Source organism: Paraburkholderia sp. GAS199 (assembly GCF_050436585.1).
In the GTDB taxonomy this organism is placed as follows: Bacteria; Pseudomonadota; Gammaproteobacteria; order Burkholderiales; family Burkholderiaceae; genus Paraburkholderia.
The window spans coordinates 230687-461372 of sequence record NZ_JBNDMM010000001.1 but is presented as its reverse complement, the minus strand read 5'-3'; the positions used below and the strand labels follow the sequence as shown (position 1 = coordinate 461372).

Here is a 230686-nt window from a genome sequence, read left to right as displayed (position 1 = left end):
GGCCATGATTTCGCCGACACCGGTCGCACCAATTCCATGTTTCTTGAACATTTGCGCTGCTACTTCAACAATATGTTTGCGCGTCTCAAGCTTTTCGGCTTTGGACTTTCTCACCGTGGTACTCCTTTCGGGCAAATCGGTCAGCCCAACATCGTTACATTCTATCTCAATTTAGGAAACGTTACTATACTAAATGCGTTTGCGCGGACATAAGCGGCCCCACGTGTTCTTTCAGCGGGATGATTTTTGGGCCACACCCTTCGCGGCGTCCAGGCGGCCAACGAAGAGCACCGTGGCAATCGCAAGTGCGAAAATCGCGGAGCCGGCCCACATGGAGGCGTGCAGGTTGATGTGATCAACGACCAGTCCGCCAACTAGCGATCCGAGGCTGATCGATAGCTGGAATATCGACGTGTTCATACTCTGTGCAGCTTCAGGCGCGTGCTTCGTCTCCTCGAATAACCACAGCTGCGTGCCAACAGGCGCCATCCCCCAGGACAGGGCCCACGCGAGAAGACTGACGATGGCAACAACCGGCTGATGTGGGATCGCAGCTAAAGCGATCAGCGAACCGAGAAACAGGATGACATTGCCGTAAACCGTCTTGTGGAGATTGCGGCCGGCAAGTGCTCCGCCAAGGAAGTTGCCAAACACGGCGAGAACGCCGTACGCGAGGAGAAGTACTGTGATGGTGTTCGGCTGAAACCTCGCGAGCTGCTGCAGGTAAGGCGCAACAAAGGTATAGCCGGCGAATTGTCCCGACACGATGAAAATGATCGTGACGTATATGGCGACCACTTTTTTCGACTTGAGCAGGCTAAGAAAATCAGCGGCGGTCGTGCCTCGGTCCATCGCGATCTTCGGCAACGTGAATACTTGCAGAGCAAATACAATCGTTGCGAGGACGCTAGCCACGATGAACGCCACTCGCCAGTCGTAATGCGCTGAGATGTACGAACCCATCGGTACGCTAACGACAGAGGCGACGGATATACCCGAGAAAACTAGCGACGATGCTTTCGCTACCTGATGCTCGGGAACGAGTCGAGCGGCAGCCGTGATGGATATCGACCAGAATCCCCCTACGCCGATGCCAAGAATTAGTCTTGCAATCACCAGAACAGCAAAATCAGGTGCTACTGCGGATGTTATTCCCGAGAGAATCACCAGCGCAGTCAGTGCGAGAAGGACCAGCCGTCGATCAATTTTCCCCACGAGTAAGGCAGTCAGCGGGGCCGCGATAAAGCCAAGAACGGCTGTTGCAGTAACCGTCAGGCCCGCTGCGCCTTCAGAAATGCCGAAACCTTTAACAATGCCGGGCAGCAGTCCCACGGGCAAAAATTCGGTTACCACCAGTGCAAAAGCGCCCAACGCAATGGCCCATACACCCAGCCATGATGATGTGGACGAGGCTGCGTGGCGGCGATAAGTCATCGGTGTTGACATGATTGATTCCGTGTTGTTGTTGAATTCTGCGCGGCCTATAGACACACACACTTCAAGGAAACTGCTGATCCAGGGTGCTTTCGGAGCCCGGGAAATGACGGGCCCCGCGGTGGGCGAGGCGAGTTCCGGCTCGCCCCTTCTGGATTCGCGTCGTATTCGCGAATTGCTTGCGGGAAAGAAGCGTGTCTACGCTGTCAACCCACCATCGACTGTGAGTTCTGTGCCATTGATATATCGGGCTTCACTGCTTGCCAGGAATGCAACTGCGTTCGCGATGTCATCGCCGGTTCCATACTGGCCGCCAGGAATCAATGGCTTGGTGATGGCCGCGAAGTCGCCGGCGGCAGGGTTCATGTCCGTGTCGATGGCACCCGGTTGAACCAGATTGGCGGTGATTTCGCGCTCTCCCAGTTCGCGCGCAAGCCCCTTGGTGAGCGAAATGAGTGCCGATTTCGTCATCGAATACACCGACAGACCTGGCCAGTAGACGTTATTCGCAAAGAAGCTGCCGATCGTAATGATTCGGCCACCCTTGCCGAGATGCGGGATCGCTGCCTGGCTGGCAGCCAGAACACCTCGAACATTGACACCAAGTTGCGCGTCGATATCTTCCTGTGACATTGTTTCCAAAGACGCAACCCGGATGATGCCGGCATTGTTCACGAGGATATCGAGTCCGCCGAGAAATGCGGTTGCGTCGGACACTGAGCGCTTGACGTCATCCAACTTCGCACTGTCCGCCTGAATGGCCTTGGCTTTCCGCCCCAACGCCGCCACTTCACGAACCACTTCGTTGGCTTTCTCCGCGCTCTTCTCATAGGTGATCACTACATCGGCACCTTCGCGAGCGAGCTTCAATGCAATAGCAGCGCCGATTCCACGGCTTGCGCCCGTAACGAGTGCGCGTTTTCCATTCAGCAACATGATGTCTACTCCAAATAACTAAAAAGGTGTGTTTCGATTGAGTTAAACCAGTTCTTCCGTGGTGATCGCCTTCATTCGTCTCACGGCGTCTTCCGTCGTCCATACCGCATTGGCGAGATATCGATAGTTGATCATCGCGGCCAGGTAGGCGTCGCCTTCTTCATTCCGGCCGCCGGCGATCGCATCTCGCACCATTGCGACTTCCATTCCTTCTTCGATGATGTCGCGCATGTGCCCCTCAAGGCAGATGTTTCCAACGGGGCCGGCCATGATGACTTTCTCGATACGGCGCATACGCAGTTGCTTGATCAAATCATTGGTACGAGCCGACGCCCCTTTGTGCGGCGAGGTATTAACCGTTTTTCCATCCTGCAGATATTTTTTGTAGCGTTCGGGATAGTCCGCTCCAGAGCCAGCAAAACCTTCGAGATCGACAGGATCTTTTCGGCCGACAAAACTGATTTGCGTTGCAAGGTAATCGGAAATGGCTCCGCCCGGCGCGACCCATTGCCCATCGGTCGGAAAGTAGTAGTGAGGCGAATGAATGACAGGGAAGCCGTACTCTTTGGCAGCGCGAAGAAGTTGCTCGATGTGATCAGGCACCTTGTTCGCTTTCAGGCTGTGCTCAATCATCGGATAGTAGCTGCCGGTATCGGTCAAGAATTCGTTTTGAATGTCAGCAAGCACCAAAGCCGTGTGGTTCCTGTCCAGGAGCATTTCAGGGTTGCGATGAGTGAACGTGAACATTTTTTGAAGATCCTTATGAATGGGTAGTTAAAAAACTCAAACTTCAAATCGGTAAATCTACAAAGGATGACTAACTAACGACATATATCTGACACAACGATCGGTCATTTGTTGGTTACACCGCAACGCCCCTCGATGGCTCAATTGCGTCAGAAATTACAGAAAACTTTCGAAGCGGCCGTCGTTGATGCGCCATTCTCCGGCGTTCTCGGATTGCAGTCGGTGCCTATGTCTTGCCAGGACGCCTTGGGCAGCTGGTCGTTTAGTGAAGTAATCTGCTCTAAGTGTTAAGTTAAGTTTTCTTTCCTAATTTGTCAAGCGGATTTCTGCACTGGTTTGTTCATGCATCTGGAACAGCAGCCGACACCGGCCACTGGTAAGGGTGGTGGAGCCGCTGGGGCTGGGGTGCCGGCGGTTTGTAAACGGCGCAGAGACGTTGAGGAGAAGTTTGAAATGAATACTGTGGAGAATGCTGGCAATCGCTAAACGGCCATGACCGGCGCTTTCGGCGCGATACAACAGCGCGGCGCCAGTGGGCGCTACAGCGCAGATCAAGTCGCGCTATCGCTACCGCGAGCAGGGAGGGATTTTGTTGATGCGCGAGCGGCGCTCAGGTAATCGAGGGCGATGCTTACTCAAATCGACGGGGCCGACTGGCGATGAAGCGTATGGCCTACGAGCTTTATGCGGCACTAGCGCCAACCGACTTCACTTAGGTATTTTTGGCAGTTGGCGCGACGCGCAGCAGCATGCCGATCGCAGCAAGGACGATAGCAATCGTGAGCCATGCAAATATGATCGTCGCCCGCTCGATTCCTACCGCCTGGGTGACAAACCCCAAGCCGATCACCGGAAGTGACAGTGCAACGAAGAGGACGATGAAGAAGCTGGACGTGACTTCGGCGCGGCGATCTAACGGACTCTTCGCAGCGATCTCGCTCAGACTCGCGCGAAAACTGACCCCTTGTCCTGCGCCCGCCAGAATCACGCCTACAAACAGCGCGATTGGCGAAGACCAGAATACGCATGCCATCACGCCGACCAGGCCAACAATAAGTCCGGCACAGCCAGCAGTCAATCGCAGGCGAAACGACGCGAAGGAGGGTGCCGCCTGTCCCAGCGCAGAGAATGCGAAAAACAGAAAGATGATCGCGCCGATACTCGTCCCGGAGCTGAAACCCAGTTGCGATCGAACCAGTTGTGGCGACACTGCAGTGAAAAATCCCACCACCACAAAGCCGGCAAAACCCGCCAATGCGGCTGGAAAAAAGATTGCGCGAACTTCGACCGGTAATGAGATGCGCTGCGTTCGAAGCTTTTTCCGTTCTGGGAGTGGTGCCGGCTCAGGGATGCTGAGCACACAAAGTGTCACGAGCGCCACGAGCGCGAGGTGGACGGCATAGGAAACTCGTGTCGGCGAAGCGAAGAGATCGGTCAATACGCCGCTGATGAGCGGGCCGAGCCCCAATCCGAGAATATTGGATGCCGTCGCTGCGAGCGTGGCGTGTGGCAGCCATCTGGCCGGTGCGTGCTCGACGATTGCAACTGTCGCCGTGCCCGTAAAAATGCCGGCGGATACACCTGAAAGCACCCGACCCAGCATTAGCGCTCCCAATCCATCTGCAAGCAGGAAGGTTATAGCGGAGGCCGCGGCCGCTGTGAGTCCCGCTAATAACATGCGACGGCGGCCCAGCTGATCAGACCAGTTGCCTGCTATCAGAAGCGCCCCCAATGCGCCTGCCGCATAGCATGCGAAGATCACCGTAATGATCGTCGAACTGAAATCGTACTGCTGCCGATAGAACCTGTAGATGGAAGTAGGAAGCGTCGCGCCGATCATGGTGACCATGAAGGCTGCGGTTACGATGAAAAACGAGCGAGCCGAGCGGAGGGAATCTGGCGTGGATTTCATCGATATTCCTGGAGCGGTTCACTCCAAATGTGATGATGAGCGAACCTGATAATTTCGCTTCATGCTGCTATCCGGGCTTGGTTCAGCCTCTTATGCAATCGTTTCGCGCGATTTAATGTGAGCAACGCGCCGGACTCACTGCTGGGCATACATCTGCGTTCGGATTACCAACGTGTCAAGAGCACGATGAGCGAGTTTTTCGTGCCCCTTTCACTTAGCGATTCAATGCGCTGCTGTGCGCAGCAAGGGTCATGCAGGAAGAAGCGGAGTCATGCTCCAGACAGTCGAAAAACATCGGGACGTCGAAGGTATGCACTACCGCAAATACGCAGATAGCGAGAACTGCGGAGGACGCAAGGCTGATTGCCAGGGGCCGACCCGGAAAGAATTTTGCAGCAAAAAACCGAAGACCACGAACGAGTGCCAACACAACAACAAAGGCAATCAATAAAAACACTGTTCTAGAATCCACGTTTGTCATTCCTTCGTTAGATCGTGCAACCCGCGAGGAGATCGTCGCGTGGCATCGACAACGCGGCCGCAGCCGTCGATGTCGTTCTGGAAAATCCTTCGTGGCTGAATTTTGCCAGAAATTGGTTTGCTTTGAATTTGATGCCACAGCACAAGTGAGCGCTGACGCGGTAGATACGAAAGGCCGCAGCCTTTTCCGTTCGCAAACGGTGTTGCGTGACGGTGAGCGGCGTGCCTCTAGTTGCGACAAAGGTTCTGGTTATAGAGAGCTACGGCTGTGCCGGGGGCAAAGCAGCTGGCTGCACTGACGATGCGCCGGTTGGCGCAGGGCCAGCGGGCTCATCTCCATCGTCATAGTTCGGTACGGTCGAATTCTCGTTAAGCAGAGATTTACGACGCTGCGTGTAGGCATCTCGAACGAACGCATATTTGTCGAGCGCTGCTTCGGAAAGCAGATTGGTGGCACCCAAAAGGTCTGCGCGCGAACTGATAAAATTTGCGCCAAAGAGAGGGACTGTCACGTCCGCAGGCAGGTAAGTTGTCGGCGCGGTGAAATAGGAAAATATCCATTGGCTCGAGTCCCGGACCGAACTAGGTCCGAACAGCGGGAGAACCAGGTAAGGGCCAGCCGAAACCCCGTAGTGACCCAGCGTCAGGCCGAAGTCCTGATGATGCTTGGGCAGTCCCGCCGGCGAAGCCCAGTCCAATAAGCCACCCAGTCCGAAAGTCGAATTGAGCGCGACACGTACAAGATCTTCGGTGGCGTCGGTGAATTTCAGTTGCAGCAGGTCGTTCGCAAAGTTGCCCAGATCGCCAATGTTCGAAAAGAAATTGCTTATTGCAGTGCGGATGGGTTGCGGCGTAACTTTTGTGTACCCGACAGCGACGGGACGTGCGACATATTTGTCGAGGCCGTCGTTGAACGAGAAGATCGCTCGATTCATGGGCTCAAGTGGATCACCCGGTTTGCGGTTCGCCTCAGACGCACACGCGCTCAAACCGATCGCTAACAGCAATACCATCAATGCCTTGATTTGGCGGGCCGCTGCTAGCTTCATGTCAATCCTCTAAGCGACTGCGTTGTTTCTTAGCGTTGGTGCGCGTGAAGCAACGAATAGATTCAGGCCGCGGCGATTCGACAGTCAAGATCACATCATTACTCAACGCAGAAGCCTCGGTGGGCCTTGACATCGCATTGTATGTGGGAAGTTGAAAAATATCTTTCATCGACTTAAACCGTTGATTTAAATCACATCGTGTATTGTCAGTCAAATTCGAATCTCGGGACGATTACAACCGGGCTGAGCCGTACGCGATTCGCAAGGTTCGCCTCAGCGTGAAGGCATAAGCGATATGGCCTCTCTGCCGCGTTCAATTAGGGCGCGCGAAAAAGCAGAAAATTTTCAGCTGGCATAAACTGCACTGCGCCTTTTTTCAACGAAGGCAGACTTCTTGGTAACGGCTGTCGTGGCGAGCAAATCTGGGTTGCTTGCGACGCTGTCGACGCGTCGCACCGACGTTCTGGGTCGATAAAAATAGATCATTCGATTGCTTTGATATTTATGCGAGACTGCAAGAATGTTTTGGCTAGTTCCTTCGTGCGACTGGTCATTTTCGCTTTTAGCGCGATTGCACCCGTTAGCGCCTTAGCATCGGATTTTGGTGTTCAGATCGCCGGTGGCGTCGCTGATCACGACGTACGTAAAGCAGACATCGGCATGGTGTGGGACCCCGGTCTATCCTGGTGGGAGCTTGGAGGTTTCCATTTCACAGTCGTCGGCGAAGCACACGCTGCCTATTGGGATATTCGTGAGAGTGGCGCGGCGCATCCAAATATCTGGGAGTTTGGCCTGACTCCGGTTTTTCGTTTTATAAAAAGCAGTGGATGGATTCGACCTTACATCGAAGCGGGTGTAGGTGTGCGGCTTCTGTCCCATGTTAGAGAAACGAACGATAGAACATTTTCGTCGAGCTTCCAGTTCGCCGACATGGTCGGTGTCGGAGCGGTCTTGGGTGAGCGGCAAAGCTACGCAGTAGGATTCAGATTTCAGCATCTATCGAACGCCGGGATTGAACATCCCAACCCTGGCATCAATTTCAGCGAAGTGTATTTGCAATACAATTTCTAGCCATGCTGTGTCGCCAGTGTTTGGCGAGAGCGTCTCTTGCGCAGGCGTCAAACGGGCATGAGTTGCTGGCGAGCCGCTATAGGTAGGGTATGCGCTCATGTGGTTGGCGCATGTCTTTGGAGAAATCGGTGTCTTCGGTTGCCGCCGTATTTATCCAGGGGCATTCTCTGAACAACTGCGCCGCCCATTCGATAAACACACGGACTCGTCCCACGAGATGCCGATCGGGCGTGTACTGAATTGACACGGGGACTGACGGCGGCCGCCACTGCGGAAGAATTTCCACCAGAAGGCCCTCATCAACGTGATTTTGCACAAGAAACTTAGGCGCCTGAATAATGCCGGCTCCCGCAAGACCACATGTCACGTACGCTTCAATGTCGCTAATCAGTAGCGAGGTTTTCAAGCCGACCTCTTTAGGTACTTTATCGACGATGAAGTTGTGCGCGAGGCTTCGGTCCGTGGAAATCGATCGGTAGTACACCGCCTGATGGCCGTCCAGTTCGTGCAGGTCTTCGGGCTTGCCGTGCCGACTGATGTAGGCAGGGCTGGCAACTGTAAGCACATCGGCGTTGCCCAGGATCGTTCGCATCAGGCCTGGGTCATGAAAATACCCCGAGGATATAGCGCAGTCCACAGCGTGCGCACTTCGACTCATCGGCTTGTCGACAAAATCTATGGTCATGTCGATATCGGGATATCGTTCCTTGAATTCCATGATTCGAGGAGCAACAAGTAAGCGGCCGATCGAGCCAGGCATATTTACACGCAGCGGACCTTGAGGCCCCTTGCCGGTTACTACTAGAGATTCCTCACATTCCTTGAGATCGGAGAGGATGCGAACAGACCGCTCATAGTATTGCGCACCTTCGGGCGTGAGGCTCAACCGGCGAGTCGTGCGATGCATCAGACTCACCTTGAGATGTGCCTCGAGATTCTTGATTATGATCGTCACCGACGCCCGCGGCATGCCCAACGCGTCTGCTGCCCGGGAAAAGCTGTTCATCTCAACAATCTTGATGAAAGTCTGCATTGCCTGAAGCCGATCCATGCGATCCTCAAACGAGACCAGCAGGCAATCGCGAACCGCACTGACCGGCCAGTATTCATTGTGCTATTCAGAAGAGTAGTTCTGGATTATATATGCTTATCAGAATTTACGTCTTTGAGCGGCTGATAATTGCTGAGTGTGAGGTTGTAAGGCCAAGGCGGACGCGGCCTGTGCGATTAGAATCGCTCTGTCGCTTTGGGGAGAGCGGAGTCGACGAACCGATTGACTGTGTGGCGACAGATTAAGGCCGGCAGACGGGGTAAAAGGTGGGGACTTTATAAGTAAAGGTCACGCTTGCAAGCGAAGCGAGTCATGATTTTGGATGCTGGCAAAGAATGACGGCGTAGAGGAAATCGGCGAACGGCGCTGTTGGCGTCGCGCGACAGCCGGGAGGCAACCCGTCCTTGCGCGGTGAAATTGCGCGCGAAAAGTGCAGTAGGAATCACGCCGAGGCGTTGTGCCTGCTACGGGCGCGCGCTATCCACTCCGTCGAATGGCTTTCCGGATTTTGTCCGGTTGCGCAGGAGACGGTGCGCGTGATCTCCGCAAATTGCGTGATTCGGCTATACAGTAGACGTTTGCGATTTCGTCGCAGGGAATAGTGCGACCAGTTCAGCTGCCACGGCAGTGAGAATTTGACGCGAAAGCTTCGGATCCGAAACGGCGCGTGACAAACCCATGGCTCCAACGTAAGCACTGTAAATCAGCATCGCCTTCGCACGAAGATTTCCTTCCGTTTCTTCGGGCATTTGACCTTCGATTGCGGCCAGACTCTTTTCCAGGCGTTCCGTATAGACTTCGCGTGCGTCGTCAGTGCTTCGAGCTGTGTCGTTAACCAGCAAGGACAACGGGCAGCCACTTTCGACGCCGTCGCGATGAGCTTCGGACAGATATGTCTGAATGCTTTTCTTCAGGGTCGGTTGAGCCAGAAACGCAGAATCTTCCATTTCTTCGCAAGCGGCCGCCAGAGCCTCGACCACGAGATCATCACGCGACGCAAAATGCTTGTAGAAGCCGCCGACCGTGAGTCCCGCTTCCTTCATGATGTCTGCGACGCTGATGCCGTCGAGTCCAAGCTCGCGAAAACGTCGTGACGCAACGTCGATAATCCGTTGATGGGTCTCGGCCTTGTCTGCCTGGGAATATCCCATAATCTGGCTCCTCGGGGAAATGTTGCAGTAGAGGCATATGATAATCCAGATTGCGGGCAGTTATGAGACGTTGCCGGCGACATGTGTAAGGATATATTAATGAGGGGGCGAGCGCCGCGGTGGCCGCGCAGGCATCTTGGTGCGACGCAGCAATTCCGACGGAAGGGAGGTTCGGCCATTCGATGCAAGAGATGCCAATCTCCGCCTGCGCTTCGGATAGAGATGCGAAGTCCAGGTGTGCTTTGTGATCCAATTTTAAATCGAACGCTCGACGGGCAAATTCTTTGCGCAGACGGTGCTGATTTATTTTTCTAAAGCCCGTCCTTTAGTCTGCGCGCGACACAAATCGCGCGCAGACGCCGCATCGGCTTTATGCGGATGCCAGATTGCGTCCCTGACGGTCGAGTTCGTTGAACTGGTCGTCAGTCAATTTCACGCTCGCGCCGTCTACGTTTTCGATAAGGTGCTCGACACTTCCGGTTCCGGGAATGGGGAGCATTACCTTGGAGCGCCTAAGCAGCCATGCGAGTGCGATGGCGCCGGTCGTCACACTATGTTCCTTCGCCATGTTGCTGACAATAGATCCGGGTTTGGCAAGTTCACCTGCTGCAAGCGGAAACCATGGGATGAAGCCGATGTTGTGTTGGTCGCAGTAATCGAGTACATCTTCGCTTTTTCTGTCGACGAGATTGTATTGATTTTGCACCGTCGCGACCTTGAAATACTTTTGTGCAGCTTGAATGTCGTCGACAGGGACTTCGCTAAGGCCGACATGCTTGATCAAACCTTCGCGCTGCATTGATGCGATGGCGTCGAATTGTTCATCGCGCGGCACTTTCGGATCGACGCGGTGCAATTGCCATAGATCGAACTGTTCGACGCCCAATCGTCTCAGGCTGGTCAGCACACATTGACGCAGATATTCCGGCCGGCCCAAAGGTGCCCAGATATCCGGGCCGTGCCGCGTAAGCCCTCCCTTGGTGGCCACCAATAGATTTTTGTATGGAAATAGCGCCTCTTTGATCAGGTTCTCGCTGTCGTACGGCCCATATGAATCGGCTGTGTCGATGAAGTTGATGTCGAGTTCGGTAAGACGTTTCAAAGTTGCAATCGCGGCGTCATGATCGGCAGGCGGCCCCCAGATGCCGGGCCCCGTGATGCGCATGGCGCCAAAGCCCAAACGGTTGACGACCAAATCGCCACCGATGGCGAAAGTGCCCGAAGCAGCGGCGGATACGGACTGTGGCATGATTTCTTCCTTTCAATGAAACGAAGTTTGCTCGTGAAAATGAGCAGATGACAAACTGATGCAGCAACGTCAATGTTCGACTCGATGCGGCATTTCAAGCGAATGCGCAGATGGCAACGACACTGGCGGGTGGAAAGACTGGTGAAGAGACTCAGTAACTCCGGGTACGGCGACGGGTCGGTCACGCCATGAGAAAGACAATCACATAGATTACGCCACATGGCATGAGCCTTCGCAATTGCACGAAAGTATTGTTTCGCTGCCCGACTTCTCCAGATTGTGTTCGTAATCGTGGAGATACGGCAACGACTGAAATCATGGTGTCGATCTCGCCGAATGTTTTCAGAGTAGATTGGCGAGCGGCTTACCCAATAGGCGCGTGGGTGAGACGTGCTGTTATCTGATCGGGCGTGCTCGCGCTTCTGTCTACAGCGCTGAAGTTCAGCCGTCCGCTCCCATGTTTGATGTTGAGCAACGACTACGGGTAATCACCAGTTCGCACGCGCCGAATGCTTCAATTTATTTATGTTTTGAGCTATAGTTTGCGTCAATCTATCGCGATTGTTATGAAAATCTCGCGAAGATGAAGTGCTAAACATACAATTTTTCGCTAAGAGGCATGATGGCTACGTTATCCCAGATCGAACAGCGAATTGTTCATTTACAGAAAAAAGCCGACGATCTGCGCCGAAAAAAAGCAGCGTCCGTTATTGCCAGTATCCGGAAGATGATGGCAGACCACGGTCTGACGCTTAAGGATATCGAGGATGCTCCTGAAGAGAACATGCCTCGCAAGCGAGGCCGCCCCGCTGGCTCCAGAAATGAAGCTAGTACTGCGGCGGTCAAATCCACGGGGCCTAAAGTACCGCCAAAGTATCGCGATCCCGTCACAGGAGCGACATGGAGCGGCAGGGCGCGGCCGCCGGCCTGGATTAAAAACGTCAAAGATCGCAGCAAGTTCCTCATTGAGCAGTCCGCGGTCGAGGAGTCTTCCGAGATTCAGAAGCGCAAGCGTGTGTGATGCCTGAGAAAAAAGAATAATTGGCACGAAACTCGTCAAGCGTTTGAGTGCTTGTAAAAGCCCAATATTGCGCCCCGTTTCATTGCCGAGTGCGACGAAATGGGGCTTTCAATCAAATTCATCTAACAACACGCTGTGAGCAATCTCACGACGCGGAGTGCTTCTCCGCAGCGCATGTTGCTCGACGCCTTCGCTCTCAGTAGTCGTAATTTACTGGACCGCAAGCGCACGCAGAATGAATCTATCGGCCCGTAGCGAGTAAGATCTCGCAATCAAGATGGCGCGTATAATTCTCTCGATCTACGTTGATCCAGGAGCGCCAGATGTACGCACAAGCGATTGCGCAATGCGCGCAAGCATTGAATCAAGTCACAAAGTATCTCGACAAAGCCGAGCGCTATGCCGATGAGAAAAAGTTCGATGTCGGCGTGCTGATGTCAAGCCGGCTCGCACCGGACATGACCCCTTTCATTTATCAGATTCAAAGCGCCTGTGACTACCTGAAGGCGGGCGCAGCGTGGCTCTCGGGTCAAAAGCCACCGCGGCACGAAGACAATGAGCGCTCGATCGAAGAGGTGCGTGCGCGCATACAAAAAACTATCGACTTCGTTGAAAGCGTGACCGTCGAGCAATATGCAGGCGCAGCGAATGAGCGAGTGAAAGTTTCCTGGATTCCGGGTAGGGTCATCCCCGGCGAACGCTATCTGCTACAGATCACCATTCCCAATGTCTACTTTCATGTCGGGATGGCGTATGCCATTCTGCGTAATAACGGAGTAGACGTCGGTAAGATGGACTTTCTTGGTGCGATCGATTCCATCGAAGCCTGAGAGTCCAATATTTGTGGCTCAATTGAAAGAACTGCCGCGTTAGCGGGGACCAGAATTTGGTCCCCACTGAGCATCCTCGAGAACAAGGAGAGTTTCCTTGGTGTCGAGGCCGCCAGCAAAGCCGGTCAGTTCGCCGGATGATCCGATAACGCGATGACAGGGCGCAATGATCGAAATCGGATTGCGCCCGTTTGCGGCGCCCACGGCACGAACGGCTTTCGGGTTTCCAATCTTTACAGCTATTTCTCCATATGTGCGTGTTTCTCCGTATGGAATCTCAAGCAAAGCGCTCCAGACCTTCTTCTGAAATTCAGTGCCTATAAACTGAAGAGGGACGTCGAATTTATTCCGCTCTCCCTTGAAATACTGACCCAGTTGGCGCTCGACTTCGAGCAGCGTGGCATCGTCACTGGCCTCTACCATCGAGCCGAGGCGCACGCGACCGGGCCGTTCCTTTTCCCACAGAATCGCGACCAAGGCCGAGGCGCTGGCAACCAGCGTCAGCTTACCAACAGGCGATGGGACAACCTTGTACGTAAATTTTGCATTCATCTGTTGAGTCACGAGTCGTTTCCTTTGTTTGATTGCCAAGAAGCGTGACAAAGGTCTCGGCGGACGCACCGCTCCGTCACGCTGCTTTTATGCGCTAGCCGAGCAACGCCCTCGACTCAGTCCGAGTTTCATCAGATAAACTCGAGCGCAAGCGCGATCCCTTGTCCGCCCCCGATGCACAGAGTGACGATGCCGCGTTTGAGTCCATCGCGGCGCATTGAATGGATAAGGCGCGTCGTCAGCACCGCGCCCGTTGCACCGATCGGGTGACCGTGCGCAATCGCGCCGCCCTCAACGTTCACCATATCGTGAGCAAGGCCCAGTTTTTTGCATACGGCGAGAGGTACGGCCGCAAACGCCTCGTTGATCTCGATACGGTCAATGTCGCTCAGTTTCCAACCGGCGCGTTCCAACGCGATTGGAACGGCGGGCACGGGGCCGAGCCCAAACAAGCCTGGCTCCACGCCCGCGATACCGAAAGAAACGAGTCGTGCCCAAGGTTCGATGTCGTGTGCTTCCGCATAGTCGCGCCCTGCAACAATCATCGCGGCAGCGCCACTGTTCAATCCTGGCGCATTACCTGCCGTGATCGTGCCATCTGGCCGGAATGCCGGGCGCAGTTTTGCCAACGTGTCGACAGTGGTATCCGGTCTGGGCTGTTCGTCGCGCGCAAACTTCACTGGACCCTTGCGTCCGGGGATTTCAATCTCGACAATCTCTGCGTCGAAACTACCGCGCTGCTGGGCAAGTGAAAACCGCTGTTGCGAGCGCGCTGCCCAATCGTCCTGCTCGGCGCGCGTCAACCCCGCAGTCGTTACAAGGTCTTCTGTGTGCCAGCCGGAATGCTTGTCGGAGAAGGCATCCACGAGGCCGTCGCGTAGCATGCTGTCGTGCATCTCAGCATTTCCCATACGCTTGCCCCAGCGACCGCTATCCAGAAGATACGGCGCGCGATCCATGTTCTCCATTCCGCCGGCTACGGCCACGTCTCCGAGCCCGAGCGCGATTTCCTGCGCTGCCGTTACGATAGCCTGCGCACCTGAGCCACAGACCCGATTAACGGTGAAAGCCGGAACCGACACAGGTGTGCCGCCTCCAATCGCGGCCTGCCGTGCAGGGTTCATCTTATTGCCGGCCTGAATCACGTTTCCCAGTACGACCGACGACAATTCGCCCGCATCGACGCCCGCTCGGCGCAGCGTTTCCCGCACGACAGCAGAGCCAAGCTGAACGGCAGGAATATCCTTCAAGGCTCCGCCAAATGCGCCGATTGGCGTTCTGACTGGACTGGCAATGATTACTTCTCGTGCATTCATCAATATCTCCTATATCCGGAGTGATTTGTACGCGCGGCAAGCGCAACATATGCGATCAATTGACTCTCATCACCGATCGACCTGCCTGACATGTCCGGCGCTGGTCAAAACAGCAGTGAACTCGTACCTTCGAGGAACAATCCTGCCTGCTAGCCTCTAGCGCGCTCATCGAATCGCCATTGGAAAAATCTCACTGCCTCCAGCAGAGCACCAGGATGTTCCGCCAATTCCGAGTGTGAAATGCTGGGATGGCGAACAACCGTGGTGTGAACGCCGGCGTTGATCAACATGCCGGCATATTTTTCCGCCTCGACGTGGAGGATGTCGTTTTGCGCTGTCAAGACCAGTGTTGGCGGTAACCCTGCAAGCCGGATCGATTCAAGCGGTGCCGCATAGGGATGCATCCGCTGTGCGACCTTTGGCAAATACGCTCGATAGCTGTTCGCACATTCACGCGCCGTTATGTCGGAGCCAAGTTGCCGTTCGTCGCCAACCCTCGTCAGGCTTGGATCCAGCATAGGGCCGAAAAGCGCCTGAGCCTGGATCGACATCCGGGATCTGTCGCGAGCGATAAAACTCAAACAATTGGCGAGCGAACCGCCGGCATCGTGACCCGCTACGGCCACTCTCCGTACGTCGCCACCGTAGTCGATTGCGTGTTGGCGCATCCATTCCGCGGCGCACCAGGCATCTTCCGGTGCGGCCGGAAAGGGGAATTGCGGCGCGAGTGAATAGCCCACGGAAATGACCAGAGCCGGTGTGTGCGTGGCGAGATGACGCGCTGCGAAGTCGGCGTCTTCAAGCGATCCTGACACAAAGCCTCCGCCGTGAAAGTAGAGCAGCACGGGCAGATGATCACTCGTGTTTCGGCGATACAGGCGCAAAGTGATTTCACGTGCGTATCCACTGATGCGAACGTCTCTCACGTTCAGCGAAGATCCAATGTGTTCGAGGCCCGGTCCAGCCTTGGCCGGAGTCGAAAGGCCCTGTGTTTGTTCGCGCATGGAGTGGAACTCGTCGGAGTTGCAACAACAATGTCAGTTTAAGGAAAGCAATGTTTATGGTAAGTGAGTATAATCCAGAAACACTGTTCTTTGCTTGGATGTGCAACCTGACGGAGTTTAGTCCTTTGCACCGCGGAGGGCAGGCTCGTTCTGATTTGTTGGAGGATCGCTGTGGACCGCGTACTAGCAATGCAAGTATTCACCCGGGTCGTTGACACGAACAGTTTCACCCGTGCCGCCGAGTCGCTGTCCATGCCGCGCGCGTCGATAAGCACGATCATCCGAAATCTGGAGGCTTTCCTTGGGACGCGCCTCATTCAGCGGACAACGCGGCGTCTGTCGCTGACGCCGGATGGCGCCGCCTACTACGAACGTTGCCAGCGGATCCTCGCTGAAATCGCGGAAGCGGAGGCCAGTTTTCAGCAGGCAAACCGGGAGCCGCACGGCCGACTGAGAATTGACATTCCACCATCGATCGGCCGACTGGTCGTCATACCCAGATTGCGCGAGTTCAGATCGCGATACCCAGAAATAGAGCTGAGGATTGGGCTATCGGACCGGCGGGTAGACCTGATCGAGGAGGGAATCGACTGCGCGCTGCGGGTCGGCGCTTTGGAGGATTCGTCAATGGTTGCGCGGCGTATCGGCCTGCTTGGCGGCGTGACAGTCGCATCTCCCGAATACATCAAGAAGGCGGGTTTGCCCATCACGCTGAAAGACCTCGAGCGACACACGGCGGTGAACTACTTTTCCGGCCGGGATGCGGGCGTAATTGATTGGTCTTTTCTCGCGAACGGCAAGGAAGTTGAGGTACGAATGAAAGGATCGATATCCGTGAACGATGCCGATGCCTACCTGACATGCGGCCTCGAGGGGTTCGGTTTGATCCAGTGCCCCAGATTCATGGTCCTGCCGTATCTTCGTACCGGCCAGCTCGTCGAAGTCATGCCCGAAATGAAGCCGGCGCCTCTGCCGGTCTCGGCGGTGTATTCACACAGCCGACACCTCTCGCCCAAGGTGAGAGTCTTTGTAGACTGGATGGCGGCGCTCTGGGCAAGTTGTCCTTTACTGGATGGTTCGAGCTCGGATGAAGAGGGCTGCGTTGTGAGCAGACGGGAAGCATCTATTCCCGCTTCTGTGATGGAGCGGCACAGGCCGGTCATGGCAGATTTGCTCGCGTGAGTTCCGCCCTTGAATTCAAATCAGAAGAGCTTGGCCTGTTCGTCGATCAGCGCACTAAAATTATCGCCGACCAAAGGCAGGATCGAGTCCGCAATGGGCTGAAGCTGGCGGGAGATGTAGTGTTCATAGTCGATTTGTGCACTCGTGGCCTCGACGGGCTCGGCTCCATTCCTGGTAATGAGGTACTCGATCCAGCCACCGTTTTGATATTTCGGCGGCCGGTTCCGCTTTGCATTCAGGTCATCGGCTAAACGGGCGGCCTTTACCTGGGGTGGAACATTGCGCGTGTAGGCATCTATGCCATGACGCAAACGCTTCCGGTAGACCATCAGTTCGTCGAATTTCCCGTCACGGGTATCGCGTACATAGGTGCGAATGAAGTCCTGGTATGGCTGACCCTTGAAAATCATCATATAAAGCGAGCGCTGGAACTCTTGCGCAAGCGGCGTCCAGTCGCTACGCGCCGTTTCCAGGCCGCGAAATACGATGGATTCACTTCCATCTTCCGCGCGGACGAGGCCGGCATATCGCTTTTTACTGCCTAGATCGGTGCCGCGTATCGTGGGCATGAAAAAACGCTCGTAATAAACGTCAAACTCGATTTCGAGAGCATTTTCAAGGCGAAGCTTTTCGGCGAGATGTCGATCCCACCATTCGTTGATCCGGTCGACGAGTTGGCGCGCGATGACCATCGCGTCTGCGTGTGTGTGCTTGCGCCGCAACCAGACGAAAATTGAGTCCGTGTCGCCGTAAATGACTTCGTATCCTTCCTGTTCAACCAGATTTCTGGTTTCCTGAATGATCTGGTGTCCGCGCAGCGTGATCGACGAGACCAGTTTGAGATTGAAGAATTTGCAATCGGGAGACCCGAGCACGCCGCTAAAGGAGTTCATGAGCAGTTTTAGCGCTTGTGAAAGCGGCTCGTTGTTATCGCGCTTCGCCGCGTCTCTGCGCTCCCAGATCTCGCTAACGATACTGGGCAAGCTGCTTTTCTTCCGGGAAAAGAAAACGCCATTCATGCCGGGCACGACGGCGTTATTGTCGACCTCGATGTCAGCTTCTATCATGCCAACCGGATCGACGAGAAAAGTTCGAATGATCGACGCGTAGAGACTTTTATAGTCGAGGACGAGTACCGAATCGTAAAGCCCCGGGCGTGAGTCCATCACAAAGCCGCCAGGATACGACGTTTCTGGAACTTCGCCGGTGTTAGGCGCCACGTAGCCGTCTCGATGCATCCGCGGAAGATATTGATGGTTGAATGCCGCAATCGAGCCGCCGAAGTGATCCGCCTGCAGCCCTGTGACATTCGCGCGCTCGACCAGAAATTCAACGAGTCGGGTCTTGGCGAAGATGCGGGTGACCAGTTCGCAGTCTTTCAGGTTATAACGCGCCAAGGCGGCCTTATCTTCGCGAAAGCGTCGTTCGATCTCATCCATCCGGTCGTCTGGATTGTCGATCGCCTTGCCTTCACCAAGAAGTGCCTGCGAGACATTTTGCAGGCTGAATGTGGGAAATGTCCACAGAGCCGCCTTGAGTGCGTCGATGCCGTCCACGACTACCCGTCCAGCAGTGGGGGCGAAATAAAAGCCTTGCTTGGCTGGATGTTTGCGCCACTCGATTGATTTTCCGCCCCGCCCGAGGGAGAGTGGAATCTGATACTTATCAGCCTGTGTTTGCAGGATACGCAGATCGAACTGGACGAGACTCCAGCCCACGACGACATCCGGATCGAACTTCTCGAACCACTCGTTGAGCAGTTCAAGCATTTGCCGCGGACTTTCGCAGTAGTCCAGCTTGAAATCTACGGCTGGTTCGCCAGGCACGGGTTTCCCCAGCATAAAGACCTGACGTTCACCGCATCCTTCCAGCGCGATGGAATACAAGTCTCCATGGATGCTGGTTTCGATATCGAGGGACACCATCGACAAGGCAGGGCGGTAAGTGAGATCCGGCTTCAATCGGCAGTCAGTTATCGTGATGCCGTCAGTGGTACCGCCTTCGATCTCGACAGATGCAGAGATGAAGCGCTCCATGAGATACCGTTCTGGCGGTCGAATGTCCGCTTCAAACAACGGGATATTTCTTTCCCTCAAACTTCTTTCGAGCGCTGTGAGTTGACGGTACTGCGTGCAATACACGCCAAGGACAGGTCGTTGCTGGAAATCTTTGAGAGCGAGTTCCCGGATGCTTGCGCCAGGCAACCTCGCGATCAGCGGTTCGATCTGGCGGCGATATTCGGCAGGCGCAAAAGCTACCGACGCGTGGCCCGTGAGTCGCACGCGCCTGGTGCCGTTCTCAGTTGCGATCCAGAACTCGATCTCCGTGCCTTGAGCGGTGTCATGCCAGTTTCGAGTGAGAATAAAGCCCTTCATTGACCGATCGCTACTCAAGGGTGACTGTTGAAATACGAGCCGTGGCCTGCAACAAATGCTTGGCGCGATGGCTCAAGGTATCAGGAAAGCCCGTGGATGGCATTGGAGCCATGCGTTTATCGCCGCATTCATCCGCCGCGTGTCTGACCGGATTCCGTTGCCGCACTGTTCCACAGATGGATGGCCGCATAGGCGCGCCAAGGGCGCCACGATTCGGTGCGGGCGATCTGCTGCCGCGCTCGAACTAGCAAAGGGTCGCGCGTCGCTATGGCTTGCATCAAAACCAGATCGGAAGCCGGCCATGCATCGGCATCCCGCAACGCCCTCATGGCAACGTATTCCACGGTCCACGGGCCGATTCCCGGCATCGCTAACAAAGCGTTTCTGATGGCTTTGGCGTTTGCGGTGGGTTCGTTCAGCGCAAGATCGCCGCGCGCTACGGCGGCCGCGACGGCTTGCACCGTTGCGATCCGCTTTCCCGGCATGCCAATCTGCGTCAGGTCGGCCGCGGCAAGATCGGCGGGCGTTGGGAAGCGCCAGGCAGTGGCTTCATGTTGATGTCCGTCGATTCGTTTACCAGCTCGCTGAACGATGCGACTGACCACCGTCGATGCCGCTTTCACGCTAACTTGCTGGCCTACTATTGTGCGAATCAGCAGTTCGAACGCCGACCACGCTCCCGGCACACGTAGACCCGGTGACGATACGATCAAGGGCGCAAGCCATGGATCCGCCGAGAAACACCGATGCATTTCCTTGGGATCCATTTCCAGGTCGAACATGCGATTCATCGGGGCGATCAATTCCTCCGCATGCCGCGAAACCGGACCGTTCAACGTCGCGACCAACCATTTCGAACTGGAATGCAAGCGGACTTCCATCGTTCCGCTGTGGCCCGACCATTCAATAACGCGACAGTAAGATTCCGCATCTACCGACTCGACTCCCGCCGACGAGCGGCTATCGAAAAATTGAAGCATTTTTGACCAGTTCAGCGGGCCGCGGAATGGCAGATCTACGCACGATGCGTTCGGACGCTTGCGTTGAGTTCATGCAAATTTCTGGACGTGACGATTTGAGGAGGTCGAAAGGAGTGTCAATGGTTGACGAACCCGGTGCAGCTTCGTTCACTGAGAGACGGCCATAACCGCTCGGGACGCAGCGAATGTCTTATGGATTTACAGAGGTGAGTTCAACGTACTGCGCGAAGAGGTGCTACACGTACCACGATGACTATTTCCGCCGATCTTCTCGAAAAGCAGGTTGATAACGAAGTAAATTATGGATAATAATCGAAATCGTCATGGAATGCATTGGAACAGAAGGGCGATCGTCGAATCCCCCGTTTTTTGCTGGCGAGAGCGCGTAAAGCAGGAGTGCAGCCAGGCCGGGTTGTTCGAACTGTTGGTTACGTTCAGCGCAATTTCTGGCTTTTTTGCTCGATTGTTTTAGAAGTGACGCGCAGATAACGAGCCGGCCAACCTGAACCCGTTTGAATAGCCGAATATTATGGCCACGGTATCGCAGATCGAGAAGCAGATCGCCAATCTTCAGAAGAAGGCCGACGATCTGCGTCGAAAAAAAGCTGCGTCCGTGATTCTGAAGATCAAAAAAATGATGGCGGAGCACGGGCTCTCACTCACTGACCTCGAAGAAGAAACAGGAGCGTTGCGAAAAAAGGCGCGCCACGCCAATTTAGAAAGCGGGTCAAGGCCCGCCAAGGCAACTGCCGGAAAGTCAAAACTGCCACCAAAGTACCGCGACCCTGTGTCGGGCGCAACGTGGAGCGGCCATGCCCGACCGCCTGCGTGGATCAAAGACGCCAAAGACCGCAGCAAATTTCTGATCGAGCCGGCCAGCCAGTCTGCAGACACTGTTAAGCCACCGCGAGATTGACTCTGCTGCGACGTGTTCAGTAAGGCCGAGCCTTCCATGAACACGCGACATTTCCATGCATAGAAGTTATAGATTCGCGCCCAAGTATATATTGGACGCTTCGTTATCAGACGCCCTAATGTTCTCTCGTCACGCAGAGCGTAGTTGATATGTCGATCGCCTTGGAGAGCTGACATGTTTTATATCGTCATCAGCTGCTACGTCAAATCACCAGAACTCGATGTCTATATGGCCGAGCACATGAACTTTCTTGAGAAGCACCATCGAGACGGTATCTTCCTGCTATCCGGATACAAATCAACCTGTGACGGCAACGTCACCATTGCCCGATCGGCAACACGTGCAGACCTGATCGAGATTCTTGAGTTGGATCCGCTGCGCAAACTCGGCTTGATCGACTATCAGATCATAGGGTTCGCCCTAAACATGCGAGCTTTGATGCTGACCGAAGAATTGTTCCTGTGCAAAGGCGCGGTGTCACACCTGGCGATGGACCTGATGTGAATGCGCGCAGTGCGAATAGCGCGTTAAGCCGCACCTATCAGCGTAGGTGCGGCTCGAAAGAGCTGACTTATTGAACAGACTCGAGGACGGTTGCAATGCCCTGACCGCCCCCTATGCATTGCGTAGCAAGGGCGAGCTTTTTACCTTCTCGCGCCATAACCTGAGCCGCTTTCGCTGTAATGCGAGCGCCGGACGCGCCGAGAGGATGACCCAATGCAAGTGCGCCGCCGTCCATGTTGGTTTTTGCAGGATCCAGATGAAGTTCGCGCATGCAGGCCAAGGCCTGGCTGCTGAACGCCTCGTTAATCTCGATGACGTCGATGTCGTCGATTGAAAGACCCGCGCGAGCCAGCGCCTTGCGCGTAGCCGGAACCGGCCCCATTCCCATGATTTCCGGGGATACGCCCGCAACGGCCGACGAGCGGATTCTTGCTGTGACAGCGAGATTGTGTTTCTGCGCAAATTCTTCTGAAGTGATTAGCACGGCGACCGCCCCGTCCGTCAAGGGAGATGCCGTCCCGGCAGTCACCACTCCGTTTTCTCCGAAGGCTGGCTTGAGATTGGCGAGCGCTTCGAGTGTGGTTTGTGGACGAATGCATCCGTCCCGATCGACGACTGTGCCGTCTTTGAGCAAGACTGGCGTGAGCTCCGCAGCTAGCTTGCCCGCTTCGTTCGCGCGTGCGGCTTTCATGTGAGATTCGAAAGCGAGTCGCTCCTGATCTTCGCGCGTGACGCCAAAACGTTTCGAGACGTTCTCCGCCGTTATTCCCATCGATGTGTATGCCTGGATCAAGATTTCCGCTTCCGGGTTCTGCGCGCTGGCGAAGCGTGGGTTGGGCGAAAAGTTGAGACCGCCTTGCGGCACCATGGACATGCTTTCAACGCCCGCGACAATGAAAGCCTCGCCGGCTCCTATCGCGATTTGACCCGCCGCCATATGAATTCCATACATCGACGATCCACAAAATCGATTGATCGTCGCACCGGCCGTCTCAATCGGAAGCCCTGCAAGAAGCGCTGCGAGGCGCGCAATGTTGTTTCCTTGCGGCCCTTCGGGATAGGCGCAGCCCATCAGAACATCTTCGATCAGCGCGGGATCGATATCGGTTCGCTTCAACAATGCCGACAGGGCTACAGCCGCCAGATCGTCTGGCCGAACCTCTCGAAGCGCGCCCTTTTTTGCAAAGGTAAATGGCGTTCTTACGTAACCTGCGATGACAGCGCTCATGTTTTAACCTTTCATAGTCGAGATTGAATTGACTATGTGGAGTATATATGTGCGCTACAAATCGTGTTTTGTGGAGGTACTCTACGAGACCAACGGTTGGGCAGGATGGGACACCAGGCGCTCGACGATTCCTCGACCGCGGGACGCGAGCCCCGCGGCGAGCGTATTGCTGACGTATCATTCAACAGACGATCGGGTTTTAACTAAATACCCTTGAAGAGGGCCTGCAGTTCGCCGTGCGGTTTGAAGCCTTCCGACATCGGCTCAGAGCGTCCTTTGTCGAGAAAATCTTGTGCCATTTCCTGAGCGTGCGCCCATAGTACCTGAGGGATGCCAGACCCAGCACTGAGGCGACGGACGCCCAGCTGGCCGAGTGTGTCAGCGTCTGCAAGGCCGGGCCATGCCATTGCGTTCAGCGGGAGGGTGACCGCTGCAACCACGCTGCGGATATCTTCCGGTTTGTGGATAGCGGGCAGAAAAAGGCCGTCGGCGCCTGCTGCGGCGTACTGCTTCCCGCGCGCGACGGATTCATCGACCAGCCTTGCGTCGTCGGCGAGTTTTGCGAGGAAAACATCGCAACGCGCGTTCACAAAAAGCTCGCTTCCCGCTTTGGACACTGCATTCTTGATCGCTTCGATCTTGTCGGCAAGCACTTTCGGCGCGTCCGGGCCGTCTTCGATGTTGATGCCCGCTGCACCAAGCTCGACGAGGCGCATGACGTTCGACGCTACTTCAGTCGGCGAATCAGAATAGCCGTTTTCAATGTCGAATGTCAGGGGCACTTTCAGAACCCGGACCATGCGAGCCGCAGCATTGATGGCTTCCGACACTGGCAACACACGACCGTCAGGATAGCCGAGTGCCCACGCAACGCCTGCACTGGTTGTGGCGACCGCTGTAGCACCAAGGCTCTCGAAAAGCCTGGCGCTGCCTGCGTCCCACGCATTGGGCAGTCTTAGCGGAACGGAGTTTGTGTGCAACTGACGAAAGATTGCGGCGGTAGTAGCCATCATTCATTCCTATAGGGTCTGGTGCGGAGGCGCCTAGTCGGCAAGCGGAGGCCGAGGGCGCGCAAGCGTGCATCAAGGCGTGTGGAAAGAGGTAGGTAAAGCAGCACGACCGGGCAGCAATGTTTCGCTGTTCCTCAGTACGTGAAATCACGGCAACACGTTCAGATAAACGTACCATGACGCAGCCAAGCGAGCCGCCGTTACTATTAAAACGGAGAGAAGGTTAGGGGTCAATTGTTCGAAGGTATCGGTTCGTCGAAAAAAATCTTCCACGATTGAACAGAACTCTCAAAGACGGGCGCCGAACCCGGAAAGGAAACTTATTCTTGAACTTTTTAAAAACAAAGCATGGACATTGTTTGAAAATCAACGAATCTCGCTCAAAAGATCACGCGTATGCGACGTCGACCTCAAGCTGTGTGCTGAAAAAGCAGGGTTGAGGTATTCGTGCTTCAATGCGTCGTGTTGCATTGACTGACCCGGCTTAATTCCGCGGAGAGGTTTGTTCATGGATCGTCGTCTCCTGATTCTGGCCTTGGGCATGTTTGCAATCGGCACGGATAGTTTTGTCGTTGCAGGTGTGCTGCCGGAAATCTCCAGGAGTTTTGAAGTAAGCATTGGTGCTGCGGGTCAATTGACGACTGTGTACGCTTTGGCCTATGCGATTGCGTCGCCGGCTTTCGCTGCAATCTTTGCGCACGTCGAGCGCAAAAAGCTCATGCTCGTCGGGCTAAGCTTTTTTATCGTCGCAAACCTTGCGACGGCGTGGGCACCCAGCTTTGCGGCGGCACTTATTGCTCGCGCACTCGCGGGCTTTGGTGCAGCGATGTATGCGCCAACGGCGACAGGAGCCGGCGCTAGCGTCGTGCCACAGGAACGGCGCGGCTTTGCATTATCGGTTGTTGCCGCGGGCCTTACGGCCTCGACCGCGCTTGGCGCACCAATCGGTACGATCATCGGCGGCCTTGGAGATTGGCGTTACACGATGGTCTTCGTTTCAGCTATCAGTGCAATCGCGGCACTGGGTATCGCGACGCTGCTCCGGCAGGTGCCGGCTCCACCTGCCATTTCATTGAGACAACGTCTCGCACCGCTCAGAGACCACCGTGTCGGATTGACACTCCTCACGACCTTCTTTTTCCTGTGCGGCAACTTCGCCGTCTATACCTACCTCTCAGTCATCTTCGATCGCGCGACAGGAGGTAGCCCGGTGATCCTGGGCGGATTGCTGGTTCTCTGGGGAACGTCGGGCACCATCATGAATTTGACGGGAGGGCGGCTTATCGACCGAATTGGCACGCGCAAGATTCTCACGGGCATGCTACTAGTGCTTTTTGTCGTCATGAGCACGCTTTCGTGGACGAGTGCCACTCTGCCGACAGCCATTGTGGCAGTCGCGTTATACGGTGCGGCAAGCTGGGGGCAACTGGCGGCTCAGCAGCATAGGCTGGTAACGCTTATGCCGGATGCCGCGACTATCGTACTCGGCCTCAACACGTCGGCGATCTACACCGGCGTCGCCTTGGCCGGACTCCTGGGCGCGGCGACTGTACATTTGATCGGCGCACACAATATTGGTTGGATTAGTCTCGCGCTCTATGTCGCAGCGCTAGTTACGGCAGAGATCACGTACCACTCGATCGTCAGACATTCGAATGCGCATCGCAGTCAACCAAGCTGTTGCAATTAGCTTGCTGTGAAAGCGGGTCGGAAAATGCAGAGCCGCAAGCTACGGCTGGGATGGCAATGTAAAAGAAAATCTGGCCCCGCAGAGTTCATTCGACATATCGGTTTCGCTGGCCGCGTTCGCGGCAGCCCACATTCGGCCACCGTGTTCATCGATAATCGAGCGGCAGATTGCGAGTCCCATGCCCATGCCACGAGCTTTGGTCGTATAGAACGGATCAAACACCGATTCGACCGCTTCGGGCGCGATGCCAGGACCGCTGTCGTGAACCGTCACGCGGACTGCTCCTGCGGTGTCCGCCGAAGACGTAATCAGCAACACACGCTTTCGGTCTTGCACCGTCGACATAGCCTCGACGCCGTTCAGCAGGAGATTTAATACGACCTGTTGAAGTTGAACCCGGTCGCCTAACAGGCCTGGCAAATTCTCAGCGAGATTTAGCCGAACTTCGACAGCCTGCCTCATCGTTTCGGCGCGAATGAATCGCACGACGCCTCGAATTACTTCGTTGAAGTTGAGTGATTCTTTCGCCGGCGTGACTTTTTTGACCAGCGTGCTGGTCCGGTCAATGACGTCACTCGCGCGGCGACAGTCTCTGACGATACGTGCGATTGTCTGCGTTACTTTTGGCAGATTCGGATTCTCGTGTTCAAGGCAACGCTGGGCGACATAAGCGTTGTTAAGAATGCCGGTCATCGGTTGTTTGACTTCGTGTGCAATCGACGCTGCAAGATGACCCATCGTCGCGACACGATTGGCGTGTTCCAGACCCATTCGCATCGTGCGCACTGTCTCTTCGTTACGCCGGCGTTCCGAGAGATCGAGGACGAACGAGATGCCCTCGTCCGACATTTCGTCCGTTCCCGCCGACATCACCAGAACCGGTACACGGCTACCATTCTTGCAAAAATATTCCTTTTCATAGGGACCGATTTGTCCCGTAGCCCGTAAGTCCGCTAGCAAAACGCTGTCGATACGTTCGCGATACTCGGGCGGCGTTAGCGTTCGCCAACTCAAACGCCCCGTGTAGAGGTCGTCGCGATCATAGCCGACGAGATTCAGGAAGGCGTCGTTGGCTTCGACAATCGGGCCGCCGATCTTCCAGAACGTAATGCCAATGATATTCGCGTCGACCAGTTTGCGGATTTTCGCCTCACGCTCTGCGAGATCGTGATAAAGGCGACCATTCTCCAGTGCGACCGCGGCCAGTGATGTCACGAAACGCAGCACAGACACCTGGGCCGGTGTGAATACATCTGGAACGAGGTCGTTCTCCAGGTACAGGACGCCGGTAAGTTTGCCCTGGTTGATCAGAGGCAGGCAGAGGATGGAGCAGTTTCCCTTCTGCCGTAGATATGGGTCATCTGACAGCGCGGGTTCGTTCATCGCATCGCGCAATATCATTGGCTCATGAGAGCGGGTCACCGTATGAAGAATGGTTAGCGGCAATACTTCTGGCGTGACGGGAAGTTGGCCCGAGCGAACAAAGAGTCGTCCGTCGTCCACGGTCGCTTCTGCTTCAATTCGCTGCTCCCGGCCATGCATGAGAACGAGGACACCGCGGCCGGCTCCGACGTGCTCCATGGTCGTTCGCAACAGGACGTCGATTAGCCGGTTGGGCATTATCTCGCGCGATACAGCTTGGGAGACCTTCAGCACCGTCGCCAGATCGAGATGTTCGACGGAAGCCTGGATCGTATCGGTCGATTCAGGCACGAACGCTTCATCGTGCAGTTGTCCGTGACGCTCGCCAAGCTGGCGGACCTTTCCATTTGCGCCCCAGCGCAGATAGCTCTGCCGGGCGTTACGCAGGTGCGCTCTCGCCGTGGTCGAAAGCTTGTGCATGTCGCAGAATCCGGCAGCCAGTTCGTGCGCAAGCGCTTCAACGTAGACCATACCGTCGCGTCGCGCGAATGTGATGGCCTCTTCGTAAAGTCGCAACACGTCGAGTTCACGACCTTCCGCCCGCGCAATCTCGGCAGCGATCAGAGCGGCACGACTGGAGAATGTCGCCGGACAATTCTGTGCCCAACCGTGCAAGCGAGCATGATGGGCCCGCAAGCGATTGAGGCAGCCCGATTGCCGCGCTGTCGCCAGGGAGTGACAGCGCATCGCCCACGCCAGCGCGCCATAAAAATGGTATTCGGCGTGTTCGATTTGAGTTGGCGTAGTCCACAAGACTGGCCGCACTTTCGATATTGCTCGAATTGCGGACCGGGTGTCGGCGGCAAAAACGCTCGCCTGGAGCCGGCGAATCCAGTAGTAGCATGCGGGCAAGGCGAGTTGCGGCTGTCCTCTTACACGTTCTTCGAAGCGCCTTTCGTTGAAATCCGAGTCGTCGAAGGTACTCATATCTTTGGTGGAACCGCGCAGCGCCCGGATTAGCGCTCGCTGCGCATGGATAACGTCGACCACCAGCCCGAACTGCGCCTTGCGTGCGAATTCCAGATTGCGTTCCGCCTCGCTCTCGATGTCTCGAAGACCGTCGCCGCTTGCAATGCGATTGGCGATGATGTCCGCGCAGGAGTAGGTCGCGTACGAAACATCGCCGGTCCTGGTGGCAATATCGAACGAGCGTCGGAGAAAATCCGCGGAGACGGCGAGGGGGCGCGACCAGTTGGCAACGTGTACGGCGAAAACGAGATACACGCGCGCGCGAAACCGGTCGAGCTGCCGTTGTTCGACTAGGCTCAAACCCAATGTACCGAAACGGATTCCTGCTTCGTAGTTGTCGAAGTGCGGTCCGAGGATGCTGCCTAACCAGGCGTAGGCAAGCGCCGAGCCGTGGCTATTGCCGTGCTCGAAGCTAAGCGTTGCCATGCGGCCGACGATCAGACGGAATAGATTCGAGCTTGTGAATAACGCGGGCGACGTCAAAACAGTGAGTACGTCCATCGTCGCGCTGCGATCATCGTCTTGCATGAGCGGCAAATCGAGCAAGGTCTCGATGGGGCGCTGCTCGATCTGCTTTGCAATGAGATCGTAGACGTCAGCGACGTCGGCGGCTGATGGTTGTTCGGTCCAACTGCCATCGATTCGTCGAAGATACTCAAGACCCGCTCTGACGGCGTTATCGCTCTGATCCAGCGTGGTGAAGAGATTGATACGCACACACGCTACCGCGGCCGCGTCGACGAGCGTTTTTGCGCGCTGGGCCAGCACGGCGAGTTGTGAATCGGCCAACGACATATTGCCCGTCAGATACTGACTTTCCGCGCCATTGAGTTCGAGATCGAAAATGAGTCGATAGCAGGTGTCCCACGCGTCGTCAGTCAGTAGGCCGAGGCCGGTAGCGTAATAGCGTGCCGCAGCGTCGTATGCGGCCGATTTCCTGGCGCGATTTCCCGCGATCAATGCGAATAACGCGACCTGTTCACGCTCGGCCCGATCGGTAATCAGAACAGCGCCGAGGCTGAACTGATTGACAATTTCGAAGACGGTTTCATGAAGCTCGTCGATCGGCGTACGCGCAGCCAGCGTGCGGCCTATCGTCAAATGTGTCGCGGCGCGGGCTTCTCCCGGAATCAATGCATAGGCCGCTTCCCGAATGCGATCGTGGAGAAACATGTACTCGCTGCTGGTCTGGCAAAGCAAGCCCGATTGCACTGCAACTGAAAGCGAGGCATGCAGACTTTCATTGGGTCCGACCTGAGCGCGAGTAAGGTTCTCCATGGACACCACGTCACCGAGGCAAGCTAAGGTGCCCAGCGCGCCTTGCGTAGGCGTCGGCAAGCGGCTGAGTTTCGCTGCCATCAGATCCGCAACGTTATCCGTGAAGCCCTGATTGTGAATGCTGGTCAGATCCCACTTCCACATCGACGTTTTAGGATCGAAGCTCAATAAACCTTGGTCGGCGAGAGTGATCAGAAACTGGATGGAGAAAAATGGATTGCCAGCCGTCTTTTCGAAAATCAATGCCGCAAGCGGTGACACTGCATCCGTCTGCATATGCAGTGCGTCTGTCAGCAGACGGGTTATGTCAGCCTCATGAAGTGGCGTCAGTTCGATTTGCCGCACCCGATTCCCGACATTGCGCAGACGTTCGAGTCGCTTCGTTAAGGGGTGTCGCGTGCCGACCTCGTTGTCGCGATACGCACCTACGATTAGCAGATGTCGCACATCGCTGTGGGTCATCAGGTGTTCGATCAGATCGAGTGTGCCGGTGTCGAGCCATTGAAGATCGTCCAGAAAGAGCGTAAGCGGATGGTCTGGTCGCGCGAAGACATTGATAAACCGTCGTAGCACCATCCGGAAACGAGCCTGTTGGTCCTGAGTCGGAACGTCCGGAGAAGCGGGTTGTTCGCCTATGACGATTGCGAGGTCTGGGACAAGCATCGTCATGAGTTGCCCGTTTTGACCGACGGCTTCCTGAAGTGCCGAACGCCAGACTTGAACCTCATTGTCACTTTTTCCGAGCAGTTGCGAGATCAGGCTTTGGAGGGCCTGCGCAACGGTCGCATAGGGAACATTTCGCTTGTATTCATCGAATTTCCCCGATGCGAACAGGCCGCGCGATGGCACGAGTACCCTGTGTAGTTCATTGACCACCGAAGATTTGCCAATGCCGGAATAGCCTGAAACCAGCACCAGTTCCGGCAAGCCTTGCGAGACGACGCGGTCGAAGGCTGCGAGCAGCGCACCAATGTCTGCTTCGCGTCCGTATAGCTTTTCGGGAATCAGTAGCTTGTCGGGCGCATCCTGCGTACCGAGTGGAAATGGATCGATATCGAAGGGGGCGTCAGGACCCATCAGACAGCGCCGCAGGTCATTCTCCAGGCCGGCGGCCGTCTGGTAGCGTTCCTCACCGGTTTTGGCGAGCAGTTTGAGCACGATTCGCGAAATTTGCAGCGGTACGTCTGCGTACTTTTCAGGTGGCGTCGGGCGGCGTGCAATGTGGCAATGTACCCACTCCATTGGCTCCGTGGCGGAGAACGGTAACTCACCCGTCAGCATCTGGTAGAAAACGACGCCTAACGAGTACAGATCGCTGCGCGCATCAGTGGACCGGTTCATCCGCCCCGTTTGCTCGGGTGCCATGTAAGCCAGTGTTCCGTCCATGGTTTCGGGGGCGGCGATAGTCTGACGTTCCTGCGGAGTCGAGGTTGCGAGACCGAAACCTCTGGCCCGTATAGTGCCGTCGGCATTGTTGACGAAGATATGCGCGGGTTTGAGATCTTTGTGAATCAGTCCGCTGCGGTGAACTTTGCCGATTGTTGCGGCAATGGCGATCGCCAGCTGCAGGAAGCGGTCAAGCCGGAAGGGTATGCCGAGCAAACTTTCGAGCGGTTTGCCGCCCGTGTCTTCAAAGATGAGGGTGGTGCGGTCGTCTTGCCATGTGAGTTCTAGCGGCTGGATGGCCCACGAACGATCGAGGCGTTCGCGCAAACCATATTCGCGAGATATCCGTTCCAGGATCGCAACGGCGGGCGAGTCGCCGTTGGGCTGCATCGCCAGCACCGTCGTTTTCGTCCCGTCGGCCAAGACACGCCACGTCCGATAGAAGACGTGGTCGCTATCTTGTGTCAGGACTTCGAGGTTGCTTTCCATGCCTGCAATCTCGCGAAAACTCATTGACGGTTGCAACGGTCATTGTGTTCGCCTGGAGGCGATCGAGATGGCAGCCAGGCTATCCGGGAACATCCGCTTCACTGTCTGACAGCGTAGCACGCGACCTCATAGCGCGCAGTAGGTACTAGCGAGCGCCGTCTACGCTAAAGTCCGTGAGCCGCCTGCTAATAGCTAACGAACGCACTCTTTTTATTGGGTATCTGTTGTTGGATGAGCCTCAGGCACGCTCAAACGCACGAATTTCCAATCTGATGTACCTTGACGTTTCCGTCCAGACTGCGGCACATGCTTCGGTATGGCTTGTCTACCGGTTAAAAAAGTCCGGCGAGAACGGGACGATGTCGGCGAGGAGTTGTCAGCTTCGATGTTTCTCGTCATCTAACGTGACTTTTTCTTCAGAGCGTCTGCAGTAATGACTCGTACTAGTCGCCGCCGGCCATCGCGTACTCAGCCTGTTCAGAAGCGCCTTAGCAAAGAAATGCTTCTTCCGATGCCACGATCTGCGGTTGCTGAAATCTCATTGGCCAATCATCTTGCACTAGCGGTCTGTCGACAAGGGAAAGGCAATTTTCACCAGTTATATGAGCTAACCAAAACAGTCTATCTGGTCTTCTATCTGTCGCAGGCTCGTTTCGGTGACATTTCTTTTGAAGTTCTCCGGGACGCAGAAGCCGGCCTGCGCGACGCATTCGATCGCGCGCAAGACGAGAACATCTGGTCCATCGATGCGGACACGGCATCCCTTCTGCAACTCGTCCTCTCGGTCTATGACGAGCAACTGATGTCGGCTCCGCGATGGAATGTCGTCGACGCTGGAGACCGTCTAACGCGCTTCATCGAGGGGCGCCGGGATTCGCCATTGTCCGACTACCTGCAAAAGAAAGACGGCTTCGATGATGCCAATCTCAAGGTGTCTCGCGAACCGCCACTAATCTAATTTATGCGCGCCTGGCTTGCAGAACGCTCGCATAGTTCGCAACGGCCATGCCTCCCATGTTGAAAATCAGGCCGAACTCGGCGTCAATGACCGGCGTTCCAACCGGGTTGCCGGTCAACTGTCTGAAGGCGAGCGCATGCATGGAAACGCCCGTCGCGCCCACGGGGTGACCTTTTGCTTTCAAGCCACCGGAGAGATTCACCGGAAGGGCACCTTCGGGAAACACCGTGCCCTCGTCGAGCGCCTGATGACCTCGTCCTTGTGGAGCAAGACCCATTGCTTCATAGATCAGAAGCTCGGCAATGGTAAAGCAGTCGTGAACCTCGGCGAAATCGATGTCGCTCAGCGCCACGTGTGCGTCGCCGAGTGCCGATCGGATGGCCCGTTGTGGACCTTCGAAAGCGAGGACGTCCCGGTTCGCGAAGGGCAGCAGATCGTTCACGTGTGTCGCCGATCGGATAGCAACTTCACGCGAAAAGTCTTTGGCTCGCTCGGGCGACGCCAGAATGATCGCCGCTGCACCGTCGGAGATGAGAGAGCAATCCGTTAGCCGAAGTGGTGAAGCGATAACCGGGTTTTTGTCGGAAACGGTATTGCATTGCTCGACCGTCATTTCCCGATGCATCTGCGCAAGGGGATTCGCTAAAGCATTTTTATGGTTTTTTGCCGCAATGCGAGCCATGTCGTACGAAGGGTCCCGATAGCGATCCCGGTACTGTTGAGCCGCAGAGGCAAAGACTTGCGGAAAACTCAAAGATGCTTCGTACGCATTGTTTTGATATCCCGCACCTGCAAGCGCGCGAGTCACGCTTTCCGTCGAGTTGGACGTCATTTTTTCCGCGCCGACCACGAGCACGAGATTGGCCGTGCCAGATCGAATCGCGTTCATGCCCGCATGGATGGCTGCGGACCCTGAAGCACAGGCGTTCTCACAACGCGTAGCGGGCTTGAATCGCAACCCCGCGTCCGCTTGCAGTACCAATGAGGCCGGGAACCCATCCGGTACCATGCCAGAGTTGAAGTGGCCAAGAAAGACTGCGTCGATTTCAGTCGCATCGATATGGCCATCGCGTAACGCATCTCGCGCAACGGTGACGATCAGATCTTCAAATGTCTGATCTTTCAATCTGCCAAACGGCGTGTGAGCACTTGCGACGATAGAGACGGTCTTGCCGGACATTGATACCTCGGTTGCCTTAGGTTGGCGCGCGTGCAACTGCCTGCGCAAGCGGGCCGCCGGGAAGCCTGGCATGTCTCAGGCCCATGATCGGCAGCATTCTTCGAGGAAGCGTATCATAATCCTCAAAAGCGTGATGACTTGCGCGAGGAATTTGAGGTTTTATCTGGCCGGCGTTGGAATGGATGCGGAAATCAGGACGTCGACCGCGCGTTGGAGCAGGCGGAGCGGTTCTCCAGAATCGAACGCATTCGAGCTGACCAAGGCGCCGTCTACGAGCATCGCAATCTGGCCCGCGATCAGGTCGGGGTCGCCGACATGGAGACGCTCCACGATGCCTTTGAGTTGCTCGCGCAATTTGCGCTTATGTGCGATCGCGACCTGTCTTGCCGGGTGATCGGCTTCGGGAAACTCTGCCGTGACGTTAAGTTGTGCGCAACCCCGATAGCCGGGCTGTCCAACTCGCGTGCCGATCCAGTCGAGTTCGGCGGTCAATTCCGCTCTGGCGTCGCCGTTGCAGCTTTCCGCAACGCGATTCCATATAGCCCAGAACGCCTGGTCCTCTCGCTCCAGAAACGCCGCGATAAGGTCGTCTTTCGTGCGGAAATGCCGGTAAAGGCTAGTCTTTGCGACGCCGGCCTTCTCCACCACCAGATCGACTCCAACGGCACGCACCCCATGTCGGTAAAAGAGGTCCGACGCGGTTTCGAGAATTTTGTTGCGAATGTCGATTCCGGATTGGTCTGCGCGGCTCATGCTGAATTGCAGCCCGGCCATGGCGGCGGTCTGACTAAGTCGTTGATAGAAATATACTAACACGCGTTGTCTTGACGCGATACAGACCGGTCTGTACGCTAGTTATCAGGTGTGCTTGAACGTAGCCAAAAGGACAGTAACAAGGAGTGTCGAATGGACAAAGTAGTCATGTACAGCCAAACGGTGTGCCCTTACTGCGAAAGAGCCGAGCGACTTTTGCGCGCACGCGGCGTAGAGAATATCGAGAAAATCATGATCGACCGCGATGCCGGTCAGCGTGAACAGATGATGTTGCGTACGGGACGTCGCACGGTGCCGCAAATCTATATCGGCGAAACGCACGTTGGCGGCTTCGACGATCTGGCTGCACTGGATCGCGCGGGCGGCCTGAGTTCATTGCTGAACGTCGGCAATTGAGTGCTTGTGGGTCGGAGATCTGAGTCTTGAAGGAGGGCGACGCGAAGGTGTCGCCTCTGTTGTGATAGTGCGCCAAGGCAGGTCGTGCGAGTCTGTCTTCCGCTTTTTTGAGGTAGCTAGTCAATGAATGCGTTAATCAAGGAAGTGAGCGACGCGTCCTTCGAACAGGATGTCGTGAATTCGGATAAGCCCGTCTTGCTGGATTTTTGGGCCGAATGGTGCGGCCCATGCAAGATGACGGCCCCGGTACTCGATGCAGTGGCGCAGGAATATGGCGACCGTCTGCAGGTTGCCAAGCTCAATGTGGACGACCATCAATCGACGCCGGCAAAATTCGGTATCCGCGGCATCCCGACGCTCCTTCTCTTCAAGAACGGGGCACTCGCTGCGCAAAAGGTCGGCGCACTGTCTAAATCCCAACTTACGGCGTTCCTGGACAGCCATCTATAACGTGGTTAATTGCGAGTCCCGTGAACGGCCTGCATGACGATCCGCGCTCTTCGTGAGCGCGGTCGGGTTGAGCGGTAAGCGTGTTTTGGTTACCCGTCACGTGTCGTCAAGGTCGACGATGGAGTCGAGTATCTCAGCCGTCAATGCATGATTGACCGAGATTCGCGCCAACACGAGTGCTCCGATCAACGAGGTCCAGCGCCTGATGGTAGCCTTCCTGATCGCGGCCGATGGCGTCGGATGTGGACCGGCTTCAGATTCTGCCTCGGTAAAGCTGTCAATGGTAGAGCCGATTATTTGCGTGAGTGTCGTGCGTATCTCGGTGGAGGTGCGCGCCAATTCCGCGCCGAGCGCGGAGAAGGCACAACCGCTTTCGAGATCGCCGGCTTTGGCTTCTCGAACCAATCGCTCTGTGTAGGTGTCGATCGTTGGGAATCCCGCTTCGCCGTCTATCCCCAAACAACGATCAAGCGACGAAAGCGTTTGCAGCAGCATGTCTTCCTTCGACTTGAACTGCCCGTAAATCACACCGTGGGTAAAGCCGGCCTCCGCCGCAATGTCGACGACGGATACTCCGCTATAGCCGTCGCGAAACAGGAGGCGTAGCGACGACTCAAGTAGTAATTCCCGGTTGAGTGCCATCTGCTTCCGGCTAGCTCTCATCGCGACATTCCCCGTAAGGTATTACCAGCTGCCTGGCAACGCTATAAATAAAGAATGATGTTCGTACGCCAGATGATAAGCGCATTCGCAGAATGATGGTTTCTCAAGCACTGAAACGCTGCTCGTGGCCTCGCAAGCGCGGCGTACCCACGTCAACTAGCCGCATGTCGAACGTTCAGGATCAGGGCTAACACCTTGCCGGGTTTTCCCCTGCAAGGCGGTCGTCACCGCTTAGCGTGCGCGCCGCGCAAGCCAACCTTCCATAGACGAAGGTTATAGGTTGTGCCTAAAAATATATTAGCTTTGGTTATAGTTTTGGTCTCTACTGCAGACTAGCGGTTCGAATCCAAGGCGAAGCTTAGGCTGGTTCGAACAGGTCGCTTAGGAAATGCATGTTCGGCAACTGGCCCGTCCGTATTGAAGATGAGCAGTTGAAGGTAATGATTCATTCAAATTCTTATTTCATTAAATTGAAATTTTCGAATGTTTAGATGCGTCGGCTAAAAAATATCAAAGAAAAATGTGATTCATGGTTTCCATGCGGGATGCAGCTGGTGCCGTAGGTGATTGTGCACTGACGCGAGTATTTGATGATGAGTCTGTCAAAAACCTGCTGTGCAGAGGCGTTGATCACAACCGTGAGAGGCGCCTGAAAATCAAATGTTTAGTGATATGGAGCGGTCCATGAACATGTCGCACGCGGTTGATTCCTTCCGGATCGTGGCGCAGCGGGAAGCGCGGCCTCCTTCAGTTTTTATCGTGGACGATGACGTGTCCGTTCGGGAAGCGATCGAATCTTTCCTGTGCCAGGAAGGATTCGATATCAAGAGCTTTGAGTCCGCCACCTCGCTTCTTGCCTACCCGTATCAGCCTGAGCCGGGGTGTCTGTTGCTCGATATTTCGATGCCGGAGCTAACCGGACTGGAAGTGCAGAAGTCCCTTGCTGTTGATCGCCCGACCATGCCGATCATTTTCATCACGGGACGGGACGATGCCCGGACAGTGGTTGAAGCAATGAAAGCAGGTGCGGTTGAGTTTCTTACGAAACCGTTTAGCGACGACACGTTGCTCGCTGCGATCCTCGTCGCGATCGAGCGCAGTAAAGTTCTCGTACGCGAGGAGCGGTTGAGGATGGAAATAAAAGGTAATTATGCTGAACTCTCGCGACGCGAGCGTGAAGTATTTTCTCTGACCATTAAAGGATTTTTGAACAGGGAAATTGGTGAAAAAATGGGTATCAGCGAGATCACGGTGAAGGCGCATCGTGGCAAGGTTATGAAGAAAATGAAGGCCGATTCATTTGCGGATTTAATTCACATGGCGGTTCAAGCGGGAATCTAATCAACTGATAGTTTTCGTCGCGATCCGGCGGTTAGCACCAGCAATCCGCCGGTGGCGAAGATTGCGGTCAGAAGGACGTAGTAGGCCGGTACGAGACGGTCCGAAGTCGTTGATATGAGGAAGGTCATTAGCAGCGGAGCGAATCCTCCGAAGATGGTGAAATTCAGGTTGTGGATGACCGCCAGGCCGGTTGTGCGCGTGCTAACCGGAAACAGCTCTGACAAAAAGGCCGGAATGGGTGCCTGGAAGATCGTGACGAGGATACCGAGGGCTATGACGCAGCCGATCAGCGCAAACGCGCTACGGAATCCCAGCATCAACTGGAATGCGGGAATTGCCGCGAAGGCGACAAGCGCAATTCCACTTGCTATCAGGCGCTGACGTCCAACTCGATCTGAAAGGCCGCCAATTACGGGCGCCAGGATTATTTGCACCAGTGCGAATCCCATCGCGGCCCAAAACGCCGAACCTGCGGACACGCCTAGTTCACGAACCGCATAAGTTGGAATATAGACGCCCAGTAAATAGTTGGTGGACGCCGCAAGGCAGTAAAGCCCAATCGCACACACTATTCGCATCTTCGTCGTCTTCAGAACGATGGCTACCGGACTGGTCATTGCGTTTCCAACGGTTTGCGCTTCGTAGGATGGTGTTTCATGAACGCTCCGACGAATAAACCAGCCAAACGGAAGAATCACGAGTCCGATGACAAACGGCAGGCGCCACGCCCATTCGATGATTTCCGCGCTGGAAAAGAAATGATTCAGAGAAACACCAACCACAGCCGCCAAGGCGTTTGCCAAACCCACGCCGACAATCTGAAAACTGGCAAAGAAGCCGCGCCTGCTTTCGGGTGCGTGTTCGACGAGAAAGCTGACCGAGGAACCAAACTCTCCGCCGGCGGAGAATCCTTGCAAGAAACGGGCGAAAACCACGATCAGCGGCGCGGCGAATCCCGCAACGGCGAACGTAGGTGCCGCGGCGATCATCAATGTGCCGACACCCATCAGCAGGATGGTGAGCGTCATACTGGCTTTTCTGCCGTGGCGGTCGGCATAGGAGCCAAGATAGAGTGCACCTAAAGGGCGCATAAAGTACGATGCGCCGAATGTTCCGAGCGCAAGCAGCAGCGAGACAACTTCGTTGTGCACCGGAAAAAAGACGCGAGCAATGGGAATGGCGAGAAAGCCGTAGATCGTCAGGTCATACCATTCAAGTGCATTGCCCATCGATGCAGCAAATATGACTTTTAGCCACGACCGCTTATGTCCGTTGTCGGCGTGCTGGAAGTCCTTAACTTCGAGGTCACGCTGACTTACATTCAATTGCTCGAGATCGTCTTTAGTCATTTTCTCATCATATTCGCTGACGTGATCCTCGTTTAAAGGCTAATGGATCGTGTTCAATCAGGCGACCCCATATAGATCGCCTAGGCTCGGCATCCAAGTTGCCTTACAGTAGAACTCACCGAAATGAAATTGAGCAACACATTGTTTTCATCAGACGTATAACTTCAACAAGCGGGAGGTCGCTTGAGTCGCGTAACGGGCCTTAACTATCATCACGCGGAGCTGCTTTTCCACGTCCTGCGCTCCCGCACATTAACTGATGCCGCACAGGCGCTGCATATTTCACAGCCGTCCGTCACCAAGCAACTCAAGTGGCTGGAAGATGACCTCGAAATCCGGCTGTTCAAGAAGGAAGGAAGGCGGCTTGTACCGACCGCAGAAGCATTGCTTCTGGTCGATGAAGTGGAGCGCACACGTGCGAGCCTTGCTTCGCTCAATGAACTTGCGGCGCGAATAAAGTCTGGTGTGGCGGGCTCACTCAAGATCTGCGCAATTCCTGCGCTTGCGCATGTCCTCCTGCCCGGAACCATTCAGGAGTTCCGGCGAACCTATCCGAGTATCAACATCGAAGTGAAAGTTGAGAACTCGTGGAGGATATTGGACCTCGTCGAGACGCAGCAAATAGACATTGGAATTTGCCGACCTTTCAGGGAGTTACGCCAGGTCGAGGATACCGCGCTTCTAAAGATGGGGATTGTCTGCGTGGCGAGGCGCGACGACGTCATCACGACGGCTCCGCATGTAGGCCTGCCGGACTTGCGAGGGCGGCCGGTCGTCATGGTGGAAGTCTATAGCTCGAGTGTTGCCGTGCAGAATGCGGTAGAAGCTTGCCGACTGGATCGCGACGTGTTTTGCCATGTGTCGACATCTACGCTGGCCTGCGAGATCGTGTTGCGGACGGGAGTCGTCGCTCTGGTCGACAGTTTGACCGCCGCTTCGTATCGCTCGCGAGGTTTGGCTGTCTTCGAGTTGCCGGAACTCGAGAGCAGAAACATTTCTCTGCTTCGGCCCAAGCATCGCCCGTCAAGCGGCTTTGGCGAGGCGTTCGTCCGTGCGCTCAAACTCGAGGCTGCGTCATTCACGCACCCGGAGATGCCCGCTTTAAACGAGGCGAATTCATCTGTCCGTTAGCAAGTCGTGGCGCGGTGAATTACTAAAAGCGATCAAAGATGGCATGCAACTTGTTTTCTGATCTGAGCTAGGAAAGCATTGACTGTGCCGCGCCTTGAGTTCGCCCATGGCGGCCCTCCTGCTAAGCCATGTCTTGCGAGTGGGCAAATCATCGAATAAATTCTGATAGGCAGCGGCAACGCTTGGCAAGTGCCCGCTGCTCGTTTCGACGAAAAACCAAAATCGCGCAACCGTACCGGAGGCACTCCATGCAAGCTGTTCCTTGCAATCCGCTTCGTGTCTTCAAGGCTTTGGTATTGGGTGCAGTTTGCGTGCCGCTATGTGCGAGTGCAGCGTCCGATACCGCTGTTTTGATCGGTGTGGCTGTGCCGCTGACTGGCCAGCTAGCGGCCATCGGGAAAGATAGCGAGAACGCCGCGCGCATGGCCATTGACGAAATCAATGCCCAACATCTGGTAATCGGCGCGAAGCCGGTCACGCTGCAAATGGAATCTCAGGATGATGCCGCCGATCCTCGTACGGGAACGGTGGTAGCTCAGAAGTTGGTGGAAGACGGGGTAGTTGCGGTGGTTGGTCACATCAATTCCGGCGTGTCCATTCCCGCGTCGAGAATTTACAGTGAAGCCGGCGTGGTCCAGCTAAGTCCCGCTACGACCAACCCTGTCTACACTCTGCAGGGGTTCAAGACCACTTACCGTCTAGTGGCGACTGATGCCATGCAGGGTCCGGCATTGGCGCGATACGCCTTACACTCGCTGCGTGCAAGGCGGCTGGCTGTGATCGACGATTCGACGGCGTACGGCCAGGGCCTTGCTAACGCGTTTTCCGAAGCTATAGCGGCAAACGGCGGAATGATTGTCGGGCATGAGGCCACGACCGACAAGGCCACCGATTTCCGCGGAATTCTGACGAGAGTCAAGGGCTTTCGTCCGGACGCCATCATGTACGGCGGGTCAGACGCAACCGCAGGGCCTCTCGTGAAGCAGGCGGCGAATCTGGGAATTGCCGCGCCCATACTCGCTGGAGACGGCGCTTGCACCGACAAGATGATTTCGCTAGCGGGTAACGCGATTGTCAACCTGGTGTGTTCGGAGGTCGGGCCGCCGCTCGCGCGCATGCCTCGCGGTACGGACTTCGAGAAACGGTACTTCAGCCGGTTCAATATGACGATCAATGCCTACGCTCCCTTCGCTTACGACGCCGTGTATGTCATCGTCGACGCTATGAAGCGTGCGGGTTCGACGGATCGGGCAAAGATCCTGGCGGCCATGCCTGCAACGAAATTCGATGGCGTGACGGGCAGTATCTCGTTCGATGCCCGCGGTGACCTTGCTCGTCCGACGGTGACCGTTTATCAATTCAAGGATGAAAAGAAAGTCGTCACCGAAGTGGTGCAGGACTGAGACGCTAACTAGCTCGCAATTCCAGCGAGCGAACTGACTCGCGCGTTCACCACACGCACGAAGCTGTCTGCAAATACGCTAGACGGGCGGTGTTTCGGCCGCAGCAGCGAGATGCGTCTTGGCGGGAGTTCCGGCAATGGAATGGTGACAACGCCGTGAGCGTGAAAGGCGGCGGCCGTCAATCTATCGACGATAGCTACGACTTCCGTACTCAGCGCAATCTCGCAAGCCAGCGTTGCCGTGGTAACGGTGCAGACAACGTCACGATCGAGTCCGGCGGTCGTGATCGCATGTTTCACCACCGAGGTTGGGTCATTGGTGACTTCGACATTGACGATCGGATTTCCGCGTAGCTCGGAAAGTGCTATTGCCGATTTTCCGGCAAGAGCGTGATCGCGTCTGACCACGCACACCATTTCCGATTTGATCAGCACGGTCTCTTCTACCTCATGCATCTCCCTGAACGGGTGACACAGGCCAATGTCGATTTGTTGTACCTCGGCAAGATCCATCGTCCGCCAGGAATTCTCAACTTTCACGTCAACGTGGATGCCCGGATAGCTCTCCCTGAATTCGTTGATGACGGTCGGAATGAGAATTTGGGCCAGCGTGGGGATCACGCACACGATCAACTTTTCTTCAAGGCCGCTCTTGAGGCTTCCGGCAAGCGCGTTGAGTGACGCCAGGCTTGCTTTGGTTCGTCCCACTTCGTCCGCCAACAAAATGGCTTCGGTTGTTGGCACGAGCCGTCGTCCTTCTTTTTTGAATAGCTGTACGCCAAGCTGACTTTCGAGTAGGCGCAACTGTTTGGTGACTGACGGCTGGGAGATGCGCAGCGCCCCCGCCGCATCGGTCAACGTCCTTGCCTGAAGAACGTGGAAAAGTAGTTCCGCGTGGTGATAGTTCAGTTTTGCCACTTGGCGCCTTGCCTCCAGTCTGAAGGTGTATTTTTCGAGGTCGGTTGTATTTCTGGTGGCCGCCCCGGCGGACTACATTGCGCAAGATCCGGGAGCCGCGTCAACCCACCACACATGCAATGCTTTTAGATCAGAAAAATGACACGGTATTGGCGAGCACTGGATTGGTCGATTTGTAGAACGAAAAAGTAGACTAAAGAGTGTGAGGTAGAGTGGGTCCTGAGTCGCTGCCGCAGGCACGTGTTATCAATGCTAAAGAATGGATAGACGTCCGTTATCCGTGACGTTCATTACCGCTCGATTTCGACCATATATTACACGCGGCCATTAATCATGGGGCAACGCAAAAGCCTGCCGCTAAGGCTGTGAGCTGCTATAACGAAAAGCCGCTACAACGCAAACGGCCGTCGGCTGGCGCATCGTTCGATTAGCGCACGTGCCAGGGTGTGGCATCTGTTGGGTCACTAACAAATAAGCCAGTGCGATGCCGAGAGTGGTAGGAAATCTAAGGGATGTCGGCTCGGTGCGCGAAGAGTGGATGCGCACGATCATGCAGATTCGTGACGGCCGGTCGCACATTGCTAGAGATGACGACCGGCCGCAATCGACCACCGGAACTTCTCGTTGAAGCCCGGTGGGAAACGGGATTGCGATGCTGACTTAGTTGACCTTGAGCGTGTCGAGATGCGCCATGCCGATGTCGGCGACGAGCTTGGCCTGAATCGGTTGAATGGCGGTGTTTGCTGCGATAGCGCCAAAATCGAGACCCACCGTGACGCGGTTCGGGCGTTGACCATTGGGCTGCGCGATCAGATCGACGAGGGCCTTGGCGATGTCATGCGGATCGGGCGCGCCTTCCGAACTGAACAGACCGCCCAGAAACTCCTCGAAACCCGTCTGAAGTTTGACGAGATCGCCGTAGCTCTCCGCGCGACCGATATCCGCGGGCTTCTGGATGGCCGTGTAAAGCCTGGTCGGATACGGACCGGGCTGAACCAGCACGACGTCGATGCCCTGCTGCGACAGTTCATAGCGATAGCCTTCCGTGACGGCTTCGACGGCATGTTTGGATGCGCCATACAACGCGAAGAACGGCAGCGTGACACGGCCGAGAATCGAGCCGATGTTGATGATCAGTCCAGCCTTGGCCTTGTGCATGCTCGGCAGGGCGGCGCGCGTCACACGCTGGATGCCGAAGACGTTGACGTCGAACATCGCGCGGGTCTGCTCGGGCGTGAAGGTTTCCTGAATTCCACCGGCCGCGACGCCGGCGTTGTTGATCACGACGTCAATCGTGCCGCCGGTCCTGGCGAACAGCGCCTTGAACGCAGCGTCGACGCTTGCGTCATCCGTCACGTCGAGTTCGAGCGTTTCGATACCCTGCGAATTGAGTTCCTGCGCGGCTTCGCGATGGCGGCCGTTGACGTCGCGCATGGTGGCGAAAACGCGGTGGCCGGCCGCAGCCAGAGTCCGGGCGATGTCGTTGCCGAAACCGTTGGAGGTGCCGGTGATGAGAACTGTCTTGGACATGATATTTCCCTTCGAAATGAGCACTGCAAGTTAGGCGACGCTGCTGGAAATTCGAGGTGATCCTCGTGCCGCTTATGGGTTGCGATCTGCTGCAGCCCTTGTCGCGTCTATTTCTGTAGCGAACGTTCTAAATATAGGCGGATGGATTCCTGGCGTCAAGCATTTTTATAACGTACACTACAGATATATTTTTGCAGGGAGCGGGATCATGTTGCGAGGGCGTCCAAGAGGGTTCGACCGGGAGAAGGCATTGACTGGCGCAATGCTGCTGTTCTGGCGCAAGGGCTTCCACGCGACGTCGCTGCGAGACCTGAGCGACGTCATGGGCATCGGTATGCCGAGTCTCTACGCGGCCTTCGGGAGCAAAGAGGCGCTTTACGTCGAGGCAGTCGATCTATACATGCAGGTGACGCGCTCGCTGCTGTGGCGGCATCTGGCGGAACGGGCGTCGGCCCGGGAAGCGATTCGTGAATTGCTACTCGCAACGGCAAAGGAACTGACCAACGAGGAGGCGCACCCGGGCGGCTGCATGGTCACGTTTGCGACAGTCGACGAGGATATGCCCGCCGACGTGGTGACGGCGATTCGCAACGCACGGCGCGCCTGGCTCGACATCATTCACGAGCGGCTGGAGGTTGCGGTGGCTAACGGTGAACTGCCCAGGTCAACCGACGTGGATAATTTGAGCCGCTTCTACTTCGCTATCGTGCAAAGCATCGGCATTCAGTCTCACGACGGCACGCCATATTCGGAGTTGAAAGATATTGTCGAAGTGGCGATGGCAGCATGGCCGGCGTCTGAACCGAAGCGTCAAACAACCAGAGCGACAAAGTAAGGATATCTGCGAAGAGGGAAAAGCGGCGACTGTGCCGCTCAGGTCTCTCTTCGCAAACATAGCAGCGCTCAAGCCACGACTATTTGGCCTGTTGCCCCGCAGCCTCGAGGATGAGGTTGGCGACTTCCTGCGGATGCGAAATCAACGACACATGGCTCGACGGAATTTCGATTGTGTGCGCCTTCATGCGGTTCGCCATGAAGCGTTCGAGATCGGGATTGATCGTGCGATCTTCAGTCGAGACGGCATACCAGGTCGGCTTGTCATGCCATGCTGCGACCGTCGTTTTAGCGGTCGTAATAGCCTTTCCCATCGGCTGCTGAACTGCATAGTACTTTTCTGCTTCGGCGACGGGCAAGTCGCCCGCGAAGTCCTTGACGAACGCACTTTCGGATAACTTGCCGTAGCCATCCGCAGACCACTGCAATCCTGCTCCCGCCGGCGCCGCCGGGAATTTGTGCGTCAACGCGGGATAGTCCTCGCCGGCATCGGGCGCCCGTGCGGCGATATAAACCAGTCCGCTGACCTTCGGGTCGTCGCCCGCCTGGCTGATGACCATGCCTCCGTACGAGTGCGCAACGAGCAGCGTCGGTCCGTCCTGTTGAGCAAGCGCACGCTTGACCGCGTCGACATCCGCGTCGAGCGATGTCGTCGGATTCTGGACCGATGTCACATGGAATCCTTTTGCCTGCAGCAAGGGAATGACTTTCTCCCAGCTCGATCCGTCGGCATAAAGACCGTGCACCAGAACGATATTGTGAACGGGAGCGGGCGCGGCCGATGTGTTTGTCTGGGCCAACGCTGCGTGGGCCGCGAAGCTCAGCGAGAGGGCGGCGAGCGTATTGCAGAGAATATTGCGCTTCATTTCGATTTCCTTGATGACGTTGAGTGGTTGCGTGGTTAAGTGGTTGAGGCGAAAGACAGGCGTGACGGGTCCCTGCCTGAAAGGGGCAGTCGCGTCGGAAAAAATGAATGACTGTGTTAGGTACTCGCCGTGAAGCGCGAACTATGAAGGCGCGCTCGACGACTGATGGCGGGGAAAGCGCAGGACAAAACGCGTGACACCGTTACTACTGGTGGCATGACAGCGTCCGCCGTGCAGCGTCATGATGCTGCGCACGATCGACAAACCGAGTCCGTTCGATTCAGACGAAAGATGACGCGATGTATCCACCCGATAGAAACGGTCGAAGATCCGTTCGAGATCGTGCGGCTCGATCGCGACGCCCCGGTTTTCGACAGACAGCGTCGTGTCATCGGAGCCTTGTTCGCCGGCGATTTGAATGGTCGTTCCTGGCGTTGCGAAACGCACGGCATTCGCGAGCAGATTGGCCAGTGCCCGTCGCAACAACAGTGGGTCGGCCGTGACGCCACCATCGCCGTGCCATGCGAGGGTAAGGTCGCGCTCTTCTGCGATGCCTTCGAAGTATTCGTGCATGCGCTCGAATTCGTCGACCAGCAACACCTCTTTGAACTGGATGGCCACGTCTGCGTGTTCGGTGCGTGCGAGGAACAACATGTTGTCGATCATCGTCGACATTCTCTGCAGCTCTTCGAAATTCGAGCCGAGCAGGCGCTGGTAATACGCGTTGTCGCGCGGCTGGCTGAGGCCGACTTCGGTTTGCCCGAGCAGGTTGGTGACCGGCGTGCGCAGATCGTGCGCCATGTCGCTCGTGACCTGCTTGAGTTGCGAGAATCCACGGTCGAGACGATCGAGCATGCCGTTGAAGCCCGCAATCAGTGCGTCGAGTTCGGGCGGCGCCATATGTGATTCGATGCGTGTGGAAAGCGTCGAAATACCGATGGCCTGGGTGCGTTCGGCAAGCAGTCGCAACGGACGCAACCCACGCCGAGCAAGACCGAATGCAACCAGCGCCACCACCAGTGCAGCCACGGACGCCAGAAGGATGATCCGGTTCCGGTACTGTTCGAGCAGTTGCGTACGCTCGCTCAGAAGCCGTCCGGAGACGATTTGCAGGTTATGCAGTCCACCCTTGTCGGATACGGCTGTGGCAACGTAAATGAACGGCGTTCCATCCGCGGCACGCACATGATGAACGGCGTCGAGCGTCAACGGCGCGTCTGCCGGGACGGGCGTGACGTCGGGTACTGTCCGGTTGCCCGGATTGACGGTCATAAGCGGTGTCTCGCCGGGCACGCCTACGACCAGCAGCGACTCCTGATTGCCCAGCATGTTGGCAAAGAGATGCGGCTTGTCGTGAATCAATTCGCGGACGTTGTCGTCGGTCATCAATGTGCGAAGCTGATCGACACGCGTGACGAGCGCGCCGTCGTCGCGCACGATCAACTGTTTTTCCAGTTCCCGGTACAGGATCGAGCCGACCATCGCCATCGCGACGAAAGCGATCAAGGCGAACAGCGACGCCAGCCGCGTGGTGAGCGAGAGGCGCATCATGCTTCGTACTCGAATCGATAACCCACGCCGTAGATGGTATGGATCAGGCGCAGCGGAAATGGGTCGTCGATTTTTTGCCGCAGACGGCGCACGGCAACATCGACGACATTGCTGTCGCTGTCGAAGTTCATGTCCCACACGCGCGACGCGATCAGCGCACGTGGAAGCACTTGACCTTGATGCTGCATGAAGAACTGCAGCAGCGTGAACTCCTTGTTGGTCAGCGTAATGCGCGTGCCGCCGCGCTCGACACGTCGTTTGGCAACGTCGACGCGAAGGTCGCCGGCCTCGATGATGTCGATGTCCTGCTTTTGCGGTTGCCCGCGCCGCAGGATAATGCGCACGCGCGCCAGCAACTCGGCGAATGAAAACGGCTTGACGAGATAATCGTCCGCGCCGAGATCGAGGCCCTTGAGCCGGTCTTCGAGCGTGCCGCGTGCGCTCAGAAACAGCACGGGTGTATCGAGCCGTGCGCCGAGCTTCTGCATGACGGTCCAGCCGTCCATCTGCGGCATCATCACGTCGAGCACGATCAGGTCGTATTGCATCTCCTGCGCGAGATGCAGTCCGTCGATTCCATTGACGGCCACGTCGACCACGTATCCCGCTTCGGTCAATCCGTTGCGGAGGTAGTCGCCAGTTTTGGCTTCGTCGTCGATGACCAGGATTCTCATAGCGGGGCCGAGTAGGAGGAACAGCGTGAACAAAGTATAGGAGCGCCGCTCCGACCAGGCAGTGACTCAACCATTACGAGAAAATGACAGAACCGGCGCCGGGTAGTGCGCGATAACGTGTTCAGCGAGCGTCGTACGCCTCGCCTGACAACGTAGCCGCCATACGCGCGGCGAAGCGTCAGAAGCCGGTCAGACGGGCCTGCAGACGCGGCCGGGCGAAGTCCAGAAATGCTCTCAGCTTGAGCGGTACGGGCAATTGTCCCGTATGGACCAGGCTGATCGGCAGCGGCGGGGGCTCGAATTCTTCCAGCAACAATTGCAATCTTCCTTCGCGTACGGCCGCTGCCGCCTGGTACGACAGCACGCGCGTGATGCCGACTCCGAGCGCGGCGCTGTCGACGGCGGATTCCGCAGTATTCGTGACGAGGCGCGGACGGATTTGCACGGCACGCGCGTTCTTCCCCACATGGAAGTCCCAGGTGCGGGTCGAGGTGAGTCCGTCGAAGGCCACGCACGGATGCTGGGTGAGATCTTCGGGCGTCCTGGGCGTACCCCGGCTCGCGAGATAAGCGGGGCTCGCACAGGTCACGAGACGCAACTGCCCGATGTTCATCGCCATCAGTGCGCTGTCCGGCAGCGAACCGACCCGCACGGCCACGTCGATATGTTCTTCGAGCATGTGCGTGTGCCGGTCCGTCAGGAACAGGCGGGCGTCGATTTGCGGATAGTGCGCAAGGAATTCGGCCAGAACCGGCGCGACGTGCAGCCGTCCGAACACCATGGGCGCCGTCACCACGAGGTATCCCCGTGGCGCCGCATATTCACCGGTTGCTGCGCGTTCGGCCTCGCCGACCTCTTCGAGAATACGACGACAGGACGCAACATAGGCCGCGCCGGCTTCCGTCAGTGAAAGCTGACGTGTGGTTCGATTCAGCAAGCGCGTTTTCAGATGCGTTTCAAGGTCGCCGACCTTACGGCTGACCGTTGCCAGTGGGATATCCAGCCGGCGGGATGCGGCCGACAGGCTGCCGGCATCGACGACCTCGATCAGGATGGACATTGCGTCGAGTCGGTCCATTGCCCTCTCATTTTTTGGAAGGAAGATTCCCGATATTAGCGGATTCTCTTTGAATCGTGGAATACTTAATATGGCTTCCAGTTGCACGCCGCAACACCTTTCAAGGAGAAGTCACCATGTCGTCCCGTATCCATACCCCCGCTACTGTTGCCGACGCACCCGCTGCATCGCACGGGTTGCTCGAAGCCGTCAACAAACAACTTGGCGTCGTGCCGAACCTGTTCCGTATGGTCGGCAACAGCCCGGCGGCGCTCGAAGGCTATCTGAGCCTGATGGGCGCGCTCGGCAAGGGCGAACTGTCGGCACAGACCCGTGAGCGTATCGCGCTGGCCGTGGCTGAAGTCAACGGTTGCGATTACTGCCTGTCGGCCCACACGTACCTTGGCAAGAACGTCGTGAAACTCGACGACGGTGAAATCACCGCGAACCGCAACGGCGGTTCGAACGATCCCAAGGCCGCCGCTGCGGTGCTATTCGCGAAACAGGTAACGGACGCCCGCGGTCGCGTGTCGGACGCTGACCTGAAGGCGGTCAAGGATGCCGGCTATAGCGAGGCTGCCGTGATCGAAATCGTGCTGAACGTGGCGTTCAACATCTGGACGAACTATGTCAACACGGTTGCCGACACGGAAATCGATTTCCCGGTCGTGCACGCTCAAAAAGCGTAATACTGGGTGCTCAGTCAGTGCCGCCGATGTCACGAGCATCGGCGGCTTTTGTTCATGGCAAGGTCCGACGAATGACGGAGGACGAGATGCATGATTCGCCATTCAAATATCCCAGTGACGTAGTGTTCACGCCCTCCGTCAAATCTCTACAGGAACGCTACGGTTCGCGCAAAGCGTACGCACGGCTCGAAGAGGAAGGATCGTGGCATACGCTCATCACACCGGATAGCGCGGAGTTTATTCGCCGGCAGACGAGTGTGTTTTTCTCGACGGCGAACGAAGACGGCCAACCCTACATCCAGCACCGTGGTGGTCCGCCGGGGTTTCTGCATGTCATCAACGAGAAGAGGATTGCATTCGCCGACTTCTCTGGAAACAAGCAGTACATCACCACAGGAAACCTGGCCGATAACCGGAAAGCCTTCCTGTTTTTGATCGACTACGCGCGCCGCCGGCGCATCAAGATCTGGGGCGAAGCGCACGTTAGCGAAGATGCGGCACTGATTGCCACGCTGATGCCCGAGGGTTATCGGGCCCGCGCCGAACGAGCCATTGTGTTCGACGTTTCGCTGTGGGACGCTAATTGCCCGAAACATATTCCGCAACGCTTCGAAGCGGCGGACGTGGAGGCGGCGCTCGAGGAACGCGACGAGCGTATTCGCGAGCTGGAAGCGGAGGTCGAGCGGCTGCGTCGGGGTGTTGCTGGGTAGGTGGGCGTGGCCATCCAAACGTCACGCCCCGCGCTACAACCGTATCTCTCCAGTCTCCCCATAAACAACGATGTCGAATCCTTCCTCCGATCCCGGCGCGACAAAATAGCGGGAGATTTGGTCGTACTGTTCTTCCGACGTCTCGAACGGGTGCGTACCCGATCGGTTCCTCGCCATGAGACGAGCTTTGCAGATATCGTCACTCACGTCCAGATAATGGAGACGATGCCCGCAGCCGACAGCCTGGAATAGCGAATGGCCCCACGCACGCGCGTTGGCCGTATTGAACGGAAAGTCCAGCACCACGGATACGCCCGCTGTCAGGAGTGTCCGGATGTGCTCAGTGAGGACCGCTTTTACGCGTGCCGCGCGGCTTACATAGTCGGTCAGCGTATGGATTTCGTTTGGGTAAAGGCAGGCGAGCCATGTGTCCTCGCTGATCAGAACCGTGCGAGGCGCGTCTGCGAGGCGTGCCGTCAGTGTGGACTTGCCCGAAGCGATCTTCCCGCAGACCATGTGCAAAACTGCCGGCTCATGGAAGGCAACGACGTTAGCTTCATGATTCATTCCAGGCGCTCCGATTAGGCCCAGAAAGCAAAAACCCGCCTTCTGGGCGGGTTGTGATTGCGTATTGTCAACTCAATAGGCTATCCCGCCGAGACTCGCGCGGCGCAAATAATCGAGTTGATGGTCAATGGGTTCATGCCTCAGAGCTTAAATGAACCTGCTACGTAGGGCAAGGTCGATTGGCGCGGCGTACGCGGTCTCGCTGATGGCAACCGCGAGCGCTCAATGATGCGTAGTCAGAATTCGGAGCAACGGCGCTCCGATCAGAAGCAAGGCGAAGCATCCTATGACGCCCCACAAAAAAAGAAGCGGTGTCTCCGCTGGCCCAGATTCTACTTCGTGGACGGAGCGGACCGCGTTCCGTGCTCGAAAAAAATCAATACCAGACAGCGTCGCTCCCTTCACTCTGTGGTAAAACACCGCGCGATATCGCCGTCATGCGGCGTGGAATTCCAGTCAGGAGCAGAGGTTGAGCAGAAATTCAGAGAACAGGTCACAGGTCATCGCGGTACGCGTCGAGCCCGCGATCGAGCAGCGGTTGAAACTGTTGGTGGAAACCACGGGGCGGAGCCAGTCGTTCTTCCTCAAGCAGTTGATCGAAGGCGGTATCGACGCAATGGAAGAGGCGTGGCTGCCGCAGGATCTGGTCGCGCGGGTGCGCAATGGCGATCTGCCCGCGCAGCGCTTTTCCAGCACTCTTGATCTGTTCAACGATTCGACGCAGGACGAATGATGCCGTGCGGGGCGGCGAGGGACGTGCCGACGACGCCACGCCTCAATGCCTTACCGGTGTTTAAGCGGCAAGTAGTGCTCGCTGTCGTACGCCGTGGTGACGGTGTAGCCGTCGCGCTTGCGCATTTTCAGAAAAAACAGCGTAGGCGAGACGCCGGCCACGCCACCGCACGCTTGCGTATGATTCTCGCGTACTCGAACCAGAAAAAATTCACCCTTGTCGGCGGTATCGAACAGCAGGCACTCGGTCGCGTCTGTTGAAAGACCATAGGTGCGCGTGATGTCGGCGGCGCGGGTGGCGGCAATATCGTCGTTCGTCACCCGTTGCTGGGCGGCGCACGCCTGCGTGCAGACAATCAGCGCAGTCGTGATGATCGCGCGGCACATCATGGCTCGCTCCCGTTGGCGTCCTGGTGCCGCATTGCGGCATGATGGTGCATGGATGGCTGTGCCATGAACAGGTTTGGTTCTTCGTCAAAACGGAAATCCAGCATGCCACACCCGCGTGTAGCGGACAATCAGCCACTCCATACGCGAAGCATAAAGTTGGTTTGACTCGTTCACCGTCCAACGCCCGTAACCACGTACCAACCCGCTCTCTAAAACGACTTCCGCGCCTGCAACCAGCAATGCACCGACGTATTCGCATTTGTCCCGAGAATGTCGGGCGTGCGCCCGAACGGGAACGCGACGCTGGCGGTCACGAGCAACTTGTAGGGGCCGTTCCACTGCACGCCAAACCCCGCGCTGCTCAATTGCCCCGTGTTCGGCCCCGGCACGAACGTATTCTTGTATTCCTGCACCCAGCCGGTGTCCACGAATGCCGAAAGCTGCCACGTACCGGGAACCTGCTGGAATGTCATGTCATGCCGGTATTCGAACGTCGCGAGATAGCCGCGCGAACCCGACAGCACGCCGACGTCGTAGCCGCGCACGCTGTCCGGGCCGCCGAGATAGAACTGTTCCGAGGTGTCGAGGTTCTTGCTCGCCATCTGCCCGGAAAAGCCGAAGTACAGTGCGTCGTGGCGCGCGAGTTGTTGCAGCCGGGAGAAGGAGAGCGCGAGCTTGACGTAGTGGCCCGCCGTATCCGCGCCGAGTTGATCGACGATATCCGTTTGCAGATTGTTCGCGGCGAGCACGCCGTAAGTCAGCGCCAGGTGTCCGTTCAGCACGCCCATCGTATCGAGTTCGTCGCCGGCGAGCGTGGTGGTCACGCTATTCGAGTGACGGTCGTTCTGCAGACCGATGATGTCGATGTTGTCGTTGAGGCGTCTGAAGTCGTATTCCACCTGTCCGTAGAGATTGCCGCGCGTATTGCGGATCAGCGGCTGGGCGAGCACCACGCCGCCGACGAAAGCCGAACCGTGCGCGTCGAGATCGGACAGATCGTTGCCGAGGTGATAGTCGAGCGCCGAGACGGTCGCGCCGAGCGTGGTGCCCTGTCCGTTGAGCAAATAGCGGTAGTCCATGCGTCCATAGGTCATGCCGTGGCCCGAGGTCAGCGCGCTGAAGTCGAGCAGGTCGCCCTGACCGAACGGATTGTTGAAGTTCAGGTTGCCGCTGCCGCGCACGCGTCCGCTGTACGGATCGCCGAAGTTGTCGACGCCGGCGTCGCCGGTCACGCGCGGCGTGGGCGTGACGCCCACCAGCAGATCGGACGTGCCGACCTGGTCGCCGGGACGCAAGGTCGAGTTCACCTGGGCGGCGGGAATGTCCTGTAGCAGCAACAGGGTGCGTTCGAGCGTGAATTCGCTGACGGGTTGCCCCGGCTGCAGCGCCGCGAGCGTCCTGTCCAGAACCGGGTTCGACACCGTGCTCTCGTTGTTCAGCACGATCGCGCCGTAGCGCGCCTCGGCCACGTCGATACGCACGATGCCGTTGTCGATGGTCTGCGCCGGCACGTACGCCGTGGCGAGCGGAAAGCCGTGCTCGTGATACACGTCGCTGATGCGCCCGGCGAGCGCGTTCAGATCGCTCAAGGTGAGGTCGCGGCCTTCGCTCGACGCCACCACCTGATGCAGCAGTTCGGTGGGCAATTCCGTATTGCCGGTGATCTCGATGGTGCGCACCGTAAAGGTCCGGGTGTTGTCCGCGGGCTCCGCGTTCTGCGGCTGGATGGTGAGGTCGAGGTTAGACGGCGGCGGCTGGAGCGGACGCTGCGGGACCTGCTGAAGCAACTGGCCGCTGCCGCCGTTGGCGGGCGCGGGGGCCCGCACCTGACTTTGCGCGGCCGCTGCCGTGAAAGCGAGGGTGAGGGCGAGACAGATTCGGGTTTGGCGCAAACGGTTCGAGCGAATCTCGGTCATGGTTGCGGTTCGAAGATGTCGTGGGCCGCGCTGGTCGCGCGCGGCGTGGTTTGAATGCGTCCGCTTCAGCGCGCGGGCAGATGAACCCCGCCGTCGAGCACGGTGAGCGCAAGACCCGGATGAAAGTCGGGCCGCGACACGTTGCGCTGGTCGGGTCGGTCGGACTGCATCTGGTTGCCGGCGTAATGGCCCTGTGCGGAGTCCGAGGCGGTGCCGTACGGCGTCTGCACACCGTCCGGCGCGAGCGGCGCCTGAACGTTGGCGAGCGTGCCGGACGGCACCGGTGCTATTGGCGCGACGATGTCGGCAGTGAGGCCCGACGGCTGCACCAGCACGTAATTGCCCGCGTCGGTGCCGTCGATCGTCATGGCGGTTTTCACAGGCTTGTTGATACCGACGTTCGGATCGTTGAAATAGCCCACGGAGCCGTTGCCGAGCGTGACGTTGTCGCTGCCCAGCACGCCGGCGAGCCGGTTGCCGGACAGCGCATCGAGCACCGTGCCGTCGAAGGTCCGGTTGGTGGTCTGCGTGCCGAGCACGGTCAGTTGCGCGGGCGTGACGGTGACCCAGTCCACGCCGCCGGCGAGCGTGTAATTGCCCGCGAGCGCGGCGCCGTTGCCGGTCAGCGTATAGCCGCCGAGACCGCCGGGCGCGAACGCGATCTGGTTGCCGACGTTCTTCGTCGCGAGCGTGCCGCTGCCGGAGAGCGTGAGCGTTTCGCCGTTCACGCCGGCCAGCACGCCCTTCGTGCCGAACAGGCTCGCCGCGGCGCCGGTGGTGGCGTCGTAGGTGCGGTTGCCGGTCAGATCGAGGACGAACGGCGTGATGGCGGCGGACGTGGTGGCGACCGTGTTGAACGAATAGTTGCCTGCGTCGGCGCCGTTACCCGCAATGCCTGTCACCAGAATCGGAACGCTGCTGCCAACGTTGGGCTGAACGAAATTCGCCGACTGCGCGCTGAACGCGACATGGTCGCCGCTCAGCACGCCGTTGGCACCCAGCGCCACGGAGGCCGTGCGCGTGCCGTCGTAGACCTTGTTCGCGCCCGTCGCCGTCACGGTGACGGCGAGCGGCGTAATCGTGACCCAGTCGACGCCGCCCGCAAGCGTGTAATTGCTCGCGAGCGTCGCGCCGTTGCCGCTCAGCGAGTAGCCGGCCAGGCCGCCTGCCGCGAACGGTTGTTGCGGACCGGCGTTGCGGGTCGCGAGCGTGCCCGTGCCCGAAAGTGTGAGCGTCTGTCCCGCCACGCCCGTGAGCTGGCCGCCGTTGCCGAACAGGCTGGCACTGGCTTGATTCGTGCCGTCGTACACGCGGCTGCCGGTCAGATTCAGCACCGCCGGAAGAATGTCGGCGGACGTCAGCGCCGTGCTGTTGTAGGTGTAATTGGCGAGCGCGCTGCCCGTGCCGGTGATGCCCGCCACGTTGACGCTGATGCCGTTGCCCACGTTCGGTGTGGCGAAGTTCGCGCTGCCGGCGGTGAAACTGGCCGTGTCGCCCGCGACCAGGCCGCTCACCGTCAGGCCGTTGAGGAGCGCCGTGGTGGTGGCGTCGTAGGTCTTGTTCTGCGCGCTGGCCGAGACCGTCAACGCGCGTGGCGTGATGTCCGCGCTCGTCACCACGACCGTGCTGCCGAACGTGTAGTTGCTGATGTCCGTGCCGTTGCCGTACAGACCCACGGTCACCGGAATGGCCGTGCCTACATTCGGCGTCGAGAAATTCGCCGACGTGTAGCCCACCGACGCGTTGTCGCTCGCCACGAGGCCGTTCACGGTAAAGCTGTTGAGTTGCGCCGCCGTGGTGCCGTCATAGATCTTGTCCTGCCCGACGGCGGTGATCGTCAGCGGTCTCGGCATGATGCTGACGTAGTCGCCGACGCCGTTGCCGAGCGTGTAATTGCTCGACAGCGCGCCGTTGTTGCCGCTGAGCGTGAAGCCCGAGATGCCGTTGGCGGCAAACGCCTGCTGCGGGTTCACGTTCTTGCCGGCGAGCGTGCCGTTGCCCGAGAGCGTCAGCGTTTCGCCGTTCGTGCCGCTCAGCACGCCGTTGTTGCCGAACAGGGTGGCGTTGGCGCCGGTGGTGCCGTCGTACACGCGCGTTCCTTGCAGCGTCAGCACGTAAGGCAGGATGTTGGCCGAGGTCGTCGCCGAGGTGTTGAACGTGTAGTTGGCCGCGTCCGCGCCGCTCGCCGAGATGCCGCTCACCGTGACCGGAATGCCGTTGCCCGCGTTCGGCGTGGCGAAATTCGCGTTGCTGAAGCCGAAGCTCACCGCGTCGCCTGTCAGCACGCCTGTGGTATTGATGGCGGCCGTGGCGGCGGTCGTGCCGTTGTAGTAGCGGTTTTCTGCGCTTGCGTTGACGTTGATCGCGAGCGGATTGATCGTCACCCAGTCGGTGCCGCCGACGAAGGTGTAATTGGCGGGCAGCGCGCCACTGTTGCCGGTGAGCGTGAAGCCGTTGAGGCCGCCGGTCGCGAACGGCACCTGCGATCCCGCGTTCTTCGTGGCAAGCGTTCCATTGCCGGAGAGGGTCAGCGTCTCGCCGTTCGTGCCGGTCAGCACGCCGTTGTTGCCGAACAGGGTCGCGTTGGCGCCGGCGGTGCCGTCGTAGGTGCGCGTTGCCGTGAGATTCAGCACGAACGGCAGGATGTTCGCGGCGGTTGTCGCCGTGCTGTTGAAGCTGTAGTTGCCCGCGTCCGCGCCGCTTGCAGCAATCCCGCTCACGGTCACCTGAATGCCGTTGCCCGCATTCGGCGTGGCGAAATTCGCGTTGCCAGGTGCAAAGCTGAAGTTGACGGTGTCGCCCGTCAGCACGCCGTTGCCCGTGACACCCGCCGTGGCGGCGGTGGTGCCGTCGTAGGTCTTGTTCTGCGCCGTTGCGCTCACCGTGACGCCGAGCGGCGTGATGTTGCCCGTGAGGCCGGTGGGTTGCGTCAGCACGTAGTCCCCGGCGTCGTTGCCGCTGAGGGTCATCGTCGACGGCGTGACGGCCTTGCCCGTGCCAACGTTCTTGTCGGCGAAGGTGCCGGTGGTGTTGTTGCCGAGCACGACGTTGTCGCCCGCGAAAACGCCTGTGAGCGTGGTGCCGCTCAAGGTCGCGGCGGCGGTGCCGTCGTACACCTTCGTGTTCACGGCGGCGCCCGTGACGAACAGCGTGGCGGGCGTAATGTCGACCCAGTTATTGCCGCCGACGAAGGTGTAGTTCATGGCGATCGCGCCGTTGTTGCCCACCAGCGTGTAGCCGAGCACGCGGTTGCCGGCAAATGGCTGCACCACGTTGACGTCCTTGCTGGCGAGCGTGCCGGTGCCCGACAGCGTCAGCGTTTCGCCGTTCGTGCCGTTGAGCACGCCGTTATTGCCGAACAGCGTAGCGTTCGCGTTGGTGGTCGAGTCGTAGACGCGCGTGCCTTGCAGACTCAGCACGAAGGGTGTGATGTCCGCGCTGGTGCTGGCCGTGGTGTTCTGCAACACGTAATTGGCCGCATCGGTTCCGCCGACGCTGATCCCCGACACGGCGATGCTGATGTTGGTGCCGGCGTTCCTGGTGGCGAAATTGGCGGCGGTGTCGCTGAAGGTCACGTTATCGCCTGCCACGACATTGGGGCTCGCCAGCGCAACGGTGGCGGTGGTCGTGCCGTCGTAGACCTTGTTGCTGCCGGTGGCGTCCACCACGATGATCGGCAGGGCCGTGATGCTGGCCGTCAGACCGGCGGGCTGCGTCAGCATGTAATTGCCTGCGTCGGTGCCGGACACGGTCATGCTGGTCGTGACCGGCTTGCCGTTGCCAACGTTCTTGTCGCTGAACTGTCCGACCGTATCCGAACCGAGCGTGACGTTGTCGGCGCCGAGCACGCCGCGCAAGGTCGCGCCGGTCAGTTGCGCATTGGTGTTGCCGTCGTACTGCTTGTCGTGTGCCGTCGTGCCCGTGACGGTCAGCGGGGCGGGCGTCACCGTCACCCAGTCGTTGCCGCCGGTGAGCGTGTAGTTGCTGGCGGCGCCGGTGCCGTCGGCGAGCGCGAGCGAACCGACGCTCGCCAGCGCGACCTGATTACCGACGTTCTTGCTGGGCAGCGTGCCGGTGCCGCTCAGCGACAGCGACTCGCCATTCACGCCGTTGATCGAACCGTTGGTGGCGAACAGGCTGGCGTCGGCATTCGGCGTGGTGTCGTAGACGCGCGTGCCCTGCAGACTCAGCACGCGCGGCGTGATATTTGCCTGGGTGTTGGCCGCCGAATTGATAAGCGTGTAGTTGCCCGCGTCGGCCCCGCTCAGGCCGATGCCCGCCACCGTGACGGGCAGGTTGTTGCCCACGTTGGCCTGCGAGAAGTTGGCCGTGTAGCCGGAAAACTTCACGTTGTCGCCGGCCACGATCCCGCCGCTCGCGAGATTGACCTGCGCGGCGGTCGTGCCGTCGTATTGCTTGTCGATGCCCGAGGCCGTCACGCGGATGAACGCCGCGGTGATATCCGCGGTAATGCCGGTGGGCTGCGCGAGCACGTAGTTGCCGGAGTCCGTGCCGGAAATGGTCATGCTGGTCGTGACCGGCTTGTTGATGCCCACGTTCTTGTTGTTGAAGTTGCCGCTCGTCGCGTTGCCGAGCGCGACGTTGTCGCTGCCCAGCACGCCGCTCAGCAATGCGTTCTGCAAGGTGGCGGCGGTGGTGCCGTCGTAGGTCTTGTCGAGCGCAATCGTATTGAGGACGGTCAGCGTGGCGGGCGTGATCGTGACCCAGTCGATGCCGCCCACCAGCGTGTAGTTGCTCGCGAGTCCGGAGCCGTTGCCGAGCGCCAGTGTGCCGAAGTTCGAGAACGGCACTTGCCGCCCGACGTTTTTCGAAGAGAGCGTGCCGCTTCCAGTCAGGCTCAGCGTTTCTCCGTTCACGCCGGCAACCTGTCCGGCGCTGGAGAACAGGCTTGCGTTGGCGTTGGTAGTGGCGTCGTAGACGCGCGTGCCGGTCAGGTCGATCACCTTCGGCGTGATCTGTCCGAGCGGGCCGGTCGCCTGGGTGGGCAGGTTGTAGTTGGACAGATTCGTGCCGAGCGCCGCCGCATAGTCCGACGGTTCGAGCGTCGCGCTCAAGCCGACGTTGGTGCCGACATTCGGCGAGAGATAGCCGCTCGCGGCGGTCTGCGTGACCGTCGCGCTCTGGTTGCCGACAAAGCCCGTAATTGTGAAGTCCGAGGCGCCGAGTACGACCGATTTCGTTCCGTCATAGGTCTTGACGGGATTGCTGGTGATCGACACCGTGAGCGGCGCGGGTGTGATGTCGGCGAACAGATTCGATGGCTGCGTCACCGAATAATTGCCTGCCTGCGCGCCGGCGAGCGTGAAGCCGCTCGCGCTCACCTGCAGATTCGTCCCCGCGTTGGGCGTCGAGAATTGCCCCGCCGCGCTGCCCGACGCGAGCGTGACATTATCGCTGCCGAGCACGCCGGACACCGTTGCATTGCTGCTGTTGATGGTGGCCGCAGTGGTGCCGTCGTAGGGTTTGTTGTTCGCCACCGCGCCGCTCACGATCAACGGTGCGGGTGTGATGTTGGCGGTCAGACCCGCGATCGGCTGCAAGACGTAGTTGCCCGCCGCGCTGCCGGAAATACTGAAGCCGTTTGCCGCCACGGCAATGTTATTGCCTGCATTCGACTGCGCAAACGTGCCGGTCGTGGACGTGTTGAGCGTGACGCGACCGGTGTCGGACGCAATGACACCCGCGAGCGACGCGCTGCTCACGTCGAGCGTGTCGGCGGTGGTGGTGTCGTAGACCTTGTTGTTGGCGTGCGTGTTGAGGACGAACAGCGGCGCGGGCGAGATCGTGCCCGGACCGGCCGCCGACGTCGGCAGCAGGTAGTTCGTCAGCAGCGTGCCGCTATTGGCCGCGTAGTTGCCCGGCACGAGCGACCCGCTGATGGTCCAGTTGCCCGCGTTGGCCTGCGCGTAATTGAATTGCGCGCTCGGCGTGATGCTGGCGCCTTCGCCGCTCACGAATCCGGTGATCTGCAGGTTGCTGCCGGCCACGCGCGCGATGCTGTCGCCGTTATAGACCTTCGACGGATTGCCGATGATGGTCACGACGAGTTGCGCCGGCAGGATCGTGCCGGTGCCGTAGGACGCGATCGGGAACGAGTAGTTGTTCAGATTCGTGCCGGGACCTGGCGTCAGATCGGGTTGTGTCAGCGAGGCGGTGACGGCCTGCGAGCCGGCATTCTTCGACGCGTACTGACCGGTGATCGGATGCGACACGGTCGCGCTATCCGTGCCGACGAAGCCGCTGAACGTGAAATCGCCCGGGGCGATGGTGGCGATCGTGTTGCCGTCGTATGTCTTCGACGGATTGTTCGTGATCGACGCGGTCACGTCGCCGTTGATCGGCCGCTTGACGATCGTGCCCATGCCCGTCGCCGTGGCCGGCAGCGCGTAGTTGCTGAGCAGCGTGTTCGCGCCCGCCTGGAAATTGCCGATGCCGAGCGTCGCACTCACGCCCTGATAGCCGACATTCGGTGTCGCGTAAGCGCCGGTCGGCGGGTACGGATTCAGCGAGATCGATTCGCCGGGAATCGCGCCGAGCACCTGATAATTGTCGGCGCCGAGCGAAGCCGTGGCCGTGCCGTCGTAGACCTTGGTCGGGTTGTTGACGATGTTGACTTCCACCGGCGCGGGCGTGATCACGCCGGTCGGTGTCGTCAGGACGCTCGGGAAGGTGTAGTTCGACATCGACGTGCCGGCGGCGGGCACGAAATCCGACGGCCTCAGCGCCGCGGTGACGGTAATGCCGTTGCCCGCGTTCGGCGTGGCATACGAGGCCGAATTCTGGCCGATCTCCGCGCTCTGGCCGCCCACGAAACCCGTGATGGTGTAGTTCGACTGGCTCAGGGTCGCGTTGGCGCTGCCGTCGTACACCTTGGTGGGCGAGCCGACGAACGTGATGGTGAGCGGCGCGGGCGTGATGTTTGCGGCGAGGCCGCCAATCGCGCTCACGGAGTAGTTGCCCGCCGCCGACCCGCCGAGCGTGAGGCCGCTCACCGAAACCGGTAGTGCATTGCCCACGTTGGACTGGCTGAAGGCGCCGGTGGCCGCGCCGGTCGCGAGCGTGACGTTGCCGGCGTCCGCGGGCACGAGGCCCGAAACGGTCGCGCTGCCGAGATTGAGCGTCGCCGTCGTGGTGGCGTCGTAGACCTTGTCGTTTGCGGTGATGCCGGTGATCGTCACCGATTTCGGCGTTATGTTGGCCGTGAGGTAAGCGGGTAACGAGATGGCGTAGTTGCCGGCTTTGGCGCCCGTCAAGGTGAAGCCCGACGGCACTACCGAGATGTTGTTGCCGACGTTGGGCGAAATGAAGTTGCCCGACGCGCCGCCGCTTTGCAGCGTCACCTGTCCGCTGTCGGCGCTGACCAAACCGAAGAGCGAGGCGTTGCTCGCATCGAGCGTGGCGGCGCGAGTGCCGTCGTAGACTTTGTTGCCGGCGATGAGTCCGCTGATGAGCAGCGGCGCGGGTGTGATGGCGCCGGTGCCGGTCGCCGTGGTGGGCAAGATGTAGTTGGCGAGATTCGTGCCGCTGTTCGCGACGAAATTGCTCGACGTGAAGGCCGCGTTGATCGGAATGCCGGTGCCCGCATTGGCGTTCGCGTAGCTGACGGAGCTGGCCTGATTCACGCTCGCTCCCTGACCCGCCACGAAGCCCGTGAAGCTGTAGTCGCTCGCGGTGAGCGGTGCCGACACCGTGCCGTCGTAGACCTTGGTGGGATTGTTGACGATGCTCGCCGTGAGCGGCGCCGGCGTGATCGTGCCGATGTTGGCCGACGCCTGACCGCGCGCCTGATAGCCGTAAGCCGTGATGCCGGCCGAGTTGGTGACGACCACGCCCGCGAAGGTGGTCGGCGAATTCACGAGAATGTCGGTGCCGGCGTTCGAGGTCGAGTAGCTGCCCGTGGCACTCGCAATGACGTCGCCGTTCACGAGCCCGGTGGTTTGCAGGTTCGCATTGCTCAGGCTGGCGGTGGTGGTGCCGTCGTAGACCTTGGTCACGCTGCCGGTCAGTCCCGTCAGCGTGATGACGGGCGCGAGGCTGTACAGGAAGCCGTTGCCGCCCGCAGCGGGAGTGGTGCCATACGCCGCGTTGTACTGGATGAACGAGGGCGTCAGGCCGCCCGTGCTGTCGAGGCGTGGATCGGCCGAATAGATCAGCCACGGAGCGGCGGTTCCCGTGCTCACCGCCGAGCTGCCCGCGTTGTTGACGAAACTGGCCTGGGTGGCGAGTACCACGCCCGTGCCGCCCGTCACCGATGCACCTGCGGCAATGGTGAGGTTGCCGGTGCCGGCCTGCATGGTCACGCCGCCCGCGCCGTTCACCGGTGCGTTCACGTTGATGGCGTTGAGCGCCTGCAAGGTCAGGCTCGCGGCCGCGTTGGTCCAGCCGATTGCCGAATTGACGGTGATGTCGCCCGCGCCCGGCGTTTGCGTGCCGGCGCCCGTCGCGCCCGATGCCGTGGTTTGCTCGACGACGTTCGTGCCGCCGTTGAGCGTGCTCGAAATCTGGTTCGCGGCGGTGGCGTCGATGGTGAGGTCGGTCGGATCGACGAGCCATGTACCCGCGCGGCCCGCGCGCGCCGCCGCCGTGATGTGCGTGTCCGGCGCGATGTTGAATTGCGCCGCCGAGGTCTCGATCGACCCGCCGTTGCCGCCGTTCGGCGCGCTCGCGTCGAGCGTGCCGCCGACGTTGACCTGTCCCGCCGTCATGCCGCCCAGCAGCACGATCTTGCCTTCGTGATCTTCCACGGTTTGGGCGCGGATTTTGCCGGTGTTGTTGACCGCGCTGGCGAGCAGCGAGTCTTTCGCACCGGCGGTCATGATGACCTGGCCGCCGTCGGCCACCAGTAGTTGACGGTTCTCCGCGAGGTTGTCGAGCGTGCTCGCGTCCACCTGAATGTGGACGAGTTGCGAGCCGTCGAAGGTGAGCGTGGCGGCGCGCCCGGCGGCCAGCGCGATCGTACCGAGACGGGCGCTGATGAGCCCCTGATTGGAGACATGGTTGCCGAGCAGTGCAACATAGCCGCCCTCGGCCGCGACAATTGACCCCTGATTGACGACGGAGCCTTTGCCGTCGCCGGAAAATACGCGGTTGTTGTTGCCGAGCGTGCTGGTGTCGAGATCGAGCGTGGACGCAACGATGCCACCGACATTCACGCGCGCCGACGGCCCGAACAGCACGCCGTTGGGATTGATGAGCCAGACCTGCCCGTTGGCGTTCAGGTGTCCGAATATCTGGCTGGGCGTGCTGCCGAGAATCCGGTTGACTGCAATCGAGCTGCGCCCCGGCTGCACGAAGTTCACCGTTTGTGCAGCGCCCACATCGAAGCTCTGCCAGTTCACCTGTAAGGTCCGGCTGCCCTGCTGGATAGTCGTGTTGTTGGCGGCCTGGCTGATCGATCCCGTTCCCGCCACGATCTGCCCGCCCGTCGGGCCGCCCGCCGCAAACGCCACGCCGATCCAGAAGAACGACACGCACGATACGACCGTGTCCGCCACGCGACGGCGTGTGCCTTTGACGAGTCGCGCGCCGCCTTTGCCGGGGCGTCGGCTCGCGAGTTCCGAAGCCACGACCCATTGCCGCAATGAACGATTCCAGCACAAACGGTAGACGTGATTCATGGCATCACCCTTGTCGCGGGAAATGAGAACGACAGCCGCACCACGCAGCGCTGATCCAGTCAGTTTTAGTAATTCCGTCTCGTCCTACCATAGGGATAAAGGGCAATCTGCTGACCCTTTGAAGCGGCGGGGATGATGATGCTGCGGAAGGGAAGACGAATCGGGTGAATCTGCTTCGTCTGTTATGCGAAATGTATTTGAACAGCAGCAATTACCTGCCGGAAGCAAACCATTTGCCGTAGATCAGCTCGTATGTGCCGTCTTCGTACATGGCGAGCAAGGTCTCGTTGATGGTTTTTCGCAACACACTGCCGTTGGCCACTGCGATGCCGTATTTTTCGGGCCGGAATACGGGGCCGACGATGGCCAGCACGCCGTTGCCGCGTTTAGCCACCCAATACTGAAGCGTCGGCGCGTCGTAGACGATCGCCTGCACGTCGCCCTGCGTGAGCATCCGGAAGCCGTCGTCGGCGGTGTGCACGCTCCTGAAGGGCAGGCCGCGTTGACTGAGGTAGTCGGCGGCAATCGTGCCGGGCACCGTGCCGATCGTTTTGCCGGGCAGATCGTCGGGACCCCGAATATTCGATTGCAGACGCGCGACGGTTTGCGACGACGTCACGGTGGCCGTCAGTTGGGCAATCAGCACGACGCCGATCAGCCACATCGCCGGCACCAGAATGCGCTTCCAGACACCGGGCGCGTCGCGCTCGCCGTGCTCACCGGTCGCGATGATGAGCATGGTGACCCACAGCCCTTCGCCGAGCGCGCGCCAATACGGCTTTCTGAACGCCGGATCGCGCCTGCGCTCGGTCAGCAGGACCAGATTGGCGAGCACGAACACGATGACGACGGCGACGCCCACGAGTTGCAGCGTGGCCAGCCAGGGCACCGACGCAAACGTGCTCATGAACGTGTTTTCGTTCTGCGCGCGCACGACGATCTGCAAGCCGGAATCGAAATACGGAAGCGAGAAATCCACCTTCCTTTCGCGTTCCGGTGACATGGTGATCGCGGCAATGGCGACATCTGCCGCGCCGCTTTCCACGGCGAGCAACAGCGCGGGCTGCGACGGCAGAAGCGTCCACGTGAAGTCGAGATGCAGGCGGCGCGCTATCTCGTTCCAGAGGTCGATGCTGAAGCCTTCCGGCGTCGCCGTTTGCGGCAGAACAAAAGGTGCGACCGGCGCGATGGCGACCCGCAGCGGCGCACTTGCGGGCGTCGGCGCACTGGCCGCGGCCATGGCCATCGACGACAAGCCCGCGCAACACAGCGCGACGATCCGCGACGTCCATGTGTTCATCGCATTTCCCCCGTTACGCTTCTGTGTCGTCGGCTCAAACGCGGAAGTCGGCTGCCATGTCTTCGTCGCTGCGTGCCTCAAGCTGGCCCGAGCGGCAGGCGCGAATGAACGTGTCGTAGTCTTTGCTGTTCTGCACGGCGTAGTCGAGCGCGTATTGCGTCAAGGCATCGGCGAAGCGTCCGCCGTTGCCCAGATAGGCCGCGATTTCGATCGCCTTGCCGCCGGCCTTGGCGTGCGCGCGCGCCAGCGCCCAGCCGCAGAGTCGCGCGTAACCTTGCAGAATCGTCGAGCTCATGCGCTCGACTTCCGCCGAGATTTTCATGTCGCGTAACTGGCGGAAGTAGAACGTGCGGCCTTGAGGGCCGGTGGTCCAACCGAGAAACGAATCGCTTGCCGCCTGCAGCAGGCGTTGACCGCACACCACGCGTTCGCCGTCGTGCGTGGCGTTGTCGCCCTCGAAGAAACGCGCGATCACCGATTGCCGCGCTTCCTTGACCTGCAGGAAAAGCGGCTTGCCGTGGCTGTCGATGAACAGCATGACCAGACAGAACGTGCCGACACTACCGACGCCCACCACCTTGAACGCCGTATCCTGCAGATCGAATTGCGCGATCAGTTGACGGCGCTCGGGTGCGAGCGTCAGCAGATAACTATCGAATGCCGCGGCGAGCTTGCTTTTCCACTCGGCGGTGTCGGCCCATTTCTTGTTGGCGCCCAGCAGCGAGTTCGGGCCGGCGGGATGGAACAGCGCGGGCGGCGCGTCGTGTATCGTCCAGCGGCCGTCCTGCTCGCTGGCGATCTTGCCGAGCATGCTTTCGTGCGTGCGGCCGGCCGCTTTCTCCATGGCCCGGTTGATGAGCTGACGTCCTTCGCTGGTGGCGGCGGTTTCGAGCATCCGCTCGAAGGTGACGATCTCGTGCCACAGTTCCAGCGCGCTGCACCCGGCGTATTTGTGCATCCGGTCGCTATATTCCTGCATGGCCGTGGCGACGATGTCCTTGATACTTCCCCGCTCGATGCCCATGCTCTCGCCCGCGATCGCAAAACTGGCGGCGAGCCGCTTGACGTCCCATTCCCACGGACCCACCGCAACCTCGTCGAAGTCGTTGAGGTCGAACACGAGTTGCCGCTCGGGTGTCGCAAAGCCGCCGAAGTTCATCAAATGGGCGTCGCCGCACACGGGAAACGTGATGCCGGAGTTGTTCGTGCCGGCCAGATCGTGCGCCTGAAGAATGGCGCTACCGCGATAGAACGTGAAAGGCGACACGGCCATGCGGCCATAGCGCAACGGAACGAGCGCCTCGACGCGGCCCGTGCTGTTCTCTCGCAGCAACTGCACCGGGTCGCGATTCACGTTGCCGATTGCCGCATTCTGCGAGCGCGGCGAGCGCATGCGCGCCAGTTTTCCCGCTTCCTGCCGCTCGGCTATTGTCTGTACCTGGGCCATGCTGGTCTCCTTTTATCCGGTTCTGATAGGGACGCGCGAGGCAGACCACCCCGTCTCGCGACGCGTTTCGCGAAACACACTTCGTTAAGGGGGAGAGCCGGGCAGCACGGCCCGGGAAATCGTATCGAGCAGTTCTTTGGCGACGAAAGGCTTGATGAGCAATTCGAGACCGCCGGCGCTGGCCACGGCGGTGCGCGTCGCGGGATTGTCGTGCGAGGTGATGAACACGGCCGGTGGACGCGCCTGGCCGGAAAGCACGAGCTGCTCGAAGAATTGCGGACCGGACGCGCCGGGAAGCTGAACGTCGATCACGAAGCAGTGCGGCACGCGCTGGCCGCCGGCGAGGGTGTAATCCTCAGCGCTTTCGAAGGCCAGCGTGTCGAAGCCGGACACACGCAGCAGGCGCTGCAAGGCACGACGCATGCCGGCGTCGTCCTCGACGATTACGATAAGCGGTCTGGTCGCGTTCATTGCCCACCGGATTTCCTTTCAAGCAGTGTCGTGCGTGGCGACGTTCGATGCTATCCGGGTTTGGGGCAACGCGACTGCCCCTGAGGGCAAGGGCGGGCAAGAACGGGTCAGGTCATGGGTTGACTGTGCACGATCGGATCCGCGCGTCGCACGAGATCGGCGAGCGAATGCGCATCCAGCTTGCGCATGAGGTCGGCACGGCAGGATTTGATGGTTCGCTCGCTGAGGTCGAGGTCGGCGGCAATCTGCTTGTTGAGCCTGCCCGCCACGATGCCGCGCAGCACGACCTGTTCGCGCATATTCAGGTCCGCCGCAGGCACGGCTTCGGACTGCTCTGCGCGAGGCCCGGCTGCGGCGCTCGCGAGCGCGTGTTCGATGGTGGCCAGCAGTGTCTGCGTGTCGATCGGCTTGAGAAGGAAGTCGCACGCGCCCGCCTTGATGGCGCGCACGGTTCGCGGAATGTCATGGTGCGCGCTGATGAACACGACGGGCATCGCATTGCCCATGCGTTGCAGCGCCTGCTGCAGGTCGAGCCCGCTCGGACCGGGGAGTTCGAGGTCCACCAGCAGGCAGCCGGGCGGTGCGGCCGGCGGCTCGATCAGAAACTCGCCGGCGCTCGAATAGCCCCTGGTAGTGAATCCGGCATGCTTCAGGATTCGGGTCAAGGCGGTGCGCAGGGCGGTGTCATCGTCAACCACGTGGACAACGGCTTCGGCTTGAATAGTCACGGACGTCCTCCTTGCGTGGCAGCGTGGGAAACGAAGCTTGCCCGTGCAACGCGGTTATCGATCTCGGCCTCAACGCACGGCGCCGCGCGTGGCAGCCAGACCGTGAACACACTGCCGCCGCCTTCGCGCGGCATGGCGTAAACAATGCCACCGTGCGCCACGACAATCGTGTGCACAATGGAGAGCCCGAGTCCCATGCCGTGCGGCTTGGTGGTGTACAGCGAATCGAAGAGACGCTGTTTCGCTTCGGGCGGAATGCCGTGCCCGCGATCCTCGACCGTGAACTCGTAGCCTTGCCCGGCCGTTCGCGTCGTCACGGTCATGACGCGGTCGAGGTCGGCGGTGTTCTCCATCGCGTCCATGGCGTTGATCGCGAGGTTGAGCAGCACCTGTTGAAGCTGCACGGCGTCGCCGCGTACCTCGGCGTTTCCCGCCATCAGATTCGATTCGATCGATATGCGCCGTCGGCGGCTTTCGAGGCGGATCAGCGTCAGCGCTTCGCCGAGCGTCTCGTTCAGATCGATCTCACCCAGCACCGGCGTGTGTTTCTGCAGCAGCGCGCGCAAGCCTTGCACGACCTGGTTCGCGCGCAAGGCGTCGCGGCGGATGTCGGCGAGGATGGAATGCAACTCGCCGATCTGCCATTCGTCTTCCAGCATCATGCCGGCCGCGTCCGCGTTGCTCAGAATCGCGCCCAGCGGCTGTCCCACCTCGTGCGCAATCGAGGCGCTCAGTTCACCCGCCAGCGCGAAACGCCCGGCGCGAGCCAGTTCGTTGCGACGCAACGCGGCTTCCTCGTCGGCAATCCTGCGGCACCGTCGCTGCCAGAGAAAAGCGCCTACCGTCAACGCTTGCAGGAGCGCGATTACGACTGCCACTGCCAACAGCATCATCGTTCGACCCTCCCGCGAGAGCCCGGCGACAGGTTGGACGCCAGTCGTCAAAAGACACGATTGAGACACGCACGACGAACGTGGCGTCCCGATTGAAAGTCAGCGAATTAAACGTTCTGCGATGCCGATGTCTATGCTGATTGCGATCACCGATTGCCATTACCGATAGTTGGGTAAATCTGCCTGGAAATCCGAATCAAAAAAGGTGCAGCGGAAACCGAAACACAGGATGAGCCACACCGCAAAAGAATCGATATTGCGCGGTGCGTTTATGCGATGTGAATAAGCCACTGCTATTCGTGCATGCGATGACATGCGTTGCGGTCGCAATAGGACCGTGGTTTGAACTAGTCGCGAAGAAGCGGGGGTTCGCACAATGACGAACCGCGCGCGCTCGTGCCGCAGCGACTATCCTCGTATTGCGTTCCTCGTTCATGGTGTCTGCGAAGGTTTACGCTTGCGATGACTATGCCAGAACGTTCAGCAAATTGAAAAGCCTTTCGCGAAAAAAAGTCCGCGAAGCACTCCGTATTAATTAGGGGTATAACGAATCGCGAAATGCCGCTATAGCCGTGGCGGTATTCGCCGGGAGCATGGCGGATTAATGGGATTCTTAAGAATGCGCGAGATAAGCGCTAAGGCTTCGGCAACGAGAGTGCCGTGCTGATGAGATTTTGCGGAACGACGCGAATGATGCCGTTGCGGGGACTGTCGATGTCCGAGATGAGCAGGAACGAGAGAGACACGGTGACGGGCATGATGAGCAGCAACCGGCCTTTACTGCTGGTGTGTTCCGCGCCGTAACCGACCAGCAGGTTGGCGAGCATGCCGATCAGGACCAGCAAGGTCCACGCGGCGACCGGCACGCGATTCCACCAGGCGGCCTGCGTGTAGCCCTGAGTGTTGATGACGTCGTTCATGCCGGCCACAGCCAGCGCGGAGATGGGATTCGGCTGCGTCTGCGCGCCGCTCGCGGCCGCGTTCCACAGTTTGGTTTGCAGGTCGGCGGTCGCGGCGTTGATCTGCGCGATGCGTTGTGCGTCGCGAGCCTGATAGAACTCGATGCGCAGTTCCAGGTAACGGGCAAGGTTGCCGCGAATCTCGGCGGCCGTGCCGGCCGGCAGCAGGGCGGCGCGCAGGAACTCGGTGCCGATTGCGTTGGCCTCTTCCTCTTCGTAGTTTTTTCGCTGATCGTAGCGGTTGACCGCCATCGACAGACTGAAGCCGATGACCAGCGCGAGCAGCGTCAGCGTGGCGGATTGAACCAGCTTGAAGTCGTCGCGCGAGTCCTCGCTGATCGGCAGGCGCGAGCGCAGCAGCGTGGCGCCGATCCACCCGGCGAACGACATCAAGGCGAGCGAGACGAAGAACAGGATGATTGGATGTCTTATGAATTGCTGCATGCATCCCTCGCGTGACATGCGCTTCGCCGCGAACGGCCGGTGGCCGCTCGCGGCGTCAAAGGTCAATATGGTGCGTTCACCACGACATATTGCGAACCTTGCGGTTGATACCAGCTGCTGCCGCAACGCTGGTAGATCATACCGCCGTAATTGACGGGCACACAGTTTGACGGCACCGAATGCACGATCGACCCGACCACGGCCGACGTGACGGCGACCGTCGCCGTGACGGCTGCTGCCGTCGCGACCGGGTGATAGTCGTCGTCCCAGCCGCCGCGATGGTTGTTGTCCACGTGAACGTTGACGTCGCGATTCACATTGACGTTGTTGACGCTGGTATTGCGCACATTGCGGGTGCGGGAATCGGCGTGCGCGTTGTTCAGTTGCGCGCCGCCGCCACCGCTGCGCATGCCACCGCCACCACCACCGCCGCCGCCGTGGCCGCCGCCATGGCCGCCACGTTCCATGTGGCCACCGCCGCCGCGTCCGGCGGCTTCCGCTGGCGGCAGGGTGTGAACGCCGATACCCACGGCCGCGAGGATGAGGGCCAGGGTTTGATATCGCTGGAATGCGGTCCTCATGGCCTACTCCTTTTTGGCGGCAACCGGCACGATCTCGATCTTCTTCGAGCCTTCGGGCGGCCGGAAGGAGAACACGGAGTCCTTGAACGTGGGTGCGGTGTTCCAGGTCATGACGGAGACCGACTGCGGCCGCGCGTCGTCGTCGCGCCGCGTGATCACGAGCTTGCGGGGCAAGGGTTTGTCGCCCGCGGTGATCCAGATCTGCCAGTCGACGTCTTTTTGCCGGAAGGCGTAGTGATCGCATACGTCCGAGCCGACGAAGTCCTGGCCCGCGAACATCGCGGACTCGAACTGGTCGGTGGGGGCGTCGGGCGTGCCCCAGATGAACAGGTCCGCGAGCGGGAATTCCACGCCGTAATGTTCGTGAAGCTGTCCGATCAGCGCCTTGAGATTGCCGTCGAACGCAACCGTGGAATAGAACTTCTGCTGCGGCGAGTAGAGCACGGCGGTTTTACCGTCGTAGATGATTTCGCGTTCGCTGCGCGGGCTGATCATCAGCGCGCGAATGCGATTGGGCCGCGCGACGAAAAGCTGCGCCGACGCCGCGTGCTGCAGTTTTTCGCCGTCTTCGAGAACGCGTTCGCCGGTCAGCTCCATCGACACGCCGAAGCGTTTGAGCGACTGCAGATGCGTGCCCATCTTCTGAAGCGCCTGAACCGCTGCCGGATCGACGGGATTGGCGGGACTCGCCGCGCCCGTGGTGTCGCTGGCTCCGCTCGCCGCCGTTTGCGCGTACGCGCCGGGTGCGACTGCCAGGATCGTCCCGGCCACTGCAAAAATGGCCAAAACCTTTCTTGTCATTGTGCTCTCCCGTTCGTGAGAGAAATGCTGCCCGAATCAGAATGGATTCCGGCAGCCACCGATTTGGCACGCTACTGGAAGCGACCTGCGCAATCAATGTAGTCACCATCGGCGTCGAAAGAAAGGACTTAATCCGCGATTGCCCTTCGGGGCAATGCGATTGCCCGAAATACCTATGGCGATACCGCGAGTCATCCATAACAATTCCAAAGCTCGGGATTAATTCGCCATGTGCATCATTCACGCGATTGCCTTGTGCGCGTCGACCTGAGCGATGGGCGATGAACGTCACGCTGACCATGCCGTACTGGCCGACTCCGGTTGACGCAATGAGCATGCTGAAAGTAGCCGACAGAGTGTGTCGAACCGGCCTTTGCCGCCACGCCCGAATGCTGGGGCGCATCGCGGCTTTCACGTTGATTCAATGGCTCGTCGCCGATCAGGCGCTGGCGCAAAACACGCCGACCTTCACTGGCCCCGACGTGCAGCGGCGCGCGAACCAGGTGCTGGCGCTGTTGTCGTTCACCGTTACGCCGGACCTGTCGGCCAGCACGCTCGGTATCCGTAACAGTGGGTCGGGGAATCCTTCGCTTAACATGACCCAGTTCGGCGGCGGATTCACGTTGAACCCGAATTTCCCGCTTTATCTGGAAGGCGCATTGGGTGCATCGCGTTACGATCCCACATTCGTAGTTTCTGACGGGCAGCAGCAGCGCGCGCTGCCTACGCGCTGGACGAACGTGGCGGCCACCGGCGGCATCGGCTGGGACTTTCCGCTCAACGAGAAGAAGGACCTGGTGATCCGTCCGATCTTCAATTTTTCCTTGGGTCAGGTGTTGAGCGACGCGAGCGCTGCGCAGTTTCTGCTCAACCACAAGACCGACAAGAATATCGACTTCATTCAGAACGGCTCACTCAGCGCATACGGTCTGGGCGGCTCGCTGATGATCGGCTGGTATCCGCGCCAGGAACCGTACGAGTTCGATCTGGAGTTGCGTTACACGGACATTTATCTGCAGAGCTTCGGTTCCTCCAGCGCGGTGCGTGGCTCGGCCAACGCGGAATCGACCAACCTGTACGCGCGCTGGCGTGCGCCGACCGGACTGCTGGTTCTGCATCGGCCTTTGCGTTACGTGCTCGAACTGTCCCATTCGACTTACCTCGGCAGTCAGGCCAATATTCTCGGCTTCAATCAGTTGACCTCGGTCGGTGCGGGCCTCGAAATCGATACCGGCGCGGTGACCAAACTGTTCTCGCGGCTGCGCATGGTCGCGCGATACGCGTTCGGCAAGGACGTCACCGGCGTGTCGCTCGGTCTCGCGCTCAGCTTTTGATCGCGCGCTCAATCGAGCACGATGGAGACGAGCGCAAACGCGCCGAGTGCCGCCACGGCGATCGCCACCCAGAATGCAAGATTCCATTGCGCGACGAGTCCCTCGCGGCGTAGTGCGCTCACGCGCCGCGCGTGCTGAACGACGGCGGCCAGCAGCGCCACGGTGCCGATCACGACCATGGCGGTGCCCACTTCGCGCGGCGACCAGGTTCCGCCAAAACGGCCGACGATCGGCCCGCCGTTCTGGTTCGCCAAGTACTCGAAAAACTTCGCCAGCGTGAAGCCGAAACTGATCATCGAGAGCGACGTGCGCAGCCACGCCATCAAGGTGCGTTCGAAGGCGAGGAACGTGCGCTCGACCGCCAGCGAAGTGCGGGCGCGCGTTTGCAGCGTGCCTTCGTCTGGCTTCAGGGGCGTCGATGGATCGGTGCTGGGAATGTGCGCATCGTCGCGCTCGCGAGAGGACGTCATGGCGGTTTCGTCATGGTGCAGTGGGCGCGAGCGACGACCGACTGCGCTGCCATTTCACGTAAGGAATCACGAGCAACGTACACAGGAGCAGATAGAGCGCGAGCGTCGAGACGAACTGTTCGCCGGGATAATTGGCAGTCGAAATAGCCAGCGCGATGGCTGGATGACGCGAAGCCGTAGACAGCGCCAGCACCGAAGCATGTTCCTGCGACGGTCCGCCGAGGCAGTGACCGACCGCCAGTCCCACGACGACGAAAGCCGCGATAGCCAGCACGGTCCAGAGGCTCGTGGACGACACGATCGCGCGCCAGGTGCTCGCAAGCAGGACCAGCGCGCCCGCGAGCAGGAGCACGGCGGCAAAGCGGCGCAGCGGGCTGACGAGTCGCGGGCTGACACGCGGCATCAGCCGGGCGACGAACAGGCCGAGCGCAAGCGGAGCGATGATCATCTTCAGGACGATATTCGTGATGGCGAGCGGGCCGATGCCGTGCGGCATCGCAAACAGCCAGTCGAAATACATGACCGAGAGCGGCACGCTGGCGATCGACACGAGCGCGAGCACGACGAGCATGCCGAGCCCGTAAGGTGCGACGCCGCCGGCTTTCTTCTGCTTCTTGGGCAACATGGGCGGCACCGGCGAAATGGCGAGTGCCGTGAGTACGACGGCGGCCGGCTGCGGGAGATTCAGGAAATACGTACAGACGCCGACGAGCACCGGCATGATGACCAACATGGCGAGCAGGGAGCGCAGCAGCAGGCCGGGACGCTGGAAGATGTAGAACAGGTCGTCACGGGTCGCTTGCAGACCATAGGTGAAAACCGTTCCCGCAATCGCGATCTGGAGCGCGAGCAGAATCAGAGCCTTGGCGTCCATGGTTTATCCGGGTGTGATGACGGGAACGGCTGCGGACGCCGCCTTGGGCCCGCTTCTTCAAAGCGGGCCCAAGGCCGTAGACGTCCTGGCATTTAACGCTCGACTTCAGCCCTCAACGATGACCGCCGCCGGCCGCGTCCGTCATTTTCTCGATCACCTGATCCACGCCGAAGCTGGCCGCTTTCTGTCGCGGCGGGAATTCCTTGAAGGTCGTCAGGAATTCGGCCACACCCGCCTGCGCCGGTACGAGGATGAAAGTGTGATCGAGCAGCCAGTCGTAGTAAGTGTTGGAAGTAATGTCGGCTCGCTCGTAAGGGTCCGTGCGCAGGTTGAAGATTTTCGGCACGCGTAGCGTGACGAGCGGCTCGGCCCAGATTTGCAACGTGCCTGGTGTGCGCTGCTCCATGAACACGACTTTCCAGTTGTCGTAACGCAGGCAGGCGAGATCGCCATCGTCGGTGAAATAGAAGAAGCCCTTGCGCTCCGGTTTCTTCGCCTTGCCGGTGAAATAGGGCATCAGACTGAAGCCGTCCAGATGCACCTTGAAGGTCTTGCCGTTAGCCTTGAAGCCCTTCGTGAGTTTGTCCTTGACGTCGGGGTCGCCGGCGGCATCCACGATAGTGGGCAGCCAGTCGAGATGGCTGACGATCTCGTTGCATACCGACCCCGGCTCGATCACGCCCGGCCAGCGCACCAGACACGGCACGCGGTAAGCGCCTTCCCAGTTCGAATTCTTCTCGTTGCGGAACGGCGTCATGCCGGCATCGGGCCACGAGTTCATGTGCGGACCGTTGTCGGTGCTGTACATGACCATCGTGTCGTCCTTGATGCCGAGTTCGTCGAGCAACGCGAGCATCTCGCCGATGTGCTTGTCGTGCTCGATCATGCAGTCGTGATATTCCGATTGCCAGCGCCCCGCCTGTCCGCGAATGCGGTCCTCGATATGCGTGCGGAAATGCATGTGCGAGGTGTTGAACCACACGAAGAACGGCTTGTCCTCCTTGTGCGCCTTGTGGATGAATTCCTTGGCGGCCGCCAGAAACTCGGTGTCCACGGTTTTCATGCGCTCGCGTGTCAGCGCGCCGGTGTTGTCGATCTTCTGTCCGCCCTTGCCGTCGGCCCAGCAGTGCAGCACGCCGCGCGGGCCGTATTTCTTGCGAAAGTCGGGAAACTCCGCGGGGTCCGGATAGTCCGGCAATTCCGGTTCTTCCTCGGCATTCAGGTGATAGAGATTGCCGAAGAATTCGTCGAAGCCGTGCATGGTTGGAAGATGTTCGTCGCGGTCGCCGAAGTGATTCTTGCCGAACTGGCCGGTGCTGTAGCCGAGTTCCTTGAGCAACTCCGGGATATTCGGATCTTCGGCCGCCATGCCGAGCGGCGCGCCCGGCAAGCCGACCTTGGTCAGACCCGTGCGCAATCCGCATTGTCCCGTGATGAACGACGCGCGACCGGCCGTGCAGCTTTGCTCGCCGTAGTAGTCCGTGAACACCATGCCGTCTTCACCGATGCTGTCGATATTGGGCGTGCGATAGCCCATGAGCCCTTTGGTGAAGATGCTGAGATTGGATTGACCGATGTCGTCGCCCCAAAGAATCAGGAAGTTGGGTTTCTTCTTGCCCGCCATGGAAAACTCCTTTGCGTTGAGCCACCGTCATCGGTAGCGGAACTCCTGCGGCGCCGTCGTCGACGGTCAGCGAGAGGTCGTCGTTGCTGCCAGACTCAATTCGTGGCGGCCTCGTCACGCAGCACGCAGCGAAACCCGACGTGACAGGTGGACGTGTCGAGCGGCTGGGCCATGCGGGCCGCGGGCCGGTAGCGCCGGCAGTAGTTCGGCGCGCACAGGAAGGAACCGCCTTTCATCACCTTGCGTGCCGTGGGAAGTTGCGGCGTGCGCGGATCGGCGCTCGCCTCGCGCGATCCGCCGCGCGGGTTATCGAGCGTGCAGCACGCCTTCACGATCTTGCCGTGGTCTTGATACCAGTCGCCCGTGAGTTCCCACACGTTGCCGGCCATGTCGTAGAGCCCGTAGCCGTTCGGCGCGAACGAGCCGACCGGCGCCGTCCATTCGAAGCCGTCCGTCAGCTGGTTGTCCCACGGAAATTCGCCTTGCCAGGTGTTGGCCATATGCTGGCCGCCGGGAGTGAATTCGGCGCCCCACACGAACTCGGCGTCCTCGAGGCCGCCGCGCGCGGCAAATTCCCATTCGGCTTCGGTCGGCAGGCTCTTGCCTGCCCAGCGCGCGTACGCTTCAGCGTCTTCGAAGGTGACGTGGACCACCGGATGGTCGTCGAGCCCGTCGATCGAACTGGCGGGGCCGCGCGGATGGCGCCAGTCGGCGCCGCGCACATAAGTCCACCAGTTGTAATGGTTGCGCAGGTCCACGCGGGCGGCCGGCTTCACGAACACGACCGACGACGGCGCCAGCATGTCGGGCAGCGCGCCCGGATAGTCTTCCGGATTGGCCGGGCGCTCGGCTGTCGTGGCATGGCCGGTCGCGTCGACGAAACGCCTGAATTCGGCGTTCGTCACGGTATGCCGGTCCATCCAGAAGCCGCCGACGCGCACCTTGTGCGCAGGCGCTTCCTCGGGATAGTGGTGATTCGAACCCATCAGAAAGGTGCCGGCGGGAATGCGGACCATGCCGGCCGGTGCGTTCGAAGAGGCGGTGTCACCGGCGTCGTGGGTTGCTTCGCATGCGGGATGGGCCATGTTCAAGTCGGAACCTCGGCTGGATGCGGCAGAGCGGGACAGCCAGAGCGCGCCGGGTAGGCGGGCGTGAGTGCGCGATCGGCGCAAGCCTGGCAACGTAACGCACTTCAGTATCGGAGGGGCGGCGCGGCTTGGCTATCCGGGAAAAGGGCAACGGGCGTTGCCCGTTAGGGCAATGTCATGAGACGGACATGGTTTCTTGCAGACGCCCAACGTCGTGCGGCAACGACAGCGCTTAGCGAAACGCGTAGGCCACGCCTGCGCCGAACGTCAGCTGGTTTCTCGTCCCGCGCTGGACGACGATCGGGCTGTCGGCCGCCGGGCCGTTCAGCCGCTGGTAATAGACGAGCGCGCCCGCGTACCAGCTTTTGTCGATCTGATAGATGCAGGCGAGCCAGCTGGTGACCTGTTCGACGCCCGACGACGGGCTGTATGCCGGCAAGCCGCTGCGCGAAGCGTCGTCGGCGGTCACGCCGAAATAGGTGGTGTTGAAGCCGCCGCTGGCCCACGTCGCGCCGAGTCCCACGCCCGTGAAGAACCGGTGAGAGAGCGGCAGCCACGCGCTGCCGTTCAGGGAGACGCGTGAGCCTGTAAAGACCGCGCCGGCGTTCGTGGTCACCGTCAGTTCGCCACGCAGACGGTAAGGGATGGACCCGCCATGGAGGTACTCGTAGCCGATGAAGCCGCCGCCTTCGACAGTAGTCGGCACGGTGTGGATCTGCGAAACGACGGGGTCGTCCACGTCGTGACGGCCCAGACGCAGCGAGACTGCCGGTCCCCATTGAAAGCCGGTGCCCGTGCCGAGATTGAACTGCGCGTAGGGTCCGTACCATTCGAGCAGATGGCCGGAACCCGTGGTGTAGCGCAATCCGGGCAGCGCGCCGATGATCCGCTCGTTGCCGCCGGCATATTGCGTCGTCGTCCCGACGCCGGCGCCGACGAAGTTCGGCAGCGAATCCGGCAGATCGACCGGCCCGGCCGTCGCGCGATGAGTCGCGAGAGCGGTCAGCGCAAAGAAAAGGGCGTAGTGAACGAAGCGCTTGCTGCGTTGATTCATGAACCCTCTTGCCGGCTGGTACACCTGTTTTTTATAGATGAGCGCGCGGCGCGAACCTCACACCAGCGTCTTGAGCACGTGCGCGACGATATCCTGCAAAGGCAACTGCATGGCCGCGACCACCAGCATGGGCAGTGCCGCGGGCGCCGCGATGGCGATCAAGCCGAGTTTGCCGACCGGCACCGTCCGCATGCTTCGGACAGCCTGGAAAACGGTCTGCACGTCGGCCACGGGTCCCAGTTCGGGCGCGTCGAGAATGTCCGGATTGCCGACGTCTTCCTTCAGAATCCAGCGGCGATGCACGAGCCGTCCATGATGGCCGACCAGGCTGCCATAGACGAACAGCGCCTCGCGCTTGACCTTGCCGAGCGTCGGTATCAGCGGCGTGAAAGGGATGAGAAAGATCACTGTCACCAATAGCGCCGTGGCGATCAATTCGCCCTTGATGTCGGCGACATTCACGCTGTGAAACATCACTTCGTGCGCAAAGGACGAGGCGGCGACCGTGGAGAGCGCGAAGGCCACCGGGCTGAAAATCAGCGCAAGACGCTCGACGAATCCCACACCCGCGACGCGGTCCGGATGGACGGGCGCAAAGGCCAGCGGAAAGCGCGACAGCTTGTAGAACAGCACCAGGACGATGCACGCGCGCCACAACCACGCGAGCAGCAGCGCGGAGAACAGCGGACGGACCACCAGAATGAACCACCAGCCGCCGAACGTGATCGTGCCGGCCGTGTCGCCGGGCATATTGGGCCACTCCATGTCTTCCATCTGATGCACGAATGCGCCCGCCGTGGTCCACGCCAGCACGCCGCCGCCGATCAGTACCCACGGCAAGGTGTGATTCTTCAGGCGCGCCACGCTCGCGAGGAGTGCCCGGAAGCGCGGCATCGTGTCGTCGGACACCAGCCCCGATTCGACGAAATAGCGCAGTAGGGGCGGCACCATTTTCTGCGCCACGCCTTCCGCGATGACGAACATGGGGATCGCGATCAGGCAGCGCGTGTGCACGCCGAAGTGCGCGAGCAGCGAGTCGCCGCGGCGGAAATCCGAGGCGCGGCCGGTAGCCATGGCCCAGACGACGATCGGCAGCCAGCAGATCGCCGCGAAGACGAGTGCGCGACGCAGGACGCCCAGTCCGCCGCGTGGAATCAGACCGAGGCGGCGTTGCAGACGGAAACCGAGGTCGTCGCGCACCAGCGGCAGATCGATCCCGGACGGGTCGGCTGCTGCATCGGCCGCATCGGCAGCATCGGCGCGCGGTTCTTCGTCGGCGGACATGGACGATGGCTCCTCGTCGGTGGACCCGCGTTGCGCGCGATGCGTCTCTGTCGGCTATCAACCGGGAGTGCGCGCAACGAGGGCGCGTCCGGCCGCGCGCGGCTGGCGCGGGCCGGACATCGCGGTCGACGGAATCAGATCTTGAGCCGCGACACCTTGGTGCCCGCCAGCGACACGTCGGCCATCAGGCCGGCGTTGGTCAGCACGAACACTTCGACGGGCGCGGTGGCCGTGGTGGTGTCGATCGCGCCGTTGGCGCCGACCTTCACCAGCGCGACCGAGGCGTCGCCGCCGGCCGACCAGCCGTCCGAATTGCGGAAGCTGTCGAGCGCGTCCTGCGTCATGAAGAGAAAAATAATGGCTTTCGACTGCGCGCCGGCCTGCAAACCGAACGAACCGGAAACGGTGCTGTAGTAGCCCGCCGTGCTGCCGCCGACCTTGAGCGAGCCTTCACCATACTGACCGCCGACGATGAACCCAACCTGCAGCACCGACGGAAACACCAGCACCCCGCGCGCTTTCGACACCAGCTCGCGCGAGCCGTTGACGCTCGAATAGAGCTTCGACATGGTGCCGTCGACGCTGGCGTCGATCGACTGGCGCTTGGACATGTCGGTCGCGGCCGAGTCGTGCGATCCGGACGACGTCGTGCAACCGGCTAAGGCCAGCGCACCGGCGCCCATCGGTACTGCGACCAGCGAAAGAAATTTGCGACGTTGCATCAGGCTTCTCCGGTGAGGTTTCTGGGTGACGGACGCGCCAGGTGAGAGCGGCGAGCTTGGTTGAATGCGTAGTGTGGATTCTTCTCGATGGTTGGCGGCGACGATATAGGGATTTGGGGCAATTGGGGGCTTATCTGGTGATGGTTGATTGCACTGAGCGTGCAGTTCGTTTTCGTTTGCCCTAACAGGTATCCCGGCGGCCTTGGGGAGCGGTCGGGGTTATGGTGGCTTTAACTTCTTCAACGAAGCGCGGGACATGGCGCAAGAAGGCTGAATTTCGGCAGGATGGATGGGTGCGAGATGGATTGCAATGGGATCGCGGGAGTTGTGTGTGGCGTTGCGGTTCTTTAGAACACGTTCGCCGAGTGTTCTCCGATGCCGACGGTTTCTAGCCGTGGACGTTCGCTTACGACGCTCTATGCGAATGGGGCTTTCGGCCACGACGGGACGTAGGCTATTTCCCGGAAGCGGCCTACCTGTCGAGTGCCCCAGGCGTGCTCAAGGGCGCTCTATCTCGACGAGCTTGACCATCCATCGTTCGACATCGCCAAACGAAATCCGATGTGCGACATGCTGTTCATCGGATCCGTGCCACGACGGGCGCTCGTGCGATAGCTGCTGCAGTAGACGTCGCTGCACAGGAATGAGCCGCCCCGTGTCACCCGCTTGGGTGCATCGACCGGCACGCCGGGCTCGGCAGGATCGTAGCTGTCGGACGGCCCCTGCGGGTCGGTGACAGTATGTTCCAGCGACGCCTCTCGCGCGAAATAGTCGGCGCGATACCGGTCTGACGTCCATTGCCAGACGTTGCCGGCCATGTCGTACAAGCCATAGCCGTTCGGCGGATACTGTCCGACAGGGCTGGTGCCAATCGGGATTTTGGAGTCCACGACCGGAAATTCGCGAGGCTGGTTATCCCAGATGTTCGCCATTTGCCGGCCACCGGGGTTCTTCACGTCACCCCATGCATAGTCTTTCTGCTCGAGGCCGCCGCGGGCGGCATACTCCCATTCGGCTTCCGTAGGAAGGCGCTTGCCAATCCACTTCGCGTAGGCTTGAGCGTCGGCATACGAAACCTGCACGACCGGATAATTGTCTTTTCCGTCGATGGTGCTCTGCGGCCCGCCAGGATGCTTCCAGTTCGCGCCCGGCACGTAGCGCCACCACTGCGAATAGTCATTCAGCGAGACTGGCTGCTCCGTGCCGACAAACACCATGGCGCCCGGCACGAGCGCGTCGTCGGCGGGTTTCGGCGTTCCCGGCGGCAGCTGAACTTTGAGGTCTTCCCAGCGTGGCTTCTGCTCGGCTGTCGTCACATAGCCGGTGGCCGCGACAAAGCGACGGAACTCCGCATTGGTCACATCATGGCGGTCGATCCAGAAGCCGCTTAGATGTACCTTGTGCGCGGGCCGCTCGTTGGGCAACGACATGCGGCTATCGTTGCCCATCAGAAAGTCAGCGGCGGGAATCCACACCATATCTCTGGGCCCGTTGACACCGTCGCCGAGAGAGAGCGGCGCGGGTGATGCTGCGTGTCGACTGTAAGCCGCAACACCGCCCGCGGTTGCTGCAATCATCGCCGCTGCAATCGCGGCAATCAGTGCTTTCCTTTCCATCGCCGATCCTCAACCGTGCCGCGCCGCGATGCGTCGGTAGGCGCTCACGTTCTTCAAGCTAGTCCGCAAGATAGGCCGCCTGGGCGGCCTCATTCCTGGCTTTGTTCACCTCTCCCTGCATGTTTTGGGGAACTGGCGGAAGATCGATGGTGATCTTTTCGAGCTTGCCGGTGAAGGCAAACGGCATCTTGTCCATGTAATCCATCAGGACCGGTGTGCCCGTGTCTTCGCCGACGTCCATCGTTTCATCGAACGAGAAGCGATTGCGCACGGTCTGATGAATATGGCCTTCGGCTACCTTCTTGCCGTTGACGTATAAAGTTCCGGTGCCGCCTTTGCCGACGCCGCCGCCGTCATAGGCGAACTCGAAGCGGATTTCGGCCTTGCCTGAAGGCAGTTTTTCGCTCGACTTGATCGTGGTGAACTCTTCCTTCATCCAGTTGTAGACGAACTGGGGCACGCCGTCGACGACACGCAGCGCCCAACCGGAGAAGAGACCGCCTTGCGTGATCAATATACCGTTGGCGTTGCCGTCGGTCTCGACGTTGGCGGTGATGGTGTACGAGCGGTTTTTCATGTCCGGCGCGCTGCCCTCGGGAAGCCGCACCATCCCGGGATAAAACGTAATCTTGTTGACGCCTTGCAAGGCGCCGGCGGGCCGTCCTGTCAGCGCGGTGCTGAAACGTTCGACAGCGCGGTCATCGAGCGGCAGAACGTTGTACTTTTTCGCCTCCGTCATGAATGCGGCCTGAAGCTCTTTCAGCTTTTGCGGGTTTTGCGCCGACAGATCGTCGTGTTCGGTGAAGTCGCTTCTGAGGTCGTATAACTCCCACGTGTCCTGGTCGAAGGACACGCCGCTGCGCTCATCGGACCACGGCTTGATACCGTGCGTCGTGGCGGCAAGCCAGCCATCCTTGTAAATGGCACGCGCGCCGCCCATTTCGAAGTACTGCACATGACGTCGACTCGGCGCGTTGGCATTGGCCTGATCGAACGTGTACATCATGCTGATACCCGACATGGGTATCTGTGTGACGCCATTCACGATCTTCGGCTGCGGGATATGGGCGGCTTCGAGAATGGTGGGGACGATGTCGCTGACATAGTGGAATTGCGTCCGGATGTCGCCGCCGTCCTTGATATCTTTTGGCCAGTAAATCACCAGTCCGTTGCGCGTCCCGCCGAAGTGCGACGCCTGACGCTTGGCATATTTGAAAGGCGAGTTAGTGGCAAGCGCCCAACCTACCGGGAAGTGATTGTAGGTCGTGGGGCCGCCGATTTCGTCGAGGTGTTTGATTGCATAAGGCACGGAGTCCGGGCGATAGCTGTTCAGATCCGCCGCGATTTCGTTCAGGGTTCCGGTAAAGCCGCCTTCCGCGCTGGCGCCGTTGTCACCAACGGCGTAGATGACGAGCGTGTTGTCGGCGATACCCAGATCGTCCACCGCGGACAGCATGCGCCCGATCTCCTCATCGGCGTAGGCCAGATAGGCCGCATAGACTTCCATCATGCGGGCGTAGACCTTCTTCTGGTCGGGACTCAGCTTGTCCCATTCGCCCACTTCGCCCGGAATCGGATTGTATTTCGAGTTGGCCGGGATGATGCCCGCCTGCTTCATGCGATTGAACGTCTCTTCGCTGACCTTGTTCCAACCCTGATCGAATTGTCCTTTGAATTTGGCGATCCATTCCTCGGGCGCATGATGCGGCGCGTGAGTCGCGCCCGGCGCGAAGTAGACGAAGAAGGGCTTGTTGGGTGCAATCGACTTCTGGTTACGAATCCATGTGATCGCGTGGTCCGTCAGATCGGTCATCAAATGATAATTCTTGACGCCCGCCGGCTTCTCGACCGGTTTGGTGTTTTCGATGAGCGCGGGCGACCACTGGTTGGTGTCGCCGCCATTGAATCCGTAGAAATATTCGAAGCCCATTCCCGTTGGCCACTGGCTGAATGGACCCGTCATGCTTGTTTCGGAATCGGGCGTGTTGTGGTTCTTGCCGAACCAGGCGGTGTTGTAGCCGTTGTCCTTCAGAATTTCGCCGATCGTGACCGAGGTGTCCGGCAGGATTGCGTCGTAACCGGGGAAGCCCGTCGACATTTCGGCCACCACGCCAAAACCTTCTTCATGGTGGTTATGGCCGGTAAGGAGAGCCGCTCGGGTAGGCGAGCAGAGCGACGTGGTATTCCACTGGGTGTAGCGCAAACCGCCTTTCGCAAGGCGGTCGAGCGTAGGCGTAGGTATCGGGCCGCCGAAAGTCGAACTCGCGCCGAACCCTACGTCGTCGAGCAGAATGAGAATGACATTGGGCGCTCCGGCCGGGGCGGCGCGATTCCGGGGAAATGCAGCGGTCGAATCCTTGTAGGTTTCGCCGATCTTCCCTTTGAAGTCGCCGGGACGCCTGTCTGGCAGGATCACGCCGGGTGTGGTCGACGGCTTCTGCTGCGCTTCCACGGCGGGAGCGGCGAGGAGCGCCAGTAATGCCGCTGTGTGCATCCACTTCAGGATTGCTCGATCCATTTCCCCGTCCTCGAGAGTGTCAACCGTAAGAGCGGCCCAGCACTGCAAGCGGTCGATCCGATGAGTTTTCAACGTGAAAAGTTTTGCGAAAAAAATCGCGGCGCGCTATAGGTGGAAAGGGCAAAAACGATTCCCTTTGGGGCAAGCTCGCGTGAGCGGCGGAGTGGCTTTCGGCTGCTGCGACGAGTCATTGAGTGGCCGTCTACCCGTCAGCCGCCGCCGGGCTTGCTCGGGGTGAATTTGCGCCGAGGGTCGAGTACGCTGCTTTTCGTAATAAGTGCTGGCGGCGCGATTTTCAGGCCGTGCCGCAATAAGCCGGCGAGCCGCGATTCGTCACTTTGAAAGGTTCAACTCTTCGCATATCGACACGCGGCATTCGCATGACTGAGACGTTGCGACATCATCCCGCACGTGCCACCTCGACGCCTTCGCCAAACTCCTCCAGCAAAAAATTGATGAAGGCGCGGGCCGCTGCCCGGGTCGCGCGTCCGAGGGGAAAGTAGGCATGCACCTTGGTGCTGAGCATCGACCAGTCCGCGAGGATCTGCACAAGCGATCCTTCCTCGAGTTCGCGGCGGCAGGCCCAGTAACCTATCGATGTAATACCGAGGCCGGCCTTCGCACCGGCAACTGCGCCCTCGTTGTCGCTGAACGATATGTTGGGTTCTAGCGGAATCGTGGTGGTGACCCCTTTGTGCGTGAACATCCAGGCGGTACTGACCGTGGCCGCAGGTCCATAGACGATCCGGTGACCGACGAGCGCGTCTGGTGACATGGGGGTGCCGCATCGGGCGAGATAGTCGGGGGAGGCGACGATCAGCCGTGCGTAGCTGGTGAGCAGGCGCGCCGTCGCATTGGAGTCCGGCAGGGTACCGATGCGGATGGCGACATCGACGGCATCACGTACAAGGTCCTGGCGACGATCGTCGAGCAGAATCTCGATCCGTAGCAACGGATGGCGTTCAGCAAAGCGGGGAAGCCGCGGAATGATCTCGCGTACGCCGGCGGTCGTCGGCATCCCGACGCGCAGCGTTCCGCGAAGTTCGTCCTGTCGGACGCTCTGTCCGGCATCGTCGAGTTGGTCGAGCACGGCCTCGACACGAATCAGATAGTCGGCGCCTGCCTCCGTCGGAATCACGGCGCGCGTTGTCCGCGCCAATAGCAGCGTACCCAGCTCGGCTTCGATGTCGGCGACAGCGCGCGAGGCCTGCGATTGTGAGATTGAAAGCTCCCGCGCGGCGGCGGAAAAGCTTTGCAGCCGGGCAACCCGGCAGAAGATCCGCAATGCGTTCATGTCCATGGTCTTCCCCTAAGCGGCTTGGCTTCGATCTATGCAAATCGAGGATGGATCATAACCTCGTTTCATGGCTAGTGCAGGCGAAAGCCGCCCTCTATATTGACTCCATAGCAGCAACAAACCGTCAATTCCGGCAGGCCGTCAGCTTCCAGCTCTGCCCGTCGGAGCACAGAGGATTGAACCATGAACAGCATCAATCACGATACAGCGCCGACTCAATTCGTCGAAGCCAACGGCATCCGTTTCGCTTACCGCCGGTTCGGCAAGCAGGGCGGCGTGCCGCTGGTCTTCAATCAGCATTTCACGGGCACCCTGGACCACTGGGATCCGGCCGTGACCGACGGTCTCGCAAAGGATCGCGAAGTGATCCTTTTCAACAATGCCGGCGTCTCCAGCTCGTCCGGCGACACTCCGACGAGCTTCCAGGAGATGGGTGCCAATGCCATCGCTTTCATTCGCGCGCTGGGTCTGACCCAGGTCGACGTGCTTGGCATTTCGATCGGAGGCTTCGTGGCGCAGGAGATCGCGCTGCAGGGCGGCGATCTCGTCCGCAAGATCATCCTCGTCGGCACGGGGCATCGCTCGGAGGACATGTCGGAAAGCCGCTCGGCGGCAATCTTCGCCGGCAGCTACGACCCGCCCGAACATCTGTGGCTGTCTGTTCACTTCGCGCCGTCGGAAGCCAGCCAGAAGGCCGGCCTCGCCTTCCTCGAACGCAAGCTGCGCCGCCAGGATCGCGATCCGCAAGTGAGCGCGCAGACCATCGCCGCTCAGGGCGAGGCAATCGGCAAGTGGCATGCGCCGAACGATCACGCGCTGGAGTATCTGAAATCGATCCGGCAGCCCGTGCTGGTCGTCCAGGGCAGCAACGACGTCATCATTCCGACGAAGCATTCGTTCACGCTCCAGCAGCATCTGCCGAACGCGCAACTGATCGTTTATCCGGACTCCAATCACGGATCGATCTATCAGTATCCGGATACGTTCGTCGCCAATGCGACGACCTTCCTCGACGCCTGAAACGAGCCGCTGGCCCCTCAATCGGGCCAGCGGCCTCCGACGCGACGGAGCGACAGATGGCTAAACCTCGGCAACTCCACCTCGGTGCTTTCATGCGCCCGGCGGCCATCCACACGGGTGCGTGGCGTTATCCGGGCGCCGATCCGCAGGCGAACTTCAGCCTCGATCAGATGCGCCGTTCGATCCGGCGACTGGAAGAGGCGAAGTTCGACGCTTTTTTCATGGCGGATCATCTGGCGTTGTTGAACATGCCAACCGCAGCGCTCATGAGAAGCCACACGGTGACGTCGTTCGAACCGCTCACGCTGCTCTCGGCGTTGTCGGCGGTGACCGAGCGCATCGGGTTGGTCGCAACCGCCTCGACAACCTTCGACGCCCCTTACCACGTTGCGAGGCGATTCGCGTCGCTGGACCACATCAGCGGTGGTCGGGCCGGGTGGAACGTCGTGACGACGGCGAACCCGGATGCGGCGCTGAACTTCGGCTATGAATCGCAGATGCACCATGACGATCGATACGAGCTTGCACGCGAGTTCGTCGATGTCGTCACCGGTCTCTGGGACAGCTTCGCCGACGATGCTTTCGTCAGAGACACCGAAAGCGGGGTGTTCGTCGATCCCGCACGAATCCACGCAATCGATCACACAGGTCTCTCACTGAAAGTGCGCGGCCCGCTCAACATCGCGCGGCCGCCGCAGGGTTGGCCCGTAATCGTTCAGGCGGGTGCTTCACCGGCGGGCCGTCATCTCGCGGCACAAACCGCCGAGGTCATTTTCGGCGCGCCGCCGACGATAGAGGCCGCACGCAGCTTCAACGCCGATATCCGTTCGCGCATGGCTGCGTTCGGTCGCGCGCCCGACACGCTGCGATACCTGCCTGGCGCTTTCGTGGTCGTCGCCGACAGCATGGACGAGGCGGTCGAGCGCCGCGCGATGCTCGACAGTCTCATCCACTATGACAGCGGCATCGGCTCCCTGAATGCGATGCTTGGATTCGACGTCTCCAGGCACGATCCCGATGGACCATTGCCGGACATTCCGGAGACTGAAAGCGGTCGCTCGCAGCGCGAGCGCATGGTCAATCTCGCCCGGGAGAAAGGCCTGACGATCCGGGAGCTTGCGCGAGCGGCCGGCAGCTATTCGGGCTTCGCTTTCGTCGGTACTGCGACATCCATCGCCGACGAAATGCAGGAGTGGCTGGAGACTCAGGCTTCTGATGGCTTCAATTGCATGTTCCCCTGGATTCCAGGCGGTCTCGACGAAGTGGTCGACAAGCTTGTCCCCGAGCTTCAGCGGCGCGGATTGTTCAGGCGCGAATACGAAGGCCGCACCTTGCGCGAGCATCTCGGGCTTTCGCGGCCTCCCAACCGTTTCTTTTCGAACGAGCCCATCGCGACCGTCTGATTTCATTCTTCGATAACGCAACGCGAATTCCCGCACGACGAAGTTTTCAACTTGCAGTTCCAACGTGACGGAAACCAATCGGGCGATCTACATGCCCGCTACACATCTTTTACTTAATGGACAGAATCATGGCAAACACACTTCAAGGAAAAATCGCTCTTGTGACCGGTGGCTCACGCGGTATCGGTGCCGCAACCGCCATCCAGCTCGCGGCAGAAGGGGCCACTGTAGCGCTCAGTTATTCCGCCAGTGATGCCGCGGCCAAAGAGGTCGTCGCTGCGATCGAAGCATCGGGTGGGAAGGCTATTGCGCTGAAGGCGGACCAGGCGGACGCAGCAGCGGTCAAAGCATTGATTGCGGAAGTCGTCGAGCGATTGGGCGGGATCGATATTCTTGTCAATAACGCTGCCGTTTTCGTCACGGGGACGGTAGCCGAGACCACGGATACCTCGGGCTTCGAAAGACAACAAAAGATCAATTACGAAGCCGTGGTCACCGCGATTCGGGAAGCCTCGCGGGTAATGGAGAGCGGCGGCCGGATCATTTCGATTTCGTCGGCCCTCGCCTGGCGATCGACCTGGCCCGGTCTCGCTGACTACAGCGCAACGAAGCGCGCCATTGAAGGCTATAGCAAAGGCGTCGCGCGGGATCTCGGCCCGAAGGGCATTACCGTCAATGTCATCGGCACGGGTTCAACCAATACGGAGATGAATCCCGACGACAGCCCGTTTGCCGAGGCACAGGCAGCCGCCACTGCGCTCGGACGCTTCGGTCGGCCAGAAGAGATCGCTTCGGTGGTCGCCTTCGTGGCGAGTCCTGCGGCGAGCTTCATTACCGGCGCGATTATTCCCGTTGACGGTGGTTATAGCGCGTGACGCGATACGAGCCACGCGCTGCGAATTCGCAGTGTCGTGGTTCGAATGACTGGCATCTTTTTAACTGGTTATTTGAGGTATTGGAAAATGAATGATTCGCCCGTAGTACTTGTGACAGGAGCGCTTGCCGGAATCGGTCGCGCCACAGCGATTGCCTTCGCTAAAGAGAAAGCTCGGCTGGTCCTTTCGGGCCGTCGATTCGACGAAGGCAGGAAACTCGCAGAGGAACTCCGTTTGTTTGGTGCCGAAGTGGAGTTCGTGCAGGCGGACGTGCGCTTCGAGGACCAGATGCAAGCGTTGGTCGACAGCGTCATTGCCCGTTTTGGTCGCCTGGATATTGCAGTGAACAGTGCCGGTTACGAAGGCGAGCCGGCACCGATCGTCGAACAGCACATCGATCAATACGCTGCCGTGTTCGATACGAATGTTCTTGGCACGTGGCTGGCGCTCAAGCATGAGATCCGCGTCATGACAGCCCAGGGCGGCGGGAGCATCGTCAATGTATCGTCGACGATGGGTATTCGCGGCGCGGCGAAGAACGCGCTTTATGTTGCCAGCAAGCACGCCGTCGAAGGTCTCACGAAATCCGCTGCGCTCGAGGCGGCCGCGTTCAATATTCGCGTCAACGCGGTCGCGCCTGGGCCCATCCAGACAGAAATGCTCGACCGCCTGACGGGTTCGGAATCGGTCAAGGCGGCGATGCTCGCCACCGTGCCTCTGAAGCGTGCGGGAACGCCGGAAGAGATTGCGGACGCGATTGTTTTCGTGGCGTCGGGGAAGGCGAGTTTTATGACGGGAGAAGTGCTGCGGGTGAATGGAGGACGGACTGCTGCTTGAGAGTTGTGTGTAGGCGGTGCGTGGTGGCATGACGTTGTTCGCTCGTCTGCAGGCGGAAAATGCAAGGTCGATTCAGGGGCGCAAATGCGGTGCCCCTGATCAGTCGCCGTTGTTAACGCGCTTCGACGGCGGAGCTGCTTAATGCGTTGCGAACACCGAACGCTCAGCAGGCAGCGCCGGCCTGAACGACAAAGAACGAGCGACGCAGCACGAAGCCGAGTCTTTTATACAGTGCGATAGCGTCCACGTTGTCGCTGTCCACATGCAGAAAAGGCGTCGCCCCGCGCAATGCAATTTGCCTGCTGAGGGTTCGCACGAGACGTGCGGCCAGCCCTTTGCCGCGCCATGCATCATCCACGCAAACGGAGCTGATCTCGATGTAGCCATCGAATTGCATGCGCTCACCAGCCATGGCGACCAGGTTGTCGCCATCGCGCATGCCGATGTAGTTGCCCGTTTCGTGGGTCCGCGTTCCGAATGGTCCGGGTTTCGCGCGCTGTGCCAGCGCAAGCATATCGACGGCGTCTTTGCCACCGAGCCGCAACATGTCCGGGTCGTCGCTGTCCTTTTCGGGAACCTGCGTTGCCACCATTTGATGGATGACACCCAGGGTTTTCGTGTTTGGGATGCCCAACTTACTGGCATCGCTATCGCACAGCAGGCCGACAATCTCATTCTTATGCAACAGGCTGCCCAGCGCCTCGAAAGCTGCGGCTGTTTCGGACGCCACTGCCGCGAAGGGCGCGACATCAGGCGCATAGCGTCGTGCGAATTCGTCACCGGTTCCAAGATGCGCATGGGTCGATGTCAGCGCTGCCCAGATCGGGCGATCGAGGTTCGTCCATTCGCGAGAACTCATACCTGCTTGCCCCAATAGAAGCGTTGTTCGTCCCGGCCTGCAAAATCGGGATCGACGTAGATATGCAGCTGCGAAATCAGATCGCCTCGAAACCGGAACACGTTGCAGAAACGCCCGTCTGTGGAACCATGTACCGGCCAGCGCGTGCCGTCTTTCATCTCGCCGCTTTCCCAACCTTCCGCCACGACGACATCGCCGGCCACGATATAGGTGTATTCGTCGGGGTAGTGCTGCAGGCCCGCTAGTTGCGCCTGCAGGCCTTGCACGAATTGGGCAACCGCTTGCTTGCCGGAGCGCAGTCCGAATTTGGGGAAGTAGAGTTCGATGTCGTCCGTGAACATCTCGATGATGGTCGCGTCGCCTGCGTCACCTTTGCGAAAGTACTCCTTGACGCGTGCGACCCGTTGATTCGTTTCAATGCCTGAGTTCATTGTGTGCACTCCATGCTGTTGCGGGCAAGCAGATGCGTGACGCTCACGCTGCGCCCGGATAGTCGATATACCCGCCCGCGTCGCCCTGGTACCAGGTATCCCGGTTCGACGGAGCGAGCGGTAGCCCATCTTTGATGCGGCGCGCAAAGTCCGGATTTCCGATGAATGCTTGACCGAACGAAACGAGATCTGCGCCGCCGGATGCGATGACGGCGTTGCCCGATGCCTCGTCGAAACCCAGGTTCGCGATCAACGTGCCGTCGAAGCGGCTGCGGTAATAGGCCACCGTGTTCTGCAAAACGTCCACGGGCGTGCCGGTCAGATCACCCGCGGCATTTACGACCTGAAGATGCGAAAGTGCGAGTTCGTCGAGCCGGGCCACGAGATAGTCAAAGGTCGAGACGGTCTCGGCAGTCGGTCCAAAGCCACCCATCCGCACCGTGGGCGCGATCTTGATGCCGACGCGTCCTGCGCCCCAGACTGCGATCAGCGCATCGAGAATCTCGAGCACGATGCGCGCCCGGTTTTCGGCGCTGCCGCCATAGGCGTCGGTTCTCACGTTTGACGCGCTGTTGAGAAACTCAGGCAAGAGATAGGTGGTCGCTGCGTGCAGTTCGACACCATCGAAGCCCGCCGCCAACGCGTTGCGTGCGGCTTGCGCGTAGTCATCGATGGTCTGGCGGATCTCGGCGACGGTCATCGCGCGTGGCGTGACGGTGTCCTTGAAGCCATCCTGTGTGAACGATCGCTGTTGCGGATTGATCGCTGATGGCGCAAGTGGTAATTCGCCATTGAAGAAGTCGGGGTGCGATACCGCGCCTGAATGGGCAAGCTGGGCGTAGATCCGGCCGCCTTCGGCGTGCACCGCGTCGGTTACGGCGCGCCAACCCGCTACCTGCTCGTCGCTAAACAGGCCCGGCACGTTGATGAAACCCACGGCGCGACGGCTGATCCAGATGCCCTCGCTCATGATCAGGCCAGCCGAGGCTCGTTGGCGATAGTACTCGACGTGTAGATCGGTCGGCGTCAGGCCGCGGTTTCTGGCGCGGCCACGCGTCATCGACGCCATGACGATGCGGTTCGGCAGTTCGATTGTTCCGAGTCGGTATGGCGACAGCAAAGGCTGTGTGGTCGAGATGTTCATTTCAATAGGCTCCTGTCAAAAGCGCGGCGCCGTCAGTTGGCACAAGACCACGCAGCCCTCGCTGATTTCCATTTGCCGCATGTTTGCGGTGACAGGCTTATAGTTGCATTATTCGTTTTATCGCAGTAGTCATACGCTTCGACTAGGATTTATTCGCCCATCAAATGAATGATCGTTTTTCCGCGTTGGAAGTATTCGTGCGGGTTGCCCGCGCCGGCAGCTTTTCGGCCGTTGCGCGCGAAACCGGATATTCACAGCCGAGCGTGTCGCGGATCATCCACGAGCTGGAGACGCGGGTGGGCGTTTCACTGCTGACGCGTACCACCCGTGCGGTGACTTTGACTGAAGCGGGCACCGAATACCTTGCACGCGCCGAGGCGATCCTCGCGGACCTCGACGAAGCAGACCATGCCGCGCGCGGGACGGGAGAACTGCGCGGTCTGCTGCGCGTGGGCATGTCGTCGTCGATGGCGACCCGCACGGTATTGCCTCGCCTCGCGCTGTTCACTGCTCCGCATCCCGGGTTACGCGTTCAGTTCGTGTTGACCGACGAGCGACAGGATCTGGTGACTGAATCCATCGACGTGGCGGTTCGGGTCGGCCCGCTCGCCGACTCGACCGGTGCGGTGGCGAAGAAGATCGGTGTCATGCAGCGCGTGCTGGCGGCTTCGCCGGCGTATCTGAAGCGCGCAGGCACGCCGCGCAAGCCTGCCGACCTAGAATCGCACGCGCTGATCGTCGGCCTTGCGGCGCGGGCGCAGGACGCGTGGACATTCGAGAAGAGCGGTCGCACCCTATCGATCCGCGTCGAAGGCCAACTGTTGGTCAATGGCAACGATGCCGTGATCGCATCGGCCGTCGCCGGGCTCGGAATTGCCTCGTCGGGCCATCTTGGATTTCGTGGCGAGCTTGACAGCGGCACGCTGGTCCAGGTGCTGCCCCAATGGAAAATGGGTTCTGCGGACATCAACGTGATCCTTCCGGGTGGCCGTGCTGCGAAACCATCCGCGAGAGCGTTTGCGCAGTTTATGGCGACGGCGTTCGAGGACGTGCTGAAGAACGCGCGATGAGGCCGTTGCCCAGAGTCAGGCGAAGGCGCCGCTGTCAGGTTTGCATTAAACGCGCTACGTGCATGGCTTGGCGGCGCGGTGTCGGCCACGAATGGTCAAGCGGCCGCAGCCTTCACATCGCCGACAATGGTTATATTTGTCCGGTCGATTAGCCGACAAGGTTTGCAAGGGAAGATACGCAACATGTCAAGAACGAATCGCCTGTTTGAACTGATCAACGTGCTGCGCGCGCGCAAGACGCCCGTCACGGCTCAACACCTGGCGAGCGAACTGGGTGTCTCGCAACGGAGCGTGTACCGTGACATCGAAACGCTGCGTTCGCTCGGAGCCCCTCTCGACGGACAGGCGGGTATTGGCTTCTGTTTGCGAAAAGGGTTCTTTCTTCCGGAATTCGCCTTCTCGTCGGACGAACTGGACGCGGTGATCCTTGGATTGGACTGGGTGCGGCAGCGGGCCGATCCTGCCCTGGCGCAAAGCAGCGAGAGCGCTCTGGCGAAAATACTTTCTGCACGAAACAACGATTCATCGAAGAGCGACGAACCTACCGCCGTCTTAACGGCGGCATCGGCGTCCGAGCGGATAGACCCATCGCACGTCGCGCTGTTGCGACAAGCCATTCGTCGGCAACGCAAGGTCTCGATACGCTATAAGGACACCCACGGCTCGCTCTCAGATCGGACCATCTGGCCGATCGCTATCGTCTATTTCGACGATGTGCGCATTCTGGCGGCCTGGTGTGAGCAGAGAGCGGCGTTCCGGCACTTTCGCGTCGATCGTTTGCACGTCACAACGGTTTCCGAGGAATGCTACCCGGGACGACGTCAGTCGCTGTTGATGCAGTGGCGGCGTCAGGATCGTGACTGGCGTTCGATGCTGACAGTTTCTGACACCTCACCGCGCTAGCATTTGACGGATGCACTCATTCAGGGGTGCCCTGTCAAAAGGAGAGGTAAATGGTTTCGTTGTCACCTGCCGCAATCGACGCGTTCCTGAGCGAGAACGATGATTCGCCCGTTGTCATGCTGAATCTTCTGCGGTTCGAGCCCACTTCCGGCCGGGAGAAATACCTGGATTACCTGCGAATGGCTACGCCAATCCTGGCTCGATTTGGTGCAAAGATCGTATTCGGAGGCGATGGTCTGGCGGCACTTACCGCGCAGCCAGAACAAAAGTGGGATGCCGTTGTTCTGGTTCAGTATCCGCGCCGATCCGCGTTCAAAAATATGATTGAGGATCCCGAATACCAGGTTGCGTTTAAAGTTGGCGTAGCAGCAATTGCCGATATCGTGCTCCAACCTCTGAAACGTATCGACAGTCTGATGTAACGCATTCGTTCCGTTGGACTGCGCTTCGCAACCCGCCACCGACGATCAAACTGGACAAGCTACCCTCGATTCACTGCCCAGCGACCAAGCCGATCCGACATGTCCTTACGCACGAACCGAGCTTCCTCGATCAGCGTCCCCTCCGACGCAGCGCCATCGGAGAACAAAGCGACGTCCGCGCCGGCTCCTCAGCGCAGAAACAGCGCGCCCGCCGTTCTGGAAGGTTTGCCAAGCCGGAACTCACAGCCGGCTGCGGAATCACAAGCCCCCGTTGGCCATCTCGATCAGGATCGTCTTAACGCCTTTAACGAAAAGTTTGCGCAGACTGTTTTGCCACAGCGACAACAGGCGACGGCCGGTTCGCAACTGCATCATTCGGGCGATAAAAGCCGGCCCGTTACGCTTGGCAACGTCATGGGTCATGAGCTCGATACGAATCACAGGCCGACGCGGATCGTTCAGAACGACGAGGCCGGCGGGATCTGGAAGAAACCGGGATCGCAGAATGGCATGACTGGCAAATTCAATTTTGCTGCGGACGAGAAAAAAAACGTATTTGTCGGCAAGGAAGGACAAGGCGTTCGACATCCGCATCTGGCGAATTCACTGGATGGGCGTCCGACGTATGCCGGCGAAGTTGTTCTTCAGAATGGCCGGGTAGAGGCATGGAACAATAATTCCGGTCACTTCCGGCCGCCGGCGAATCTGTCGCATCAAGCGCCATTTCCCGCCGATCGGTTCTCGCCTCAACACATACGAAACCGAATCCAGAGTGAGACGGGCAACAGGTCGATGAACTGGTCGGTTGCGGACCAGGCAGTCGCCCAGCAGCGTGTGGCTAATGGTAAAACTCATCTCGACCCCGGCAAATACGCAGACAACAAACTGACGAAAAAGCTAAATCTGTCGCCGGGGCCGTTCAAGGAGACGGATGAGTCTGAGTCTGAATCTGAATAACTGTCGTGACAGTCGGCCGCCTGTTTTTTTGCGCAAACTCAGCGAGGCACTGCCTTCGCGTCTGCGTCAGTCAGGGTATTCAGAAACGCTACCACGTCGCGAATATCGGAGTCTGACCAGACCGGTTTGCCGCCCAGGTGATTCGTCATCGGCTCGGTTTTGACATCCACGTTGCTGCGCAGATTCTTCGGCAGATCGTCGAACTTCACGACCTGGCCGTGAGCGTCTTTCGAATACCACTTCTTCGGATTCGTGTCGCGCTCGACGTAGAAACGCATCGAGTCTTCCAGCGTATGGAACACGCCATTGTGGAAGAACGCGGCTCGCGTGGCGACGTTTCGAAGCGTGGGCGTGCGGAACATGCCACAGAACCATTTCTGCTTCGTCTGATCCTCGCGCAGCGGTCCACACAAACCCATGTCGAAGAAGTTCGGATCGCGGTTGGCCGGAATATGCATGTTGCGCGGCACTCCCAAGGTCTGGAAGTTGTAGTCCGTCAAGACGGGATGCGCGCCGTGAGCGCCTTTGTTGATCAGGTGACAGCTTGCGCAGTTGCCTTTGTCCGGGTCGCTGAACAGTGTCAGTCCGTGCGCTTCCTGCGGCGTCAACTTGTCTTTGCCGTCGAGTACGCGGTCGAACTTGCTCGAGTACGGCGCAAACGACGGATCATTGAACTGGAATGCCTGCAAGGCCTTTCCAAGATCTGCCAGCGCTTCAGCGGGTTGCGAGAAAACGTTCTGGCCGAATGCATCGCGGAACTGCTGTGCGTAGGTGCTTTTGCTCAGTTTCTTCGCCACATCGTTTGCATCGGTGTTCGCCATTTCATCCGGATTGAGCAGGGGAAACGCAGCCTGCTGCGCAGGGGCGTTATAGCGGCCATCCCAGGTGTATCCGCCAATAGGCTGATTGTCGCCGTCCTCCAGACGCTCTTTCAGGCTATTTGCCTGCGTGAACGTCCAATAGGGCACAGCACGCAGATAACGCAGTGACGGTACCGAGCGCAGTCCGGCGCGATCCATGTTAGGACCACCCAGCTGGACAGACAAACCATTCGGCGGTCCATAGGCATTCGCGGGGCTGTGACACGAGGCGCATGACTGCTTGCCGGACGCCGACAGCGACGGATCGAAGAACGCTGCCTTGCCGATGGCGACCAGATCGGACGCCGCTATTTTGACCGGGGCTGCCTGAGCAGCTGGCGCATCTTTGCCGCATGCAGACAGAAGAGAAACGCAGAGGGCCGTCGCGAGAACAGCCCCTGAAAAAAATTGGCGCATAGCTGACTAAATGAGAATGCCCGGTTCGAACATCGAACCGGGCAAACGACGACGGAGTGACGGTGAAACCGTCAGGGATTAGCGGTTATCGATGTTGGCCGACGTGAAGATCGGTTTGAGCGATGCATCGTCGGCATAGCCGAGATATGAGCCAATGCCGAAGTTGTCTTCCAGCGAATGCAGCAGCGCGTAGTGGTTGTAGCCCGTGGTATCCACGTGACCGCCCTTGATGAACGGCGACAGCAACAGCGTACCAACCTGATCGCCGCCGACTGCAAGGTAGTTCAGCGCAATCGACACGCTCTGCACCGAAGCGGGCAGCGTCGCCGGGTTGATCCCCAGCAGGCTCGCCTGAGCCACCGGCAGCGTGGACATCGTGACCTGTTCCGGGCGCGTCACGTTCGGTCCCGTTTGCTGGTTGCAGCCAGGGCACTGGTTGCCCTGTTCCGGCTCCAGCACGGAGAGCGTCCTGCCGTCGCCACTGAGTTGCGTCGACGGCGTAAGGCCGGTCACCACGCCTTCATCGGTGGTGATGATGATAAGACCATCCTGCTTGTAAGCGGGCGACGCCTGGATCAACGGAATGGTCTTCTTCAGAAACGCGTCGATCGAAGTCAAACCGCCGGGCTGACCGTTGGCGCAGCCCTTGCCGGCAGCACCCGTACCGTCGCCGTCGTGGCCGTCGTTACACAGGTTCGGCGTGATGAAGGAGAAGTTCGGCGTCGTGGCGATCGACTGAAGATCCGTTGCCAGGTTGTCTTGCAGATTGACGACGCGCGCGTCGCAGTTTGCCAGATCGTCGATGGTCGAATGGAAGTACGGGAACGGATTGTGACGCGTGGCGTATTCGTCGCCCGCCACGTCGCCCGAAGCCGAAGGCGCCTGCGCGGCCTGCGTGCCGTCGACCGCCTTCGTCGGATCGGTGCCCGCAAGCTGCGCGGTACGGCGCGGGAACGAACAGGTCTTCGTGCCGTCACGGTTCAGGTTGTTACCCATGTCCTCGTTATAGCTGCGCCACGTGAGCTTGGCCTGCTCCATCTGGTTGCCCAGATGTTGCACGCGAGCCGGGAACACGCAGCCACCGCCCTTGTGACCGTTGACGTCCGTGCCCGCCTTGAGAACTTTGGGATTCGACGAGTCGTTTCCGTTGTCGACGATGTCGGACCACACCTGGAAACAGTCCGTCTCCGTGTCGTGCGTCGACGGCTGACCGGACACCATCGAAATATAGTTGTCCAGCGACACGTGGCCGGTGCCGAAGTAGTTGGCGAGGAACGTGCCCTGCGGCATCAGCGATTTAAGATACGGGTCCTGAGTCGAATCAGATGCCGTCGTGCCATACGTCGATTCCGCGCTCTTGTTCTCGAGCACGATAACCCACACGTGTTTGATTGCCTTGTTCGAGGCGACGGTTGCGATGTATTGGTCGCTGGCGGCTTTCACCACGGTGTTGCCGTTGGTGTTGAAGTCGCCCAGCAAAGCGTCCGGCGTCGTGCCGATCTTGCTCGCCAGTTGCGTCTGAGCATCCGACTGCGACAGACCGCTGTCGATCAGTTGCGAGAGCTGGGTGGTGATTGCGCTGATGGAGGCGACACCGCGCGGCGAACGGAACGTCGCCGTGTTGTTGAACGTCGTCCCCATGTTCTTGCCGGATACGTCGTTCTCCGTGGCGCCATTCAGGTCGGCAACGAGATACTTCCACGAGCCGTTGCTCGTATCGGTAATCGAGAACTTGCCCTGGGCATCCGAGCGCGCGACCGGCTCGCCCTGGTCGCATTTGCCGTTGTTGTTCACATCCAGGCAAACTGCCGCGCCCTGGATATAGCTGCCGAGCACCTGACCCGTTACCTGCGGTCCGTTCGAGCCATTGATGCTGCTTCCGCAAGCAGACAACCCTGCCATTACGCCGATGCTTGCCAGCATCGTGAGCGTACCCCTGCGCAACCCTGCGTTTTTCACAACCTCTCCTCGTTATAAGCCGGATATGCCCGGCGATTTTCAACTCGCGGGAAGTTTATGTAAGTTGTGTTACGCGGCCGTTAAGGATTCGTAGGTCGCGCTGCGATCAACTGCGTGAGGGTGTGATATCCAGTCCGCATATGTGTGTGCGGTTTATTGTGCCAAAAAACTAGACAGTTTATCTTGCAAGTTAAACTGTCTTAATCTAAGCTTGGAACATGACCCGCTCCCGTGAATCCACTCCGCCGCTTGAATCCGTCGTCTCCGAACTGACACTGGCTGTCGGGCAGCTGTTGCGTCGGCTGCGCAGCGCCAGTCCCGGCGATCTCAACCTGTCGCAGTCCAGCGTGCTCGCGCGGCTCGAACGCGACGGTCCGATGACTACCGCCGATCTCGCGCGCGCCGAATCGATCAAGCCGCAGTCGATGAAGACCATCCTCGCGGGTCTCGAAGAAGAGGCATGCGTCGAACGGGAACCGCATCCCACGGACGGCCGCCAGATCCTGTTTTCCATCACGCGCAAGGGGCTGGCCGAACGCAAGCGCCGTACTGCGGCCAAGCGGGAATGGTTGCTGGCGCAACTCGAACAGTTCGACGCGCAAGAGGTCGCGACACTTTCTGCGGCCATTCCACTTATTAAGCGTCTCGGCGATTCCACGCCTCCCTAGCATTTCCTGAAAGGACAAACCATGAACTTCGTTGCGATCTTTTTCGCAGGTGCCTTCATGTGCAATGCAATGCCGCATCTCACCGCAGGTCTGCGCGGCGAGCTGTTTCCTTCTCCATTTTCGACGCCGCGTGGCAAGGGGCCGTCGTCGCCGCTGGTCAATTTCTTGTGGGGCATGCTGAACGCGCTGATCGGTCTGGCATTGCTGATTCACCATCCGTTCGTGCCCGGCGTGAACGTCGATAGCGCGGCGCTGCTCGTCGGCGTGCTGGTGATGGGTGTTTTCTCATCGCTTCATTTTGGTCGTGTGCGTCGCGAAGGACTGTTTTGAACGCGACGTCCCACGACCGGCTCGATCCGCTGGTCTGGAAAATCACCGCTATCGCTGCCATCGGTTCGTTGCTCGCGCAACTCGATGCGACTGTCGTCAACGTGTCGCTGGCAAGCCTGGCGCAAGATCTCCATACCACGCTGCCGGGCATTCAGTGGGTGACGAGCGGCTATCTGCTCGCGTTGACGCTGGTGCTGCCGCTCAACGGCTGGTTGATCGACCGGATTGGCGGCAAGTCGCTTTATTTGTGGTGTTTCTCGTCGTTCACGCTCAGTTCGCTCCTGTGCGGCTGTGCGTGGTCGGCCAATTCGCTGATCGCGTTCCGCCTGTTGCAGGGCGCAAGCGGTGGTTTGCTCGCACCAATGGCGCAGTTGATGATGAAACGCGCGGCGGGCAACCAGTTCACGCGAGTGGCCGGCTACGCGACCGTGCCGATATTGCTCGGGCCGCTGCTCGGCCCCGTGATCGCCGGCGCGATTCTTCGATATGCGTCGTGGCGCTGGCTGTTTCTCGTCAACGTGCCGGTCGGCGTGCTTGCCCTGGTGTTATCGGTGTGGTTCCTGCCCGATGATCGTGAGGTCCGTCAGCCGCGCGAACTGGACTGGCTAGGTCTGTCGCTGCTGTCGCCCGGGCTCGGTTTGATATTGTTCGGCGCAGAGCGACTCAACCAGCACACGGGCATCGCGACGATGGTCGCGGGCGCTGTGTTGCTCGTCATTTTTCTGCGGGTCGAGGCACGCAAGGCGGGACGGGCGCTGATCGATCTTGGCCAGTTTCGCGAGCGCACGTTTTCGGTGGCTGCGATTGCGCAGTTTCTGTCCAACGGCGTGATGTTCGCGGGACAGATGTTGATCCCGCTCTTTCTCATCCAGGCGTGCGGGCGTTCTCCGTCTGCGGTGGGCTGGCTGCTTGCGCCGCTCGGTCTGGGGATGATGCTCGCGTTTCCGGCACTCGGATTTTTGACGGCACGGTTCGGCGGCCGCGCGGTCGCGACGGGTGGCGCGCTGTTGGCGCTTGTTGCGACGCTGATGCTGGCGTGGCTGGCGTCACGGCCGCTGCAGGTCGCGATGCTCGTTCCGACGCTGTTCGCGCGCGGCGCGGGGATCGGCGCGATGGCGCTGCCGGCGGTGTCGGCGGCGTACGCGTCGGTCGAGCCGCGCAATTTGCCTATGGCGACCGTGACGCTCAATATCGTGCAGCGGCTTGGCGGACCGACTGTGACGACGCTATGTGCGCTGGTGTTGGCGGAATTGCTCGATGTGCGGCTGACGGTTGCGGGGTTGAATGCGTGGGCGGCGACGTTTTTGTTGCTTGCGATGCTGCATGCGGTGATGGTGGCGACGGTAGTTTGGTTGCCGGGGCGTGGGGGGAGGGGGGTGTGACACTGCAGGTTGTTTTCTGGCGTCGGGTTTGCTCATTGATCAGCGGCTCTGTCGGCGCTTTTGCGGTGGTCAGGTCATCCTGACCCTCGACGCTTCAACGGTCGCTTTGCGATTGGATCGATGTCTGCGCGGTATCGGTTGCGGTCCGCTGTCGTCTGACCGGGGCCGTCAGGAACTGTCGTCCACGATCACAAGATAGCACGTCGATTAACGAGCGCCATTCCGCCATTCGACGGAAAGAACACGAGCACAGTCGCGTGTGAGCCCCACGCTTCGCCTGCACACGTCAGCACGTTTTTCGCGTGATCTGCTCCGGCGAGATCTGTGTCACCCTTGCACGAATGCGCAACAGTGACACAGACTGTCTTAGTCATCAGCCACTGCGCCGAATCCGTGAGCGATTCCGATCGGCATGATCGAACTCGCCGGAACCCACGATCAGTTATTCGCAAACGTGATCTTGAAGATCCGCGCCCCGAACCCTCGCGTACCGGCATAAAGGTTGCCGCCGCTGTCGGTGGCTAGCGACGTAATGAAGTCCGTCGTGTTCGTAAACTTGTACGAAACAACGCTGCCGTCGCCGGCGATACGGTCGATCACCTGAATGCCGGATGTGTAGATGTTTCCCGCCTTGTCGACGGCAATCGTGCCGGTCTTTTGCAACTGGCTGGCGATCGTGGTGACCGTGCCGTCCGGTGCGATTTTTCGAACCGTATCGACACTTCTGACATACAGATTGTCGTTGCTATCGATTGCAAGGTCGGGCAGCGCATAGAGCGTGAATGTGGCAGCAGTGCCGACGCCATCCTGATTGCCGGCCGTACCGCTGCCAGCAAAAGCCGTCCAGGTGTTGCTGCCGACGTTGAACTTGACGATACGGTTGTTCACCACATCTGCCAGAAAGAGCGCGCCGTGGCTGTCCATCACAAGACCACCGGTGCCGACCGAAGAATTCGCTGAACTTTCCCAGTTCGCAAACAATTGCTGGTAGGCGCCTGCCGCCGAGTACTCTTGCAGCGACGTGACAAATGTGGGCGGAGAGGCTGAAATCGCCTGTGCATAGCCCGACCCATAAATGTTGCCGGCCGGATCGATGGCGACGCCGTCCCAATTGCCCTGAGTCGTCAATGTGGTGACCGCGCCTGCCTGCGTGACCTTTCGAAGTCTGCCTTGATCGGACAGGATGATATTGCCGGTCGAGTCCGTTGCGAGATGGCCACCGCCCCAGAGAACGGCGGCTGCGCCCGTCCCGTCGGCGGGACTCAAATTTGTGGTCGACGAACCGGCGATGGCGATAACCGACAACGCGGACGTCGACAGACCACTGCCGGACGCCTGCCCGGTTGTGACAACATCGACCGCCGGACCTGTCGCACTAGCCGGTACGTTGACGAATGCGCCTGCCTGAGTAATGACGGTATCTGACGACCCACTGATCGTTACTATCGTTCCGTTTGGCGCAGTAACGGTGGTCCCGGCAGGCACGTTCACGGAAGTGTCTGCCTTCATGGTCAGGCTGGAGCCTGCTGCCAGAGTAACCGGCGACGTTGCCGATGTGGCCGAACTCGAGTTGCTGGATCCGCCTCCGCAAGCACTCAAAAATATACCGCACCACACTACGAAAATTGCGCGTACATAAAACCGCATGTGTTGTTCCTCTTTTCTGATAATTCTGGAATCGGCGTCGGTCGCGACAGTCGATGGTTATTTAACGCGCGGGGCGCGAGTTTAATAATGTGGAGAGCGCCGCCATTCTGAATAACTGCCGCATCTACAGCAAGTCACGAATTATTACGTGATGTGAAAATCCTTTCGGTGACCTTTCCGTTCGGTAGAACCACATTTATACGTGTGGATGGGATACGTAGCTTGCGTCGTTCTTCAGCACGTTTGAGGTCGAGAATTGCTTATTGGCAAATGATTGCGCAACGTCGGAAGAACGAGCGTGATTGAGAACCGTTGCGACAATCGACAGGTCTGGGCGGATAGCCGATCGGGGAGTGATAAGCCGGCCGAACGAGGCGCGTGTCAGGCGGGGAAGAGATATTGCAAGCGACTCCGCGAGAGACAGCTTCGAATCGAAGGAGCGACATCAACCATCGAGCCGTTGCCTCAAACGCGAGCCCGCAAAATCGAGAAATGCTCGCAATTTGAGCGGTACCTGTCGTTGCCCCGGATAGATCAGACTGACGGGCGCTCGCGGCAATTCAAACTCATCGAGTAACGTCACCAGCGACCCAGCCTTCAGCTGCTGGTCGATCTGATACGACAGCACGCGCGCGATGCCAGCGCCTTGCTCTGCGGCCACGACAGCGCCGTCGATCGAGTTCACCATGAGCCGCCATGTCACCGCGACGCTTTGCAGCACACCACGATTGCTAAATTCCCAGGTCGTGCCCGCCGTCAAACCTTCGTAGCCTACACAGTCATGCGAGGCGAGATCGGCGGGTGTGGTTGGTGTGATCCGGTCTGCCAGATAGCCGGGACTCGCGCAAAGCACCTGCCGAATTTCTCCGACCCGAAGGGCAATCATGCTGCTATCGGGGAGTTCTCCCGTTCGCAGCGCCACGTCGACGTGCTCGTCGAGCAAACTCACGTTTCGGTCGGTCAACTGGACCCGTACACGAATGTCCGGATAGGCGCGCAGAAATTCCGCAATGACTGGCAGACCGTGAATGCGGCCCATCACCTGCGGCATGCCGATCACCAGTTCGCCTTGGGGAGCGAGATATTCGCCCGCGGCCTTGCGCTCGACCTCGGCGACTTCTTCCATGATTCGCCGGCATGAAGCGACATACGACTGGCCGGCGTCGGTCAGCACGAGCCGACGGTTGCCGCGCAGAAGCAGCCGGATCTTCAGATGTTCTTCGAGTTCCGACACGCGGCGGCTGACGGTCGCCAGCGGGATGCCGAGCTGGCGGCTAGCGGCGGAAAGACTGCCGTGATCGACTGCGGCCAGCAGGATGGTCATCGCTTCGAAGCGGTCCAAAGCCTTTCTCCCATGGAAGGATGCCTCTCAAATTTACCGTCTATTCGACAAATCCGGAAGGGAATAAATTCTGTCGCGTGGCTGGCGCGACTGCCGGCGAACTGAGCGAAAGGCCTACCTGGGCTCAAGTTCAGACCTTTCCTGTCGAGGCACCCTATGGATTTCGAAACTCTCACCGTTCATCGCGAAGGCGCGGTGCTGTTCGCCAGCATCGACGCACCCCCGATGAATCTCCTCGGTCCCGAGCTGGTCCGGGATCTCGTTTCATTCATTTCTGAGGCTGAGGCCGACAACACGGTCCGCGTGATCGTGTTCAGGAGCGCCGATCCGGACTTCTTCATTCCGCACGTCGATGTAGGCCGCATCAAGGCGTATCGCGACGAAGCGGCGAAATTGACGGGTGAAGCTTCCATCGCGGTTCTGTTCCGCTATCTCAGCGAGAGCCGGCTTGTCAGCATCGCGCAGGTCGAGGGACGGGTGCGGGGCGCGGGCAGCGAATTCATCCTCGCATGCGACATGTGCTTTGCCGCGCGGGAGACGGCGATCTTCGCGCAGATGGAGCCGGCGTTCGGCGTGGTTCCCGGCGGCGGTGGCGCCCAGCACCTCGTGCGGCTTATGGGCCGCGCGCGGGCGCTCGAAGTCATGTTGAGCGCCGACGACTACCCCGCGGATCTGGCGGAACGCTACGGCTGGATCAACCGGGCGCTCCCTGCCGACGCGCTCGCCGAGTTCGTCAACTCACTTGCGCATCGGATCGGCCGGTTTCCCGGTGCGGGCCAGGTCGCGGTCAAACGCCGCGTCAATTCGATTGCGCTCGCACCGATCGAGGACTTTCGCCGCGACTCGGATCTGTTTGGCGAAGGCGTTCGCGAGCCTGCTGTACAGAAACGCATCCAGGCCGCGATAACGGCCGGCTTTCAGACCCGCGACGCGGAAATCGATCTCGCCCGGCTGTTGGGCGAACTCATTAACGACTGAACAAGGAGGACATCATGAGCTTTACCAAAGAAGAAATTCGCTTCCCCGTGGAAGGCGGGGTTGAACTTGCCGCATGGCTGTTCGTTCCTGAGCAGCGGGGCGCGCCGCTTCCCGCCATCACGATGGCGCACGGCTACGGTGGCACGCGTTATCACGGCATAGAACCGTTGGCCGAAACCTTCGCGAAAGCGGGATTTGTCGTGCTGCTGCACGACCATCGCGGATTCGGCGATAGCGGCGGCGAGCCGCGTCAGGACATCAACCCGTGGCAGCAGATTACCGACTGGCGTCGCGCGATCTCGTGGCTTGAGGACCGGCCCGAAGTGGATGAATCACGCATTGGGCTCTGGGGAACAAGCTTCGCAGGCGGTCATGCGATCGTGCTGGGTGCGACCGAGCGACGACTCAAGGCTATCGTGTCGCAAGTGCCGACAATCGACGGTCATGCGGCGGGGCTTCGTCGCGTCACGCCCGACGCCGTCGCGGAACTGGAGGCGCGTTTCGCCGCCGACGATCGCGCCCAGCTTCGCGGTGAACCGCCAGCCATGCAGCAGATCGTGAGCGAGGACGCGAGCCGTCCTTCTACCTACAGCGCGGCCGATGTCGTGAGCTTTTATCTGCAACCGGTGCCCAGCGGTGTTTGGGAAAATCGCGTGACGCTGCGTTCCACTCGATGGGCTCGGATGTATTCGCCGGGCGAGTACATCGAACGGGTATCGCCGACGCCACTGCTCATGGTGGTGGCCGAGCACGATCACACGGCGGCCACGGACCTCGCGCTCAAGGCCTATGAACGCGCGTTGGAGCCGAAGCGACTGGTGATGATCAAGGGCGGCCATTTCGACCCGTACCTTGCCGAGTTCGAAACCGCATCGCGCGCCGCGCTCGACTGGTTCAAATCGCATCTTTGACCGGGAGTGGCTTAAGTTCTGGCCGTTCGAGCGATGGTGGCGTCGGTTCGCGTTTGTACGTACCCGTCAATTCTGGTTGCGTCGCACGGCGACGTAATAAATAGAGTTCGCACAACCAGATGGGTATACAGTGGGCAGGCTGTCCTCACGAGGGGACCGACGTCTTAGAGGTAGTGATGCGATCAGATATCAGCAAAGCTTTTCCGTCCGTAGCAAATGAGCCTGCTTACAAGCAAAATCGCCTGGCAAAAATTATTATCCTTAGACCTCACGACGTTGGGGCGCCAGAACGGGGGCGCATCAGCTACTCACGCGTCGTTTCTATCACACATAAGTCGCGATATTTAACTCCCCCAAAAAAAAGGATGATTGTGGCGCTCCATTTTCCCAATCCGAGTCGAAGCTACCACGCCGCGCGGCATTGCGTGTGTTTCTGGGGATACGACGGCTCTCGGGAAATCACATTCGAGGTCGGACGCAAGACGCTCAACGACCTGAAACCCACGCTTGGATCTGACGAGGGCTCGTGTCTCGCGGCATTTGACGAATTTCGCGAGAAGCTGTTTGAGACTGCGAAAAAGCGATACATCCGCGGTCCGCAGAATAGGTATTCGATCTGATCCAGGCCACATACCGGTCTGGTGATCCCTGCAATGAGTCGTCGCGGGGCGCCGACGTCTGCGTATTGCCACGCGGGCATGCGGATCAAGGTTGCCTTTCACGAAGCGGGCAACTATCTACCGAGGTTCTCAGGTTCACGGCGAATTGACTCCAGGGCGACAGTAACCCTGAGGTATTCGGCTCACGAGAGAACCGCATGCGACTGGGCAACGACCGCTTCATCCAACGCTGGGCTTGTCCCCTCGCTGCAGAAATCTTTGGACAGGCCGGAATCGACGTGCTGTCTGGACACGCCGATTGAGCATTGTTATTTGCTCAAATCTGTTGGAGTCCTCTCCGGAGTGAGTTGCACCAGAATCTCGATGCATAATCCAACGGCTCGGGAGCATCAGTCGTAACACCGGAGGTGCGCCAATATCCACAAAAACCGCCCTTCTAAAATGCCGCGCCTTCGCTCAGTCATTGAGGCGAGGAGACGCATTGCAGTGCCTTCGACGTATCGAATAGTCCTGACGCTAATCGGGCCGCAGCGTAATGGGCGGCACGACGGTCTCGATCCGGCCAGTTTTCACGTCGTACACGAGGCCGGTCACGTTGAAGCCACCTGGAAGATTCGGATTGGATCTGAGCGCCTGCACGTCGATCGCGACTGCCTTGTACGGATCGGTGATCGCGAGATCATCGAGTTTGTCATCCGCGACACCCATATACTTCGAGAGCAGTTTTGGCGCGTGATGATAGCAACCGTTGATTCCGCAATCGGTATGCTGAAGAACTATCAGATTCCAGCCGTCACCAACCGGCTGTCCGGCCGCTCTCGAAACGGTTCCGAGAAGTGCCATCGTTTCGAGCAACGCCGGATTCACACGGCCTCCAACGTTGCGGATCACTGCAGCTTCGCCTGGCGCCAGCTTCAGCACATCCATTGGGTCGACTCGAGGGTCGACGCAGCCGATGATCATCGTTTTGCGCGACGGCATCATTTTCAGATCTGCGGAGAAACCACTTTGTGTGAATTCGGCATTGCGACTGGCAAGCGTTTCGAGAAAGTCCATGACGGCCTCTATTGTTTGACGTGAGAAAGTGGGTTAAGCGCGCTGCGGCAAGCGTGTAGACATCGCGGCTTGCAGCCCCTTCGGATCGGCCACGAACGCTTCGTGAACGGCACGCGTCTGCTTGCCGGCAACGATTTCGTCGTTTCTGCCGTTCTGGATTGCATCGAGTGCGTCAGCGACGACTTCTTGTGGCGTCATGCGCGGCTCAGGCAGCTTTGCCCCCATGTTCGTCTCCGTCTGGACTGCGAGCACGCCCACCACCTGCGTGCCTTGCGCACCTAGTTCGGCGCGCAGGCTGCGGGTGAGTGAGAGGCTCGCCGCCTTGGAAGCCGAGTAGGTTGCAGCCATCGGCAAGCTGACTAGCGCGAGCATCGACAGCATGTTGATCAATGCGCCGCCGCCGCCTTTGGCCAATACCGGCGCAAAAGCCCGGGTCAGCGATAGAGTGCCGAAGTAATTGACTTCCATCTCACGACGGGCGTCGTCCGTGTTCGCTGCAGCGATCGCACCTTGAAAGGCGGCGTAGCCCGCGTTGTTGACCAGCAGCGTGACGTCCGCTGCAATCTTCGCTGCGGCGGCAACCTGGTCAGGATCGGTGACGTCGAGCGGCAACGCAACGAGCCGGCCGTCGCCTTCCTTGAGGAGGTCTTTCAGCGAAGTGGTGTCCCGTGCCGCGACGTAAATCTTCGCCACGCCACGGTTCAGCAGTTCAGCGACGAATTCCCGCCCGATGCCACGATTGGCACCAGTAACAAGTGCGACAGAGTTGGAGATTTCCACGATGATGTCCTTATGAAATTGATAAAAGAGAGGGATCGGATCGGGTTCCCTGGAGAGTCGCCGGATCCAGCGCATGTCATTAGCCGTTGAGCTTGTCGGCGTGAAGGAGAGCGAATTCACCGACCGTCATTGAACGTCTCCCGGTCAGTTTTTCGATATTGTTGTCCGCGCCGGACATACGCCCATTCTGATAGTCCGCCATTGCGCCGCGCAGATGCTGGACGATGTACGGCGGCACACCCATGGCGGTGATCGAGTCGCAATACTCGTCGATCGGCAAATCCTGAAAAGCGATCTTGCGTCCAAGTGCCTCGGATAACTCGGCGGCCATCTGCTCATGGTCCATCTCGACCGGACCTGAGAGCGGAATTGTCGTGCCGATATGCGCCTCCGGACTTTTCAACAGCGCAGCGATGGCCCGGCCCTGATCGTCTGCTGAAATCGGCGAGTGGCGTCCCTTGCCGACAGGCATACGCAGAACGCCTTGCTGCAGATACGGCAATTGCCATGGATAGAGCAGCCACTCGAGGAAATAGGTGGGGCGAAGATGAATGACGGGAAGGCCGGACCAGTTGAGAATTTCTTCGGCAAGGTAGGTGTCGCGGCAGGAGTCGCTGCTGGATTCGCGGTTCGCCGAGCGCTGCGACAGGTTGATGACCGTCTTGACGCCGGTTTCCTTCGCGGCCTGCGCGAAGTTCACTGTCACGTTGATCAGTCCCGGTTGCACGGGCCACACGAGGTACGCGGCATCCACGCCCTTCATGGCGTCGCGGATGGTGTTGATCTCGAGCAGGTCGCCAACCACGACCTCGGCACCTAGCGCCTCCAGTGCAGCTGACCGGTCATCTTTTTTATGCACCATCGCCCGTACATCGAGACCCAGCGCGATCGACTCGCGAACCGCTGCGCGACCTGTGTCACCGGTAGAGCCAGTAATCAGAACTTTCTTTAACATGATTAATATTCCTTAGTAAATTGACTTGAACGATTTCAAATATTCATCTACGCGCTGAGAGCGCTATGTGTTGCAGTGACCAAGCTCGAATGCCGTTTCGTTTCGCAATCGGCGGTTCGTTTCTGTTGTTGTCACTATCGTGTATTGCGAGTCCGTCCGGTAGTCGTTGTTTCAGGCTATGACCTATGTGCAAACGGCATGGATCGGTCTGCGTCGACTGGAAGGCGGACTTCCGCTTCCAGTCAGGCGGCCCCCGATTAGTGCCGTGATGCCGCCAGCGGATACTCGATGACGAAACTGGACAGATTCGCCTTGATGAACTGCTCGACCGTCGTCAACGGCTGGCCGATAATCTCGGTTCCGGTGCTGTCGGTGCCGGCCAGCAAACCTTCTTGCTGGTCGATCGTGACAGCTTCGAAATGTCGCCGCATTGCATCGGCATCCTGTAGACCGAACAGATCGAGGAAAGTGGATACGGTCACATGCTCATAAGGGAGGTGCTTGCCGAGCACGCGACTCACTTCTGCAGCGAGTTCCTCGTGGCTGTACTCAACGGGGCCGTGCAACGCCAGTGCCTTTCCGACATGAGGGGCCGGATTGCTTACGACACCCGCGATGATGCGTGCGATGTCACTGCCGGCAATGGGTGCAAACCGGCTCTCCTTGTTGTAGGGCATGACGTAGCGCCCATAGCGGATCTGGGGCGCGATATAAAGCAGCCACTCGGCAAAGAACGTGACGCGTAGGTGCACCGACGGCACGCCGGACCAGTTGAAAATCTGCTCGGACAGCCAGTGGTTCTGCGTGGCCTTGCTGCGCGCAGCCGCACGTGACTGCTTATGCGACATGTTGACAATCAACTCAAGTTCCTGCTCTTTTGCAGCCTGAGCGAAGATCACGGCCGCTTCGACCAGACCTTCAGCAAGAGGAAAACAGAAATAAGCGCGCTGAACGCCGGTCATGGCAAGACGGATGTCGCGCAAGCTCATCATGTCGCCGAACACAACCTCGGCGCCCAGGTCACGCAACTTTTGCGCGCGATGATCGTCTTTGCGCACCAGTGCGCGTACGTCAAAACCCTTTTCAAGCAGACGTTCCACGGTCGGCCGACCCGTGTCGCCAGAGGCGCCGGTCACTAGGACTGTTGTGGTCATAATCATTCTCCAGATATAAAGCCGCGGCTCGTTCGTCGCGCCAGGCTTCAGTTGCAGGGCTGTCGAGGCATCGGAGCCAATGCCCTTGCATGGCTCCGATCACGGCCCGGAAGTTGAAGCCAGGCCACGGTGCTAATGTCGCGGTTTCGCTAGCCGCTGGGTAGTCATCGAATTCAGCTAAGATTTATGCTGGACGAGCATTGATGGGTGACGGCGGCATTGCGGCTTATCGGGCTTGCCGTCCGCTACAGGAGGAGGGGGCTTGAAAGACGTCCTGGCGTTCAGGCTTTACACCCGCGTTGCCCGGCTGGGCAGTTTTTCGGCGGCCGCTCGAGAATGTGGACTGGCGCAATCGCAAGTCTCGCGGATGGTTGCGGAGCTCGAAGCATCTCTCGGCGCCCGTTTGCTCACGCGCACGACGCGCGCGGTGGTGCCTACCGAAGCCGGTCTGGAGTTTCTTGGGCGCATGGAGCCGATCCTCGCGGCGATTGACGACGCGGAGAACAGTGTCCGCGAAACAGGAGAGCTGCGCGGCGTCTTGCGTCTCGCCATGCCTTCAACCATGGCCATGCGTGTCGTTATGCCACGACTTTCGGCTTTTACGGAACAACATCCCTTGCTCCGACTGGAGATCATGCTTGACGACCGATGGCAGGATATGATTCGTGAAGCGGTCGATGTCGGCATCCGGGTGGGCAGTCTGCCGGACTCCGCGGGCACGGCGAGACTGATCGGCAGGATGCATCGCGTCGTCGTGGCGTCGCCGGTTTATCTCGAGCGATACGGCATGCCGGCCATACCGGAGGACATCGCGACGCATCGCGTCGTCGGCGGCCCGGCTGGTGCGCAGCCGTCTTCGTGGCAATTCGAGCGCAATGGCGAAACGACTTCGGTTGACGTACAGCCTCATGTGTCGACCAACGATACGGCGGGCGCGCTTTCAGCGGCCGTCGCCGGTCTTGGCATTGTCTCGACAACTTCCTGGGCGTGCCGATCCGAGGTCGACCAGGGGACGCTCGTACACTTGCTGCCCGAATGGAAGATGGCTGAGTTGCCCGTGCATGCCTATTTCCCGATGGGGCGCACGACTCGTATGGCGGGTCGCGCGTTTGTCGATTTCATCGCGGCTGAACTGAGGAAAGAGCCCTTTGATGATTTTTTGCCGTGATGCACCCGAGCGGATTTCTGATGGTGAACCGATAGGAAACCAAAGTTCGTCTTCGCTCGGTCACTGCTGGGGATCGAGTGTTGCAGGTTGGATAGGGTCGTTGTCAGTTAGACTCGAATCATGCAGGCATATCTGTGACTCATCCTATCGACGCTCCGCTGCGCTGCAACGGCCCTGGCGCTCTGTTGAGGCCTGCGCCTCGAAACGATGAAAGGTGTCGCGCGGGTTTGGTTCCTTGTCGGATCAATGCGTCCAGCCTCTAAAATCGATCCCTGCCATTGCGTTTGGGGAGTTGATGAAACGCTATATGGATCAGCCACTGGTCGTTGAGGGAAGTCAAAAAATGAAGTTCGTTATGCGTTTCTTTACGCTCGTCCATGGATTGATGGCTGTTCTATTCACCTGCGCGGCGCTGATGTTGATCGGCATTGCTGCTCGCATTGGGTCGATTGCAGTTACGAGCCAATGGGACTCGGCAAGCGCGCTATCGGTCATCGAAGCTTTGGGCGTGCTGGCCGGTGCCGTTGTCGCCTTGCAGATAGCAGAGACCGTCGTAGAGGAAGAAGTCATCAGGGAGGCTGACGTAAGCGCCCCGACGCGGGTGCGGCGCTTTATTTCGCGATTCCTGGTGGTTGTCGTCGTAGCGCTTGCCATTGAGGGGCTCGTCGCGACGTTCAAAGCGCTTCATCAGGATCCATCTCAGCTTCGGTACGCGGCCTTGCTGATTGCTGCAACAGCGTTGCTTCTTGCCTCCTGGGGGCTATTTGTCCATCTGAACCGGTCTGCGGAAGAACTGGAACCCGAAGCCATGGCGGAAGCAAAGCGAGAAGACAAGAACGTATGATGTTTCATTTGCAACACCTCCGCTGCTCACGCAGATTTTAGGTGTTGCCTCGACCGGTTGAATCCGCCCCAGAACCCGGTCATTTCTCAGTCGATCGAAGAATCGCAACTCGCGTCAGCGCTAAACCTGCCCGATCATGGTCGGCTACTCGATTGTCTTCAGTACTTGTGCCGGATCTCCTCGCATCCCTTTGCTCTTTTTGGCACTTGCAGTGTTGCTCTGATAGATCAGCACCAGCGCCAGCGCAAGAAGTGCCATTGCAGCGTAGCGACGGGTCCCCAGTTCGATCATTGTATTGCCGAGCCATCCAAAATTATCGATCAGCAGGCTCATCAGAAGCTGCCCGCTTATGACGGCAACCGTTGCTGCCGCGGTGCCCACTCGCGGCATTGCAAACACAATAACGAGCATATAAATCACGCCAAAAAATGCTCCTGTGATCTGCCAGCGCGGTGCGGTAAACAGCGTAAGTGCATGGTGCCCTTCTGTGAAGAACGAGATCACGAACGTGATCAGCGCGCCGAGGGTAAATGTCAGCCAGGCGCTTTCGAGTACTCCTACGGTACTTCCAAGCCGGCCATTGATGGCCGACTGCGCACACAAAACAGCGCCACTCAACACCACCAGAATCAGCATTGCAACAAACATTTTTCTGCCCCTTCAATGTATCAGCCAAAGCGCAGCGAGTATCGCTAGCAGCGCTCCGATTCGGTAACGATCCACTTTTCTGCGGACACTGCCCAGCCAGCCTTGATGATCAATGATCAGGCTTGCTGCGACCTGTCCAAACAGGATGCCGATCATCGTCATGCCGACGCCGATGTGCGGCGTAGCGAGGGTTAGCGCCAGCACATAGATCGGCCCCAATACTCCGCCGGTCAGCATCCATCGCGGTTGGGAAAACAACGCGCCGAGCCTGGCGCGATTGAACACAAGCCCAAAGGTCAGCAAAAGCGAACCCACTCCAAAAATACCGAGTGTTGCCCAGCCTTGTCCCACTTCCTGCCCCAATGGGCCGAGGAGTCCCGCCTCGACGGACAACCCCATACCGGCAAGCATGACCAGCGGTATCAATAACAAATTCATCATCTGCTCCCAAAGAAATGCATGGTAAGTCGATGCTTTTTTCGAAACAATCCAGCAAAATTCGAAAACACTAATGCTTTTTGGGCAACTCCATGCAAATCAAGACATTGCGTCTTTTCGTGCACGTGGCGGCTACGGGTAGCTTCAGCGAGACCGCCAGGCACTTCGGCGTCCCCGGTTCGTCCGTATCGAGGCACATCGCTGCGCTCGAGGAGGATATCGGTCAACGGCTCCTGTTCCGGCACACGCGCGCGGTCCGCCTTACGGAGGCCGGAGAGCGCTACTTTTTGCAGGTCAGGGAGGCATTGGAACTACTGGACGCGGCCACCGAAACAGCTGCCGACAAGGACGCAACGCCGCGGGGGCTAGTGCGCGTCAACGCGCCTGTTGCGCTAGGTCGGCGGCACATTGCGCCGTTGATCGCGGAATTCCAGCAACAGTACCGCGAGCTAGCCGTGGAACTCATGCTGACGGACGCTTTTGTTGATCCGGTACAGGAGGGAGCTGATGTGACGGTACGAATTGGCAAGCTTGTCGATTCGAGCCTCGTTGCGCGAACACTCGGACCCCAGCGTTATCTGCTTTGCGCAAGTCCGAAATATCTGAAAAGGAACGCTGCGCCGTTAGACCCGGACGAACTGAAAACGCACAATTGCCTCATCTACAAAGGGCATCTCGGCGTTCAGCGCTGGTATTTTTCTCGTCCCCACGAGCTGAACTACCAGCCTTTCGAAATAAGTGGCGACCTTCGCAGCAACAATGCCGAAGTTCTGGTGGCCGCAGCGCTGGCTGGTCAGGGCGTCGTGCTGTTCCCGAGCTGGCTATACGACGCTGACGCCTTGAAGGCGAAAAAGCTCGTTCGCCTGTTGCCTGACTGGCTGGCCTCGGTCGAACCTGAACCGTCGGAGATAAATCTGGTGTTTCCTGAAAGCCGTCTACGCTCTCGAAAAGTGAAATTGCTGTCCGACTTCCTGCTCGAACGAATCGGGATGCCGCCGTATTGGGATTTCTGATCCTCGTCGCCGAACTACCTGAATGGCCGATAGCCAATAATGTGCAGTCGTTCAGTATGTGTTGTGTTGGAGGACAGCAATGGATCGAACAGAGCCAAAAAGGCTCGAAGACCCGAACACCTCCAATTCCCGCGTCCTCCAATGCCCCACTAAACGCCCGCCCCCAACCCACCTAAACCGAACGCCGAATCGCCTCGTCCAGCAACTCCAACCCAAGATCGATCTCACTTTCAAGCACAGTCAACGGCGGCGCGATCCGGAACACACCGCCCATGCCCGGCAACTGCACGATGTTCATGCTGAGCCCGAGGTTCATGCACTCACGGGTAATCTTTGCGCCGAGTTCATCCGCGGGCTCCTTCGTCTGGCGGTCCTTGACGATCTCCATACCCAGCAGCAATCCTCGACCGCGAATGTCGCCGATGCACCCGAAGCGTTCCATCAGATCCAGCAGACCTCGTCTGAGCCGGTCGCCCATGACGTTCGCACGTTCGACCAGTCCGTCGCGCTGAACCACGTCCAGCACCCGCAGACCGACCGCGGCGGGCAGCGGATCGGACACGTGCGTCGTGTAGAACAGGTAGCCCAGTTCATGAGCCCGTTCCTCGATCTGGGCGGAGGTCACGACGGCGGCGAGCGGCAGGCCGGCCCCGAGTGTCTTCGACAACGTGAGAATGTCGGGCGTGACGCCGTCGCGTTGGCACGCGAACATCGTGCCCGTACGTCCCACGCCGGTCTGCGCTTCGTCGAGGATCAGGAGCATGCCGCGCTCTTCGCACTTACGCTTGAGCGCCGCCATATAGCCTGGCGGAAGTTCGATGATGCCACCGGAACTCAGAATCGGCTCTGCGATGAATGCTGCGAGATTGCCGCTGGACTGGCGATCGATGAGGTCGAATGCGTAGTCGAGTTCCGCCAGGTAGTCGTACGCGCCATTGCCCCCGAAGCGCGGCCGGTACGTGAACGGGGCAGGGATCGCGAACGAGCCGACGGCCGCAGGCCCCACGCCCTTGCGTCCGGCGCTGTAGGTCGCCGACGCTGCCGCCCCGGTCATGCCATGCCAGGACTGGGCAAAACCGACGATTTCATATTTGCCGGTGACCAGTTTCGCCATCCGGATGGCGGCCTCATTCGACTCCGCGCCGGTGCTGAGCAACAGCGCCCGGTCGAGCCCGTCAGGCGTGATGTCAGCGAGACGCGTTGCCAGGTCGACCACCGGTCGCGAGAGCATTCCGCTGAACAGATGGTCCAGCTTGCCGGCGTATTCGTTGATCACCGACACGATTTCAGGGTGGCTATGTCCGAGCACCGCGCTCATCTGCCCCGACGTGAAATCGAGGATGGCCCGGCCGTCCGCATCGTAGACGAAGCTGCCTTGCGCGCGCTCGATGATCATCGGCGCGAACGTGCCGCCATAACGGATGAGGTGTTGTCTGGCGTTGTGCCAGAACGTTGCGTCGTTGTTTCGGGACACGGTGCATCTCCTGGCAAATAGCGGGAAGTGCTTGCAGTCTAGACGGCGCTCTGGTTTTATAGAATCGAATACTTCTGATGTGAGATAGAAGTGGGGCTAATACCTTGGGGCTGAAAGCTTGAGTCTTTCACTTGAAATCGATCTGTTGCGTTCATTCGCCGTCATTGCCGAAGTGCGGGCGTTGAGTCGCGCGGCCGGCCGGATCGGCCGAACCCAGTCCGCGGTGAGTCAGCAGATGAAGCGGCTCGAAGAAATAGTCGATCAGCCGCTGTTTCAGCGCACCGGTCGCGGCGTGGTGCTGACGGAGCCCGGCGAGCGCCTGCTGATCCACGCTCAACGCATTCTGCGACTGCATGACGAAGCGATGGCTGATCTAAGCGGGAAGGGGCTGTCCGGGAGCGTGCGCTTCGGCTGTCCCGACGATTACGCGGCCGTCTTCCTCCCGCCGCTGCTTCGGCAGTTCTCGAGGCAGCACCCGCACGCGATCGTGGAAGTCGTTTGCGGCCCCACGCCACGGTTGCTCGAACAACTGAAGAAGCGTGCGGTGGACCTCGCTATGATCTCGCTGCCCGAAAGCGATGCGAACGCCGATGTCATCCGGCGTGAGCAGTTGGTCTGGATCGGCTATCCGGGGCTGGATTCCGCTCATTTCGATCCACTGCCGCTGGCACTCTCCGATCCGGATACGCTCGACCACATCGCCGCTTGCGAAGCGCTGCAGCGCGCCGGCAGGGCATACCGCATCGCCTGTGCGAGCAGCAGTCTTGCGGGCCTCACTGCGCTGGTTCGTGCAGGGCAAGCTTTTGCCGTCATGACAGAGACCGCCGTCCCGCCGGATCTCTGCGTACTCAATGCCGATCCGGGTCTTCCGCCGTTGCCCACTGTCGGGATTTCGCTGAAGTTCTTGAGGGAGCGTCCGTCGTTGTTGACGGCGGCATTTGCGGAGCACATCAGGTTGACGCTTCCTCTGTTGTGATTAAGTGACGCTCGACGCAGCATGAGCATGGCGGCTCCGAGCGCGACGTCGAAATCATTATTCACCACCTGGCAAGAGTCATGAAACAGCGCGTACGGATAAAGCTACTTCAAAGGCGACGAGCTCAGCGGCGTGCGGGCCGCAAACTCGCAACCGCAACGAAAGAGTTCGCCGAAGACGGTCATCGAGCGCGGCTTGCCGCGATCTACTCTCAGCACAAGGAGTTGTTCGATCGACTGGCAGACGCGTGATACCTGAACGTTGTGTCTGAGCATGGTTCCACCAAATCCATGCCTCGACGGAGGAGGCCGCGCATCCATGAGAGAGAGTTGGATGGCGACTATGGCATGAATGGACTGGATGGATCGCGGACGCAAGTGTCCGCTTTGGTTTCCGCGGCGGTCTCTTCGAGATCATCTATAGAACTCGGCGCCAACCTACCATCACGCTTCGCTTCGCACATCTCCTCCCACCACGCACGCTCCCACGCCCCACGCCTGCCCATAACCCTCCATCTGCACATAAGCCGACAACAATGAATTGCTTTGTCTGTGCCAATCGCGCGCGGTTGTGAACCTATACTGGCTACACCAAGTCCGTAAGCGAGTCTGCGGACCACCCGATAAAGGAACCGTGATGAAGCTCATTCAGATTATCGTCGCAGCATCGATTCTCGTGCCGGCCGTTTCGTCATTCGCGCAGTCGACGCCGCCAGCGGTCGATGCGGACGTGCGGGCTCAACTGGCTCTGGAAAAACCGACGTATCAGTCCTTCGATTCCAACGCTAAACAGAACGCAACGTCCAATACCGTCAGACGAAATGGCGGGCAATCCCGACAGATTGCCGGGGTGAATGTTGGACGTTACTCGATGTCAGTCGTCGGTCCCGCTTTTTGAAGCGGTCCTCGATGATTGAACGGTCGTGTCCTACGCGACCAGACGCATGAATCGCGCGTCAAATCCTCACCGAACGATCCGCGCTAGCCGGACGCCATGTCCACGCCACGAGCACCGCGCCGAGTGCCGCGACGAGCAGCGCGGAATAAGCACAAAGGTAGCTGCCGGGCGTGAGATCGACCAGCATACCGATCATCACCGGCGCGATCGCCGCCGCTAATTGGCCGCCGAAATTGATGATGCCTGCAGCCGTGCCCACCGACGTGTCCTGCATATGCTTGAGCGGAATCGCGAAGACGGTGCCGTATATGACCGTGTAACCGACCAGGCATAACGTCCACATGACCAGCAACGATGTCAGCGAATGCGCCAACGCCATCGCGGCCAGAAAAACGAACGCTGTCACGCCGCCTATCAACATGAATTGACGCTCGCGTCCTTGTCCCGCTTTATCGAGCAGCCAGCCCACACCGTTCAGACACGCAAAGGCGATGAGATAGGGGATCGACGAGGCGAGGCCCGCGTGCAGGATGTCGATATGGCGCGTGCGGATGAGGAACGCGGGCATCCACGATATGAGTGCGACGTAGACAATGTTGCTGAAGAAAAAGATCAACATGGTCTTGCGCAGCATCGGCGAAGCAAATAGCTTGCGAAAACCCGGTTGGCCTGCATGACGCGCGCGCCGCTTCGCAGGTTTGATGGCGAACCACAACACCACCGCCACGATGATCCCGACAACACCGAACGCGTGATATGCGTAGCGCCATCCGTGGTTATGGATAAGCGCTGCGATTGCGCTCGACCCCACTGCGCTGCCCAAAAACGACGCGCCGATCACGAGCGACTTGGCCCGCGCACGGTCCTTGTGCAAAAACGCTTCTGCGATAGTGATCGTGCTGGCAGGCACGAATCCTCCTTCCCCGATGCCGAACAGCACACGGATCGCGAAGAGCGCGGCAAAGGTCGAGGCAAAGCCGGTCAGTCCGGTGAAGACCGACCAGCACGCCACGGAAAAGACCAGCACCAGCCGCGAGCCGAAGCGGTCGCCAAGCCATCCGGCGGCGAGTTGCATCAGCGAATAACTGACGTAGAAGGCACTCAAGACGAGGCCGGCAGAGCGTGCGTCGAGGTTGAAGTCTTGCGTAATCGGCACGATCGATATGCTCATCGCCATGCGGTCGGCGTTGGCGAGTATCCATGAAGCGAGCAGAACGATCAGCAGAAAGGTTTTTCGTGCCGCCGAGTACGGAGTGGACCGGTGCTCGCTTGCGTCGGGATGCGAATTTGCAGCACCGACGGCAGCTGTCTCAGTTGTGGAGGACATACGGGCTCTCGCTGATTGGAGGATGAGAAACAGTTCAGTGCGCGCGACGGATCACCTGGCCGGCGTGCACGTCGCGCGGCTCGCCGTCGTGGTATGCAAGGCGGCCGTTGACGAATACGGCGTCGATGCCGGCGCACGCGAGCGTGGGATGCGTGAAGGTTGCCCGATCGGCAACGCGATGCTCGTCGAACACGACGAGGTCGGCATAGTGACCCGGAGCAATCTCGCCCCGCTGGCGCAACCCGAAGCGTCGCGCACTCAGGCCGGTCATCTTGTGGACGGCGGTTTCGAGCGAGAACAGTTGTCGCTCGCGCGCGTAGTGCCCGAGCACGCGGGGGAACGTGCCCCACAGGCGCGGATGCGGCTGGATATCGTGTGCCAGGCCATCCGAGCCGACCATGCTCATCGGGTGAGCAAGGATGCGGCTTACGTCTTCCTCGCTCATGGCGAAATACACGGCGCCTGCCGGTGCGAGACGGTGCGCCAGAACTTCAGGCGACACGTCGCGTTCTTCGGCGAGGCGGAACAATGAGTGTCCCGCCGCAGACGGATCGGCTTTGGACCATGTGACGAGCACCTCGTCGGACTGTTTGACGCGAGCCGGCAGAAGCATGGTCGACGATGCGTTGTACGGGTAGCAGTCGAAGCACACCGACTGCCGGCGCGCTGCGTCTTCGAACATGGCGAGCGTCGCCGCGGAGCGACCGTGGTTGCTCCGCCCGACGAGCTTGTGATGCGAGACGATCGTGTCGATTGCCAATTCGCGGCCAATTTGCAGTGCTTCACGCAACGCGTCGTCGATAGCGTCGGCTTCGTCGCGCAGATGCATGGTCACGATCCCGCGTGCCGCGCTCAACGGCCGGCCCACGTCGATCACTTCCTGCGTGCTTGCCGCACGCGCCAGCGGGTAATAAAGTCCGGTAGACAGACCGAGCGCGCCGGCGGCGAGTGCGTCGTCGAGGTCGCGTGCCATGCGGGCGGTTTCCTCGGATGTCGCCGGCCGCTCCAGGTCGGCCACGTGACGCACGCGCAGGGTCGAATGGCCGACAAGACAAGCCGCGTTGAGTGCGGGCCGCGAGGCTTCGAGCGCGTCGAGATAATCGGCAAAGCGGGCGAAGCGCCACGCATCGTCGCCAAGCAGATCGAGCGGCGAGGGCGGCCGCGCCGTCACCAGCGGTGCGAGGCTGATGCCGCAATTTCCCGTGATGACCGTCGTTACGCCCTGCGACAGCTTCGGATGCGGTCCCTCCACTCGGTCGAGCAACAAGCGGTCGTCATGCGTATGGACGTCGATGAAGCCGGGCGCCACGATGCGTGCGTCTGCGTTGAAACGCTCGTGCGCCGGCAAACCGCGCAGATCGCCGAGCATGACGATGCGGCCATCTTCTACGCCGATATCGCCGGGGCGACGTGGCGCGCCGGTGCCGTCGATCAGCGTCCCGTTTTCGATAATGAGGTCTATCACTGTTCATGGTTCCGATGTCAGATGGGAACCATGATTGGCCGGCAATAAACCGCGGGCAAACCATTTATCCTGCGGTGAGCGTGAGAATTTCTCATGGAGAGACCGTCCAATCCGGCATAATTGGCCGTTCGACGCGCAAAAGTATGATTTTTCGTATTGCGTGGACGATGCCGTCAACGTGTTGGAAAGGATGCGCCTCATGTTTCATGCCCCGTCCACTCAGTCCTTGTTGTGCTTCGAGTCGAGCGCTCGCCTGCGCTCTTTCACGGCGGCCGCGCAGGAACTGCATCTCACGCAAGGTGCGGTGAGTCGGCAGATCAAGATGCTCGAAGAGCGTCTGGGTGTTGCACTGTTCGTGCGCCGTCGCGATGCGATGACCTTGACCGACGCCGGCCGGGAGTACATCGCGGAGATTGAGCCCTTGCTCAAGCGGCTCGAACGCGCGACGGTCAACGTCATGGCGCTCAAGGGACGCGGCGGCGCGTTGTCGCTCTCGGTGGGATCGTCGATCGGAAACTATTGGCTGATTCCATACCTGCCGGCATTCACGCGCGAGCACGGTGAGATCACGCTCAATCTGCGCACGCGAGTCGGCGCAGTGGACTTCGCATCCACGAGCGTGGATGCGTCGCTCGAATTCGGCGATGGCAAGCGGCCGGGGCTGCACAGCGATTTCATCCTGCCGTTGCGCCTGTTGCCGTATGCCGCTCCTTCGTGGGTGAAACGGCACGGATCACGCATCGGGAAAAAAACGCCCCGCGCGGACCTGATCCAGCATTTGACCTTGCCAGACGCCTGGGACGGCTGGTTCGAGCGCGAACGAATCGCGGGCGACGCAGGCAACGAAGGCCCGCGCTACGAGATCATGTCGATGGCGTTGAATGCGGCGGCAGCTGGCCTGGGCGTCACGTTGCTGCCCGCGTATATGGCAGACGACCAGGTCGCGGCGGGACGGCTGGTGGCGCTCTCGGACCATGCCTGGGATTATCCCAAGGGCTATTACCTCGTGTATCCCGAAGCGTCGATCGGGATGGGATCGTTGCAGACGTTCAAAAAATGGATTCTCTCTTTGGGAGAGAAAGAGCGCGCCGCGCTGGCCGTGAGGCAAGGCGCGCGAGTGGGGCGCTGAATTAATGCAAGACCGGTCGTCGTGCTTTATCCGCGGGCTGTCTGCGTCACGCGCGCGGACGGCGCACCCCTGTCGTCACTTTGCGAATGCGCATGCTCGAGGTCACTTTCACATGACGCCGCGTGAAGTAGAGATTTCGCCAGCCAGCAAGACACACTCACTCAGATATGGACACCTTCATCCGCCTGAATGAGGCCATTCAAGTTTGAAATAGACGCGATCAGCTTATCGGCGGACATCGGATGACCAAGCAGATAACCCTGCAGCGAGTCGCAACCGAGCCCGGTCAGAAACGCCTGTTGCGCTTCCGTTTCAACACCTTCGGCCACGATTTTCAGATTGAGCGTCTGTCCGAGCGCCACGATGGCAGAGACAATCGCGGCGTCTTCGGTATCACGCGCAAGATCGCGAATAAACCCACGGTCGATTTTCAACTCGCTGGCCGGCAATCGCTTGAGGTAGAGAAGGCTCGAATATCCCGTGCCGAAGTCGTCGATTGAAATCTGCACGCCCATGTCGCGGAGCTGCTGCAGGATTCGAAGACTCGCGTCGGCATCGCGCATGGCGGTGGACTCGGTCACTTCGAGCGTCAGATAACGCGGCTCGAGCGCATGGCGTTGTAAAGCGTTGCTCACGGTTTTAAGCAGATTGACGTGCGCAAATTGAAGCGCCGAGAGGTTGACCGACACGGTCCAGCCATGCCGGCCCGCTTTGTGCCACTCGCTCATTTGCCGGCAAGCTTCATCCAGCACCCATTCACCAATCGGCACGATCAGCCCGGTCTTCTCAGACAGGGGGATGAACTGGTCCGGGCCAACCATTCCGCGCGTCGGATGGGCCCAGCGTATGAGCGCCTCGACGCCGATCACAGGGCCGCTGGGTGCGGTGAACTTGGGCTGATACTGCAGAACCAGTTCTTTTCGTTCGAGGGCGAGGCGAAGCTCTTGCGCCAACTGCAATTGCTCATGAACGTTCGCATTCATCGACGTTTCGAAGAAGCAATACGTGTTACGCCCAGACGCTTTTGCGTGGTACATCGCAGCATCGGCGTTGGCGAGCAGATCCTCCCTGTTCTGGCCGTCGCCCGGATACATCGCGATGCCTATGCTGGTCGAGATGTGGAGAAGGCGGTCATTGATCCTGAACGGCTCCTCAACGGCCGACCGAAGTTTGTTCGAGAGATTGGCCGCATCCGTCGGCTCGGTTATCTTCACCAGAAGCACGAACTCGTCTCCGCCGACTCGCGCGACCGTGTCCTGATCCCTGACATTCGATCTGATGCGGTCCGCTACCTCGACGAGCAACTGGTCGCCAATGTGGTGTCCATAGGCATCGTTGACGGTCTTGAAGCCGTCAAGGTCCAGATACATTAAAGCGAAGCGGCCGCCTTCGCGGTTCTCGCCCGCAATCGCGCGATTGAGTCGATCCTCCAGCAGGAGACGATTCGGCAGTTTGGTGAGCGTGTCGTGCAGCGCGAGATAGGTCAGTTCCTGATTCGCCTCGGCAAGCGAGATTGCGAGGGTGGCGGTGCGGGCTTCCATGCGGAGATCCAGCACGGAAACAATCAGCGCGATGCCCAGCACCGCAAGCGCGATGATGACGATCACCAACGCGAGCCATCCGGTGTCGACGCCGGTACGCGCTGCGCCGCACACACTGCCAAGCGGAAACTGCGCCGCGGCCATGCCGGTGTAGTGCATCCCGACAATCGCAATGCCCATGACGACGGCCGCCGCGGCTCGCAACTGCCGCACTCGCGGCGCGAGGCGGCGCAGGTTGAATGCAATCCACAAGGCCGCGCCCGAGGCGGCAATGGCAATGACGACGGACAAAGCGAACAGCAACGGGTTGTACTGGATGCCCGGAGCCATGCGCATTGCGGCCATGCCGGTGTAGTGCATTGCCGCAACGCCGACGCCCATCAGTATCGATCCGCAAGCGAGGCGCGACCAGGGCAATTCCTTGCGGGTCGCGAGCCATAAGGCGAATCCGGAAGAGGCGATCGCAATCAACAGCGAGAGCGCCGTGACGACCGGATCGTAACCCAGGGTGATCGGCAGGCTGAACGCCAGCATGCCGATGAAGTGCATCGACCAGATGCCTGTGCCCATCGCACATGCGCCGCCCACTAGCCACCAGCGCGCGGCCCGTCCTGTGGCGCTGGACACACGGCCTGCCATGTCGAGTGCCGTGTAGGAAGCCAGAATCGCGACAAACAGCGAGAACAGGACAAGAAGGCTGTTATAGCTGCCCTCAAACATGCGATACCCCCAATATGGTCATTTTCTTAGCACGAGTGCCTGTAGATTGCCCGGCCTCGTTTGCGTCAATGTTCGCTTGGTAAGGTACTTCGGGTCAACGATAGATTCATCACAGACGCTTATCCGCAATGTGTGAAACGCGTCGGCCCACCTACAACTGGAATGTGCCGACCACGGCGTTCAGACGCGCCGCCTGGCTTCTCAGGCTTTCCGTTGCGGCGGCGCTCTGCTCGACCAGCGCGGCGTTCTGCTGTGTCACGGCCTCGAGTTGCATGACTGCCGCGCTAATCTGCGTGATGCCAGTCGTCTGCTCGCCGCTGCTGTGCGAGATGGTGCCGATCAGTTCACTAACAAGTCGCGCCTGGCGGACGACATTCTCGATCCGGTCGCCGGCTTCGTCGACGATTTCCACACCCAAACCGACCCGGCCGGTGCTATCGCCGATCAATCCTTTGATCTCTCTGGCAGCGCTGGCTGAACGTTGCGCGAGCGAGCGCACTTCGGTCGCGACAACTGCGAACCCGCGGCCTTGTTCCCCCGCGCGCGCCGCCTCTACGGCCGCATTCAACGCGAGAATGTTGGTCTGGAACGCGATACTGTCGACCACGCTGCTGATATCGGAGATGCGCTCCGACGATTGCGAAATCTCCTGCATGGTCGCGACCACCCGGCCCACCGCTTCGCCACCTGCAAAGGCTGCTGCCGACGCGGCACTGGACAGGTCAGCGACTTCTCCGGCAGTGCGTGCGGTGTCCTTGACGGAACCAGTCAAACGCTCCATTGAAACGGATGTGGTCTGCAGGCTCGACGCCTGTTCTTCAGTACGCTGACTGAGATAGAGATTGCCGAGCGCAATCTCGGATGCCGCATTTTCAATCGAGGCCGCGGCAGCGCTCACTTCGCGCATGCCGGTTTGCATCTTCTGCAATGCTGCCTTCAGCAGATGCGCCGTCGGCGCACTGACCTGCACGTCAGCGACATCGAGACAGATGTGGCCGTCGTGGTCGATGGCGCGCACTATCTTCAACAGATCGGCCGCTTCCGTCGCTCCCCGGCGCAGACATACCGCGAGATAGATCTCGATGCCGGTCTGTCCTGCAACGTACCCGGCGTGGAGCATCATCTTCCACAGATCCGGCGTGGCGGTGCAGTAGACCGCAAAGTTGAATGCTTGCAGTCGGTCGAACAGGAAGTGATGAAGCACGAACAGCGTGGCGGCGAGCACGAGCACTCGCCAGTCCTGATAGACGAGCAGAAGGCCGAGCAGCACGAACACGCCAAAGTGGAATTCGACCGTTCCGCGCGACAACTGGATATGCAACGCAACCAGCACGACATTGCACACCGTCAGCAGCACACGCGTGAGGAGGCTGCCGCGCGCCAAAGCAAACGCAACCGCGCCTGCCGCTAACACCGGGACACTAACAATAAATGCGAGCAGCGGCTCGCCGTAATAGCTCCCGATCGATATCGCCAGAATGGCCGACATGCACAATGCGGCGAGCAGAACGAGGTCACCGGTACGGGCGATCGCGGACAGCTCCGTGGTCCTCGAATTCGGTGTCGATAATCGTTCGAGCATTTCAAAATCCTCCCGGCAGACAGCACGCATGCGCTCCTTGCGCGCAGATGCTATGGGCGTTGCGACAAATTCTGGATCAGGCAGAAAAATAGTTGGTTCGACAGAATCGGGCCCGTCAGACCGGTCGAGGATCGCTCGCGAAAATGAAGGGACGGATTCCATCGCTGTCCGTTACTCGCTCGCGTCTTCTACATTCAAACAATGTATCGGTTATTTAAAACATTTCTTTAATCTTTTTGCATCAAAACGTCCTGGTGGATTCCCGATCACGCGGCGCAAAACATTACGTCTGACGAATTAACAGGTTGGTTCACCGTGAGAGGTGAAACGCGAATCTGGACGCAACCAGAGCACCACTATTCCAACCGCCCCCTCCCGGCAGGAATAGAAGCTATTCCTTACACGAGGCTACCGGGCGATAGCCCCGGAGCGGACGATACGCCTCAACCAGTGCACGAAACATTGGCTCCGATGCAGCTGTCCCTTCCGGCTGTTCAGCCGGCGGACCGCTTCGAAACCTATCTGTTGAGGAAAACATGACTCAGGCTCTGAAAGGCAAACTCGCGCTCGTGACGGGCGCTTCGCGTGGAATCGGTGCGGCGATCGCGGCGCGTCTGGCGCGGGACGGCGCATCGGTGATCGTTCACTACGCGTCGAATCAGGCGCGGGCCGATGCAGTCGTCAAGGAGATCCGCGATGCGGGCGGGGAGGCTTGGGCTGTCGGCGCAAATCTGTCGCAACCGGAAGGCGTGAAGAGTTTGATTGCGTCGATTGGCGGCGCGTTCGACGGGCGCTTCGAAGGACGGCTCGACATCCTCGTCAACAACGCAGGCACGGTGGAGTACGGACTCTTTCTGGATTCGTCGGAGGCGTCATACGACACACACTTCAACCTGAATGTGCGCGCACCGATCGAACTGGCAAAGGACGCGGCCGCGCGAATGGTAGCGGCCGGCTGGGGGCGCATTATCAACGTGGGCTCGGCCTTCGGCGAAGCCGCGCCACTGCCTGGCGTGACGCTCTACATCGCATCGAAGTTCGCGCTGCGAGGTTTCACTCGCGGGCTGTCGCGGGAGCTCGGCAAATATGGCGTGACCGTGAACGCCGTCCAGCCCGGCCCGATCGATACAGAACTTGCTCCGCAACCCGGCACGGACGACTACGCGACGATGACAAAGCTGGCAAGCGTGGGCCGTTTCGGCAAGCCGGCGGAAATCGCCGCGGCTGTCGCTTATCTCGCGAGTCCCGAAGCAGGTTACACGACCGGCGAAAGCCTGACGGTCGATGGTGGATGGATTGCTTGAGAAAACCGACGCACGTCTCCGCTGACATGCGGGTCGCGGATGTGCGTGAGTCCGGAGCGCGTGCGGGCGCGAGCGCATTCGCACGCGTTTCGGCGAGAGCAATTCATCTTCGACAACGCCTGAGCCACGGAAATGGATGAGGACACCAGATTGCTCGCTTTGAGCGTGATAGCGCACCGCTCGCGACTGGCTATCTTCCGGCTGCTCGCTACCGCGGGGCCGCGCGGATTGCCCGCGGGCGAGATTTCTGCGCAGTTAGGGATCGTGCCGTCCAGCCTGTCTTTCCATCTCAAGGACATGTCGCGTGCGAACCTGGTGTCCAGCAGGCGCGAAGGGACCTTCATCTTTTATTCGGCGGGGCTGGATGCCCTGCACGGAGTCATCGACCTTCTGACCGAAAACTGCCTCGCTGACTTCGCGCGGCATCCTTCGTCACGGTCCTCGTCATCATCGTCCACATGACTTCGACAGTGCGTCGCGAAACAGGGTGACCAACCGGTTGTCCTCGCGCGCGCGCGTGAGGATCACGAGCCTCGTTCGCAGATCGAGGTCTTTGACGGGAATGAACCGCACGTCGCGCCGGTTATTCTTCGACGTCGAGCGGCCCACGAGCGTCGCGCCGAGTCCCGCGCCCACCAGTGCCAGCGCCGTGTGAATTTCAATCGCTTCATGCGCCAGGTGCGGATCGCCGCCTGCCAGTTTCAACGCCGTCAGCATTTGTTGCCCGAACGGGCTGCGCGGGTCTTTCGGATAGTGGATGAATGGAAGCCGGGAGAATTCGGCCGCCGTGACCGACCGCTGCCTGGCCAGCGGATCGTCCAGCGGCACTGCGGCGACGAGCGGTTCGTCGAGCACCACAGTGTGGTCGAGATCCGGGCTGGGCTCGATTGGGCCGATGAAGCGAGCAACGCCAACATCGATCCGGCCCTGACGCAAACGCTCCGGTTGATACTCGGAGAGCGTTTCGACCAGATCGAGGTGCACGTCACGACAGCTTTGTCGAAAGCGGCGCACGGCGGCGGGCAGCACCGAAAACGACACCGAGCGCACGAAGCCGATTCCGAGCCAGCCGCGCTGACCGGAGGCGATGCCGCGCGCCTCTTCGTCGAGCCGGCCGGCGTGAGAGAGCAGTTCCTTCGCGCGCGGATAAAAGTATTTGCCGAGCGACGTCAGTTCCATCGGACGGCGTGATCGGTCGAACAACTCGCCGCCGAGGTGAGTCTCGAGTTGCGCGAGCTGCATGCTGATGGCCGTCGGCGCGACATGGAGCGAGTCGGCTGCGCTCGTCGCGCTGCCAGCCTCGACCACGGCGCAAAAATAGCGAACTTGTCGTAGATTCATTTTTTTTGAGCTTAAGCTCAGAAAACGATGTTTGATAGCGGTGAAACTTTACTTAAAAATAAGGCTGCCATCAAACTTCAAATAGACATGAGCCATCACGAGACATCCCCCAACCTGATCGCGGCACTGCGCGAGCTGGGCAGCGCCACGGTCTACGAAGCGCAGGGCGCGCACGGCGCGCTTGACAGCGGCATCAAGCCCATTCATCCGTCCATGTGCGTTGCCGGCCCGGCTGTCACTGTCGATACGCGGCCTGGCGACAACCTCATGCTGCATTACGCGATGCTGAAGGTGCGGCCGGGCGACGTGCTCGTGGTCGACGCCAAGGGCTTTCTCGAAGCCGGCCCATGGGGTGACGTCTTCACCGAACTCGCGCTGCAAAAAGGCCTTGCGGGACTGGTCATCAACGGCGCTGTGCGCGATGCACGCACCATCATCGAGCTTGGGTTTCCGGTGTTCAGTCGCGGCCTGAGCATCAAGGGCACGGGCAAAAACCAGCCCGGAAAAATCAATGTGCCGATATGTATCGGCGACGTCGCGATTCAACCGGGCGATATCGTCGTCGGTGACATCGACGGTGTCGTTGTCGTGCCGCAGAACGATGTCGAGCGCGTCGTGCGGGTCAGCCGAGCGCGCGAAGACAAGGAGCGCGCGTTCCGCGAGCAGATTCGCCAGGGCGCGAGCACGGTCGAACTGCTGGGATTGCAGGAGACCTTGCGCCGGCTCGGTCTCGAATAAAGGCGCTCGCCATCGAAGCAGCCTACAAGAAACACATAAAACCGCCCGTATGGAGTGAGACAACATGAAAGAGCAGACCGGCATGCCCACATCGGGCGCCATGGTGGCGTCGCTGCAGCCCACGCGCTATCGCTGGGTCGTCGCCAGCCTTTTCTTCGTGATCTACGCGGTCGCGGCCGCGGATCGAGCGAACCTTGGCATCGCCTTGCCGTTTCTGCGCAAGGAATTCGCCATGACCAATGCGGAAGCCGGCGCGCTCGTGAGCGTCTTCCTCATTGCTTATGCGCTCGCGCAATTGCCGTCCGCGTGGCTCGTATCGCGTTTCGGCGTGCGTCGCACGCTGCCCATTTCGATGATCCTCACCTCGCTCGCCACCGCGTTGACGGGCGTCGTGGGATCATTGTTCGCGCTCAAGCTGTGCCGGTTCGCCCTCGGCTTCGCGGAAGGTCCGCTGCCGCTCGGGATTGCCGCAACCATCAATCGCTGGTTTCCAGCCAAAGAGAAAGGCACGGCGTCCGGGCTGTTCCTGTCTGCGGTGAAGTTCGGCCCGGTGATCACGCCGATCATCGGCGCGGCGATCATCTCGCTATGGGGCTGGCAGGAAATCTTCATCGTGTTCGCGGTGCCCGGCATTGCGTTGTCGATCGTCTGGTACTGGATGGTCGCCGATCGCCCGTCCGATAGCCGCGGGGTCAACGAAGCCGAACGCGAACTGATCGATGCGGAGAGTCCCCGTGCGGCATCGGCCATGCGCATCGAACGTACTCGCGCGATGCCGCTTCTGGACCGCCTGACGCGCGTGCGCAGCGAGAAGCCGCTGGAGACGACGCGCGCTGTCATGACGTCGTGGAATATCTACGGTTGTGCGCTCGGCTACTGCTGCCAGCTCGGCATTTCGAGCGTGCTGCTCGCGTGGATTCCGACGTATCTGCTCAACGTGAAGCACTTCAGCGTAGCGGGGATGGGGCTGGTCGCCGCCGCGCCGTGGGTGGGCGCGGTGTTCGGCAATATTCTCGGCGGGTTGCTGTCCGACCGCGCGCTCGGTAAGCGGCGCAAGCCCGGCATGATGTTCTCCGCCATCGCGACCGCCGTGATGATGGTGGCGCTCATCGAGTCGCCCGCTTCGCCCTTCGTGTACGGCGTGCTGATCTTCCTGACGGGCGTCACGCTGAGCGTCGGGTTTTCGGCGTACATGGTCTATCCGACGTCGTTCGTCTCGAAGGAAAAGTTTCCGCTGGCGAACGCGATCGTCAATATGGGCGGACAGTTGGGCGGCGCGGCCACGCCGTTCATCGCGGGACTGCTGCTCGACCATCTCGGATGGAGCTACGTGTTCGGCTTCATGTCGGCGATCTCCGCGCTTACGTTCGTCATTTTGCTGACGATCTCGGAGCCGCTGGACGTCGAGCCTCGGGGTCGTTGAGGCGGACGTTTTATCTCTAGCTTCCTGGATCGAGCAGATTGGAGGAGAAGTCGCAGGATTGCGCGGCCAGCCTGGCTACGGCTGCGCTTAGCGAATGGGATTGATCTGCTCGATGCATTGCGACGTATCGCACCGGCGGCAGTGGTGGACGCGTTGGCACCACGACCAGCGCGCGGCGTTCGAGCATGCGCGCAAGACATGCTTTGGGCAAATAGCTGACACCGAGCCCCGAGAGTGTCAGCCCGATCTGCGCAATGAGGCTGTTGCTCGCCAGCACTTTTTGCAGGGCCACACCCTGTTGCTCCAGAAACCGGCTATACACGTAGCCCGTGCCGGACAACCCACCCTGCAAGATCAGCGGGAATTGCGCGATTTCAGCGAGCGGAATGGCACGCTTGCCTGGTGCGAGACGGGCGGAGCACATCCAGACGTTCTCGACCTGACCGACGACGGTCGTGGTGAAAGCCTCGGCCTCGTGCGTCTGAGGCACGATGATGATGTCCACCGTCGCCGCCGCCAGCCGTTCGCGCAACGTTGCGTTCAGGTCGACTTCGGCTTCGACCTTGACTTTCGGATACTCCGCCTGAATCGCCGCGATTAAACGAGGCAGCCACGTCAGCGCCGTCAACTCCGTGACGCCGATGCGAATTTGCCGCACCAACGATTCCTTCGCGCTCATTCGTTCCACGATCTGGTCGCGTCGATCGAGTAACTCCTTTGCGTGCTCGAAGAATTCCGTGCCTTTTTCCGTGAGGCGCGCGCTGCGGTTTGCACGGTCGAATACTGCAACGTCGAATGCGCGCTCCAACTCCTGCACGCGCTTGGAAACGGCCGATTGCGTGGTGTTCAGACGCGCCGCGGCGGCTTCGAACGAGCCAAGCTGAACGATCCAGTACAAGGCTTCCATCTGTTTGAATGTCAGCATGAATGTCGCGCTTTCATCACTTAAAGCGATAGTTTCTCATAGAAAAAAATCGCTTTTTTAGTTCTTATTGGCTGGGTACTTTTGTCATAACGAGTTCCGGCAGAGGCTCGACACGGCGTACCTCGACGGCCGCCGCTCACACACATCAACCGGTAAGTCTCTGGAGAGCGCATGGAATCAGTCATGGAAACACCTCAAACCGGGCACGCGGAGCGCAAGCCGCGCATCGGGCTTGCCTGGCAGATCCTGATCGGCCTCGTGGTCGGCATCGGCGTGGGTTTGGTGCTCAACCGCTTTCCCGAGCTTCGTGCATCGGCCATCGAGGGCTTCCTGCAGCCGGCCGGCGACATTTTCATCCGCCTCATCAAGATGGTCGTAGTGCCGATCGTTTTCACGAGCATGGTGATGGGTATCGCGGGCGTGGGCGACGGGCGCTCGCTCGGGCGCATCGGGTTCAAGACGCTGGTGTACTTCGAAGTCGTCACGACGATCGCCATCGTGCTGGGTCTCGTGCTCGGAAATGTGCTGCATCCGGGTCTTGGCACCGATCTCTCCCAGCTCGGCCATACGGACATCTCGCGCTATCAACAAACTTCACAGCAGACGCAAGGGCACCACGGCTTCATGGCGCTGCTGCTGGGCATCATTCCCGACAACATCATCATGGCGATGGGGCGCGGCGACCTGCTGCCAGTCATCTTCTTCTCGGTGCTGTTCGGTCTTGGCCTGCAATCCGTGCCTGCGGAATATCGCCAGCCGGTGCTCGCGACCTTCAAAGGTATCGGCGACGCGATGTTCAAGGTCACCGGCATGGTCATGCGGTATGCCCCGTTCGGCGTGTGCGCGTTGATCGCGGTCACCGTTGCGAGCTTTGGATTCGGCTCGCTGCTACCGCTCATCAAGCTCGTTGCCGTGACGTATCTTGCGATCGTCCTTTTTGCCGTCGGCGTGCTCGGCGTCACGGCGCGGCTTTTCGGCTTCAACATCTTCACCTTGCTCCGCGTCATCAAGGACGAGTTGATCATCGCGTTCTCGACGTGCAGTTCGGCGACGGTACTGCCGCAACTCATGAAGAAAATGGAGGACTTCGGCGTGCCCAGGAGCATCACGACTTTCGTCGTGCCGACAGGCTATACCTTCAATCTCGATGGCGCTTCGATCTATCTCGGCATCGGCACTTTGTTCGTGGCGCAGCTTTATGGCGTGCATCTCGGCCTGCAAGAGCAGATCGTGCTCGTGTTGACCATGGTCGTCACATCCAAAGGCGCTGCAGGCGTTCCCGGCTTCATGTTCGTCATTCTGCTGACGACGCTCGCTAGCGCCGGATTGCCGCTGGAAGGACTCGCGTTCATCGCAGGTGTGGACCGGATCATGGACATGGGTCGGACCGCGCTGAACGTGGTCGGCAATGCGTTGGCGCCGCTCGTCATTGCCAGATGGGAAGGAACGTACGACGCCGAGAAGGGTAGGGCCTATCTTGCATCGCTGGATGCCTGAGCGTCGGTCGAAATGGAAATGGAAATCATGGAACGAGGAACCGATGAGATGAGTCGTCAACAGGAACAGTTGTTTTCCGCATCGCTCATGCAGAGCATCAAGAGTCGCTTTCACTACGTCGATCATGATGTAGACGGCCGCGCGCGTCTTTTTTTCGATAACGCTGGTGGCTCGTTCCGCCTGAAGTCCGCGCTCGATGCGTTCGCCGGCATCGATGCGCTGCCGGATTGCCCCGAACGCATCCACGAACGTGCTCTGTTCCTGCAAGACATCCAGACACGCGGCGAGGCTGACATTCGTCACATTCTCAACGCGCAAGCCGGCAGCGTGTATCTGTCGCTGACGGCATCGGCCGCAATGTTCGAAATGGTGCGCGCGGTCATGGAGAACGTGCCGGGCAGCAACGCCGTGACAACGATTCTCGAACATCCATCGTCTTTCGATGCGATGAAGCTTTACTGCGAGCGTACGGGTCGTGAGTTGCGTGTCGCGCCAAGCAACGCGGAAACGGGTGGCGTCGACGTCGATGCGATCATCTCGCTGATCGATGACGATACGGCGCTCCTCAGCGTGATGTACGCATCGAACATTTCGGGCGCGAAGCTCGACATCGCGAGCATCGCCAAACGCGCGCGCGAGCGGCGGCCGGACTTGTTCATCATCGTCGATGCGGTTCAGCATGCGCCGCACGCGGTCATCGACCTGCAGAAGACACCGGTCGACGGCATCAATTTCGCACCGTACAAATTTTTCGGTTGCCGGGGCGCGGGTGTGACATGGCTGTCCGAGCGGCTCGCGGAACTGCCGCATCATCGACTCGATGCCAAGGCGAAGGGCGCCTGGGAACTCGGTAGTCCCGCGCCGGCGCAGTTCGCCGTGGTGAGTGCAATCGTGGACTACGTCGCGTGGATCGGCTCGCAAACGAGCGATGCGCAGGACCGGCGGGAACTGTTCATCCGTGGGATGAAACGTATCGAAGAACACGAGCGCGCGCTTCTGGCTCTGTTGCTCGACGGTGCAGACGGACAACGTGGTCTACGAGCCATCGACGGCGTCCGCGTCTTCTGGGATCACGACGATCTCACGCGTCGCGACCTGATCGTGGGCATCGGGTTCGACGACCTTGATCCGACTGCGGCGGTGCGCGCTTATGAACAACGTGGCGTGATCGTCTACGAGCGGATTGCATCCAGTCTGTATTCGGGGCGCATGCTGAAGTCGTTCAATCTCGACGGAGCGGTGCGCATCTCGCCCTTGCACTGTCATGACCAGGGCGACATGCTCCGATTTCTCGCCGTCACGGAGGAAATCGCGACGGAAGCGCGCCGGGGCGAGTAAGCCGCGTGAGAATACGAGTGCATTCAAGCTTGTGACCGCTGTAACCGTGCTAGCGGTCAGAGAGTTTGTTCCAGGCGGAACGGCGACCGTGGCTCAAATTCGCCGGGCATCCGCCGGGCACTCCAGCACCTGGCAGGATCGGTGATGTGGGGTCGCTCAAAGCCTATGAGCGCGCGTTGGAGCCGAAGCGACTGGTGATGATCAAGGGCGGCCATTTCGATCCGTATCTTGCGGAGTTCGAAACCGCATCGCGCGCGGCGCTCGACTGGTTCAAGGCGAATCTTTCACATGCAGTGTTGACCATAACGCTCGCCCCTGCACGCACAAAACGTGGCCCCAAAGGGCCACGTCCCATCCCACCCAACCTACTTCAACATCTCCGGCTCCGACCGAACCCCCGTCGTCCCTTGCGCCTCAAGACTATCGATCGCCCGACGCACACCCGCTCCATACGCCGGGTCCGCCTTCCCGCAATGTTCGATGTGCAAATCTTTGACCGCTTTCGACACGCCATGCATGGCACGCGCCGTGTTCTCGAACAGAACCTGCTGCTGCGCCGCCGACATAAGCCGGAACAGATCGCCCGGCTGTGAGAAGTAATCGTCGTCGACGCGATGATTCCAATGGTCGGCCGCACCTTCGATGGAGAGAGGCGGTTCGCTGAAGTCAGGCTGATCCAGCCACGCGCCCTTCGTGTTCGGGTTATACGGCGCTGTGCCGCCGTGATTTCCGTCGACCCGCAAGACGCCGTCGCGGTGGTAACTGTTGTAGTGGCTGGCGCCGCGTGGTGCGTTCACCGGAATCTGGTGATGGTTGACCGTGAGGCGGTAACGCTGTGCGTCACCGTAGGAAAAGAGCCTGCCTTGCAGCATCTTGTCCGGTGAGAAGCTGATGCCGGGCACGACGTTCGCCGGATTGAAGGCCGCCTGTTCGACATCGGCAAACCAGTTCTCCGCGTTGCGATTCAGTTCGAAGAACCCCACTTCGATAAGCGGATAGTCCTTTTTCGACCAGACCTTGGTGAGATCGAACGGGTTCACTTTATACGTCGACGCTTCCTTCTCGGGCATGATCTGAACGTACAAAGTCCAGCGCGGAAATTCTTTGCGCTCAATGGCCTCGTACAAGTCGCGATGATGACTTTCGCGGTCGGAGCCGACCAGTTCCACGGCTTCCGCGTCGCTCATGTTCTCGATGCCCTGCTGCGTGTGCATATGAAACTTCACCCAGAAGCGTTCGCCGGCTGCACTGATGAAGCTGAACGTGTGGCTGCCGAATCCGTGCATGTTTCTGAACGTGCGAGGAATGCCGCGTTCGCTCATCACGACGGTGACCTGGTGAAGTGCCTCGGGCAGTTGGGTCCAGAAATCCCAGTTGCTTTCCGCGCTGCGCAGTCCCGTTCTCGGATCGCGCTTGATCGCGTGGTTCAGGTCTGGGAATTTCAGCGGATCGCGTAGAAAAAATACGGGCGTGTTATTGCCGACCAGATCCCAGTTGCCTTCTTCGGTATAGAACTTGAGTGCGAATCCGCGGATATCCCGCTCGGCGTCGGCGGCGCCTCGCTCGCCAGCGACCGTCGAGAATCGCGCAAACATCTCGGTCTTCTTGCCGATTGCCGAGAAAATTTTCGCTCGGGTGTAAGCGGTGATGTCATGCGTCACCGTGAACGTGCCGAATGCTCCGGACCCCTTGGCGTGCATACGGCGCTCGGGAATGACTTCGCGGTCGAAGTGGGCGAGTTTCTCGAGAAACCATACGTCCTGAAGCAGCGCGGGTCCACGCGGCCCGGCCGTTTGCGTGTTCTGGTTGTCGGGAACGGGAGCCCCGAACGCCGTCGTCAATTTGCTCATGGCATTCTCCGTGGGATATCGGAAGGGAGTTGAGTGCGGATTACCAACCAACGTACTGAACGGAAGCCGGCGCCTCATTGGCCATTTCATTGACCGCCGATGCGCCGACTCGCCAGGACCTGCTTTACGACGTGACGCTTATCTGGCTGCGGCGAGAATCGCGTCGCTTACCTTCGTTGCGTGAGAGAGCATCACGAGATGGCTGGAGTCGACCAACGCTTTCTGCGATTTCGCTCTGTCGGCCATTCTATGCTGTAACGACGGTTGGATGGCGCCATCTTGCTCAGCCACCACATACCAGGATGGTTTCGTTTTCCATGCGGGCGCGGAAACGACGTCGCCTAGCGCCTGCGCCGAGGTGGGTCCCTGTGTGACGAAGGCCACCAGCCGTTCATCTTCCGTCAGGTCCTGGCCGAAGCTCTCATCGATGCCCTTTCGCGTGAGCTTGAGGAAGCCTTGCGAATCGGGACGAACTTCCGCGCCGAGCGGCGCCGGGTCCGCGCTGGCACCGAGCGCGCCGGCCGATTCGCCCTCGTCCGGTGCAAACGCCGCGACATATACCAGGCTTTGCACCTTGCTGTCATTACCCGTCGCCGTCACGACAACGCCGCCGTAGGAGTGGCCGACCAGCACCACCGGTCCGTCGATCAGCGCGAGTGCGCGCTTGACTGTAGCGGCATCGTCCTCCAGCGAGGTCAACGGCATTTGCACGGCGACGGTGGATACTCCGCCAGCCTGCAGAAACGGAATGACTTTGGACCAGCATGCAGCATTTGCCCATGCTCCATGGACGAGTACGGCCGTTACGGATTGACTCATGGTTGCTTCCTTAAGGAGACTGTCTGAACTGCAATTGAGAGAAAAACGCGGCGTTGAAGCGGGACTACGATGATGTAACGGGCGTTGCTGCAATCATGAATGCCATGCCGACCGACGAATCACGCTACAGAAGTTGCCAGCATGAAAATGAGGCTCCTTGTCTGCAATCACATCGGCTTTGACGTTGCCGAACGTGGTGTCCGGTTTATGCTTGATGCCGTCGTAAAAGGCCTGAATGATGTCTTCCTTGAACTGATCGCCACGCGGATGAGCGTCGACAATGGCGTCACGCGTGGCGTTGTCGTAGTGATCGTATTTCAGCCCGAGCACGTCCATCTCGACGCCCGCAGTGACCAACGCGATAACCGGGTCCATGTGTTGTGGAATTCCCGGCGTAGTGTGCAGAGCGATGGCGGCCCAGACAGTGTCGATATCGTTCTGCGAGATACCGTGTCCTTTGAGAAAGTCTCGCGCCGCGTTTGCCCCATCTACCTCGAAACGTTCGTCGTCGCTGCTGTATTGCTTCATCAGACCGAAGTCGTGAAACATGCAGCCGCAGTAGAGCAGTTCGGGGTCGAACTTCAGGCCACGCTCTTTTCCGGCCAATGCGCCGAAATAAAAGACCCGGCTGGAATGATGAAACAGCAGCGGCGTGACCTGTTCACGCACCAGTTCGGTGACTTCCCTGGCGAGTGCGCTATCTGGAACCTTGATGCCATTGATATCCATTGTTTCTTCTCCGCAAAATAAAAGAAATCTGAGGCATTGAACGACGGGTGATGCAGGCACGCCAACGCCGGTTGCAATTCATTGCACGTGCGTACTTCGCTTGGTTTGTGGTTCAGATTACGTTCGGATGACGGCGGCGCGGAGTTCGTGTCCGGCTCGATTGCGGTGGTATGTGCACAGCGGGTAATGCGGGTGCTGGCTGAGTTGAATTCGTATCGTGTTCGGAGTGTAGCGGAGCGCGGACGCCGCGCCATGGCTGTGCCGCCTGACTACATTCTTTCTTCTCTTTGAAGAAAGTCGAGGGCGGGGCGCGCGGGAATCCGACGTCGTCGACCGTGCACTGAGCACGATAAGAGCAGCGCCAGGAGATGGACGGTATATTCCGTTATCGGGATGATTCTTCTGGCGAGGGCGCTGAGAATCGGTGGATCTCCGCACCTCGTTGAAAGGAGTGCAAGCGCATGAACGGTACCGCGATGAACAGAGCCCCCATGCTTATTTCCACCGACCGTGTGCCGCCGGGCGCGAGATTGGCCTTCTGGCAAACCAGGGTAGCGAATCTTTTAACTCACCTGGAGTGTTCATGCGCGATCGACGAAGGCTTTTCCGGCTTGATTACCGCGCATCTATCGAGTCCGGTCAACCTGATTGAAATCGTGGCTGAGTCGCATACGATAGCCCGGGTCAAGCCGAAAATCTCACAGATTGGGGAAGAGCAGGTATTCGTCTGCATACAGATGGCGGGAGAGGCGATCGTCGAGCAGGACAACCGGCGCAATGTGCTGCGTCCTGGCGACATCACTTTGCTCGATACGTCGAAGACATTCCGCGCTGAATTTCCCGAGGCGAAATCTCAACTGGTTCTGCAGATTCCGCGAACGCTCGTGCGTAAGCAGATCGGTCCGATCGAAAATCATACGGCGACCGTCGTCAAGGCTGACAATCCGCTGGGCGTCATGACGAAGAATTTCGCCAGTTCGCTGGCGCAGAATTTCGAGAGCTTTAGCGCAGATATCGCGCAACGGCTGACCGAGCAGGCGATAGACATGGCGCTGATGGCATTCATGGCGCCACGCGGCGACAAGTCGTCTGGCACGACGGGCAATACAGTCACCAGGACGATGCTCGCCTATCGCGGACGAGCATTTATCGAAACGAATCTGCGGGACCATTCATTGGCGCCCGCGGATGTTGCCGAGCATCTGGGAATCTCGAAGCGCTACCTGAGTTCGGTTTTCGCCAGCGATGGTCAGTCGGTCGAACGGTATATCTGGGAGCGGAGACTGGCCAGGTGCGCGCGCGATCTCGAAGACCGCGGGCAGGTCAATCGCGCCATCGGGGATATCGCGTCCTCGTGGGGCTTCAATAACCTCACGCATTTCAGTCAGTCATTCAAAGCGGCTTTCGGCAAAACGCCGCGAGAGTTTCGAAAGGGCGCTTAAAGGCGCTTTTCCTTTTCGCGTCGGGATTGCGCGTTTTCAACGCGCGGCGGGCCGTGGGCGAGTGGGCGTGGTCCAGTTCAGCTTGCAGCTTCCGTCTCGACGGACTCTTCACTAATTACTTTCGGACGTAGGGCACATGGCGCGCCCTTGGCGCATCAACGCTCGTCATAAATCTAAAACGCAACTAACCGTCCGCGTCGACCGGCGTCCGCGTTCTTACAGAGAAGCCCAAGCTTGCAATGACCGGGGTCGTCCCTGGTCGTAGAACGATCAATGCGCGCCTGTCTGCTCCGGCCGAAAAACCCACCACGAGCGCTCTACTGCTGCCTGCCCATTCCCACCATCACCTGGTACTCCCGAAAATCCTCACCATTCGCGCTTGTCGCTCGCCGCGTTCTCACACCTGCTCCGATCTCAACCCCACCAATTCATCCATCAGCAACTGCGCGCCAGGTGAGCGCGGCGCACCTCTGCGCGTCACCAGTTCATAAGGCTCGCTAGTTGAAGCCAGCGTAAGCGGAAGAATTCGCGTCATCTGATGATGCGAAAAGAACTGCGCCACATCGATCGATACGAGCGCGATGAAAGACGGATTGTTCTGTAGCAGCATGAGCGTCGCCAATGTGGATGTCGTTTCCAGCAAATGCAGCGGAAAGCGGATACCGGCGTCGCGAAACTCGCGCTCGAGTAGCAAGCGCATCGGCATATTCGCGCGGTACACCACCCAGCGATACTCCGCGAGATTCGTCAGCGTGACCCGCTTTGCGTGACCGAGCGGATGGTCGACATTCGCAATGACAGCGAGCGTTTCGTCCTGAAGCTTGATGCTGTCATAGAGTTGCGGCGTTTGGCTGATCGTCGTGCGGCAGATCGCCAGGTCAAGTCGTCCGGCTTCGATCTGACTCAGCAGCGTAGCACTGGTGTCTTCGACAATCTCGACGGACATCTCCGGATGCCGCTCGACCAGCGCGGAAATCGCCTCCGTGAGCAGCGGCACCGCGCCCATGATCGCGCCGACCGCCACGCGCCCGCCGTGGCCACGCAAGATGCCGACGATCTCCTGACGCAGATGCGCGACGTCGGTATGAATCAGTCTCGCGTAACGGATCACGCAATGGCCGACTTCGTTCGGCTCCAGCCCCCGGTTCGTGCGGTTGAACAGCGCCGTGCCGAACGTGGTTTCAATTTCCTGCAATGCCTTGCTTGCGCCCGGCTGGGTCAGTCCGACCTGCTGGGCGGCTTTCAGCAACGATCCGTGGTCGCCCAACGCAATCAATAGACGCATCTGCTTGAGATGGAGCCGGGACACGATGGAGTTCAGCGATGGGGTCATCTGGGTTGAGTAAAAGTTATATCAGTATCAAATGTTCTCAGTTACCGGCTGGCGCGCGGCTCCCTATACTGGGTTCAAACAGAGCGACTGACCAAGGATTCAGACAAAAGAAGCCGACGGCTTTCCGGTTCTGGATACGGCTCTCGCAAGCGGCCCCACTATAACTGAAGCTCATTTCCATGTCTCTGATCAACTACATCACGCAAATCCAGTTCGAGTCCGGCGCGGTGCGTCTGCTGAAGCAGGAATGCGAACGCACGGGTATCCGGCGTCCGCTGATCGTGACCGACAAGGGCATCGTGGCCGCGGGTATCGTCGATACCGTGCTGAATGCGCTGGAAGGCAGCCTGCCGGTGACGGTCTACGACGGCACGCCGCCAAACCCCAACGAACAGGCCGTGCGCGAAGCGGTTGCCGCCTTTCACGCGGGCAGTTGCGACGGCATCGTCGCCGTGGGCGGCGGCTCGTCCATCGATCTCGCGAAGGGCGTCGCGGTGTGTGCGACGCATGAGGGTCCGCTGAAAAGTTTCGCGCTGATCGAAGGCGGCGCGGCGCGCATCACGGCAAAGACGGCGCCTGTCATCGCGATTCCGACGACAGCCGGTACCGGCAGCGAAGTGGGTCGCGGCGCGATCCTGATTCTTGAGGACGGTCGCAAGGTCGGCGTGATTTCGCCCTTCGTCGTGCCGAAGACGGCGATCTGCGATCCGGACCTGACGCTCGGCTTACCGTCCACGCTCACGGCGGCCACTGGCATGGACGCCATCGCCCATTGCATGGAAACCTTCATGGCGCCGGCCTTCAATCCGCCTGCCGACGGCATCGCGCTCGACGGTTTGTGGCGCGCTTGGCGGCACATCGAACGCGCAACGCGCGACCCCGGCGACCGCGTCGCACGGATGAACATGATGAGTGCCTCGATGCAGGGCGCGCTCGCGTTCCAGAAGGGTCTTGGCTGCGTGCACAGCCTGAGTCATTCGCTCGGCGGCGTCAATCCGCGTTTGCATCACGGCACGCTCAACGCGATTTTTCTGCCGGCAGTGATCGAATTCAACGCGCAGTCGCCTTCGATGGTGGAAGAAAACAAGCTGGAGCGGCTCGCTAAGGCGATGGGCGTGGGCAGTGCTTCAGAAGTGGCGTCGTCGCTGAAGGCGATGACTCGCCGTCTTGGACTGCCCACCGGCCTCGGCGAACTGGGCGTGACCCGCGAGATGTTCCCCGAGATCGTCAAGGGTGCACTCAAGGACCATAGCCACAAAACGAATCCCCGCGTGGCCTCCGAAGAAGACTATCTCGCGATGCTGGAGGCCTCGCTGTAACGAAGCAGCAAGACGACCCCACCATGCCGCGCAGACGGCAACACAAAAATCAAACGGAGACATTCCCATGCAGGCAAGTAAAAATCTGCGGCGTATTCAGCGCATATCGATCTTTTTCCTGACACTGGCAGGTTGTATCAACTATCTCGACCGTAGCGCACTGTCGGTCGCGAACAGCATGATTCGCGGCGAGATGGGACTCACGGCGTCGCAGATGGGCCTGCTGCTGTCGGCGTTTTCTCTGGCTTACGCTTTCAGTCAGTTGCCGATCGGCGTTCTGCTCGACCGTTTCGGCGCACGCCTGATGCTGGGCGCCAGCATGTTCGCGTGGTCGGTCGCGCAGTTGTGCGCGGGTTTCGTGGGCAATCTCCAGCAGTTCTTCATGGCGCGGGTGTGTCTCGGCATTGGCGAGGCGCCGCAGTTTCCCGCCGGCGCGAAGGTGATCGGCGAATGGTTTGCCGTACGGGATCGCGGCACGCCGACGGGTATTTTCGTGGCGTCGAGCACGATCGGCCCGGCGCTGGCGCCGCCCATTCTCACCGGACTCATGCTGGCGCTCGGGTGGCGCACGATGTTCGTCGTGACCGGTGTGCTCGGCATGCTGGTCGCGCTCGGCTGGTACGTCAGCTATCGCAATCGCAACGAAGTGCAATTGACGCGCGACGAAGAAGCCTATCTGAACCATGAGGAAACGGCGAAGGCGAGCGCCAAACCGTTGAGTGCGGTGCAGTGGCGGAATCTGTTCGGGCAGACAACCACATGGGGCATGCTGTTCGGCTTCATGGGCGTGATCTATATGGTGTGGCTGTATCTGACCTGGCTGCCCGCCTATCTCGAACACGAGCGTGGCATGAGCGTGGCGCGCGCGGGCTGGGTGGTGTCGATTCCTTATTTCGTTGGCACGATCGGCATGCTGAGCAGCGGCTATGTCGCGGACAAACTCTTTCGCCGGGGCATGGCGCCGATCACGAGCCGCAAATGGCCGATCACGGTCGGGCTGATCGGCGCGGCGCTGTTCACGGTGCCCGCTGCGCTCACGCCGTCCGCGTGGCTCGCCATCGTCTATATCTCGCTGGCGATGTTCTTCATCAATCTCGCATCTGGCGGCGCGTGGTCGCTGGTCAGCATCGCCGCGCCGAGGCAGGTGGTTGCGTCGCTCGGCAGCATTCAGAACTTCGGCGGCTTCCTCGCGGGGTCGGCGGCGCCGGTCATTACCGGCGTCGTGGTGGACCGCACGCATTCGTTCGTGAATGCGCTGATCGTCAGCGCGGTCATTGCGGTGCTATCCGCGTTTGCCTATCTGTTCATGGTGCGTCGCCCGATCGTCGTGGACGAAGCGTCGCACGACTCGCCCGCCGCGCCTTTCCCGGCTGCTCAACACGCCGAATGAGCGACGCGTTCGAAGCGTTTTCATCCACGGCCAGTATTCAGGACTGACATGCCGATCATCACCTGTGTCGAAGATTTGCGCCTTCTCGCGAAGAAGCGCGTACCGAAAGCGTTCTACGATTATGTCGATAGCGGATCGTATTCGGAGTCCACCTATCGCGAGAACAGCGCTGCATTTCAGTCTCTCAAGCTGCAGCAACGCGTAGCGATCAATGTCGACCATCGCAGCACGGCCAGCACGCTGATTGGGCAGACCGTCACGATGCCCGTCGCGATTGCGCCGACCGGACTCGCGGGCATGCAATGGGCCAACGGCGAAATACTCGGTGCGCGCGCGGCGGAGCGCTTCGGCGTGCCGTTCACGTTGTCCACGGTCAGCATCTGTTCGATCGAAGACATTGCGCGCCACACGACCGCGCCGTTCTGGTTCCAGCTCTATGTGATGCGCGACCGCGGCTTCAACACGTCGCTCATCGAGCGCGCCAAAGCGGCCGGCTGTTCCGCACTCGTCGTGACATTGGATTTGCAGATCAACGGGCAGCGGCACAAAGACATCAAGAACGGCATGACGGTGCCGCCGCGACTGACTCCGGCCAACCTTCTCGACTTCGCTTCAAAACCCGGCTGGATGTGGCGCGCCATGTCCGGCGCGAGGACCTTCGGCAATCTTGCTGGGCATATCAAGGGCGGCGATGGCGTGATCGCGATCAGCAAATGGGTTGCGTCCCAGTTCGACCCTACGCTGAGCTGGGACGACATTGCGAAGATCAAGCAGCAATGGGGCGGCAAGCTGATCCTCAAAGGCATTCTGAGTGCCGAGGACGCGCGCATCGCGGCATCGCTCGGCGTGGACGCGATCGTCGTGAGCAATCACGGCGGCCGCCAGCTGGATGGCGCGCCGTCGACGGTCGACGCCTTGCCCGCCATCGTCGATGCAGTGGGGGACAAGGTCGAGGTCTGGGTGGACGGCGGCATCCGCAGCGGGCAGGACGTCATGAAGGCGCTGGCGCTCGGCGCGAAAGGCACGATGGTCGGGCGCGCCTTCATGTACGCGCTCGGCGCGATGGGCGAAGCAGGCGTCGCACGCATGCTGCAGATCTTGCAAAGCGAACTCGACGTCAGCATGGCGTTGTCCGGTGTGTCGAGGATTTCGCAGATCGGCCGCCATAACCTTTTTCAACGCGGATCGAACACGCCGGTTACGCGCATGGCGCACACCTCGTTCGAAGCCGCTATTCCCGCTTAAAAACCGTTGGAGAGTAGAGCAATGAATCTGGACATACAGGATCGCTGGGCGCTCGTTTGCGCGGCCAGCAAGGGACTCGGCAAAGGCTGCGCAACGGCGCTGGTGCGCGAGGGTGTCAACGTCGTGATTACGGCACGCGGACGTGAAGCGCTGGACGCAACCGCGAGCGAACTGCAGCAGATCAATCCGCGCGTGAAGGTGCTGGCCGTCGCGGGCGACATCACGACCCGCGAAGGACGCGAACAGGCGCTGTTGGCCGCGCCGCGCATCGATATCCTAGTGAACAATGCCGGCGGTCCGCCGCCGGGCGATTTCCGTTCGTGGTCGCGCGACGACTGGATCGCCGCTCTCGACGCGAACATGCTCACCGCCATCGAACTCATCAAGGCAACCGTGGACGGCATGTCGGAGCGGCGCTTCGGGCGCATCGTGAACATCACGTCCGGCGCGGTCAAGGCGCCCATCGACGTGCTGGGTCTCTCGAACGGCGCGCGCTCCGGTCTCACCGGTTTCATTGCCGGCATTGCGCGTCAAAAGCGTATTGCCGAGCGCAACGTGACCATCAACAACATCTTGCCGGGACTGTTCGAGACGGACCGACTGCGTCAATCGACGGACGCCGCGGCCAAAGCCCAGGGCAAGAGTTTCGACGAAGCACTGGAGGCCAAACGTGCGGCGATCCCCGCAGGCCGCTTCGGAACCGCGGAAGAGTTCGGCGCGCTGTGCGCATTCGTTTGCAGCGCGCATGCAGGCTATCTGACCGGGCAAAACCTGCTGCTGGATGGCGGCGCGTTTCCGGGCACGATGTAACGGCAAATCAATGAAAGGTGACGCAATGGATATCGCTGGCAACCTGCTGATCGGCGCCTCGAAGGTGCAGGGCAGGAACGGAACAACCTATGCGCTCGACGCCGCGACCGGCGAGCAGATGCAACCGGCGTTCGGCGGCGCGAGCGCGCAGGACCTCGACACGGCGTGCGCGCTGGCATGGGCCGCATTCGACCGCTACCGCGAAACGAGTCCGGAATCGCGCGCGCAATTCCTGGAAGCCATCGCCGGCAATATCCTCGATCTCGGCGATGCATTGATCGAGCGATGCGTGCGTGAATCGGGATTGCCGCGCGGTCGTATCGAAGGCGAACGCGCCCGCACTGTCGGCCAGTTGCGGATGTTCGCCGATGTCGTGCGCGATGGCGACTTCGTCGGCGCGCGGATCGATCCCGCGCAGCCGGATCGGAAGCCGCTGCCGCGCGTCGATCTGCGGTTGCGGTACGTGGCGCTTGGACCGGTCGCCGTCTTTGGCGCGAGCAATTTTCCGCTGGCGTTTTCGGTGGCCGGTGGCGACACGGCGTCCGCGCTTGCGGCGGGTTGTCCGGTGATCGTGAAGGCGCATTCCGCGCATCCGGGCACGTCGGAACTCGTCGGCATGGCCGTCCAGAAAGCCGTCAAAGAATGCGGCATGCCCGAAGGAACATTTTCGCTTCTGTTCGGCAGTGGCCGTGAAATCGGCCAGGGCCTCGTGCGAGATTCACGTATCAAGGCGGTGGGCTTCACCGGTTCCCGAGGCGCGGGCACGGACCTGATGAGCGTGGCCGCTGCACGGAAGGAGCCGATTCCCGTCTACGCCGAGATGAGCAGCATCAATCCGGTATTGCTGTTCCCGCACGCGCTGAAGACGCGCGGCGCGGCCATTGCGCGGGCGTTCGCGCAATCCCTCACGCTCGGAGCCGGGCAGTTCTGCACGAACCCCGGCCTGATACTCGCCGTGGACGATCCGTCGCTCGACGACTTCGTTCGCACGGCGGCAGCGGCGCTCAGCGACATCCCCGCTGCGACAATGCTCACCCCCAACATTCAGCGGACGTTCGAATCCGCCGTCGGCACCTTTGCCGCGCAGCCGGACGTGAACCTGGATGGCCGGGGCGCAGCCGTTACGGCGCCGAATCAGGGGCAGGCCGCGATCTTCTCGACAACCGACGCCGTGTTCCGCGACAACCCCGTTTTGCAGGAAGAGATTTTCGGTTCGTCGTCGCTGGTGGTGCGATGCAAGGATCTCGACTCGATGCGCGAACTGGTCGAGCAACTCGAAGGGCAACTGACGTCGGCCCTGCATATCGACGATGAAGATCACGAAGCGGTCCGTCCGTTTCTGCCCGCGCTCGAACGCCGTACAGGCCGCATTCTGGTGAACGGTTTCGGCACCGGTGTCGAGGTCGGTCATGCGATGGTGCACGGCGGCCCGTATCCGTCCACGGCAGACGGCCGTTCAACCTCGGTGGGCAGCCTCGCCATCGAACGGTTCCTGCGGCCCGTCAGCTATCAGGACATGCCGGACGCGCTATTGCCCGCGGCATTGAAGTCGGAAAACCCGTTGAAACTGAACCGGCGAGTCGACGGCAAGATGCAGGCCGCTGAACGCTAACGCCTTTCATCCATAACGATCAGGAGACAAGCATGTGCGTCAGGAAACCGGCGGATACGCCCAACGTCAAGCATCTGCTCGAAGGCCTGCCGACCAATTGGGGCAAATGGGGTGCCGAAGATGAAGTCGGCGCCTTGAATTATCTCCAGTCGGAGCAGGTGTTGCGCGGCATTCAATCCGTGCGCAAGGGCAAGACCTTCACCCTGCAGGTTGAAATCGGCCATGAGAAAGGCGAACCGCTGTTTCCCGGACGCCGCCCGTCGATGCGCATGAACGTGCTGGACAAAGGCCACTATCTGGCCGGCAAGGCGCACTTCGACGGCAACGTCGAATATGCCGACGACGTGATCTTCATGCACGTTCAGGGTTCGACGCAATGCGACGCGCTCGGCCATGTCTGGTACGACGACAAGCTGTGGAACGGATACGACGCGATGAGCACGATCGGCGGCCTGTCGCGCGCCAGCATTCTGCCGATCGCGCATCGCGGGATCGTCGGACGCGCGGTATTGATCGACATGGCCCGTCATCGCGGCAAGCGGGTGCTCGATAAAGGCGAAACCTTCGACCATCGCGACCTGCTGGATGCCGCGCGCGCACAGGGCGTGACCATCGAGCCGCGCGATATTCTGGTCATCCGAACCGGCCTGATCGGCTCGTTTTATGAACGCGACTCGAACGAGTTCTATGAAGACTTTATCGAGCCAGGATTGACCTTCAGCCGCGAACTGGTCAACTGGTTTCACGAAATGGAGATTCCCTGCCTCGTCACCGACACTATGGGCAACGAGGTGACCGTCGATCCGGTCTCGGGCGTCATGATCCCGCTTCATAACGCACTGATGCGCAACCTCGGCATCGTGTTCACGGAGGTCGTGGTACTGGACGACCTGGCGGCGGATTGCGAGCAGGACGGTCAGTGGACCTTCTTCTACGCGGCGGCGCCGCTGAAGATCGTCGGCGGCACGGGCGCGCCGGTGAATCCGGTGGTCATCAAATAATGGGGTCGAAGGGACCCGACGCAGAACATCGTGTGGGTGACGCCTGAAGGCGGCGGGCCGAACTATCCGAATATGTGAGTGAGCAGCGAGCAGCGTGATGGGCCGTCATGACCGAGGCTAGTCAGCGGCTCTCTTCACCCGCTTGCGCATCGCGCCGCAGTGATTCACGAGATTTTCTTGCGTGAGGACATAGCGTTTCAGCAGCGTGTCGATGTCGTAGAAATAGATGCTCGCAATGAAGCCGTAAAGGCCCGCGTCTGCGCTGGTTGCTTCTGCGCCGAAAATGAATGGGCCGTTGCCGAGCAGGCGTGAGACGGCGCGCAGATCGGCCAGCCCGCGTGAATAAGCAGCTTCTGGCTCGTAGCGGCCGATACCCTGATAGTGATAGCGCTCGAAATTGTAGCGGCGCGCTTTTTCGAGTGCGTCCGCAGTCAGTTGCGGATGTTGCGCGAGGAGTGCGTCGCGGAAGATGGGCCAAAAACGATCGTCGCGCCAGCGTGAATACGACATGACCCAATACAGGTCGTCCAGCGTGCGTCGTAACAGCAAGTCGGTCGATTGCTGGTCGGCGTCGAGCGCATCGTCCAGCGTCAATTGATAGCGCTGTTTCAGATGCGCGATGATCGCGTCGCTGTCGCCGATAATTTTGCCGTCGTCGTCGAGATACGGGAGTTGCCCGCGTGGCGCCGCGCTGGTGTCGAGTACATGCCGATGCTCGAACGAAAGCCCGTTCATAGTCAGAAACGCGAACACCTTCAGGCCATAAGGATTGTTGTCTTCGAGGCCGAAAAGTTGCGGGTAGGAGTAGAGCGTGATCATGTCGCCTCCAGGTGCCGAAGTTTTTGCGTCTCAGGGCAGTCGACGCTCAAGTGTACCGCTACATTTGTATATATAACTTTTAGTAAGCGGCTGCTATTCTGGTTAATTGCACGCTGCCCGTTCCGCGGACGGCGAATTTCCTGATCGAGCGGCGTCATGAGATCGTCAGGCCTCACGGTGCGCAGGTTCAGTTCGGCGGCTCAGGAGCGCGCGTTCCGGCTGGACTACGCGCGGCGGTTCTCCGCGCAGCGCAAACTCGCCATCACGATCTTCACCGGTTTGTGGATTGTCTTTTCCATCCGCGACTTCAGCCGCTTAGCGGTACTCGATCCCGCCCATTTGCACCACAACGAACTGATCATCCTTAGAGTGGTGGGCGCCATGGGGATGTTGATTCCCGTGCTGTTGTGGACACCTCGCGCGCTGGATGAACGTTGGGCCGTCGGACTACTCAGTGTCTGGACGATCAGTTGCTGGTTCACCGCGCTGCGAATGCTGCAGTTCTATCCGGGCGACCTTGGCTGGCGGGAAGTGTATCCGGTGCTCATGTTTTCCCTGTTCTTGATATTCATGGCATTTCGGCTTCGGGTGATGACAGCGGCATGGTTGATTGGAATATGCATCGTCAGCTATCTGATCATGCTCTATTTCAAACCCGTTGGCGGGAGCGTCGCATTACGCGTGGAATCGGTGGCTGCGCACGCCACCATGTTGCCGATGATGGCCATTGTCGGCGTGCTGCTCAGTGTGCCGCTGGAACGGGCCGCCAGACGCGAATTCATCTACCGTCGCACGTTGCGCGCGGCCAAGGCGCGTGTCGAAGCTGCGGCGCGTTCGGTCAACGAGCAGAATAAACGCATGCAGGAACTCGTTCGGGAGAAAGAGCGATTCTTCTCGTCGGCGTATCACGACATTCAACAGCCTCTTGCCGCCATCGGTCTTTTCATTCGAAGCGCGCGCACGGGCATCCGGAACGGAAACGCCGTGGACCGTGACCTCGACATCGTCGAGGAGACCGCGTCGGACATTCTCGACATGTTCAAGGATATCCAGGATTACAGCGAGTTGGGCTCATACGTGCCTCACATCGTCCCCGTCGATGTCCACGCGTTGTTGACCGAAGTCTACGAACAATACCGCGAGATGGCCCGGCTGCGAGGCATCGAGCTAAGAATCGCGGAGCGGCGAGGGCGCGCGCCGTCGCTCGAAACAGACCGGTCGCTCTTCAAGCGCTCCGTGTCGAATCTCGTGTCGAACGCGATCAAGAATACGTCGTCGGGTGGCGTTGTGCTTGGCTGGGTGCAACTGAAGGAGCGACTGCGTGTCGACGTGTGGGACACCGGTCTCGGCATTGCGCCCGCTCATCGCGAAGCAATCTTCTCCGAGTACTATCAGATCAACAATCCAGAGCGCGACCGGTCGAAAGGGCTCGGGCTCGGGTTGTCGATCGTGAATCGCGCGATCCAGATTTTGCCTGGACACAGCATGAGTTTTGCGTCCGTGGAAGGGCGCGGGTCGCGCTTTTCCCTTTACGCGACGGTTTCGTCTTTGCCTCCGGCCGCGCGCGCACGAGCTCCCTACGCAGATGTCTATGTGCCCGATCTCACTGGCACGTTCATGCTGCTCTGCGACGACGAGCCGACTGTTCTCGAAGGTCTGCGGCGTCTTTTTTCGAGCGCGGGCGCGCTCGTGTATGCCGCCGAGTCGATGGCCGGATTCGAAGCCGTTCTTTCCGATGACAGCCGGATTCCCGACCTCATCGTCGCGGATATCCGGTTACGCGAGGGCGCCACCGGCAAGGATGTTGCCGATCGGATCAGACGCCATTTCGCGTGGGCCGGCGTCATTCCCGTCGCCTTTATCACGGGCGAGTTGCTGTCCGATCACATCCTTCGTGATTTCCCCGAACCGTTCATTCTGTTGCGCAAATCCTCCCCTCCCGAGAACCTGCTCGCTGAAATCAGCCGGTATGTCGCCGCTCAACAAAAGACTTCGATTTCTCGAATGATCAGTGACTGACGGTGTAGCGGCGCAGGAAACGTTGTGGACGTGGGCTCTTGGCGCTGCGTTGTCAAACCGGCACGCTTTTCTCCGGGGCCTCGCGTTTCTACCGTCGAGGCTTCGCACTGGCGCCGCGTTATTCTGTTCAGCATGATTCGTCTAATGATGGGCGAAAACCGCCAGGTTTCAGGCCGAATCATCTGTCTTTAGTCCCTGCTGTGTACTATCTCAGCTGAACACATCAGACAATCACTACGATTCTGCCATCCGCCGATGTGTGATCGCAGCGCACCTCGAAAGCAGTGCAGGGAGGCGATGGAATGCGCGTACTGATCGTCGATGACCATGAACTGTTCAGGGCGGGACTGGCGCTTCTGCTGGAAGAGCTTTTCCCCCGGATCGAGTTGCTGCACGCGAGCACCTTGTTGCAGGGACTGAATCATGCACTTTGCGAATTGCTGAATATCGTTTTTCTCGATCTCGACCTGCCCGACGGCAACGGTTGCAATGCGCTCGCCGCCTTGAAGGAATCGCGCCCGTCATTGCCGGTTATCGTGATCTCGGCCGATGAGAGAGTAGAAACGATCGGTCGATGCATTCAGCTGCGCGCCATGGGATACGTGCCCAAATCGTCCCCGCCCGAAGCGTTGCGAGCAGCGATAAGCGCGGTGCTTGCCGGGGGCGTGTTTCTTCCTGCGGCCAGCATCGCCGACCTCAGCCGTGAATTGCAGAGCGACACGATTTCCGCCAACGGACTCGCCGATAGACAGTCGGCGTTTCATTCGGAATTGATCAGCGCGTCCGAATTGGGACTGACGCCGAGAGAGTTCGAAACGCTGGCGTGGCTGGCGCGAGGACTGCCGTCGAAGGCCATCGCGCTGAAAATGGGACTTGAGGATATTACGGTGCGCAAATACGTGAGTCATCTGCTCGCGCACTTCAATCTGCGACGCCGTACCGAACTCATTGTCATGCTGGCCAACAGAGGGCTCAAGCTCGGCGTTCCGCCGGTTACCGACCCCGCGCATGACCGGAATCTGCCGGTCGTCGGGCGACAGTCAACCGATTGATATCGGTCCAGTTCTTCAGCGCCTTCCCGCATGTCACGGCCATTGGCCGATGACGATGCCTACATCTTTCGCCGATTATTTTTGTCCGCAGGCTACGCATGTGCATTGCGACGACATCTCCCGTGGCCAAGAATAATGACGCAAACAACGCCAAGGGTGCATGAAGCCAATCGGCCGAATGCTTGTTTGAAACCGGGCTTTCCCAGCAATGGAAACTCCGACGAGCGAAAGGAACCAACATGAAATCACCACTTGTAGTCGCATCAGCTGTTGTTCTGTTTGTGGCGGCCGGCGTCGCGCATTCGCAGGATGCACCGCAACCCGCTCAAGCGGCCCCGCAGGACAACGCATCAACGCAGGCGTCCGGTCCCGATACGGGAATGGAATCCTACGGCGGTACACCCGACACGCGAGTACAAAGCGGCGCAAAAAATGCCAGACCGTGCCGGATCGACCCGCAGTGCAACGTGTTTTTCGGAGGAAGTTGACGGAGCCAGGATCATATCCGAGCCATGAATTCGAGCATATAAATGAAGTCACTTCTTTGCGGCGAGAGCGGGGTCGCCAACGTAACTTGTTGATGACGAGAAGGTGAAGAAATGAAAGTGCAAGTTTCGACTCTAGCTGTTGCCGCGTTTCTGCTGACCGCAGCCGGTGCTGCCAACTCGCAGGATATGCAGCCGTCAGACGGCACTGGCCAGTTAGCTGGGCAGCAGTCAGTCAATTCATCTGAGGGAGTCATGCCGATGGACGGCGACAGTATGGGGGACGTGGCAGCTAAACCTGGTGGAAGGAATGGCTACGGAAAAACACGAGATGGTCAGCCGTGTGTCGTGGGGTTGTCGTGTGATATTTATCAGGGTAGTTGAATTGGTTTTGCGGCGTGGGCGATTATCGAAGATGAGGGATTGAACGTGGACGCAACGCGGTTCTTGTCGTTTCAGTCATAAAATACGGGTGTACCGATACTTTCTGCGATGTACCAACGACAAGTGACCATGCAAGCTAAGCTCAGAGTTGCCAGACCCGTCAGTGACATTCAACGCTCGGAAAAGATGTATTGTGCGGCCCTCGATTTAACCGTACTCGCACGATTTGAGAATCATCAGGGCTTCGACGGAGTGATGCTCGGACGGTCAGGGATGGACTATCACTTCGAATTTACCCGGAGTCGCGAACACCCGGTAGTGCCATCGCCGACCCTTGAAGATTTGCTGGTGTTCTACGTTCCGGAACGAAATGAATGGGAATCGGCATGCAGCCGACTCGCGAACAACGGCTTCGTCCGCATCGCGTCGTTCAATCCGTATTGGGACCTGGCGGGTCGAACGTTCGCGGACCACGACGGATATCGAGTCGTTATACAGAACGCGGAGTGGTCCTTGTAAGTTAAACGCACAGCGGCCACTTCGTTCGAACAAGCCGCATCGCCAGCAATCGCAAATCCACTACGGACGTTGCACTAACCTCAATTTGTGTGTCACTATCAACGCCATGGACCTTCGTAACGTCACGATTCAATACCACCACCACGGTCGTCATCCGGCGCGCCGTGGTTCGTTACGTCCATAGCAGGAGATCTGGGATCACAATTCCCGCTCCATGCAGAAACGACCAAGGCGCCGAAAGGCGCTTTTTTTATTTCTATTTCCCGAGAGGATGCTCATGACCATGATTCGCGGAACACGTTTCATCGTTGGCAATGAAGCGGCACAAATTCGTGCTCTGGAAACTTAATTTCGGAGTTACCTTCATTAATGCCGGAGCGGAGGAGGCCATCGTTCCAGCCCTGTGGTCGCAGGATACATTCGTGCAGAAAGCCGGCGGCAGCGAGATTATCGGCCAGATGTGGGCCTTTCCCGATAAGAAGGGACGGCCTTGCTGCCTTATTCCCGAGGCGACTGCGCTATTCCAGGAGCGATGCAGTGAATTGCTGGGCCGCCAGCGCGAGCGAATGTTGTTCTATATCGCTCGCTGTTACCGCTACGAACGACCGCAAGCCGGCCGCTATCGTGAATTCTCCCAATTGGGATTCGAGTATCTATGCCCCGACCCGGAATGGGCAGCCAAACGCAGCCAGGAGATCGCAATCGGCTTTTTCGACTCACTCGGCCTTCGCTACGAATTCGACGCTTCGGCCCGCAGAGGACTTAGCTACTATCTGAACGGGCGTGGCTTCGAAATGCGCTGTACGGAATTGGGAGCGCAAAGCCAGGTGGCGGGCGGCGGTGCGTATAAAGAGGGTGCCGGCTTTGGCATTGGCGCTGAACGGCTGATGTTGGCGATGGCCGCGCAAGGTCTTGTGTAGCCGAGCGGGCTATTACCTGATTTGCCGCCTACGTCACCGCGTACACGCACGCATCGCCTCGACGATCGCATCCTGATCCGCCGGACTCTGGAACGATGCCTTCAGCAAGGTCGACTCGTCGTCCATCTTCGTCCGGAAACACGTCTGATCGATGTCAGGGTGCGTCGTCGCGGCATGCAGGCCGGCGATCATCAGCAGGGTCATCAGCAAGCCGGTCAACGTCAACGCGGCGACCCACCGCTGGGCTTCCACATCGCCCTGGGACAGGTGGGCATTTTCATGACTCTTCGTGCCTTTCTCGATACCAATCATTTTCATCTCCATAAGCCAATAGCCGTAATCCTGGTTCCAGACATAGAATATGAAAAGTTGAATATCCTGAAAGCAACGTTCAGTTTTTTCTAATCTGGTGGCACGCATGAGAGAGATCAGTCTGGACCGCCTGCGTACGCTGGTGACCATCGTCGATCATCGTTCCTTCGCGGAGGCCGCGCGGCTGCTGCATTTGGCGCCGCCAACGGTCAGCCTGCACATCCAGGAACTGGAGGAGCGCGTCGGTGCGCCATTGCTGTCGCGCAAGCGCGGACACGTTCAACCCACGGCAATCGGCGAGACGCTGCTGGCCAGGTCACGGCAACTTCTTGCGGACGCCGCACAGGTGCTGGATGACGTTCGCCGGCAGGTCGAAGGACTCGAAGGGCGTGTGCGACTCGGCGCGTCCACCGGCGCAATCGCAAACCTGCTGCCGCAAGCCCTCGAAGCGCTCGGTCAGCAATATCCCGCTATCGACGTTCAGGTGACGGTGCTGACATCTCAGGGCACGCTCAGCGGCCTTGCCGAAGGCACGCTGGACATCGGGCTGGTCGCGTTACCGCAGCCTGCAATAGCGGGCCTGGTGATCAAGCCATGGCGGCGAGATCCGGTCATGGCCTTCATGCCTGCCCAATGGAAATGCCCGGCCCGCGTAACGCCAGCCTGGCTGGCGAATAAGCCACTCGTACTCAACGACCCGGCTACGCGGCTTTCGCAATTGACGGCCGAGTGGTTCGCGGCGAGTGGCCAGCATCCGGTGCCGCGCATCCAGCTGAATTACAACGACGCGATCCGAAGTCTGGTCGCGGCGGGTTACGGCGCAGCGTTGTTGCCTCATGAAGCCGCTACGCCATCGCACGATCCGCGTATCGTCATGCGGCCGTTGCGGCCCGCATTGTGGCGTCGGCTCGGCATCGCGCATCGAACGGGACGCATCGAAAATGCAACGCAACACGCGCTCGATATCTTGTGGAGTCTGCGGGTCGTTTAGCCGATGGGCGGTTGTTATGCAGCCAGATGGTTGGACGGCGTACACGAAGTTGGAGCCGCACTCGAACTATTTACGCCGACCTACGTTCATCGTCCCGGCTTTGCGCGTCGCTGCTCCGTCAGCGCTTCCACCAACGCGCGTACGCGCCCCGCGCGCACTCGCGAGCCTGGCAACACCAGGTTGACCGCGAGCGGCGCGGGCCGGCACTTCGGCAGCAGTTCCACGAGCGAACCTTCCGCGAGATACGGCTGCGCGAAGAACTGGGGCATCTGTGCGATGCCGATGCCGAGCACGGCCGCTTCGGCGAGCGCTTCGCCATGGCTGATGCGAAACGGTGTGTCCGGCGTAAGCGTCACGGTCTTGCCTTTTTCGATAAATTCGAGCGGTCTGTCGCGGCCATGAGTCGGCAGACGGAACACGATGATCGTGTGATGCACGAGGTCGCGAATGGCGCGGATGGGATCGTGGCCGGCGAGATACGTCGGGCTCGCGCACAGCACGAGCGGCTGTTCGTCGATCTGGTGGGCAATCAGCGACGAATCTTCGAGTTGACCGAAACGGACCACGGCGTCGAGCCCTTCGTCGAGCACGCTGACACGGCTATCGGAGAGCCGTAGATCGAATTCGAGTGCCGGGTGACGCTCGCGCAGTCGCGCCAGCACGGGCAGCACGATGCGCACGCCATAACCGATTGGCGCGCCGATTCGCAGCATACCCGCGGGCTCGTCCGACGCGCCGACCGATGTCAGATCGAGCGCGTCGATTTGCGCGAGCAGCAACTCGCACTTCGCATAGAGTGCGCGGCCCTCTTCGGTGAGCGTCACCGAGCGCGTGGTGCGATGAAAGAGGCGCGCGTTCAAGTCTTTCTCGAGACGCGCGACGCTTTTAGCCATCGACGATGGCGCGAGCCCGAGTTCTCGCGCGGCCTGCGCGAAGCTGCCATGTCGCGCGACGGCCGAGAAATTGACAAACTGGCTGAGGTTTTTCATCGATAGATTCGCGACATCGGGTCATTAGAGTCGTGGCATGGCGGCGACCCCGCGAGAGTCGACGCGCCGATATAGTTGGATCAAGGCGATGCAATCGCGAACCGGGCAGGCGTGGCCTGATCCCAATCTTTCGGAGAAAACAATGGCCGCACCTCACATGAACATCTTAACCGGAACCATCGGGTACGACTTCGGCGGTTCCTATACGCGCATTCTGGTGTCTGGCGCTCAAACGGGCGACGCATACTGCGTGCTTGAAATGGCTTCGCCCGCTGGCCGCGCAACGCCGATGCATCATCACGACCACGAAGAAGAAACGCTGATCATGCTCGAAGGCGAGTTGCAGACCGTCGGCGACGACGCATCGCAAACGCTGCGTGTGGGTGAATCCGCTACGTTCGGACGCGGCACGCGACATAAGTTGATCAACAGCGGCACGCAAACCGCACGCTATCTGGTGATCTGCGCGCCGGCCGGCTTCGACCGCTTCGTGCAGGCTTGCGCGGAGCCGCGAGAAGCGCTCGCCGAAACGCAGGAACCCGACGACGCTTTCAAGGCTCGCATGCGTGCTGCCGCGGAGCGCTTTGGCATTACGCTGCACGCGCCTGCGCCGGTATCTGTGTAAATGGGCTTGCCGTTTAACGAAGCACGGCATCATTAGCCGAGACTTGTCGACGCTTTGCGGAGGCGGCTCGCGACGTTGAACGCGTCAGGCAATGCCAGATATCGCAGCAGCAGATCTGGCAGCAAATTATCGGTGAGTGGAAAATACAGGGCAGCAATCGCGCTGCGCAAGGTGGTGTCGTACGGAGCAAATGGTTTGGTTGTTCGACGAAGATCAAACCTTGCAATCAGCTCAACGACAAATCTACTATGGCCTTAAGCCACATGTTTGCATTTCCCTTACCGATAGTTTGCAATGAACGGATCCGATCTTTCGGCGCTCTCCCCGTTCGCTCGCGTGGCAGAGGAACAGAGCTTCAGTGCCGCCGCGTAGGCACTAGGCATTTCCAATTCCGCCGCCAGCTATACGATTCGACGGCTGGAGCAGCAACTCGGCGCCAAACTCTTTAATCGCACCACGCGAAGCGTGAGCCTCACCGAGGCCGGCAGCGCGTTCCTGACAAGAATTCAGCCCTTGATGGAGCAGCTCGACCTCGCGTTCAACGAAGTGGGCCGCGAATCGAGTGGAACCATGGGCACGCTTCGGCTGAACATGCTGCGTTCGGCCATCTCGCTGGTTATCACACCGATTCTGAAAGATTTCCTGCGAGCCTATCCCGACATAAAGCTCGATGTGATATCCGAGAACAGCCTCGTCGATATCGCGAGCCGGGGCTACGACGCGGGTATCCGTTACGACAACGTGATGGCCCAGGACATGGTCGCGGTGCCGATCGTCACCGACATGCGATTCTGCATCGTGGCTTCACCCGATTATCTTCGTGACAGAACCGTTCCAACCCATCCGCGCGATCTTCTCAAGCATGAGTGCATCAACTATCGGAGCGCCAGCACCAAGGCGGTGTATCGGTGGGAGTTCGAGAAGGGCGACGAGAAGTTCAGCATGGCCGTTACGGGAAGAGTCGCTACCAACGACAACGATCTTCTTCTGCAAGCGGCCCTGGATGGCCTCGGGTTTGGCTATCTGCAATACCGTTTGGTTGAACCGCATCTGGATGCTGGCCGTCTCGTGAATGTGCTGGACGGCTGGACTCCGGGCGGCACGCTTTATCTCTACTACTACAACCCCGGCCGAATTCCCCGCAAACTGCGCGTTTTCATCGACTTCGTGCGAGAACGTTTGAAGTAAGGCGATCGTGCATTGTGCAATTTCTTTGCATAGGGCATTTGCATTGCGCACCTTTTTCGTCAAAGGGTGAATTTCTATACTGCGTCGTCGCGATGCCGAACTCAGATCCAAATGCGGCATCGAACGTTCAGTTGGCCGACGAGAGGACTGTTCCGCGCGTGCGAAAACAGAACCGGCCGCTGATATCAGGAACAACGGCTGCTAGCGGGCCATCCACTGGCGCTCACGGAGCAGTAGTCACTTTGTAAGGGATATACCATGTCATCATCCAACACTCCCGTCTGGTTTATCACCGGCTGTTCGACCGGCCTCGGCCGTGCGCTTGCCACCCTGATTGTGGAACGAGGCTGGCGTGCTGTCGTCACCGCGCGCGATGTTTCGAGCGTCGCCGATATTGTCAGCGGCGCGGAAGACCGCGCCGTGGCGCTCGCACTCGACGTCACGAAGCAGGCCGAGATCGACGCTGCGGTGGCGACGGCACGCGAGAAGTTCGGCCGAATCGACGTGCTGGTGAATAATGCCGGCTACGGATATCAGAGCACCGCCGAGGAAGGCACGGAAGCCGAGATCCGCGCGCAATTCGACGCGAACGTTTTCGGGCTCTTTGCCATGACGCGTGCCGTGCTGCCGATCATGCGCGAGCAACGTAGCGGCAACATCATCAATATCAGCTCGGTGGCGGGTCTGATCGGCTTTCCGGGGTCGGGCTACTATGCGGCGTCCAAACACGCAGTGGAAGGTTGGTCCGACTCGTTGCGCGCCGAACTGGAGCCGCTCGGCATTGGCGTTACGTGCGTGGAACCGGGGCCGTTCCGCACGGATTGGGCGGGCCGCTCGCTGCGTCAAACGTTGACTCAGATCGACGATTACGCCGAGACGGCAGGCAAGCGGCACAGCGGGACGAAGCAGACGAGCGGCACGCAGCCGGGCGACCCCGTGCGTGCCGGCGAGGCGATGATCGCCATCGCACGCAACGCGGAAGCGCCGCGTCATCTCGTACTCGGCGCGTGGGGCTTCAATGCCGTGGTCGATTATCTGAAGAAGCTCACGACGGATATCAAAGGCCAGCGCGAGTTGAGCCTGTCGGCGGATTTCAGCGACAAGTAAACGCGCCACATTGCCCGCCGGGTCGCCGACCGTGATCCGGCGGCATTCGCGTGATTGGATTTGCGTGCGAGCGTCAGTCTTCCTGGCGTTTTTTGTCGGCCACTTCATTCAATTGAGCCTTCATGGCGCGCTGCGCAAGCGGCGACAACGCAAGAAGTTCGCGGACGAGATCGTCCGTGAACTTCTCCAACTCGGAATCGACGACGAAGTCTGTCGCAATTCCCCAGTCGTAGGCTTCTGTGCCGTGAATGAAGCGGCTACGCATGATGATGTCTTTCGCGCGGCCAACGCCGACCATTTCCTGCAAACGCGCCGAGCCGCTTTGGCTCAGAAGCTGTCCCATTTCCTGCATACGTAGCGCGTAAAGCGTGGTCTCGGTCGCGACCCGGAAATCGCAGGCCAACGAAAGTTCGAACCCTGCGTCGAAGCAGTAGCCGCGGTTCAATGCGATCACCGGTTTGCCGCAGCGCGCCGGCGCGCTCATGTCTCTCGCAAGAGTCGGCATGGCGTCGATTGCGCTTTGCGGCAATCGTTCGTTGAGGCTACCCGCCGAAAAATGGTCACCGACGCCGCGCACGACGATCACACGAACCAGCGGCTCGCTGTCGAGCATGTCGAAAACCGCTAACAGATGCTCGCGTTGATCCATGGAAATAAGATTGAACGACGGACGGTCCAACACAATGTCTGCACGGAACATCCCTTTTCTGTATTCAACGCGAAAACCATCGAAACCATTTGCGATCGTCAGATCGTCAGCCATCAGCGCTCCTCGCAATCACGCATTGTCCTTTCGATGCCTGAATTGTGGAAACGGATAGCGCATCCGGACAGAACGCTGCGCTCGATTTGCAGGAAAGCACGCAAATCTTGCAGAAATGATCGTGGGGAGGTTTGCCGCGAGGAATGAAAAGCTTACTGTCGATGCACGATGACCCGGATACGGCCGTCGACGATCTCAACGACGTGTTGATTTAACTGGGCGCTGGCGGGATTGATTCCGCGACCGTTGCGGGCGCAGAACTCCCATCGATGGATAGGGCAGACTATCACGCCGTTCGCGAATTCGCCGTCGCTCAGTCGGCCGCCGCCGTGTGGACAGCGGTTTTCATAGGCATGAACGGTGCCGTCGAGATTGACGATCAGCACCGAACCGCGGCTGGTGTCGACGCCGATCATCTCGCCGATCCATAGATCGTCTGCATCCATGACGTCGACTGCGAAAGTGGGCTCAAAGCCACTATCCGGTTCGACTGGCGCAGATGAGGGCGCGGTACGTTTGTCTGCTTTTTTTGCCGATGGCATTACGATTTCGACTCCGTCGCCTCCATGACATTGAGTGTCGGCCGTCCGCGAAACTGGTTGGCATAGTGGCTCGGCGCCTCGCCGAAATAGCTGGTGAAGGCTTTGACGAAGTGCGACGTGCTCGCATAGCCAGTGCGGGTGGCGGCCTCGTTGATACCCAAACCCTCGCGAATGATCAGCACGCGCGCGCGTTCCAGCCTGAGCTGCTTCAGGAATTGATACGGCGAGACGCCGATCGCATCCTTGAACGAATGCGCGAGCGTGGACGTGCTCGCACCCACCGCCCGAGCAATTTCGTCGATCGTGATCGGCTTACTGTACTCGGCCTGCATGTATCGAATCGCGGCAAAGACCTTGCGCGAGCCTTTTCCATGAAGTGCCGACGTCACCAGACGCGATGCCTGATCGTGGCGCAGAAGACGGAAAACGATTTCTCGCAGAAAGAGCGGCCCGAGCAGACGGCGCTCGCTGTCGTCGTCCAGCGTTTTCAGAAAGCGCGTAACGGCATCGCGCAGATCGCCGTCGAGTTTCGATACATACGGGTCGTCGGACTGATCTTCTCCCTCGGCGGGTTGCTGCGCTTCGAGCGCGGGCAGGTTTTCCATCAGTACTTCCGCCACTGCGGCTGCCGGAATTTGCAGGATCATCGAAAGAAATGGCCGTGACGGCGACCCCTCGAGTATTTCGGTCTGCATTCGCGTCGCGCTGTTCACCACGACGTAGCTATCCGGATCGAAGAAGTATTTCCGGCCATTGATGGTGACGCGCATTCGACCTTGCACGACGATGCACAGCGCGAGCGACGCCGTCTGGTCCCATAGCGGCGCGACCGGACTTTCGAACCGGTAGAAGGTGAGACCGCTCCAGTGGCACGTATTGGCGCCTTGCGTTTCCGCAAACTCGTCGAGCAACGTCACCAGCGGATCGTTCGCCAGCGGCGGCAAATTAGATGGGGCGATCGAACCGGGCGTGCTGGACGATATGCCACTGGTGCCGTTCGACTCCACGGAAATACCTGCCGCGTCGAGAGAACGCGCGATCGCATCACGCGCCGCTTCGAGCGTGCTTAGCTCTTCCTGACCTAAAGACGATGCGCTCGCGAGCAACGTGGCCAATCCGCCCGCAGCGTCTTCGGCACGAGGACGCCACTTTTTCACCCAACGCACGAAACTGCTGGCATTGTCGGGCGATCGTTCGATCGCGAAGCGAGCGAGCGCACAACTCCAGCGGCTTGCGCGTATCGAGTCTTTGGCGAGATTGGTCAGGAGCAGCCAGGTCAGATCATCGCGGTTTTCGCGGGCCACTTTCGCGAGCTGGGTCAAAAGAATTTCGTCGAGAGCGGGGCGCAGCACGAGATTGACGGCCGTCAGGCACTCGGCCCAATCGTAGGCAATCAAGGCTGTTTCGACGGCTTTTCTGGCGGGCTGCCATCCGAGGTCCGCTTCCCATATGCGCCGGGCGCTGTCCAGAATGTGCACGTCGGGCCGCGCGCGCTGCAACTGACGGGTGCGGTAGGCGACGAGAGAGCCGCGTCGCAACAGGTCTGCAGCGGAAAAAGCCGCACAATTGGTGATGTAAGAAGATGGCGCAATGGTGCCAAGATAGGCCTGCGTCATCTGCAAACCATGAATGGGATAGCGCGTCGGTATCAGAACATGCGCGAGAGTATCGAGCCACGTGGCGGAAATATTGGCGTCGTGCGCGCTGTGTTCGTATTGATCGAGCACGCCCTTTAGTACATTTTCCTGCTCGTCCTGAACGGTGACGTACTTGCGGTAAGTCATCTCGTCGGGGTCGCGAAACTCGTTCCATTCCGGAACCTGTACGGGCGATTTATCGCGGTACGTGAGATACCACATGTTCGCCGGCGTGGTGGGATTCAGCTCGAACGCAGCCGCACGATGCTTGCGGACCGTGTAGTTGAGATCATGCGTCACGATCTCGTACTCGCTCGGCACGTGGCGAATCGCGCCTAGCGCGCTCCACGTGCGCAGTGGTTTGACCTTCGCACGCGCGGAATCTTCGTCCATCCGACAGTCCTCCACAGGATCAGCGTTTGTATTGCCAGACAAACTCATCCGAAGTCGTGGTGATGCGACCGGCGAAAGAGGCGAGAATCTGTTCGAGTTCCCGCATTTCGTAAAAGCGCCCGACGTGCCGTTCAATCGACGCCCGGGTGACGCGAAGACACCACTCGGCCTGCACTCTCACGTAAGCGCCCCGGTCGATGAGTTCGATGTGACGGTCCGGATTGTCTTCGATGATCGCGCGCACCACGGCGTCGACTTCGTCGACCATGCGCAGAACCGGTCCGACCAGATTGGCGGAAACAGGCATGGCTCGTTCCTTACTCCGCGTAACGGACAGTGAGGCAGTGCAGCGGCCGAATACCCGCGCTACCCACCGTCTCGCCCATAGGCAAGGCTGCGCCGTTGAAATAGACGACCATCGGCGCGTCGCGCCGCGCCACTCTGATTCCCACCACGTGCTCGGCAATTTTGTCCGCCACCTGGGCGATCGTATCGGTGTCGAGCACGAACACGAGTTGCGTGACGATGTCGCCGATGAAGTGCGCGTTGATGGGAAGCGGCGTCTGTTGTGCCGTGCGGTTCACGCTCATGTCAGGCTCGCTTCATCTGGCTGTCGCTGGGATATGAATAGGCCCATGCATAATTCTTCGCGTCCCGTCCCATGACTTCGGGTGTCAGCCCCATGTAATCGAGTACGCCTTCGAGCGTTTGCGGCTGGACTTGTCCTTCCAGAAGCCGCTCGATCACCGTTTTCTGATGAATGGTGTCCTTGTCTTCCCACCAGATCTGTCGGCAGGGCCGCGAGCAGAAATGATAGGTATAGCCATCGTGTTCGAGTGGATAACTGCGCACGGGATAGCGGCTGTTATTCGGTGCGCCGGCCGTACCGATGGGAAGATGGCAACAGTTGCAGAGCCACGGCAGCGTTTTAGGTAAGGTCTGTTCTTCCTGTCCGCTGTTGATATTCGAAATGATCGTGTCCCAACCTGGACCAAATTCTTTTTCCCAGTGCGGATACTTCTCGCGCAGCCAGTCGCGCTCGTCCGTGCTGACGCCGCCTTGCGGTTTCCACCAGACAGTCGGACGCCAGAACCAGATGCCCATTTGCAGCGAGTGGTGCCATATGTCGAGCCCGTCGATGAATTCTTGCCAGAACCACGGCTGCTTCAGGCCGAAATCCTTCAGCGTCCGCAAATACTGATTGACCACCCATTCTTCCATGAACTCCTTATAGGACATCTTGCGGTGTTCGAGCGGCGTGTAATAGTCCATGCCGATGCCGCTGATCACGGCAAAAAGCCGCGCGCTGATCCAGAAGGTTTTATCGATCAGCCATTGCGCGCGCTTTGGATCGTGCCGCATCAGGATTTCCATAGTCGGATGACCCTGCTGCGCATGCCGCGCCTCGTCGGTCTGAATCGACGAAATCATGTTGGCGAAATTGATGTCGGTCGAGCTGAGCGCGTCGGCTGCGAGTCCGATGAATTGAACATTGGTGAATGCCGTTTCAAAAGTGAACGGCAGCTGGATGGCGATATCGACGGCGCAGGGATTGGCCATCATGCCGTCGAACGCCGCGCGCCCGGCCACGGCAACCCATTCGTCCGTGTGATACGCCTTGAGTGCCCAATCGTATTGCTCGTCCTTGCTGATGAATTCGTGAGCGAACAGCAGATTCAACTGCGTATGGCGGATTTCGTCGAGAGAACCGAATAGCGCCATTTGCCGCCAGGCAGGCGATAGACCAAACCGGGCCATGCGCAATTCGGCAAGCACGGCGAGATATTCGATCAACGAGACCGCGCCGTAGTGCAGCTTCGAAACGGATTTCCAGCCTTCGTCGAGATTGTCGAAAATGGACGAGCGGCGCATTGCAGATTTCACCGCATACGCCGAGGCGTCTTTTTCACGCTGTGTGGCCACATACTCGGGATACGTGACCTTGTAAGGCTCGTCCCATTGTTTCCAGGCGTCGATTGGCACCTTGCCGGTGCCCGACAACCACTCGGGAAATACGGCGTCCTGGTCGACGTAAGAAAGCGTCCATTCGACGTCACGATAAAGGTCGTACCAGTCTTCACGTGCGAGCGAAGCCATCCTTACCTCCTGCGCTACGTTCGTCTACGGACACTCAATCACACTCGAGCCGTCCGAGTTGCCGATACCAGTTCGCCGTGTCCCAATACGCGACGATGTCGTCGATCAGGCCTTCGCGATTCACATGAAACAGAAAGAGATGATCGAGCCGGTAGTGTTTGCCGCTATCGGCGATCGTCCCGAATGCTTTGGCTTGCGTGCCCGAGATTGCGACTTCGACGGCTACGTTGCCTGCGTCGTCGGTGCCGATCCAGTTCAGTTCGTTGCTCAAGTCCGGGAATGCATCGATCAACGACGACCACCACGTTTTGCCGATTCCACGCACCTTGCCGTTTCCACGAACGACGCGCTGCTTTCGCATCACTTCCGCGGGCACATAGCGGAAATTCGCGTTATCGGTGCACACGTCGCCCATCGCTTCGACATCGTGTCGCTGGTACGCGTCGAAGAAATACAGCACTGCGCGATGCGCGCGCTCTGCGTGCGTGACTGCGCGCCGTTTCGACGAATCCGGCATGACTGTCTCCCTGTCTGAAGCCGGCGCGATCACATCGTAATCGTCACCTGATCGAGGCGCCGCACCGCGAGCCGCCGGTAAAGCTGGTTCTGGCACCAGAAGAGCTTGACTCCCTCGATGCGGTCGGCGCGTGTGCGCAGCAGCCACGCTTCTTCGAGGTCGATGTGCTTTTCCTGATTGATCACGCCGAGAAAGCCGCCGGCCTGTGTGCCGTCGAAGGTTGTCTCTGCGACGACGACATCGTCGCCCGTTGCAAATATCCGCCGCGTGGTGAGACTGAGATCGGGGAAAGCCGACATCCAGCCTTCGAAGAATTTGCGTCCCTCGGCATGGATGGCGCCTTCGATCTCGAGCGGCAAAATATGAATGGAGCAGTGTGGAGAGCACACCATTAGTGCTCCGTTTACATCATGCCGGGCAAGGCCGGTAAGAAAAGTATTGGCCAGATCGAGGGCGGAGTTCATGCCGCATTTCCCTGCAAGACGCCCAGCTTTCGCAGCACGGCCTGAGCGCAGGCTTCATCCGACATCTGGTTCTGCGCAGTCAACAGATGACGATCGACCACGACATGCGACACCCATGCCGGTGCTTCGTCATAAACGACGCCACGATTTTTCAATTCGCTTTCCAGAAACCAGCCGGGCCGTTTGAGCCCGGCGATGGCCTGGTCCTCTTCCTCGTTGCTAAATGCGGCGACGCGGTAACCGTCGAAAACCCAACCCCCATCCGGACCATCGCCGACCGATAGCAGTGCTGCCGGCCCATGACAGAGGAGTGCGATCAGGTGCCGTCGCGAATGCGCCAAACGAAGCACGCGTTCGACGTCGCGGTTATCGGCGAGATCGACCATGGCGCCATGACCTCCGGGAATGAACACTGCGTCGAACGAAAGAATCTCGTCGTCGGAGAGACTTGCCAACTCATAGGGACTGTTCAGCGCGCGGTCGTGCGTCAGCGCGTGCTCGCAGACACGCGCTATCTCTTCGCTTTCACGCTTGACTTTGTCCGCTAGAAGCTGAGCTTGCGCGGGTGGCACGAGCGCGCTGACTTTCGGCCGCGCGGCCAGTGCCTCGAGAAATCCGATATCGTGTTTCCAGCTTTCTTTTGCTGCCGCTTCCACATTGGCCCGCGCCAGCCCGTGTTCGACATCGGCGTAGGTCAATGCCTCGTAAATGCGCCGCGAGACGATCAGATCGAGTTCCGTGTAGTGATGCAACGTGAAGCGGATTCCTTCGGCGTCGTCCGCAAAGCTTCGCACGATCGCGGCAAGAAAATCCCTGTCGGCGTCCGGATAATGAAAGCGCGGCTCCAGGCTGAAAGGGTCTGCGATGCCGGGTCGGCCGTCCACTGTGCAGATTCGCACTTCGACCCCAGCAGCGCGAAAGAGTCGAAGCGGCGTATAGACTTCATCGGACCAATAACCCGTCGCAAGGGTGCCGCCGCCCTCGAGTTGTATTTCCCGTGCACTGGAAACAATCATCAAGATGCGCCGCATGGCTCCTCTCCTCTGCAAGTATTTATAGGCGCTGAGGTCGCATTAGGCAATTGATTGCTGAAAGCCCATTCCTGCAAATTCGACGGATTGGACTGCGCATTTTGCGGTTTTGTTTTGTCTGATTTAACGCGGACGTTGGTGTTGGAGGCCGTGCATTACTCTGCGAAGCGTGCCCTGCGTGTTTCTCGTGCTGCCGACATTGCACCATGTCGGCAGCGAACGAAACTCAAACCCACTGCGCTTTTACCACGCAGTCGATTAACCTGCGCTTCTGCCAACCGACACCCAGTCAGCGCCGATTCCCTCGACAATTTCCGCCGGATCAAATCGATACGCCATCAACGCCGCTAGGCCGCGGCGTCCGTCGATCGACGCCGGCGCGCTCGTGAAGCCGTGTTTTGCAATCAGTGCAGCTTCGATCGCATCGGCGGCAGCCTTGCCGGTTTCGATCGCGCCCATGGTCCGTCCAACGTTGTGCGCGAGGCCTGCCGCCTGCGTGGCAGCAACACCGAGGGCATGACGCGCGCGCGTAGTGTCGAGCCGATAGAGGCGCGATGCGGCGAGTACGGCACCCAGTACGCCGACTGCCGATGCGACGTTCCAGCGTGCCCGGAACTCGGCACTGTCCACGGCGGCAAGCACGCGCGCCGCTGCTTCGATGCCGATGGCCGCGGCCTGCTGCTGATCGTCGGCGGATGCGCCGATTGCGTCGCCGATCACGACGACGCTTGCGAGTACGGGCACGTCGAATGTCGCATTGACCTTGGCCAGCGTTGCGCCCAGTGTCCATGCGCGCACACGCAGGTCGTTCCCGCCGCCGCCTTGAGATTGAAGTAGTGCGGCAAGTTGCGAAGCATTGGCGGTCGCATCGCGTTCAGATGCGCGTGCGTCAGACAGGCGTGCGTGCGCGGCTTCGAGAGCCGCCTTCGATGAGGCCGCGAGCGGGCCATATGCAAACCCGACGAGTGCGTCCGAGACGGCCGAATGTTGAGCGGTTTCATGCATGATTCAATTCCTCTTGCGGTGCGCAGAGCGCGAACAACGTGTCGAGTGAAGCGGTGCGGTCGAGCGTCTCGACGATAGCCGCGAGTTGGGCCGCTCTGCCTTCGCCGAGAATCGGATCGATCAGCAGGCGCACTTTGCCCATCAGTTCGTCGTCGGTGAGCGGGCGGGCAAGGCTGCCGCGAGCGTGCTCGACATGATGTTCGAGCGTCGCGCCGCTCTTGAGCTTTACGGTGATGAACACCTCGTCGCGATTGACGGACGAGTCCGGCAGCAGAGTCGTGAGTGCGCGAATCTCGCGGACGTCGTCCTGCACGACGCGAGCGTCTTCGTATTGCGCGAGGCCTACGCGCTTGTCACATAGCGCGGCCGCTACGCCGTGAATTGCGCTGAAGCGTGCCTGCAAGCCGTCCTTCGGTTGCGGATTGCCCATCAATTCCGGCACCAGTGGATGGCAACGCAGTGAGATGGTCTCGACGTCGCCGATGTCGTCGATGCGCGGCGCGATTGCGAGCCCTGCGTCGATCGCCGGATGCGCGACGATCCCGCACGGATAGGGCTTATATGTGTTGAAGAGCAACTCCCAGCGCTCACCCATCGCGCCGTTCATCTGGTCGAAGTCGACGCGCGTCGACATCGAATGCGAGTAGCCGCCTGTCGATTCGAAGATATCCGATGCTGCCTCCTGACCCGCCTGCGCGAGACGCGCGGCCGCGATGCCGTTCGAGGCCGCCTTGCCAGGATGATAGGGCTTCGTCATCGTACCGAACGCTTCCCGCTGTCCGACGAACATCGATGCTGCGATCGCGACCGCGTGCGAGAGTTGCGTTTCGTCCAGTCCGAGTAGCAGCGCAGCTGTCGTCGCGCAACCGATTACGCCGCATGTCCCTGTGATGTGCCAGCCACGGTCGTAGTGTTCCGGCGAGATCGACACACCGACTCGCAACTGTGCTTCGCAGCCGAGTGCGAATGCGGTCAGCGCCTCGCGGCCCGAAGGCTTTGCCTCAGGAGCGAGCGCTGTCATGACGGCGAGAATCGATGCCGCCGGATGGATCACGGTCGCGAGATGGGTATCGTCGAAGTCGTCCAGATGGCCGGCAAAGCCCGTGGCGAGCGCGGAGAAATGGACGTCGACACGTTCGCTTCGGCCCAGCACGGGCGCACGCTGGGCGACCCCAAGCTCCTGCGCGGCAGAGAGAATTGCATCGACGCCCGGATGACGTGAAGCGCCAATCGACGTACCGATCACGTTGATGAGCGAACGCCGCGCTTCTCGGGCGACACTGTCAGGCAGGGGACGCTGCGCCAGGGCGTACAAGCCGTGCGCGAATGCGGCGGCAATAGAATTCATTGAGACAACTCCTCGAGTCGAACGCCGTTGGTGCGCGGGCCGAGCACGCCCACCATCACGACAATGACCAACATCGCTGATGAAATCAGCACGAACACGGCAGGCACGCCCGAATGCTTGAGCAATGCCGCCACCCAGAAACCCACGAAGATCGAACTCAGGCGGCTCCAGCTGAATACGAATCCAACTGCTCGCGCGCGAATGCGCGTCGGGTACAACTCCGCCTGATACGTGTGAAAGATGCCGATCAGCCAGTTGTTCGCGATCGTGACGGCCGCCCCGCACAACAGAATCGGCAGGGGATCGCGCGCCATTCCGAACAGTACTCCCGCCACCGCCACGACGATCGCGCAACCCACCAGTTGCCACTTTCGCTGTGCGCGCTCGGCAAAGCACATTGCGCCGACGGCTCCAAGCGGAGTCGTAAAGGCGATCACCATCGTGTAGAGCAGCGAATGCGTGAGCGTGATGCCCTTCGTGAACAGCAATACCGGTACCCACGCGCCGAAGCCGTACACACCGAAGGTCTGGAAAAAGTTGAAGCAGGAGAGCATCACCGTGCGCGGCAGGTAGCGGCCTTTCCACATCTCGATCCACGAACCGGTGCCTTCGGCTTCGTTTGCGTGGGACGTCGCAATGGCCGGCGCCAGCAGCGGTTTTCCCGTCTCGGAGACCACGCGGCGTTCGATGTCGTCAACGATTGCACGCGCTTCGGCATGTCGGCCTTTGCTTTCGAGCCAGCGCGGTGATTCCGGAAGGCCGCGTCGCATGAACCAGATCAGGACGGCGCCCGCCGAACCGATGATCATGACCCAGCGCCATCCTTCCAGGCCGAGCACGGTGTGCGGGACGAGCAGATAAGACAGCACGGCGACGGTCGGCACTGAGGTGAGGATGACCAGAATGCTGAATGCCGAATAACGGCCGCGCGCGTGACTCGGTGTCAACTCGGAAATATAGGTGTCGACAGTAATCAGCTGCACGCCGATGCCGAGACCGGCAACGAAACGCCATGCGTCCATGCCGACTGGGGAGACCTGGAAAGCCGCGGCGAACGTCGCGACCGAGTAGATCAACATGGCAGCGGTGAACACCGCGCGGCGGCCGAGCCTGTCCGTGAAGCCGCCCAGCGCGACCGTGCCGACGAACATGCCCGCGAAAAATGATCCGAGAAAGCTGGCAAAGCCGTTGATGTCGAACATGCTCTCCGTGGTGGCTCGATAGAGTCCGCTATGGATCAGGCCGAGCGAAATGTAGGCGGCCATGAACATCTCATAGAACTCGAACCAGCCGCCGATGGCGATTCGCGCGACCAGGCCGCGAAAATATCGGGTCGGCGGCAGCCGATCGAGCCGGGCGGACACAGTCGCCTCGGCTACGCCCGCCAATGCGACCTCTTTCTCCAGATACATGACAGTCTCCTGAAAACGCACATTTTTGGTTTAGTGTCGACACTTGGCGTAGGATAGGTGATGCGGAGCGGGATAATCAAGGTGTATCGTACTAAGTGTATACACTTAAGTGGCTAAATTTCGCGCGTCCCTGCCACGACGGGCATGCGCGTTAAAATGCGCGTGCAATGGGAGCGCCTTGGCGACAGAGGAAAGAAAATGAAGGAAAGTGACGACGCGCTGGTAGATGTCGACGACATTCCGGAGATGAATAGCGAGAGTCCGCGCGTTGGGGAAATCGTGGACTGGGTGGCGCGAGGCATCATCGAAGGCCGGTTACAGCCCGGCGACGACCTCAATTCGGTCGAGCTTGCGCGACGCTTCAAAGTGAGCCGCACGCCGGTGCGCGAAGCGTTGTTCGTGCTACACCGTGAGCGCATGGTCGACTGGTCGCCGCGGCGCCGGCCGCGTGTTGCGGCGTTGAGTTTGAAAGACGTGCGCGAGATTTATCATCTGCGGGCGCTGCTCTACGCGCAGGTATCACTGGCGATCGTCGAGCATGCGACCGATGAAGATATTGCGTCGCTATGGCAGGCGCACAGTGCGCTGGCGCAGGCCGCTGCGCAGGGCGATGTCGATGCCTATTTCTGGGCCAACGTCGCGTTCCGCGACACAGAACTTTGCGTGAGCCGCAACGCGATCTTCAAGGAAGTGTTCGACTCCATGCGTATGCGGACCAATCGCATGCGCCACCTGAGCACGTCGCTACCGGGTCGCATGCAGCGATCGTGCACGGATCACCAGCGCTTGTGCGAAGCCTACGCCGAACGCGACGGAACGCTCGCCGCAGCGCTCAACCGTTCCATTGTGATGGGCGCGCTGAAATCCATCGAAGACATATGGGTGGCGTGATAACGCTAAACGGTGAACAACGCGCGCAATGACGCGACGTCGTGAACCTCGTCCAGATGATTGATACGCTCGATGAGCCGTTCGGTTTTCTGCTTGCCGAGCACCGGCGTCATGAGGTCTCGCGCCTTCTCATTGACGCCCTCGACTGACAGCGGATTTTCTTTTGTACCTGGCGGGAACCGTGTGGTGTGCGTCAGCGTGCGGCCGTCTGTCGTGGTCACGTCCACGCGCGCGCCACGCGGCGCGGCTGGGTCATTCAGCGCCGGATCGGCGATCACTTTTACTTTCTGCGCCAGTGCGACCATCTTCGGGTCGCGCATCAACGCGACGTCGTGACTGTCCGCGAAGGACACCGCGCCCTTCACCAGCGCGACCGCCACCATGTGTGCACAGTTCACGTCGGGCATGGCGCTGTCGCCGACAATGCCGATGGCGTCTGTCGGCACATGAACTTCGATACTGCGCACGGTATCGGTCGTCAGACTGTTTTCCTTGCGCAACGTGAGGAATGCGTCGAGCGGCGACTGGATCGGATAGCCGACCGAATAGGTTTTGATCGCCGTGTCGGTGACGTAGAAGCGACTCCCGAGACCGTCGAGCATGGCTTCGGGGTTGGGCTGTGTCGAGAGCGCAATGAAAAGATTGTGCGTTCCGTCGAGCACGTCATTCACGCCGGTCATGCCGGACTGCACCATCGTGACGGCCTGCACACCGTTACGCGCACCCATGCCCGCAAAGTCGAAAGCCTTTTCGATGTGGTCCCTGTCTTTCACCCAACTCCACAGGCCGGACTCCTGCTGCGCAGCGTAGGAAATGGCAAAGCGCGTGTTGCGCGCATCGAGTTGCGCGAGCGATGCCGCCGCGCCGACTGCACCGAAAGTCGACGCGGTGCCTTCCGCGCTGCGATGCGACGCGCGCACGAGGTCCGGGCCGAGCGCCATCAGCAGACGGCAAGCCATGTCGTAGCCGAGCGCGACGGCTCGCATCATCGCTTCACCACTGCACTTGTTGGATTCAGCCATCGCAAGCGCTGCGGGCACCACCGAACTGCCGGGATGTGCCTTCGTGACGGGCTCGAAATCGTCGGTCTCGTCGGAGTGGGCGCACATTGCATTGGCGAGCGCGGCGTTCACGCAAGTGGTGTGCAGATTCGATCCAACCACCGATGCCTGGGGCGTGCCGCCAAGACTGCGTACGTAGCGCGTCGCGAGTTCGCCTGGGCGCATGCGAGAACCCGACACCATCGCCCCGAACGTATCGAGAATGTGGTTCTTGCAAGCGATCGCTACGTCGTCAGGCAGCGGCGTGCCGCGCGAGGCCACCATGTACGCAGCAAGGCGCGCGGTGATGTCGGACGAGGTGTTGGGTGAGGAAGGGTTCTGCGCGAACGCGCGCGGAAGGGGTTGAGCCGCCATCGCGGTCAGAGCGGCAGCAGCCTTGATTACATGCCGGCGGCGTGTGCTGATACGGTCTCGCAAGATGTCTCCGTTATCCCGATGTAAAGTCGCGCACCACGATCATCTGGCGACACTTTGTCATTGATAAGTCGGAAAATCAACCGTCGATCGTATTTCTCATCATTAAATGTCGACATTTGGCGGATCAGTTTCTATATTTCTCTCGTGCTCGCATGCTGCGATTGCAAAAACCAGGGTGCTTCGCGCAGGTGCGTTTCGAGGAAGCGCTTGAGCAATTTGATGCGCTGCGGCGTGTGAGGGAGATAGGGCGCAATCCAGCGGATATCGGCGTCGACACGCGCGTAATCAGGAAGGACGCGGACCAGCATGCCGTTGCTGAGGTAGGTGTGAACGTCCCAGTAGGGACGCAAGGCGATGCCATATCCATGCAGTGCCCAGTCGCGAAGCACCTCGCCGTTGTTGCTACGCAATACGCCGCTCACGCGGACATCGACCGGCACATCGCCTTCATGGATTTGCGCATCGTGCGTGGCATCGGCTTGACCCGACACGCGGCTCAGGCGCCAGAGTGCAGCGGGCGTATCGCGGTCGTCGAGCAACAGGCACGCATGCTGACGGAGATCGGAAGGATCGACAGGCGAACCCGCGCGGTCGAGATACGCGCGAGAAGCCACGAGTACACGATGATTCCTCGCCAACGTCGTGACGATGAGATGCGTCGGCGCGGAGGACCATAGCCAGATCGCACAGTCGTAGCCCTCGGCTTGCAGGTCGGGCAAGCGATTGACCAGATCCAGTTCGATGCTGACCTGGGGATAGCTTTGCGTGAATTGCGCGATGAGCGGCGCGAGCCACATGCGCCCGAATCCTACGTTGCAGGCGATACGGATGTTGCCTTGCGGCGTGCCGCTCAGGTCGGTCAGCCGCGATTCGAGATCTTCGAATTCGTGGATCAGACGCGCGGCAAGTTCGCAATACAACTCGCCTTCGGGCGTGACCACGACGGAGCGTGTCGAGCGGCTGAAGAGCCGCACGGAAAGCTGGCTTTCGATATTGGCAAGCCGCTTGGTAACGGCCGCGGTACTGATTTCGAGGCGCCGTGCCGCGCCGGTGAGTGTGCCGCATTCCTTGACGGCGAGAACCAGCACGAGGTCTGCTCGATCTAGCATTATTAACCACAGGTTGAAAAAGATGTGAGCGGAGAACGGATTGTGCGGGCTCTATAACGCCGTAAAAATGAGTCCGGTGAGCTGACTCTAAATAAACACATCGACGGAGACAACCATGGGACGCGAATTTCCGCAGAGAGATTCGTCGCAGTCCGTGTCGTGGTCGGCTGGTGCAGCGACGGCAACATCGGCCAGCGAGCTTCACGAGGCGGGCGCACGCAGTGCCGTCATCACGCCACGCACACCGGGTCAACCCTATGACATCCACGCGCGCATCGACAGGTTGCCGCGCTCGAAGCATCTGCTGAAGATCGTAAGCCGCATTGCGGCCGGCGGCTGGTTCGAATTCTTCGAACTGTACATGCCTGGTTTCATCTCTCTCGGTCTGGTACGCGCCGGCATCTACACCGTCGAGAACAAAGGGCTATTCGACTATCACAGCTTTGCCAGCTTCCTGGCTGCGTTTTTCTTCGGCATGTTCGTCAGTACTGCGGTGTTTGGCTTCGTGCTGGACCGACTCGGCCGCCGGCGCGTCTTCGTCTATTCGATGATCGTCTACTCGATCGCACAACTGTGTATCGCGCTACTCGCCGATCCGTTGTGGATCGATCTTGCGCGTTTCATCGCCGGGCTCGCGGTCGGCATGCAACTGATCAACAACGACTGCTACGTGACCGAGTTGACGCCGCGTGCGAGCAGAGGGCGCTACATGGCGATGACGTACATCTTCGTGCTCTCGGCTATTCCTGTGTCCGCGCTGCTGGCCGCCATTCTGGTGCCGCACGATCCACTCGGCTTCGCCGGCTGGCGATGGGTGGTCGCGATCGGTGCGGTGAGCGGCGTGCTGGTGTTCTTCATTCAGCGCGGTCTGCCGGAATCTCCGCGCTGGCTGGAAGCGCATGGTCGGGAAGCGGAAGCCGATGTGATCGTCGCGCAAATCGAGCAGGCCGTGGAAGAAGAACATGGCAAGCGTTTGCCGCCAGTCGATCCGGCCGAGCGCGGCAAGGTCATCCTCGCGGAACACGGACGCTGGCAGGAGATGTTCGACCGCTTCTATTTGCGTCGCACGTTGCTCATGTCGGTGTTCCAGTTCTCGCAGACGATCGCGGTATTCGGCTTTACTTCATTCGTGCCGCTGCTGCTGATCAAGCACGGTTTTTCGGTGGTGCGTTCGCTGGATTACACGCTGTTGATCGTATTGATGGCGCCGGTTGGGGCGGCTGTGGGCAGCTTCTTCTCCGAGCGCGTCGAACGGAAGTGGCAACTGGTGTTCTGTGCGCTGCTGATCGGAACGGCGGGCAGCATCTTTGCCACGGCTTCGGGTGTGATGGTCGTGGTCGGGGCAGGGGCGTGCATGGCGCTCGGCAATAACTGGCTGATCACGATCTTCCATCCCTATGCAGCCGAACTGTTTCCAACCCGGATTCGTGCGCAGGCGATCGGCTTCACGTTCTGCTGGAGCCGTGTCAGTTCGATGTTCGTCGGTTACTGGGTTGGGGATCTGATGGCCGCTTATGGGCAGTCGGGCGTCTTCGTGATGATCGGTCTTGCCATGGCCGCAATCATTCTCGGCGTCAGTCTCTTTGGACCGAAAACAAATGGCATCAGCCTGGAGACCCTGTCTCCCTGAGGCTCTTCTTTTTTATCTCTATTCACACGCAAAGTATGGAGTCACGGCAATGAAGATTGGCATTCTGAAGGGCGACGACATCGGGCTCGAAGTGGTTCCGGTCGCAGTCGAAGTGATGCGAGCCGCAGCGCACGTATCGAATCTGCAGGTCGAATGGCACGATCTGCCGATCGGTCGGCCGGCCTACGACAAACTCGGCACGACCTTGCCCGACGATACGCTTCCGCGTCTGGAAAAACTGGACGGCTGGATTCTCGGCCCGATCGGTCATATGGCGTATCCGAAGGTGCCCGAAGCGGTGAACCCGCACCCGATCCTGCGCAAGAATTTCGATCTGTTTGCCAATATCCGGCCAGCGCTCAGCTACGAAGGCATTCCGTCTGTTCACCAGAATGTCGATCTGGTCATCGTGCGGGAAAACAATGAAGGCATGCAGCCGGACCGGAACGTCGTGGCCGGTTCGGGCGAATTTCGGCCGACTCACGATGTGACCATTTCGGTCCGTGTGATCACCCGGGCGGGTTCGAGCAAAGTGATCCGCGAGGCTTTCGAACTGGCCCGTTCGCGACGCAAGCGTTTGACCGTGGTCCACAAAAACACCGTGTTCAAACTTGGCTGCGGCATGTTCGTCGAGGAAGCCTACAAGCTCGCCGCCGAATATCCCGACGTCCAGATGGAAGAGGCGATCGTCGACACGTTCGCGATGCGCCTCGTGATGACGCCGCAGAAATACGACGTGGTGGTGACGACCAACATGTTCGGCGACATTCTCAGCGACGAAGCGGCGGGACTGGTGGGCGGACTCGGACTCGCGCCGGGTTTGAGCGCAGGGCCGAAGCATGCGATGGCGCAAGCCACGCACGGTTCAGCACCGGATATCGCCGGGCGCAATATTGCCAATCCCTACGCGATGATCATGTCCGGGCAGATGTTGTTTGAGTGGCTGGGTCGTCGGCATAACGCCGAGGCGGCGCTTTCCGCCGCCGCCAGAATCAACGCGGCCATGAAAAAGATCATGCACGAGAAGCATGCGCTGACGCCCGATCTGGGCGGGACGTCGTCGACGACCGAAATGGGCGCAGCCGTTGTCGAGGCAATTCGAACCGCGTCCTGAGTGTTAGTGACCGTATGACTGCGGCGCGCGCATTTGCGGAATTAAGCGCGTCGATTTTGGAACGCCGCCGACAGGGCGGCGTTTTTTTTTCCTCCAACGGGACGTTCAAACGGCAAGCTCCGCCTTGATCGTGCTCGACGAAAGGCGGAGCTGAAGCACTGTATCCGCTGAGGTGATTTCAATTCTCGAAATAGGTCAAGCCCATCGCGCGCTTGACCTCGGACAGCGTTTCTCCCGCCACTTCCCGCGCGCGCATCGTGCCGCGACGCAAGATGGCCAGTACTTCAGCCCGGTCGGCCGCTAACTCGAGGCGGCGCGTGCGAATGGGTTCGATACGCGACTGGAGTCGCTCGTTCAGCACGCGTTTGACCACGCTATCGCCCAGTCCGCCTCGACGGTAGTGCGCCTTGAGTTCGTCCACCTTCGACACGTCCGGCTCGAACGCGTCCAGAAACGCGAACACGACGTTGCCTTCAACCTGCCCAGGGTCGCTGACCCGCAGGTGGTTCGGATCGGTGTACATGTTGTTGACCGCCTGCGTTATCTCGTCCGGCGTGGCGCCCAGCGCGACGGCGTTCCCGAGGGACTTGCTCATCTTGGCCTTGCCGTCGATGCCGGGCAATCGCGTGACCTGAGACAGCACGGCTTCACACTCGACCAGAACAGCTCGGTCGACCACGTTGTTGAATCGACGCACGAGTTCGTTGGTTTGCTCGATCATCGGTAGCTGGTCATCACCTACTGGAACATGCGTCGCCTTGAACGCCGTGATATCGGCGGCCTGACTGACTGGATAAGTCAGAAAGCCCGCGGGAATGTCGCGCTCGAATTTGCGCAGGCGAATTTCCTCCTTGATCGTGGGATTACGCTCGAGGCGTGCGACCGTGACAAGGTTGAGCAGGTACTGCGATAACTCCGCCAACTCCGGCACTTGCGACTGGATGAAGATGGTCGACTTCGCCGGGTCAATACCCACTGCAAGATAGTCGAGCGCCACTTCGATGACATTCTCCGTGACCTTCTGATGCCGGCCGACGTTGTCCGTCAACGCCTGTGTGTCCGCGAGAAGCAGAAACTGCTGTGACTCGTGCTGAAGTTGGACGCGGGCGCGCAGGGAGCCAATGTAGTGGCCAAGATGAAGCGGACCGGTGGTCCGGTCGCCGGTCAGGATAGTGGGTCGGTTCGCGTGTGTCATAGCTGGAGTCTCTTATTTTTGACACCACCAGCCATTAGCGCGCAGAAACGAAAATGCCGCCAGGACTGGCGGCATCGGGTTTCCGATAAACGTGGGAAAACAGGCCGCCGGGCTTAGGCGTGCCACCAACGATGCAACTGCAGCGAGGTCGTTTTCGTGTTCATGAGTTTGAGTATAGCGCAGCGGTGGAGTGTGCGGTCAAGGTGGGGTAGGACCGGGAAGCGGCCGTTCTACTCGACAAACGTGCGCTGCGTCCTTCTCGCCCGTGGCACGTTGCACTCCATTTTCACTTCACCGAATCCACCAACACCGTCACGAACATGCAATGTAACTCCTATATGGTCGCGAATTCTTACCAAACTTTCAACTTCTTACCGTACCGTGAAAATCAGACTTCTAATTTCTGCGATTCTCGCAGCCGGTCTTACTGCATGTGGCGGGGGCGACATCAGCAGCAATAGCGACAGCGCTGCCGGTGGTAATAATAACGTTGCACCTACGGTCGATAGCAAAGTGCCGACGCTGGCATTTGCCGACCCGCAAAGCTCGTTCGATCTCAATGGCTACACGCAGACGGCGATGTTTCCCCTGCAGTTCGCCACGTCCGGCGCCAATCTGCTGAATGCCGAAGCGTCCGGTGTGACCTATAACAAGGACACCGATTCGCTGTTCGTCGTTGGCGACGGCGCGACCGCGGTCGTGCAGGTTGCGAAAAGCGACGGTCATGTGATCGATTCCATGACGCTCAATGCCGGCGACTTCGAAGACACCGAAGGCATCACCTATGTGGGTGGTGGCAAGTTCGTGCTGGTGGAAGAGCGCCTTCGCCAGATCGATCTGTTCACGTACGTTGCCGGCGGAACACTGCGCAGAGCCGACGTGCAGTCCGTCAAACTGGGTACGACAGTTGGAAACGTCGGTATTGAAGGTGTGACGTTCGACACCAAATCCGGCGGCTACATTGCGGTGCGCCAGTCGCAGCCCACCAGCATTTTCCAGATGGCGGTCAATTTTGCAGGCGGATCGGCGACAGCGCCGGACGGCACGCCCATCCTGCCATCGACGGACAATCCGCCGGTGCTGTTCGATGCGGCCAAAACGGGCCTTTCCGCATTCAACGACGTTTTCTCGCTGTCGAATATCGCACCGAGCAACGCACCGGATTACGGCAGCGTCATCATTATCGGCGCGCCGGATGGCAAGATCGTCAAGATGGATCGCGCGGGCAACCTGCTCGGCACCTTGTACATGAGCGCGACGGCCCAGAACGAGGGTGTGACGATGGGCTCGGACGGTACGATCTACGCCGTCGGTGAACAGGCCGCGGGACCGAGCCTGCCGGGCCTGACCATCTTCAAGCCCACCACCGGTGCGAATAGCGTCGGCATGGGCAGCAATCTGTACCTCACGTTCGATCAAGCGGTGAAGGCCGGTGCGGGCAATATCGTTCTTACCAACGGTGCCGACGATACGCGGACGATTTCCGTGAGCGACGCGTCGCAAGTCACGTTCAGCGGTAACGTGCTAAAGATTCATCCGAAGTTCTACATGGTGGCCGGCACCACGTATCACGTCACCTATCCGGTGGGCGCCATCAAAACGGCAACGGGCAACGATGTTGCGGCAGTGTCCGACGCTTCGACGTTCTCGTTCAAAGCGGTTGGTACTGTCGACCACACCGCGCCGAATCTGACCAGCACTGCACCGGTGAATGGCGCGACGGGCATCGTCGGCAATCACATGACGTTGTCGTTCGATGAAGTCGTGCAGGCGGGCTCGGGTAGCATCGTGTTCAGCAACGGCTCCGATACACGCAGCGTGGCCATCGACGATACGACCCAGGTCAAGTTCAACGGCGGTCGGGTGAGCATCACCCTGGCGACACCGTTACAGGACAACTCCCGCTACACCGTGAAATTGGCCAGCGGCGTTATCACCGACCTGTATGGCAACGCCTATGCGGGCACGTCGACGAGCTTCACCACGGCGGCAGCAGGTGCACCGGCGCCGACGGTGCTGATCTCCGAAGTGAACTCGAACGCGGACGGCGGCCAGGATTTCTTCGAGATCTATAACTACGGCGGCACGGCAATCGATCTGACCGGCTGGAAGTGGGGCGACAGTCACGCCGACGTCAACGACGCCAACAATAGCGCGGCATTCGTGGCCGGTACGACGCTCGCGCCGGGCGAACATCTGGTCGTGGTCCCGGGAGTGCCGGGAACGGACGAGAATACATTCCGCACAACGTGGGGCCTCGCCGGCACCGTTCCGGTCGTTGCAATGCTGAACGTCAACAACGACGCAACGAATCTGATCGGCCTGGGTAAGGGCGATGCCGTGATCGTCTACGACGCAAACGGTAACGTTGCGGCCGCAATGAACTACGGCACACCGATCAGTGCGACGCAGGGCGACGGCACGACGAAGGTGGTTCCTACGGCCACCGGTGCAGACGCCAGCCTCGTTGCCGCTGGAAATCACGCCGGCGCGGTCTTTGTGGGCGGCAATGCGAAGGTTTCCGCCGTATGGGATACCGTTTCGACGGCAACGCCGAACTACGTCAAGGCAGTGGTTGGCGTAAACGGTGGCATTGCCGAACCGCTCAAGCCTGCTTCAATCGGTTCGCCTGGGCAGTAATGCCCGGCCGCTCGGCGGCGCGAGTTTGACGATGAGCCGCCCGATTACGTCGGGCGGCTTTTTTGTTTTTGTGGGGCGCGTGTCGGGCCAATCCTTCGCGCCAAAAAGAAGTCATACGTCACTCAGCGTTCTGCGCAGCGTGTCGCAGAACCATTGCTGGGCGCCCGAATCTTCTGCGTGGGGATACCAGTAAAGGTTCACCTCGAAGGGCTGGATCTGGAACGGGAGCGGCAGGACTTTCATGCGGCCATCGCTAGCGAATGCGTGTGCGACTCGAGTCGGTATGGCAAGAACAAGGTCGGTCGTGGCAATCGAAGAGAACAGACTGGTGAAGTGCGGCACTCGAAGGACGATCTTTCGCTTCAGTCCCATCTCGCTCAGCGCATCTTCGACAAGATGGTGGCCCGTGAATGGAGCCACCACGACATGGTTTGCGGCGACGAATTCTTCGAGCGACAAGGTGTCGCCGATGACTGGATGCGATGCGCTCAGCAGGCAGGAGTAACTCTCGCTGAATAGCGTCGATTTTCTCGTGTCGCCGCCAACCGTCTGCAGATTCCCCACGACGGCATCCACGTACCCGGTCTGTAGCCACTCGGCGACGAGATGGCTGTCGATTTGAACGATCTCGAGTCCGACCGAAGGGGCAATGGCCTGAAACTCGCGAATCAGGAACGGCAGAAAATAAAGTTCACCGAGGTCGGAGAGCGCCAGCCTGAAAGTGCGTTCCGACTTCGTCGGGTCGAACTGCCGCGTCGCCGATATGGCTGACTCGATGCTACTCACCGCCTGCCTGAACGAACTGAACAGTTGCGTCGCGTTGAACGTTGGAACCATCCCGTCGCGCGTGCGGGTGAAAAGCGGGTCCTGGAGCAGGTCGCGTAGTCGGGTCAGCGAGTAGCTTACCGATGGCTGAGTAATGTTCAGACGCTTCGCCGCGCCGCTCACGCTCTGCGTTTCGTAGATGGCGACGAACGTTCGTATGAGGTTCAGATCGATGCTCATGGACACTACCTATATAGATGGTGTCTATTATAAGAACATAAAAGCGATGATTGGTCTTATTCCGCGGGCGCTCATACCATTTGATCCATCGAACGGAAATGACGCTATGAAGACCATTCACCAAGCCTGCTACGAGATTCTGCGCCATCAGGGCCTGACGACTTTCTTCGGAAACCCGGGTTCGAACGAACTCCCGTTTCTTAAAGACTTTCCCGACGACTTCAACTACATCCTTGGCCTGCACGAAGGTGCAGTGGTCGGTATGGCGGACGGCTACGCCCAGGCAACCGGGCGTCCTGCCTTCGTGAATCTGCACTCGGCAGCGGGCACGGGTAACGCCATGGGAGCACTCGCCAATGCGTGGAACTCGCACACGCCGCTCGTCGTAACGGCGGGTCAACAGGTCCGCGCGATGGTCGGCGTCGAAGCGCTGCTGGCGAATGTTGATGCCGCTTCGCTGCCGAAGCCGCTGGTCAAGTGGAGTTCGGAGCCGTCCTGCGCGCAGGAGGTGCCGTTGGCGCTGAGCCGCGCGATTCACACCGCAGGCACGGGGGCGAAGGGCCCGGTCTATCTGTCGGTTCCATATGACGACTGGAAACAGGAAGCCGCGTCGGGTGTCGAATATCTCGCCAGCCGTCGGGTTGAAATGGCCGGTGTTCCTGCGCCGGCAAGGCTCCAGGAACTCGCGCGCGAACTGGAGCAGGCGAAGAATCCGGCGATGATCGTCGGACCGGACGTCGACGCCAGCCATGCCAATGGCTTCGCCGTGGCGCTCGCGGAAAAGCTCGCCATGCCGGTCTGGATGGCGCCCTCGGCTCCACGCTGTTCTTTCCCGACGACCCATCCCTCGTTCCGGGGTCTTCTGCCTGCGGGTATTGCCAGCATCAGCCGACTGCTCGAAGGTCATGATCTGGTGCTCGTGGTGGGCGCGCCCGTGTTCCGCTATCACCAGTACGAACCTGGCGAATTCTTGCCCCAAGGCACGCGGCTCATGGCCATCACCTGCGACATCAACGAGGCAACGCGCGCGCCGATGGGCGACGCCATCATCGCGGAAATCGCGCCGACCCTCGAAGCGCTGAATAACGTGGTCTCCAGGACGTCGCGTCCCATGCCGGCCGCCGTGCGCCGGCCGCAACCGGCACCTGTCGAAGCGGGACGTCTGGCGCCGGAGCGGGTGTTCGACATTCTCGACGAGATGGCGCCGCGTGACGCGATCTACGTGAACGAGTCGACGTCGACCACGAACATCCTGTGGCAGCGTCTGCGCATGACAGAACAGGGTAGCTACTATTTCGCCGCCGCCGGCGGTCTCGGATTCGCCCTGCCGGCAGCGGTCGGTATCCAGCTGGCCAGGCCCGAGCGGCGCGTGATTGGTGTGATTGGCGACGGCTCCGCGAACTACGGCATTCAGGCACTCTGGACGGCCGCCCAATACAACATACCGACCATCTTCATCATCATGAAGAATGGCACGTACGGTGCGTTGCGCTGGTTCGCCGGCGTCCTGCAGGCCGAGAACGTGCCGGGTCTCGATGTTCCCGGCCTGGACTTCTGCGCGCTTGCACGAGGCTATGGCGTCGAAGCCCTGCACGCCGATTCGGCTGACTCGCTCACCTCTGCCTTGCGACACGCACTTGCCGGAAACAGGCCCGTGCTGATCGAAGTCGAGACTCGGGCTTAAGGCGCAGAGATATCGAGTCATGAAAAAGCTCGTCAATGTCGCGGATTTTCGCGCAAGCGCCAAGGCCCGTCTTCCCCGCATGGTCTTCGATTATCTCGAAGGCGGAGCAGAGGACGAACTGGGGCTTCGTCATAACCAGGATGCTTTCCGCAAAATCAAGTTCGCGCCGCGCCGTCTTGTCGATGTCAGCGTGCGCAATATGCAAGTCGACATTCTCGGCAAGGCGGCGAGCGCGCCACTCGTCATTGCACCTACCGGTCTGAACGGCATTTTCTGGCCTGATGGCGATATCGCCCTCGCGCGCGCCGCGGGCAATTTCGGCATCCCTTTTGCGTTGTCCACGGCATCCAACGCTTCGATCGAAGAGGTGGCAAACGCGGCGACGGGCGAAATCTGGTTCCAGCTGTATGTGGTTCATCGCCGACTAGCGGAGTTGCTGGTCAGACGCGCACTCGCAGCGGGTTACACGACGCTCATCCTCACTACCGATGTTGGTGTGAACGGCAAGCGCGAACGTGACCTGAGAAACGGCTTCGGCATGCCGATGCGCTATTCCGTGAAAACGATTCTCGACGGTGTATTGCATCCGCGCTGGTCGCTGGATCTCGTCACACATGGGATGCCGCAACTGGCGAACTTCGCCAGTCAGGACGTGCAGGACACAGAACTGCAGGCCGCGCTGATGAGCCGTCAGATGGATGCGAGTTTTGCATGGAACGACCTGAAATGGCTTCGTGACCTGTGGCCGCACAAGTTGTTGATCAAGGGCATCAGCCGGGTCGACGATGCGCGCCGCTGCATCGAGTTGGGCGCAGACGGTGTGATTCTCTCGAATCACGGCGGTAGACAACTGGACAGCGCCATTGCGCCCGTCGAAGTACTGCAGGAAACCGCGAGAAGTATTGCCGCGCCTGTTTTCATCGACAGCGGCATTCGCCGCGGTTCCGATGTCGTCAAGGCTATAGCATTAGGCGCAAGCGCGGTGCTCCTTGGGCGCGCAACGCTATATGGCCTGGCCTCATCCGGCGAGGCCGGCGTCAATGAAGTGCTCTCGCTCCTCAGGAGCGAAATCGACACGACGCTCGCGCAGGTGGGTTGCCCGTCGGCCAGCCAGTTGAATCCCGATTTTTTGTGGAAGCGTGGTGACAGCTTCGCCACTGAACCGCACACCGTTGACCCCGTCTCCGCGTAAAAGGTCGCCGCCATGGAAGAAATTCAGATCACCGGTTTGCGCGCACGCGCTGTCAACGTGCCGCTTCAATATCCTGTCAAAACGGCCGTTGGCGTTGTCGCTACGTCGCCGCTGGTGCTGATCGATCTGCTCACGAACGCGAACGTCACCGGCCACGCATACGTGTTCACCTACACGCCGCTGGCGCTGAAGCCGACGCTACGGATGGTCGAAGAACTCGAAGCGCTGGTCAAAGGTATGCCGCTGTCTCCTCATGCTATCGACCGCGCTCTCGACGCACGCTTCCGTCTGATCGGTAACACGGGTGTGGTTCGTATGGCGACTGCCGGCATCGACATGGCCGCATGGGACGCGAAGGCCAAGGCTCATCGACTGCCGCTCGTCGAGTTGCTGGGCGGAAAGGCGCGACCGCTCGCTGCGTACGACAGTCACAGCATGGACGACGTGGAGTTGGGCACCCGACGCGCGCGCGACGCAGTGGAAGCCGGCTTCAAGGCTGTCAAAACCAAAATCGGTTACACGACGCTCGACCACGATCTGAAGGTTGTGCGCGCCTTGAAGCAGGTGACCGGTGAATCGACGGAACTGATGGTCGACTACAACCAGGGTCTGTCGGTTCCGGAGGCGAAGCGTCGGGGCCGTGCACTGGAATCTGAAGGTATTTCTTGGATTGAAGAGCCGACGCTACAGCACGATTACGCCGGTCACGCGTCGATCCGCAAGGCGCTGAAGATTCCGGTCCAGACGGGCGAAAACTGGTTTGGTCCTGACGAGATGCAGAAAGCCGTCGATAGCGGCGCATGCGATTTCTGCATGCCGGACCTCATGAAAATCGGCGGCGTGACGGGGTGGATGAAGGCGAGCGCTATCGCCGAGCAAAACGGCTTGCCGATGTCCAGCCATATTTTTCAAGAGTTCAGCGCACACGTTCTTGCAGTGAGCCCCACCGCGCATCTGCTCGAGCGAATGGACCTTGCCGGCCCCATCCTCGAACCGGTTCTGCAATTCAGGGAGGGCCGTGCTCACTTCGGCAACGAAGCGGGCGCGGGTATCCGATGGAATGAAGACCGAGTAAGCCGCTACCTGATTTGAAGCGGGTATCGAACACATAACAGCCAAAACGAAGGTCAATACATTAGCTTTACTAATCAAAAGCCGAGCAGAGCTTTGATGATTTTACATTGGAGACAAAAAATGGACGTTAACGCCCCCGCTGGTGACGCACTTTTCAATACTCGCCTCAATTCCATGCATCTCATGGTGATGTTCTGGTGCTCCATGTTGATGCTTTTCGACGGGTACGACCTGGTGATCTACGGGTCGATCCTTCCGCAGCTCATGCACGACTGGGAACTGTCGCCCGTTACCGCAGGCTTTATCGGCAGCAGTGCGCTATTCGGGATGATGGTCGGTGCCTTGACGCTGGGCAGCTCTTCCGACCGGTTCGGCCGACGACGCATCATTCTGCTTTGCCTCGTCGTGTTCGGCATCGCGGCGTTGGGCAATGCGTTCTGTACGAACACGACGGAATTTGCCTTGTGCAGATTTCTGACCGGCATAGGCCTTGGCGGCATGGTTCCAAACATCGTCGCCCTGATGACCGAAATAGCGCCGCGCAGCAAGCGTAACGTCATGGTGACCATCATGCTCAGCTTCTTTTCGGTAGGCGGCGTTATCGCGGCGCTGCTGGGCAAAGCGATCACGCCGGAATTCGGCTGGCGCGCGAACTTCCTGATTGCCGGCATCCCGCTGCTGTGCTTTCCGGTGTTCTACAAATGGCTGCCGGAATCCATCAGCTTTCTGATTGCCCAGAAGCGATTCCGCGAGGCCGAGCCTATCCTGCGTCGCTATGCACCGGATTTCAAAGGCACCGCCGCCAGCCTCGCAGCAGTCAGTGAAGATGGCGTGAAGGCTCGCATGCGCACCGTCGAGTTGTTCGCGAATGGGCGCGCATTCGATACGTTTCTGCTCTGGATCGCGTTCGGCATGTGCATGCTGATGGTCTACGGACTGAATACCTGGTTGCCCAAGCTGATGGCCGCAAACGGATATCCGCTCGGTTCGAGTCTGACGTTCCTGATTACGCTGAACGTCGGCGCTGTCGCCGGCGGTTTGTTCAGCGGCTGGCTTGCAGACCGTCATGGTGGCAAACCGACGCTGATCCTGTTCTTCGCGATTGCTGCGGTTTCGATTGCGTTGCTGGGATACAGACAGTCTCCGGTCGTGTTGAATATCCTGCTGATTGCAGCCGGAGCAACCACCATCGGGACGCTGTGCATCGTGCACGCGTTCGCTGCGCAACTCTATCCGGCCGCTATCCGCTCGACGGGTGTAGGTTGGGCGGCGGCCGCAGGGCGGTTTGGCGCGGTCGCGGGACCTGCGCTCGGTGGTTATCTCCTGAGCCAGAAATTCCCCATCAACTTCAGTTTTCTGGTTTTCGCGGTGCCGGGGGTGGTGGCTGCTATCGCGGTAGTACTGATTTCAAATCGCCGCACCAGCGTCGCGAACCCGATGGCTACGCTGGCTCCGCACGCCGAGTGAGCGTTCGAATAAAGTCTACACATGCATCACGGAGAAAGAACATGAGCAATATCGGTCATTCAGAAGTATGGAACGGGAACATCTTTTCAGATGGATGGAAGAAGGCGACGGGTGGAACGCAGACCGTGGTCGAACCGGCAACGGGGGAGAACATCGGGGTGATCGGTGTCGGTTCGCCTGAGGACATCGACCACGCTGTCATCTCTGCGACGAAGGCCCAGCAAACTTGGGCGGCAACGCCATTCGATCAACGTGCGGCCATTCTGCGGGAAGCCGCCCGGCTCTTGAAAGAGCGCGCGCCGGAGATCAACGATTGGAACATCCGTGAGTGCGGCTCGACGCGGCCAAAGGCTGAGTGGGAATTGCACGCCACGTACGAACAACTGCAGATGGCGGCCGCGCTGCCGATGCAGCCGGATGGCGCGCTTTACCCTTCCGCGATGCCGGGCCGTATGAATATCTGTCGTCACGTGCCCATTGGTGTGGTCGGCGTCATCGCGCCATGGAATTTCCCGATTCTTCTGGGGATGCGGTCTGTTGCGCCTGCGCTTGCGCTCGGCAACGCCGTCATTCTCAAGCCGGATCCGCAGAGCGGCGTAGCAGGCGGTCTGCTGCTCGCCAAGGTGTTCGAAGACGCGGGTCTCCCGGTCGGCGTTCTGCACGTTATTCCGGGCGGACCGGCAGCAGGGGACGCGCTCGTTCGTCACCCGAAGGTCGGCATGATCTCGTTCACGGGCTCCACGGCCGTCGGCCGTTCGATCGGCGAAATCTGCGGACGCATGCTGAAGAAGGTCGCGCTCGAACTCGGCGGCAACAATGCGATCGTCGTGCTCGACGATGCGGACATCGAAGCGGCCACTTCCAGCGGTGCGTGGGGCTCGTTTCTTCATCAAGGCCAGATCTGCATGCAGACAGGGCGCCACCTCGTGCATCGCTCTATCGCCGAAAAGTACGCACAGCGACTGGCCGAGCGAGCCCGCCAGCTCGCGGTTGGCAATCCCGCTCTGGAGCAGGTCCATCTGGGACCGTTGATCAACCAGAAGCAACGCGACCGTATCGACGACATCGTGCAAACGAGCGTCAGCGCAGGCGCGACTATTCTGACTGGCGGACGTTATCGCGGTCTCTTTTACGAACCGACGGTTCTCACTGGCGTGATGCCCGGCATGGCTGCATATGACCAGGAGATTTTCGGCCCCGTAGCACCGATCACTGTCTTCGATAGCGACGAAGAGGCGGTGGAACTCGTGAACGTCTCAGAGTACGGGCTTGCTGCCGCCGTCCACACGCAATCCATGTCGCGCGGTCTGGCCATCTCGTCGAGAATTCGCGCCGGCATGGTGCATGTCAACGATCAGACGGTGAACAACGAGTTTCACGTGCCATTCGGCGGAATGGGTGCGTCGGGGAACGGCGGACGTTTTGGCGGACCGGCAAACGTGCACGAGTTTACTCAAACGCAATGGGTCAGTTTGATGGATAAGCCGATTCAGTATCCGTTCTGAGGTGCGCGAGCAAGAAGGAAGACCGTCGAGCTCTTAACGCAAATATCGCTTAGCTGCGGTTCAAAATCCGGCGCTATGCCGGGGGACTCGTCGGTCGCTAGTGGCCAAGGAAAACGAGCATCAAACGATAAACACGAGGCTATTCATCCTTGTGCCACTGCCATCCACCCCCCAGATTTTTCACGAGGCCGACACTGCCTTGCGTCAGCAATGACTGGCTGTCCTGAAACGCCTGTTCGGCTTGCAACAAGGTGAGTTGCTGCGTCAAAACACTTTGTTCGCTCGCCGTGCCCGCTTTCAATTGAGCCTGTTCGCTGGTGAACAACTGCTGGTTCCGATGCAGGACGTTGTCGTAGGCCTGGGTTTGCTGCTGCAGATGATTGACGGACGACAGACTGTCTTCGACGCTCTGAAAAGCGGTCAGCACCGTACCGCGATAAGTCGCCACGTCCTCGTCGTAAGTTGCGCGCGCTTCGCGTACCGCCGCGCTGCGCGCGCCGCCGTCGAAAATCGTTGCGGCGAGATCGGGGCCGAGCGTCCAGACACGGCTGGGCATCGACAGCAGGTGCGCGAAGGCGTTGTGTTCGAAGCCGCCCTGTGCCGACAGATCGAGTATCGGAAAAAAGGCCGCTTCCGCCGCGCCTATCTTCGCATTGGCAGCGGCGGCAGTGCGCTCCGCGCTGACCACGTCGTAGCGGCGCTCAAGCAGTTGCGACGGTAACGCGAGCGGCACTTGAGGATTGGCGAAGGTGTAAGCGTGTACGACCGGGATGGAGAATCCGGAAGGCGGTACGCCCGTGAGCACCGCTAAGGCGTGTTCATATTGTTCGCGGGAGGTCTCGGTACTCTGCAATTCGGCGATAGCGAGTTCGAGAGTGTCCTGGGCTTCGAGCACATCGTCGTTCGACGCAGTGCCCTGACGATACGCCGTTTGCGTGATGTCCAGAATACGCTGGTCGATAGTTTGTTGCTGCCTGAGCGAGTCGGTGTCCAGATCGGCCTGACGCAGCGCGAAGTAGTCCGTGGCAACGCTTGTGGCGATCGAAAGACGCACACCGGCAAGCTGGGCGTCGCTGGCTTCGGCGCTTGCTCTGGCCGATTCGATCTCGCGCCGTACTTCGCCCCACAAATCCGGCTCCCAGCTTGCAGCGGCTGTCACGCTGACAGACTGGCGCACGCCGGCCACGTTGCCCGTCGTGCTGCTCACGCCCGAGTTAGCGGCGCCCGTGCCGGTGCCGCTACGACTGCCGGAGAGGCCCGCAGTCACGACAGGAAAGAGGCTTGCGCGATTGGCATCCACCGTGGCCTGCGCGAGCCGATACGCCGCCTCTGCCGTGACGATCGACTGATTGGCCTTGAGCGATTGCTCCACCAGTTGCGAGAGTGCGTCGTCCTGGTAGATGCGCCACCATGTACTCGATATCGCCGCCTGAGGATCGACCTGCGCGCGCTGCCAGTCGACGCCTTCCTTGAAAGTCGCCGGAACGGCAATCACCGGTTTCTTGTAGTCCGGTCCCACGGCACATCCGGCCACGCACAGCGCCGTCAATGTCGCTGCGGCGAGTCCGCGCCATGTCGGAAAAGGCGATCGAGCCAGGCTCCCATGTGATAAGGAGTCGGCAAGCTCCAACGGTCTTGTCTTCATTGCTGCACTTCCCTTTTGCGATGCCTGAGATGCTGGTAGGCGCGGTCGAGCCATAGATAGATGACCGGTGTCGTATAAAGCGTGAGCATCTGACTGAAGACGAGACCACCGATGATCGAGATACCGAGCGGCTTGCGGAATTCCGATCCGTAGCCCGATCCGAACACGAGCGGCAAGGCGCCGAGAATGGCCGCGGTGGTCGTCATCATGATCGGCCGGAAACGGATCAGGCAGGCGCGCGTGATCGCTTCTTCAGGCGAGCGGTTGAACTGCCGCTCTTCGGTGATGGCGAAATCGATCATCATGATCGCGTTTTTCTTGACGATGCCGATCAGCAGAATCACACCGACCAGCGCGATGATCGATAACTGCGTGTCGGTCACGAGTAGCGCAATCAATGCGCCAACTCCAGCGGAGGGCAGCGTGGAAAGAATGGTCAGCGGGTGCATGAGGTTTTCGTACAGCATGCCGAGCACGATGTACACCGTCAGCAACGCAGCAACGATCAGAATCGGTTCGCTTTTTACCGATTGCTGGAACACCTGGGCCGTTCCGGCGAAGTTGCCAACGATGCTGGCCGGCATGCGCAATTGGGCGACCGCGTCTTGAACCTGCTGGGTGGCTTCTCCAATCGAGGCACCCGGCGCGAGATTGAACGATGCCGTGACAGCCGGGAAAGTGCCCTGATGGTTGATCGAAATCGCGGTCTTGCCGATTGAAAAATGGGCGATGGCCGAGAGCGGGACCAAGGCACTGCCGGTGGACAGCACGGCGGTCGAGGGCGTCGCGGGACTGCTTCCCGGGTTCGCACTTACGGCCGCGCTTGCCGCTGACGCCGTGGCCGCGGTGGCACTGGCTGAGGTCGCCGCGCTTGCCGTGGTCGACGAGCCGCTGCCGGTCGAACCGCTGCTCGACGTGCTGGGCGCGCCGGCGGGGACATAAATGCCGCTCAATGCCGCAGGATCGGTCCAGTACTCGGGGGCCAGTTCCATCACGACGTGATACTGATTCGTGGACCGATAGATGGTGGACACCTGACGCTGCCCGAATGCGTCATAAAGACCCTGATCGATCGAATCGAAATTCACACCCAGACGCCCCGCCGTATCGCGGTTGACATCGACCGTGGCCTGCATGCTGTTGTCCTGCTGATCGGTATTGAGATCCTGCAGGATCGGCAGCTTGCGTAACTCGGCCACCACTTTCGGAACCCATTTGTCCAGATCGGTCTGCTCGTCTGCGGTGAGGGTGAACTGATATTGCGCGCCGCTCTGTCGTCCGCCGACGGTAATGTCCTGTGCCGATTGCAAATAAAGACGCGCACCGGGAATGTCGCCGAGAGTACGGCGCAATTGCGTGATGACTTCGTCGGCGGTTGCCTTGCGCTCGCCCAATGGCTTCAGTGTCACGAACATCATGGCGCTGTTCACGGCGTTGGAGCCTCCGACGAAGCCACCCACTGCGGCGACATTGGGATTTTTGAGGATCAGTTGATTGATCTTCTGGAATTTCTGCTGCATGGCGTGATACGAAATGCTCTGCGATGCCTGAACCTGACCGGTCAGTCGGCCCGTATCTTCCTGAGGAAAGAACCCTTTGGGAATGACGATGTAGAGCAATACGTTCAGTGCAAGCACGAGAATCGTGACGATGCCCATCAGAACCGGATGCCGGATCACCCAGCCCAATGTGCGATGGTAGAAGCGGTGAAAACGCGAATCCGGGTAGGCGTCTGCGTCTTCTTCTCCGTGTGCGTCGGGATCGGTGCGCAAGGCGATGCTGGAGAGCATCGGTGTGACTGTCAGCGAGATCACCATCGACATGAGAATCGCCACCGACAACGACACCGAAAACTCGCGAAACAGCCGCCCGACGATACCACCCATCAGCAGCAGCGGAATGAACACCGCGATGAGCGAGACGCTGATCGTCAACACGGTAAAGCCCACTTCGCGTGCGCCTGCGAGCGCTGCTTCCATGGGCGGCTCGCCACGCTCCATGTGACGCATGATGTTTTCGACTACCACGATGGCGTCGTCTACGACGAAGCCCGTTGAAATGGTGAGCGCCATCAGCGACAGATTGTTCAGGCTGAAGCCGAGAAAATACATGACACCGAAGGTGCCGAGCAGCGAGAGCGGAACGACGATGGCCGGCACGAGCGTGGTGCGCCAGTTGCGGAAAAACGCGAACGTAACGGCCGTGACGAGCAACACGGAAATCGCCAGCGTGATTTCCACATCGAGGAGCGACGCGCGGATCGTCGTGGTGCGATCCATGAGAATGTTGAGACGGATAGTGGGCAGAATGGACGCTTCGAGAAAGGGCAATGCCGCTTTCACGTTGTCGACTGTGTCGATAACGTTCGCGCCCGGCTCCTTGAACACGATCAACAGCACGGCAGGCTTGCCGTTCGAGAGGCCGTAGTTTTCGAGGTTTTCCACGTCCTGTCGTACATAACCGAGATCGGAAATATGTACGACATCATTGCCGTTTTGCTTGACGATCAGCGGGGCGTAGTCCGGCGAGTTGTACAGCATGTCGTTCGCGCCGATGTTGTACTTCACGGGACCGACCGAGGCCGTGCCTTTCGGCAAGTCCACATTGGCGTTCGCAATGGTCGTGCGCACCTGTTCGAGACTGATGCCGTAGTGATTCAGCCGGTTGGGATTCAACTCGACCCGAACCGCGGGCAATGCTCCGCCGCCGACCGTCACATCGCCTACGCCCGGTGTCTGCAACAGCTTCTGCTGGAGCACCGTGGAAGCCGCATCGTAAAGCTGGCCGCGCGTGGCCGTGTCGGAAGTGAGACTGATGATCAGAATCGGTGCGTCAGCAGGGTTGGCCTTGCGATAGGTCGGATTCCCGTCGAGATTCGCCGGCAAGTTGGTGCGCGCCGCGCTAATGGCGGCCTGCACGTCACGTGCGGCGCCGTCGATATTGCGGTTCAGATCGAACTGCATGGTGATGCGCGTGGCGCCGAGCGAGCTGACCGAGGTCATTTGCGTGATGCCGGAAATCTGTCCGAACTGCCGCTCCAGCGGCGTGGCCACCGAAGTCGCCACCGTATTAGGATCGGCACCGGGCAGCGTGGCGCGCACGTTGATGGTCGGAAAATCGACTTCGGGCAGGGGCGCAACGGGCAGCAACTTGAAAGCCAGTCCGCCGAACAGCGCAATGCCGATCGCGAACAGCGTGGTCGCGACGGGACGTCGGATAAACGGGCCGGAGAGATTCATCGCCCGTTACTCCGCAGCGGCAGGTTTGCGCTTGCTGAAACGCTCCTCTACCCGATGCATGGCCAGATACATGACCGGCGTGGAGAACAGGGTCAGCAACTGGCTAATCACCAAACCGCCGATGATGGCGATGCCGAGCGGGTGCCGCAACTCCGAGCCCATGCCGGTTCCGAATGCGAGGGGCAGGGCGCCGAACAGCGACGCCATCGTGGTCATCAGAATCGGTCGGAATCGCAATTCGGCGGCGCGCCGGATGGCCTCTACGGCCGGCAGGTTTTCATTGCGCTCCAGTTCAAGCGCGAAGTCGATCATCATGATGGCGTTCTTCATCACGATGCCAATCAGCAGCACGATGCCGATCAGGCCGATGATGTCGAACTGCGTCCCGGTGATGACCAGTGCAAGCAATGCGCCGAGTGCGGCCGAGGGCAAGGTCGAGAGAATCGTGACCGGGTGAATGAAGCTCTCGTACAGCACGCCGAGCATCAGATACACGACGATAATCGCCGCGCCCACCAGAAACGCTTCGTTGGACAGGGACGACTGAAATGTTGCGGCCGTGCCTTCGAGCGAGGCTTGCACCGTAATCGGCAGGTGAATCTGTTTCTCTATGTCATCGAGTCGCGAGACGGCGTCGCCCAACGTATAACCAGGCTGAAGATTGAACGAGACGTCGGCATACGGAAACTGCCCCTGCCGGTTGATCGTGACGGGCGCATGCGTGATGCTCATGGTGGCCATGCTCGCGAGCGGCGCCACGCCGCCGGAAGCAGTGTCGACATACAGGCCGGACAGAAGATCGGACAGATTGCCGGACGTCTTGTCGGCGGCCAGAACGACGTGATACTGATTGAGTTGGGTGTAGATGGTCGACACCTGGCGCTGACCGAACGCGTCGTACAGAACATCGTCGATCGCCTGGGGCGTAATGCCGAGACGGGAGGCGGTCGAACGGTCGAAGTTCAATTGCACCTGATTCCCCTGCTGAAGCGCCTGGCTTTGCACATCGGCGAACGCGGGGTCGTGTTGCAGGGCGTCGATCAGCTTGCCGGTCCATTCGGCGAGCAGGGCCGGGTCGGTGGCTTGCAGACCGACACGATAGCTGGTGGTCGAGATCGTGTCGTCGAGCGTGAGATCCTGTACAGGATGCAGGAACAGATGCATGCCCGCGAGGCTGCCCGTGGCGTTCGACAGGCGCCGGATCACTGCCGCGCTGCTGTCGCGATCGCCCTTGTCTTTGAGGTTGATCAGCACCGTACCCTGGTTGAGCGTTGGGCTCGTCTGGTTGATCCCAACGAACGAAGATAGACTCGCCACCGCTGGATCTTTCAGCAGTTGGCCAACCAGTTGCTGCTGCTTTTGCGCCATGTACGAGAAGGAGATCGTGGGCGCGGCTTGCGATATTCCCTCGATCAAGCCGGTATCCTGCTCGGGGAAAAAGCCCTTCGGCATCAGGATCAGAATGACGAACGTCAGCGCAGCTGTGAGCGCCACGGAAATCAATGTCAGTCCGCGGTGTTCGAGAACCCAGCCAAGCCCCTGCACGTAGCGCCGGTTCACGCGATCGAAGAAATCGGAGCGGTGTTCCTCCTCGTGTTCCTTGAACATGCGCGAACACATCATCGGCGTAAGCGTGAGGGAAACGAGCGCTGAAATGACGATGGCAATCGCGAGAGTCAGCGCGAACTCGCGGAACAGGCGCCCGACCACGTCACCCATGAAGAGCAGTGGGATCATCACGGCGATCAGCGAAACCGACAGGGAAATGATCGTGAAGCCGATCTGCTTCGAGCCTTTGAGCGCCGCTTCGAAAGGTTTGTCGCCGGCTTCGATATAACGTGTGATGTTTTCGATCATGACGATCGCGTCGTCCACCACGAAGCCCGTGGCGATGGTCAGCGACATCAACGTCAGGTTGTTCAGCGAAAAGTCGAGGCCATAAGCCACCGCCAGCGTGCCGATCAACGAAAGGGGCACGGTCACGGCGGGAATGATCGTCGCGGCCACCTTGCGCAGAAAGATGAAGATGACCATGACCACCAGCGCCACGGCAACCAGAAGCTCGTATTCGACATCGGTGACCGAGGCGCGGATGGTCTGGGTGCGATCGGTCAGCACGGCGACTTTCAAGGTGGCGGGCAGGCTCGCTTGCAACTGCGGCAGGAGCTTCTGCACACGGTCTACCACGTCGATCACGTTGGCACCGGGCTGCCGCTGAATGTTCAGTACGATAGACGGCGTGGTGTTCGTCCAGGCGGCCTGATGAATGTCTTCGGCGGCATCGACTGATTTTGCAATCTGTGCGAGCCGGATCGGTGCGCCGTTTTTATAGGCGAGAATCACATTCGGGTAGTCGTCGGCGGACTGCAACTGGTCGTTGGCGCCGATCGAATACGCCTGATATTTGCCGTCGAGATTGCCTTTCGCCTGATTGACGTTGGCATTGGCAATGGTCGTGCGCACGTCGTCGAGCGAAAGGCCGAGCGAATTGAGCGCGCCGGAATTGGCTTCGATGCGAACGGCCGGACGCTGGCCGCCGCTGATGGTGACGAGCCCGACACCGGTAATCTGGGAGATTTTCTGCGCAAGCCGTGTGTCCGCGAGATCCTCGATTTTCGTGAGCGGCAGTACATCCGAAGTCAGCGACAGCGTGACAACCGGCGCGTCGGCCGGATTGACCTTGCTGTAGACCGGCGGATAGGGAAGGTTGGTGGGCAGGTAGCTCGCCGACGCATTGATAGCGGCCTGCACTTCCTGTTCGGCCACATCGAGCGAGAGCGACAGGTCGAACTGAAGCGTGATGACGGACACGCCGTTCGAACTCGTCGAGTTCATCGTTTTGAGACCCGCCATTTCGCCGAGCTGAACTTCGAGTGGCGCGGTGATCGAAGAACTCACGACGTCAGGGCTGGCGCCCGGATATTGCGTGTAGACCTGGATCGTCGGATAGTCGACTTCCGGCAGTGCCGAGACGGGCAGCAGGTGATAGCCGAGCAGGCCGGCGAGCAGCACGGCGACCATCAGCAACGAGGTCGCGATGGGCCGCTCGATGAAAGGGCGCGAAATATTCATCGGGGGCGTCCGGTCAATTGGACGCAGTGGTGGCCGAGGCTCCCGACGCCGCCGAGGCCGGGGCGCTCGCAGCAGCAGTCGAAGCACCGGCCGGCGCCGAAGCAACGACCCGTATCACCGAGCCATTGTCCAGTTTGTCCGCGCCATCGGTGACGACCTGCTCGCCGGCCTTGACGCCGCCGTCGAGAATCGCCGTGTCATCACCGCTGACCGGGCCGGCCTTCACATTGCGCAGCGCGACTTTGTTGCCGGCCGTGACGACGAATACGAAATCGCCTTGCGTACCGTGCTGGATCGCGGCCGTGGGAATCACCGGGATTTGCGTCAGCGTATCCGCCTGCATGCGGGCGTTCACGAACTGATTTGGAAAGAGCGCGGAGCCCGACTGCGGAAATTCGGCCTTCACCTTGATCGTGCCGGTGGACGTATCGACCTGGTTATCGACGGCCAGCAGCGTGCCTTGCGCAAGCAGCGTTTTCTTGTCGCGGTCGTAAGCGAGAACAGCCACCGTGCCACGCGACATCGCCTTGTGAATCTGGCCGAGATAATCTTCGGGTACGGCGTACACCACGGTCGCGGGTTGCAGCTGCGTGATCACTGCCACGCCCGTCGTGCTGGTCGTCGTCACGTAATTGCCCGGATCGACGAGACGCAAACCCACCACGCCGTCCACCGGGGACGTAATCGTGCAGTAGCCGACCTGTACCTGCAGGTTCTGCACGCTACCGCTATCCGCCGTCACCGTGCCCTGATCTTCGTTGACGGTTGCCAGTTGCGTATCCAGTGTCTGCTGCGTGATCGAGCCCACCTTGATCAGCTGGCGATAACGTTGCAGGTCGAGTTGCGCGTTGACGAGCGCTGCTTTGTCATGCGCCAGCGTGCCTTGTGCCTGGACCAGCTGAGCCTGCAATGCGCGCGAATCGATGTGCGCAATGACCTGGCCGCGGTGGACGAACTGCCCTTCCTTGAAGTCCACCGAATCGAGAATGCCGTTCACCTGACTGATGACCGTTACCGTGCGGGTCGGCGTCACCGTGCCGAGCGAATCGATATAGACGGGGACATTGGACAGCTTCGTCGCCACCGTGGAGACCGGCGTGCCGCGTGGTGCGGCGGCAGGTTTCCGGCTGGCGTGGTGGATGACAAAAAACCAGACGCCGGCCACGATCAGCAGCGCGATCACGATGAGCGCGGTCCAATTCAGATGCTTCCTTGTCATGCAGGCCTCGTCGGGGAGAGCGGAAAAAGTGCCGCCATCGGGAGAGAGGCTGCCCACTCCTTTCTGCAACGACTATGCCAGTCGATGGTGTCCGCTGGAGCGGACTCGCGGCGGATAGCGTCGGGGAAGGTGTCGTGATTTGCGACAATGGCCGTCACAAATCACGACAGAAGCGCGCCGCGAAGTGTGCGCTGCCGGGCGCTTTAGACGAATCGCGCCGATGACGCTGAACCTGGCATACCATTCGCATCAGCGTGCTACTCGTATCCTTTCCTGATCTTTCTGGAACCCCATGCTTCGATCGTTGCGCGGCCGTCTTGTCCTGCTGCTCCTGTTGCTGGTCGTTGCCGCAGCAGCGACTGCCATGCTGATGATCGGCTTGTTCCATCAGTCGGCGGCGGCACGTGTCGGTCAGGCGGCCGCAGAAAATAGCCGGGCTTGCGAAGCCATCGTGACGGCGTACCGGCAATACGCGAGCGGCGGCGACAGGTCGCAACTGGCTGGCGACGACACGGACGTACGCAAGCGGCTCGTCACGCTGGTGCAGTCGGCGCTACAGAACCGGCCGGGCGTGCAGGGAGGGATTTGGCAGCGTGACGTCGGCTCGGTGGCTTTCGCTTTTCCAACCTACGACGGCCCGGCAGCGCGTCTCGAGCCGCCGGGCGGAGAACTGCCGCGCATTCGGGATATCAATGTCAGCGCGTTGAATGCGGAGCGGCCTGCCAGCGGCCGGTACGATGCGCGGTCGCAAACATTGCTGATCGCGGCCTGCCCGCTGCCCGGCCCGATTCCGCATTTAACCGCGTGGACCATGACGTGGACGTTTATGTTTGCCGGTCGCAGCTATCTGCAACTGATGGCCGGGCAAGCGGTGCTGCTCGTCACGGTGCTGCTCGCCGCGGCGCTGTTGATCCATCTGACCATGACATGGTCGAGGCATGTATCGCAGATCGAGTCGGCGCTCAATGCCTATGATGTAGCCGATCTGCCGGTCTTGCCGCCCACTCGCGAGCGCGAACTCGATCGTATCGTGCTGGCACTCAACGACGCCGGCCGGCGTCTGTCGGCGGCGCGTCAGCGTGGCGACGAACTGGCGCGCCAGATGGCGACGGCCGAGCGGCTGGCGGCGATCGGCCGCGTGGCGGCGGGCGTGGCACATGAAATCCGCAATCCGATCGCGGCAATGCGTCTGAAAGCGGAAAGTGCGGTAGCCGGTGGACCCGAGCGGCAGCCACAGGCGCTGCAGGTCATTCTCGGCGAGATCGAAAGGCTGGATACGCTGGTGCGGCGCTTACTGAGCATTACGGAACACGACACGCCCAAGCGTGAGCAGGTCGAGGTGCGCTCGTTCTTGCAGGCCTGCGTGGCGCAGCACGTCGAGCGCGCTGCGGCGCGCGGAGTGACACTCGCCTGTGCCGCCGACGCGCAACTGGCCCGATTCGACCCGGATCAATTAAAAAGGGCGCTCGACAACCTGATTCTGAACGCGCTCAACGCGGCGCCCGCCGATAGCCGGATCGAGGTGGTCGCGATCGGTCGTCCGGAGGCGCTGGTTCTGTCGGTGCGCGATCAGGGTGCGGGGCCGCCTCACGATATTGCCGATCATCTGTTTGAACCGTTTGTCACCGGGCGCCCGGACGGCACGGGATTGGGATTGTCGATCGTACGTGAAGTGGCAGAAGCGCACGGTGGCGCTGTGCGTTATGTGATAACAGAGAAGGGCACCAGTTTTGAAATTACCTTGCCATGGCTAACATCCTGATCGTCGACGACGACGCCACCATGCGTGAAGCGCTCGCCGAGGTGGTGGGTGACCTCGGTCATACCGCGCGTATGGCTGCGGACGGCGCGCTTGCGCTGGAATTGCTCGAACGCGAGCACATCAACGCGGTTTTCCTCGACCTGCGCATGCCCGGCATGGATGGACTGGAGGTTCTGCGGCGCCTGCGCGAACGCGGCCACGCTCCGGCCGTGACCGTGCTGACCGCGCATGCCACCGCGTCGAACACCATCGAGGCCATGCGTCTCGGTGCTTTCGACCACCTGACAAAACCCATCGGTCGCAACGACCTGGCGCAGGTGCTGCAGCGCATGCTTGCGGGTGTCGTCGAGTCTCGCAAACGGATCGTCGAGCCGCCGTCAGAGTCGTTGATCGGGTCGAGCGAGGCGATGCGTTCAGTGCAAAAGACGATTGGCGTACTCGCCGACAGCGACGCCAATGTGCTGATCACGGGTGAGACCGGCACGGGCAAGGAGGTCGTTGCGCGAGCGATTCACGAGCATGGACACAGAAAGCGCGGTCCGTTCGTGGCTGTGAATTGCGCCGCGATTCCCATGGATCTGCTCGAAAGCGAACTGTTCGGTCACGCGCGCGGCGCATTCACCGGCGCGAGCGCGGACCGCGAAGGCGCATTCCGGCAAGCCGAAGGCGGATCGTTATTTCTCGACGAAATCGGCGACATGGACCTTGCCATGCAGGGAAAAATACTGCGTGCCTTGCAGGAGCGTGTTGTGACGCCGGTTGGCGGCAAGCCGACTGCGGTCGACGTGCGCGTGATTGCGGCAACTCACCGGGATCTGATTCGCGCCGTGGCAGACGGGACGTTCCGCGAAGACCTGTTCTATCGCCTGCATGTCATACCGATTCATCTGCCGCCGCTCTCGGAGCGGATTGCGGATATCGTCCCGCTCGCGGAATATTTTCTGACGTGTGCGAAAGCGGGCAAGCGTCTGTCGACAGAGGCGGCGGCTTATCTGATTCGATATCGCTGGCCGGGCAACGTTCGCGAACTCAAGAACGCAATGGACCGTGTGGCGGTGATGGTGCGCGGCGAGTACATCGACGCGGCTGATTTTTCTTTCCTCAAGACTTCACCGTCGACGCACGCCGCAGCCTCATTCGATTGGCCGGAAGAGGACCTGCCCTCGGCCATCGCGCGACTGGAGGAAATGCTGATTCGCCGGGCGCTCAGGTCGAGCGGCAACAATCGGGCGGACGCCGCTCGACGGCTCAACGTGAACCGTCAGTTGCTTTACGCGAAATTGCGGCGCTATGGGATTGCGTCGGGGGAAGAGGAATAGAGTGGGCGACTCTGCAGGGGAGAGGTTTTAGTTTAGGTTGAAGCGCGGCGCGTTGCAGTTATTCGCCTTGTGGCGCACGCGAACGTTGGCGTCAAGGAACGGCGAACGGGCCTTGACGAACTACACGGGCCGGTCGGCATTCTGACAATTTCCCTGTCGCCAACTCCCGCAACAAAGTAGCCACCGCAATTCGGAGGAGAGCAATTCGACGCCCGTGAAAGCGAGCCAGCTCAATTAGTCGGCTCGCAAAAAGACACTCTGTTGCGCAACGAATCACCCGCTAAAGCCGGATCCTGGCCAGCTGGCAAGGTGACCGAAACTGACTTATGCTCCACGGTGCTCTTCGGCTTCAATTCTGGCCAATGCGTCTCTTTCCATGTCGCGATCCAGTCGAGTTTGCCGACGCTCGCGCCCGGCACAAAGCGCAACCTCAAAGAGCCGTCGAAATCTTCGCTGCAGTGTGGGGAGTGACGGTAGTCGTTCTCGGAAAAACACGCACGAATCGACTTGTTGCAACTGAATGGCAACTTCTCGACACGCGTGGCCCCGGCGTGACCACCGTTTGGTGCTAATTCCACGAAGTCGGCATTTTCCCAGCCGCCTCCGCCGCCCGAATAGCTCTCCGACCAACCGGCCAGCACCGCGACCGCATATCGATCGCTTCCGAGCGGGTACAGGGCCGGATAAAGAGCCAGTGGTGGTGCCTCGCCATCGCCAGTTTCACGGTCTTTCGGCTGGTAGTCCGAAAAGTCCCATTTCTGCAGGATTTTCCAGGCAGTGCCAGACACAAGACTCATCTTTAGTAGCGTTGGGCCTGGCAGGATCGCGTAGTAGTTGCTCGACGTGTCACCTTTGAGCCGATATAGCGTCGGCATCTTGCCTGCATCGTCTTGCGGGCCTGACGCGCTGCACGAGGTCGCGGCTAGTTGGCAAACTTTTTGTGCCCAGCCATGATCGGGCAAGCTGCTCTTCGTGACTTCGATGAAGGGCACTGCATGGGCTTCGGTCGCAGACTCTGTGGCGCCGACGGAGGCGACCGATAGCAACGCGGCTGCAATTGCAAGTGTGTTGAAAATAGCTGATCGCAAGCCGGTGCTCAATTGACGGTTTCCTTCATGGACGTGCTCTTGATTAAGTGAGCGGAAAGCCGGATTGTCGTCGATTCCCACTGAACTGTCGAACGAGCGCTTCCGGAAATGAGCGGACGATTAACGCGAAAGCCGGTTGTGAACAATTCCTGCCTGCTGTTGAAAAACCTCGTTCGTCAGCCACCCTCGGGGAAGCCGCCTTCAGCGTCTATTTCAAGTGGCGAAGATGAGCTGTCGAGCGAGGGCTCCTCAGTCAGTAAGGCGACGGCTGATTGCGAATCACGACGAGGCTGACAATTTTGCCCTCGCGGACGCTGAAATAGTTCGACAGAATAAGCTCGCCGGACGGAAGTCTGGATTTATCGAAATCCCCGTCATACGTGGCTCTAACGATGATATCCCCGTAGTGATTGGCAATTTCGCGTACGTCGAGAGTCACCTTGTCCCCGACAATTTCCTTTTCTACCCACCGTTTAATTGCGTCGACGCCCCGAATCTCGCGGTGGTTGTCGTTGACATAGGCATCCGGTGAAAACGTCGCGACGGTCGCCTCGGTGTCGAACGCATTGATGGCTTCGATGTGGTCGGCAACGACGCCGCTTAGCAGGTTTGTCATGTCGAGTTGCTCCTGTTGATCATGGGCTTCTGGCCCGGAGCGACTATCCTGGAGGGTCCGGTGACGTGAGAGTCAATACCTTCTTGTGGGTTGACTCTCCCCCTACGGGAGAGTGCACAATGGGCGCATGCAACTCTCCCTCGGAATCGGCGATTTCGCGCGCGCTACGCATTTGAGCGTTAAGACGCTGCGCCACTATCATGAGACGGGCGTGCTCGTGCCGGTCGAAGTCGATGCGCAGACCGGCTACCGGCGATACGGACCTGACCAGATCGCCACCGCTCAAGTGATACGCCGTTTTCGGGCGCTCGATATGCCGCTGGAGGACATTCGCGCGGTATTGGGTGCGCAAGACATCGAGGCCCGTAGCGAACTCATCTCGGCACATCTCGAACGCCTCGAAAGCGAGCTCGCGCGTACCCAGAGTGCAGTCGCTTCCCTGCGAGGTTTGCTGCAGCCTGCTGCGCGAATGTCCGCGAGCATCGAACAGCGTACCGTCGACGCTGCCATGGCGGCTTCGATCACCCAGATTGTCGATATCAAGGACGCACTGCTTTGGTTTCAAGGTGCTATTGCAGAGCTTTATGCCACGCTTGCTGCACAGCAGGTGCCGGTTACAGGGTCAGCAGGAGGCATTTACTCGAACGCTTTGTTCCTGGATGCACGCGGCGAAGCCACCATCTTCGTGCCGTGTGCCGCACTGGTGCGCTCGATGGGGCGCGTACAGCCGCTTGTGGTGCCTCAAGTCGAATTGGCCACCATCATCCATGCGGGGGCGCATACCGACATCGACCTCGCTTACGGTGCATTGGCTTCGTACGTGACGCAACATGCGCTGGCAATCGATGCGCCAATCCGCGAGTACTATCTCGTGGGAGCACGCGAGACGGCTGACGCGACGCTCTGGCGGACCGAAATCGGATGGCCCATTTTTCAGACGGTTGTGTAGCGCAAAGGCGATCAGGCGGTGTCGTTTGCCGGCGAGTCGGCCAATGCGAGACATATCACGAGCGCCCACGTTCAGCGAATATCGGTTGTGTGGCGACCGCCCGGTTGCTGCATAGCTGTCGCCGGGCGCCAAAGCCTCGATTCACGTTTTCCAGTCAGCAGTTACGCGGGCCGCTGGTCGAAATCCTGACGTGCCTTCTCGATAGCATCAAGGTTCTTGGCAGCCCAGACCCAGACTCCGCAGAACGCTGCGCCCAATGTGATTCCAAGGTCTGTGAGTTTGTATTCGACTTTCGGCGGTACGACCGGATAGACCGTGCGTATCACCAGACCATCACGCTCCATTGCGCGCAAAGTCTGGGTGAGCATTTTTTGACTGATGCCCTCAACCAGTTTGCCAAGAAAGCTGAAACGCAACGGCGACTTCTCGGCGAGTACGTCGAGGATCAACATCGTCCATTTGTCGGCGACGCGACCGATTAGATCTCTGACCAATGAAGCGATTCGAGGGTCGAGATCGATGGGCGGCGTCAGGCTTGCGTAGTATTGCGCGGCAGCAATCTGTTCCTTCGTGAACGCGGGGACGTTGCCCATCTTTACACTCTCTTTTTGGTAAGTATAAAACTTTCAGGTGCCTTCTTCCTTTCGGAGAGTATGCCAGTCAAACTGCTCCCACGCTTAACAGGACAGGGGAGTGGCATGATGAAGATGACCGGAAGAACCGTGCTGATTACGGGCGGCACAAGTGGGATTGGCATGGAGCTGGCGCGACAGCTCATCTCTCGGGGTAATACTGTGATAGTCACTGGTCGCGACATCGTCAGGCTGAACGCGGCACGGCAAGCTGTTGCCGGACTTCATGTGTTTCAAAGCGACGTGAGCGATCCGACGAGTATCGAATCGCTGTACAAGCTCGTATCGAGCCAGTTTCCCGCATTGAATACGCTGGTGAACAACGCGGGAACGATGCGCAATGTCAAACTGGATCGGCAGCGTCGATTGAGTGACCTGACCGCTGAAGTAGACGGAAATCTGAAGGGGCCCATGTGGATGGTTCAGACTTTTGTGCCGTTGCTCTTAAGGCAGAAAAACAGTTTGATTGTGAATGTGTCGTCGGGTCTGGCGTTCATTCCTTTTCCCGCGGCTCCGATATATAGCGCATCGAAGGCCGCGCTTCATGCTTACACGCAGTGTCTGAGAGCGCAATTGGCCGGCACCGGTGTTTCGGTCGTCGAGCTGGCTCCGCCAGGAATCGAAACCCCATTATTTCGAGGCGAATTTGCCGAGGAAATGAAAGGGGAAAAGGGCATGAATGTCAGCGTGCTGGTAAAGCGTGCTATTGCAGGAATTGAAGCCGGGAAAGCGGAGATACGCCCAGGCTTGAGCAACATATTGAAAATCGCCAGCCGCGTTGCGCCGCACTTCATGTTCCGGCAGATGGTCAAACTCGGCCACCCGAAACCGGCGAAGGCCTGAAACGAATCATTCAGCAGTCGAGGTTGATCGCTTCCGTATGGCGCTCGGATGGTAGGGCTTATAGATTTGCGCTGCGGAAAGGTGTCGTTGCCGCTCAATGGTCGGTTTCCAGCGAGTGGACTTCCGGCGGCACTGCATCGACACAGCTATGAACGGTCATAATGTGGGCCGCGGTGAATGACCGCGTCAACCTTGTAACGGGTAAGACACATGACAGACCGCGAATTGATCATCCCGTCGGAGATGCAACGTATCGTCGAGCGCGCCGGCTACGTACCGGCAGTGAAGGTAGGTGCCACGGTTTTCTGCGCTGGGCAGGTCGGACGTACCGTTGACCTCGAAGTGATCGCCGATCCCGAGGCACAATTCCTAGCGTGCTGGGAAAATCTGCGCCTGGTTCTGGAAGCGGCCGGGTGCACTTTTGACGACGTTGTCGATATGACGACATACCACGTGCAGATGAGCGCTCACATGCCCGTATTTCGCGAGGTGAAGAATCGGGTTTTTCCACGCGGCACGTGTGCGTGGACGTCGATAGGTGTGTCCGAACTCGCACACCCAGGCTTGCTGGTCGAGATCAAGTGCGTAGCAGTGAAGCGAGACGCGGCGACGTCGGGACCGCCCGTTAGCGGCCGATAATCTGCCGCTAGCGGAAAGCCGAAAGACGCGCTCAACGGGTCGAGAGTACGCGCGACAGACTGGCCGCTTTCAGCGATAAATATTAAAGAATTGACTGATGCATCCCGACCTTGAAGGGTCGTTTCTGGTATCGCAGTAGACGACGCGCGCGAAATGGCTGAGCAAACGGAGGTCTGATAGGGAATGGCGGGCGAGCGGTCGATTGCCGGCCACGTGCGGCCACTCATCTATGATCTCGTACTGACAGTGGGGAATCGCTTTAATCTGTTGTAGCGGTCATCAGGCGATCCGCTCGACGGAACCAACCGCGCTCGCTTTATATTTAGAAAAAATTCGCCAAACCGATCGGGTTCCAGTAAGAAAACAGACGACATGAAGAGACGATCCCTTCTAAAGGGTGTTGCAGGGACGCATTCTGAATCGTCTGGCAGACCTCGCCGATCAAGGGCACCTCCGATCCACGCTGACTCAACGGCTGTCACCGATAAACGCGGCCAATCTGAAACGCGCGCATGCCATGGTCGAGAGCGCATCGATGCGAGGCAAGGTCGTCCTGGAAGGATGGAACTGAAACGCTGGAACACGAGCCGATGCCAACGCGCGGCGCACCGCCCAACAACGCGCCGTCGCCCTCAATCCTCACCCGTTAGATCCACCGGCAGCAACGAGCGCCGGCGCCTTTGCCGCGCTCGCGAGTTCCTCGCTTGACCAGCCCCCTCCAAGCGCCTTGATGAGTTGCACGTTCGCACTCAGTAGGCGCGTCTGAATATCGAGCACGCCCCGCTGCGCATCGAGTGCCGCCGTCTGCGCCTGCACGACATCGAGGTAGCCGACCGCGCCCTGGCGATAGCGATTCAACGCGAGATCGAGCGAATGCTGCGCTGAATCGACCGCTTCGCGTTGCTGATCGAGCGCGGTGCTGAGATCCTGCAACAGCGAAAGGTTGTCTTCGATCTGCTGGAACGCCGACAACACGACTCCGCGATAACGCGCGCCGGCCTCATCGGTCGCGGCTTTCGCCGCATCGAGTTGCGCCCGACGCAAGCCGCCATCGAACACGTATTGAACCAGCTGGGGTCCGATTGCCCAGAAGATGTTGGGCGCGCTGACCAACCCGGCGTAGACCGAACTTTGCACACCACCTTGCAGGCTCAAGGTGATCGACGGGAAATAGGCCGCGCGCGCCACGCCGATTTTTGCATTCGCCTCAGCCACGCGCCGCTCGGCCGCGGCGATGTCGGGGCGCCGTTGCAACAACGTGGACGGCAGGTCGACGGGAATCACCGGCAGCGCGATCGCGCCGGTCGTCTGCGGCAGGCTGAATTCGGAGGCGGATGCGCCGGTCAGTTCCGCGATGGCGTGCTCGATCAACGCGCGTTGCGCGAGATTCTGCGACAACTGTGATTTCGCCGAAGACAACTGCGTTTTTGCGCGCGATACGTCGAGACCCGATACGATTCCGCCGCCATGCAGCGTCTGGGTGAGTTCGAGCGCGCGTGCGTATGCCTTGACCGTGTCGGTCAGGAGCTGCGTTTGTTGATCGAGCCCGCGCAGGCGCATGAAACTGTCGGCGAGTTGAACCTGCAAGCTCAGTTGCACGGACGCCAGATCGGCCTGGGTTGCCTGGGCTTCGTCCTTGCCTGCCGCTACGGAATCGCGCACCCGTCCCCAGAGATCGAGGTCGTAGTCGATTTCGCCGCCGAGCGTGGCCGAGTTGTAATAGTCGGGGCCACCGGCTCGCAACGGACGCGTATCCGACTGGCGGTCGCGCTGCGGAACCGCGCTCGCGGTGATCTTTGGATACAGTCCGGCCGACACTTGATCGACGAATGCCTTGGCTTGCCGGTAATGCGCGTAGGCGGCCTCGAGGTCCGTATTGTTCGCGAGCAGCCGCTGTTCGAGGTCGTCGAGTTGCGGGTCGTTATAGATTTTCCACCAGCCTGTGCGGCTCAACCGGTCCGCCGGTTGCGCGCTGACCCACGGACCGATCGCGCGGTATTGCGCGGCAATCGGCGTAGGCGGCACATGGTAGTCCGGTGCGAGCGAACACGCCGCGAGCGTGCTGATCCCGGCGAGAAGCGGCGCGAGTCTGAGCACAGCCGGCCTAGCCATTTGTGCTCCCCTTGGCGGGCGCGCTGGCGGCGCGCGCCGCCGTGGCAACCTGCACATGGTCGCCATCGGCCAGACCATCGGGCGGCGTGTCGATCACGCGATCGGTTGCCGTCAGTCCCGAACCGATTTCGACCGCATCGCCGAAGTCGCGGTTGATCGTCACGGTCTTGAAGACGACCTGGCTATTCGCGCCGAGGGTGGCGACCCGCAGGCCGCGAGCGTCGAACACCAGCGCGCTGGCAGGCACCCGCACGGCATTCGCCTGAACCGGCAGCTTGAATTGCAGGCTCGCGAATCCGCCAGGCAAGAGCTTGCCGTCCGAGTTATCGACCAATAGCTGCACGAGCGTCGTGCCCGACGCCACGTTCACCGAATCCGCCGACGCGACCACGCGAGCGGTGAAATGCTGCCCCGGATATTCCGGCACGGTCAGAGTCGCCGTCCCGCCATTGCGCACATCCGGTGCGTAGGCCTGCGGCACCTGCACGTACACGCGAAGACGCTTCACGTCGGAGACCACGAAGAGTTCCTGTCCGACGCCCCCGCTACCTGCATTGATGAGCGCGCCCACGTCCGTGTCGCGAGCGGTCACGACGCCATCGAACGGCGCCACGATACGCTCGAAGCTTTTCGTGGCAACCAGACGATCGACGTTAGCCTGCGCGGCCGCCACAGCCGCTTTCTTCGCGGTGTAGTCGCCCGTGCGTTCGTCGACTTCCTGCTGCGCGACCGAATCGGTGCCGAGCAACGCCTGCCAGCGCTTCGCAGTCGTGCCCGCGAGCGCCGCGTTGGCCTGAGCGCTCGCGAGGTCCGCGCGCGCCTGCACCAGTTGCTGATCGAGTTCGGGCGATTCGATTACCGCCAGCAATTGCCCGGACTTCACCGGCGTGCCGATCTCGGCGCTCCACGACTTCAGGTAGCCGCTGACACGCGCAAAAATCGGCGCGCGTGAGTAAGCTTCGAGATGCGAGGGCAGATCGAGTGTCGGTCCGTTTGCGGCGCTGACGGGACGGATCACGGTGACGGTCGGCACGACCTGCGCGTTGGTCCACGACTTCAGGTTGCGCGCGTCGACGACGCGTAGCGTGACACCCGCGGCAACCACGATGATGGCGATGACAAGGCCCGTCACGCCGATGGTGACGAGTCGGCGCCGCGGCGGCTGGTTGCCGGCGATCGGTTCAGACGACATGAGCGGGATCTCCCGTAGCGGGTGTCGGGGCAATTGCGCGGCCAGGGCGCGAGTGAATGATGCAGAAAATGACCGGCACCAGAAGCAGCGACGCGGTCGTAGCGAAGATCAGGCCGCCGATCACGGCGCGGCCAAGCGGTGCGTTCTGCTCGCCGCCTTCGCCCAGCGCAAGTGCCATGGGCGCCATGCCGATGATCATCGACAGCGCGGTCATCAGCACGGGGCGAAAGCGGGTGAAGCCGGCTTCGAGCGCGGCCTTGAACGGGTCGCCGTGTTCGGCAAGCCGTTCGCGGCAGAAGCTCACCACCAGAATCGAATTCGCGGTCGCCACGCCCATGCACATGATCGCGCCCGTCAAGGCGGGAACCGAAAGCGTGGTGTGGGTGGCAAACAGCATCCAGACGATGCCGGCAAGGGCGGCCGGCAGCGCCATCACGATCACGAACGGATCGGCCCACGACTGGAAGTTGACGACCACGACCAGATAGATCAGCACGACCGCGCCGAGCAGGCCGAACAGCATGCCGGCAAACGCGCTGTTCATGGTCTGGACCTGGCCGAGCAACGCCACCGTGGAGCCCTTCGGCAGCGTGCCCGCGTTCGCCTGCACCACGCGCTGGATGTCGGCCGCGACGGCGCCGAGGTCGCGATCCTGCGTCGTCGCGAAGATCTCGACCATCGGCTGGATGTTGTACTGGCTGACCACCGCGTTGGTGTTGGTCCGTTCGACGGTTGCGAGGCCGCCGAGGATCTGCCCGGTATTCTGCAGACTCGACGTGATCGGCAGATTTTGCAGCGACGCGAGTGAATCGAGACTGTATTGTGGCGTCTGCATCACGATCGGATACGACACGCCATTCGCGTTGTTCAGCCAGAACGTCGGCGCGACCTGACTCGAACCGGCAAGGTTCACCACCAGACTGTTCGTCACGTCCCGCTCGTTGATGCCGAGCAGTTGCGCGCGCGTGCGATCCACGTCGACATTGAAGGTCGGCGAATTTTGCGCCTGCTGGATGCGTGCGTCGACGACACCGGGAATCTGGCGAATTTCACGCAGTAAGCGGTTTGCGTAGATGAAATTGCCCGGCAGATTGTTGCCTCGCACCTGCAGGTCGACGGGGGCAGGCGAGCCGAAGTTCAGAATCTGGCTGATGATGTCCGCGGGCGGAAACGAAAACGTGACGCCGGGGAACAGTCGCGGCAACTTCTCCCGCATCTGCCGCACGTAATCTTCAGTGGGATGATGGTCTTCGTTCAGCGCAATCTGGATGTCGCCGTCCTGCGAGCCGATGGTGCCGGTGTTGTTATACGCAAGGTTGATACCGCTCACCGGCAGACCGATGTTATCCACCATCGTGCCAAGTTCGTTGGGTGGAATGATCTGGCGAATCGAGTTCTCCACGTCCGAAAAAATCTGCGCAGTTTTCTCGACGCGTACACCGACCGGTGCGCGAACGTGAAGCAGAATCTGCCCGGCATCCACGGCAGGAAAAAAGTTGCGGCCGAGCAGCGGCACCAGCGCGAACGAGAGCAGCACGAAAACGAGGAAGCAGGTCACGAAGGGCGCGCGATGATTCAACGCGACTTCGAGAATGCCGTGATAGCCCGTGCGGACTTTTTCAAAGCGCCGTTCGAAGCCTTGCTGGAAGCGTCCGAGTGGCCCGGGGCGTTTCTTTTCGTGCTCCGGCTCGTCCAGGTTATGAGGGTGGAGCAGATACTTCGCCATCGTCGGCACGAGTGTGCGGGACAGGATGAACGACGAGATCATCGCGAAGATCACGGCCTCGGCCATCGGCACGAACAGAAAGCGCGCCACGCCTTCGAGGAAAAACATCGGCACGAACACGATACAGATACACAGCAGCGCCACGAAGGCTGGCGTGACGATCTGCGCACCGCCGTCGAGAATGGCCTCTTCGACCTGCTTTCCCTGCTCCAGATGCCAGTTGATGTTCTCGATCGTGACGGTCGCATCGTCGACGAGAATCCCCACCGCGAGCGCGAGACCGCCGAGCGTCATGATGTTGAGTGTCTCGCCGAGCGCGGACAGCGTCGCAATCGAGCCGAGAATAGCCAGCGGGATCGAGGTCGCGATGATGACGGTCGAGCGCCAGCTTCCGAGAAACAGCAGGATCATCAGGCTGGTCAGCGCGGCCGCGATCACGCCTTCGCGCGCGACGCCGCTGATTGCCGCGCGCACGAAAAGCGACTGGTCGCCAATCGGCGAGATTTGCAGTGCGTCGGGTAATGAAGGCTTCGCGTCGATGACGTGCTGCTTGATGCCCGAGATGATGCCGAGCGTCGACACCGAACCGTTCTTGAGCACCGACATCAGCACCGAGCGTTTGCCATCCACGTGCACGATATTCGTTTGCGGCGGGCTCCCGTCGCGCACGTTGGCGACATCGTGGATATACACGGTGGTGCCGTTCACGGCCTTGATCGGCAGATCGCCGAGCGCTTTGAGCGCGGACGGCGCGTTGTTCAGTTGCAGCGTGTATTCGTGATCGCCGATCTTTTCCGTGCCGATCGGCGTGAGCAGATTCTGGCTGGCCAGCGCGTTTGCCACATCCTGCGCCGACAGTCCGCGCGCCTGCATCGCGGCCGGATTGACGTCGATCTGCACCTGCCGCGATTTACCGCCGAACGGGTAGGGAATCGAGGCGCCGGCCACGGTGACGAGTGCCGGGCGCAACTGGTTCAAGCCGAGGTCGCCGAGATTCTGCTCCGACAAGCCCTTGCCGGACAACGCGAGCTGGATGATCGGCACGGTCGACGCGTTGTAGTTCAGGATCAGCGGCGGCGTGGTGCCCGGCGGCAATTGCCGCAACTGCGTTTGCGCGACCGCCGTGACCTGGGCGTTCGCGTTACTGATGTTCACACCAGGCTGGAAAAAGATCTTGATGATCCCGAAGCCGTTCACCGATTCGGCCTCGATGTGCTGGATGTCGTTGACGGTCGTGGTCAGCGAGCGCTCGAACGGCGAGGTGATCCGTCCCACCATTTGATCGGGAGGCAGGCCGGTGTATTGCCACACCACGCTGATCACGGGGATGCGGATGTCGGGGAAGATGTCGGTCGGCGTCTTGAGCGCAGAAAGCGGCCCAATGATCAGAATAAGGATCGCCAGAACGACGAACGTGTAGGGGCGCCGGAGGGCAATGCGGACTAGCGCGAGCATGGATATTCCACGGCACGGATTTGAACGGACGGGCGGCCTGGCATACCGTCGCGCGCGAGCTGGCATGACAGCGCGATGGCTTGTCGCGAAGACTGGGGAAGTCGCCGGCCGATATCGTTGCCGTCGTCGCCGGATGCGTGTTGCCGAATGACACGGGACATGATCATTGTTCCAAAGACTGCTGACAGGAAGGCGCGGTTCGCAGAGGAAGCGGCCCGTGCAACGCCTCTAAGTCCAAAACAAAACGACGACCCGGGCAAAGCTGTGGTCGACGTTTAAATTTCCAAATGCCTTACATTATTTCCAGGCAAGCGCAATGCGAGACTTAACGACTTGCATCCCGCGCGATAGCAGCGCTCGCGGCAAACCGGGAATGTACACAACCGCAAAAAAATTTGCATTCTCTGCGCGCAGAGTTGCTCACGTCACACAGCCGAATTTGCTAATCGGGCGGACACGTGGATGACCTGCGCGTACTTCGCGAATACCCCGCGATAACCCTTATCCGACGCCGCTTTCTTTGGATGGCCGCCGTCGCCGATATAACTCGGAAGACGTTGGAAAACGCCTCGCCGAGTCGTATCTATTGTTGTATTACCATAATTTACGGGTGCAGTACGGACAACGTCTATTACTCGTGTTTTGCGCAATGGCGGAATCGGATTACCTTCAATAAAAAAGGTAGTCTGAAGATTTGTTGGGAAAGTTTTTATTGCAGCGAATTTGAACGGGTAACTCGAGTTGGTATCGGTTACGGCGCGCGACCCATGGAGTGGTCAGTGGGATCGCTAATGCGGGAAACGCATTTGAAATGATCTGGGCCTTGAAAAGCGGCCAGCGGGGGAGGGGAGATCAGCTGCGATTCACCTGCGTATCGGAATCGATATTAACGGGCGGCAACGGACGAGGCCTCCGCATCGAGTCGGTCGCGACAAAGGTCAGTGTGGCTTCGGTCACCTTGACGACGTCCGCCGTCATGCCCATGCGCTGCGCGAAGACTTCCACGTTGACGGTGACCGACGTGCGCCCCTCGTGAACAATATCCGCGTAAAAGCTCAGCAGGTCGCCGATAAAAACCGGTTGCTTGAACAAAAACGAATTGACTGCGATGGTGACGACGCGGCCGTTCGCGCGGCGGCTGGCGGGAATCGATCCGGCAATATCGACGTGCGACATGATCCAGCCGCCGAAGACATCGCCGTGCACATTGGCGCTCGACGGTTGCGGCACCACACGCAATACGGGCATCGCGTTGGCGGGAAGACGTTCTGAGGATGAGGAAGCGGACATGGCGGTCTCGTGTTGAAAGTGAGCCGGACAGGGTACGACAGTGTCCGGCCCGATGGAAATCGACTCAGCGGTTCACGCGCGTCAGCCAGTGCGCGTAGCGTTCCGATTTTCCTGCTACCGCGGCAAAGAACGTTTCCTGTAGCGACGCCGTAATCGGCCCACGCTCGCCTTTGCCGATCACGCGATCGTCCAGCTCGCGAATGGGCGTGACCTCGGCCGCCGTGCCAGTGAAAAAGGCTTCGTCGGCGCAGTACATTTCGTCGCGTGTAATGCGCTTTTCGACGACCCGAAGGCCCTGGTCTCGCGCGATTTCAATGACCGACGCGCGGGTAATGCCGTCGAGACACGATGCAAGGTCTGGCGTGTACAACACCCCATCGCGTACGATAAAAACATTTTCCCCCGCGCCCTCCGACACGTAGCCTTCCGTGTCGAGCAGCAACGCCTCGTCGTATCCGTGACGCGTGACTTCGCGATTGGCCAGAATCGAGTTGATGTAGTAGCCGCTTGCCTTGGCGCGCACCAGCGACACATTCACGTGATGGCGCGATAGCGACGATGTCTTGACACGAATGCCGCGCGAGAGTCCCTCGTCGCCGAGATAGCTGCCCCACGGCCAGGCAGCGATGCCGACGTGGACTGTGTTGTCGCGCGCACCCAGTCCCATCTGCTCGCTGCCGAGCCAGACGAGAGGGCGCAGATAGCATGCATTCAGCTGATTGCGACGCACCACTTCCAACTGCGCTTCTCTGATGGTGTCCGCGCTGAACGGTATGGTCATTTCGAAAATCTTTGCGGAATTGAAGAGTCTTTTCGTGTGATCGCCGAGGCGAAAGATTGCCGGACCCGTCGTGGTCTCGTATGCCCTGACGCCTTCGAATACGGCCATGCCGTAGTGAAGCGAATGTGTCAGAAAGTGGAGTTGCGCATCGCGCCACTGCACCAACTCACCGTCCAGCCAGATCACGCCGTCACGATCATGCATTGTCGATTTCATAACGCTTTTTCGATAAGTTCAGAAGATGAAAAGAGTGACGTGTCCGCTGCTTCGTTGCGGTATTCCGTCAGCCAGCGTTCGCGCCTCGCCGACGCAGCGAGCAGGTTGCGCTCCTTGACATGACCAAAGCCGCGAATTTCGTCGGGCAAGTTGGCGAGTTTCATCGCGGCATCGAATCGGGCCGTGTCGAGCGTTGCGCAGAATTCGTCGATCAACTCGAAGTACTGCGCGATCAACTCACGCTCGCTGCGGCGTTCTTCCGTCTTGCCGAACAGGTCGAATGCCGTGCCGCGCAGAAACCTGAATTTTTCGAGCACGCGAAACATGGTGAGGGTCCATTGTCCGAATCGCTGCTTTTTCAGGTGGCCATGTTCGTCACGTTTGGCGAGTAATGGCGGTGCGAGATGGAATGCCAGCGTGTAATCGCGACCCGGCTCGCCTTCGAACTGCGCGCGCAGTTTGTCCATGTAGGCGGGGTCCGCGTAAAGACGGGCCACTTCGTACTCGTCTTTATAGGTCATCAGTTTCGCCAGATTGCGCGCCACCGCCGTTGTGAGACGCGGCTTTGCCGCGCCCATCACGGCCGTTTCCTTCTCACGCAACCGGTCGATCGCGTCGATGTAGCGAGCCGCATAACGACGGTTCTGGTACTGACTTAACCGCTCGACGTTGCGTTCGATCAGCCGGTCCAGCGACTCCGGCATCTGCACGACAATGGCCTGCTGTTTGGTGGAGGATGGCGTAAAAGCATCGGCGGCGGCTTCGCCGTACTGCGCGATATAGCGGCCCCATTCGAACGCTAGGCGATTCTTTTCGACGGCCACGCCGTTCAGTTCGATGGCGCGATCGAGGCTGTCGTAGCCGAGCGGCAGCCAGCCGCGTTGCCAGGCAAAGCCGAGCAATAGCGGATTGGCGTAGAGCGTGTCGCCCAACAGGTCGAGCGCGAGACGATTGGCGTCGATGAAGTCGCAGTCGTCACCGATGCTTGCGCGCAAATCCTCTTGCGTTTGATCGGCGGGAAAAGTCCATTGGGGGTCCCGCACGAACTGGGCGGTCGGCGTGGCGCCGCTATTGATTGCCGCTTTAGTGATGTCGCGTTGTGTGCGCGCTAGCACTTCGGCCGAAGCGGAAACGATCGCATCGCAGCCGAGAATCAGACGTGCTTCGCCGGCCGCAATTCGTGTGGCGTGTAATTGGTCGGGCGTCGCGGCGATCTGCACATGACTGAGCACGGCGCCGCCTTTCTGTGCGAGCCCGGCCATATCGAGCACGGTGACACCTTTGTTTTCGAGGTGAGCCGCCATGCCCAGCAGCCCGCCAATCGTGACGACGCCGGTTCCGCCGACACCGGTCACGAGCACGCCGTAAGGCTTCGCGAGCGAGGCAATTTCAGGCCGGGGCAGTCCCGCGAAATCCGGCAATGCCGCCGAGGAGCTGGGTTTAGCGGGCTTTTTCAGCTGCGCGCCTTCCGCCGTGACGAAACTCGGGCAAAAGCCCTTCACGCATGAAAAATCTTTATTGCACGACGACTGGTTGATCTTGCGCTTGGTGCCGAGTGGCGTTTGCAGCGGCTCGACCGACAGACAGTTCGACTGCACCGAGCAGTCGCCACAACCTTCGCATACGGCGTCGTTGATGAAAGCGCGTTTCGCTGGATCGGGATAGGTGCCGCGTTTGCGGCGCCGACGCTTTTCGGTCGCGCATGTCTGGTCGTAGATCAGGATCGATGTGCCTGCCGTCTCGCGCAATTCGCGCTGCAAGCGGTCGAGTTCGTCGCGGTGATACACCTTCACGCCGTCGGGAAGGCGAATGCTCGCGTCGTATTTCTCCGGCTCGTCGGTGACGATCAGCACGTGTTTCGCGCCTTCCGCGATCACCTGAAACGCGATCTGCGGAACGGTGAGTACACCGTCCACGGGCTGGCCGCCGGTCATCGCGACCGCGTCGTTGTACAGCACCTTGTAGGTCACGTTCGCCCCGGCCGCAATCGACGCGCGAATCGCGAGCAAACCTGAGTGGAAATAGGTGCCGTCGCCCAGATTGACGAACACGTGCCGCTCATTCGTGAAGTGCATCTGACCGGTCCACGCTACACCTTCACCGCCCATCTGGCTGAAGGTCTCGGTATTGCGGTCCATCCACATCGACATGTAGTGGCAGCCAATGCCGGCCAGAGCGCGCGAACCTTCGGGCACTCGCGTCGAAGTGTTGTGCGGACAGCCCGAACAGAACCACGGTTGCCGCTCCGTCACGGAACGCGGCGTGGCCGCCTCGCGCTCCTTGGCTTCGATCACGGCAACCCGTGCTTCGATTCGCGCTCGCAGATCGGCGGGCAGATCGGCATTGGCGAGGCGCCGGGCGATCGCTTTCGCGATCAGAGCGGGCGACAGTTCGTAGTGCGCCGGCAGCAGCGTCTGTCCGCGCGGGACGGACCATTCGCCGCCTTCGTCGTCGCGCTGATCGAATTTGCCGAAGACCTTGGGCCGCACATCGTCGCGCCAGTTGTACAGTTCTTCCTTGAGGGCATATTCGAGAATCTGGCGTTTTTCTTCCACCACCAGAATTTCGTCGAGCCCGGTCGCGAAGTCGCGGGCATTTTGCGCGTCGAGTGGCCATACGCAACCCACTTTCAACACGCGGATGCCGATGCGTGCGCAGGTTTCATCGTCGAGCGAGAGGTCGGCGAGCGCCTGCCGGACGTCGAGGTAAGCCTTGCCCGCCGTCATGATGCCGAGACGCGGGTTGGGGCTGTCGATCACCACGCGGTTCAGTTTGTTCGCGCGGACGTAGGCGAGCGCCGCATACCACTTGTGGTTCAGGAGACGCGCCTCCTGCGCGAGCGGCGGATCGGGCCAGCGGATATTCAGACCGCCTTCGGGCATGTCGAAGTCTTCGGGCAGCACGATCTGCAAACGGTCCGGATCGATGTCGACCGAGGCGCTCGATTCGACCACGTCCGTGACGCATTTCATCGCCACCCACAAGCCCGCGTAGCGGCTCATGGCCCAGCCATGCAGACCGTAGTCGAGATATTCCTGCACGCTGGCCGGATACAGCACCGGAATGCCGCTCGCCACGAACATGTGCTCCGACTGATGCGCGACCGACGACGACTTGGCTGCATGATCGTCGCCTGCCAGCACCAGCACGCCGCCATTCGGATCGGTGCCGGCGGCATTCGCGTGCTTGAAGACATCGCCGGTGCGATCGACGCCCGGCCCTTTGCCGTACCACATGCCGAATACACCATCGACCCTCGCGCCCGGCCACAGATTGAGCTGCTGCGTGCCCCATACGGCCGTCGCCGCAAGATCCTCGTTCACTCCGGGCTGGAACACGACGTCGTGTTCCTTCAGATGCTTCTTCGCCTTCCACAGACCCTGATCGAGCGCGCCGAGCGGCGAACCGCGATAGCCGGACACGTAGCCCGCCGTGTTGATGCCGTTGCGGCGGTCGCGCGCCTTCTGCAGCATCGGCAATCGCACCAGCGCCTGGGTGCCGCTCATATAGACGCGGCCTTTTTCAAGGGTGTATTTGTCGTCGAGCGATATGTCGGCAAGCGCGTCTCTTAGCGGGGGCGATAGCGGGGCGTTCATGGGGCAGTCTCCGGCGGCTTTATTGGAAGCGGAGTATAGGAAGCGGAATTTCCAACGTAAAATCACGAATACCGAATCCTGCTATTCGAAAAACACATGTCTAAAGACGTTACCCTGCGGCAGATGCGTTACTTCGTGGCGGCAGCCCAGAGTGGTCAGTTTTCGATGGCAGCGACGGCTGAGCATGTGTCGCAATCGGCGATTACCAACGCGGTGCTCGCCCTGGAGGAAACCCTGGGTACGCGGCTCTTCGAGCGCCTGCCACAAGGCGTCAAGTTGACCCCGGAAGGGAACGATTTCCTGAACCACGCGAGGCACATACTCGATTCGGTGCGCGACGCCGTTTATAAGGCGCCGTTCCGTGCGCACGATCTGCGCGGCACCGTGCGCATTGCGGCTTCATACACGGTGCTGGGCTATTTTCTGCCCGAGTTGATGGCGCGCTTTCGCGCAACCTACCCCGACGTGGCGATCGATCTGCACGACCTGGACCGTGAGGCGATCGAAGAGGCCGTGCAGGCGGGAAGTGTCGATCTCGGCATCGTGCTGCTGTCGAATGTGGAGAATGTCAGGCGTTTTGCGCATCATGTGTTGATCCGCTCGCGTCGGCAGCTATGGACTTCGCCTACTCATCCGCTCGCGCAACTCAATGCGCCTTCGCTCGCTGATATCGCGAGTTACCCGTACATCATGATTACCGTGGACGAAGGCGAGCAGTCCACGCTGCGTTACTGGAAGCAGAACGACGTCGAGCCGAACATCGCGTTTCGCACGAGTTCGATGGAAGCGCTGCGTGGACTGGTCGCGCATGGTTTCGGCGTGACGATTCTGTCCGACATGGTGTTTCGGCCGTGGTCGCTCGAAGGAAAGCGGATCGACGCGCGACCGATTCTCAACGCGATTCCGCAAATGGATGCGGGGATGTTATGGCGTAAGGGCGCGACGCTCGATACGCCGGCAGTGGCGTTTCAGCAGTTCCTCATTCATGCATGCGGGAGTTGAAAGCGGGACGCGAGGTTGATGATCGTGATTCACATGCTATTTGTTTTTCGCATATCCCGGAGATGCGTTTTCATCTATACGAAGGGAGGTTTGCCGTGCCTCGATCCCGCGCCGACATGGGTTGGAGCCCGAACGCACTATAATCGGCGCGATGCATCGATTCATTGAGAATCGGTCGATGACCTTTTGCCTTCCGTCATGCCTAAACAGAGAGCTACCCAAGCCGCTCAACCTGCGTTGCGCAGCCGAAAATCCCCACAGGGCTCGCCCACCGTGCAGGACGTCGCGCGCCTCGCGAAGGTGTCGGTCGGCTCGGTCTCGCGGGTACTCAACGGCCGCGAAAACGTGGCGCCGGCCATTCAGGAGGCGGTCCGCGCCGCGGTGGCGGAGTTGAATTTCGTGCCGAACGTGGTGGCGCGCAGCATGCGCAAGGGCAGTTCCAGTGCGATCGGCTGTCTGATTTCCGACATCACCCAGCATACCGCCGCACAAATGGTGAGTGCGGCCGAAGAGCGGCTGCGGGCAAGCGGCTTTGAGATTCTGATCGCCAATTCCCACTACGATCTCGAGCGCGAGCGCGCCATTCTGTCGAGCCTCAAGCAGCGCCGCATCGACGGATTCATCGGCGCGATTTCCGACGACGAGACGCCCTCCTATTTCAACTTCCTGCACACCCTGAACATGCCTGTCGTGCTATGGGAGCGCGACGCACAGGGTGAATTCAATTCAGTGCTGACCGACCACGCCGACGGCTGCCGTCAGTCCGTACGCTATCTCGCGTCGCTCGGTCATCGCGCCATTGCACTCGTGGCCGGCCACGAAAACACCTGGGTGGGCCGCGAGATGGTGCGCGGCTATCAGGCCGCATGCGAGGCAGCCGGCATCGCGCCCGACCCGGCGCTCGTGCTGCGTACCAGCGCGTTCAACAAGGACGTTTGCCGCGCTCTCCTCACTGGTCCGGCACGGCCGAGCGCCATCATCGCGACGCTGAGCGACGTGGCCATCGTGCTTGAAGTCGTGCGGGAGGCTGGTTTGTCGATTCCAGGCGACCTGTCGGTCGTTTCCATCGGCGAGCACGAGTATTCGGGCATCGCGTCGCCGGCTTTGACCGTGGTGACGCAAAATCCGCGCGATGTCGGCCGTGAAGCGGCGGACATGATGTTGCAACTGATCAACGGATCCGCACCGTCCGGTATCCGCCGCTCGAAACATCCCATGCGGATGATCGTGCGCGAGTCGTGTGGCGCACCCCCGAGTCTTGCACGGCGCAAAAAGCGCTAACCCGTTTCTGTCCCAGGGTTTATCCGGCCACGAAGTGGCTTGACAGCGGATTTTTCGCTGCGGACATTGCGTACATCGTGTAAATGAATCGATTCACCAAAACTCGAGGTGCGCTGTGAGTGACAGGGAAAACGGGTTACAGTCGGGGCTGGACAATCGCGAGGAGGGCGGTCGCACAGGCCGTCGACGGTTTATGAAAACGGCGGGCGTGCTGGCCGGTGCGATGGCGACCGGACTCGGTCTCGATGGCTGCGGAGACGGCGGAATCAGCGCCGCGTCGGCGCAGAGCGTGGGCGCGCCGCTTCCGGCGATCGTGCCGGCGCAGACTGCGCTCGTCGTCATGCATTATCAGACTGACATACTGGGACTGTTTCCAACGGTTGCGCCCACGCTGCTCGCCAACACGCGCAACTTGTGCGATGCCGCGCGCGCCAAAGGCGTCAGCGTCTATTTCGCCAAGATCCAGTTCAGTCCGGGCTATCCGGAAGTCAGCCCATTGAACAAGAACGGCCAGGGACTCAAACAACTCGGTCTTTTCATCGACGACAAAATTGCCCCGGAGTTAGGGCAACTGGCCAGCGAACCGCTCATCATCGGGCATCGCGTGAGCGTGTTCTTCGGCACCGATCTGTCGGCGCGACTTTCCGCCCAGGGTATCGACACCTTGATCATGGTGGGCATCGCGTCGACGGGTGTGGTGTTGTCGTCGGTCGCCTATGCGAGTGACGCGGACTTCCGCTTATACACGGTGAAGGATTGCTGTTACGACCCGGATCAGGTCGTGCACGATCATCTTTTCTCCACGGCATTCGATTCGCGCACTACGGTGCTGTCGCTCGCCGACGCTTCTTTGCTGCTCGCTTAGGCCCACAGCAAAACGGCCTGGACACGTCAGCCAGGGTTTCCGATATTTTTGAAAAGTTGACTCGCCGCCCCAACCTCACTATTGTTTGTGAATCGATTCACCGAATGTGACGAATCCAGCGGCACTGAAAAAACAGAGGATTTCATGACTTTCAGCAGCAGGCGACGACAAGTGCTTCGTGCGGGCGCCGCGGGCATCGCGGGGCTTTCCCTGCCGTTCGTGTTCGAAGGCCGCGTTTTCGCGGCCCAGGCAGGCGTGCTGTCGGTCGCGATTCCGAGCAATCCGCAAACGCTCGACCCGATCAACCAGCCGAATCACGACGTGATGGCGATCAACCAGTTGATCTTCGAGAACCTGGTCGGCATCGACGCGCGTGGTCAACGTGTGCCGCAACTGGCGCGTGCATGGACCATTTCGTCCGACAAACTGACGTACACCTTCGATCTGCAACGCGGTGTGAGTTTTCAGAACGGTCAGCCGTTCACCTCCGCCGATGTGAAATACAGCTTCGATTACGTGCTGAATCCTGCGAACAAGGCATTCCGCCGGCCGTTCTGGACGGTTATCGAGTCGGTCGCGGCGCCGGACCCGCACACCGCCGTGATTCGCCTCAAGCGTCCTTACCGTCCGTTGCTCGACTACATGTCGAAGTACACGGGTATTTTTCCGGTAGGCAGTCGTGAACAGCATCCGGCCGACTACTTCAAGCAGACGCCGATCGGCGTCGGTACCGGGCCGGCAATTTTTGTGCAGTCGAAGGCCAACGATTTCGTCGAACTGAAACGCAATCCGGCGTATTGGGGCAAGGGCGAGCCGCATTGGGACAAGATCGTGTTCCGCATCATTCCCGAAGAGTCGTCGCGGCTTGCCTCGCTCATGTCGGACCAGACGCAGATCATCAGCGCGCCGCCGGCTCAGACCTTCGCGCAGATCCGTACGTCGGCAGGTCTCGCGGGCGACAGCCGTCCTTCGCCAACCAGCCCGCTGATGATGTGCCTGAACAACCGCAAGGCGCCGTTCGACGATCCCGCGTTTCGCCGCGCCGTATCGCTCGTGCTGGACCGCACCAAGGTGTGTCGCGATCTTTGCTACGGCGCCGTGAAAGCGAGCAGCATGCCGTTTGCGCCGGACTCGCCATGGTACGACGCGAGCGCTGCTTCGAGCCTCGCGTTCAATCTGGACCAGGCGCGGGTAGCGTTGAAAAGCTCGAAGTACGCGAGCGGTGCGTCGTTCGATCTGCTGTATGTGCAGCCAGCCTATCTGATCGACACGTCGTCGACGGCACTTTTTATTCAGGCGCAACTGGCGTCGCTGGGCGTGCGCGTCAATCTGCGTCCGCTCGATTTTGGCCAGATGATCTCGCAGGTGCTGGTCGGCAATCACGCCGCTGCATTGACGGGTTTCATCGCGCCGCCGGAGCCGACGTATCTGCTCAACGCGCTGTTCAGACCCAGTGAAAGTCTCTGGAAGGCGAGCGGTTACGAGAGCAGCGAACTGCTGAAGCTGATCGACGACAGCTACCTGATCGACGACCCGGCTGCGCTCAAACCCGTCCTTGGCAAGATTCAGCAGGTGCTGGCGCGCGACTGTCCTGCCGTCTGGATCGGTGCGCTGGAAGTGCAGAACCTGTGGCGCAGCAACGTCAAGGATTTCCAGGTGAACACCGGCTTTTCACTGAAGCTCGACAACGTTTCCCTCGCGAAGGCATGAGGTCGCTATGAAAGGCGTTTCGAGACTGTTTTCTTCCGTACTCGTGCTGCTGGTGGTGAGCGCGCTATTGTTCGCGATGTGCCGCGCGACACCTGTTTCGCCCGCGCGCCTGACGTTGGGCAGCGACGCGAGCACTGAACAGGTTGCCGCGTTCAATCATCAGTACGGGCTCGACCGGCCGGTCGTCGCGCAGTACGGCCGGTGGCTGAACGGTGCGCTCGCGCTCGACTTCGGCAAGTCGTACGCAACCGGCAATCCGATCGGCCCGCAAATCGCCGACACGCTGCCTAATACGGTCGAACTCGTCACGCTATCTTTCGTGTTGACAGTCGTGGTGTCGATCGTGCTCGGCACCGTGGCGGCATTAAATGAGAACAGCGGCACGGACCATCTGTTGCGAGCGGTGGCAATCGTTGGGTTATCGGTGCCGTCTTTCTGGCTCGGACTGCTGTTGATCCGCTATGTCGCGTTGAAGACCGGCTGGTTTCCGGTGGGCGGCCTGACGCCCTGGTCGGACGGCATGGCCTCGCATCTCCTGGCGCTCGTGTTGCCCGTGCTGACGATGTCCGTGTACTACATCTCCGTGTTGAGCCGTCTGGTGCGGGCGAACATGGTGGACGCACTTTCGCAGGACTACGTGCGCACCGCCAGAGCGCTCGGTTTGTCGCCGTCGCGAATTCGTCTGTATGCATTGAAAAACGCGTTGCCGTCGCTGGTCAGCACAGCCGCGATGAGCTACGGCTACATGTTCGGCTGGGCCTTGATCGTGGAGCAGATCTTCAACCTGCCGGGCGTTTCGCGTGCGTTGCTCACGGCAATCTTCCAGCGCGACTATCCGACGGTGCAGGCCATCGTGCTCGTGATCACGACGATCTTCATCGCGTCGAACACGTGCGCCGATGTGCTGCATGCTTATCTCGACCCGAAGGCGAACAGAACATGATGGCTGATTCATCCTTATCGAACGTACGGCGCAAACCGCATGCGCTCGGCACATGGCTCGCGTCGGCCGCTCGCCTGCTGCGCGCGCTGATGCGCGAACCGGCCGGTGCAATCGGTCTGGTGACAATCGTATTGCTGATCGTGGTCGCGGTGAGCGCGCCGTGGTTGCCCTTGCAAGATCCGCTGCAACTCCATATCGAACATCGTCTGGAAGCGCCGGGCGCGGCATTCTGGTTCGGCACCGATCAGGTCGGCCGCGACATTCTCAGCCGCACGATCTGGGGCGCTCGCGCGTCGCTCTCCATCGGGCTGTGCGCGGTGGCAATCGGTCTCATGCTCGGCACCGGCATCGGCCTCGTGGCGGGCTACAAGGCCGGCTCGTGGCTCGACGAGACTTTGATGAAACTGATGGAAGTGCTCGCCTCGATTCCGTTGCTGATCTGGGCGATCGCACTGGTTGGCATTACCGGCACCGACACGCTGCATCTCGGCATCTTGACGATTTCGAACGAAACCAAACTCGTGCTGCTGATCGGTGTGTTGTACGCGCCGGGTCTCGCGCGGCTCACGCACAGTCTCGCGAAGGCCGAGTCGCAGGCGGAGTATGTGGCGGCGCGCGTGCTGCAAGGAGCGGGCGGTGTGCGCATCATGCTGTCCGACGTGTTGCCCAATATCGTCTCGCCTGTGCTGATCCAGGCGACGTTGCTGCTCGGCGTGACGATCATCGTGGAAGCGTCGCTCAGTTTCATCGGGCTCGGCGTGCAACCGCCGACACCGAGCTGGGGGGCGATGCTTTCGGACGCCCGCGCACTGGTCTTTACCGACAACTGGTGGGTATCGGCATTCCCAGGCGCGGCCGTGTTCGTCAGCGTGCTGGCCTTCAATCTGTTCGGCGACTCGATGCGCACGATTCTCGATCCGCGGCGACGCAATGCACGTGCGGCCAATGTGCCGGGAGCGTCGCTATGAACCAGCCGCTGCTATCGATTGAAAATCTGCGCGTCAGCTTCGGTTCCGGCAAGACGCAGACCGAAGTTCTGCATGGGCTCGATCTGCAAGTGGGACGCGGCGATGCGGTCGGTCTCGTCGGCGAATCGGGTTCCGGTAAGAGTGTGGCCTCGCTGGCGGTGCTCGGTTTGCTCGGCAACGCGGGGCGTATCAGCGGCGGGCGAATCGTGCTCGACGGCGAAGACCTGGGCCGTGCGTCGGAGGCGCGCATGCGGGCATTGCGTGGCCGCCGCATCTCCATGATCTTTCAGGACCCGGCGACGGCGCTCAACCCCGCTTTCACGATTGGCGCGCAACTCGCCGACGTGATCCGCGCTCACCGTCCGCTGCGTGGCAGCGCGATACGCGACGAAGTGCATGCGGTACTCGCGCGCGTCGGCTTCAAAGATCCGCGCATCACCGCGCGGGCGTATCCGCATGAATTGAGCGGCGGCATGAAGCAACGCGCGATGATCGCCGCCGCGATTGTCTGCGAGCCGGCGCTGTTGCTGGCCGACGAACCCACCACCGCGCTCGACGTAACCGTGCAGGCGCAAATCGTCGAGTTACTGCGAAAACTCGTGAGTGAGATGGATCTCGGCCTCGTTTTCATCACGCACAATCTCGATTTGGTGGCGGAGCTGTGTTCACGCGCCGTCGTGCTCAAGCAGGGTGACGTGGTCGAAGCCGGACCGGTGGAGGACATCTTTCTGCGGCCCGCACACGATTACACCCGGCATCTGATCGCAAGCATTCCGCGTTTGCCGGTTACACGCGAGGCAAGCCGCCGTCAACCTGAGGAACCGCGCCATGCTCTCTAATCTGCCGAATGCTGCTCTCGCTGCGCAGCCGATCTTCGCGCTCGACGAGGTCGGTAAATCGTATGCGCTGGCGCGGTCCCCGCTGGAGCGGATGTTCAACCGGCGCCGCTTTCATGCCGTATCGGGCGTGACGCTGGAAGTGGTGAAAGGCGACTCGCTTGCCATCGTCGGCGAGAGCGGCAGCGGTAAATCGACCGTCGCGCGCATGATGGTCGGCCTCACGGAGCCGACGACAGGTTCCATCCATTTCAGGGGCGACGCCTTGAACACGATGACGCGTACGCAGAACGCGGCGTTTCGTCAGCGCGTGCAGATGGTGTTTCAAAGCACCACGAATTCGCTCAATCCACGCAAGACGATTGCCACGACGCTGACCGAAGCCATCGGCCACGACGGCGTGCCAGTGCGTGAATTGCTCGACATGGTGCGGCTGTCGGCATTCGTGCTGGCGCGCTATCCGCATCAGCTTTCGGGCGGTCAGCGTCAACGCGTGGGTATCGCGCGGGCACTCGCTCGCCGTCCGGAACTGGTCGTTGCCGATGAACCGACGTCTGCACTCGACGTGTCGATCCAGGCGGAGATTATCCGGCTGCTGCGCGAGCTTCACCAGAGCGCGGGCGTCTCGCTGGTCGTGATCAGCCACGATCTGGCGCTGGTCGGTGAGTTGTGCCAGCGCGTGGTGGTGATGCGGGAAGGGCGTGTCGTAGAAGCGGGTGCCGTGGATCAGGTGCTGTTCGAGCCGCGCGAGCAATACACGATGGAGTTGCTGGCGGCCATACCGAAGGGCATCGGTCGGCATTCCGCCGGGGTGGGTCCGGAGTAGGTGTCAAAGCACTGACTCCGGCAGGCGCTTTAAGTCGTAGTGAAGAAGATCCGGGTCAAGCAGTGAGCCGACCCACCTCGGGATATTTTTTTAAAACCGTGGTGAATCGATTCATTTGCTATCATCAATCGATCGCTAGCCGACCGGGGTGTCGCGATTCCATGTTTGGAGAAGAGCGGTGAAGGAAAAGTTATTCATCATGGCGGCTCTCATGGGCGGAAGCGGTCTCGTTCATGCGCAGAGTTCGGTCACGTTGTACGGGATCATCAACGAGGCGATCACCTGGTCGTCGAATCAGGGCGGTCACAGTGCCGTGCAGTTGACCGGCAACGGCGAGTACGGCAGCCGCTGGGGGCTCAGAGGTGCTGAGGACCTGGGCGGTGGCACCCGGGCGATCTTCACGCTGGAGAACGGCTTTAGTCCGGTGAACGGTTCGCTCGGTCAGAACAACCGTATGTTCGGACGCCAGGCGTTCGTGGGTTTCGCGAATGCGGACTACGGCACGCTGACGTTCGGCCGCCAGTACGACGCGATTGTCGGCACGTTGCAGACGATGACGTCCAACGGGGCGTGGGGCGGCGTGATGTTCTCCCACCCATACGACAACGACAACACCGACGACTATCTGCGCGTCAATAATTCCATCAAGTACGTCTCGCCGAATCTGAAGGGCTTCACCGGCACGGCCATGTACGCCTTCAGCAATGCGCCAGGCGCCTTCGCGAACAACCGTATGTGGTCGGTCGGCGGCATCTATTCACAGGGCGCCTTTTCGATTGCGGCGGCATATTCGCTCTACGACGAGCCGGGCGTGAATACCACGGCGAACGTCAACACCAACGGCGCCATCACCTGTTGCGATGCCCCGATCACGTCCAAACGCGAACAGATTGCGGGCATCGGTGCGTCGTATGTCATCGGACCGGCCAAGCTGAGCCTGATGTACAGCAACGCGATCTACAACAACGTCGGCACCACGCTCACGAGCGGCATCAACTATCGCTTCAACAACTACGAAGCGAACGCGCGTTTCACGCTCGACCCGACACTGTTCTTCGGCATGGCCTACACCTACACCAGTGACGACATCACCGGTGGTCCGGGTGGGCCTACGCAGGTGCACTGGCATCAGGTCAATCTGCTGGTCGACAAGTTCCTGTCCAAGCGCACCTCCATCTATACGGAAGTGATCTATTTGCGCGCGGCAGGCGGCGGTTTTCCACGGCCTACGGGCGGCCCGTTGCCGGCGACCTCGAACGGCATGCTGGCCTCGCAGGTCCAGACCATGCTGCCTTCTTCCGGACAGAACCAGACGGTGGTCAGCGTCGGACTCGTGCACAAGTTCTAGCAGCACTGCATTGACCGGCGCAAACCGGCAACGCGTTTGTGCCGCATCGACTAACAAGCAAGGTGTGTAATGACTGAAAGACTTTACCGAGCCGGTGTCGATATCGGTGGAACGTTCACCGATATCGTCGTGATCGGCGATGACGGCGTGATTCATACGAGGAAGGTTTCGTCCACGCCGCAGGACTATGGCATTGCGATCGTCGCGGGCCTGCAGGCATTGCTGGATTCGCTCGACGCGCAACCGCGCCAGATTACCGAGCTGGTCCACGCCACCACGGTTGCCACGAATACGGTGCTTGAAGGCAAAGGTGCGCGCACCGCGCTGATCACCACACGTGGTTTTCGCGACGTCGTCGAGATCGGCCGTTTGCGCGTGCCGATGCTCTACAACCTTGCGTATCAGAAGCCCGAGCCGTTGGCGAAACGCCGGCATCGTTATGAAGTCGACGAACGTCTGCTCGCCGACGGTTCGGTCGACACGCCGCTCGACGACGTACAGGTGCTGGATATCGCGCGACGTATTGCCGGCGAAAAAATTGAAGCCGTCGCGATCAGTCTGATTCATGCGTACGCGAATCCGCAACACGAGATCCGCATTCGCGAATTGCTGCGTGGCGTGCTCGGCGACACTGTCTATCTCACCTGTTCGCACGAAATCCTTCCAGAAATCCGCGAATACGAACGCACCAGCACGACCGTGGTGAATGCGTATCTCGGGCCGGTGGTGGTGAGTTATCTGCATTCACTCATCGACAAGCTGCGGAGTATCGGCATGACTGGGCCCGTGCAGATCATGCATTCGAACGGCGGCGTGATGAGCGCGGCCATGGTGATGCAAAAGCCCGCTACGATCATCGAGTCCGGGCCGGCGGCCGGGGTGATCGCGGGCGCTTCGGTGGCGGCCGCATCGGGATACGCCGATTGCATTACGGTCGACATGGGCGGGACCACCGCGAAGGCGGCGATTATCGAGAAGGGCGAGCCGGCGCGCACGACCGAATACGAGGTGGGCGCAGGCATCAATGTCAGCAGCAAGCTCGTCAAGGGCGGCGGCCATGCGGTCAAGCTGCCGTTCATCGACGTCTCGGAGATCGGCGCGGGCGGCGGAAGCCTGGTACGTATCGACGCGGGCGGCCTCGTCAAGGTCGGCCCGGATTCGGCGGGCTCGGTGCCCGGCCCCGTGTGCTACGACGCGGGCGGCACGATTCCGACGCTCACCGATGCTGTGCTGACGCTCGGCTACCTGAACCCCGAGTTTCTTGCCGGCGGTGAATTGCGCATCAATCAGAGCAAGTCGCTCGACGCCATGCGCACGCAGATCGCCGACCCTACGCACACGGATCTGTACGAAGCCGCGTATGGCGTTTTCTCGATCGCAGCCTCGACTATGACGCGTGCGGTGAAAGCCGTGTCGACGTATCGCGGACGCGATCCGCGCGAATTCGCTCTGTTCGCTTTCGGCGGCAATGGTCCGGTGATCGTCCATGCCATCGCCGAATTGCTCGACATGAAGACCGTTATCGTGCCGCCGAGCCCCGGTGTGTTCAGCGCACTCGGTCTGCTGTTCTCGTCGACACAACACGAGTTCATGCAAACAATGTTCTGCCGCCTCGATCATTCCGCAGAACTGGAGTTGGGCAACGCGCTCGAAGATCTGGTCGCGCGGGCCACGGCGGACATGACGGCCGAAGGCAATGCGTTCGACGATATCGCCGTAACGTGCGCGCTGGATTTACGTTACACGGGGCAGGCCTACGAATTGACCGTGCCGATCGAATGGCGCGCTGGTGAGCCGCTCGACATCGCGCCGATCGCCGCCGCGTTTCATGCGGAGCACGAGCGCACTTACGGCCATGCGTCCGCGGACGAAGTAATCGAGCTCGTCAATCTGCGCGCGGTGGGGTCGCTGCGCTCGCAGAAAGACCGCGCCTACGACGCGCAACGCGCCGGCGGAAGCCGGACAGATTCACTGCGCGCGCACGCGCCGGCGCGGCGCCGGGCGTATTTTGGCAAGACCCACGGTTTCATGGACACACCCGTGATCTCGCGTGCCGATCTGCGCGCCGCGCCGATGAACGGCCCGCTGATTGTCGAAGAATACGACTCGACCTGTGTCGTGCCGCCGAATGCCGGTGCGCGTCTCGATGCCTACGAAAACATCGTCATCACGTTTCTGGAGCAATCCGTATGACTACCCAGCAAACCGCTTCGGCCGGCACGGATGCCATCACGCTTGAAATCGTCAAGAACGCGCTCGGGTCGATTGCCGACGAAATGGCGCTCGTCGTGCTGCGCACCGCGTATTCGCCGATCGTGCGTGATTCGATGGACTTCTCCACTGCGGTGTTCGATCGCGCCGGCCGCGTGATCGCGCAAGGTCTGACCTTGCCGATTCACCTCGGCGCATTTCCCGCCGCGATGGAGACCGTGGTGCGTCGCTTCGGCACAGCCGGCAAACCCGGCGACATCTACATCATGAACGATCCATACACGTCGGGCGGCATGCATCTGCCGGACGTGTATCTGATTCAACCGGTGTTTTACGGCTCGCGTATCGAAGGCTATGTTGCGACCATTGTCCATCACGCCGATATCGGCGGCATGGCGCCGGGCAGCATGGCGATCGGCGCCACGGAAATCTATCAGGAAGGCTTGCGAATTCCATTGATGAAGTTGAGCGATGCCGGCACGGTCAACGACGCGCTCGTCACGCTGCTGGAAACGAACTCGCGTATGCCGGGTCAGTTGCGCGGCGATCTGCGCGCACAGGTGGCTTCGTGCAAGGCCGGTGAGCGCGGCCTCGTGCAATTGCTCGACAAATACGGCGCGGACGGTTTCGGACGGCTGGTCGAGGCATTGCACGACTACGCCGAACGCCTGACGCGCCAGGCCATCGGGACGATGCCGGACGGCGAATACCGTTACGAAGATTTCATCGATGGCCTCGGTGACACGCCCGTGCCGATCGCGTTTCGCGTCACGGTGACGGTGGCCGGCGACACGATCCGCATCGACTGGACCGGCACCGATGCACAGGTGCAGGGTGCCATCAACGGCCCGTTCGCGACCACGCAATCGGTTGCGTATGCGGCGGTGCGCTGCGCGATCGGCGTCGATGTGCCGAACTGCGAAGGGTTTTCGCGACCCGTGCAGGTCTACGCGGAAAGCGGCTCGATTGTGAATCCGGTGGAACCGGCTGCCTGCGCCGCGCGCGGGATCATCGCTTACCGCATGTTCGACGTGCTGCAGGGCGCGTTCGCGCAGATCGTGCCGGACACGATCCCGGCGCTCGGCGAAGGCGGCCCTTCGGTGGTGTCGATCTCCGGGCGGCACCCGGATGACGAGCGCGGTGCGCGTGGCGGCAACTGGCTGATTACCGACGGCGTGCTCGGCAGCTGGGGCGGCGGTCGCAACGACGGCTGCGAAGGCATTGCGAATCCGCTCGGCAATCTGTCGAACCAGCCGGTCGAACTGATCGAGGCTCGTCTGCCGCTCAAAATCACCGAGTACGGCTTCGTCACCGACTCGGGTGGCGCCGGCCGGCATCGGGGCGGCCTCGCCATGCGTCGCGCCTATGAATTGCGCAGTGACGACGCCTTGCTCGGCCTGCGCTCGGACCGCCGCGTGCATCGGCCGTCGGGTTCGCATGGCGGCTTGAGCGGCTCGCCGTCGCTCAATCTGCTGACCCGTGACGGCCACAGCACCTTATTGCCGACCATGCCGAGCACCGTAACGCCGCTTCGCAAGGGCGATCGCTTCTGCCATCTCGCGGCGGGCGGCGCGGGTCATGGCGATCCATTGACACGTGCGCCGCAGGTCGTGCGTGAAGACGTGCTGGACGAGCGCATCACGGAACAGATGGCGCGCGAAGTGTATGGCGTCGTGTTCGACGGTGCGACGCACGAGGTCGACGAGCAGCGCACCGCCGAGATGCGAACGCGCCTTCAGACGTTGTCCGGCCAGGAACACGTCGCGAGGCAGGAGGCGCTGTTCCTGCAGTCGATCGGTGCCGATGCCGCGGTTATCGGCGAACTCTGACCACCATGGAGTGATACCCATGTGCGCTTCAATCCTCGATCCAGTTTGCGACGCGCAACGTGTGCGCCTGTTGCGTCCCAGTTGGGCCGAGCTCGACGATGG

193 protein-coding genes and 1 pseudogene (2 of these 194 cut by a window edge) are annotated in these 230686 nt (G+C 59.9%); 88 read left to right on the top strand and 106 right to left on the bottom strand.

Going from position 1 to position 230686, the window contains the following annotated elements:
- The 7 genes and pseudogenes from P3T18_RS01945 to P3T18_RS01915 form a co-directional block, all read right to left on the bottom strand.
- Positions 1-114 carry the 5' portion of a TetR/AcrR family transcriptional regulator gene (locus P3T18_RS01945; protein ID WP_429298221.1) on the bottom strand. The gene continues 507 nt to the left of window position 1, outside the view, so 114 of the gene's 621 nt are visible here — the first part of the coding sequence; it begins with the start codon at positions 112-114; its stop codon lies off the left edge, out of view.
- A gap of 117 nt (positions 115-231) precedes the next feature.
- Positions 232-1446, bottom strand: coding sequence for an MFS transporter (locus tag P3T18_RS01940; RefSeq protein ID WP_429298220.1), 1215 nt, complete (start codon positions 1444-1446; stop codon positions 232-234).
- Between the two features lie 186 nt (positions 1447-1632).
- Positions 1633-2373, bottom strand: a complete 741-nt coding sequence (locus P3T18_RS01935) for a 3-oxoacyl-ACP reductase family protein (protein WP_429299021.1) — start codon at positions 2371-2373, stop codon at positions 1633-1635.
- Positions 2374-2412: 39 nt separating this feature from the next.
- Positions 2413-3117 (bottom strand): isochorismatase family protein, encoded by a 705-nt coding sequence (locus tag P3T18_RS01930; RefSeq protein ID WP_429298219.1) that lies wholly within the window; start codon positions 3115-3117, stop codon positions 2413-2415.
- A gap of 712 nt (positions 3118-3829) precedes the next feature.
- Positions 3830-5029, bottom strand: a complete 1200-nt coding sequence (locus tag P3T18_RS01925; protein WP_429298218.1) for an MFS transporter — start codon at positions 5027-5029, stop codon at positions 3830-3832.
- Between the two features lie 214 nt (positions 5030-5243).
- Positions 5244-5501: a hypothetical protein gene (locus P3T18_RS01920; RefSeq protein WP_429298217.1), complete on the bottom strand. Its 258-nt coding sequence runs from the start codon at positions 5499-5501 to the stop codon at positions 5244-5246.
- A gap of 283 nt (positions 5502-5784) precedes the next feature.
- Positions 5785-6558, bottom strand: a pseudogene (locus P3T18_RS01915) (MlaA family lipoprotein); the annotation flags it as partial.
- A gap of 504 nt (positions 6559-7062) precedes the next feature.
- Between P3T18_RS01915 and P3T18_RS01910 the strand changes: the two are divergent.
- The gene (locus P3T18_RS01910; RefSeq protein ID WP_429298216.1) at positions 7063-7629 is read left to right on the top strand and encodes an acyloxyacyl hydrolase; all 567 of its coding nucleotides are present in this window, start codon (positions 7063-7065) and stop codon (positions 7627-7629) included.
- A gap of 76 nt (positions 7630-7705) precedes the next feature.
- On the opposite strand, the gene P3T18_RS01905 is transcribed toward P3T18_RS01910, so the two are convergent.
- The 3 genes from P3T18_RS01905 to P3T18_RS01895 form a co-directional block, all read right to left on the bottom strand.
- Complete coding sequence (locus P3T18_RS01905) at positions 7706-8680, bottom strand: LysR family transcriptional regulator (protein WP_429298215.1); 975 nt, start codon at positions 8678-8680, stop codon at positions 7706-7708.
- A 563-nt stretch (positions 8681-9243) separates the two neighbouring features.
- A complete protein-coding gene (locus P3T18_RS01900) occupies positions 9244-9831 on the bottom strand; it encodes a TetR/AcrR family transcriptional regulator (RefSeq protein WP_429298214.1) in 588 nt (195 codons plus the stop codon).
- A 370-nt stretch (positions 9832-10201) separates the two neighbouring features.
- The gene (locus P3T18_RS01895) at positions 10202-11080 is read right to left on the bottom strand and encodes an aldo/keto reductase (protein WP_429298213.1); all 879 of its coding nucleotides are present in this window, start codon (positions 11078-11080) and stop codon (positions 10202-10204) included.
- A gap of 619 nt (positions 11081-11699) precedes the next feature.
- Between P3T18_RS01895 and P3T18_RS01890 the strand changes: the two genes are divergently transcribed.
- Together P3T18_RS01890 and P3T18_RS01885 are read left to right on the top strand one after the other, a co-directional pair.
- Positions 11700-12101: an H-NS family nucleoid-associated regulatory protein gene (locus P3T18_RS01890; RefSeq protein ID WP_429298212.1), complete on the top strand. Its 402-nt coding sequence runs from the start codon at positions 11700-11702 to the stop codon at positions 12099-12101.
- Between the two features lie 323 nt (positions 12102-12424).
- Positions 12425-12931: a DUF1993 domain-containing protein gene (locus tag P3T18_RS01885; RefSeq protein WP_429298211.1), complete on the top strand. Its 507-nt coding sequence runs from the start codon at positions 12425-12427 to the stop codon at positions 12929-12931.
- A 39-nt stretch (positions 12932-12970) separates the two neighbouring features.
- Here the strand turns inward: P3T18_RS01885 and P3T18_RS01880 are convergent, their stop codons facing one another.
- From P3T18_RS01880 to P3T18_RS01870, 3 genes are all read right to left on the bottom strand, one after another.
- Positions 12971-13495, bottom strand: a complete 525-nt coding sequence (locus P3T18_RS01880) for a methylated-DNA--[protein]-cysteine S-methyltransferase (protein ID WP_429298210.1) — start codon at positions 13493-13495, stop codon at positions 12971-12973.
- Positions 13496-13614: 119 nt separating this feature from the next.
- Entirely contained in the window at positions 13615-14799 is a 1185-nt protein-coding gene (locus tag P3T18_RS01875) for a thiolase family protein (RefSeq protein WP_429298209.1), read from the bottom strand.
- A 149-nt stretch (positions 14800-14948) separates the two neighbouring features.
- On the bottom strand, positions 14949-15803 hold the full coding sequence (locus tag P3T18_RS01870; RefSeq protein ID WP_429298208.1) for an alpha/beta hydrolase: 855 nt from the start codon (positions 15801-15803) through the stop codon (positions 14949-14951).
- 171 nt (positions 15804-15974) lie between these two features.
- On the opposite strand from P3T18_RS01870, the gene P3T18_RS01865 reads away from it, so the two are divergent.
- Positions 15975-16985, top strand: a complete 1011-nt coding sequence (locus tag P3T18_RS01865) for a LysR family transcriptional regulator (RefSeq protein ID WP_429298207.1) — start codon at positions 15975-15977, stop codon at positions 16983-16985.
- Between the two features lie 20 nt (positions 16986-17005).
- Here the strand turns inward: P3T18_RS01865 and P3T18_RS01860 are convergent, their stop codons facing one another.
- Together P3T18_RS01860 and P3T18_RS01855 are read right to left on the bottom strand one after the other, a co-directional pair.
- The gene (locus P3T18_RS01860) at positions 17006-19360 is read right to left on the bottom strand and encodes a DNA polymerase II (protein ID WP_429298206.1); all 2355 of its coding nucleotides are present in this window, start codon (positions 19358-19360) and stop codon (positions 17006-17008) included.
- Positions 19361-19488: 128 nt separating this feature from the next.
- A complete protein-coding gene (locus tag P3T18_RS01855; protein ID WP_429299020.1) occupies positions 19489-20373 on the bottom strand; it encodes a DNA-3-methyladenine glycosylase family protein in 885 nt (294 codons plus the stop codon).
- A 496-nt stretch (positions 20374-20869) separates the two neighbouring features.
- On the opposite strand from P3T18_RS01855, the gene P3T18_RS01850 reads away from it, so the two are divergent.
- Together P3T18_RS01850 and P3T18_RS01845 are read left to right on the top strand one after the other, a co-directional pair.
- Positions 20870-21256 (top strand): H-NS histone family protein, encoded by a 387-nt coding sequence (locus tag P3T18_RS01850; protein WP_429298205.1) that lies wholly within the window; start codon positions 20870-20872, stop codon positions 21254-21256.
- 174 nt (positions 21257-21430) lie between these two features.
- On the top strand, positions 21431-21760 hold the full coding sequence (locus tag P3T18_RS01845; RefSeq protein ID WP_429298204.1) for a YciI family protein: 330 nt from the start codon (positions 21431-21433) through the stop codon (positions 21758-21760).
- Between the two features lie 67 nt (positions 21761-21827).
- On the opposite strand, the gene P3T18_RS01840 is transcribed toward P3T18_RS01845, so the two are convergent.
- Positions 21828-22988, bottom strand: a complete 1161-nt coding sequence (locus P3T18_RS01840) for a thiolase family protein (RefSeq protein ID WP_429298203.1) — start codon at positions 22986-22988, stop codon at positions 21828-21830.
- A 203-nt stretch (positions 22989-23191) separates the two neighbouring features.
- The gene (locus tag P3T18_RS01835) at positions 23192-24001 is read right to left on the bottom strand and encodes an isocitrate lyase/PEP mutase family protein (RefSeq protein WP_429298202.1); all 810 of its coding nucleotides are present in this window, start codon (positions 23999-24001) and stop codon (positions 23192-23194) included.
- Positions 24002-24506: 505 nt separating this feature from the next.
- On the opposite strand from P3T18_RS01835, the gene P3T18_RS01830 reads away from it, so the two are divergent.
- Positions 24507-25688: an MFS transporter gene (locus tag P3T18_RS01830; protein ID WP_429298201.1), complete on the top strand. Its 1182-nt coding sequence runs from the start codon at positions 24507-24509 to the stop codon at positions 25686-25688.
- Between the two features lie 39 nt (positions 25689-25727).
- On the opposite strand, the gene P3T18_RS01825 is transcribed toward P3T18_RS01830, so the two are convergent.
- The gene (locus P3T18_RS01825; RefSeq protein ID WP_429298200.1) at positions 25728-31232 is read right to left on the bottom strand and encodes a trifunctional serine/threonine-protein kinase/ATP-binding protein/sensor histidine kinase; all 5505 of its coding nucleotides are present in this window, start codon (positions 31230-31232) and stop codon (positions 25728-25730) included.
- A 499-nt stretch (positions 31233-31731) separates the two neighbouring features.
- Between P3T18_RS01825 and P3T18_RS01820 the strand changes: the two genes are divergently transcribed.
- Complete coding sequence (locus P3T18_RS01820) at positions 31732-32190, top strand: hypothetical protein (protein WP_429298199.1); 459 nt, start codon at positions 31732-31734, stop codon at positions 32188-32190.
- Position 32191: 1 nt separating this feature from the next.
- On the opposite strand, the gene P3T18_RS01815 is transcribed toward P3T18_RS01820, so the two are convergent.
- Together P3T18_RS01815 and P3T18_RS01810 are read right to left on the bottom strand one after the other, a co-directional pair.
- Positions 32192-33370 (bottom strand): acetyl-CoA acetyltransferase, encoded by a 1179-nt coding sequence (locus P3T18_RS01815; protein WP_429298198.1) that lies wholly within the window; start codon positions 33368-33370, stop codon positions 32192-32194.
- Between the two features lie 159 nt (positions 33371-33529).
- Complete coding sequence (locus P3T18_RS01810; RefSeq protein WP_429298197.1) at positions 33530-34123, bottom strand: TetR/AcrR family transcriptional regulator; 594 nt, start codon at positions 34121-34123, stop codon at positions 33530-33532.
- 153 nt (positions 34124-34276) lie between these two features.
- Here P3T18_RS01810 and grxC point away from each other — a divergent pair, with 153 nt between their 5' ends.
- Both grxC and trxA read left to right on the top strand, forming a co-directional pair.
- Entirely contained in the window at positions 34277-34540 is a 264-nt protein-coding gene (grxC, locus tag P3T18_RS01805; protein ID WP_429298196.1) for a glutaredoxin 3, read from the top strand.
- Positions 34541-34663: 123 nt separating this feature from the next.
- Positions 34664-34990 carry a thioredoxin TrxA gene (gene trxA / locus P3T18_RS01800; RefSeq protein ID WP_429298195.1) on the top strand — a complete coding sequence of 109 codons (327 nt, stop codon included), beginning with the start codon at positions 34664-34666 and terminating at the stop codon, positions 34988-34990.
- Positions 34991-35086: 96 nt separating this feature from the next.
- Here trxA and P3T18_RS01795 read toward each other — a convergent pair whose 3' ends face one another.
- Positions 35087-35632 carry a TetR/AcrR family transcriptional regulator gene (locus P3T18_RS01795; protein ID WP_429298194.1) on the bottom strand — a complete coding sequence of 182 codons (546 nt, stop codon included), beginning with the start codon at positions 35630-35632 and terminating at the stop codon, positions 35087-35089.
- 705 nt (positions 35633-36337) lie between these two features.
- Here P3T18_RS01795 and P3T18_RS01790 point away from each other — a divergent pair.
- Entirely contained in the window at positions 36338-36994 is a 657-nt protein-coding gene (locus P3T18_RS01790) for a response regulator transcription factor (protein ID WP_429298193.1), read from the top strand.
- On the opposite strand, the gene P3T18_RS01785 is transcribed toward P3T18_RS01790, so the two are convergent.
- On the bottom strand, positions 36991-38343 hold the full coding sequence (locus P3T18_RS01785) for an MFS transporter (RefSeq protein WP_429298192.1): 1353 nt from the start codon (positions 38341-38343) through the stop codon (positions 36991-36993). The genes P3T18_RS01790 and P3T18_RS01785 overlap by 4 nt on opposite strands.
- Positions 38344-38526: 183 nt before the next feature.
- Between P3T18_RS01785 and P3T18_RS01780 the strand changes: the two genes are divergently transcribed.
- Positions 38527-39474 carry a LysR family transcriptional regulator gene (locus P3T18_RS01780; protein ID WP_429298191.1) on the top strand — a complete coding sequence of 316 codons (948 nt, stop codon included), beginning with the start codon at positions 38527-38529 and terminating at the stop codon, positions 39472-39474.
- A 248-nt stretch (positions 39475-39722) separates the two neighbouring features.
- Positions 39723-40877: a branched-chain amino acid ABC transporter substrate-binding protein gene (locus P3T18_RS01775; RefSeq protein ID WP_429298190.1), complete on the top strand. Its 1155-nt coding sequence runs from the start codon at positions 39723-39725 to the stop codon at positions 40875-40877.
- Positions 40878-40885: 8 nt separating this feature from the next.
- Here the strand turns inward: P3T18_RS01775 and P3T18_RS01770 are convergent, their stop codons facing one another.
- On the bottom strand, positions 40886-41794 hold the full coding sequence (locus P3T18_RS01770) for a LysR substrate-binding domain-containing protein (RefSeq protein ID WP_429298189.1): 909 nt from the start codon (positions 41792-41794) through the stop codon (positions 40886-40888).
- A 660-nt stretch (positions 41795-42454) separates the two neighbouring features.
- Positions 42455-43324: an SDR family oxidoreductase gene (locus tag P3T18_RS01765; RefSeq protein ID WP_429298188.1), complete on the bottom strand. Its 870-nt coding sequence runs from the start codon at positions 43322-43324 to the stop codon at positions 42455-42457.
- Positions 43325-43586: 262 nt separating this feature from the next.
- Between P3T18_RS01765 and P3T18_RS01760 the strand changes: the two genes are divergently transcribed.
- The gene (locus P3T18_RS01760) at positions 43587-44159 is read left to right on the top strand and encodes a TetR/AcrR family transcriptional regulator (RefSeq protein WP_429298187.1); all 573 of its coding nucleotides are present in this window, start codon (positions 43587-43589) and stop codon (positions 44157-44159) included.
- A 79-nt stretch (positions 44160-44238) separates the two neighbouring features.
- Here the strand turns inward: P3T18_RS01760 and P3T18_RS01755 are convergent, their stop codons facing one another.
- The 4 genes from P3T18_RS01755 to P3T18_RS01740 all read right to left on the bottom strand — a co-directional run bounded on the left by P3T18_RS01755 (position 44239) and on the right by P3T18_RS01740 (position 48327).
- Complete coding sequence (locus tag P3T18_RS01755) at positions 44239-45024, bottom strand: alpha/beta hydrolase (RefSeq protein WP_429298186.1); 786 nt, start codon at positions 45022-45024, stop codon at positions 44239-44241.
- A 141-nt stretch (positions 45025-45165) separates the two neighbouring features.
- The gene (locus P3T18_RS01750; protein ID WP_429298185.1) at positions 45166-46575 is read right to left on the bottom strand and encodes a heavy metal sensor histidine kinase; all 1410 of its coding nucleotides are present in this window, start codon (positions 46573-46575) and stop codon (positions 45166-45168) included.
- Positions 46572-47249: a heavy metal response regulator transcription factor gene (locus P3T18_RS01745; protein WP_429298184.1), complete on the bottom strand. Its 678-nt coding sequence runs from the start codon at positions 47247-47249 to the stop codon at positions 46572-46574. The genes P3T18_RS01750 and P3T18_RS01745 overlap by 4 nt, the downstream gene beginning before the upstream one ends.
- 178 nt (positions 47250-47427) lie before the next feature.
- Positions 47428-48327, bottom strand: coding sequence for a LysR family transcriptional regulator (locus P3T18_RS01740; RefSeq protein ID WP_429298183.1), 900 nt, complete (start codon positions 48325-48327; stop codon positions 47428-47430).
- Between the two features lie 116 nt (positions 48328-48443).
- Between P3T18_RS01740 and P3T18_RS01735 the strand changes: the two genes are divergently transcribed.
- Both P3T18_RS01735 and P3T18_RS01730 read left to right on the top strand, forming a co-directional pair.
- On the top strand, positions 48444-48995 hold the full coding sequence (locus P3T18_RS01735; RefSeq protein ID WP_429298182.1) for a carboxymuconolactone decarboxylase family protein: 552 nt from the start codon (positions 48444-48446) through the stop codon (positions 48993-48995).
- Between the two features lie 71 nt (positions 48996-49066).
- Positions 49067-49705: a pyridoxamine 5'-phosphate oxidase family protein gene (locus P3T18_RS01730; RefSeq protein WP_429298181.1), complete on the top strand. Its 639-nt coding sequence runs from the start codon at positions 49067-49069 to the stop codon at positions 49703-49705.
- Positions 49706-49738: 33 nt separating this feature from the next.
- Here P3T18_RS01730 and P3T18_RS01725 read toward each other — a convergent pair whose 3' ends face one another.
- A complete protein-coding gene (locus P3T18_RS01725; RefSeq protein ID WP_429298180.1) occupies positions 49739-50272 on the bottom strand; it encodes an AAA family ATPase in 534 nt (177 codons plus the stop codon).
- A 469-nt stretch (positions 50273-50741) separates the two neighbouring features.
- On the opposite strand from P3T18_RS01725, the gene P3T18_RS01720 reads away from it, so the two are divergent.
- On the top strand, positions 50742-51005 hold the full coding sequence (locus tag P3T18_RS01720) for a hypothetical protein (protein WP_429298179.1): 264 nt from the start codon (positions 50742-50744) through the stop codon (positions 51003-51005).
- Positions 51006-51055: 50 nt separating this feature from the next.
- On the opposite strand, the gene P3T18_RS01715 is transcribed toward P3T18_RS01720, so the two are convergent.
- The 11 genes from P3T18_RS01715 to P3T18_RS01665 form a co-directional block, all read right to left on the bottom strand.
- On the bottom strand, positions 51056-51394 hold the full coding sequence (locus tag P3T18_RS01715; protein WP_429298178.1) for a hypothetical protein: 339 nt from the start codon (positions 51392-51394) through the stop codon (positions 51056-51058).
- Positions 51395-51603: 209 nt separating this feature from the next.
- Positions 51604-53310, bottom strand: a complete 1707-nt coding sequence (locus P3T18_RS01710; RefSeq protein WP_429298177.1) for a ShlB/FhaC/HecB family hemolysin secretion/activation protein — start codon at positions 53308-53310, stop codon at positions 51604-51606.
- Between the two features lie 65 nt (positions 53311-53375).
- On the bottom strand, positions 53376-62948 hold the full coding sequence (locus P3T18_RS01705) for a YDG domain-containing protein (protein WP_429298176.1): 9573 nt from the start codon (positions 62946-62948) through the stop codon (positions 53376-53378).
- A 211-nt stretch (positions 62949-63159) separates the two neighbouring features.
- A complete protein-coding gene (locus P3T18_RS01700) occupies positions 63160-64248 on the bottom strand; it encodes a transporter substrate-binding domain-containing protein (protein WP_429298175.1) in 1089 nt (362 codons plus the stop codon).
- 34 nt (positions 64249-64282) lie between these two features.
- Positions 64283-65695: a DUF2252 domain-containing protein gene (locus tag P3T18_RS01695; protein ID WP_429298174.1), complete on the bottom strand. Its 1413-nt coding sequence runs from the start codon at positions 65693-65695 to the stop codon at positions 64283-64285.
- Positions 65696-65779: 84 nt separating this feature from the next.
- A complete protein-coding gene (locus P3T18_RS01690; RefSeq protein ID WP_429298173.1) occupies positions 65780-66166 on the bottom strand; it encodes a response regulator transcription factor in 387 nt (128 codons plus the stop codon).
- A gap of 107 nt (positions 66167-66273) precedes the next feature.
- Positions 66274-66894: a response regulator transcription factor gene (locus tag P3T18_RS01685; RefSeq protein WP_429298172.1), complete on the bottom strand. Its 621-nt coding sequence runs from the start codon at positions 66892-66894 to the stop codon at positions 66274-66276.
- Positions 66891-67787, bottom strand: a complete 897-nt coding sequence (locus tag P3T18_RS01680) for a sensor histidine kinase (RefSeq protein WP_429298171.1) — start codon at positions 67785-67787, stop codon at positions 66891-66893. The genes P3T18_RS01685 and P3T18_RS01680 overlap by 4 nt, the downstream gene beginning before the upstream one ends.
- 635 nt (positions 67788-68422) lie before the next feature.
- Positions 68423-69190 carry a hypothetical protein gene (locus P3T18_RS01675; protein WP_429298170.1) on the bottom strand — a complete coding sequence of 256 codons (768 nt, stop codon included), beginning with the start codon at positions 69188-69190 and terminating at the stop codon, positions 68423-68425.
- 62 nt (positions 69191-69252) lie between these two features.
- The gene (locus P3T18_RS01670) at positions 69253-69771 is read right to left on the bottom strand and encodes a hypothetical protein (protein ID WP_429298169.1); all 519 of its coding nucleotides are present in this window, start codon (positions 69769-69771) and stop codon (positions 69253-69255) included.
- A 3-nt stretch (positions 69772-69774) separates the two neighbouring features.
- Positions 69775-70572 carry a DUF2092 domain-containing protein gene (locus tag P3T18_RS01665; RefSeq protein ID WP_429298168.1) on the bottom strand — a complete coding sequence of 266 codons (798 nt, stop codon included), beginning with the start codon at positions 70570-70572 and terminating at the stop codon, positions 69775-69777.
- A gap of 389 nt (positions 70573-70961) precedes the next feature.
- Between P3T18_RS01665 and P3T18_RS01660 the strand changes: the two genes are divergently transcribed.
- Positions 70962-71906 carry a hypothetical protein gene (locus P3T18_RS01660; protein WP_429299019.1) on the top strand — a complete coding sequence of 315 codons (945 nt, stop codon included), beginning with the start codon at positions 70962-70964 and terminating at the stop codon, positions 71904-71906.
- A gap of 8 nt (positions 71907-71914) precedes the next feature.
- On the opposite strand, the gene P3T18_RS01655 is transcribed toward P3T18_RS01660, so the two are convergent.
- The 10 genes from P3T18_RS01655 to P3T18_RS01610 all read right to left on the bottom strand — a co-directional run bounded on the left by P3T18_RS01655 (position 71915) and on the right by P3T18_RS01610 (position 84456).
- Positions 71915-72376, bottom strand: a complete 462-nt coding sequence (locus P3T18_RS01655; protein WP_429298167.1) for a YidH family protein — start codon at positions 72374-72376, stop codon at positions 71915-71917.
- A gap of 10 nt (positions 72377-72386) precedes the next feature.
- Positions 72387-73250, bottom strand: coding sequence for a hypothetical protein (locus tag P3T18_RS01650; protein WP_429298166.1), 864 nt, complete (start codon positions 73248-73250; stop codon positions 72387-72389).
- Positions 73251-73362: 112 nt separating this feature from the next.
- A complete protein-coding gene (locus P3T18_RS01645) occupies positions 73363-74874 on the bottom strand; it encodes an arylsulfatase (protein WP_429298165.1) in 1512 nt (503 codons plus the stop codon).
- Positions 74875-74969: 95 nt separating this feature from the next.
- Positions 74970-75959, bottom strand: a complete 990-nt coding sequence (locus P3T18_RS01640) for a formylglycine-generating enzyme family protein (RefSeq protein WP_429298164.1) — start codon at positions 75957-75959, stop codon at positions 74970-74972.
- A gap of 235 nt (positions 75960-76194) precedes the next feature.
- Positions 76195-77016 carry a MipA/OmpV family protein gene (locus P3T18_RS01635; protein ID WP_429298163.1) on the bottom strand — a complete coding sequence of 274 codons (822 nt, stop codon included), beginning with the start codon at positions 77014-77016 and terminating at the stop codon, positions 76195-76197.
- A gap of 57 nt (positions 77017-77073) precedes the next feature.
- Positions 77074-78300 (bottom strand): hypothetical protein, encoded by a 1227-nt coding sequence (locus P3T18_RS01630; protein ID WP_429298162.1) that lies wholly within the window; start codon positions 78298-78300, stop codon positions 77074-77076.
- A gap of 134 nt (positions 78301-78434) precedes the next feature.
- Positions 78435-79022: a BPSL1445 family SYLF domain-containing lipoprotein gene (locus P3T18_RS01625; RefSeq protein ID WP_429298161.1), complete on the bottom strand. Its 588-nt coding sequence runs from the start codon at positions 79020-79022 to the stop codon at positions 78435-78437.
- A 509-nt stretch (positions 79023-79531) separates the two neighbouring features.
- Positions 79532-80638, bottom strand: coding sequence for a formylglycine-generating enzyme family protein (locus tag P3T18_RS01620; RefSeq protein WP_429298160.1), 1107 nt, complete (start codon positions 80636-80638; stop codon positions 79532-79534).
- A 58-nt stretch (positions 80639-80696) separates the two neighbouring features.
- On the bottom strand, positions 80697-83156 hold the full coding sequence (locus tag P3T18_RS01615) for an arylsulfatase (RefSeq protein WP_429298159.1): 2460 nt from the start codon (positions 83154-83156) through the stop codon (positions 80697-80699).
- Positions 83157-83556: 400 nt separating this feature from the next.
- Complete coding sequence (locus tag P3T18_RS01610; RefSeq protein WP_429298158.1) at positions 83557-84456, bottom strand: LysR substrate-binding domain-containing protein; 900 nt, start codon at positions 84454-84456, stop codon at positions 83557-83559.
- A 180-nt stretch (positions 84457-84636) separates the two neighbouring features.
- Between P3T18_RS01610 and P3T18_RS01605 the strand changes: the two genes are divergently transcribed.
- From P3T18_RS01605 to P3T18_RS01590, 4 genes are all read left to right on the top strand, one after another.
- Positions 84637-85473 carry an alpha/beta fold hydrolase gene (locus tag P3T18_RS01605; RefSeq protein ID WP_429298157.1) on the top strand — a complete coding sequence of 279 codons (837 nt, stop codon included), beginning with the start codon at positions 84637-84639 and terminating at the stop codon, positions 85471-85473.
- 56 nt (positions 85474-85529) lie between these two features.
- On the top strand, positions 85530-86876 hold the full coding sequence (locus P3T18_RS01600) for an LLM class flavin-dependent oxidoreductase (RefSeq protein WP_429298156.1): 1347 nt from the start codon (positions 85530-85532) through the stop codon (positions 86874-86876).
- A 128-nt stretch (positions 86877-87004) separates the two neighbouring features.
- Positions 87005-87751, top strand: a complete 747-nt coding sequence (locus P3T18_RS01595) for an SDR family NAD(P)-dependent oxidoreductase (RefSeq protein WP_429298155.1) — start codon at positions 87005-87007, stop codon at positions 87749-87751.
- Between the two features lie 87 nt (positions 87752-87838).
- Complete coding sequence (locus P3T18_RS01590; protein ID WP_429298154.1) at positions 87839-88588, top strand: SDR family NAD(P)-dependent oxidoreductase; 750 nt, start codon at positions 87839-87841, stop codon at positions 88586-88588.
- 163 nt (positions 88589-88751) lie between these two features.
- Here P3T18_RS01590 and P3T18_RS01585 read toward each other — a convergent pair whose 3' ends face one another.
- Genes P3T18_RS01585 through P3T18_RS01575 form a run of 3 tightly spaced genes read right to left on the bottom strand, consistent with a single transcriptional unit; the run spans position 88752 to position 91022 of the window.
- The gene (locus P3T18_RS01585; protein ID WP_429298153.1) at positions 88752-89447 is read right to left on the bottom strand and encodes a GNAT family N-acetyltransferase; all 696 of its coding nucleotides are present in this window, start codon (positions 89445-89447) and stop codon (positions 88752-88754) included.
- Positions 89444-89878, bottom strand: a complete 435-nt coding sequence (locus tag P3T18_RS01580) for a nuclear transport factor 2 family protein (RefSeq protein ID WP_429298152.1) — start codon at positions 89876-89878, stop codon at positions 89444-89446. The genes P3T18_RS01585 and P3T18_RS01580 overlap by 4 nt, the downstream gene beginning before the upstream one ends.
- 43 nt (positions 89879-89921) lie before the next feature.
- Positions 89922-91022: an alkene reductase gene (locus P3T18_RS01575; RefSeq protein ID WP_429298151.1), complete on the bottom strand. Its 1101-nt coding sequence runs from the start codon at positions 91020-91022 to the stop codon at positions 89922-89924.
- 164 nt (positions 91023-91186) lie between these two features.
- On the opposite strand from P3T18_RS01575, the gene P3T18_RS01570 reads away from it, so the two are divergent.
- The 4 genes from P3T18_RS01570 to P3T18_RS01555 all read left to right on the top strand — a co-directional run bounded on the left by P3T18_RS01570 (position 91187) and on the right by P3T18_RS01555 (position 94374).
- Positions 91187-92092, top strand: coding sequence for a LysR family transcriptional regulator (locus tag P3T18_RS01570; protein WP_429298150.1), 906 nt, complete (start codon positions 91187-91189; stop codon positions 92090-92092).
- 183 nt (positions 92093-92275) lie between these two features.
- Positions 92276-92995 (top strand): helix-turn-helix transcriptional regulator, encoded by a 720-nt coding sequence (locus tag P3T18_RS01565; protein ID WP_429298149.1) that lies wholly within the window; start codon positions 92276-92278, stop codon positions 92993-92995.
- Positions 92996-93045: 50 nt separating this feature from the next.
- Positions 93046-93417 carry a DUF1330 domain-containing protein gene (locus P3T18_RS01560; RefSeq protein ID WP_429298148.1) on the top strand — a complete coding sequence of 124 codons (372 nt, stop codon included), beginning with the start codon at positions 93046-93048 and terminating at the stop codon, positions 93415-93417.
- A gap of 99 nt (positions 93418-93516) precedes the next feature.
- Complete coding sequence (locus tag P3T18_RS01555; protein WP_429298147.1) at positions 93517-94374, top strand: hypothetical protein; 858 nt, start codon at positions 93517-93519, stop codon at positions 94372-94374.
- A gap of 38 nt (positions 94375-94412) precedes the next feature.
- Here P3T18_RS01555 and P3T18_RS01550 read toward each other — a convergent pair whose 3' ends face one another.
- On the bottom strand, positions 94413-95522 hold the full coding sequence (locus P3T18_RS01550) for a cytochrome-c peroxidase (protein ID WP_429299018.1): 1110 nt from the start codon (positions 95520-95522) through the stop codon (positions 94413-94415).
- Positions 95523-95729: 207 nt separating this feature from the next.
- Positions 95730-97610: an alkaline phosphatase family protein gene (locus P3T18_RS01545; RefSeq protein ID WP_429298146.1), complete on the bottom strand. Its 1881-nt coding sequence runs from the start codon at positions 97608-97610 to the stop codon at positions 95730-95732.
- 218 nt (positions 97611-97828) lie between these two features.
- Here P3T18_RS01545 and P3T18_RS01540 point away from each other — a divergent pair, with 218 nt between their 5' ends.
- Genes P3T18_RS01540 through P3T18_RS01530 form a run of 3 tightly spaced genes read left to right on the top strand, consistent with a single transcriptional unit; the run spans position 97829 to position 99990 of the window.
- Positions 97829-98278 carry a MarR family winged helix-turn-helix transcriptional regulator gene (locus P3T18_RS01540; RefSeq protein WP_429298145.1) on the top strand — a complete coding sequence of 150 codons (450 nt, stop codon included), beginning with the start codon at positions 97829-97831 and terminating at the stop codon, positions 98276-98278.
- A gap of 21 nt (positions 98279-98299) precedes the next feature.
- A complete protein-coding gene (locus tag P3T18_RS01535) occupies positions 98300-98608 on the top strand; it encodes a hypothetical protein (protein ID WP_429298144.1) in 309 nt (102 codons plus the stop codon).
- Positions 98605-99990 (top strand): DHA2 family efflux MFS transporter permease subunit, encoded by a 1386-nt coding sequence (locus P3T18_RS01530; RefSeq protein WP_429298143.1) that lies wholly within the window; start codon positions 98605-98607, stop codon positions 99988-99990. Before P3T18_RS01535 ends, P3T18_RS01530 begins: the two co-directional genes overlap by 4 nt.
- Before the next feature lie 438 nt (positions 99991-100428).
- On the opposite strand, the gene P3T18_RS01525 is transcribed toward P3T18_RS01530, so the two are convergent.
- Complete coding sequence (locus tag P3T18_RS01525) at positions 100429-101499, bottom strand: hypothetical protein (protein ID WP_429298142.1); 1071 nt, start codon at positions 101497-101499, stop codon at positions 100429-100431.
- A gap of 583 nt (positions 101500-102082) precedes the next feature.
- The gene (locus P3T18_RS01520; protein WP_429298141.1) at positions 102083-102979 is read right to left on the bottom strand and encodes a LysR substrate-binding domain-containing protein; all 897 of its coding nucleotides are present in this window, start codon (positions 102977-102979) and stop codon (positions 102083-102085) included.
- A gap of 156 nt (positions 102980-103135) precedes the next feature.
- Between P3T18_RS01520 and P3T18_RS01515 the strand changes: the two genes are divergently transcribed.
- The 3 genes from P3T18_RS01515 (at position 103136) to P3T18_RS01505 (ending at position 105488) form a co-directional block, all read left to right on the top strand.
- A complete protein-coding gene (locus P3T18_RS01515; protein ID WP_429298140.1) occupies positions 103136-103957 on the top strand; it encodes an enoyl-CoA hydratase/isomerase family protein in 822 nt (273 codons plus the stop codon).
- A 14-nt stretch (positions 103958-103971) separates the two neighbouring features.
- Positions 103972-104868 (top strand): alpha/beta hydrolase, encoded by an 897-nt coding sequence (locus P3T18_RS01510; protein WP_429298139.1) that lies wholly within the window; start codon positions 103972-103974, stop codon positions 104866-104868.
- A gap of 119 nt (positions 104869-104987) precedes the next feature.
- A complete protein-coding gene (locus P3T18_RS01505) occupies positions 104988-105488 on the top strand; it encodes a DUF1488 domain-containing protein (RefSeq protein ID WP_429298138.1) in 501 nt (166 codons plus the stop codon).
- A 516-nt stretch (positions 105489-106004) separates the two neighbouring features.
- On the opposite strand, the gene P3T18_RS01500 is transcribed toward P3T18_RS01505, so the two are convergent.
- The 4 genes from P3T18_RS01500 to P3T18_RS01485 form a co-directional block, all read right to left on the bottom strand.
- Positions 106005-106544, bottom strand: a complete 540-nt coding sequence (locus P3T18_RS01500) for a carbonic anhydrase (RefSeq protein ID WP_429298137.1) — start codon at positions 106542-106544, stop codon at positions 106005-106007.
- Positions 106545-106577: 33 nt separating this feature from the next.
- Positions 106578-107399, bottom strand: a complete 822-nt coding sequence (locus tag P3T18_RS01495; RefSeq protein ID WP_429298136.1) for an SDR family NAD(P)-dependent oxidoreductase — start codon at positions 107397-107399, stop codon at positions 106578-106580.
- 4 nt (positions 107400-107403) lie between these two features.
- Positions 107404-108279: an NmrA family NAD(P)-binding protein gene (locus P3T18_RS01490; RefSeq protein ID WP_429298135.1), complete on the bottom strand. Its 876-nt coding sequence runs from the start codon at positions 108277-108279 to the stop codon at positions 107404-107406.
- 257 nt (positions 108280-108536) lie between these two features.
- Positions 108537-109433 carry an NmrA family NAD(P)-binding protein gene (locus P3T18_RS01485; RefSeq protein WP_429298134.1) on the bottom strand — a complete coding sequence of 299 codons (897 nt, stop codon included), beginning with the start codon at positions 109431-109433 and terminating at the stop codon, positions 108537-108539.
- A 262-nt stretch (positions 109434-109695) separates the two neighbouring features.
- Between P3T18_RS01485 and P3T18_RS01480 the strand changes: the two genes are divergently transcribed.
- Together P3T18_RS01480 and P3T18_RS01475 are read left to right on the top strand one after the other, a co-directional pair.
- Positions 109696-110601: a LysR family transcriptional regulator gene (locus P3T18_RS01480; protein WP_429298133.1), complete on the top strand. Its 906-nt coding sequence runs from the start codon at positions 109696-109698 to the stop codon at positions 110599-110601.
- Positions 110602-110944: 343 nt separating this feature from the next.
- Positions 110945-111445, top strand: coding sequence for a hypothetical protein (locus tag P3T18_RS01475; protein WP_429299017.1), 501 nt, complete (start codon positions 110945-110947; stop codon positions 111443-111445).
- A 144-nt stretch (positions 111446-111589) separates the two neighbouring features.
- Here the strand turns inward: P3T18_RS01475 and P3T18_RS01470 are convergent, their stop codons facing one another.
- Together P3T18_RS01470 and P3T18_RS01465 are read right to left on the bottom strand one after the other, a co-directional pair.
- Positions 111590-112093, bottom strand: coding sequence for a DMT family transporter (locus P3T18_RS01470; protein ID WP_429298132.1), 504 nt, complete (start codon positions 112091-112093; stop codon positions 111590-111592).
- A 12-nt stretch (positions 112094-112105) separates the two neighbouring features.
- Complete coding sequence (locus P3T18_RS01465; protein ID WP_429298131.1) at positions 112106-112534, bottom strand: DMT family transporter; 429 nt, start codon at positions 112532-112534, stop codon at positions 112106-112108.
- A gap of 89 nt (positions 112535-112623) precedes the next feature.
- Here P3T18_RS01465 and P3T18_RS01460 point away from each other — a divergent pair, with 89 nt between their 5' ends.
- A complete protein-coding gene (locus P3T18_RS01460) occupies positions 112624-113544 on the top strand; it encodes a LysR family transcriptional regulator (RefSeq protein ID WP_429298130.1) in 921 nt (306 codons plus the stop codon).
- Positions 113545-113716: 172 nt separating this feature from the next.
- On the opposite strand, the gene P3T18_RS01455 is transcribed toward P3T18_RS01460, so the two are convergent.
- The gene (locus P3T18_RS01455) at positions 113717-115018 is read right to left on the bottom strand and encodes an aspartate aminotransferase family protein (protein ID WP_429298129.1); all 1302 of its coding nucleotides are present in this window, start codon (positions 115016-115018) and stop codon (positions 113717-113719) included.
- A 118-nt stretch (positions 115019-115136) separates the two neighbouring features.
- Between P3T18_RS01455 and P3T18_RS01450 the strand changes: the two genes are divergently transcribed.
- Together P3T18_RS01450 and P3T18_RS01445 are read left to right on the top strand one after the other, a co-directional pair.
- Positions 115137-115994 (top strand): LysR family transcriptional regulator, encoded by an 858-nt coding sequence (locus P3T18_RS01450; protein WP_429298128.1) that lies wholly within the window; start codon positions 115137-115139, stop codon positions 115992-115994.
- A gap of 636 nt (positions 115995-116630) precedes the next feature.
- Positions 116631-116891, top strand: a complete 261-nt coding sequence (locus P3T18_RS01445) for a hypothetical protein (RefSeq protein ID WP_429298127.1) — start codon at positions 116631-116633, stop codon at positions 116889-116891.
- Between the two features lie 58 nt (positions 116892-116949).
- Here the strand turns inward: P3T18_RS01445 and P3T18_RS01440 are convergent, their stop codons facing one another.
- Positions 116950-118218 carry an MFS transporter gene (locus P3T18_RS01440; protein ID WP_429298126.1) on the bottom strand — a complete coding sequence of 423 codons (1269 nt, stop codon included), beginning with the start codon at positions 118216-118218 and terminating at the stop codon, positions 116950-116952.
- A 34-nt stretch (positions 118219-118252) separates the two neighbouring features.
- The gene (locus P3T18_RS01435) at positions 118253-119683 is read right to left on the bottom strand and encodes an N-acyl-D-amino-acid deacylase family protein (RefSeq protein WP_429298125.1); all 1431 of its coding nucleotides are present in this window, start codon (positions 119681-119683) and stop codon (positions 118253-118255) included.
- A gap of 199 nt (positions 119684-119882) precedes the next feature.
- Here P3T18_RS01435 and P3T18_RS01430 point away from each other — a divergent pair, with 199 nt between their 5' ends.
- A complete protein-coding gene (locus P3T18_RS01430) occupies positions 119883-120812 on the top strand; it encodes a LysR substrate-binding domain-containing protein (RefSeq protein WP_429298124.1) in 930 nt (309 codons plus the stop codon).
- Positions 120813-120973: 161 nt separating this feature from the next.
- On the opposite strand, the gene P3T18_RS01425 is transcribed toward P3T18_RS01430, so the two are convergent.
- Together P3T18_RS01425 and P3T18_RS01420 are read right to left on the bottom strand one after the other, a co-directional pair.
- On the bottom strand, positions 120974-123073 hold the full coding sequence (locus tag P3T18_RS01425) for a putative bifunctional diguanylate cyclase/phosphodiesterase (RefSeq protein WP_429298123.1): 2100 nt from the start codon (positions 123071-123073) through the stop codon (positions 120974-120976).
- 151 nt (positions 123074-123224) lie between these two features.
- Positions 123225-124817: a methyl-accepting chemotaxis protein gene (locus tag P3T18_RS01420; RefSeq protein WP_429298122.1), complete on the bottom strand. Its 1593-nt coding sequence runs from the start codon at positions 124815-124817 to the stop codon at positions 123225-123227.
- 374 nt (positions 124818-125191) lie between these two features.
- On the opposite strand from P3T18_RS01420, the gene P3T18_RS01415 reads away from it, so the two are divergent.
- Positions 125192-125959: an SDR family NAD(P)-dependent oxidoreductase gene (locus P3T18_RS01415; RefSeq protein WP_429298121.1), complete on the top strand. Its 768-nt coding sequence runs from the start codon at positions 125192-125194 to the stop codon at positions 125957-125959.
- Positions 125960-126091: 132 nt separating this feature from the next.
- A complete protein-coding gene (locus P3T18_RS01410) occupies positions 126092-126421 on the top strand; it encodes an ArsR/SmtB family transcription factor (protein ID WP_429298120.1) in 330 nt (109 codons plus the stop codon).
- Here P3T18_RS01410 and P3T18_RS01405 read toward each other — a convergent pair.
- Positions 126407-127300, bottom strand: a complete 894-nt coding sequence (locus tag P3T18_RS01405) for a LysR family transcriptional regulator (protein ID WP_429298119.1) — start codon at positions 127298-127300, stop codon at positions 126407-126409. The genes P3T18_RS01410 and P3T18_RS01405 overlap by 15 nt on opposite strands.
- An 87-nt stretch (positions 127301-127387) precedes the next feature.
- Between P3T18_RS01405 and P3T18_RS01400 the strand changes: the two genes are divergently transcribed.
- Positions 127388-128038, top strand: coding sequence for a 4-carboxy-4-hydroxy-2-oxoadipate aldolase/oxaloacetate decarboxylase (locus tag P3T18_RS01400; RefSeq protein ID WP_429298118.1), 651 nt, complete (start codon positions 127388-127390; stop codon positions 128036-128038).
- Positions 128039-128102: 64 nt separating this feature from the next.
- Entirely contained in the window at positions 128103-129461 is a 1359-nt protein-coding gene (locus P3T18_RS01395) for an MFS transporter (protein ID WP_429298117.1), read from the top strand.
- 16 nt (positions 129462-129477) lie between these two features.
- Here P3T18_RS01395 and P3T18_RS01390 read toward each other — a convergent pair whose 3' ends face one another.
- The gene (locus tag P3T18_RS01390) at positions 129478-130386 is read right to left on the bottom strand and encodes a LysR family transcriptional regulator (RefSeq protein WP_429298116.1); all 909 of its coding nucleotides are present in this window, start codon (positions 130384-130386) and stop codon (positions 129478-129480) included.
- Positions 130387-130557: 171 nt separating this feature from the next.
- On the opposite strand from P3T18_RS01390, the gene P3T18_RS01385 reads away from it, so the two are divergent.
- Positions 130558-131883: a cation:dicarboxylate symporter family transporter gene (locus tag P3T18_RS01385; RefSeq protein WP_429298115.1), complete on the top strand. Its 1326-nt coding sequence runs from the start codon at positions 130558-130560 to the stop codon at positions 131881-131883.
- A gap of 48 nt (positions 131884-131931) precedes the next feature.
- The gene (locus P3T18_RS01380) at positions 131932-133221 is read left to right on the top strand and encodes an aminotransferase class V-fold PLP-dependent enzyme (RefSeq protein ID WP_429298114.1); all 1290 of its coding nucleotides are present in this window, start codon (positions 131932-131934) and stop codon (positions 133219-133221) included.
- 365 nt (positions 133222-133586) lie between these two features.
- On the opposite strand, the gene P3T18_RS01375 is transcribed toward P3T18_RS01380, so the two are convergent.
- The 3 genes from P3T18_RS01375 to P3T18_RS01365 all read right to left on the bottom strand — a co-directional run bounded on the left by P3T18_RS01375 (position 133587) and on the right by P3T18_RS01365 (position 136619).
- Positions 133587-135071, bottom strand: coding sequence for a catalase (locus P3T18_RS01375; protein ID WP_429298113.1), 1485 nt, complete (start codon positions 135069-135071; stop codon positions 133587-133589).
- Between the two features lie 138 nt (positions 135072-135209).
- Complete coding sequence (locus tag P3T18_RS01370; protein WP_429298112.1) at positions 135210-135890, bottom strand: alpha/beta hydrolase; 681 nt, start codon at positions 135888-135890, stop codon at positions 135210-135212.
- A 93-nt stretch (positions 135891-135983) separates the two neighbouring features.
- On the bottom strand, positions 135984-136619 hold the full coding sequence (locus P3T18_RS01365; RefSeq protein ID WP_429299016.1) for an HD domain-containing protein: 636 nt from the start codon (positions 136617-136619) through the stop codon (positions 135984-135986).
- Positions 136620-137080: 461 nt separating this feature from the next.
- On the opposite strand from P3T18_RS01365, the gene P3T18_RS01360 reads away from it, so the two are divergent.
- On the top strand, positions 137081-138061 hold the full coding sequence (locus tag P3T18_RS01360) for a helix-turn-helix domain-containing protein (protein WP_429298111.1): 981 nt from the start codon (positions 137081-137083) through the stop codon (positions 138059-138061).
- A 397-nt stretch (positions 138062-138458) separates the two neighbouring features.
- Here the strand turns inward: P3T18_RS01360 and P3T18_RS01355 are convergent, their stop codons facing one another.
- Positions 138459-139394 (bottom strand): LysR family transcriptional regulator, encoded by a 936-nt coding sequence (locus tag P3T18_RS01355; RefSeq protein WP_429298110.1) that lies wholly within the window; start codon positions 139392-139394, stop codon positions 138459-138461.
- 179 nt (positions 139395-139573) lie between these two features.
- Between P3T18_RS01355 and P3T18_RS01350 the strand changes: the two genes are divergently transcribed.
- The 6 genes from P3T18_RS01350 to P3T18_RS01325 all read left to right on the top strand — a co-directional run bounded on the left by P3T18_RS01350 (position 139574) and on the right by P3T18_RS01325 (position 146771).
- Positions 139574-140713, top strand: a complete 1140-nt coding sequence (locus tag P3T18_RS01350; protein WP_429298109.1) for an iron-containing alcohol dehydrogenase — start codon at positions 139574-139576, stop codon at positions 140711-140713.
- A 67-nt stretch (positions 140714-140780) separates the two neighbouring features.
- Complete coding sequence (locus P3T18_RS01345) at positions 140781-142103, top strand: MFS transporter (RefSeq protein ID WP_429298108.1); 1323 nt, start codon at positions 140781-140783, stop codon at positions 142101-142103.
- A 48-nt stretch (positions 142104-142151) separates the two neighbouring features.
- Complete coding sequence (locus tag P3T18_RS01340) at positions 142152-143348, top strand: alpha-hydroxy acid oxidase (protein WP_429298107.1); 1197 nt, start codon at positions 142152-142154, stop codon at positions 143346-143348.
- A 21-nt stretch (positions 143349-143369) separates the two neighbouring features.
- The gene (locus P3T18_RS01335; RefSeq protein ID WP_429298106.1) at positions 143370-144158 is read left to right on the top strand and encodes an SDR family oxidoreductase; all 789 of its coding nucleotides are present in this window, start codon (positions 143370-143372) and stop codon (positions 144156-144158) included.
- A gap of 25 nt (positions 144159-144183) precedes the next feature.
- Positions 144184-145770 (top strand): aldehyde dehydrogenase (NADP(+)), encoded by a 1587-nt coding sequence (locus P3T18_RS01330; RefSeq protein ID WP_429298105.1) that lies wholly within the window; start codon positions 144184-144186, stop codon positions 145768-145770.
- A gap of 32 nt (positions 145771-145802) precedes the next feature.
- The gene (locus tag P3T18_RS01325; protein ID WP_429298104.1) at positions 145803-146771 is read left to right on the top strand and encodes a cyclase family protein; all 969 of its coding nucleotides are present in this window, start codon (positions 145803-145805) and stop codon (positions 146769-146771) included.
- Between the two features lie 117 nt (positions 146772-146888).
- Here the strand turns inward: P3T18_RS01325 and P3T18_RS01320 are convergent, their stop codons facing one another.
- Positions 146889-147590 (bottom strand): glutathione S-transferase family protein, encoded by a 702-nt coding sequence (locus P3T18_RS01320; RefSeq protein ID WP_429298103.1) that lies wholly within the window; start codon positions 147588-147590, stop codon positions 146889-146891.
- A gap of 279 nt (positions 147591-147869) precedes the next feature.
- Between P3T18_RS01320 and P3T18_RS01315 the strand changes: the two genes are divergently transcribed.
- The 6 genes from P3T18_RS01315 to P3T18_RS01290 all read left to right on the top strand — a co-directional run bounded on the left by P3T18_RS01315 (position 147870) and on the right by P3T18_RS01290 (position 152969).
- Positions 147870-149609: a hybrid sensor histidine kinase/response regulator gene (locus P3T18_RS01315; RefSeq protein WP_429298102.1), complete on the top strand. Its 1740-nt coding sequence runs from the start codon at positions 147870-147872 to the stop codon at positions 149607-149609.
- Between the two features lie 302 nt (positions 149610-149911).
- Positions 149912-150661, top strand: a complete 750-nt coding sequence (locus P3T18_RS01310; protein WP_429298101.1) for a response regulator — start codon at positions 149912-149914, stop codon at positions 150659-150661.
- Positions 150662-150900: 239 nt separating this feature from the next.
- Positions 150901-151149: a hypothetical protein gene (locus P3T18_RS01305; protein WP_429298100.1), complete on the top strand. Its 249-nt coding sequence runs from the start codon at positions 150901-150903 to the stop codon at positions 151147-151149.
- Between the two features lie 111 nt (positions 151150-151260).
- Positions 151261-151530 (top strand): hypothetical protein, encoded by a 270-nt coding sequence (locus P3T18_RS01300; RefSeq protein ID WP_429298099.1) that lies wholly within the window; start codon positions 151261-151263, stop codon positions 151528-151530.
- A gap of 129 nt (positions 151531-151659) precedes the next feature.
- Positions 151660-152049 (top strand): VOC family protein, encoded by a 390-nt coding sequence (locus P3T18_RS01295; RefSeq protein ID WP_429298098.1) that lies wholly within the window; start codon positions 151660-151662, stop codon positions 152047-152049.
- 332 nt (positions 152050-152381) lie between these two features.
- On the top strand, positions 152382-152969 hold the full coding sequence (locus tag P3T18_RS01290) for an ATP phosphoribosyltransferase regulatory subunit (protein WP_429298097.1): 588 nt from the start codon (positions 152382-152384) through the stop codon (positions 152967-152969).
- A 33-nt stretch (positions 152970-153002) separates the two neighbouring features.
- Here the strand turns inward: P3T18_RS01290 and P3T18_RS01285 are convergent, their stop codons facing one another.
- Positions 153003-153281, bottom strand: a complete 279-nt coding sequence (locus P3T18_RS01285; RefSeq protein ID WP_429298096.1) for a hypothetical protein — start codon at positions 153279-153281, stop codon at positions 153003-153005.
- Positions 153282-153387: 106 nt separating this feature from the next.
- Here P3T18_RS01285 and P3T18_RS01280 point away from each other — a divergent pair, with 106 nt between their 5' ends.
- The gene (locus tag P3T18_RS01280; RefSeq protein WP_429298095.1) at positions 153388-154272 is read left to right on the top strand and encodes a LysR family transcriptional regulator; all 885 of its coding nucleotides are present in this window, start codon (positions 153388-153390) and stop codon (positions 154270-154272) included.
- Positions 154273-154358: 86 nt separating this feature from the next.
- Here the strand turns inward: P3T18_RS01280 and P3T18_RS01275 are convergent, their stop codons facing one another.
- Entirely contained in the window at positions 154359-155261 is a 903-nt protein-coding gene (locus P3T18_RS01275; protein WP_429298094.1) for a LysR substrate-binding domain-containing protein, read from the bottom strand.
- Positions 155262-155418: 157 nt separating this feature from the next.
- On the opposite strand from P3T18_RS01275, the gene P3T18_RS01270 reads away from it, so the two are divergent.
- The 3 genes from P3T18_RS01270 to P3T18_RS01260 all read left to right on the top strand — a co-directional run bounded on the left by P3T18_RS01270 (position 155419) and on the right by P3T18_RS01260 (position 158181).
- Positions 155419-155886 carry a cupin domain-containing protein gene (locus P3T18_RS01270; protein ID WP_429298093.1) on the top strand — a complete coding sequence of 156 codons (468 nt, stop codon included), beginning with the start codon at positions 155419-155421 and terminating at the stop codon, positions 155884-155886.
- A 381-nt stretch (positions 155887-156267) separates the two neighbouring features.
- A complete protein-coding gene (locus tag P3T18_RS01265) occupies positions 156268-157074 on the top strand; it encodes a LysR substrate-binding domain-containing protein (RefSeq protein WP_429299015.1) in 807 nt (268 codons plus the stop codon).
- Between the two features lie 258 nt (positions 157075-157332).
- Positions 157333-158181 (top strand): oxidoreductase, encoded by an 849-nt coding sequence (locus P3T18_RS01260; protein WP_429298092.1) that lies wholly within the window; start codon positions 157333-157335, stop codon positions 158179-158181.
- A gap of 73 nt (positions 158182-158254) precedes the next feature.
- On the opposite strand, the gene P3T18_RS01255 is transcribed toward P3T18_RS01260, so the two are convergent.
- The 12 genes from P3T18_RS01255 to P3T18_RS01200 all read right to left on the bottom strand — a co-directional run bounded on the left by P3T18_RS01255 (position 158255) and on the right by P3T18_RS01200 (position 169390).
- Positions 158255-158944: an enoyl-CoA hydratase/isomerase family protein gene (locus tag P3T18_RS01255; protein WP_429298091.1), complete on the bottom strand. Its 690-nt coding sequence runs from the start codon at positions 158942-158944 to the stop codon at positions 158255-158257.
- Positions 158945-159096: 152 nt separating this feature from the next.
- On the bottom strand, positions 159097-159390 hold the full coding sequence (locus tag P3T18_RS01250) for a Rieske (2Fe-2S) protein (RefSeq protein ID WP_429298090.1): 294 nt from the start codon (positions 159388-159390) through the stop codon (positions 159097-159099).
- 95 nt (positions 159391-159485) lie between these two features.
- Positions 159486-161516: an AraC family transcriptional regulator N-terminal domain-containing protein gene (locus tag P3T18_RS01245; RefSeq protein ID WP_429298089.1), complete on the bottom strand. Its 2031-nt coding sequence runs from the start codon at positions 161514-161516 to the stop codon at positions 159486-159488.
- 19 nt (positions 161517-161535) lie between these two features.
- On the bottom strand, positions 161536-161823 hold the full coding sequence (locus tag P3T18_RS01240) for an MmoB/DmpM family protein (protein ID WP_429298088.1): 288 nt from the start codon (positions 161821-161823) through the stop codon (positions 161536-161538).
- Positions 161824-161833: 10 nt separating this feature from the next.
- Complete coding sequence (locus tag P3T18_RS01235; RefSeq protein ID WP_429298087.1) at positions 161834-162106, bottom strand: toluene-4-monooxygenase system B family protein; 273 nt, start codon at positions 162104-162106, stop codon at positions 161834-161836.
- A 1-nt stretch (position 162107) separates the two neighbouring features.
- Positions 162108-163613 carry a toluene monooxygenase gene (locus tag P3T18_RS01230; protein ID WP_429298086.1) on the bottom strand — a complete coding sequence of 502 codons (1506 nt, stop codon included), beginning with the start codon at positions 163611-163613 and terminating at the stop codon, positions 162108-162110.
- 34 nt (positions 163614-163647) lie between these two features.
- Positions 163648-164130, bottom strand: a complete 483-nt coding sequence (locus tag P3T18_RS01225) for a nuclear transport factor 2 family protein (RefSeq protein WP_429298085.1) — start codon at positions 164128-164130, stop codon at positions 163648-163650.
- Between the two features lie 29 nt (positions 164131-164159).
- Positions 164160-164594 carry a nuclear transport factor 2 family protein gene (locus P3T18_RS01220; RefSeq protein WP_429298084.1) on the bottom strand — a complete coding sequence of 145 codons (435 nt, stop codon included), beginning with the start codon at positions 164592-164594 and terminating at the stop codon, positions 164160-164162.
- Positions 164591-165625 (bottom strand): DJ-1/PfpI family protein, encoded by a 1035-nt coding sequence (locus P3T18_RS01215; protein WP_429298083.1) that lies wholly within the window; start codon positions 165623-165625, stop codon positions 164591-164593. The genes P3T18_RS01220 and P3T18_RS01215 overlap by 4 nt, the downstream gene beginning before the upstream one ends.
- Positions 165626-165883: 258 nt before the next feature.
- Complete coding sequence (locus P3T18_RS01210; protein WP_429298082.1) at positions 165884-166630, bottom strand: MmgE/PrpD family protein; 747 nt, start codon at positions 166628-166630, stop codon at positions 165884-165886.
- Entirely contained in the window at positions 166623-167978 is a 1356-nt protein-coding gene (locus P3T18_RS01205; RefSeq protein WP_429298081.1) for an MmgE/PrpD family protein, read from the bottom strand. The genes P3T18_RS01210 and P3T18_RS01205 overlap by 8 nt, the downstream gene beginning before the upstream one ends.
- Positions 167975-169390: an MFS transporter gene (locus P3T18_RS01200; RefSeq protein WP_429298080.1), complete on the bottom strand. Its 1416-nt coding sequence runs from the start codon at positions 169388-169390 to the stop codon at positions 167975-167977. The genes P3T18_RS01205 and P3T18_RS01200 overlap by 4 nt, the downstream gene beginning before the upstream one ends.
- Before the next feature lie 198 nt (positions 169391-169588).
- Between P3T18_RS01200 and P3T18_RS01195 the strand changes: the two genes are divergently transcribed.
- Complete coding sequence (locus tag P3T18_RS01195) at positions 169589-170281, top strand: GntR family transcriptional regulator (RefSeq protein ID WP_429298079.1); 693 nt, start codon at positions 169589-169591, stop codon at positions 170279-170281.
- A gap of 5 nt (positions 170282-170286) precedes the next feature.
- Here P3T18_RS01195 and P3T18_RS01190 read toward each other — a convergent pair whose 3' ends face one another.
- Positions 170287-171759 carry an MmgE/PrpD family protein gene (locus P3T18_RS01190; RefSeq protein ID WP_429298078.1) on the bottom strand — a complete coding sequence of 491 codons (1473 nt, stop codon included), beginning with the start codon at positions 171757-171759 and terminating at the stop codon, positions 170287-170289.
- 131 nt (positions 171760-171890) lie between these two features.
- Positions 171891-172868 carry a LysR family transcriptional regulator gene (locus P3T18_RS01185; protein ID WP_429298077.1) on the bottom strand — a complete coding sequence of 326 codons (978 nt, stop codon included), beginning with the start codon at positions 172866-172868 and terminating at the stop codon, positions 171891-171893.
- A 115-nt stretch (positions 172869-172983) separates the two neighbouring features.
- Here P3T18_RS01185 and P3T18_RS01180 point away from each other — a divergent pair, with 115 nt between their 5' ends.
- Entirely contained in the window at positions 172984-174498 is a 1515-nt protein-coding gene (locus P3T18_RS01180; RefSeq protein WP_429298076.1) for an MFS transporter, read from the top strand.
- A gap of 49 nt (positions 174499-174547) precedes the next feature.
- A complete protein-coding gene (locus P3T18_RS01175) occupies positions 174548-175612 on the top strand; it encodes an isocitrate/isopropylmalate dehydrogenase family protein (protein WP_429298075.1) in 1065 nt (354 codons plus the stop codon).
- A gap of 178 nt (positions 175613-175790) precedes the next feature.
- Here the strand turns inward: P3T18_RS01175 and trpS are convergent, their stop codons facing one another.
- A complete protein-coding gene (trpS, locus tag P3T18_RS01170) occupies positions 175791-176807 on the bottom strand; it encodes a tryptophan--tRNA ligase (RefSeq protein ID WP_429298074.1) in 1017 nt (338 codons plus the stop codon).
- A gap of 273 nt (positions 176808-177080) precedes the next feature.
- On the opposite strand from trpS, the gene P3T18_RS01165 reads away from it, so the two are divergent.
- A complete protein-coding gene (locus P3T18_RS01165) occupies positions 177081-179447 on the top strand; it encodes an SdiA-regulated domain-containing protein (RefSeq protein WP_429298073.1) in 2367 nt (788 codons plus the stop codon).
- Positions 179448-179558: 111 nt separating this feature from the next.
- On the opposite strand, the gene P3T18_RS01160 is transcribed toward P3T18_RS01165, so the two are convergent.
- The gene (locus P3T18_RS01160; protein WP_429298072.1) at positions 179559-180452 is read right to left on the bottom strand and encodes a LysR family transcriptional regulator; all 894 of its coding nucleotides are present in this window, start codon (positions 180450-180452) and stop codon (positions 179559-179561) included.
- 106 nt (positions 180453-180558) lie between these two features.
- On the opposite strand from P3T18_RS01160, the gene mdlC reads away from it, so the two are divergent.
- From mdlC to P3T18_RS01135, 5 genes are all read left to right on the top strand, one after another.
- Positions 180559-182136: a benzoylformate decarboxylase gene (mdlC, locus tag P3T18_RS01155; RefSeq protein WP_429298071.1), complete on the top strand. Its 1578-nt coding sequence runs from the start codon at positions 180559-180561 to the stop codon at positions 182134-182136.
- A gap of 19 nt (positions 182137-182155) precedes the next feature.
- Positions 182156-183328, top strand: a complete 1173-nt coding sequence (locus tag P3T18_RS01150; RefSeq protein WP_429298070.1) for an alpha-hydroxy-acid oxidizing protein — start codon at positions 182156-182158, stop codon at positions 183326-183328.
- Between the two features lie 12 nt (positions 183329-183340).
- Complete coding sequence (locus P3T18_RS01145) at positions 183341-184420, top strand: enolase C-terminal domain-like protein (RefSeq protein ID WP_429298069.1); 1080 nt, start codon at positions 183341-183343, stop codon at positions 184418-184420.
- Between the two features lie 78 nt (positions 184421-184498).
- Entirely contained in the window at positions 184499-185869 is a 1371-nt protein-coding gene (locus P3T18_RS01140; RefSeq protein ID WP_429299014.1) for an MFS transporter, read from the top strand.
- A 41-nt stretch (positions 185870-185910) separates the two neighbouring features.
- A complete protein-coding gene (locus tag P3T18_RS01135; RefSeq protein ID WP_429299013.1) occupies positions 185911-187374 on the top strand; it encodes a benzaldehyde dehydrogenase in 1464 nt (487 codons plus the stop codon).
- Positions 187375-187513: 139 nt separating this feature from the next.
- Here the strand turns inward: P3T18_RS01135 and P3T18_RS01130 are convergent, their stop codons facing one another.
- The 4 genes from P3T18_RS01130 to P3T18_RS01115 are packed head-to-tail and all read right to left on the bottom strand — an operon-like array spanning position 187514 to position 196549.
- Positions 187514-189019 (bottom strand): efflux transporter outer membrane subunit, encoded by a 1506-nt coding sequence (locus tag P3T18_RS01130; protein WP_429298068.1) that lies wholly within the window; start codon positions 189017-189019, stop codon positions 187514-187516.
- A complete protein-coding gene (locus P3T18_RS01125) occupies positions 189016-192258 on the bottom strand; it encodes an efflux RND transporter permease subunit (protein WP_429298067.1) in 3243 nt (1080 codons plus the stop codon). The genes P3T18_RS01130 and P3T18_RS01125 overlap by 4 nt, the downstream gene beginning before the upstream one ends.
- 6 nt (positions 192259-192264) lie before the next feature.
- On the bottom strand, positions 192265-195330 hold the full coding sequence (locus P3T18_RS01120) for an efflux RND transporter permease subunit (RefSeq protein WP_429298066.1): 3066 nt from the start codon (positions 195328-195330) through the stop codon (positions 192265-192267).
- Between the two features lie 13 nt (positions 195331-195343).
- Positions 195344-196549: an efflux RND transporter periplasmic adaptor subunit gene (locus tag P3T18_RS01115; protein ID WP_429298065.1), complete on the bottom strand. Its 1206-nt coding sequence runs from the start codon at positions 196547-196549 to the stop codon at positions 195344-195346.
- A gap of 292 nt (positions 196550-196841) precedes the next feature.
- Between P3T18_RS01115 and P3T18_RS01110 the strand changes: the two genes are divergently transcribed.
- The gene (locus P3T18_RS01110; RefSeq protein ID WP_429298064.1) at positions 196842-198311 is read left to right on the top strand and encodes a sensor histidine kinase; all 1470 of its coding nucleotides are present in this window, start codon (positions 196842-196844) and stop codon (positions 198309-198311) included.
- Positions 198296-199630 (top strand): sigma-54-dependent transcriptional regulator, encoded by a 1335-nt coding sequence (locus P3T18_RS01105; RefSeq protein ID WP_429298063.1) that lies wholly within the window; start codon positions 198296-198298, stop codon positions 199628-199630. The genes P3T18_RS01110 and P3T18_RS01105 overlap by 16 nt, the downstream gene beginning before the upstream one ends.
- A gap of 230 nt (positions 199631-199860) precedes the next feature.
- Here the strand turns inward: P3T18_RS01105 and P3T18_RS01100 are convergent, their stop codons facing one another.
- Positions 199861-200799: a hypothetical protein gene (locus P3T18_RS01100; RefSeq protein WP_429298062.1), complete on the bottom strand. Its 939-nt coding sequence runs from the start codon at positions 200797-200799 to the stop codon at positions 199861-199863.
- A 172-nt stretch (positions 200800-200971) separates the two neighbouring features.
- Positions 200972-201334, bottom strand: a complete 363-nt coding sequence (locus P3T18_RS01095; RefSeq protein ID WP_429298061.1) for a nuclear transport factor 2 family protein — start codon at positions 201332-201334, stop codon at positions 200972-200974.
- 127 nt (positions 201335-201461) lie between these two features.
- Here P3T18_RS01095 and P3T18_RS01090 point away from each other — a divergent pair, with 127 nt between their 5' ends.
- A complete protein-coding gene (locus tag P3T18_RS01090) occupies positions 201462-202283 on the top strand; it encodes a MerR family transcriptional regulator (RefSeq protein ID WP_429298060.1) in 822 nt (273 codons plus the stop codon).
- A gap of 161 nt (positions 202284-202444) precedes the next feature.
- On the opposite strand, the gene P3T18_RS01085 is transcribed toward P3T18_RS01090, so the two are convergent.
- The gene (locus tag P3T18_RS01085; RefSeq protein ID WP_429298059.1) at positions 202445-202876 is read right to left on the bottom strand and encodes a winged helix-turn-helix transcriptional regulator; all 432 of its coding nucleotides are present in this window, start codon (positions 202874-202876) and stop codon (positions 202445-202447) included.
- Positions 202877-202981: 105 nt separating this feature from the next.
- Between P3T18_RS01085 and P3T18_RS01080 the strand changes: the two genes are divergently transcribed.
- The 3 genes from P3T18_RS01080 (at position 202982) to P3T18_RS01070 (ending at position 204968) form a co-directional block, all read left to right on the top strand.
- Positions 202982-203758 (top strand): SDR family oxidoreductase, encoded by a 777-nt coding sequence (locus P3T18_RS01080; protein ID WP_429298058.1) that lies wholly within the window; start codon positions 202982-202984, stop codon positions 203756-203758.
- A gap of 210 nt (positions 203759-203968) precedes the next feature.
- Positions 203969-204397: a RidA family protein gene (locus P3T18_RS01075; RefSeq protein WP_429298057.1), complete on the top strand. Its 429-nt coding sequence runs from the start codon at positions 203969-203971 to the stop codon at positions 204395-204397.
- 397 nt (positions 204398-204794) lie between these two features.
- Positions 204795-204968 (top strand): zinc-binding dehydrogenase, encoded by a 174-nt coding sequence (locus P3T18_RS01070; RefSeq protein ID WP_429298056.1) that lies wholly within the window; start codon positions 204795-204797, stop codon positions 204966-204968.
- Between the two features lie 68 nt (positions 204969-205036).
- Here P3T18_RS01070 and P3T18_RS01065 read toward each other — a convergent pair whose 3' ends face one another.
- The 6 genes from P3T18_RS01065 to P3T18_RS01040 form a co-directional block, all read right to left on the bottom strand.
- Entirely contained in the window at positions 205037-206509 is a 1473-nt protein-coding gene (locus P3T18_RS01065; RefSeq protein WP_429298055.1) for an efflux transporter outer membrane subunit, read from the bottom strand.
- A complete protein-coding gene (locus tag P3T18_RS01060; RefSeq protein ID WP_429298054.1) occupies positions 206502-207701 on the bottom strand; it encodes an efflux RND transporter periplasmic adaptor subunit in 1200 nt (399 codons plus the stop codon). The genes P3T18_RS01065 and P3T18_RS01060 overlap by 8 nt, the downstream gene beginning before the upstream one ends.
- Entirely contained in the window at positions 207691-210882 is a 3192-nt protein-coding gene (locus P3T18_RS01055) for an efflux RND transporter permease subunit (protein WP_429298053.1), read from the bottom strand. Before P3T18_RS01055 ends, P3T18_RS01060 begins: the two co-directional genes overlap by 11 nt.
- Positions 210883-211734: 852 nt before the next feature.
- Complete coding sequence (locus tag P3T18_RS01050; RefSeq protein WP_429298052.1) at positions 211735-212172, bottom strand: acyl-CoA thioesterase; 438 nt, start codon at positions 212170-212172, stop codon at positions 211735-211737.
- A gap of 64 nt (positions 212173-212236) precedes the next feature.
- On the bottom strand, positions 212237-213169 hold the full coding sequence (locus P3T18_RS01045; RefSeq protein ID WP_429298051.1) for a branched-chain amino acid transaminase: 933 nt from the start codon (positions 213167-213169) through the stop codon (positions 212237-212239).
- Entirely contained in the window at positions 213166-216765 is a 3600-nt protein-coding gene (locus P3T18_RS01040) for an indolepyruvate ferredoxin oxidoreductase family protein (protein WP_429298050.1), read from the bottom strand. Before P3T18_RS01040 ends, P3T18_RS01045 begins: the two co-directional genes overlap by 4 nt.
- Positions 216766-216861: 96 nt before the next feature.
- On the opposite strand from P3T18_RS01040, the gene P3T18_RS01035 reads away from it, so the two are divergent.
- The 12 genes from P3T18_RS01035 to alr form a co-directional block, all read left to right on the top strand.
- A complete protein-coding gene (locus P3T18_RS01035) occupies positions 216862-217767 on the top strand; it encodes a LysR family transcriptional regulator (protein WP_429298049.1) in 906 nt (301 codons plus the stop codon).
- Between the two features lie 198 nt (positions 217768-217965).
- Positions 217966-219048, top strand: coding sequence for a LacI family DNA-binding transcriptional regulator (locus P3T18_RS01030; RefSeq protein ID WP_429298048.1), 1083 nt, complete (start codon positions 217966-217968; stop codon positions 219046-219048).
- 223 nt (positions 219049-219271) lie between these two features.
- Positions 219272-219913, top strand: a complete 642-nt coding sequence (locus P3T18_RS01025; protein ID WP_429299012.1) for an isochorismatase family cysteine hydrolase — start codon at positions 219272-219274, stop codon at positions 219911-219913.
- A 171-nt stretch (positions 219914-220084) separates the two neighbouring features.
- Positions 220085-221623: an ABC transporter substrate-binding protein gene (locus P3T18_RS01020; RefSeq protein ID WP_429298047.1), complete on the top strand. Its 1539-nt coding sequence runs from the start codon at positions 220085-220087 to the stop codon at positions 221621-221623.
- 7 nt (positions 221624-221630) lie between these two features.
- A complete protein-coding gene (locus tag P3T18_RS01015; protein WP_429298046.1) occupies positions 221631-222566 on the top strand; it encodes an ABC transporter permease in 936 nt (311 codons plus the stop codon).
- Positions 222563-223534, top strand: coding sequence for an ABC transporter permease (locus P3T18_RS01010; protein WP_429298045.1), 972 nt, complete (start codon positions 222563-222565; stop codon positions 223532-223534). The genes P3T18_RS01015 and P3T18_RS01010 overlap by 4 nt, the downstream gene beginning before the upstream one ends.
- A complete protein-coding gene (locus P3T18_RS01005) occupies positions 223531-224373 on the top strand; it encodes an ATP-binding cassette domain-containing protein (protein WP_429298044.1) in 843 nt (280 codons plus the stop codon). Before P3T18_RS01010 ends, P3T18_RS01005 begins: the two co-directional genes overlap by 4 nt.
- On the top strand, positions 224363-225196 hold the full coding sequence (locus P3T18_RS01000; protein ID WP_429298043.1) for an ABC transporter ATP-binding protein: 834 nt from the start codon (positions 224363-224365) through the stop codon (positions 225194-225196). The genes P3T18_RS01005 and P3T18_RS01000 overlap by 11 nt, the downstream gene beginning before the upstream one ends.
- A 199-nt stretch (positions 225197-225395) precedes the next feature.
- Positions 225396-226544, top strand: coding sequence for a porin (locus P3T18_RS00995; protein ID WP_429298042.1), 1149 nt, complete (start codon positions 225396-225398; stop codon positions 226542-226544).
- A 69-nt stretch (positions 226545-226613) separates the two neighbouring features.
- On the top strand, positions 226614-228737 hold the full coding sequence (locus tag P3T18_RS00990; RefSeq protein ID WP_429298041.1) for a hydantoinase/oxoprolinase family protein: 2124 nt from the start codon (positions 226614-226616) through the stop codon (positions 228735-228737).
- Positions 228734-230584, top strand: coding sequence for a hydantoinase B/oxoprolinase family protein (locus P3T18_RS00985; RefSeq protein WP_429298040.1), 1851 nt, complete (start codon positions 228734-228736; stop codon positions 230582-230584). Before P3T18_RS00990 ends, P3T18_RS00985 begins: the two co-directional genes overlap by 4 nt.
- Before the next feature lie 19 nt (positions 230585-230603).
- A protein-coding gene (alr, locus tag P3T18_RS00980) for an alanine racemase (protein WP_429298039.1) crosses the window boundary here: on the top strand, positions 230604-230686 show its 5' portion. It continues 1075 nt past the right edge of the window; only the first 83 of its 1158 coding nucleotides appear in the window; its start codon is at positions 230604-230606; the stop codon falls past the right edge of the window.

Bases quoted from the DNA above. Each gene is read 5' to 3' on its own strand.
- P3T18_RS01210 (WP_429298082.1), bottom strand. From the start codon at position 166,630: ATGCATGAAACCGCTCAACATTCGGCCGTCTCGGACGCACTCGTCGGG.
- P3T18_RS01700 (WP_429298175.1), bottom strand. From the start codon at position 64,248: ATGAACACATGGACGTCGCGGATCGTCGCGCTGTGTTGCGCGGGCTTG.
- P3T18_RS01750 (WP_429298185.1), bottom strand. From the start codon at position 46,575: ATGATGCGCCTCTCGCTCACCACGCGGCTGGCGTCGCTGTTCGCCTTG.
- P3T18_RS01695 (WP_429298174.1), bottom strand. From the start codon at position 65,695: ATGGCCCAGGTACAGACAATAGCCGAGCGGCAGGAAGCGGGAAAACTG.
- P3T18_RS01460 (WP_429298130.1), top strand. From the start codon at position 112,624: ATGCAAATCAAGACATTGCGTCTTTTCGTGCACGTGGCGGCTACGGGT.
- P3T18_RS01940 (WP_429298220.1), bottom strand. From the start codon at position 1,446: ATGTCAACACCGATGACTTATCGCCGCCACGCAGCCTCGTCCACATCA.
- P3T18_RS01525 (WP_429298142.1), bottom strand. From the start codon at position 101,499: ATGAAGGCAGACACTTCCGTGAACGTGCCTGCCGGGACCACCGTTACT.
- P3T18_RS01120 (WP_429298066.1), bottom strand. From the start codon at position 195,330: ATGAATATTTCGCGCCCTTTCATCGAGCGGCCCATCGCGACCTCGTTG.
- P3T18_RS01430 (WP_429298124.1), top strand. From the start codon at position 119,883: ATGTTTCATGCCCCGTCCACTCAGTCCTTGTTGTGCTTCGAGTCGAGC.
- P3T18_RS01145 (WP_429298069.1), top strand. From the start codon at position 183,341: ATGGAAGAAATTCAGATCACCGGTTTGCGCGCACGCGCTGTCAACGTG.
- P3T18_RS01375 (WP_429298113.1), bottom strand. From the start codon at position 135,071: ATGAGCAAATTGACGACGGCGTTCGGGGCTCCCGTTCCCGACAACCAG.
- P3T18_RS01490 (WP_429298135.1), bottom strand. From the start codon at position 108,279: ATGTTAAAGAAAGTTCTGATTACTGGCTCTACCGGTGACACAGGTCGC.
- P3T18_RS01745 (WP_429298184.1), bottom strand. From the start codon at position 47,249: ATGAGAATCCTGGTCATCGACGACGAAGCCAAAACTGGCGACTACCTC.
- P3T18_RS01135 (WP_429299013.1), top strand. From the start codon at position 185,911: ATGAGCAATATCGGTCATTCAGAAGTATGGAACGGGAACATCTTTTCA.
- P3T18_RS01055 (WP_429298053.1), bottom strand. From the start codon at position 210,882: ATGCTCGCGCTAGTCCGCATTGCCCTCCGGCGCCCCTACACGTTCGTC.
- P3T18_RS01585 (WP_429298153.1), bottom strand. From the start codon at position 89,447: ATGAGTTCTCGCGAATGGACGAACCTCGATCGCCCGATCTGGGCAGCG.
- P3T18_RS01220 (WP_429298084.1), bottom strand. From the start codon at position 164,594: ATGAACTCCGCCCTCGATCTGGCCAATACTTTTCTTACCGGCCTTGCC.
- P3T18_RS01690 (WP_429298173.1), bottom strand. From the start codon at position 66,166: ATGAACGCGACCAGACCGCTTATCGTAATCGTCGAGGACGACGCCGGC.
- P3T18_RS01465 (WP_429298131.1), bottom strand. From the start codon at position 112,534: ATGATGAATTTGTTATTGATACCGCTGGTCATGCTTGCCGGTATGGGG.
- P3T18_RS01400 (WP_429298118.1), top strand. From the start codon at position 127,388: ATGAGCCATCACGAGACATCCCCCAACCTGATCGCGGCACTGCGCGAG.
- P3T18_RS01280 (WP_429298095.1), top strand. From the start codon at position 153,388: ATGAGAGAGATCAGTCTGGACCGCCTGCGTACGCTGGTGACCATCGTC.
- P3T18_RS01350 (WP_429298109.1), top strand. From the start codon at position 139,574: ATGTCTCTGATCAACTACATCACGCAAATCCAGTTCGAGTCCGGCGCG.
- P3T18_RS01625 (WP_429298161.1), bottom strand. From the start codon at position 79,022: ATGCAACGTCGCAAATTTCTTTCGCTGGTCGCAGTACCGATGGGCGCC.
- P3T18_RS01535 (WP_429298144.1), top strand. From the start codon at position 98,300: ATGAACTTCGTTGCGATCTTTTTCGCAGGTGCCTTCATGTGCAATGCA.
- P3T18_RS01320 (WP_429298103.1), bottom strand. From the start codon at position 147,590: ATGATCACGCTCTACTCCTACCCGCAACTTTTCGGCCTCGAAGACAAC.
- P3T18_RS01035 (WP_429298049.1), top strand. From the start codon at position 216,862: ATGTCTAAAGACGTTACCCTGCGGCAGATGCGTTACTTCGTGGCGGCA.
- P3T18_RS01310 (WP_429298101.1), top strand. From the start codon at position 149,912: ATGCGCGTACTGATCGTCGATGACCATGAACTGTTCAGGGCGGGACTG.
- P3T18_RS01195 (WP_429298079.1), top strand. From the start codon at position 169,589: ATGAAGGAAAGTGACGACGCGCTGGTAGATGTCGACGACATTCCGGAG.
- P3T18_RS01765 (WP_429298188.1), bottom strand. From the start codon at position 43,324: ATGTCCAAGACAGTTCTCATCACCGGCACCTCCAACGGTTTCGGCAAC.
- mdlC (WP_429298071.1), top strand. From the start codon at position 180,559: ATGAAGACCATTCACCAAGCCTGCTACGAGATTCTGCGCCATCAGGGC.
- P3T18_RS01385 (WP_429298115.1), top strand. From the start codon at position 130,558: ATGGAATCAGTCATGGAAACACCTCAAACCGGGCACGCGGAGCGCAAG.
- P3T18_RS01670 (WP_429298169.1), bottom strand. From the start codon at position 69,771: ATGAGGACCGCATTCCAGCGATATCAAACCCTGGCCCTCATCCTCGCG.
- P3T18_RS01015 (WP_429298046.1), top strand. From the start codon at position 221,631: ATGAAAGGCGTTTCGAGACTGTTTTCTTCCGTACTCGTGCTGCTGGTG.
- P3T18_RS01200 (WP_429298080.1), bottom strand. From the start codon at position 169,390: ATGTATCTGGAGAAAGAGGTCGCATTGGCGGGCGTAGCCGAGGCGACT.
- P3T18_RS01010 (WP_429298045.1), top strand. From the start codon at position 222,563: ATGATGGCTGATTCATCCTTATCGAACGTACGGCGCAAACCGCATGCG.
- P3T18_RS01930 (WP_429298219.1), bottom strand. From the start codon at position 3,117: ATGTTCACGTTCACTCATCGCAACCCTGAAATGCTCCTGGACAGGAAC.
- P3T18_RS00990 (WP_429298041.1), top strand. From the start codon at position 226,614: ATGACTGAAAGACTTTACCGAGCCGGTGTCGATATCGGTGGAACGTTC.
- P3T18_RS01060 (WP_429298054.1), bottom strand. From the start codon at position 207,701: ATGTCGTCTGAACCGATCGCCGGCAACCAGCCGCCGCGGCGCCGACTC.
- P3T18_RS01610 (WP_429298158.1), bottom strand. From the start codon at position 84,456: ATGGACATGAACGCATTGCGGATCTTCTGCCGGGTTGCCCGGCTGCAA.
- P3T18_RS01045 (WP_429298051.1), bottom strand. From the start codon at position 213,169: ATGAAATCGACAATGCATGATCGTGACGGCGTGATCTGGCTGGACGGT.
- P3T18_RS01305 (WP_429298100.1), top strand. From the start codon at position 150,901: ATGAAATCACCACTTGTAGTCGCATCAGCTGTTGTTCTGTTTGTGGCG.
- P3T18_RS01680 (WP_429298171.1), bottom strand. From the start codon at position 67,787: ATGATGCTGTTGGCAGTGGCAGTCGTAATCGCGCTCCTGCAAGCGTTG.
- P3T18_RS01205 (WP_429298081.1), bottom strand. From the start codon at position 167,978: ATGAATTCTATTGCCGCCGCATTCGCGCACGGCTTGTACGCCCTGGCG.
- P3T18_RS01295 (WP_429298098.1), top strand. From the start codon at position 151,660: ATGCAAGCTAAGCTCAGAGTTGCCAGACCCGTCAGTGACATTCAACGC.
- P3T18_RS01125 (WP_429298067.1), bottom strand. From the start codon at position 192,258: ATGAATCTCTCCGGCCCGTTTATCCGACGTCCCGTCGCGACCACGCTG.
- P3T18_RS01440 (WP_429298126.1), bottom strand. From the start codon at position 118,218: ATGTCCTCCACAACTGAGACAGCTGCCGTCGGTGCTGCAAATTCGCAT.
- P3T18_RS01820 (WP_429298199.1), top strand. From the start codon at position 31,732: ATGCTTCTTCCGATGCCACGATCTGCGGTTGCTGAAATCTCATTGGCC.
- P3T18_RS01575 (WP_429298151.1), bottom strand. From the start codon at position 91,022: ATGAACATCTCGACCACACAGCCTTTGCTGTCGCCATACCGACTCGGA.
- P3T18_RS01250 (WP_429298090.1), bottom strand. From the start codon at position 159,390: ATGGATGCAGACGATCTATGGATCGGCGAGATGATCGGCGTCGACACC.
- P3T18_RS01255 (WP_429298091.1), bottom strand. From the start codon at position 158,944: ATGGCTGACGATCTGACGATCGCAAATGGTTTCGATGGTTTTCGCGTT.
- P3T18_RS01570 (WP_429298150.1), top strand. From the start codon at position 91,187: ATGAATGATCGTTTTTCCGCGTTGGAAGTATTCGTGCGGGTTGCCCGC.
- P3T18_RS01000 (WP_429298043.1), top strand. From the start codon at position 224,363: ATGCTCTCTAATCTGCCGAATGCTGCTCTCGCTGCGCAGCCGATCTTC.
- P3T18_RS01185 (WP_429298077.1), bottom strand. From the start codon at position 172,868: ATGCTAGATCGAGCAGACCTCGTGCTGGTTCTCGCCGTCAAGGAATGC.
- P3T18_RS01105 (WP_429298063.1), top strand. From the start codon at position 198,296: ATGGCTAACATCCTGATCGTCGACGACGACGCCACCATGCGTGAAGCG.
- P3T18_RS01355 (WP_429298110.1), bottom strand. From the start codon at position 139,394: ATGACCCCATCGCTGAACTCCATCGTGTCCCGGCTCCATCTCAAGCAG.
- P3T18_RS01635 (WP_429298163.1), bottom strand. From the start codon at position 77,016: ATGAATCAACGCAGCAAGCGCTTCGTTCACTACGCCCTTTTCTTTGCG.
- P3T18_RS01420 (WP_429298122.1), bottom strand. From the start codon at position 124,817: ATGGAATCCGTCCCTTCATTTTCGCGAGCGATCCTCGACCGGTCTGAC.
- P3T18_RS01470 (WP_429298132.1), bottom strand. From the start codon at position 112,093: ATGTTTGTTGCAATGCTGATTCTGGTGGTGTTGAGTGGCGCTGTTTTG.
- P3T18_RS01260 (WP_429298092.1), top strand. From the start codon at position 157,333: ATGTCATCATCCAACACTCCCGTCTGGTTTATCACCGGCTGTTCGACC.
- P3T18_RS01415 (WP_429298121.1), top strand. From the start codon at position 125,192: ATGACTCAGGCTCTGAAAGGCAAACTCGCGCTCGTGACGGGCGCTTCG.
- P3T18_RS01445 (WP_429298127.1), top strand. From the start codon at position 116,631: ATGAAGCTCATTCAGATTATCGTCGCAGCATCGATTCTCGTGCCGGCC.
- P3T18_RS01005 (WP_429298044.1), top strand. From the start codon at position 223,531: ATGAACCAGCCGCTGCTATCGATTGAAAATCTGCGCGTCAGCTTCGGT.
- P3T18_RS01655 (WP_429298167.1), bottom strand. From the start codon at position 72,376: ATGACGTCCTCTCGCGAGCGCGACGATGCGCACATTCCCAGCACCGAT.
- P3T18_RS01235 (WP_429298087.1), bottom strand. From the start codon at position 162,106: ATGAGCGTGAACCGCACGGCACAACAGACGCCGCTTCCCATCAACGCG.
- grxC (WP_429298196.1), top strand. From the start codon at position 34,277: ATGGACAAAGTAGTCATGTACAGCCAAACGGTGTGCCCTTACTGCGAA.
- P3T18_RS01130 (WP_429298068.1), bottom strand. From the start codon at position 189,019: ATGAAGACAAGACCGTTGGAGCTTGCCGACTCCTTATCACATGGGAGC.
- P3T18_RS01370 (WP_429298112.1), bottom strand. From the start codon at position 135,890: ATGAGTCAATCCGTAACGGCCGTACTCGTCCATGGAGCATGGGCAAAT.
- P3T18_RS01755 (WP_429298186.1), bottom strand. From the start codon at position 45,024: ATGAAGCGCAATATTCTCTGCAATACGCTCGCCGCCCTCTCGCTGAGC.
- P3T18_RS01675 (WP_429298170.1), bottom strand. From the start codon at position 69,190: ATGCAGCAATTCATAAGACATCCAATCATCCTGTTCTTCGTCTCGCTC.
- P3T18_RS01410 (WP_429298120.1), top strand. From the start codon at position 126,092: ATGGATGAGGACACCAGATTGCTCGCTTTGAGCGTGATAGCGCACCGC.
- P3T18_RS01065 (WP_429298055.1), bottom strand. From the start codon at position 206,509: ATGGCTAGGCCGGCTGTGCTCAGACTCGCGCCGCTTCTCGCCGGGATC.
- P3T18_RS01405 (WP_429298119.1), bottom strand. From the start codon at position 127,300: ATGAATCTACGACAAGTTCGCTATTTTTGCGCCGTGGTCGAGGCTGGC.
- P3T18_RS01840 (WP_429298203.1), bottom strand. From the start codon at position 22,988: ATGAGCGCTGTCATCGCAGGTTACGTAAGAACGCCATTTACCTTTGCA.
- P3T18_RS01860 (WP_429298206.1), bottom strand. From the start codon at position 19,360: ATGAAGGGCTTTATTCTCACTCGAAACTGGCATGACACCGCTCAAGGC.
- P3T18_RS01180 (WP_429298076.1), top strand. From the start codon at position 172,984: ATGGGACGCGAATTTCCGCAGAGAGATTCGTCGCAGTCCGTGTCGTGG.
- P3T18_RS01895 (WP_429298213.1), bottom strand. From the start codon at position 11,080: ATGCCACAGTCCGTATCCGCCGCTGCTTCGGGCACTTTCGCCATCGGT.
- P3T18_RS01660 (WP_429299019.1), top strand. From the start codon at position 70,962: ATGCTGGGGCGCATCGCGGCTTTCACGTTGATTCAATGGCTCGTCGCC.
- P3T18_RS01300 (WP_429298099.1), top strand. From the start codon at position 151,261: ATGAAAGTGCAAGTTTCGACTCTAGCTGTTGCCGCGTTTCTGCTGACC.
- P3T18_RS01735 (WP_429298182.1), top strand. From the start codon at position 48,444: ATGTCGTCCCGTATCCATACCCCCGCTACTGTTGCCGACGCACCCGCT.
- P3T18_RS01175 (WP_429298075.1), top strand. From the start codon at position 174,548: ATGAAGATTGGCATTCTGAAGGGCGACGACATCGGGCTCGAAGTGGTT.
- P3T18_RS01890 (WP_429298212.1), top strand. From the start codon at position 11,700: ATGATGGCTACGTTATCCCAGATCGAACAGCGAATTGTTCATTTACAG.
- P3T18_RS01705 (WP_429298176.1), bottom strand. From the start codon at position 62,948: ATGAATCACGTCTACCGTTTGTGCTGGAATCGTTCATTGCGGCAATGG.
- trpS (WP_429298074.1), bottom strand. From the start codon at position 176,807: ATGACACACGCGAACCGACCCACTATCCTGACCGGCGACCGGACCACC.
- P3T18_RS01390 (WP_429298116.1), bottom strand. From the start codon at position 130,386: ATGCTGACATTCAAACAGATGGAAGCCTTGTACTGGATCGTTCAGCTT.
- P3T18_RS01360 (WP_429298111.1), top strand. From the start codon at position 137,081: ATGAACGGTACCGCGATGAACAGAGCCCCCATGCTTATTTCCACCGAC.
- P3T18_RS01285 (WP_429298096.1), bottom strand. From the start codon at position 153,281: ATGATTGGTATCGAGAAAGGCACGAAGAGTCATGAAAATGCCCACCTG.
- P3T18_RS01590 (WP_429298154.1), top strand. From the start codon at position 87,839: ATGAATGATTCGCCCGTAGTACTTGTGACAGGAGCGCTTGCCGGAATC.
- P3T18_RS01090 (WP_429298060.1), top strand. From the start codon at position 201,462: ATGCAACTCTCCCTCGGAATCGGCGATTTCGCGCGCGCTACGCATTTG.
- P3T18_RS01835 (WP_429298202.1), bottom strand. From the start codon at position 24,001: ATGATGGCTACTACCGCCGCAATCTTTCGTCAGTTGCACACAAACTCC.
- P3T18_RS01905 (WP_429298215.1), bottom strand. From the start codon at position 8,680: ATGGATCGGCTTCAGGCAATGCAGACTTTCATCAAGATTGTTGAGATG.
- P3T18_RS01425 (WP_429298123.1), bottom strand. From the start codon at position 123,073: ATGTTTGAGGGCAGCTATAACAGCCTTCTTGTCCTGTTCTCGCTGTTT.
- P3T18_RS01140 (WP_429299014.1), top strand. From the start codon at position 184,499: ATGATTTTACATTGGAGACAAAAAATGGACGTTAACGCCCCCGCTGGT.
- P3T18_RS01795 (WP_429298194.1), bottom strand. From the start codon at position 35,632: ATGGCACTCAACCGGGAATTACTACTTGAGTCGTCGCTACGCCTCCTG.
- P3T18_RS01730 (WP_429298181.1), top strand. From the start codon at position 49,067: ATGACGGAGGACGAGATGCATGATTCGCCATTCAAATATCCCAGTGAC.
- P3T18_RS01025 (WP_429299012.1), top strand. From the start codon at position 219,272: ATGGCGACCGGACTCGGTCTCGATGGCTGCGGAGACGGCGGAATCAGC.
- P3T18_RS01230 (WP_429298086.1), bottom strand. From the start codon at position 163,613: ATGGCTTCGCTCGCACGTGAAGACTGGTACGACCTTTATCGTGACGTC.
- P3T18_RS01485 (WP_429298134.1), bottom strand. From the start codon at position 109,433: ATGACCACAACAGTCCTAGTGACCGGCGCCTCTGGCGACACGGGTCGG.
- P3T18_RS01615 (WP_429298159.1), bottom strand. From the start codon at position 83,156: ATGGATCGAGCAATCCTGAAGTGGATGCACACAGCGGCATTACTGGCG.
- P3T18_RS01715 (WP_429298178.1), bottom strand. From the start codon at position 51,394: ATGATGTGCCGCGCGATCATCACGACTGCGCTGATTGTCTGCACGCAG.
- P3T18_RS01870 (WP_429298208.1), bottom strand. From the start codon at position 15,803: ATGCGCGAACAAACACAGGGCCTTTCGACTCCGGCCAAGGCTGGACCG.
- P3T18_RS01630 (WP_429298162.1), bottom strand. From the start codon at position 78,300: ATGTCCGCCGACGAAGAACCGCGCGCCGATGCTGCCGATGCGGCCGAT.
- P3T18_RS00995 (WP_429298042.1), top strand. From the start codon at position 225,396: ATGGCGGCTCTCATGGGCGGAAGCGGTCTCGTTCATGCGCAGAGTTCG.
- P3T18_RS01115 (WP_429298065.1), bottom strand. From the start codon at position 196,549: ATGACAAGGAAGCATCTGAATTGGACCGCGCTCATCGTGATCGCGCTG.
- P3T18_RS01085 (WP_429298059.1), bottom strand. From the start codon at position 202,876: ATGGGCAACGTCCCCGCGTTCACGAAGGAACAGATTGCTGCCGCGCAA.
- P3T18_RS01810 (WP_429298197.1), bottom strand. From the start codon at position 34,123: ATGAGCCGCGCAGACCAATCCGGAATCGACATTCGCAACAAAATTCTC.
- P3T18_RS01775 (WP_429298190.1), top strand. From the start codon at position 39,723: ATGCAAGCTGTTCCTTGCAATCCGCTTCGTGTCTTCAAGGCTTTGGTA.
- P3T18_RS01365 (WP_429299016.1), bottom strand. From the start codon at position 136,619: ATGGATATCAATGGCATCAAGGTTCCAGATAGCGCACTCGCCAGGGAA.
- P3T18_RS01565 (WP_429298149.1), top strand. From the start codon at position 92,276: ATGTCAAGAACGAATCGCCTGTTTGAACTGATCAACGTGCTGCGCGCG.
- P3T18_RS01495 (WP_429298136.1), bottom strand. From the start codon at position 107,399: ATGCGCTGGATCCGGCGACTCTCCAGGGAACCCGATCCGATCCCTCTC.
- P3T18_RS01740 (WP_429298183.1), bottom strand. From the start codon at position 48,327: ATGGACCGACTCGACGCAATGTCCATCCTGATCGAGGTCGTCGATGCC.
- P3T18_RS01605 (WP_429298157.1), top strand. From the start codon at position 84,637: ATGAACAGCATCAATCACGATACAGCGCCGACTCAATTCGTCGAAGCC.
- P3T18_RS01555 (WP_429298147.1), top strand. From the start codon at position 93,517: ATGTCCTTACGCACGAACCGAGCTTCCTCGATCAGCGTCCCCTCCGAC.
- P3T18_RS01150 (WP_429298070.1), top strand. From the start codon at position 182,156: ATGAAAAAGCTCGTCAATGTCGCGGATTTTCGCGCAAGCGCCAAGGCC.
- P3T18_RS00985 (WP_429298040.1), top strand. From the start codon at position 228,734: ATGACTACCCAGCAAACCGCTTCGGCCGGCACGGATGCCATCACGCTT.
- P3T18_RS01875 (WP_429298209.1), bottom strand. From the start codon at position 14,799: ATGAATGCACGAGAAGTAATCATTGCCAGTCCAGTCAGAACGCCAATC.
- P3T18_RS01645 (WP_429298165.1), bottom strand. From the start codon at position 74,874: ATGGCGGGCAAGAAGAAACCCAACTTCCTGATTCTTTGGGGCGACGAC.
- P3T18_RS01215 (WP_429298083.1), bottom strand. From the start codon at position 165,625: ATGCGGCGCATCTTGATGATTGTTTCCAGTGCACGGGAAATACAACTC.
- P3T18_RS01830 (WP_429298201.1), top strand. From the start codon at position 24,507: ATGGATCGTCGTCTCCTGATTCTGGCCTTGGGCATGTTTGCAATCGGC.
- P3T18_RS01030 (WP_429298048.1), top strand. From the start codon at position 217,966: ATGCCTAAACAGAGAGCTACCCAAGCCGCTCAACCTGCGTTGCGCAGC.
- P3T18_RS01110 (WP_429298064.1), top strand. From the start codon at position 196,842: ATGCTTCGATCGTTGCGCGGCCGTCTTGTCCTGCTGCTCCTGTTGCTG.
- P3T18_RS01790 (WP_429298193.1), top strand. From the start codon at position 36,338: ATGAACATGTCGCACGCGGTTGATTCCTTCCGGATCGTGGCGCAGCGG.
- P3T18_RS01540 (WP_429298145.1), top strand. From the start codon at position 97,829: ATGACCCGCTCCCGTGAATCCACTCCGCCGCTTGAATCCGTCGTCTCC.
- P3T18_RS01845 (WP_429298204.1), top strand. From the start codon at position 21,431: ATGTTTTATATCGTCATCAGCTGCTACGTCAAATCACCAGAACTCGAT.
- P3T18_RS01475 (WP_429299017.1), top strand. From the start codon at position 110,945: ATGAAGTTCGTTATGCGTTTCTTTACGCTCGTCCATGGATTGATGGCT.
- P3T18_RS01515 (WP_429298140.1), top strand. From the start codon at position 103,136: ATGGATTTCGAAACTCTCACCGTTCATCGCGAAGGCGCGGTGCTGTTC.
- P3T18_RS01275 (WP_429298094.1), bottom strand. From the start codon at position 155,261: ATGAAAAACCTCAGCCAGTTTGTCAATTTCTCGGCCGTCGCGCGACAT.
- P3T18_RS01925 (WP_429298218.1), bottom strand. From the start codon at position 5,029: ATGAAATCCACGCCAGATTCCCTCCGCTCGGCTCGCTCGTTTTTCATC.
- P3T18_RS01505 (WP_429298138.1), top strand. From the start codon at position 104,988: ATGGGTATACAGTGGGCAGGCTGTCCTCACGAGGGGACCGACGTCTTA.
- P3T18_RS01040 (WP_429298050.1), bottom strand. From the start codon at position 216,765: ATGAACGCCCCGCTATCGCCCCCGCTAAGAGACGCGCTTGCCGACATA.
- P3T18_RS01270 (WP_429298093.1), top strand. From the start codon at position 155,419: ATGAACATCTTAACCGGAACCATCGGGTACGACTTCGGCGGTTCCTAT.
- P3T18_RS01095 (WP_429298061.1), bottom strand. From the start codon at position 201,334: ATGACAAACCTGCTAAGCGGCGTCGTTGCCGACCACATCGAAGCCATC.
- P3T18_RS01815 (WP_429298198.1), bottom strand. From the start codon at position 33,370: ATGTCCGGCAAGACCGTCTCTATCGTCGCAAGTGCTCACACGCCGTTT.
- P3T18_RS01510 (WP_429298139.1), top strand. From the start codon at position 103,972: ATGAGCTTTACCAAAGAAGAAATTCGCTTCCCCGTGGAAGGCGGGGTT.
- P3T18_RS01600 (WP_429298156.1), top strand. From the start codon at position 85,530: ATGGCTAAACCTCGGCAACTCCACCTCGGTGCTTTCATGCGCCCGGCG.
- P3T18_RS01650 (WP_429298166.1), bottom strand. From the start codon at position 73,250: ATGGACGCCAAGGCTCTGATTCTGCTCGCGCTCCAGATCGCGATTGCG.
- P3T18_RS01785 (WP_429298192.1), bottom strand. From the start codon at position 38,343: ATGACTAAAGACGATCTCGAGCAATTGAATGTAAGTCAGCGTGACCTC.
- P3T18_RS01825 (WP_429298200.1), bottom strand. From the start codon at position 31,232: ATGGAAAGCAACCTCGAAGTCCTGACACAAGATAGCGACCACGTCTTC.
- P3T18_RS01580 (WP_429298152.1), bottom strand. From the start codon at position 89,878: ATGAACTCAGGCATTGAAACGAATCAACGGGTCGCACGCGTCAAGGAG.
- P3T18_RS01340 (WP_429298107.1), top strand. From the start codon at position 142,152: ATGCCGATCATCACCTGTGTCGAAGATTTGCGCCTTCTCGCGAAGAAG.
- P3T18_RS01325 (WP_429298104.1), top strand. From the start codon at position 145,803: ATGTGCGTCAGGAAACCGGCGGATACGCCCAACGTCAAGCATCTGCTC.
- P3T18_RS01245 (WP_429298089.1), bottom strand. From the start codon at position 161,516: ATGGACGAAGATTCCGCGCGTGCGAAGGTCAAACCACTGCGCACGTGG.
- P3T18_RS01640 (WP_429298164.1), bottom strand. From the start codon at position 75,959: ATGGCCCATCCCGCATGCGAAGCAACCCACGACGCCGGTGACACCGCC.
- P3T18_RS01500 (WP_429298137.1), bottom strand. From the start codon at position 106,544: ATGGACTTTCTCGAAACGCTTGCCAGTCGCAATGCCGAATTCACACAA.
- P3T18_RS01760 (WP_429298187.1), top strand. From the start codon at position 43,587: ATGCTGCTGTTCTGGCGCAAGGGCTTCCACGCGACGTCGCTGCGAGAC.
- P3T18_RS01620 (WP_429298160.1), bottom strand. From the start codon at position 80,638: ATGGAAAGGAAAGCACTGATTGCCGCGATTGCAGCGGCGATGATTGCA.
- P3T18_RS01885 (WP_429298211.1), top strand. From the start codon at position 12,425: ATGTACGCACAAGCGATTGCGCAATGCGCGCAAGCATTGAATCAAGTC.
- P3T18_RS01560 (WP_429298148.1), top strand. From the start codon at position 93,046: ATGGTTTCGTTGTCACCTGCCGCAATCGACGCGTTCCTGAGCGAGAAC.
- P3T18_RS01725 (WP_429298180.1), bottom strand. From the start codon at position 50,272: ATGAATCATGAAGCTAACGTCGTTGCCTTCCATGAGCCGGCAGTTTTG.
- P3T18_RS01710 (WP_429298177.1), bottom strand. From the start codon at position 53,310: ATGACCGAGATTCGCTCGAACCGTTTGCGCCAAACCCGAATCTGTCTC.
- P3T18_RS01225 (WP_429298085.1), bottom strand. From the start codon at position 164,130: ATGCCGGATTCGTCGAAACGGCGCGCAGTCACGCACGCAGAGCGCGCG.
- P3T18_RS01850 (WP_429298205.1), top strand. From the start codon at position 20,870: ATGGCCACGGTATCGCAGATCGAGAAGCAGATCGCCAATCTTCAGAAG.
- trxA (WP_429298195.1), top strand. From the start codon at position 34,664: ATGAATGCGTTAATCAAGGAAGTGAGCGACGCGTCCTTCGAACAGGAT.
- P3T18_RS01335 (WP_429298106.1), top strand. From the start codon at position 143,370: ATGAATCTGGACATACAGGATCGCTGGGCGCTCGTTTGCGCGGCCAGC.
- P3T18_RS01080 (WP_429298058.1), top strand. From the start codon at position 202,982: ATGATGAAGATGACCGGAAGAACCGTGCTGATTACGGGCGGCACAAGT.
- P3T18_RS01910 (WP_429298216.1), top strand. From the start codon at position 7,063: ATGCGAGACTGCAAGAATGTTTTGGCTAGTTCCTTCGTGCGACTGGTC.
- P3T18_RS01665 (WP_429298168.1), bottom strand. From the start codon at position 70,572: ATGACAAGAAAGGTTTTGGCCATTTTTGCAGTGGCCGGGACGATCCTG.
- P3T18_RS01160 (WP_429298072.1), bottom strand. From the start codon at position 180,452: ATGAGCATCGATCTGAACCTCATACGAACGTTCGTCGCCATCTACGAA.
- P3T18_RS01380 (WP_429298114.1), top strand. From the start codon at position 131,932: ATGAGTCGTCAACAGGAACAGTTGTTTTCCGCATCGCTCATGCAGAGC.
- P3T18_RS01075 (WP_429298057.1), top strand. From the start codon at position 203,969: ATGACAGACCGCGAATTGATCATCCCGTCGGAGATGCAACGTATCGTC.
- P3T18_RS01050 (WP_429298052.1), bottom strand. From the start codon at position 212,172: ATGTCCGCTTCCTCATCCTCAGAACGTCTTCCCGCCAACGCGATGCCC.
- P3T18_RS01595 (WP_429298155.1), top strand. From the start codon at position 87,005: ATGGCAAACACACTTCAAGGAAAAATCGCTCTTGTGACCGGTGGCTCA.
- P3T18_RS01900 (WP_429298214.1), bottom strand. From the start codon at position 9,831: ATGGGATATTCCCAGGCAGACAAGGCCGAGACCCATCAACGGATTATC.
- P3T18_RS01240 (WP_429298088.1), bottom strand. From the start codon at position 161,823: ATGCCTGTTTCCGCCAATCTGGTCGGACCGGTTCTGCGCATGGTCGAC.
- P3T18_RS01395 (WP_429298117.1), top strand. From the start codon at position 128,103: ATGAAAGAGCAGACCGGCATGCCCACATCGGGCGCCATGGTGGCGTCG.
- P3T18_RS01345 (WP_429298108.1), top strand. From the start codon at position 140,781: ATGCAGGCAAGTAAAAATCTGCGGCGTATTCAGCGCATATCGATCTTT.
- P3T18_RS01330 (WP_429298105.1), top strand. From the start codon at position 144,184: ATGGATATCGCTGGCAACCTGCTGATCGGCGCCTCGAAGGTGCAGGGC.